Annotated in this window: 186 protein-coding genes, 1 tRNA gene, 1 other RNA gene, 3 pseudogenes and 1 riboswitch (2 of these 192 cut by a window edge); of the genes and pseudogenes, 119 read left to right on the top strand and 72 right to left on the bottom strand. The window is 30.5% G+C overall.

The window, feature by feature from the left end; all coding sequences use genetic code 11:
• Both lysS and H9W90_RS09150 read right to left on the bottom strand, forming a co-directional pair.
• Positions 1 to 1394: the 5' portion of a lysine--tRNA ligase gene (lysS, locus tag H9W90_RS09155; protein WP_187481317.1), read on the bottom strand. 301 nt of this gene lie to the left of the window's left edge; the window shows 1394 of its 1695 coding nt (coding positions 1–1394); its start codon is at positions 1392 to 1394; its stop codon lies beyond the left edge, outside the window.
• A gap of 447 nt (positions 1395 to 1841) precedes the next feature.
• Positions 1842 to 2342, bottom strand: coding sequence for a DUF456 domain-containing protein (locus H9W90_RS09150; protein ID WP_187481316.1), 501 nt, complete (start codon positions 2340 to 2342; stop codon positions 1842 to 1844).
• 123 nt (positions 2343 to 2465) lie between these two features.
• Here H9W90_RS09150 and H9W90_RS09145 point away from each other — a divergent pair, with 123 nt between their 5' ends.
• The 4 genes from H9W90_RS09145 to H9W90_RS09130 all read left to right on the top strand — a co-directional run bounded on the left by H9W90_RS09145 (position 2466) and on the right by H9W90_RS09130 (position 5398).
• Positions 2466 to 2834, top strand: coding sequence for a BlaI/MecI/CopY family transcriptional regulator (locus tag H9W90_RS09145; RefSeq protein WP_187481315.1), 369 nt, complete (start codon positions 2466 to 2468; stop codon positions 2832 to 2834).
• Positions 2831 to 4147, top strand: a complete 1317-nt coding sequence (locus tag H9W90_RS09140) for a M56 family metallopeptidase (RefSeq protein ID WP_187481314.1) — start codon at positions 2831 to 2833, stop codon at positions 4145 to 4147. The genes H9W90_RS09145 and H9W90_RS09140 overlap by 4 nt, the downstream gene beginning before the upstream one ends.
• A gap of 232 nt (positions 4148 to 4379) precedes the next feature.
• Entirely contained in the window at positions 4380 to 4877 is a 498-nt protein-coding gene (locus tag H9W90_RS09135) for a hypothetical protein (RefSeq protein WP_187481313.1), read from the top strand.
• Positions 4878 to 4951: 74 nt separating this feature from the next.
• Positions 4952 to 5398 (top strand): energy transducer TonB, encoded by a 447-nt coding sequence (locus tag H9W90_RS09130; RefSeq protein WP_254712466.1) that lies wholly within the window; start codon positions 4952 to 4954, stop codon positions 5396 to 5398.
• Positions 5399 to 5465: 67 nt separating this feature from the next.
• Here H9W90_RS09130 and obgE read toward each other — a convergent pair whose 3' ends face one another.
• The 4 genes from obgE to H9W90_RS09110 form a co-directional block, all read right to left on the bottom strand.
• A complete protein-coding gene (obgE, locus tag H9W90_RS09125) occupies positions 5466 to 6458 on the bottom strand; it encodes a GTPase ObgE (protein ID WP_187481311.1) in 993 nt (330 codons plus the stop codon).
• A 77-nt stretch (positions 6459 to 6535) separates the two neighbouring features.
• Positions 6536 to 7654 carry an adenylate kinase gene (locus tag H9W90_RS09120; protein ID WP_187481310.1) on the bottom strand — a complete coding sequence of 373 codons (1119 nt, stop codon included), beginning with the start codon at positions 7652 to 7654 and terminating at the stop codon, positions 6536 to 6538.
• 84 nt (positions 7655 to 7738) lie between these two features.
• Positions 7739 to 10711 carry a protein translocase subunit SecDF gene (secDF, locus tag H9W90_RS09115; protein ID WP_187481309.1) on the bottom strand — a complete coding sequence of 991 codons (2973 nt, stop codon included), beginning with the start codon at positions 10709 to 10711 and terminating at the stop codon, positions 7739 to 7741.
• A gap of 154 nt (positions 10712 to 10865) precedes the next feature.
• A complete protein-coding gene (locus H9W90_RS09110; protein ID WP_187481308.1) occupies positions 10866 to 11468 on the bottom strand; it encodes a hypothetical protein in 603 nt (200 codons plus the stop codon).
• Between the two features lie 189 nt (positions 11469 to 11657).
• Between H9W90_RS09110 and H9W90_RS09105 the strand changes: the two genes are divergently transcribed.
• Complete coding sequence (locus H9W90_RS09105) at positions 11658 to 13334, top strand: formate--tetrahydrofolate ligase (protein ID WP_187481307.1); 1677 nt, start codon at positions 11658 to 11660, stop codon at positions 13332 to 13334.
• A 13-nt stretch (positions 13335 to 13347) separates the two neighbouring features.
• Positions 13348 to 14433, top strand: coding sequence for a glycosyltransferase (locus tag H9W90_RS09100; RefSeq protein ID WP_187481306.1), 1086 nt, complete (start codon positions 13348 to 13350; stop codon positions 14431 to 14433).
• Here H9W90_RS09100 and H9W90_RS09095 read toward each other — a convergent pair whose 3' ends face one another.
• Positions 14434 to 15252: a 2OG-Fe(II) oxygenase gene (locus H9W90_RS09095; RefSeq protein WP_187481305.1), complete on the bottom strand. Its 819-nt coding sequence runs from the start codon at positions 15250 to 15252 to the stop codon at positions 14434 to 14436. It lies immediately after the preceding gene.
• Positions 15253 to 15308: 56 nt separating this feature from the next.
• On the opposite strand from H9W90_RS09095, the gene H9W90_RS15430 reads away from it, so the two are divergent.
• Positions 15309 to 16421, top strand: coding sequence for a hypothetical protein (locus tag H9W90_RS15430; RefSeq protein WP_187481304.1), 1113 nt, complete (start codon positions 15309 to 15311; stop codon positions 16419 to 16421).
• Between the two features lie 3 nt (positions 16422 to 16424).
• Here the strand turns inward: H9W90_RS15430 and H9W90_RS09085 are convergent, their stop codons facing one another.
• Positions 16425 to 17111, bottom strand: coding sequence for a cell division ATP-binding protein FtsE (locus H9W90_RS09085; RefSeq protein WP_187481303.1), 687 nt, complete (start codon positions 17109 to 17111; stop codon positions 16425 to 16427).
• A gap of 162 nt (positions 17112 to 17273) precedes the next feature.
• Here H9W90_RS09085 and H9W90_RS09080 point away from each other — a divergent pair, with 162 nt between their 5' ends.
• The 6 genes from H9W90_RS09080 (at position 17274) to H9W90_RS09055 (ending at position 26120) form a co-directional block, all read left to right on the top strand.
• Positions 17274 to 20333 carry a tetratricopeptide repeat protein gene (locus tag H9W90_RS09080; protein ID WP_187481302.1) on the top strand — a complete coding sequence of 1020 codons (3060 nt, stop codon included), beginning with the start codon at positions 17274 to 17276 and terminating at the stop codon, positions 20331 to 20333.
• A gap of 1 nt (position 20334) precedes the next feature.
• A complete protein-coding gene (locus H9W90_RS09075; protein ID WP_187481301.1) occupies positions 20335 to 22104 on the top strand; it encodes a TonB-dependent receptor in 1770 nt (589 codons plus the stop codon).
• Between the two features lie 91 nt (positions 22105 to 22195).
• Positions 22196 to 23629 carry a M20/M25/M40 family metallo-hydrolase gene (locus H9W90_RS09070; protein WP_187481300.1) on the top strand — a complete coding sequence of 478 codons (1434 nt, stop codon included), beginning with the start codon at positions 22196 to 22198 and terminating at the stop codon, positions 23627 to 23629.
• 4 nt (positions 23630 to 23633) lie between these two features.
• A complete protein-coding gene (locus H9W90_RS09065) occupies positions 23634 to 23996 on the top strand; it encodes a DoxX-related protein (protein ID WP_187481299.1) in 363 nt (120 codons plus the stop codon).
• Positions 23997 to 24047: 51 nt separating this feature from the next.
• Positions 24048 to 25622, top strand: coding sequence for an amidohydrolase (locus H9W90_RS09060; RefSeq protein ID WP_187483959.1), 1575 nt, complete (start codon positions 24048 to 24050; stop codon positions 25620 to 25622).
• 48 nt (positions 25623 to 25670) lie between these two features.
• Complete coding sequence (locus H9W90_RS09055) at positions 25671 to 26120, top strand: FKBP-type peptidyl-prolyl cis-trans isomerase (RefSeq protein ID WP_187481298.1); 450 nt, start codon at positions 25671 to 25673, stop codon at positions 26118 to 26120.
• Between the two features lie 69 nt (positions 26121 to 26189).
• On the opposite strand, the gene H9W90_RS09050 is transcribed toward H9W90_RS09055, so the two are convergent.
• From H9W90_RS09050 to H9W90_RS08995, 12 genes are all read right to left on the bottom strand, one after another.
• A complete protein-coding gene (locus tag H9W90_RS09050) occupies positions 26190 to 28670 on the bottom strand; it encodes a T9SS type A sorting domain-containing protein (protein ID WP_187481297.1) in 2481 nt (826 codons plus the stop codon).
• 63 nt (positions 28671 to 28733) lie between these two features.
• A complete protein-coding gene (gene trpA / locus H9W90_RS09045) occupies positions 28734 to 29501 on the bottom strand; it encodes a tryptophan synthase subunit alpha (RefSeq protein ID WP_187481296.1) in 768 nt (255 codons plus the stop codon).
• A gap of 3 nt (positions 29502 to 29504) precedes the next feature.
• Entirely contained in the window at positions 29505 to 30683 is a 1179-nt protein-coding gene (gene trpB / locus H9W90_RS09040; RefSeq protein ID WP_088354488.1) for a tryptophan synthase subunit beta, read from the bottom strand.
• Entirely contained in the window at positions 30664 to 31362 is a 699-nt protein-coding gene (locus H9W90_RS09035) for a phosphoribosylanthranilate isomerase (RefSeq protein ID WP_187481295.1), read from the bottom strand. The genes trpB and H9W90_RS09035 overlap by 20 nt, the downstream gene beginning before the upstream one ends.
• 2 nt (positions 31363 to 31364) lie before the next feature.
• Positions 31365 to 32153, bottom strand: a complete 789-nt coding sequence (gene trpC / locus H9W90_RS09030) for an indole-3-glycerol phosphate synthase TrpC (protein WP_187481294.1) — start codon at positions 32151 to 32153, stop codon at positions 31365 to 31367.
• A gap of 29 nt (positions 32154 to 32182) precedes the next feature.
• Positions 32183 to 32542: a four helix bundle protein gene (locus H9W90_RS09025; RefSeq protein ID WP_187481293.1), complete on the bottom strand. Its 360-nt coding sequence runs from the start codon at positions 32540 to 32542 to the stop codon at positions 32183 to 32185.
• 198 nt (positions 32543 to 32740) lie between these two features.
• Complete coding sequence (trpD, locus tag H9W90_RS09020; protein ID WP_187481292.1) at positions 32741 to 33730, bottom strand: anthranilate phosphoribosyltransferase; 990 nt, start codon at positions 33728 to 33730, stop codon at positions 32741 to 32743.
• Positions 33731 to 33871: 141 nt separating this feature from the next.
• The gene (locus H9W90_RS09015) at positions 33872 to 34459 is read right to left on the bottom strand and encodes an anthranilate synthase component II (RefSeq protein WP_187481291.1); all 588 of its coding nucleotides are present in this window, start codon (positions 34457 to 34459) and stop codon (positions 33872 to 33874) included.
• A gap of 132 nt (positions 34460 to 34591) precedes the next feature.
• Positions 34592 to 35983 (bottom strand): anthranilate synthase component I family protein, encoded by a 1392-nt coding sequence (locus H9W90_RS09010; RefSeq protein WP_187481290.1) that lies wholly within the window; start codon positions 35981 to 35983, stop codon positions 34592 to 34594.
• A 178-nt stretch (positions 35984 to 36161) separates the two neighbouring features.
• Positions 36162 to 39515 carry a bifunctional amidotransferase subunit GatB/aspartate--tRNA ligase AspS gene (gatB/aspS, locus tag H9W90_RS09005; RefSeq protein WP_187481289.1) on the bottom strand — a complete coding sequence of 1118 codons (3354 nt, stop codon included), beginning with the start codon at positions 39513 to 39515 and terminating at the stop codon, positions 36162 to 36164.
• Positions 39515 to 40915 carry an amidase family protein gene (locus H9W90_RS09000; protein WP_187481288.1) on the bottom strand — a complete coding sequence of 467 codons (1401 nt, stop codon included), beginning with the start codon at positions 40913 to 40915 and terminating at the stop codon, positions 39515 to 39517. Before H9W90_RS09000 ends, gatB/aspS begins: the two co-directional genes overlap by 1 nt.
• A gap of 1 nt (position 40916) precedes the next feature.
• A complete protein-coding gene (locus tag H9W90_RS08995; RefSeq protein ID WP_176397575.1) occupies positions 40917 to 41183 on the bottom strand; it encodes a hypothetical protein in 267 nt (88 codons plus the stop codon).
• Positions 41184 to 41883: 700 nt separating this feature from the next.
• On the opposite strand from H9W90_RS08995, the gene gyrB reads away from it, so the two are divergent.
• From gyrB to recQ, 4 genes are all read left to right on the top strand, one after another.
• Positions 41884 to 43821 (top strand): DNA topoisomerase (ATP-hydrolyzing) subunit B, encoded by a 1938-nt coding sequence (gyrB, locus tag H9W90_RS08990; RefSeq protein WP_187481287.1) that lies wholly within the window; start codon positions 41884 to 41886, stop codon positions 43819 to 43821.
• Between the two features lie 189 nt (positions 43822 to 44010).
• Complete coding sequence (locus H9W90_RS08985; protein ID WP_187481286.1) at positions 44011 to 45009, top strand: DUF6588 family protein; 999 nt, start codon at positions 44011 to 44013, stop codon at positions 45007 to 45009.
• Between the two features lie 130 nt (positions 45010 to 45139).
• Positions 45140 to 46066: a malate dehydrogenase gene (mdh, locus tag H9W90_RS08980; RefSeq protein ID WP_187481285.1), complete on the top strand. Its 927-nt coding sequence runs from the start codon at positions 45140 to 45142 to the stop codon at positions 46064 to 46066.
• A gap of 139 nt (positions 46067 to 46205) precedes the next feature.
• Complete coding sequence (gene recQ, locus H9W90_RS08975; protein WP_187481284.1) at positions 46206 to 48317, top strand: DNA helicase RecQ; 2112 nt, start codon at positions 46206 to 46208, stop codon at positions 48315 to 48317.
• A gap of 627 nt (positions 48318 to 48944) precedes the next feature.
• Here the strand turns inward: recQ and H9W90_RS08970 are convergent.
• The 5 genes from H9W90_RS08970 to H9W90_RS08950 all read right to left on the bottom strand — a co-directional run bounded on the left by H9W90_RS08970 (position 48945) and on the right by H9W90_RS08950 (position 54387).
• Positions 48945 to 50093, bottom strand: coding sequence for an alpha-hydroxy acid oxidase (locus H9W90_RS08970; RefSeq protein WP_187481283.1), 1149 nt, complete (start codon positions 50091 to 50093; stop codon positions 48945 to 48947).
• Between the two features lie 12 nt (positions 50094 to 50105).
• The gene (locus H9W90_RS08965; protein WP_187481282.1) at positions 50106 to 50435 is read right to left on the bottom strand and encodes an L-rhamnose mutarotase; all 330 of its coding nucleotides are present in this window, start codon (positions 50433 to 50435) and stop codon (positions 50106 to 50108) included.
• Positions 50436 to 50446: 11 nt separating this feature from the next.
• On the bottom strand, positions 50447 to 51745 hold the full coding sequence (gene fucP, locus H9W90_RS08960) for an L-fucose:H+ symporter permease (protein ID WP_187481281.1): 1299 nt from the start codon (positions 51743 to 51745) through the stop codon (positions 50447 to 50449).
• A gap of 94 nt (positions 51746 to 51839) precedes the next feature.
• Positions 51840 to 53279 (bottom strand): aldehyde dehydrogenase, encoded by a 1440-nt coding sequence (aldA, locus tag H9W90_RS08955; protein ID WP_187481280.1) that lies wholly within the window; start codon positions 53277 to 53279, stop codon positions 51840 to 51842.
• A 208-nt stretch (positions 53280 to 53487) separates the two neighbouring features.
• Positions 53488 to 54387 (bottom strand): helix-turn-helix domain-containing protein, encoded by a 900-nt coding sequence (locus H9W90_RS08950; RefSeq protein WP_187481279.1) that lies wholly within the window; start codon positions 54385 to 54387, stop codon positions 53488 to 53490.
• 99 nt (positions 54388 to 54486) lie between these two features.
• Here H9W90_RS08950 and rhaD point away from each other — a divergent pair, with 99 nt between their 5' ends.
• The 7 genes and pseudogenes from rhaD (at position 54487) to H9W90_RS08915 (ending at position 65363) form a co-directional block, all read left to right on the top strand.
• Positions 54487 to 55281: a rhamnulose-1-phosphate aldolase gene (rhaD, locus tag H9W90_RS08945; protein ID WP_187481278.1), complete on the top strand. Its 795-nt coding sequence runs from the start codon at positions 54487 to 54489 to the stop codon at positions 55279 to 55281.
• Positions 55282 to 55302: 21 nt separating this feature from the next.
• Entirely contained in the window at positions 55303 to 57090 is a 1788-nt protein-coding gene (locus H9W90_RS08940) for an L-fucose isomerase (RefSeq protein WP_222934228.1), read from the top strand.
• A 119-nt stretch (positions 57091 to 57209) separates the two neighbouring features.
• Positions 57210 to 58520, top strand: coding sequence for an FGGY family carbohydrate kinase (locus H9W90_RS08935; protein ID WP_187481277.1), 1311 nt, complete (start codon positions 57210 to 57212; stop codon positions 58518 to 58520).
• Between the two features lie 32 nt (positions 58521 to 58552).
• Positions 58553 to 59554, top strand: coding sequence for a class 1 fructose-bisphosphatase (gene fbp, locus H9W90_RS08930; protein ID WP_187481276.1), 1002 nt, complete (start codon positions 58553 to 58555; stop codon positions 59552 to 59554).
• A 38-nt stretch (positions 59555 to 59592) separates the two neighbouring features.
• The gene (locus tag H9W90_RS08925; protein WP_187481275.1) at positions 59593 to 62367 is read left to right on the top strand and encodes a ligand-binding sensor domain-containing protein; all 2775 of its coding nucleotides are present in this window, start codon (positions 59593 to 59595) and stop codon (positions 62365 to 62367) included.
• An 88-nt stretch (positions 62368 to 62455) separates the two neighbouring features.
• Positions 62456 to 63667, top strand: a pseudogene (locus H9W90_RS08920) (sulfatase-like hydrolase/transferase); the annotation flags it as partial.
• A 247-nt stretch (positions 63668 to 63914) separates the two neighbouring features.
• Entirely contained in the window at positions 63915 to 65363 is a 1449-nt protein-coding gene (locus H9W90_RS08915) for a tyrosine-type recombinase/integrase (RefSeq protein ID WP_187481274.1), read from the top strand.
• A 5-nt stretch (positions 65364 to 65368) separates the two neighbouring features.
• Here the strand turns inward: H9W90_RS08915 and H9W90_RS08910 are convergent, their stop codons facing one another.
• Positions 65369 to 65605: a helix-turn-helix domain-containing protein gene (locus H9W90_RS08910; protein ID WP_187481273.1), complete on the bottom strand. Its 237-nt coding sequence runs from the start codon at positions 65603 to 65605 to the stop codon at positions 65369 to 65371.
• A 99-nt stretch (positions 65606 to 65704) separates the two neighbouring features.
• Here H9W90_RS08910 and H9W90_RS08905 point away from each other — a divergent pair, with 99 nt between their 5' ends.
• Together H9W90_RS08905 and H9W90_RS08900 are read left to right on the top strand one after the other, a co-directional pair.
• Entirely contained in the window at positions 65705 to 66922 is a 1218-nt protein-coding gene (locus H9W90_RS08905) for an SH3 domain-containing protein (RefSeq protein WP_187481272.1), read from the top strand.
• A 1-nt stretch (position 66923) separates the two neighbouring features.
• Complete coding sequence (locus tag H9W90_RS08900; protein WP_187481271.1) at positions 66924 to 67694, top strand: M15 family metallopeptidase; 771 nt, start codon at positions 66924 to 66926, stop codon at positions 67692 to 67694.
• Between the two features lie 650 nt (positions 67695 to 68344).
• On the opposite strand, the gene H9W90_RS08895 is transcribed toward H9W90_RS08900, so the two are convergent.
• From H9W90_RS08895 to H9W90_RS08885, 3 genes are all read right to left on the bottom strand, one after another.
• Positions 68345 to 71461, bottom strand: coding sequence for a DEAD/DEAH box helicase family protein (locus H9W90_RS08895; protein WP_187481270.1), 3117 nt, complete (start codon positions 71459 to 71461; stop codon positions 68345 to 68347).
• A gap of 366 nt (positions 71462 to 71827) precedes the next feature.
• On the bottom strand, positions 71828 to 73351 hold the full coding sequence (locus H9W90_RS08890; RefSeq protein ID WP_187481269.1) for a BT4734/BF3469 family protein: 1524 nt from the start codon (positions 73349 to 73351) through the stop codon (positions 71828 to 71830).
• 1178 nt (positions 73352 to 74529) lie between these two features.
• Positions 74530 to 74622, top strand: a riboswitch (SAM-I-IV-variant riboswitch).
• 150 nt (positions 74623 to 74772) lie between these two features.
• Complete coding sequence (locus tag H9W90_RS08885) at positions 74773 to 76401, bottom strand: sodium/sugar symporter (RefSeq protein WP_187481268.1); 1629 nt, start codon at positions 76399 to 76401, stop codon at positions 74773 to 74775.
• A gap of 588 nt (positions 76402 to 76989) precedes the next feature.
• On the opposite strand from H9W90_RS08885, the pseudogene H9W90_RS15425 reads away from it, so the two are divergent.
• The 18 genes and pseudogenes from H9W90_RS15425 to H9W90_RS08800 all read left to right on the top strand — a co-directional run.
• Positions 76990 to 77082 (top strand): annotated as a pseudogene (locus tag H9W90_RS15425) (hypothetical protein); the annotation flags it as partial.
• 107 nt (positions 77083 to 77189) lie between these two features.
• Positions 77190 to 80432 carry a DUF8693 domain-containing protein gene (locus tag H9W90_RS08875; protein ID WP_187481267.1) on the top strand — a complete coding sequence of 1081 codons (3243 nt, stop codon included), beginning with the start codon at positions 77190 to 77192 and terminating at the stop codon, positions 80430 to 80432.
• A 544-nt stretch (positions 80433 to 80976) separates the two neighbouring features.
• Positions 80977 to 81132: a hypothetical protein gene (locus tag H9W90_RS08870; RefSeq protein WP_187481266.1), complete on the top strand. Its 156-nt coding sequence runs from the start codon at positions 80977 to 80979 to the stop codon at positions 81130 to 81132.
• Between the two features lie 50 nt (positions 81133 to 81182).
• On the top strand, positions 81183 to 81350 hold the full coding sequence (locus H9W90_RS08865; RefSeq protein ID WP_187481265.1) for a LamG domain-containing protein: 168 nt from the start codon (positions 81183 to 81185) through the stop codon (positions 81348 to 81350).
• 298 nt (positions 81351 to 81648) lie between these two features.
• A complete protein-coding gene (locus H9W90_RS08860; protein WP_187481264.1) occupies positions 81649 to 82047 on the top strand; it encodes a T9SS type A sorting domain-containing protein in 399 nt (132 codons plus the stop codon).
• Positions 81992 to 84022 (top strand): DUF8693 domain-containing protein, encoded by a 2031-nt coding sequence (locus H9W90_RS08855; protein WP_187481263.1) that lies wholly within the window; start codon positions 81992 to 81994, stop codon positions 84020 to 84022. Before H9W90_RS08860 ends, H9W90_RS08855 begins: the two co-directional genes overlap by 56 nt.
• 28 nt (positions 84023 to 84050) lie before the next feature.
• Positions 84051 to 84218, top strand: a complete 168-nt coding sequence (locus H9W90_RS08850; RefSeq protein ID WP_187481262.1) for a hypothetical protein — start codon at positions 84051 to 84053, stop codon at positions 84216 to 84218.
• 66 nt (positions 84219 to 84284) lie between these two features.
• Positions 84285 to 85787, top strand: coding sequence for a sulfatase-like hydrolase/transferase (locus tag H9W90_RS08845; RefSeq protein WP_187481261.1), 1503 nt, complete (start codon positions 84285 to 84287; stop codon positions 85785 to 85787).
• Between the two features lie 180 nt (positions 85788 to 85967).
• Positions 85968 to 87896 carry a T9SS type A sorting domain-containing protein gene (locus tag H9W90_RS08840; RefSeq protein ID WP_187481260.1) on the top strand — a complete coding sequence of 643 codons (1929 nt, stop codon included), beginning with the start codon at positions 85968 to 85970 and terminating at the stop codon, positions 87894 to 87896.
• Between the two features lie 3 nt (positions 87897 to 87899).
• Positions 87900 to 90275, top strand: a complete 2376-nt coding sequence (locus H9W90_RS08835; RefSeq protein ID WP_187481259.1) for a sulfatase-like hydrolase/transferase — start codon at positions 87900 to 87902, stop codon at positions 90273 to 90275.
• 2 nt (positions 90276 to 90277) lie between these two features.
• Positions 90278 to 92821: a carbohydrate binding domain-containing protein gene (locus tag H9W90_RS08830; RefSeq protein WP_187481258.1), complete on the top strand. Its 2544-nt coding sequence runs from the start codon at positions 90278 to 90280 to the stop codon at positions 92819 to 92821.
• 12 nt (positions 92822 to 92833) lie between these two features.
• The gene (locus H9W90_RS08825) at positions 92834 to 94357 is read left to right on the top strand and encodes a sulfatase family protein (protein WP_187481257.1); all 1524 of its coding nucleotides are present in this window, start codon (positions 92834 to 92836) and stop codon (positions 94355 to 94357) included.
• 22 nt (positions 94358 to 94379) lie between these two features.
• The gene (locus H9W90_RS15420) at positions 94380 to 95216 is read left to right on the top strand and encodes a sialate O-acetylesterase (RefSeq protein WP_254712463.1); all 837 of its coding nucleotides are present in this window, start codon (positions 94380 to 94382) and stop codon (positions 95214 to 95216) included.
• A 105-nt stretch (positions 95217 to 95321) separates the two neighbouring features.
• Positions 95322 to 95780 (top strand): hypothetical protein, encoded by a 459-nt coding sequence (locus H9W90_RS15415; protein ID WP_254712462.1) that lies wholly within the window; start codon positions 95322 to 95324, stop codon positions 95778 to 95780.
• Positions 95781 to 95794: 14 nt separating this feature from the next.
• Positions 95795 to 97432 (top strand): right-handed parallel beta-helix repeat-containing protein, encoded by a 1638-nt coding sequence (locus H9W90_RS08815; protein WP_187481256.1) that lies wholly within the window; start codon positions 95795 to 95797, stop codon positions 97430 to 97432.
• Between the two features lie 29 nt (positions 97433 to 97461).
• Positions 97462 to 98973 (top strand): sulfatase family protein, encoded by a 1512-nt coding sequence (locus H9W90_RS08810; RefSeq protein WP_187481255.1) that lies wholly within the window; start codon positions 97462 to 97464, stop codon positions 98971 to 98973.
• Positions 98974 to 99080: 107 nt separating this feature from the next.
• Complete coding sequence (lacZ, locus tag H9W90_RS08805; RefSeq protein ID WP_187481254.1) at positions 99081 to 102257, top strand: beta-galactosidase, LacZ type; 3177 nt, start codon at positions 99081 to 99083, stop codon at positions 102255 to 102257.
• Positions 102258 to 102305: 48 nt separating this feature from the next.
• Positions 102306 to 103754 (top strand): right-handed parallel beta-helix repeat-containing protein, encoded by a 1449-nt coding sequence (locus H9W90_RS08800; RefSeq protein ID WP_187481253.1) that lies wholly within the window; start codon positions 102306 to 102308, stop codon positions 103752 to 103754.
• Positions 103755 to 103861: 107 nt separating this feature from the next.
• Here the strand turns inward: H9W90_RS08800 and H9W90_RS08795 are convergent, their stop codons facing one another.
• The 7 genes from H9W90_RS08795 to H9W90_RS08765 form a co-directional block, all read right to left on the bottom strand.
• On the bottom strand, positions 103862 to 104998 hold the full coding sequence (locus H9W90_RS08795; protein ID WP_187481252.1) for a T9SS type A sorting domain-containing protein: 1137 nt from the start codon (positions 104996 to 104998) through the stop codon (positions 103862 to 103864).
• A 16-nt stretch (positions 104999 to 105014) separates the two neighbouring features.
• Positions 105015 to 106481: a sulfatase-like hydrolase/transferase gene (locus tag H9W90_RS08790; protein WP_187481251.1), complete on the bottom strand. Its 1467-nt coding sequence runs from the start codon at positions 106479 to 106481 to the stop codon at positions 105015 to 105017.
• Between the two features lie 97 nt (positions 106482 to 106578).
• The gene (locus H9W90_RS08785; protein WP_187481250.1) at positions 106579 to 107382 is read right to left on the bottom strand and encodes a T9SS type A sorting domain-containing protein; all 804 of its coding nucleotides are present in this window, start codon (positions 107380 to 107382) and stop codon (positions 106579 to 106581) included.
• Between the two features lie 94 nt (positions 107383 to 107476).
• Complete coding sequence (locus H9W90_RS08780) at positions 107477 to 108850, bottom strand: glycosyl hydrolase (RefSeq protein ID WP_187481249.1); 1374 nt, start codon at positions 108848 to 108850, stop codon at positions 107477 to 107479.
• A gap of 18 nt (positions 108851 to 108868) precedes the next feature.
• The gene (locus H9W90_RS08775) at positions 108869 to 110416 is read right to left on the bottom strand and encodes a RagB/SusD family nutrient uptake outer membrane protein (RefSeq protein ID WP_187481248.1); all 1548 of its coding nucleotides are present in this window, start codon (positions 110414 to 110416) and stop codon (positions 108869 to 108871) included.
• A 4-nt stretch (positions 110417 to 110420) separates the two neighbouring features.
• Positions 110421 to 113492 carry a SusC/RagA family TonB-linked outer membrane protein gene (locus tag H9W90_RS08770; protein WP_187481247.1) on the bottom strand — a complete coding sequence of 1024 codons (3072 nt, stop codon included), beginning with the start codon at positions 113490 to 113492 and terminating at the stop codon, positions 110421 to 110423.
• Between the two features lie 134 nt (positions 113493 to 113626).
• Positions 113627 to 117481 carry a hybrid sensor histidine kinase/response regulator gene (locus H9W90_RS08765; RefSeq protein WP_187481246.1) on the bottom strand — a complete coding sequence of 1285 codons (3855 nt, stop codon included), beginning with the start codon at positions 117479 to 117481 and terminating at the stop codon, positions 113627 to 113629.
• Positions 117482 to 117933: 452 nt separating this feature from the next.
• Here H9W90_RS08765 and H9W90_RS08760 point away from each other — a divergent pair, with 452 nt between their 5' ends.
• The 6 genes from H9W90_RS08760 to H9W90_RS08735 all read left to right on the top strand — a co-directional run bounded on the left by H9W90_RS08760 (position 117934) and on the right by H9W90_RS08735 (position 126553).
• Positions 117934 to 119532: a sulfatase gene (locus H9W90_RS08760; protein WP_187481245.1), complete on the top strand. Its 1599-nt coding sequence runs from the start codon at positions 117934 to 117936 to the stop codon at positions 119530 to 119532.
• Positions 119533 to 119555: 23 nt separating this feature from the next.
• Positions 119556 to 120269 carry a sialate O-acetylesterase gene (locus tag H9W90_RS08755; RefSeq protein WP_187481244.1) on the top strand — a complete coding sequence of 238 codons (714 nt, stop codon included), beginning with the start codon at positions 119556 to 119558 and terminating at the stop codon, positions 120267 to 120269.
• 7 nt (positions 120270 to 120276) lie between these two features.
• The gene (locus H9W90_RS08750; protein WP_187481243.1) at positions 120277 to 120798 is read left to right on the top strand and encodes a hypothetical protein; all 522 of its coding nucleotides are present in this window, start codon (positions 120277 to 120279) and stop codon (positions 120796 to 120798) included.
• 39 nt (positions 120799 to 120837) lie between these two features.
• Positions 120838 to 123981 carry a beta-galactosidase, LacZ type gene (gene lacZ, locus H9W90_RS08745; RefSeq protein ID WP_187481242.1) on the top strand — a complete coding sequence of 1048 codons (3144 nt, stop codon included), beginning with the start codon at positions 120838 to 120840 and terminating at the stop codon, positions 123979 to 123981.
• A gap of 1331 nt (positions 123982 to 125312) precedes the next feature.
• Positions 125313 to 126125 (top strand): sialate O-acetylesterase, encoded by an 813-nt coding sequence (locus H9W90_RS08740; protein ID WP_187481241.1) that lies wholly within the window; start codon positions 125313 to 125315, stop codon positions 126123 to 126125.
• 47 nt (positions 126126 to 126172) lie between these two features.
• Positions 126173 to 126553, top strand: coding sequence for a T9SS type A sorting domain-containing protein (locus H9W90_RS08735; protein ID WP_187481240.1), 381 nt, complete (start codon positions 126173 to 126175; stop codon positions 126551 to 126553).
• Positions 126554 to 127134: 581 nt separating this feature from the next.
• Here H9W90_RS08735 and H9W90_RS15490 read toward each other — a convergent pair.
• Together H9W90_RS15490 and H9W90_RS08725 are read right to left on the bottom strand one after the other, a co-directional pair.
• Positions 127135 to 127257: a hypothetical protein gene (locus H9W90_RS15490; RefSeq protein ID WP_302849805.1), complete on the bottom strand. Its 123-nt coding sequence runs from the start codon at positions 127255 to 127257 to the stop codon at positions 127135 to 127137.
• A 600-nt stretch (positions 127258 to 127857) separates the two neighbouring features.
• Positions 127858 to 128922 (bottom strand): annotated as a pseudogene (locus H9W90_RS08725) (phage lytic cycle repressor MrpR family protein).
• 170 nt (positions 128923 to 129092) lie between these two features.
• Here H9W90_RS08725 and H9W90_RS08720 point away from each other — a divergent pair.
• The gene (locus H9W90_RS08720; RefSeq protein ID WP_187481238.1) at positions 129093 to 129446 is read left to right on the top strand and encodes a DUF7222 domain-containing protein; all 354 of its coding nucleotides are present in this window, start codon (positions 129093 to 129095) and stop codon (positions 129444 to 129446) included.
• 495 nt (positions 129447 to 129941) lie between these two features.
• On the opposite strand, the gene H9W90_RS08715 is transcribed toward H9W90_RS08720, so the two are convergent.
• The 4 genes from H9W90_RS08715 to ssrA form a co-directional block, all read right to left on the bottom strand.
• Positions 129942 to 131270, bottom strand: coding sequence for a DUF3987 domain-containing protein (locus H9W90_RS08715; RefSeq protein ID WP_187481237.1), 1329 nt, complete (start codon positions 131268 to 131270; stop codon positions 129942 to 129944).
• A 6-nt stretch (positions 131271 to 131276) separates the two neighbouring features.
• The gene (locus H9W90_RS08710; RefSeq protein ID WP_187481236.1) at positions 131277 to 131555 is read right to left on the bottom strand and encodes a helix-turn-helix domain-containing protein; all 279 of its coding nucleotides are present in this window, start codon (positions 131553 to 131555) and stop codon (positions 131277 to 131279) included.
• Between the two features lie 70 nt (positions 131556 to 131625).
• Positions 131626 to 132402, bottom strand: a complete 777-nt coding sequence (locus tag H9W90_RS08705) for an RteC domain-containing protein (protein ID WP_187481235.1) — start codon at positions 132400 to 132402, stop codon at positions 131626 to 131628.
• A 327-nt stretch (positions 132403 to 132729) separates the two neighbouring features.
• Positions 132730 to 133124, bottom strand: a transfer-messenger RNA (tmRNA) gene (ssrA, locus tag H9W90_RS08700).
• Positions 133125 to 133477: 353 nt separating this feature from the next.
• Between ssrA and H9W90_RS08695 the strand changes: the two genes are divergently transcribed.
• The 5 genes from H9W90_RS08695 (at position 133478) to H9W90_RS08675 (ending at position 136795) form a co-directional block, all read left to right on the top strand.
• The gene (locus H9W90_RS08695; protein WP_187481234.1) at positions 133478 to 133693 is read left to right on the top strand and encodes a hypervirulence associated TUDOR domain-containing protein; all 216 of its coding nucleotides are present in this window, start codon (positions 133478 to 133480) and stop codon (positions 133691 to 133693) included.
• Between the two features lie 58 nt (positions 133694 to 133751).
• The gene (locus tag H9W90_RS08690; RefSeq protein ID WP_187481233.1) at positions 133752 to 134957 is read left to right on the top strand and encodes an NAD(P)-dependent oxidoreductase; all 1206 of its coding nucleotides are present in this window, start codon (positions 133752 to 133754) and stop codon (positions 134955 to 134957) included.
• Entirely contained in the window at positions 134944 to 135168 is a 225-nt protein-coding gene (locus H9W90_RS08685) for a DUF3820 family protein (protein ID WP_187481232.1), read from the top strand. The genes H9W90_RS08690 and H9W90_RS08685 overlap by 14 nt, the downstream gene beginning before the upstream one ends.
• Positions 135169 to 135252: 84 nt before the next feature.
• A complete protein-coding gene (locus tag H9W90_RS08680) occupies positions 135253 to 136119 on the top strand; it encodes a mechanosensitive ion channel family protein (RefSeq protein WP_187481231.1) in 867 nt (288 codons plus the stop codon).
• Between the two features lie 304 nt (positions 136120 to 136423).
• Complete coding sequence (locus tag H9W90_RS08675) at positions 136424 to 136795, top strand: DUF1801 domain-containing protein (RefSeq protein ID WP_187481230.1); 372 nt, start codon at positions 136424 to 136426, stop codon at positions 136793 to 136795.
• Here H9W90_RS08675 and H9W90_RS08670 read toward each other — a convergent pair whose 3' ends face one another.
• Complete coding sequence (locus H9W90_RS08670; protein ID WP_187481229.1) at positions 136796 to 137749, bottom strand: transglutaminase domain-containing protein; 954 nt, start codon at positions 137747 to 137749, stop codon at positions 136796 to 136798.
• A gap of 211 nt (positions 137750 to 137960) precedes the next feature.
• Positions 137961 to 138779, bottom strand: a complete 819-nt coding sequence (gene kdsA, locus H9W90_RS08665) for a 3-deoxy-8-phosphooctulonate synthase (protein WP_187481228.1) — start codon at positions 138777 to 138779, stop codon at positions 137961 to 137963.
• A gap of 68 nt (positions 138780 to 138847) precedes the next feature.
• Here kdsA and H9W90_RS08660 point away from each other — a divergent pair, with 68 nt between their 5' ends.
• From H9W90_RS08660 to H9W90_RS08650, 3 genes are read left to right on the top strand one after another with little or no spacing between them, the layout of a single operon-like run.
• Complete coding sequence (locus tag H9W90_RS08660; protein WP_187481227.1) at positions 138848 to 139864, top strand: M20/M25/M40 family metallo-hydrolase; 1017 nt, start codon at positions 138848 to 138850, stop codon at positions 139862 to 139864.
• Between the two features lie 28 nt (positions 139865 to 139892).
• Complete coding sequence (locus H9W90_RS08655) at positions 139893 to 140393, top strand: DUF4136 domain-containing protein (RefSeq protein ID WP_187481226.1); 501 nt, start codon at positions 139893 to 139895, stop codon at positions 140391 to 140393.
• A complete protein-coding gene (locus H9W90_RS08650) occupies positions 140393 to 140749 on the top strand; it encodes a TfoX/Sxy family protein (protein WP_187481225.1) in 357 nt (118 codons plus the stop codon). Before H9W90_RS08655 ends, H9W90_RS08650 begins: the two co-directional genes overlap by 1 nt.
• 36 nt (positions 140750 to 140785) lie before the next feature.
• Here the strand turns inward: H9W90_RS08650 and H9W90_RS08645 are convergent, their stop codons facing one another.
• Positions 140786 to 141268, bottom strand: coding sequence for a hypothetical protein (locus H9W90_RS08645; RefSeq protein WP_187481224.1), 483 nt, complete (start codon positions 141266 to 141268; stop codon positions 140786 to 140788).
• Between the two features lie 92 nt (positions 141269 to 141360).
• A complete protein-coding gene (locus tag H9W90_RS08640) occupies positions 141361 to 147924 on the bottom strand; it encodes an alpha-2-macroglobulin family protein (protein ID WP_187481223.1) in 6564 nt (2187 codons plus the stop codon).
• A 171-nt stretch (positions 147925 to 148095) separates the two neighbouring features.
• On the opposite strand from H9W90_RS08640, the gene H9W90_RS08635 reads away from it, so the two are divergent.
• Positions 148096 to 149448: a UDP-N-acetylmuramate--L-alanine ligase gene (locus H9W90_RS08635; protein WP_187481222.1), complete on the top strand. Its 1353-nt coding sequence runs from the start codon at positions 148096 to 148098 to the stop codon at positions 149446 to 149448.
• Here the strand turns inward: H9W90_RS08635 and H9W90_RS08630 are convergent.
• The 6 genes from H9W90_RS08630 to trkA form a co-directional block, all read right to left on the bottom strand.
• Complete coding sequence (locus H9W90_RS08630) at positions 149432 to 150505, bottom strand: nucleotidyltransferase domain-containing protein (RefSeq protein WP_254712461.1); 1074 nt, start codon at positions 150503 to 150505, stop codon at positions 149432 to 149434. The two genes, H9W90_RS08635 and H9W90_RS08630, sit on opposite strands and share 17 nt — an antisense overlap.
• A 28-nt stretch (positions 150506 to 150533) precedes the next feature.
• Positions 150534 to 151670 carry a phosphoenolpyruvate carboxykinase (ATP) gene (locus tag H9W90_RS08625; RefSeq protein WP_187481220.1) on the bottom strand — a complete coding sequence of 379 codons (1137 nt, stop codon included), beginning with the start codon at positions 151668 to 151670 and terminating at the stop codon, positions 150534 to 150536.
• Positions 151671 to 151756: 86 nt separating this feature from the next.
• On the bottom strand, positions 151757 to 151924 hold the full coding sequence (locus H9W90_RS08620; RefSeq protein ID WP_187481219.1) for a hypothetical protein: 168 nt from the start codon (positions 151922 to 151924) through the stop codon (positions 151757 to 151759).
• A 23-nt stretch (positions 151925 to 151947) separates the two neighbouring features.
• Positions 151948 to 155376, bottom strand: coding sequence for a T9SS type A sorting domain-containing protein (locus tag H9W90_RS08615; protein WP_187481218.1), 3429 nt, complete (start codon positions 155374 to 155376; stop codon positions 151948 to 151950).
• Positions 155377 to 155969: 593 nt separating this feature from the next.
• Complete coding sequence (locus H9W90_RS08610) at positions 155970 to 157469, bottom strand: TrkH family potassium uptake protein (RefSeq protein ID WP_187481217.1); 1500 nt, start codon at positions 157467 to 157469, stop codon at positions 155970 to 155972.
• Between the two features lies 1 nt (position 157470).
• Entirely contained in the window at positions 157471 to 158817 is a 1347-nt protein-coding gene (trkA, locus tag H9W90_RS08605) for a Trk system potassium transporter TrkA (protein WP_187481216.1), read from the bottom strand.
• Between the two features lie 258 nt (positions 158818 to 159075).
• Between trkA and radC the strand changes: the two genes are divergently transcribed.
• The 5 genes from radC to H9W90_RS08580 are packed head-to-tail and all read left to right on the top strand — an operon-like array spanning position 159076 to position 164083.
• The gene (gene radC / locus H9W90_RS08600; RefSeq protein WP_187481215.1) at positions 159076 to 159762 is read left to right on the top strand and encodes a RadC family protein; all 687 of its coding nucleotides are present in this window, start codon (positions 159076 to 159078) and stop codon (positions 159760 to 159762) included.
• A gap of 60 nt (positions 159763 to 159822) precedes the next feature.
• On the top strand, positions 159823 to 161127 hold the full coding sequence (locus H9W90_RS08595) for a polysaccharide deacetylase family protein (protein ID WP_187481214.1): 1305 nt from the start codon (positions 159823 to 159825) through the stop codon (positions 161125 to 161127).
• A gap of 1 nt (position 161128) precedes the next feature.
• The gene (locus tag H9W90_RS08590; protein ID WP_187481213.1) at positions 161129 to 161992 is read left to right on the top strand and encodes a hypothetical protein; all 864 of its coding nucleotides are present in this window, start codon (positions 161129 to 161131) and stop codon (positions 161990 to 161992) included.
• 7 nt (positions 161993 to 161999) lie between these two features.
• Entirely contained in the window at positions 162000 to 162980 is a 981-nt protein-coding gene (locus H9W90_RS08585) for a polysaccharide deacetylase family protein (protein ID WP_187481212.1), read from the top strand.
• Entirely contained in the window at positions 162980 to 164083 is a 1104-nt protein-coding gene (locus H9W90_RS08580; protein ID WP_187481211.1) for a hypothetical protein, read from the top strand. The genes H9W90_RS08585 and H9W90_RS08580 overlap by 1 nt, the downstream gene beginning before the upstream one ends.
• 4 nt (positions 164084 to 164087) lie before the next feature.
• Here the strand turns inward: H9W90_RS08580 and H9W90_RS08575 are convergent, their stop codons facing one another.
• From H9W90_RS08575 to H9W90_RS08565, 3 genes are read right to left on the bottom strand one after another with little or no spacing between them, the layout of a single operon-like run.
• A complete protein-coding gene (locus tag H9W90_RS08575; protein WP_187481210.1) occupies positions 164088 to 164900 on the bottom strand; it encodes a class I SAM-dependent methyltransferase in 813 nt (270 codons plus the stop codon).
• A complete protein-coding gene (locus H9W90_RS08570; RefSeq protein WP_187481209.1) occupies positions 164893 to 166152 on the bottom strand; it encodes an oligosaccharide flippase family protein in 1260 nt (419 codons plus the stop codon). Before H9W90_RS08570 ends, H9W90_RS08575 begins: the two co-directional genes overlap by 8 nt.
• A complete protein-coding gene (locus H9W90_RS08565) occupies positions 166152 to 167291 on the bottom strand; it encodes a glycosyltransferase family 4 protein (protein ID WP_187481208.1) in 1140 nt (379 codons plus the stop codon). Before H9W90_RS08565 ends, H9W90_RS08570 begins: the two co-directional genes overlap by 1 nt.
• Positions 167292 to 167368: 77 nt before the next feature.
• Between H9W90_RS08565 and H9W90_RS08560 the strand changes: the two genes are divergently transcribed.
• The 4 genes from H9W90_RS08560 to H9W90_RS08545 are packed head-to-tail and all read left to right on the top strand — an operon-like array spanning position 167369 to position 170834.
• Positions 167369 to 168052: a YjjG family noncanonical pyrimidine nucleotidase gene (locus H9W90_RS08560; protein ID WP_187481207.1), complete on the top strand. Its 684-nt coding sequence runs from the start codon at positions 167369 to 167371 to the stop codon at positions 168050 to 168052.
• A gap of 33 nt (positions 168053 to 168085) precedes the next feature.
• The gene (locus tag H9W90_RS08555; protein WP_187481206.1) at positions 168086 to 168634 is read left to right on the top strand and encodes a hypothetical protein; all 549 of its coding nucleotides are present in this window, start codon (positions 168086 to 168088) and stop codon (positions 168632 to 168634) included.
• Entirely contained in the window at positions 168627 to 170003 is a 1377-nt protein-coding gene (locus H9W90_RS08550; protein WP_187481205.1) for a DUF5723 family protein, read from the top strand. The genes H9W90_RS08555 and H9W90_RS08550 overlap by 8 nt, the downstream gene beginning before the upstream one ends.
• Positions 170004 to 170006: 3 nt before the next feature.
• Positions 170007 to 170834 (top strand): hypothetical protein, encoded by an 828-nt coding sequence (locus H9W90_RS08545; protein ID WP_187481204.1) that lies wholly within the window; start codon positions 170007 to 170009, stop codon positions 170832 to 170834.
• Here the strand turns inward: H9W90_RS08545 and H9W90_RS08540 are convergent.
• Positions 170831 to 172102: a replication-associated recombination protein A gene (locus H9W90_RS08540; protein ID WP_187481203.1), complete on the bottom strand. Its 1272-nt coding sequence runs from the start codon at positions 172100 to 172102 to the stop codon at positions 170831 to 170833. The genes H9W90_RS08545 and H9W90_RS08540 overlap by 4 nt on opposite strands.
• Positions 172103 to 172178: 76 nt before the next feature.
• Between H9W90_RS08540 and H9W90_RS08535 the strand changes: the two genes are divergently transcribed.
• Positions 172179 to 172847 (top strand): rhomboid family intramembrane serine protease, encoded by a 669-nt coding sequence (locus H9W90_RS08535; protein ID WP_187481202.1) that lies wholly within the window; start codon positions 172179 to 172181, stop codon positions 172845 to 172847.
• Positions 172848 to 172853: 6 nt separating this feature from the next.
• Here the strand turns inward: H9W90_RS08535 and rlmB are convergent, their stop codons facing one another.
• From rlmB to H9W90_RS08495, 8 genes are all read right to left on the bottom strand, one after another.
• The gene (gene rlmB, locus H9W90_RS08530) at positions 172854 to 173597 is read right to left on the bottom strand and encodes a 23S rRNA (guanosine(2251)-2'-O)-methyltransferase RlmB (protein WP_187481201.1); all 744 of its coding nucleotides are present in this window, start codon (positions 173595 to 173597) and stop codon (positions 172854 to 172856) included.
• A gap of 87 nt (positions 173598 to 173684) precedes the next feature.
• Complete coding sequence (locus tag H9W90_RS08525) at positions 173685 to 175046, bottom strand: hypothetical protein (protein ID WP_187481200.1); 1362 nt, start codon at positions 175044 to 175046, stop codon at positions 173685 to 173687.
• 6 nt (positions 175047 to 175052) lie between these two features.
• Positions 175053 to 175919 carry a hypothetical protein gene (locus tag H9W90_RS08520; protein WP_187481199.1) on the bottom strand — a complete coding sequence of 289 codons (867 nt, stop codon included), beginning with the start codon at positions 175917 to 175919 and terminating at the stop codon, positions 175053 to 175055.
• A gap of 19 nt (positions 175920 to 175938) precedes the next feature.
• Positions 175939 to 177402 (bottom strand): RagB/SusD family nutrient uptake outer membrane protein, encoded by a 1464-nt coding sequence (locus tag H9W90_RS08515; RefSeq protein WP_187481198.1) that lies wholly within the window; start codon positions 177400 to 177402, stop codon positions 175939 to 175941.
• A 23-nt stretch (positions 177403 to 177425) separates the two neighbouring features.
• Complete coding sequence (locus H9W90_RS08510; RefSeq protein ID WP_187481197.1) at positions 177426 to 180404, bottom strand: SusC/RagA family TonB-linked outer membrane protein; 2979 nt, start codon at positions 180402 to 180404, stop codon at positions 177426 to 177428.
• A 141-nt stretch (positions 180405 to 180545) separates the two neighbouring features.
• Entirely contained in the window at positions 180546 to 181997 is a 1452-nt protein-coding gene (locus tag H9W90_RS08505) for a SusD/RagB family nutrient-binding outer membrane lipoprotein (protein WP_187481196.1), read from the bottom strand.
• 11 nt (positions 181998 to 182008) lie between these two features.
• On the bottom strand, positions 182009 to 185248 hold the full coding sequence (locus tag H9W90_RS08500) for a SusC/RagA family TonB-linked outer membrane protein (RefSeq protein ID WP_187481195.1): 3240 nt from the start codon (positions 185246 to 185248) through the stop codon (positions 182009 to 182011).
• A 123-nt stretch (positions 185249 to 185371) separates the two neighbouring features.
• Positions 185372 to 187033, bottom strand: a complete 1662-nt coding sequence (locus tag H9W90_RS08495; protein WP_187481194.1) for a ShlB/FhaC/HecB family hemolysin secretion/activation protein — start codon at positions 187031 to 187033, stop codon at positions 185372 to 185374.
• A gap of 243 nt (positions 187034 to 187276) precedes the next feature.
• Between H9W90_RS08495 and rpsL the strand changes: the two genes are divergently transcribed.
• The 38 genes from rpsL (at position 187277) to H9W90_RS08305 (ending at position 211628) form a co-directional block, all read left to right on the top strand.
• The gene (gene rpsL / locus H9W90_RS08490) at positions 187277 to 187651 is read left to right on the top strand and encodes a 30S ribosomal protein S12 (RefSeq protein WP_018943587.1); all 375 of its coding nucleotides are present in this window, start codon (positions 187277 to 187279) and stop codon (positions 187649 to 187651) included.
• A 26-nt stretch (positions 187652 to 187677) separates the two neighbouring features.
• Positions 187678 to 188157 carry a 30S ribosomal protein S7 gene (gene rpsG / locus H9W90_RS08485; protein ID WP_187481193.1) on the top strand — a complete coding sequence of 160 codons (480 nt, stop codon included), beginning with the start codon at positions 187678 to 187680 and terminating at the stop codon, positions 188155 to 188157.
• Between the two features lie 5 nt (positions 188158 to 188162).
• Entirely contained in the window at positions 188163 to 190280 is a 2118-nt protein-coding gene (gene fusA, locus H9W90_RS08480; RefSeq protein ID WP_187481192.1) for an elongation factor G, read from the top strand.
• A gap of 18 nt (positions 190281 to 190298) precedes the next feature.
• Positions 190299 to 190604 carry a 30S ribosomal protein S10 gene (gene rpsJ / locus H9W90_RS08475; protein WP_075342599.1) on the top strand — a complete coding sequence of 102 codons (306 nt, stop codon included), beginning with the start codon at positions 190299 to 190301 and terminating at the stop codon, positions 190602 to 190604.
• Positions 190605 to 190900: 296 nt separating this feature from the next.
• The gene (gene rplC / locus H9W90_RS08470; protein ID WP_187481191.1) at positions 190901 to 191518 is read left to right on the top strand and encodes a 50S ribosomal protein L3; all 618 of its coding nucleotides are present in this window, start codon (positions 190901 to 190903) and stop codon (positions 191516 to 191518) included.
• Positions 191518 to 192150: a 50S ribosomal protein L4 gene (gene rplD, locus H9W90_RS08465; protein ID WP_187481190.1), complete on the top strand. Its 633-nt coding sequence runs from the start codon at positions 191518 to 191520 to the stop codon at positions 192148 to 192150. Before rplC ends, rplD begins: the two co-directional genes overlap by 1 nt.
• A gap of 9 nt (positions 192151 to 192159) precedes the next feature.
• Positions 192160 to 192450 (top strand): 50S ribosomal protein L23, encoded by a 291-nt coding sequence (rplW, locus tag H9W90_RS08460; protein ID WP_187481189.1) that lies wholly within the window; start codon positions 192160 to 192162, stop codon positions 192448 to 192450.
• A 9-nt stretch (positions 192451 to 192459) separates the two neighbouring features.
• Positions 192460 to 193284, top strand: a complete 825-nt coding sequence (gene rplB, locus H9W90_RS08455) for a 50S ribosomal protein L2 (protein WP_187481188.1) — start codon at positions 192460 to 192462, stop codon at positions 193282 to 193284.
• Positions 193285 to 193291: 7 nt separating this feature from the next.
• A complete protein-coding gene (rpsS, locus tag H9W90_RS08450) occupies positions 193292 to 193570 on the top strand; it encodes a 30S ribosomal protein S19 (RefSeq protein ID WP_109403430.1) in 279 nt (92 codons plus the stop codon).
• Positions 193571 to 193576: 6 nt separating this feature from the next.
• Entirely contained in the window at positions 193577 to 193981 is a 405-nt protein-coding gene (gene rplV, locus H9W90_RS08445; RefSeq protein WP_187481187.1) for a 50S ribosomal protein L22, read from the top strand.
• Between the two features lie 11 nt (positions 193982 to 193992).
• Positions 193993 to 194718: a 30S ribosomal protein S3 gene (rpsC, locus tag H9W90_RS08440; RefSeq protein WP_187481186.1), complete on the top strand. Its 726-nt coding sequence runs from the start codon at positions 193993 to 193995 to the stop codon at positions 194716 to 194718.
• A 22-nt stretch (positions 194719 to 194740) separates the two neighbouring features.
• A complete protein-coding gene (gene rplP, locus H9W90_RS08435; RefSeq protein WP_187481185.1) occupies positions 194741 to 195172 on the top strand; it encodes a 50S ribosomal protein L16 in 432 nt (143 codons plus the stop codon).
• Positions 195173 to 195183: 11 nt separating this feature from the next.
• Positions 195184 to 195375: a 50S ribosomal protein L29 gene (rpmC, locus tag H9W90_RS08430; protein WP_087565044.1), complete on the top strand. Its 192-nt coding sequence runs from the start codon at positions 195184 to 195186 to the stop codon at positions 195373 to 195375.
• 20 nt (positions 195376 to 195395) lie between these two features.
• On the top strand, positions 195396 to 195653 hold the full coding sequence (gene rpsQ, locus H9W90_RS08425; protein WP_065320234.1) for a 30S ribosomal protein S17: 258 nt from the start codon (positions 195396 to 195398) through the stop codon (positions 195651 to 195653).
• Position 195654: 1 nt separating this feature from the next.
• Complete coding sequence (gene rplN / locus H9W90_RS08420; RefSeq protein ID WP_004568733.1) at positions 195655 to 196023, top strand: 50S ribosomal protein L14; 369 nt, start codon at positions 195655 to 195657, stop codon at positions 196021 to 196023.
• A gap of 11 nt (positions 196024 to 196034) precedes the next feature.
• Positions 196035 to 196337: a 50S ribosomal protein L24 gene (gene rplX, locus H9W90_RS08415; RefSeq protein WP_187481184.1), complete on the top strand. Its 303-nt coding sequence runs from the start codon at positions 196035 to 196037 to the stop codon at positions 196335 to 196337.
• 8 nt (positions 196338 to 196345) lie between these two features.
• Positions 196346 to 196897 carry a 50S ribosomal protein L5 gene (gene rplE, locus H9W90_RS08410; RefSeq protein ID WP_187481183.1) on the top strand — a complete coding sequence of 184 codons (552 nt, stop codon included), beginning with the start codon at positions 196346 to 196348 and terminating at the stop codon, positions 196895 to 196897.
• 3 nt (positions 196898 to 196900) lie between these two features.
• Positions 196901 to 197170: a 30S ribosomal protein S14 gene (gene rpsN, locus H9W90_RS08405; protein WP_187481182.1), complete on the top strand. Its 270-nt coding sequence runs from the start codon at positions 196901 to 196903 to the stop codon at positions 197168 to 197170.
• 163 nt (positions 197171 to 197333) lie between these two features.
• Positions 197334 to 197732, top strand: a complete 399-nt coding sequence (gene rpsH, locus H9W90_RS08400; RefSeq protein WP_187481181.1) for a 30S ribosomal protein S8 — start codon at positions 197334 to 197336, stop codon at positions 197730 to 197732.
• A 10-nt stretch (positions 197733 to 197742) separates the two neighbouring features.
• Entirely contained in the window at positions 197743 to 198288 is a 546-nt protein-coding gene (gene rplF / locus H9W90_RS08395; protein WP_187481180.1) for a 50S ribosomal protein L6, read from the top strand.
• Between the two features lie 14 nt (positions 198289 to 198302).
• On the top strand, positions 198303 to 198647 hold the full coding sequence (rplR, locus tag H9W90_RS08390; RefSeq protein ID WP_187481179.1) for a 50S ribosomal protein L18: 345 nt from the start codon (positions 198303 to 198305) through the stop codon (positions 198645 to 198647).
• Positions 198648 to 198650: 3 nt separating this feature from the next.
• Complete coding sequence (gene rpsE, locus H9W90_RS08385; protein ID WP_302849814.1) at positions 198651 to 199175, top strand: 30S ribosomal protein S5; 525 nt, start codon at positions 198651 to 198653, stop codon at positions 199173 to 199175.
• Between the two features lie 10 nt (positions 199176 to 199185).
• Positions 199186 to 199368, top strand: a complete 183-nt coding sequence (gene rpmD / locus H9W90_RS08380) for a 50S ribosomal protein L30 (RefSeq protein WP_187481177.1) — start codon at positions 199186 to 199188, stop codon at positions 199366 to 199368.
• Between the two features lie 13 nt (positions 199369 to 199381).
• Positions 199382 to 199831: a 50S ribosomal protein L15 gene (gene rplO / locus H9W90_RS08375; RefSeq protein WP_187481176.1), complete on the top strand. Its 450-nt coding sequence runs from the start codon at positions 199382 to 199384 to the stop codon at positions 199829 to 199831.
• 11 nt (positions 199832 to 199842) lie between these two features.
• Complete coding sequence (gene secY, locus H9W90_RS08370; RefSeq protein ID WP_187481175.1) at positions 199843 to 201168, top strand: preprotein translocase subunit SecY; 1326 nt, start codon at positions 199843 to 199845, stop codon at positions 201166 to 201168.
• Position 201169: 1 nt separating this feature from the next.
• On the top strand, positions 201170 to 201385 hold the full coding sequence (infA, locus tag H9W90_RS08365) for a translation initiation factor IF-1 (protein ID WP_004568721.1): 216 nt from the start codon (positions 201170 to 201172) through the stop codon (positions 201383 to 201385).
• 77 nt (positions 201386 to 201462) lie between these two features.
• Positions 201463 to 201579: a type B 50S ribosomal protein L36 gene (ykgO, locus tag H9W90_RS08360; protein ID WP_004568720.1), complete on the top strand. Its 117-nt coding sequence runs from the start codon at positions 201463 to 201465 to the stop codon at positions 201577 to 201579.
• The gene (rpsM, locus tag H9W90_RS08355; protein ID WP_077809819.1) at positions 201579 to 201944 is read left to right on the top strand and encodes a 30S ribosomal protein S13; all 366 of its coding nucleotides are present in this window, start codon (positions 201579 to 201581) and stop codon (positions 201942 to 201944) included. Before ykgO ends, rpsM begins: the two co-directional genes overlap by 1 nt.
• 75 nt (positions 201945 to 202019) lie before the next feature.
• On the top strand, positions 202020 to 202403 hold the full coding sequence (gene rpsK / locus H9W90_RS08350; protein WP_100947468.1) for a 30S ribosomal protein S11: 384 nt from the start codon (positions 202020 to 202022) through the stop codon (positions 202401 to 202403).
• Between the two features lie 127 nt (positions 202404 to 202530).
• Complete coding sequence (gene rpsD, locus H9W90_RS08345) at positions 202531 to 203136, top strand: 30S ribosomal protein S4 (RefSeq protein ID WP_187481174.1); 606 nt, start codon at positions 202531 to 202533, stop codon at positions 203134 to 203136.
• 94 nt (positions 203137 to 203230) lie between these two features.
• A complete protein-coding gene (locus H9W90_RS08340; protein WP_187481173.1) occupies positions 203231 to 204223 on the top strand; it encodes a DNA-directed RNA polymerase subunit alpha in 993 nt (330 codons plus the stop codon).
• 60 nt (positions 204224 to 204283) lie between these two features.
• Positions 204284 to 204757 (top strand): 50S ribosomal protein L17, encoded by a 474-nt coding sequence (rplQ, locus tag H9W90_RS08335; protein WP_187481172.1) that lies wholly within the window; start codon positions 204284 to 204286, stop codon positions 204755 to 204757.
• Between the two features lie 101 nt (positions 204758 to 204858).
• Positions 204859 to 205980, top strand: coding sequence for a glutamine-hydrolyzing carbamoyl-phosphate synthase small subunit (gene carA / locus H9W90_RS08330; RefSeq protein ID WP_187481171.1), 1122 nt, complete (start codon positions 204859 to 204861; stop codon positions 205978 to 205980).
• Positions 205981 to 206102: 122 nt separating this feature from the next.
• Positions 206103 to 207392, top strand: a complete 1290-nt coding sequence (gene eno / locus H9W90_RS08325) for a phosphopyruvate hydratase (protein WP_187481170.1) — start codon at positions 206103 to 206105, stop codon at positions 207390 to 207392.
• 168 nt (positions 207393 to 207560) lie between these two features.
• Complete coding sequence (locus H9W90_RS08320) at positions 207561 to 208847, top strand: citrate synthase (protein WP_187481169.1); 1287 nt, start codon at positions 207561 to 207563, stop codon at positions 208845 to 208847.
• A gap of 66 nt (positions 208848 to 208913) precedes the next feature.
• Positions 208914 to 209828 carry a dimethylarginine dimethylaminohydrolase family protein gene (locus H9W90_RS08315; protein ID WP_187481168.1) on the top strand — a complete coding sequence of 305 codons (915 nt, stop codon included), beginning with the start codon at positions 208914 to 208916 and terminating at the stop codon, positions 209826 to 209828.
• Positions 209829 to 209962: 134 nt separating this feature from the next.
• Positions 209963 to 210895, top strand: a complete 933-nt coding sequence (gene ctlX, locus H9W90_RS08310) for a citrulline utilization hydrolase CtlX (protein ID WP_187481167.1) — start codon at positions 209963 to 209965, stop codon at positions 210893 to 210895.
• A 52-nt stretch (positions 210896 to 210947) separates the two neighbouring features.
• Complete coding sequence (locus H9W90_RS08305; protein WP_187481166.1) at positions 210948 to 211628, top strand: PrsW family intramembrane metalloprotease; 681 nt, start codon at positions 210948 to 210950, stop codon at positions 211626 to 211628.
• Here H9W90_RS08305 and H9W90_RS08300 read toward each other — a convergent pair.
• Both H9W90_RS08300 and pafA read right to left on the bottom strand, forming a co-directional pair.
• Complete coding sequence (locus H9W90_RS08300; protein ID WP_187481165.1) at positions 211625 to 212029, bottom strand: hypothetical protein; 405 nt, start codon at positions 212027 to 212029, stop codon at positions 211625 to 211627. The genes H9W90_RS08305 and H9W90_RS08300 overlap by 4 nt on opposite strands.
• 2 nt (positions 212030 to 212031) lie before the next feature.
• The gene (gene pafA / locus H9W90_RS08295; RefSeq protein WP_187481164.1) at positions 212032 to 213672 is read right to left on the bottom strand and encodes an alkaline phosphatase PafA; all 1641 of its coding nucleotides are present in this window, start codon (positions 213670 to 213672) and stop codon (positions 212032 to 212034) included.
• Positions 213673 to 213782: 110 nt separating this feature from the next.
• On the opposite strand from pafA, the gene H9W90_RS08290 reads away from it, so the two are divergent.
• The 5 genes from H9W90_RS08290 to H9W90_RS08270 all read left to right on the top strand — a co-directional run bounded on the left by H9W90_RS08290 (position 213783) and on the right by H9W90_RS08270 (position 217604).
• The gene (locus H9W90_RS08290) at positions 213783 to 214523 is read left to right on the top strand and encodes an MlaE family ABC transporter permease (RefSeq protein ID WP_187481163.1); all 741 of its coding nucleotides are present in this window, start codon (positions 213783 to 213785) and stop codon (positions 214521 to 214523) included.
• A 1-nt stretch (position 214524) separates the two neighbouring features.
• Entirely contained in the window at positions 214525 to 215292 is a 768-nt protein-coding gene (locus tag H9W90_RS08285) for an ABC transporter ATP-binding protein (RefSeq protein ID WP_187481162.1), read from the top strand.
• A gap of 62 nt (positions 215293 to 215354) precedes the next feature.
• Positions 215355 to 215427: transfer RNA gene (locus H9W90_RS08280), tRNA-Lys, on the top strand.
• 143 nt (positions 215428 to 215570) lie between these two features.
• Positions 215571 to 216068: a CIA30 family protein gene (locus H9W90_RS08275; protein WP_187481161.1), complete on the top strand. Its 498-nt coding sequence runs from the start codon at positions 215571 to 215573 to the stop codon at positions 216066 to 216068.
• A gap of 63 nt (positions 216069 to 216131) precedes the next feature.
• The gene (locus tag H9W90_RS08270; RefSeq protein ID WP_187481160.1) at positions 216132 to 217604 is read left to right on the top strand and encodes a DUF389 domain-containing protein; all 1473 of its coding nucleotides are present in this window, start codon (positions 216132 to 216134) and stop codon (positions 217602 to 217604) included.
• A 64-nt stretch (positions 217605 to 217668) separates the two neighbouring features.
• Here H9W90_RS08270 and H9W90_RS08265 read toward each other — a convergent pair whose 3' ends face one another.
• The 3 genes from H9W90_RS08265 to H9W90_RS08255 are packed head-to-tail and all read right to left on the bottom strand — an operon-like array spanning position 217669 to position 220029.
• Positions 217669 to 218751: a mannose-1-phosphate guanylyltransferase gene (locus tag H9W90_RS08265; protein WP_187481159.1), complete on the bottom strand. Its 1083-nt coding sequence runs from the start codon at positions 218749 to 218751 to the stop codon at positions 217669 to 217671.
• Positions 218741 to 219334 carry a SprT-like domain-containing protein gene (locus tag H9W90_RS08260; RefSeq protein WP_187481158.1) on the bottom strand — a complete coding sequence of 198 codons (594 nt, stop codon included), beginning with the start codon at positions 219332 to 219334 and terminating at the stop codon, positions 218741 to 218743. The genes H9W90_RS08265 and H9W90_RS08260 overlap by 11 nt, the downstream gene beginning before the upstream one ends.
• Positions 219335 to 219348: 14 nt before the next feature.
• Positions 219349 to 220029, bottom strand: coding sequence for an SDR family NAD(P)-dependent oxidoreductase (locus H9W90_RS08255; RefSeq protein ID WP_187481157.1), 681 nt, complete (start codon positions 220027 to 220029; stop codon positions 219349 to 219351).
• Positions 220030 to 220094: 65 nt separating this feature from the next.
• Here H9W90_RS08255 and H9W90_RS08250 point away from each other — a divergent pair, with 65 nt between their 5' ends.
• A complete protein-coding gene (locus H9W90_RS08250) occupies positions 220095 to 221369 on the top strand; it encodes a metal-dependent hydrolase family protein (RefSeq protein ID WP_187481156.1) in 1275 nt (424 codons plus the stop codon).
• 15 nt (positions 221370 to 221384) lie between these two features.
• Positions 221385 to 221597 carry a hypothetical protein gene (locus tag H9W90_RS08245; protein ID WP_187481155.1) on the top strand — a complete coding sequence of 71 codons (213 nt, stop codon included), beginning with the start codon at positions 221385 to 221387 and terminating at the stop codon, positions 221595 to 221597.
• Here H9W90_RS08245 and H9W90_RS08240 read toward each other — a convergent pair.
• Together H9W90_RS08240 and H9W90_RS08235 are read right to left on the bottom strand one after the other, a co-directional pair.
• Positions 221584 to 223092, bottom strand: coding sequence for a hypothetical protein (locus H9W90_RS08240; protein ID WP_187481154.1), 1509 nt, complete (start codon positions 223090 to 223092; stop codon positions 221584 to 221586). The two genes, H9W90_RS08245 and H9W90_RS08240, sit on opposite strands and share 14 nt — an antisense overlap.
• Before the next feature lie 45 nt (positions 223093 to 223137).
• Positions 223138 to 224196, bottom strand: coding sequence for a glutaminyl-peptide cyclotransferase (locus tag H9W90_RS08235; protein ID WP_254712460.1), 1059 nt, complete (start codon positions 224194 to 224196; stop codon positions 223138 to 223140).
• A 257-nt stretch (positions 224197 to 224453) separates the two neighbouring features.
• Between H9W90_RS08235 and H9W90_RS08230 the strand changes: the two genes are divergently transcribed.
• The 4 genes from H9W90_RS08230 to H9W90_RS08215 all read left to right on the top strand — a co-directional run bounded on the left by H9W90_RS08230 (position 224454) and on the right by H9W90_RS08215 (position 229253).
• Entirely contained in the window at positions 224454 to 224708 is a 255-nt protein-coding gene (locus tag H9W90_RS08230) for a type B 50S ribosomal protein L31 (RefSeq protein ID WP_026777064.1), read from the top strand.
• Between the two features lie 256 nt (positions 224709 to 224964).
• Complete coding sequence (locus tag H9W90_RS08225; RefSeq protein WP_187481153.1) at positions 224965 to 226476, top strand: FMN-binding glutamate synthase family protein; 1512 nt, start codon at positions 224965 to 224967, stop codon at positions 226474 to 226476.
• Positions 226477 to 226562: 86 nt separating this feature from the next.
• A complete protein-coding gene (locus H9W90_RS08220; protein WP_187481152.1) occupies positions 226563 to 227180 on the top strand; it encodes a methyltransferase domain-containing protein in 618 nt (205 codons plus the stop codon).
• 204 nt (positions 227181 to 227384) lie between these two features.
• Positions 227385 to 229253 carry a B12-binding domain-containing radical SAM protein gene (locus H9W90_RS08215; protein ID WP_187481151.1) on the top strand — a complete coding sequence of 623 codons (1869 nt, stop codon included), beginning with the start codon at positions 227385 to 227387 and terminating at the stop codon, positions 229251 to 229253.
• Between the two features lie 75 nt (positions 229254 to 229328).
• Here the strand turns inward: H9W90_RS08215 and gcvP are convergent, their stop codons facing one another.
• Positions 229329 to 230686: the final stretch of an aminomethyl-transferring glycine dehydrogenase gene (gene gcvP / locus H9W90_RS08210; protein ID WP_187481150.1), read on the bottom strand. 1528 nt of this gene lie beyond the right edge of the window; only the last 1358 of its 2886 coding nucleotides appear in the window; its start codon lies off the right edge, out of view; it ends in the stop codon at positions 229329 to 229331.

The raw sequence follows: 230686 nt of genomic DNA, 5'->3' as shown, positions 1-230686 counted from the left end.
GACGTTGGTGGCATTCCATATTCTAAAGCTCGTAAAAAATCTTCATCTATAAATTCTGTAGCTTCATCATCTCCTTTTTGCGCTAATTTTAGTTGATGCTCAAAACGTTCACGTTGGTCAATTGGGTCGTTTAATTCAGAATATGCATTTGCAATTTCTTTCCCACAAACCATTAATTCGAAACGTTCTGTAAGTTCTGGATTGTCTCTGTGTTCTTTACAAAGAGGAGACATTTCTTTTGGATAATCAGTAATAAAAGTAGGCTGAATGTAATTTCCTTCACATTTTTCACCAAAAATTTCATCAATTAATTTTCCTTTACCCATTGTTTCATCAACAGGAATATTCATTCCTTTTGCAGCAGCTCTAATTTCATCTTCAGTTTTACCAGTAATATCGAAACCTGTAAAATGTTTTATAGAATCTGCCATAGTTACTCTTGCATAAGGCGCTTTAAAGTCTATTTTATGTTCACCAAAAGTAGCTTCAGAAGTTCCGTTTACAGCAATTGCACAGTGCTCTAATAATTGCTCTGCAAAATCCATCATCCAGTTGTAATCTTTGTAAGAAACATAGATTTCCATGGCTGTAAATTCAGGATTATGAGTTCTGTCCATTCCTTCATTTCTAAAGTTTTTAGAGAATTCATACACGCCATCAAAACCACCAACAATCAATCTTTTTAGATACAATTCGTTAGCAATTCTCATATATAATGGAATATCCAAAGAATTATGATGCGTTATAAAAGGCCTTGCAGCTGCTCCTCCAGGAATTGGTTGTAAAACCGGAGTTTCAACTTCAAAATATCCAGCATCATTAAAGAAAGAACGCATTGCATTAAACAATTTTGTTCTTTTAACAAATACTTCTTTTACATGTGGGTTTACCACTAAATCTGCATAACGTTGTCTGTAACGCATTTCTGGATCTGTAAAAGCATCATAAGTAACACCATCTTTCACTTTAGGTATTGGTAAAGGTTTTAAGGCTTTAGAAAGTAACTTAAAATTCTTAACCATTACAGTTTTTTCACCAACTTTGGTAGTAAAAAGTACACCTTCAATACCAACAAAATCACCTAAATCTAATAATTTCTTAAAGACATCATTGTACAAAGATTTATCTTCACCTGTACAAATTTCATCTCTATTAAAATACACTTGTATTCTACCTTCACCATCTTGTAACTGCGCAAAAGAAGCTTTTCCTTGTATATTTATAGACATTAATCTACCAGCAATTATTACCTGTTTGCTTTCTTCAAAATTCTGTTTAATCTCCTTCGAAGTAGAATTTACAGGAAATAAATCTGCAGGATAAGGGTTTATACCCAAATCTCTTAATTTTGCTAGCTTTTCTCTACGTACAACTTCTTGTTCTGATAATTGCATTCTGTCTAAATTATTAGTGATTTTTTATAAAGACAGCAAAGATACAATCTATTAAAGAATTAGACAATTTGCAGAATTAATAAAATCTCTTTATTTATTTGTGTAATTACGAAATCGTTGTATATTTGCCCGCTACTTTTTGTTGAAGTAGCATTTAGTTGTGTTGTTTTGGCACTTTAGTAAAAGTGTCTTGGTTTTGTTAACCAATGGAAAGCTTCCCTTAAATGGGACGCTTTTTTTTTGCCCTTTTATTTTTTTTTTGAAGCTATTTCCTGCTTTCCGCACTCGCTTTTCTTTTATGCTGAATTTATTTCAGCATCTCGCTTTTTTAAATAAATAATTTCATACTTATAACAGATACTGAGTCTAGTTCAGCATAAAAAAAAGAGCTCAAACAATTGCTACAATCAGGGCTAGACTAGTTTGCTAGCTTTTTGTTAAAACGATTTAAAAAAATGCTCCTTTATATTCCCAGAATTTAATAAAAAATAAAACCACATAAACCACAGCAACAGAAAACTTAATAGTTGCAGAAGCTAACAACCCAATAAAAGAACCAAAAGAAGCTTTTATTGCTCTGTTTGTGTCTTTACTATCGAACATTAATTCGCCAATTAAAGCACCAAAAAATGCACCAATTAAAATTCCAAACGGAATAGGAGTAAGCAAACCAATTATTAAACCAATCGTGGTTCCATATACACCGTATTTTGTTCCACCAAAACGTTTTGTACCAATTGCAGGAATTATATAATCTAGCACCCAAATTATAATTGCTACTCCTAAAGTTATACATAAAAAAGTCCAATTCATTGGAATAACAGAAGTTAAATGTAAAACTAAAAGACCAAACCAACCAGTTAGAGGTCCAGGTAAAACAGGTAAAAAAGAGCCAATAATTCCTAACAATACTAATAAAAGTCCAATAATGAGTAAGAAAATATCCATAGTTAATTTTAGAATATGACGAAAGTACAAAACCTTTGTTACAAAAATTTATAACTAAAAAATTAGTTTAAACTAATTTTTTAGTTATATTTGTCATGTTGAACTAAAAGTTTAGTTATAATTATGAGCAAACAATTAACAAAAGCAGAAGAGCAGATTATGCAAGTTTTATGGGATTTACAAGAAGCTTCTGTAAAAGAAGTAATTGATAAATTACCAGAACCAAAGCCAGCATACAATACAGTCTCTACAATTATAAGAATTTTAGAAACCAAAGAATTTGTAGATCATAAACCAGTTGGCAGAGGTTTTATTTATTACCCAATTATTGAAAAAGAGACTTATAGTAACCAAAGTTTACACAAATTAATGAATGGTTATTTCGATGGTTCTTTTAAAAGCATGGTTTCCTTTTTTGTAAAAGAAAATAAAATGGATGTTGAAGAACTTGAATCTATTTTAAAAGAAGTAAATAAAAATAAAAAGTCATGATAAATTATATAATTCAAGTTGTTTTATGTCAAGTGTTCTTTTTAGTTATTTATGACCTCTTCTTAAGTAAAGAAACTTTTTTTAATAAAAATAGATGGTATCTATTAGGTACTCCAATATTGTCTTTTATTTTACCCTTTATTAAAATACAAACGTTTCAAAAAGTATTACCAGAAAAGTTTTTTGTTTACTTGCCAGAGATAGTTATAGCTCCCAACAAAATAATCGAGAAAACTACATTTTATCAATCTATAAATTATGTAAATGTTATATTTTGGATTGGCGTAAGTTTTTTTACAATTTTATTTTTAGTTAAATTAATTAAGATTTTTATTTTAATAAAAAAATATCAAATTGAAAAAAAGGAGGGATTTACTTTAGTTCACCTTTCAAAACAAACAACTGCTTTTTCATTTTTTAATTACATTTTTTTAGGGAAAGAAATTCCAGAATCTCAAAAATCACAAATTATTGAACACGAATTAGTACACAGTAAACAAAGACATTCTTTAGATTTATTATTCTTCGAGTTTCTAAAAATTGTAATGTGGTTTAATCCCATGATTTTTATTTATCAGAAAAGAATAACCCTAGTTCATGAATATATTTCAGATGAGATTGCTACAAAGTTAACACCCAAAGAAAATTATATAAACAACTTATTATCCAACTTTTTTCAGGTTGAAAACATAGCGTTTGTTAATCAATTTTATAAACAAACATTAATAAAAAAAAGAATTATTATGATGACGAAAAACAAATCTAAAAAAATGAATCAGCTAAAATATTTAGTATTGATTCCTGTATTGGCAAGTCTGCTTTTTTACATTTCATGTACAAAAACAAGTAAAAATGAAGAAATAGAACCTCTTATAGAGGTTGAGGAAATTATAGAGGTTGTTGAGCAGTCATCACAAATTGAAAATACAAATGATATAGAAAATGGTGAAATTATTGAGGTGGAAGAAAGTGTTCCTTTTATGAAAATTGAAAAAGCACCTACATTTCCTGGTTGTGAAACTGGGGATAAAAAATGTTTTTCTGAAATGGTACAGAAACATTTTATAGAAAATTTTGATTCTAAATTACCAAATAAATTGGGACTAAAAGCAGGAAAGAAAAGAGTTTTTATTGGTTTTATGGTAGACAAAGAAGGTAGAGTAGTAGATGTAAAAGCAAGAGCTCCGCATCCAAAAATTAAAGCAGAAGTATTAAGAGTAATGACCACTTTACCAAAAATGATTCCTGGTACACAAAAAGGACAAAATGTAGGGGTGAAGTTTTCTATACCATTTGTTATAATTGTAAAATAGATTAGTTTTTTAGAAAAATAAAATTTTCAAATTACTATTATAGAGTTTACCAAAAGTCGAAGCGAAACCTTCGACTTTTTTATACTTCTATTTATAAAAAGTATAATTATGTAAATAAGAGTTGTAGTGTCTTAAAAGTAAAAGAATTAGGTTCATAAATTGAACAAATTTCAGTAATTTCACGCAATATCTTTACTAATTAAATTAAGATATGTTTTACAATGAGCATAGCATGAGAAATTTTAATTGTATTCTGTTTTTTTTATTCTTTATATCATTAAATACTTTTTCTCAAGAATCAAGTTTAAAGAAAGACTTTAAGTTAGATGTTTTAGAGAAAGTTCCAATTTATCCTGGTTGTAAAGGAAGTAATGAAGAGTTACATGAATGTTTTTCTAAATCTTTCAAAAAATTTTTTTCAAGAAAATTTGACTCTTATCTACCTAATTCTTTAGGATTACCATCTGGCAGAAAAAATATAATTATAAATTTTAAAATAAATAATAAGGGATTATCAGATAGTATTAAAGTTTATGCACCTCATTTAAAAATAGAAAAGGAAATAATTAGAGTAATTAAAAAACTTCCTAAAATGATTCCTGGAGAACAAAATGGTAAAATTGTAGGAGTGAAATATTCTATACCAATTACAATATTTATAGATGAATCAAAAAAAGAACGCAGAGAAAAAAGAATTGAGAAAAGAAAAGCTAGAAAAAATAAAAACTAAAAATACATTTTTAATTTAGTATTTTCACACAATAATTAATATTCATGTTTTTGCGTTTTCTCTCTTTTATAATTTTGATACTTTTTTGCAATTCCTGCGATAAGTTTTCATTTTCAAAAAACAAGCAAATTCAGTCTTTAGATACCATTGTAGATTTTTCTACTGTAGATACCTTTCCTTCTTTTAAAGTTTGCGATTCCATTATTATTAAAGAAAGAAAAGCCAATTGTTTTAGAAATACAATTCATAAAAAAATAGGAGAGGAGCTTCAGAAACACACATTTACCATTAAAGATTCTATTGATGAAATAGTTACTGTACAGTTAATAATTAATTCTAAAGGAGAAGTTATTTTAAAGGGAATTAATTCATCTGCAGTAATAAAAGAACAACTACCAGAACTAGATAGTGTTTTGCAAGCTTGTATTATTAAGATTCCTAAAACTTATGCAGCAATAAAAAGAGGAATTCCTGTTACTACAAAATATGAGCTGCCAATACGTATTCAACTAAAAGAATAATTCCAATACTATTCTCAAATGAATCGAGAATAATATTGGAACTAGTAAAATATTAAATGTCATAACTCTAGGAGTTTAACATTTTCCAAAGTTTGTCTTTTAGTTCTTGTAAGCCAATTTCTGCCACAGAAGAAATAAAAACAGTTTCTATACCTTTTGGTAAATCCTGTTTTATTTCAGCTATTAGTTCATCATCTAACATATCTGTTTTAGAGATTGCTAATAACCTATCTTTATCTAACAATTCAGGATTGTGCTTTTTAAGTTCATTTAAAAGAATATCATATTCTTTGTTAATGTCATCACTATCTGCAGGAATTAAGAATAACAAGGCAGAATTACGTTCTATATGACGTAAAAAACGATGTCCTAAACCTTTTCCTTCTGCTGCACCTTCTATAATACCAGGAATATCTGCAATAACAAATGTTTGATGATTTCTGTGTTCTACAATTCCTAAATTAGGTTTTAAAGTAGTAAAAGCATAATCTGCAATTTTTGGTTTTGCAGAGGTTAAAACAGATAATAATGTAGACTTTCCTGCATTTGGGAAACCAACTAAACCAACATCTGCAAGTAATTTTAATTCCATTCTAAACCAACCTTCAACTCCATCCATTCCTGGTTGAGAATATCTTGGAGTTTGATTTGTAGAAGATTTAAAATGCCAGTTTCCAAGTCCACCTTTTCCACCACGCAATAAAACCACTTCTTTTTTGTCTTCTGTAATTTCTAAAATCACTTCATCTGTATCTGCATCTCTAATAATTGTACCTAGAGGTACATCTATATATACGTCACTACCATCTGCGCCAGTACTTCTACTTGCACTTCCAGAACCTCCATGATCTGCTCTAAAATGTCTTTTAAATTTTAGATGAAAAAGTGTCCACATGTTTTTATCGCCACGTAAAATAATGTGACCTCCACGTCCACCATCTCCACCATCTGGACCACCTTTGGTAATAAATTTTTCTCTATGCAAGTGCATAGATCCTTGTCCTCCTTTTCCAGAAGATGCATAAATTTTTATGTAGTCAACAAAATTTCCTTCAGTCATTATTTCAGTTTATACGTTTATTTGTTTAACTGTTTATACGCAATTTTACGAATAAACAAAATACACAGACAAACAATTTATAAAGTATCAAATACTTCAGCAATACGTTTTGTAATATCTTCAATAGAACCAACACCGTTAATTCCGTAATATTTATCTTGAGAATTGAAAAAGTCTTTTAAAATAGCCGTTTTTGTGTTGTATTCATTAAAACGGTTTCTAATTTTACTTTCATCTGTATCATCTGTTCTTCCACTTGTTTTTCCACGTTCTAATAAACGTTCTACTAACAAATCTTCTGGGACTTCTAAAGCAATCATTCCGTTAATTTGTTCTCCTTTTTCAGCTAAAAAAGCATCTAAAGCTTTTGCTTGAGATTGTGTTCTTGGAAAACCATCAAAAATAAAACCATTAGCATCTGCATTTTTATTTACTTCTGCTTTTAACATATTAATGGTTACTTCATCAGGTACTAAATCTCCTTCGTCCATATATTTTTTAGCTAATAAACCTAATTCAGTAGCATTTTTAATATTGAAACGAAACACATCTCCAGTAGAAATATGTACTAAATTATACATGTCTTTTAAGAATTCTGCTTGTGTTCCTTTTCCTGCTCCTGGAGGGCCAAATAATACGATGTTTTTCATTTTTGGTTGTGTTGATAGTTGATATATTTCTGGATAATTTCTTCCCAAACCGTTGTAATCTAATCCGTAACCAACAATAAACTTATCTTCAATACTTTTTCCGATATAATCTATTGGTAGTTCTTTTTTAAATACATCCGGTTTAAAAAATAATGTTGCAACTTTTAGTTGTTTTAAATTCTTGTTTCTAAAGATATTATAAATTTCTTGAAGCGTATTACCAGTATCAATAATATCTTCTAAAATAATTACAGTTCTGCCTGTTAAATCTTCATTTATACCAACTAATTGTTTTACATTTTCTGTAGATGATGTTCCTTCATAGGAAGCTAGCTTTACAAAAGAAACTTCGCAGTTTCCATTAAATTCTCTAATAAAGTCTGCAGCAAATAAAAAGCATCCATTTAAAATTCCAACAAAAATAGGAACTTCGTCTTTTGGTAAGTCTGCTTTTACTTGATTTGCTAAATGCTTTACAATTGTAGCAATTTCTACCTTATTGATATAAGGTTTAAAGTATAAATCTTGAAGTTTTATAATGCTCATAAGTTTGCAAATATAATGGCTATATCTTGAATGAAAAAACCGTTTTCTTGTAAGAAAACGGTTTTAACTTATATTAATGAAGAATTATTTGTTCTTTTCTTCTTTCTTTGTTGTGTCGTACATTATTGGTGTTGCCACAAATAATGATGAATATGTACCTACAGCTACACCTACAATTAAGGCAAACATAAATCCTTTAATAGAATCTCCACCAAATAAGAAGATTACTAACATTACTAATAATGTTGTTAAAGAAGTGTTTATTGTTCTTCCTAACGTAGAACTTAAAGCTTTGTCTACAACTGCGCTATATTTCCATTGAGGATGTGTTCCAGTAAATTCTCTAATTCTATCGAAAATTACCACGGTATCATTCAGGGAGTAACCTACCACTGTTAAGATTGCCGCAATAAATGATTGACCTATTTCCATATCAAAAGGCATAAAGCTATATGTAATAGAGAATACACCCAATACAATTAATACATCATGGAAAACTGCAACTACTGCTCCAATAGAGAAAGATACTTTTCTAAAACGTAATAAAATGTATAAGAAAACTACTAATAAAGAACCTAATACTGCATATAATGCTGATGTTTTAATGTCATCTGCAATAGTTGGTTCTACTTTCATGTAACTCATTACACCAGCGCCTTCTTTTTCGAAACCTGGTTTAAAGTTTTCATAAGTTGTTGAACCTAAATAAGATTTTAAACCTGTAAATAAAGTGTTTTGAACTTCATCATCTACATTTTGTCCTTCTTCATCAATTCTATAAACAGTTGTTATTTTTAATTGATTGTCTGTTCCATAAGTTTTTACTTCTGGTGCTGTACCAAAAGCATCTTTTAAAGTTCCTGCAACTTCAGTAGCACTCATGGCTTGATCGAAACGAACAACATAAGAACGACCACCTTTAAAGTCTACACCTTGTTTTAATCCAATTGAAAATATAGAAACAATACCTGCAAGAATAATTGCTCCAGAGATGAAGTAAGCAATCTTACGTTTCTTTAAGAATTCTACATTTATATTTTGGAACCATCCTTTTGAGATAGAAGTATTAAATGTTAAGTTGTTTCCTTTATTTAATGCTCCATCAACTAAAATACGAGTGATGAAAACCGCTGTAAAAAGAGAAGTAGCAATACCAATCATTAATGTTAATGCGAAACCTTTAATTGGCCCTGTACCAAAAACATATAAAATAATACCAGTTAATAAAGTAGTAATATTTGCATCTATAATTGCAGATAAAGCTCCTTTAATAGAGAAACCATCTTCTACAGATTGTTTTAATCCTTTTTTACCAAATAAACCTTCTTTAATTCTTTCGAAGATAATAACGTTTGCATCTACAGACATACCAATTGTTAAGATAATACCTGCAATACCAGGTAATGTTAACACTGCGTTGAAAGATGCTAAAATTCCAAAAATGAATAATATGTTTACAATTAATGCTACATCCGCATATAAACCAGCTTTACCGTAGTATAAAATCATCCAAAGTAAAACTAAAAAGATAGCTAAACCAAAAGAGATAAAACTAGCATCTATAGCTTCTTGACCTAAAGATGGCCCAACAACTTCTGCTTGAATAATTCTAGCAGCAGCTGGTAATTTACCTGCTTTTAATACTGTAGAAATATCTTCAGCTTCTGCAATTGTCATAGTTCCTCCAGAAATAGAAGTTCTACCACCAGTAATTGCTTGGTTTACAGAAGGAGCAGTATATACATAGTCATCTAAAACTACAGCTACAAAACTTCCTACATTATCTGCAGTCATTTTTGCCCATTGTTTTGTTCCAGAGCTATTCATTGTCATGCTTACTTCTGGCTTATTAAGTTGGTCAAAAACTTGACCAGCATCTAAAATAACATCACCTTCAATAGTTGGTTTGTCATTTCTGTTTCCTTTTATAGCATATAAACCAATTAATTCAGTTCCGTCAGTACCTTTATTAGATTTATAATCCCATAAAAATTTAGCGTACTTTAATTCATTTGGCAATAAAGCTTTAACTTCTTTATTTCTTAAAAGTTTATTTACCATTGCAGTATCTAAAACTTTAGCTTGTGCAACTAAAGAACTCATTTGTTGTTGAGACTGTGCTACGTTTGGAAATAAATAAGTAAATAGGTTTTTTTGAACTTTTGTAGAATCTGCAGTATCACTTAATAAATCATCAAGGTCATCTTTTTTAGTAGAATCTATAACTTGTTCTGTATCTACATCTTCTTTTAATAATTCTGCAACTTTAGCATTTGCAGTAAAGAAATAATTCTGTACTTCTGCATTTGTATATACTTCCCAGAATTGTAATTCAGCTTTACTAGTAATTAACTTCGTAACACGCTCAATATCTTTAGCTCCAGGTAATTCAATTTGAATTCTTCCAGAGTTACCAATTCTTTGAATGTTAGGAGAAGTAACTCCAAATTTATCAATTCTACTTCTTAAAACTTCAAAAGCAGTTCCTATAGAACTATCTATTTCTTCTTGTAAAGTTTCTTTAACTGTAGCATTTTCTTCGTTAAAAGTAATTTTTTCGCTTAAAGCTTTTGTTCCAAAAATAGATGGGTCGCTTAATTTAGTTGTACCAGCAATTTTTTCAAACTCTTCAAAAAAGATGTCTAAATAATTTGCATTATCGTTTTTTAACCTTTCATCTGCAGCTTCTAAAGCTTGATTAAAGACTACATTTTTAGAGTCGTTAGATAAACTTTTTAAAACTTCTTTTACAGAAACTTGTAAGATTGCGTTAATACCACCTTTTAAGTCAAGACCAAGATTCATTTCTTTGTCTTTAACATCATTGTAGCTAAATTTAGTAACACCTAAATCTATCGTATTTTTGTTACCAACACTGTCTAAATACGTTCTTTCGAATGTAGCTTTTTGTCTAGCATCAGCATCAACACCTTTTACATTTGCATATTCTTTTGCATCGTCTTCAACTTTATTGGCTAAAAACGTAAATGATAATTGATATAAACTCACTAATCCGAAAAGAATAGCGAATACTTTAATAAGTCCTTTGTTTTGCATTGTTGTATTATTTTAAAGTCTAGTTTTTTTAAAAACGAGCAAATATATAGCTTCTCGTAAAACTGACAATTTTTTTATGTATTGTTTTTTCTAATTATGATATTGATATACATTAATTTAAAGTGATTTTAAAAAATGTAAACAAGATGAAATTCTATAAAAAGTTTTTGTGCGGTCCAGCTCTAACTTCTGGTTCTTGATGTGAAGAGTAATCCTTTGTAAAAGGATGATTTTTATAAGTATTGTATGCAGTTGTATAGAGTTGGTTTACTTTATGAGCATCTATATTTCTTGTAGATACATAATTGTAATTTGTTGTAAACCTGTCTGAATTAACTTTAATTTCAAATATATATTCATCATTTTGGTCAGAAATATTAGTTTGATTCGTTATTTCATATACATCAATATTGTAAGTAGAAGTATCGTTTTTATCACCTTTCTTTTCTGAATTTTTGTTTAAAGCTAATTGATTATCAAAAACAAGCGCTTCTTTAATATCAGAGGTATGAACGAAACTGTAATAAGAGATTTTTAACGTACCTTTTTGTGTTTCTTGAATTTTAATATTAGAAACACCAACTTTTAAAAGTCTCTCTTTAATATTGGTAATTGTAGAACTAATTTCTTGTTTGTTAATTTTAGTATCAACAAATTCCAAAACAATTTCTTGATTCGTTCTAGAAACTTGTTCTTGGAACGTACCAAAGTAGATCAACATTAAAAATAGTGCACCGAAGTACAATTTTATTTTCATGCTTCAAATATATAAAAAAGATTGCTTTTACATGGACTAAATTCAATCTTAAATAGTTGCCTATTCTGGAGTTAAACTCTAAATATTTCTTCGCTTTTTCTGATATAAAAACAAAAAACAAGTATCAATTCTTAAAATTAATTATCTTTAATTTTTTAATTGAAAGAATAAAGTTTGTAAACCATATATATGACACATTTATCTGACATTGCAATTGCACAAGCAAAAAGACTAGAGCACATAAAAAATATAGCAGCAAAGCTAAAAGTTGAAGAAGACAACATAGAAATGTATGGTAAATACAAAGCCAAACTACCATTGTCTTTAATTGATGATAAAAAGATAGAAAACAATAATTTAGTTTTAGTTACAGCATTAACACCAACACCTGCAGGAGAAGGAAAAACGACAGTTTCTATTGGTTTAACAGAAGGATTAAATAAAATAGGAAAACAAGCAACAGTAGTTTTAAGAGAACCATCTCTTGGACCTGTTTTTGGTATAAAAGGTGGCGCAGCAGGAGGTGGATATTCGCAAGTTGTACCAATGGAAGATATTAATTTGCATTTTACGGGCGATTTTAGTGCCGTAGAAAAAGCAAATAATTTATTATCAGCTTTAATCGATAATAATATTCAAAGTAAAACAAATAACTTAAATATAGATCCAAGAACAATTCTATGGAAAAGAGTTATTGATATGAATGATCGTGCGTTAAGAGATATTACAATTGGTTTGGGCGGAACTGCAAATGGAGTGCCAAGACAAGACGGATTTAATATTACAGCAGCTTCTGAAGTAATGGCGATACTTTGTATGGCTTCAGATTTAGAAAATCTAAAAAAACGTTTGGGAGATATTTTTATAGGTTTTACTTATAAAAATGAACCCGTTTTTGCACGTGATTTAAAAGCTGAAAATGCAATGGCAATTTTGTTGAAAGAAGCCATTAAACCTAATTTAGTGCAAACTTTAGAAGAAAATCCAGCAATTATTCATGGGGGACCTTTTGCAAACATCGCTCAAGGAACAAATACAATTATTGCTACCAAAATGGGACTTTCTTTATCTAATTATGTGGTTACAGAAGCTGGTTTTGGCGCGGATTTAGGAGCAGAAAAATTCTTAAATATTAAATCTCAATTTGCAAAATTGAACCCTAAATGTGTAGTTTTAGTTGCTACCATAAGAGCTTTGCGTCATCATGGAGGAGCAAAGTCAGAAGCTTACAATACACCCGATTTAGAAAAGGTTACAGAAGGATTTAAAAACCTTGAAAAACATATAGAAAACATCAGAAAATATAATATTGAACCTGTTGTAGCTATAAATTCTTTTGTTTCAGATTCAGATGAAGAAGTAAGTTTTGTAATTGAAAAATGTGCAAGTTTAGGGGTTGAAGCAGTTTTGTCTGAAGGTTGGGCAAAAGGAGGTGAAGGAACAAGAGATTTAGCAAAAGCTGTTGTAAATGTTGTAGAAAATAAAGCAACACAATACAAACCTTTATATGATTGGAAATCTCCAGTAACTGATAAAATTGAAATTATAGCCAAAGAAATTTACGGAGCAAAAAATGTTGAATATAGCAAGCAAGCACAATTAAATTTGAGAAGAATAAACAGATTAGGTTTTAATGATTTTGCAATTTGTATGGCAAAAACACAGAAATCTTTTTCAGATAATGAATTTTTAATAGGAAGACCAGAAGGTTTTACAGTAACGGTTAGAGAAATTGAAATTGCTGCTGGTGCACAATTTATAATTCCCATTTTAGGAAAAATGATGCGAATGCCAGGTTTACCTTCAGTTCCAGCTTCAGAAAATATGACCATAGATAATAATGGAGTTATTTCTGGATTGTCTTAAATAAAAATTCATTTTGAATAAAATTATAGTTTCCGTTTCTAACGATTTATCTACAGACCAACGTGTTGCAAAAGTTTGTAATACTTTGGTAAATGGAGGTTATGAAATTTTATTAATTGGTAGAAAACTTTCTGATAGTAAAGAAATCCACAGAAATTATAAAACTAAAAGAATAAAATTATTATTTAATAATAGCTTTCTTTTTTATGCTGAATATAATTTTCGTTTGTTTTTTCTGATGCTTTTTTTAAAGAAAGATATATTGCTTTCTAATGATTTAGATACGCTGTTGCCAAATTATTTGGTCAGCAGATTTCAAGGAAAAAAACTAGTTTATGATAGTCATGAGTTATTTTCTGAAATTCCTGAATTAGTAGAAAGACCATTTGTGAAAAAATGTTGGACTTCCCTAGAAAAATGGTTACTTCCAAAATTGAAAAATACCTATACAGTTTGTAATAGTATAGCAGAATATTACAATGAAAGATATCAAACAAATTTTAAAACGATTGTAAATTTACCAACTCAAAAACAAGTTGAAAAGGGAACCTTGCCTTTTGAAACTGCTGATAAAAAGATAATTTTATATCAAGGAGCAATTAATGTTGGTCGTGGTTTAGAATTGATGATTGAAACGATGCAGTTTTTACCAAATCATGTATTTGTAATTATTGGATCTGGAGATATTATTTGTCAATTGAAAGAGCAAGTAGTAAACAAAAAATTGAATGATAGAATCTTCTTTATGGGAAAAATAACCCCTAATGAATTGCATAAAATTACACCTTTAGCAGATTTAGGAATTAGTATTGAAGAAGATTTAGGCTTGAATTATAGATTTGCACTTCCAAATAAAATATTCGATTACATACAAGCAGAAGTTCCTGTTTTAGTTTCTAATTTACCAGAGATGAAGAAGGTTGTTCAGCAATATAAAGTTGGTGAAATTGTCTTGAATAGAATGCCAGAAAAACTTGCGAAGCAGATTATTGGTTTAACTGAAAAAGATTTTTCAGCAGCATTAAAAAAAGCCAAAACAAGTCTTATTTGGGAAAATCAAGAAGAAGAATTATTGGAGATATTTAGAAGTTGTAATTAACTACTTTTTATACTGATGTGGGTTTTCACGAATTCCTTTTTTAAAGATTTTACGCAGAAAAGAACGGATTCCATTATCTACTTGTAAAACTTTGTCTTTTAATTTTTCTTGAGGTCTTCCTCTAAAAGTTGTTACATGAAAACTGTCAGATTCTTTTAAAGGTTCATCAGAAAAATAATAATTAGAAACACAACATCTTACTTTGTCTGTTGTAACTTTACTAACAGAGTGCCAAGATTTTTTATGTGTTGCCATCACCACAAATCGGTTAAATTTACTAGTAATAGTAATTTGTTTTTCTTCTAAACCTTTTGGCCAAACTTCTAAATTACCGCCATTTTCTAATTCCCAATCTGGCGTTACATAATAGAGCAAGTTTAAAACGCGCCATCTATTTCTGTCTTTATCGTGAGAATTGTCTAAATGCGGATTCAGAAAATTGTCTTTCGGCATCAATGATAAACCTCCAGCATATAAAAATTCATCAGGAAAAATGGAATCAATATTACATATTTCAGCAATTAATGCTACTATTTTATCATCTTGAAAAGCATAAATTACTTCTTCTAATAAAGGATTGTATTTATCCATTTGAAAAGCAGTAAATTTTTTCTCTCGTAAGCTTTTTCTTTTAACGGTTTCTTCTGTGTTTGGAAAGTTCTTATGAATTTCTAGAGCTAATTCACTAGGTAATAAATCATCTAAATAAAAAAAACCAATATCATTTTTATGAGCAGCAAACTGTTTTTTTAAATCAGTTTTGTTACCTTCTAGGTTTTTAAAAATAAGTGATGCTATTTCTTTTCGGCTAAACTCCATAATTCTTTTTAGAAAGTATAAATGTATTCATTTTTTAAATTTTACATTTGTAAATCATGAAAAAAAGTATACATCTTGTCTCTTTTGATATTCCTTATCCGCCAAATTACGGAGGAATTATAGATGTATTCTTTAAAATTAAAGAACTACACAGGCAAGGCATTTCAATATATTTGCACACGTATATTTACAATAACAAAGAAGAAGAACCAGAATTAGAAAAATACTGCGAAAAAGTATTTTATTACAATCGCAAAAATAGTTTTTTGTCTTTGTTTTCCAAATTACCTTATAGAGTTGAGAGTAGAAATAATAAAGAGTTAGTTGCAAATTTAAAATCAATTAAAGCGCCTATTATTTTTGAAGGCTTGCATGCTACACATCCAATTTTAGAATTTGATTTTAAAGATTCTTACGTAAGAACGCATAATATCGAACACGATTATTTTTACGGATTACAGAAAAGTGAGAAAAATATTTTCAAAAAAATCTTTTATAGTATTGAAGCAAAAAAGCTAAAAAAGTTTGAGGAAATATTGAAAAGCGTAACTGGAATTTTTACAATTTCTCCTTTCGAACAACAATATTTTTCTAATAATTATGGAGAAAAAGCAGTTTATATTCCTGTTTTTCACAATTCAAAAAAAATCGAAAACAAGACTAAAAAAGGTGCTTTCGTTTTATATCATGGAGATTTAAGAATTGCGGATAATATTAGAGCAGCGTTATTTTTAATTGATGTGTATAAAGAAACTTCTATTAAGTTTGTAATTGCAAGTAGTTGTAAAAACGCAAAAGTATTAAGAGAAGTAAAAAAGCATAGCAACATTTCTTTTGAAGATATTCCAACACAAGAAGATTTAGAAAAGTTGTTTAAAAAAGCGCATGTTAATACGTTGCTGACTTTCCAAAAAACGGGAATTAAACTAAAATTATTAAATACGCTATATCAAGGGAAGCACATAATTGCAAATTCTAAAATGGTGGAAGAAACTGGTTTAGAAAGTTTATGTGAATTGGCAAATACCAAGCAAGAAATCATTAATAAAACAGAAGATTTATTTGCAAAAGATTTTTCTGATGAACAAGTAAAAACTCGTCAAGAAAAATTATTAGATTTTAATCCAACAGAAAATGCACAAAAAATAATAGATATTATTTTCCGCTAAAAATTAAGTAGTTGCTTGTTGTGCAACTTCAAACAACTCTCCACCTTCACATTTTAAGGTTTTTTGCTTAAACTTTACTATTAATTGATAATCGTGTGTTGCCATTAAAATGGTTTTTCCACTTTTATGAATGTCGTTTAAAAGCTCCATAACTTCTAAAGATGTTTTTGGGTCTAAATTTCCAGTAGGTTCGTCTGCTAAAATTAATTCAGGATCATTTAACAAAGCTCTTGCAATTGCAACACGTTGTTGTTCTCCACCAGAAAGTTCGTAGGTTTTCTTGTAATACTGAGATTTCATCCCAACTTTATCTAAAACTTCATTAATCTTTTCTTTCATTTTCTCTTTGTCTTTCCAACCTGTGGCTTTTAAAACAAATTCTAAATTTCCAAAAATGGTTCTGTCACTTAACAACTTAAAATCTTGAAAAACAATTCCTATTTTTCTTCTTAAAAACGGAATTTCTTTGTCTTTTAAGTTTTTTAAATCAAAATCTACTATGGTTCCTATACCTCTTTGTAGACGTAAATCGCCATATAAAGTTTTCATTAAACTACTTTTTCCACTACCAGTTTTACCAATTAAATAGTAAAAATCTCCTTTATTAATTGATAAATTCACTTTAGACAAGACCAAATTATCTCTTTGATAAATGTCTGCGTTTTCTAAATGTAAAACTGGTTTTTCCATAAGATAAATAGTTTTTTACAAACTTATAAGTTTCTAACGATTTTCTAACAATAATTACAAACAATTCTTATTTTTGATTAAAAATTGTCAACATTTTTTCTTCCCCCATCAAACAAATCTAAAAAATGTGCGTTATTCATTTTGAGCATCAAAAATAATTGTATGAAGTTTGGTTTTAATAGAAAACAGTTTCTATTCATTTTTATTTTATTACTTTCTGTATCAGGTTTTTGCCAACAATCTGTTGCAGAAACTAATGTTTTAACGGATTATAATAATGCGTTGCATTTGTTTTATAACAAGGCGTATGCTGCTGCTCAAAAAACATTTACAAAAGTAAATAATGAAGCTACAAAAAGTTCTAATTTAAAATCTGATGCTGCTTATTATGAAGCAATGTGCGCTGTAAAGTTAAATCAGCCAGATGCAGATAAAAAAGTTTTGGCTTTTGTTGACGAAAATCCCAACAGTAACAAGAAGAATAAAGCCTATTTTAATGTTGCCAATTATTATTTTGCAAATAAAAAAGCGGCTTACGCTTTAAAATGGTACGGAAAAGTAAATACAGATTTACTTTCTGATGATAACAGAAAAGAACTTAATTTTAAAAAAGGATATGGTTTATTAGTTACTAATAACTATTCTTTGGCAAAACCACATTTTTTAGGGTTAATTAATGACCCCAAGTATGGTAATGATTCTAGATATTATTATGGTTATATTGCTTATAAATTAGAAGATTATGGAATTGCAGAATCTACTTTAAAAGAAATTGCAGATAATGAAACCTATAGATTAGAGATTTCTTATTATTTGTTAGATATTAGTTTTAAAGCAGGAAAGTTTGAGCGTTGTACAATTGTTGGAGAAGAATTGTTAAAGACTGTAAAGAGAAAAGAAAGATCAGAAATTTCTAAAATTGTAGGAGAAAGTTACTTCAACTTAAAAAAATATGCAGAAGCTATTCCTTATTTAAAAGAATACAGAGGTAAAAAAGGAAAGTGGAATAATACAGATTTTTATCAATTAGGTTATGCTTACTACAAACAAAATGATTTTGAAAATGCTGTAAGTAATTTTAATAAAATAATTGATGAAAAAAATAGCGTTGCCCAAAATGCTTACTATCATTTAGGAGAATGTTATTTAAATTTAGATAAAAAAGCAGAAGCTTTAAATGCTTTTAAATCTGCATCTGAAATGCATTTCGATAGAGAAATTAAACAAGATGCCGCTTTAAACTATGTAAAATTAAGTTACGAAGAAGGAAATCCTTTTAAAAGTGTAGCTGAAGTTTTACAAGATTATTTAAAAGCGTATCCGAAATCTAAATCTTATGATGAGATCAGTAAATTGGTGGTTTCATCATATATCCATCAACAAGATTATAAAGGAGCTTTAGAGTTTTTAGAAAAAAAGAAATCTAAAGAAAATTTAGCAATGTCTTTAGAAGTTTCTTTTTACAGAGGAATTCAATTATTTAATGAGAGAAAGCTAAAAGAAGCGTTGCCATATTTTACAAAAAGCAAGAATTCTAATAACCCAGAAGTAAATCAAAAAGCGCAATATTGGGAAGCAGAAACTATTTATAGATTAGAAGATTATAAAGATGCACTAACAAAGTATGTTGTACTAAAAAAGTTTTTAAAATCTGATAAAGATGAGTTTTCGTTAATTGATTACAATATTGGCTACAGTCATTTTAAGTTGAAAGAATATGATAAAGCAAGTATAGCTTTTGAAGATTTTTTAAAGAAAGACTCAATAGAGAATGATGTTAGAGATGACGCTTTAGTTCGCTTGGGAGATAGTTATTTTGCAGAAAGAGCATATAAAAATGCTGTAGAGTCTTATGAGAAATTAATAAAAGAACAAGGTTCTGGTGCAGATTATGCACAGTACCAAATAGGAATGAGCTATGGTTTTACAGATGAAAATGATAAAAAAATTATAGCACTTACAAAAGTTGTGAATGATTTTCAAGTTTCATCTTTAAAAGATGATGCTTTGTATCAATTGGGAATAACGTATACAGCTCTTAAAAACAATGAGAAAGCACAGCAAGCTTTTGATAGATTGTTAGATAAACATCCAAAAAGTGTTTTCTTACCAAAAGCATTGGTAAGGCAAGGTTTAATGTATTATAATGATAATAAAAATCAAGACGCTTTACAAAAATTTAAAAGAGTTACAAGTCAATTTCCAAATTCACCAGATGCTTTTGAGGCCGTTGCAAATGCAAGAAATATTTATATAGATAATGGTAATTTAGATGATTATATTAATTGGATTAAAGACTTAAAGTTTATAAATGTTACCAATTCAGATTTAGATAATACAACATTTGCAGTTGCTGAAAAATTATATTTTGGCTCAAAAGATGGTAATGCAATTGTAAATAGCCTATTTAAATATACAAGAAGTTTTCCTGAAGGAATTCATAAAATAAAAGCAAATTATTATTTAGCTGATATCCTCTTTAAGGTAAAAGAATTTGACAAAGCAGCTGCAAATTATGAAGTTGTTTTAGAAGAAGAACAAAATGAGTTTAGTGAAGAGTCTTTAAGTAAGTTATCTCAAATTTATTTACAAAAAGGAGATTTTAACAATGCACTTCCGCTTTTAGATAGGTTAGAGCAAGAAGCATATGCAACAGAAAACGTGCTTTTTGCACAGAGTAATTTAATGAAAGGGTATTATGAAACTGAAGCTTATGATTTTGCCATAGAATATGCTAAAAAAATATTGTTAAGAGAGAAAGTTGAACAAGATTTAGAGTATGATGCTAAAACAATTATTGCAAGAGCATCTTATAAAACTGAAGATTTTTTAACTGCTGAAGAGTTTTATGGTGAAGTAGAAAAAAATGCAACAGGAGAGTTAAAAGCAGAAGCCTTGTTTTACAATGCTTTCTTTAAAAACCAACAACAAGACTATGCAGATTCTAACAAAGTAGTTCAAGAATTAATAGCTAATTATTCAGCACATAAGTATTGGGCTGTTAAGAGTTACGTAATAATGGGTAAAAATTATTACGGATTAAAAGATGTGTATCAAGCAACTTTTGTGTTAGAAAATGTAATTAAAAACTTTAAACAATTCGAAGATATTATTGAAGAAGCACAAACAGAATTAGATACTATAAAAGAAAACGAAGCCAAAACAAATAACTCTGTTACACCAGTTAAGACAGAAACTCCTAAAAAAGAAAACAAAAAATAAAATGAAAAAAGGCTTTACCATATTACTAATTCTATTGGGCATTTTTTCTGCAAAGGCACAAGAAGAGCCTATAGAAAAAGTTAAGGATACTGTAAAAACAGAAGTTGTAGAAGTAGTTACAAAATACAATCCAAAAATTGCTGATGCAAAAAAAATAAAGAAGAACCCTACTTTAAAAATTTTTGAGAAAAGTAAAAAGAAGAAATTAGAATATACTATTTTTTCTGCACCTGTAGCTTCTACTTTTATCCCTAAAAGTGGAGTTGTAAAAGGGATAGATGTTGGTGTTAAAGAACGTATTTACAAAAATTATTTAGCAGTAGGTTATGGTAATTATGCAACTCCTTTTGTAGAAACCTTTTTACATCACAGTACAAGATTCGAAAACGAGTTTGGTTTATCTGCTAAATATTTAGCTTCAGAAGAAAATGTTAGAAAATCTGTTTTAAATAGTACTTTTTCTAATTTTAATGTAGGAGCTTTTTACAAACAAGAAGATCGTTATTTCGATTGGAAAGTGAGTTTAAATTCAGAGAGAAACCAATACAATTGGTATGGCCTGCCAGAAATAGTGTTTGCAGAAACTACTGTAAATTCAATAAATGAAGAACAAACTTATAACTATTTTAATGTTATTGGAGAATTCACTTTTAAAGATTCATATATAGATTTTGGTAAAATTTCTGCCTCTTACTTTACAGACGATTATAATAGCACAGAAATTTTAGCAAAATTTGATGCCAAGCTAGATTTTCCTTTAGATTTTATAAAACCTAATTTAAATGATATTTCAATTAAAACCAGTGTAGAATATTTAAAAGGCGAATTTAAGAATAGTTATAAAGACAATAATCCTGTAAAATATAGCATTATTACTGTTAAAATAAATCCAGAATATAAAATTGCATATTTAGGTTTTGCATTTAAAGCAGGTTTAAAAACCTATGTTTCTTTAGATTCCGAAAATGATGCTAGTAATATTTTCTTAATTCCAGATGTATTACTTCAAAGACCAATAATAAAAGAACACCTAAATATTTATGGAGGTTTTTCAGGCGATTTACACACAAACACTTACAAGAGTTTTACAGAAGAAAACCCTTTTATTTCACCTACTTTATTTATTACGCAAACCTTAGAAGAGTCTAATTGGTTTCTAGGCTTCAACGGAAATATAACAAACGACATCAGTTTTAATTTAAAAGCAAGTGCTAAAAATGAAGAAGACAAACCCTTGTTTTTAAGAAACGCATCTAAATCAGATGGTTCTACTGCAGTTGTTAATAATTCGCTTTTAAAAGGTTATGAGTTTGGTAACTCATTTAGTGTGTATTATGATGATGTTAAAACAACCTCACTGTTTGCAGAAGTTCAATACGATTTTTCTAAAAGAATCACTTTTACTACACAAATACAATTCGATAATTACACTGTTACAAATGCCTTAACGGAATGGAATTTACCAACTTTACAAGCATCTTTAAAAACAGAATATAAAAAGAATAAATGGTATGCATCTGCAAATGCTTTTTATGTAAGTGAAAGAAAAGATGGTTTATATAATGGAGAATTTCCTTCAAGTTTTAGTGGAATACAAACCATAGATTCTTTCATTGATGTGAATTTAAATGGTGGATATCATTTTAACGATAAGTTTTCTGCTTTCTTAAAACTGAACAATGTTTTAAATACAGAATACCAACGTTTTGCAAATTTCGACACACAAGGTTTTCAAGCTTTGGCGGGTATTACTTATAAGTTTGATTTTTAAGTTTCTCTGTTATTCAATAGATTGATTTTTCTAGTTGCTAAATTATCATTTCATTTTTGTAGCTTTATCAATTCTAATAAATAACTACCAAATGAAAAAAATCACTTTCTTATTTTTAACTTCATTATTTATATTGTCTTGTAATCAAAAACAAGAAAAAGTCGTAGATTCTAATCTATTATCTTCAGAAGAAAAAATCGATTCAACAAGTATAAAAACTTTATTCAACAGTGCTTTAACAGAAGGTAAATCTTACGAATGGTTAAGAGATTTAACTAAAAATATTGGCGGACGTTTATCTGGTTCTCCTGAAGCTGCAAAAGCAGTAGAATGGGGCACGAAATTAATGAATGAAGTTGGTTTAGATTCAGTTTGGTTGCAACCAGTTATGGTGCCACATTGGGTTAGAGGTGAAAAAGAAATAGCAACTTATACCACAGATGGAGGTCAGAAAAATGTACCAATTTGTGCATTAGGGTTTTCTATTGCAACACCAGAATCTGGAATTTTAGCAGAAGTTATTGAGGTAAAAAGTTTGGAAGAAGCGGAAGAAATGGGCGAGAAATTACGCGATAAAATTGTCTTTTTTAATGGAGCTTTCGATAATACATTAATAAATACTTTTCAGGCTTATGGAGGTTGTGTAGGTCAGCGTTATTCTGGCGCAAGAGTATGTGGTAAATTTGGAGCAAAAGGTGTTATTGTGCGTTCTATGACTAATGTAATTGACGATAATCCTCATACAGGAACTATGAGCTATGGAGATATTCCCATAGAACAATACACACCAACAGCTGCAATTAGTTCTAGAGCAGCAGAAATTTTAAGTGCTGATTTAAAGCAATATCCTAATTTAAAATTCTACTTTAAACAAAGTTGCAAAACTTTGCCAGATGCACCATCTTTTAATGTGGTTGGACAAATTACAGGTTCTGAAACTCCAGAAAATATTATGGTTGTTGGCGGACATTTAGATTCTTGGGATTTAGGTGAAGGTGCACACGATGATGGAACAGGAATTGTACAATCTTTAGAAGTTGCTTATTTATTCAAAAAGAATAACATTAAACCTAAAAACACATTACGAGTTGTGTTTTTTATGAATGAAGAAAACGGAACAAGAGGTGCAAAAAAATATGCTGAATTAGCAAAATTGAACAAAGAAAACCATATTGGAGGTTTAGAATCTGATGCTGGAGGACATACCCCAAGAGGTTTCACTATTGATGCAAATGCTGTAAATACAAAATTATTACAAAGTTGGAAAAAACTATTGTCTCCTTATGGTTTACATGATTTAGACAAAGGTGGTTCTGGCGCAGATATTTCTCCATTAAAAGACGATAATGTAACGTTAGTTGGTTACAGACCAGATTCTCAAAGATATTTCGATTATCATCACACAAGCATAGATACTTTCGATAAAGTAAACAAAAGGGAATTAGAATTAGGGAGTGCTTCTATGGCAAGTATTATTTATTTAATGGATAAATATTTATATAAAAATACACCAGTTAAGCCATAATCTTATGGAAGTTTTTGTTTTAATTCTTAAAATTATTTTTGGAGCTTTTTTCTGCTTTGCAGGAACTATGCATATTATAAAACCTAAATTTTTTAAGTATTTTATTCCAGATTTTTTACCAAAATTATTGGTAAATTACGTTGTTGGTGTTATAGAATTTGGTTTAGGAATAGCATTGTTTTTTACTTCAATAACTAAAAGTGCAGCAGCAGGAATTTTTATTTTGTTGATTCTTTTTCTTCCAATTCATATTTGGGATGCAACAAAAATTAGACCAGCAATTGGTTCTAAAAAAGTTGCAGTTTTTAGAATATTACTTCAATTTTTATTGATGTATTTAGCATGCCTAATTTATTTAAACTCTTAAAATTTTTAAAAAGTGAAAAGTTTATTCTCAATTTTAATCGTATCAATATTGATGATTTCTTGTCAGAAAGAAAAAGCAGATATGATTGTTATCAACTCAAACGCATATACAGTTAATTCTAATTTTGAATCAGCGGAAGCTTTTGCAATAAAAGACGGAAAGTTTATTGCTGTTGGTTCTAGTGATGAAATTCAGAATAAATACCAATCAGAAAATACGATTGATGCAAAAAACCAAACAATTGTGCCAGGTTTAATAGATGCACATTGTCATTTTTACAGAATGGGTTTACAACAGCAAAAAGTATCATTAGAAGGAACAACAAGTTATGATGAGGTTTTAGAAAAGTTAGTTGCTTTTCAAAAACAAAAGAATACAACTTTTATTACTGGTAGAGGTTGGGACCAAAACGATTGGGAAATAAAAGAATTCCCAACTAAAGATAGGTTAGATAAACTATTTCCAACAATCCCTGTGGCAATTGGTAGGGTAGATGGTCATGCACTTTTGGTAAATCAAGCTGCAATTGATTTATCAGGAATATCAAAAAACACCAAAGTTTCTGGAGGTGAGATAATTATGAAAGACGGAGAAATGACAGGTGTTTTAATTGATGCTGCTATGGATTTCATCAAGTTTCCGTCAACTTCTAAAAAAGAAGCAATACAAGGATTGTTAGATGCAGAGAAAATATCATTTTCTTATGGTTTAACAACTGTAGATGATGCTGGAATATCTAAACAAACAATTGAATTAATAGATAGTTTACAGCAAACAAACGATTTAAAAATGAGAGTTTATGCAATGGTTTCTGGTGATAATCAACAAGAAATAGATTATTACATAAATAAAGGAATTGTAAAAACGGATAGATTAAATGTGCGTTCTTTTAAAGTTTATGGAGATGGCGCTTTAGGTTCTAGAGGTGCTGCAATGCGTAAACCATATTCAGATAGAGAGAATCATTTTGGAGCGTTAATTTATTTCCCAGAAAGATATCAAGAAATTGCGAAACAAATTGCTGCTTCCGATTATCAAATGAATACGCATGCTATTGGAGATTCTGCAAATACTTGGATGTTAAAAACCTACAAAGAAGTTTTAAAAAATGCTAAAAATAGACGTTGGAGAATTGAACATGCGCAAATAATATCTAAAGAAGATTTTAAAAACTTCGATAATATTTTACCTTCTGTACAACCAACTCATGCAACATCAGATATGTATTGGGCAAAAGATAGAGTAGGAGCAGAAAGAGTAAAAGGAGCCTATGCATTTAAAGACCTATTGAATCAATATGGGAAAATTGCGTTGGGAACTGATTTCCCGGTAGAACAAGTAAACCCGTTTTTAACTTTTTATGCAGCAACTATTAGAAAAGATGTAAATAATTATCCTGAGAATGGTTTTCAGATGGAAAATGCGTTAACTAGAGAAGAAACGCTAAAAGGAATGACCATTTGGGCAGCTTTTTCTAATTTTGAAGAAGATGAAAAGGGTAGTATTGAAGTTGGTAAATTTGCAGATTTTGTAATTTTGAATCAGAATATTATGGAAGTTGAAGGAAGTAAAATTCCTGAAACTAAAGTAGTTTCAACTTTTGTAAATGGAGAGCAAGTTTATTAAAATTTCAATTTATATTTGCCTTCAATATTTTAAAAAAAAATCAAAAAAATGAAATCTTATTTATCTATATTTTTTATAGCCTTTTTATTAGTGTCCTGTTCTAATGATGACACTTCTTTTGAACCACAAACAGAAGCAGATATTATTAAATACATTGCTGATAATAATTTAGACGCAAAAAAAACGAGTTCGGGCTTATACTATGTAATTAATAAAGAAGGAACTGGACCTAGACCTGCAAATAGTAGCGCTAACGTAACAGTTATTTACAAAGGGTATTTCTTAAACGGTAGAGTTTTTGATGAAAATAAAAGTGGTTACACTACAAATTTGAATCAAGTTATTGCTGGCTGGACAGAAGGTATTCAGCTTTTTAAGGAAAAAGGAGAAGGTATTTTAATAATTCCTTCTAATTTAGGTTATGGCCCAAATGGAAGAGGTTCTATTCCTGGAGGAGCCGTTTTAGTTTTTGATATTACATTAAAAAGTGTAAACTAAACACAGCTACATTTAATCATAAAAAAAAGCGAAACTAATTAGTTTCGCTTTTTTTATGAAATATAGAATCTATTTTAATACTATTTTCTTTGTGTAATTTCCTTTATGAGAACTTACTTTTAAATAATAAATTCCACTAGCAAATTGAGAAGTATTAATTTCTAAAGGTTTAGTTAAGCTTGTTTCTTTATTGTAATATAACAATTGCCCATTTGTATTAAACAATCTTAAAGCTACGTTTTCAGATTTATCCCAAGAGATATTCAGCTTTGTTGTAGCTGGATTTGGATAAACATTTAAAGATTCTAAAATATGATTTTCGATGTTTAAAACTCCATTAGATCTTGGAGATTTCCAAACACCTCTACCATAAGTAGCAACATATAAATTATTGTCGGCATAATTTATTTCTAATTCTGTCACTTTTACATTTGGTAATCCTGTGTTAAATAAGTTCCATTCTGTAAATTGATTGTCTATGTAATAAACTCCATAATCCATACCTAAATACAATCCGTCTCTACCATTATTATCCCAAACTAATGCATAGGCTGTAAAATTTGGTAAGTTGTTGCTGTAGCCAGTCCAAGTTGATCCACCATCTGAAGTAATATAAACTTTTTCAGAAGATCCAGTAACAGAAATAGCTACTTTTAAGTGATCTGTTGGGTGAATAGAAATACTATTTATGTTTCCAGAAAAACCTGTAATCTCCTCCCAAATACTTCCTACTGGAGTACTTACTGCACTATACATTTTTCCACCTTCTGTTGAAGCATATATGTAATCTTTGTTTGAAGGAGCTATTTTAATTTGGTTTATAAAGTTATCAAAATCAAAATTATCTGCAACCCAAGTACTTCCAGCATCATCAGATCTGTAAAGTTTTTTTCCTGCAAAGTACAATGTACCTGTATTATCTTGTTCAAAAGGTGTAACCCAACCAGTTGTTTCTGGTCTTGGTAAATTAGTATAAGATGTACCTTGGTTGGTAGATTTATAAAAAGTTCCGTTATAAATAGAGCCATAAATTGTATTAGGGTCATTAACATCAATTAAAGACTCAAAACCATCTGCTCCTAACCAATCTACCCAAGTTCCATCACTTCTTAAAACTGAAGAACCATTGTCTTGAGATCCTCCAGAAATAATTACAGGATCTGTTTGAGATACTCCGAATAAATAAAATTGTCTAATACCTAGACCTGTTGTTAAATCTCTGTAATAATCTTTGTTAAGTGTTGGTGAATCTTCACATATATATATACCACCATCTGTAATAGCGTATAAATTATCTCCAATAAATTCAATATCATCTACATCTGCATGACAATAACCAATGTTTTCATTAATTGCTTCTGATGGTTGCCATTGAGAAGTTATAGTAAAGTTTAAACCACCATCTGTAGATCTCCAAGTATTTATTCCTGCAATATGAACTTCATCTGCATTAGTTTGAGAAACGGCAATACCCATATCTCTAGGAGCTTGTCCTCTATTGTCTGAAGCATTAGATTCATATCCAAAATAGTTTTTACCAGAATGTGATGTTACTTTAAAAAAGCTAAGGCCATTATCTAATGAAAAATAAAAATCACCAAATGTACCTCCAGAAGCTTCAACGATATATACTTTATTTGAATCTGCTTTTGTTACACCCAGCATTTTAACTCCTGTTCCTAAACCTGTAATTTCAGTAAAATTACTTCCAGTATCTGTAGATCTATGTATTTTTGATCCAGAAGCAAATACAATTGAGCTGTCATTAGGATCAAATTCAACATCATAGGAGCTTCCAGAGATTACATTAACCCAAGAATTTCCAGCATCAGTAGATTTATAAAGACCGCTGTTTTCCGACGTTGCAAAAATTATGTTAGAATTTGTAGGATGAATAAGTATCTTTAAAATATTACTGTTTCCTGCGTTAGCAATTGGTGTCCAAACTGCTCCAGAGTCAGTAGATTTATAAATTCTACCAGAACTAGAACCCCAGTAGTAAGTGGAGTTGTTAATTGGGTCTATTGCTAGAGAATAAGCAAACATGTTACCATGATTATCTGTTAAAGGTTGCCAGTTTACACCTGCATTTGTAGTTTTCCAAATACCACCTCCAATAGAGCCAACTATAATATGATTTTGATTTGTTTTTTCAACAGCAAAGCCAGAAATTCTTCCTACTCCTGGATTCCAACCGCTAGTGTCATCCCAATATTTAGGGCCAACTTCAGACCAATTATCATTAAAACCTCTTGCTGAATTTTCATTTTTAATATTTTGTTTTTTAGAGTATTGGTTCCATTCGTCGTATAAATAAACAGGGTCTTTAATCAAACCATTTTTATCTTGCTGTTTCAAAGCGAAATACTCCCAACGCTTGTATTGTTTATAACCAGAACCCCTACCTTTGTCTTTTCCTTCAAAATATTTTTCAGCAGTTTCTTGTATTTTTTTAACTGAAAAATTACCGTCATCAATCATTTTTTGATATTCTTGAGAATAGATTGAAAAACCTGTAAAAAGTAATATTAGAAATATATTTTTTTTCATTGTTTTAAATTTAAGTAGCTAAATTAATGAATAATAAAGTTTTAAAATGTTTCTGCTAAAAATTTAACATATAATTGGTTTTATAAAACCATCAATTTTATCAACACCATTTTTACCTAAATATTTTATAAATGCAGAACCAATAATGGTTCCGTTTGCATATTTACAAGCTGTATTAAAGGTTGATTTATCTGAAATACCAAAACCTACAATCAATTTACTTTGTAAATTCATTGCTCTAATTCTTTCGAAATACGCAACTTGATTGTTAGAAATTTCTCCTTTTGCTCCAGTTATTGAAGCCGAAGCAACAACATAAATAAAAGCTTTAGAATAAGAATCTATCTTTCTAATTCTCTCTTCTGAAGTATGAGGTGTAATTAAAAACACATTCGTTAAACCGTATTTTTCAAATAATTGTTTGTAATGATTTTCATATTCTATCATTGGTAAATCTGGCAGAATTAATGTGTCAATTCCGCAATCAACTACTTTTTGACAAAATTTTTCCTCACCAAATTTTAGCATTTGGTTTAAATATCCCATTAAAATTAATGGCGTTTTATTTGTTTCTTTTAGAGCTAATAACTGCTCAAAAATAACATCTAAATTAATTCCGTTTTCTAATGCTTTTTGACTACTATCTTGTATAGTTGGTCCATCTGCTAAAGGGTCTGAATATGGCAAACCGACTTCAATAAAATCGACACCACTTTTTTCTAATTCTGAAATTACTTTTGTAGTATCCTCTAATTTTGGATATCCGCAAGTAAAATAGATAGACAATAAATTCTTATCTTTTTTCTGAAATAACTCTTGTATCGAATTCATAGCTTACTTTTCTAAATGATTAATATAAGTTTCTAAATCCTTGTCTCCTCTACCTGATAAATTTATCACCACAACTTGGTCTTTTTTCAAATCCATCTTTGGTAAAACAGCTAAAGCATGTGCAGTTTCCAAAGCAGGAATTATTCCTTCTATCTTCGTCAACTCAAAAGCAGCATCTAATGCTTCTTTATCAGTTGCGTTCATAAATTTTGCACGTTTTGTTTCGAATAAATAGGCGTGTAAAGGACCAACTCCAGGATAATCTAAACCAGCTGAAAGAGAGTATGGTTCTACTATTTGTCCATATTCATCTTGCATTAAAATAGTTTTACTTCCATGAATTACACCAACTTCTCCTAATTGAGATGTTGCAGCACTTTCGCCAGAATTAACTCCTAAACCAGCAGCTTCCACAGCAATTAATTCTACTTTTTCGTTTTCTAAATAATGATAAAAAGCACCAGCTGCATTACTTCCACCTCCAACACAAGCTATAATTGTATCTGGGTTTTCATTACCAGTTTGCTCTTTTAACTGTGCTTTCATTTCTTCTGAAATTACAGCTTGTAATCGTGCAACCATATCTGGATATGGATGTGGCCCAACTACAGAACCAATTAAATAATAGGTTTCTGGGTTCTGAATCCAATATCTTATCGCTTCATTTGTAGCATCTTTTAGTGTTTTACTTCCACTTGTGGCTGCCACAACTTTTGCGCCTAACATTTTCATTCTTGCAACGTTTGGAGCCTGACGTTTAATGTCAACTTCGCCCATAAAAACAGTACATTCCAAATTCATTAAAGCACAAACAGTTGCTGTTGCAACACCATGTTGTCCTGCACCAGTTTCTGCAATAATTTTTGTTTTCCCTAAATGTTTTGCTACTAAAATCTGTCCAATAGTATTATTTACTTTATGTGCACCTGTATGATTTAAATCTTCTCGTTTTAAATATATAGTTGCGCCATATTTTTCTGACAATCTTTTTGCTAAATACAATGGACTTGGCCTTCCAACATAATGTTGCAACAAATCTTTATACTCTTTTTGAAATTCGTCAGATTCTAAAATTTTTAAATAATTATCTTCTAACTCTTTTACATTTGGGTACAATAATTCTGGAATAAATGCGCCACCAAATTGTCCGTAATAACCTTCTTTAGTTGGTTGAAATTTCATGCTTAAATCTCTTTATGTTTTCTACTGATTTTAAACCAGCTTTTGTTTCAAACTTGCTATTTACATCTAATGCGTAAATTGGTAAATCTGTTTTTCTTATGTTTTTAACTTCTTCTATTTGCTCTAATCCTATACCTCCACTTAAGAAAAATGGTTTTGTAGAATTGTAATTTTTAAGAACTTCCCAATTAAACGTTACTCCATTTCCACCACGTTCTTTTCCTTTTGTATCAAATAAAAAGAAGTCTACAATAGCTTCATAAGGTTTTAAAATATCGAAATTAAAATCATCTTTTATTCCGAATACTTTTATAATTTCTATTTCATTTTTAGAAATAGTGTGTTTGTTTTTTTGCTTTTTGATGTGCTTATTTTCTTCAATAAATAAAGCGCGTCTTTCTGTTAATTGATTTTTTAATTCAGAAACATATTCCACAGATTCGTCTCCATGTAACTGTATTGCATCTAAACCATATTCCTCAACTAAAGAAATTACAATTTCTTTATATTCATTTACAAAAACACCTGTTTTCTTAATTGATTTTGGAAGTTCAGGAATAATTCCTTCAAAATTTCTTTTTGATTTCTCATAGAAAATAAAACCCAAGTAATCAGGTAAAAGTCCTGCAACTTGTTCGATATTTTCTGTGTATTTCATTCCACAAACTTTCAGTTTCATACTTATCTAATTTGATATATAAACTCTTGACAAGCTTCTCCTGGGTTTTCTTCTTTCATGAAGTTTTCTCCGATTAAAAAACCGTGAAAACCAAATTCTTTTAATCCAGTAATAATTTTTGGGTCAGAAATACCGCTTTCTGAAACTTTTAAACACGTATCAGGAATTTGATTTGATAACTTTATAGAATGCTCTAAATCAACTTCAAAAGTTTTTAAATTTCTGTTATTAATCCCGATAATCTTGTTATCTAAATCATTAATTTTATCTAAATCTTCTTGCGTATGTACTTCGTACAAAACTTCCATTCCTAAATCCACCGCTAAATTTCCGTAGTTTTTTAGCTCTGTTGAAGTCAAACAAGAAGCGATTAATAAAATTACATCTGCTCCAATGGCTTTTGCTTCCACAATTTGAAATCCATCAACAATAAAATCTTTTCTTAAGATTGGTTTTTGTTGATTTATAACTCTTGCTTCCATCAAATCTGCCATTGTTCCTCCAAAAAATGAAGTGTCCGTTAAAATAGATTGTGCAGCTACATTTGCATCTAAATATCCGTTTGTAACCTCTGCAATCGTTGCTTTATCATTTATAATTCCTTTGGAAGGAGATTGTCTTTTGTATTCAGCAATAATTCCTGTAGAACCAACTTCTAACAAAGATTTCTTTAATGAAAAAGTTGTTCTTCCAAAACTCGGACTTTCTACTAATTTCTTTACAGGAACTTCTGCTTTTATTTTTGCAACTTCCTTCTTTTTAAATGCGATTATTTTATCTAAAATTGTCATATAATTAATTATGAATTCTAAATTAAGAATTACGAATTTGTGTTTCTAATTGTTTTTTGAATACTTCCGATAATTTTTAAAATTTCTTCAATATCTGTGATTAAAGATTCTGATTCTTTGTCTGATAAAAAATCAGTATCTTTTAATAAACGAATCCAATAATGAGATTCTCTAGCTTCCTTGTAAGCTATTGTTAATTTGGCGAAAAAATCTTTTCTGCTTTGCCCTCCAATTGCTTCTTCAACATTTGCTCCTATTGAAGTGCCTGAACGTAATAATTGTTTACTTAATACAAATCCTTTCTTCTCTTGTGATAAATGCTTGTATAATTTCACAATTCTAACTGCAAAATTATAGCTTTTAGTCTGAATTATGTTATCCTTTTTCATCACTCGTAATTATTAATTCGTAATTGTTAATTATTCAATCTTTTATTTCTATATAACAAAAAAAAGTAAACTATGATCCCAACTATCAAACCAACAACAGTATGCTTAATTACACTTTTTGTTTGAATACCAACAGCTGCTCCCATTAAAAGGAAAGCTGGAATAATTAGAATTAAATTGTTTTTCTTTTTTGCCATCTTATAAACTTACTAATTTCTCTAATGTGTTCTTTGCTTTCAATCCAAAAAGCGATTTTTTTGCTTCTTCAAAAGCATTTTCAAAAGACTTTGCATCATCAACAATTGTTAATGCAAAAGCAGCATTTGTTAACACCACATTATTTTGTGCATCTGTTCCTTTTCCATCTAAAATAGATTTAAAAATCTTTGCTGCATCTGCCACAGAATTTCCTCCAAATATTTCTGATTGCTGAATTCTTTTCTGACCTAAATCTTCAGGATTTATAATTTGTTCTCCGTGTTTGGTAAAAAATTTAAAACCGCTTGTTAATGAGATTTCGTCATAACCATCTAACGCGTGAATAATTCCATAATTGATATTTTCTTCTTGCAAAATGTAATTATACAAACGTGCAATTTCCAAATTGAAAGTCCCCAACATGTGGTTGTTTGGCGAACTTGGGTTTACCAAAGGACCTAACATATTAAAAAACGTTTTTAACGCCAATGCTTTTCTTGTTGGACTTACAGCTTTCATAGCTGGATGAAATTTTGGCGCATGTAAAAAACAAATATTCGCTTTTTCTAAATGCTCTTTTAAAACACTTTCATCGTTTGTAAAATTGTACCCAAAACTTTCTAACATATCTGATGAACCAGATTGCGAAGACACAGAATAATTACCGTGTTTTGCAACTTTTTGACCTGTTCCTGCAACTATAAATGAGGTTAAAGTAGATATGTTAAATGTATCTTTTCCATCGCCACCAGTTCCAACAATATCTATGGTATTATAATCAGTAAAATCTACTTTTATAGCCAATTCTTTTAAAGCATTTCTGAAACCAGAAAGTTCATCTGCAGTAATTGGACGCATCATAAAAACGGTCATAAATGAAGCTAAATGTGCATCATTGTATTTTTCTGAAGCAATATCTATTAAGATTTGTTTTGCTTCTTCTTTAGACAATCTTTCGTGATTATAAAGTCTGTTTAAAATTGCTTTCATATAGCCCCTTTTAATTTCCCCAAAGGGGAAAACACTCTTGTGTTAGTTTTATTTTCTTATACTTTTAAAATTTCTGTTTTCACAGAAATATAATATTTTATTTTTTTGCACAAACTTACTCGTTCCTTCCCTTTGGGAAGGTTAGGATGGGCTTTTGCTATGCTTATTAATAAAATTAGTAACCAATTGCTCACCAACATCTGTTAAAATTGATTCTGGGTGAAATTGAACAGCAGAAATTGGAAATATTTTATGTTCAATTGCTTGAATTAAACCATCTTCGTCTCTTGCGGTTACTTGAATTTCTTCTGGAAAACCTTCGTCTGTTGCTGCCCAAGAATGATAACGTGCTGCCAAAAATGTTTCAGGAACATCTTTAAATATAATAGCGTTTTTATCTGTGACCCTCATTTCTGTGGCAACTCCGTGAAAAACCTCGTCTAAATTGATGATTTTTCCTCCAAAAACTTCTGTAATTGCTTGTAAACCTAAACAAACTCCGAATATTGGTTTTATGCCTGCATACGTTTTAATTACTTCTTTTAAAATTCCTGCTTCATCTGGTATTCCTGGTCCTGGAGACAACATAATAATGTCGAAATTTCCAACATCTGCAATACTGATTTCGTCGTTTCTGAAAACTGCAGGGAAATTTCCTGTAATTTTCTCTACCATATGAACCAAATTGTAGGTAAACGAATCGTAATTATCTAATATTAATATTTTCATAATTCAAGCCCACCCTAACCCTCCCAAAGGGAGGGAACTGTTTGTGGATATTTTATGTGTTTATAATTCTATTTATTTTTTTGAAACTCACTATAGCTCCTTCCCTTTGGGAAGGTTGGGATGGGCTTCTTTTTATATATTTTCCGCTAAAATTAACGCTTTTTTTAGCGCTGCTAACTTGTTATTTACTTCTTGTAATTCCTTTTTTTCGTCGGAATGAATTACGATTCCTGCGCCAGCTTGCGAATACAAAACGTTGTTTTTACTAACAAAAGAACGAATGGCAATCGCCAAATTTACGGAACCATCTAAACCGATAATTCCAACTGCGCCACCATAAAATCCACGTGTTTGATTCTCGTATTTGTCGATTAATTCCATTGCTTTGTACTTTGGAGCGCCACTTAAAGTTCCTGCAGGGAAAGTGTCGCCGACAATTTCAATCGGATTTCCTTTAATTTTTCCTCTAACAGTTGAAACCAAATGTATTACATGGCTAAAATACTGCACTTCTTTAAAAACTTCAACAGTTACATTATCAGCATGTTTACTTAAATCGTTTCGTGCCAAATCTACCAACATTACGTGTTCTGCAGTTTCCTTTTTATCTTCAGATAATTTTTTACCCAATTTAATATCTTCTGCCATATCTCCAGTTCTTCGAAAAGTTCCAGCAATTGGATTAATAGTAGCTTTACCTGCAACAATTTTAATTTGTGCTTCTGGTGAAGACCCCATCAATTTAAATGACCCATAATCGAAATAAAACAAATATGGTGAAGGATTTATAGAACGCAAAGCTCTATAAACATTGAATTCGTCTCCTTTAAATTTTTGTTGAAATTGGCGTGATAAAACTAATTGAAAAACATCACCACGTTTACAATGAGATTTTGCCTTTCTAACATAATCGATAAATTCTTCGCCAGTTACATTTGAAGTTTCTTCTCCTACAATTTCAAATTTTTGCGTGTTAAATGCTTGTGCATCTATAATTGTCTGAATTTCTTTAATGCGAGGTTGAGTGCCTTCTTCGATATTTTCTATCAGAATCATTTCATCATTAAAATGATTGATAGCAATAATAAATCGATAAAAACTGTATTGCATTTCTGGAATTGTAGAAGGTGCTTTTTGGTTTTTAAATTGAATATTCTCGAAATATTGAACAGAATCGAACGTAGAATATCCATACAAACCATTAAATGATTTTAATTCAGCAGGACAATCTAAATCTATAGAATTGCTGAATTTATCGAATAATTCATAGAAATTTTTGTCGATTTTTTGAGAATCAATTTGTGTTCCTTTATGAGAAACAGAAAATTGATAATCTTCAACTTTCATAGAAACAATTGGTTCTACAGCAATAAAAGAGAAACTTTCTTCTTTACTATGATAGTCGGAACTTTCTAATAAAAGCGTGTTTGCAAATTTATCTCTAAAACGCAAGTACAAACCAACAGGTGTTACTGTGTCTGCGATTTTTGTTTTATGTATTGTTTTAAATTTTATATTGTTCATTTCTTAAAATTGAAAAAAGGCTTATCGTGAGATAAGCCTTTTCTTTATATTTATAATATAGGTTTAGTTCTCACTTATGAATTAAGAGAGTTCCACCACCATGTATTTTTTGTAATTGATTTCATTGTTCTACAAAAATAAGGTAGATTTCTTAATTAAACAACCTTTCAAATGATTTTTATTTTTTAATAATCCTCACATTCATTTCCTCCACTTTTTTATCTGATAAAATAGAAGGTGCATTAAATAATAAATCTTCGGATGAACCTGTTTTTGGAAACGCCATAACTTCTCTAATAGAAGCTTTCTTTTCTAAAATCATCATTAATCTGTCAATTCCCCAAGCAATTCCTCCATGTGGTGGCGCTCCATATTGGAATGCTTTGTACATTGTTCCTACACTTTTTAGCATTCCTTCTTTATCATAACCCATATTTTTATAGGTTGCTTCTAAAATTTCTGCTTTGTGCGCACGAACGGAACCTCCACCAATTTCGTAACCATTTAAGATTAAATCGTATTGTTGTGCGATTATTGTTCCGATTTCATCATCATTTCCAGTCATGTGTTTTTCTAAATCATATACTGCTGGCATCGAAAAAGGATTGTGCGTAAACGTCCATCTTCCTTCGTCTGTTTTTTCAAACATTGGGAAATCTACCACCCAAGCTGGTTTTAATTCTTTCGGATTTATCAACTTTAAAATTCGTCCCATTTCTTGACGAACAGCATCCAAAGCTTTGTTGGCAGTTGCATAATCTGCAGCAGAGAAAAATACAATATCACCAATTTGAGCATTGGTTGTTTTGATAATGTTTGCGGCAATTTCTTCACCTAAAAATTTAATAATTGGCGATTGTAAATCGTTTTCATTTACAATAATGTAAGCCAAACCACCTAAACCATTTTGTTGTGCAATAGCTGTCAAGTTTTCAATCTGACCTTTAGACATTCTTTTGTTTCCTTGTTCTTTCGCAGAAACCTTAATACATTTTACAATTCCACCTTCTTCAATTGGTTTGCTAAAAACCTGAAAAGTAGTATCTTTTACAATATCTGTAATGTCTTGCATTTGCAATCCGTAACGTAAATCTGGTCTGTCACAACCATATTTATCCATGGCATCTTTATAAGTAATAACTTCAAAAGGATGCAAAATCCATTTTTTACCATAAATTTTACGCACCACTTCATTAAACATTTTGGTGTTTAAATCTATGATTTGTTGCATACTTGCGTACGCCATTTCGATATCTAATTGTGTAAATTCTGGTTGTCTGTCTCCACGTGAATCTTCATCTCTAAAACAACGTGCAATTTGAAAATATTTTTCAAATCCACCCACCATTAGCATTTGCTTAAATTGTTGTGGCGCTTGTGGTAACGTGTAAAAAGAACCAGATTGTTTTCTTGTTGGCACAATAAATTCTCTTGCACCTTCATCTGTTCCTGCAGTTAAAATAGGAGTTTCAATTTCTAAAAATTCCTCTTCATCTAAAATGTCACGTAATAGTTTAATTACTTTATGACGATTTACAATGGCTCTACGAACATCATCATTTCTGTGGTCTAAAAATTTATATTGAAAACGAACTGTTTCATTCGATTTTGTTGCTCTTTTTATTTCAAAAGGCAATGTTTTAGAAAGGTTTAATATCTCTAAATCAGAAGTTTCTAATTCTAATTTACCAGTTCTTAAACCTGCATTGTAATCGTCTTCATTTCTTTGAACGACAACTCCTGTTACAGAAATTACCGATTCTGGTTTCAACTTCACTAATTCATCTAAATTAGGGAAAGACTCTCTACTCAAACGAACTTGAAAAACTTGATTGCTTGAATCTCGTAAATCGATAAACATCAATTCTCCATGATCTCTTACACTTGAAACCCAACCAGATAATGTTACTTTTTCTGTGATAGATTCTTCTGATAATTGAGATATTTTATGGGTTCTGTATTCTTCTTTTATAACAATAGGGATTTCTGGTAATTCCTCTTCTTTTTCAAATTTCGATTCACTTCCAGCTTCCAACTTCCCACTTCCACCTTCAGATTTATTACTTCCAACTTCCATCTTCCCACTTCCAGCTTTTTCTCCTGCAAGTTGCTCCAATATACCAGTACGAATCACTTTCCCAGAAGCTCCTTTTCCAATAATTGCAATTACTTTTCCAACAAGAATTCCTGCTTTCCCTTGGTTTCCTGCTTTAATATCGTTTGCGATGGCTTCATTTTCTGAAATTACTTTTTCGATAGCTTCAAAAATTTGAGCTTCAGAAATTGTATTGTCATCAAAATACTTTTTAAAGTCAAAAGTTCTGTCTTTTAAATAGGATGTAATTCCGTTTTGAACTAAAACAGACGTTATTTTATCAGCCTTAAAAAGCTCAAAAATCTCAATTAAATGATTGATATCGTGAATATTTTCATATTCCTCTGCACCAATATTATTTACCAACGTTTTTGCCACAAAAGACGGATCTTGCAAAGCATTATTTATGGTCATAAATGTTTTAGAACGAATGGCATCTGCAGTAAAAAACTTGGCATCTTGTGGTAAAACTCCGCCTTTAATTAATACAGACTCAACTGCGTGAGGCAAAGCACTTGCATCAATTTTTATAGAATTTACTACGTCTTTTATCGAAACAAAAGGAATATCTGGTTCAGAAATAAAACGATAATCTGCTTCAAATTCCTTTTTACGCATTGTTTTGGTTTGCTTTAAATCTGCATCCCACAAAACCGTTGTTTGGTCTGGTCTAAATTCTTTATGTTCTGTATAATAATTAAGTTGTTTCTCAATTTCTTCCTTTAAAGCATCCACCATAAACTTGAAAGAATTCAGGTTTTTGATTTCCGTTCTTGGATTTAAATTATAAGTGTGTTTTTTTCGAAGTGAAACAGAAACATCCGATTTGAATTCCCCTTTTTCTAAATTCGCTTCCGAAATTCCTAAATTCTGAACAATTCGCTGAATATATTGTGCATACGTTGAAGCATCTTCAATATTTCTGATACAGGGTTCAGTTACAATTTCAATTAAGGGAACTCCAGCTTTGTTAAAATCGACTAACGAAATCTTCTTTTCGTGCATTAATTTTGCGGCATCTTCTTCAATATGCACTTGCGTTAAATTCACAGTGAATTGAGAACCATCGTTTCTATAACAAGAAACTTCTCCATCTGGAATCACAGGATTATGAAACTGCGTAATTTGAATATTCTTTGGATTATCAGGATATTCATAATGTTTTCTGTCCCAAGAAATAACTTCGTTAGAAAAAGTAGATTTTACTGCTTTTCCGAAATAAATCGCCTTTGTAATTGCTTCTTTGTTAATTGCTGGCAAAACTCCCATTTGACCTGTACAAACGGAACAAATATTTGTGTTAGGAATTTCAGTTTCTTCATTGGGGCAAGAACAAAATAATTTTGAGTTTGTATTTAAACGAACGTGCGTTTCTAAACCGATAATTAATTCTAAATCGTGTGCTTTTAAAGCATCTTGTATTTGATCTAATTCCATTATAAAATATCGTTTAAGAAGTTCGCAAATTGTAAGACTTGTGCATCTTTTTTCTTGTCTGCCGTAATTTGTAATCCTGTTTCAGTTCCTTTTGGGATCGTTAATGTTGGTAATTCTCCCAAGCTAAAACCAACTGTATAAGCATCAGACAAATACATTGCTAAAGGATCATTTAAACTATCTCCAATTTTAGGCGGATTAGCAGGAGTTACTGGAGATAAAATAACATCAACTTCATTAAAATCTTCACTAAATCTTGCTGAAATCTGGTCTCTTAAATTTTGTGCTTTTAAGTAAATTTCATCAGAAAAACCTTGCGATAAAACTTGGTTTCCACCAACAATTCTTCGTTTCGATTCTTCAGAAAATTTCTCTGATCGTGTAATTGAATAGGTATCTTTTAAATTTTCACCTTCAATTCTTGCTCCGTAATTTGTTCCGTCTAAACGAGATAAATTAGAAGCTGTTTCTGCCATTGCTAATGTATAATATGTAGAAACCAAAATATCAGCATTAAAGAAATCTAATTCTTTAACTGTAATTCCTTTGGCCTTTATTTTTTCAATTGTTGCTAAAAAATCAGCTTTTATTTCTGGTGAAATTGCTTCACTTTCAATAAAGTTTTTAAAATAACCAACTGTTTTTATTGTTGATGAATTCGAGACAGTATTCTCCATAATTTCTTCCGAAGAAAAAGTAGTTTGGTCTCTAACATCTTTCCCACTCATTATATTCAATACAATTCTAATGTCTTCAATAGATTTTGCAATTGGCCCAACACAATCTGTAGAAGATGCGTATGCCATTAATCCGTAACGAGAAATTCGTCCGTAAGTTGGTTTTAAACCATACACTTTATTGTAACCTGCTGGCTGACGAATAGAACCTCCAGTATCGCCACCAATTGAAAACGTAGTAAAATCTTTCGCCACATTTACAGCAGAACCTCCAGAAGAACCTCCACCAACTAAATCGGGATTTATTGCATTTTTAACCGAACCAAAAATGGTGTTTTCAGAAGAGGAACCATGTCCAAAACTATCGCAATTTTCTTTTACTAAAGGAATTGAACCAGCGTCTAATAATTTCTGAATTGCAGTTGCTGTATAAGAAGATTTGTAGTTTTTCAACAAATCCGAACTTGCAGTTGTGTACGTTCCTTGAACCATATACACATCTTTAATTCCAAATGGAATTCCTTCTAAAAGACCGATTTCTTCGCCATTTGCAATTTTTGCATCTACTTTAGAAGCCAATTCCAAAGCCATAGAATCCAACAAAGAATTGACAGTATTATGTGTATTTTGTTTTAATAAATCTAATTTTTCTTGCACCAAATCTGTACACGAAATTTCTTTAGACACCAATTGCTGATGCAGCTTTTTTATTTGCGACTCCATATTAATCTTCTATCACTTTAGCAACCACTAAAAATCCGTTTTTCTCTCTTGGAAAGTTTTCTTTTATAATTTCTTTCTCAATTTTTGAGCTTTCAATTACAACATCTTCTCTTAAATCATTTAAAGAAACCACATTATTTTTGACAGTATTATTAGCATTATTATTCTGATTCGCATTTTTAATTACGTCAAATAATTTATTCACAGATTCCGATGGTTCTGCACCTTTAATACTCGACAAAATGTCGACTGTCATTATTTTACTCATTTCTTTAGTTTTTTGATTCAAAAAAAAGCCTTCCGATTAGGAAGGCTTTATATATTTTTAAACAACAACCTTCCGTCCTATAAATTAGGATTATTGAAATTACGATTGTTATTATTATTTGTCATTTTAATTCTTATGCGAGCAAATATATGTAGAATAAATGGTTCAAAAACCTCTTTTCTACGATTTTATGCAGTCATTATAGTATCATCAAAAATTCGAACTATAATTATTAATTTCATAAATTATGGTGTTAAATACATTAAAAAGTTTCTAATAATTATTTGGGCGTTCCCTAAAGGTCGGGCTTTTCGCTACAATCTTTTGCCTTAAAAAAGGCAAAAGGATTTCCACTGCAATCCCTAACGCGAGTTTGTTACTTCAAAAATAATTAAGACTTGGAAGAGATATTTTGCATAAAATCATAAAAAAACAAGAAAAAATAAAATCAAAAATTAAAGGTTTAAGCAATTTTATCAAATTTCAATTTTAAATATCGAAAGAAAAATTCAAAATTCAAAAATAAAATCATTTTTAAGCGATTTAAGAGACTTTTAAGAAATCAACAAATGTTGATAATTTTAGAACTAAATCGCTTAAAACATTTGAAAAATAGCCTGAAAGTCGTAAATTTGAGTTTACAAAATTCGTTTTTCAAGACGAGTTTTATCAACCTTAAAATAAATAATTCACTTTTATAATGAGCGAAGAAAACAAAAATAATTATGACGCGTCCAGTATTCAGGCATTAGAAGGAATGGAGCACGTAAGAATGCGTCCATCCATGTATATTGGAGACGTTGGCGTACGTGGTTTACACCATTTAGTGTATGAAGTTGTAGATAACTCTATTGATGAAGCAATGGGTGGTTATTGTGATACAATTGATGTTACAATAAACGAAGACAATTCTATTACAACCAAAGATAATGGACGTGGAATTCCTGTTGGAATTCACAAAAAAGAAGGTGTTTCTGCTTTACAAGTAGTAATGACTAAAATTGGTGCTGGTGGTAAATTCGACAAAGATTCTTATAAAGTTTCTGGAGGTTTACATGGTGTTGGTGTAAGTTGTGTAAACGCACTTTCAGACCATTTAAGAGCAACAGTACATAAAGAAGGTAAAGTTTGGGAACAAGAATACGAAAAAGGGAAAGCTTTATATCCTGTTAAAACAATAGGAGAAACAGATTTTACAGGTACAATTGTTACTTTTTTACCAGATACTTCTATTTTTCAGCAATCTACAGAATACAACTATGAAACGCTAGCAACGCGTATGCGTGAATTAGCGTATCTTAATAAAGGTATCACAATCACCCTAACAGATAAAAGAAATACAGATGATGAAGGAAACTTTGTTTCTGAAACATTTCACTCTAAAGAAGGTTTACCTGAATTTATCAAATATTTAGATTCTACTCGTGAGCAATTAATTGGTTCTGTAATTTCTATGGAAGGTGAAAAAAATGGTATTCCTGTGGAAGTTGCCATGGTTTATAACACTTCTTATGCAGAGAATTTACATTCTTATGTAAACAATATTAACACACATGAAGGTGGAACACATTTATCTGGTTTTAGACGTGGTTTAACAGGTACTTTAAAAAAGTATGCAGATGAATCTGGCTTATTGAAAAACGTAAAGTTTGATATTGCTGGAGACGATTTTCGTGAAGGTTTAACTGCAATTGTTTCAGTAAAAGTTCAAGAACCACAATTCGAAGGACAAACAAAAACAAAATTAGGTAACAGAGAAGTTACTTCTGCAGTTTCGCAGGCGGTTTCAGAAATGTTAACAGATTATTTAGAGGAAAACCCGAATGATGCAAAAATAATTGTTCAGAAAGTAATTTTAGCAGCGACTGCAAGACACGCAGCACGTAAAGCCAGAGAAATGGTGCAACGTAAAACTGTAATGTCTATTGGTGGTTTACCTGGTAAATTATCTGACTGTTCAGAAACTGACCCAGCACAATGTGAAATATTCTTGGTTGAGGGAGATTCTGCAGGTGGAACAGCAAAACAAGGTCGTGATCGTAATTTTCAAGCAATTTTACCACTTCGTGGAAAGATTTTAAATGTTGAAAAAGCGATGCAACATAAAGTTTTCGAAAACGAAGAAATAAAAAACATGTTTACTGCTTTGGGAGTTTCTATCGGAACAGAAGAAGACCCAAGAGCTTTAAATTTATCTAAAGTAAGATATCATAAAGTAGTTATAATGTGTGATGCCGATGTTGATGGTTCGCATATTGCTACCTTAATATTAACTTTCTTCTTTAGATATATGAGAGAAATGGTAGAGCAAGGTTATATTTACATTGCAACTCCACCTTTATATTTAGTAAAAAAAGGTCAGAAAAAAGAATATGCTTGGGATGATAATCAACGTGATATAATCGCACAGCAAATGGGAGGATCTGTTTCTATTCAACGTTATAAAGGTCTTGGAGAGATGAATGCAGAGCAATTATGGGACACTACCATGAACCCTGAATTTAGAACTTTAAGAAAAGTGGTTATTGATAGCCCAACAGAAGCAGACAGAGTTTTCTCTATGCTAATGGGAGATGATGTTCCGCCAAGAAGAGATTTTATTGAAAGAAACGCAAAGTATGCAAATATTGATGTGTAATTTATTTTAACTTTCAATTAGCTTATATAAACCCCAACAATTCATTGGGGTTTTTTACTATCTTTAATTAAGTGTTTTTCCCTGTTTTTTAGTTTAAGAAGCTGTAAATCTATATTTTATTAACATAATTTTATATATTAGCTACAATTAATCCCTAAAAAAAACAAATATTAATCAAACTTACAACAAATGAAAAAATCTATTTTAATTTTTTTAGGCGTTTTCGCCTTAACGTTTAATGCAAAGGCACAAGATGGTTTTGAAGGGTATCTTTTAGCCGATAATAATGATAGAGGTAAACTTATTGATGCTTATATAGACCCAGCAATGAAAGGTTTAATTTATGGTATGAATAACGGTTGGTATCACACTGCAAAAGTGCACAAACCTTTTGGTTTTGATATTTCTATTGGTTTAAATGCATCTATTGTTCCAGAAGCAGATGAGATGTTCACTTTATCAGGTTTAACATCTGTTAATACAGGTTCAATAACAGCAGCTAGTGTTGCTGGATCAGAAGACAATACACCACTTACAACTGTTAATTTTGTAGAAAATGGTACCACATATAGTACAACTTTTAATGCACCAGGAGGGGTAAAAGAAAGTTTACCTTTAAATGCAGTTCCTGCACCAGCAGTTCAATTAAGTTTAGGTTTACCTGCAAAATTTGAAGTTAGTTTACGTTTAGTACCTAAAGTTGGTTCAGATGATGTGAAAGGAAATTTATTTGGTCTTGGATTAAAAAAAGAAATTACTAGTTGGTTTGGTCCAATGGATAAAACACCTTTACATGTTTCTCTTTTAGCTGCTTATACAACTATGACAGTTGATTATAATATAAATAGTAGTGGAGATGTTTCTGTGCAAGATGGGTTAGCTGAATTTAAATTAAATGCCTACACTGTTCAAGCAGTTGCTTCTTTGAATTTTCCAATTATAAATATTTATGGAGGAATAGGTTATGGTTCTGGGAATTCTACACTTAAAATGTTAGGTGATTATACTTTAAGTTATGGGGCACTTTCGAGAACAATATCAGATCCAATAAATTCTGAATTTAATGCAGGTGGTTTTAGAACTACTATTGGTACAAGATTAAGCTTAGGGTTTTTAAAAATATTTGGTAGTTATACATTGCAAGAATACAATACAGCTAATTTAGGAGTTGCTATAAGTATTAGATAAAAAATTGAAAATTTTAACAAAAAAAGACATCTAGTTTAGATGTCTTTTTTTTGGTTTAAAAGTGCTAAAAAATTATCTTAAAATCGTACTTTAGCAATCAATTATTTAATATAATATAAAAACTAAAAATATGAAAGTTACAGTAGTTGGAGCAGGAGCAGTAGGGGCAAGTTGTGCAGAATACATCGCAATTAAAGATTTTGCTTCTGAAGTTGTTTTGTTAGACATTAAAGAAGGATATGCAGAAGGAAAAGCAATGGACTTAATGCAAACTGCTTCTTTAAATGGTTTTGATACTAAAATTACAGGAAGTACAAACGATTATTCTAAAACAGCAAATTCTAATATTTGTGTAATTACTTCTGGTATACCAAGAAAACCTGGTATGACTCGTGAAGAATTAATAGGAATTAACGCAGGAATTGTAAAAACAGTTTCTTCAAACTTAATTGAGCATTCTCCAAATACAATTATAATTGTGGTTTCTAATCCTATGGATACTATGACTTATTTAGTTCATAAAACTACAGGTTTACCAAAAAACAGAATTATTGGTATGGGTGGAGCATTAGATTCAGCTCGTTTTAAATACAGATTGGCAGAAGCTTTAGGAGCACCTATCTCTGATGTTGATGGAATGGTAATTGGTGGTCATTCTGATAAAGGAATGGTGCCTTTAACAAGATTGGCAACAAGAAATTCTGTGCCAGTTTCAGAATTTATTTCGGCAGAAAGATTAGATCAAGTGATGCAAGACACGAAAGTTGGTGGAGCTACATTAACAGGTTTGTTAGGTACTTCTGCTTGGTATGCTCCTGGAGCAGCAGTTTCTGGAATGGTACAAGCAATTGCATGTGATACAAAAAAGATATTCCCTTGTTCTTCTTTATTAGATGGAGAATTTGGTTTGAGCGATTTATGTATTGGAGTTCCTGTTGTTTTAGGTAAAGACGGAATTGAAAAAATTGTTGAAATCAATTTATCTGATGCAGAAAAAGCACATTTACAAGAATCTGCTGAAGGTGTTTCTAAAACAAACGGATTGTTAGAATTATAAAAGTTAGTATCTAGTTTTAGATATTAGTAAATAGTACAAATCCAACTCTTTTGAGTTGGATTTTTTTTGTTCGTATTTTAACAATATTGAAACAATTCTAAAATTCAATCTGTATTTTTGTTACTTAATTGCTAATAAATTGAAAAAACAGACTCACGCTTTATTAAATAATGTTTTCGGTTATGAGAACTTTCGTCCTTTACAAGAGGAAATTATCAATAGAACCATAGAAGGAAAAGACAGTTTTGTATTAATGCCAACTGGTGGTGGAAAATCGATGTGTTTTCAAATTCCAGCGTTGCTTTTTGATGGAATTACTGTGGTGGTTTCTCCGTTGATTTCTTTAATGAAAGATCAAGTACAAGCTTTAAAATCAAACGGAATTAAAGCTGATTTTTTTAATAGCTCCATTTCTGTACAAGAAGAAAACCAAGTCATTACAAAAGCTATTAATGGCGATTTACAACTTTTATATTTATCACCCGAAAAACTACTATCAGTTAGTAATACCTGGCTAAAACAACTAAATATAAAGTTAGTTGCTGTTGATGAAGCACATTGCGTAAGTATGTGGGGCCATGATTTTAGACCAGAATATACACAGTTAAAAGTATTTAGAAATTCGCTTCCAAATGTACCTTTTATGGCATTAACTGCTACTGCTGATAAATCGGCAAGAAAAGATATAGAAGAGCAATTAGGTTTACAGAAATCCAAATTATTTATTTCTTCTTTTGATAGAAAAAACTTAAGTATTGAAGTCCGTGGACAAGTTCAAAAAAAGAAAAAATTACAAGAAATTGTCAGTTTTATAAATCGAAGAAAAAACGAAAGTGGTATTATTTATTGTTTGAGTAGAAAAAATACTGAAGAAGTTGCCATTCACTTAAAAGAACTTGGACATTCTGTTGCTTTTTATCATGCAGGAATGGACAATGAAGACAGAGAAAAAACACAAACTGATTTTATAAATGATGATACAAAAATAATTGTTGCTACGATTGCTTTTGGAATGGGAATTGACAAATCGAACGTTCGTTTTGTAATTCATTATAATTTACCGAAAAACCTTGAAGGTTATTATCAAGAAATAGGAAGAGCAGGAAGAGATGGTCTGCCATCTGAAACTTTGCTTTATTATAATATGAGAGATTTTGTTTTGTATAGTCAGTTTGCAGAAGAAGGCGCAAATTCTGTAATGCAAAAAGAAAAACTCAATAGAATGCTTCAATTTGCAGAAGCAAAATCATGTAGAAGAAAAATATTATTATCTTATTTTGGGGAACATTTAACCGAAAATTGTGGCAATTGTGATGTTTGTGCAAACCCGCCCAAAGATTTTGATGGTACTATTATAACTCAAAAAGCATTATCTGGAATTGCAAGAATGGGCGAAAAAGACGGAATTACTATGCTGATTAATGTCTTAAGAGGAAGTAATAATGCAGATATTCACTCAAAACAGTATTTCAACCTAAAAACGTATGGAATAGGAAAAGATGTTTCTTTTTTTAATTGGCGAGATTACATCATTCAAATGGCAAATCAAGGTTTAATAGAAATAATGTACGCAGAGAGTTCTGCTTTAAAAATAACACCTATTGGATGGAAAGTTTTAAAAGGAGAAAAAACAATCCGATTAACAACTCCAATAAGTATTGATGAAAAAAAGAAAATTAAAAAAACGGTAAAAACTGTAATTGAAGGCGAAACAAATAAAGACTTATTTACCGAACTAAAAAAATTAAGATATGCTATTTCTAAAGAAGAAAAAATGCCGGCTTATATTGTTTTCAGTGATAAATCATTAAAGTTAATGGCGAGCGAACTTCCAACAACCGAAAACGAGTTTTTATCAATTTCTGGTGTAGGAATGAACAAAATGGAAAAGTATGGAGATGAATTTATGAACATTATTCGAAAATATAAAAATGTTGCGAAGCCAAGAAAAACGCCTACAACATTAAAGACATTCAGTTTATATAAAGAAGGATTGACACCCAAAGAAATTGCTGAAGAAAGAGATTTATCTATTACTACTATTTTTTCGCATTTGTCGCAATTATATTCCGAAGGAAAAAATATTGATTTAGAACAATTTGTCAGTAAAGAAACAATAGATAAAGTACGCGTTGCTTTTCATGAATTTGACCGAAAAATAGAGCTAAAACCGATTTACGAAAAATTAAACGAAGAAGTTTCCTATTCAGAAATTAGAATAAGTATTACCCTTATTTTAAAAAATGAATAAAGTAATAATTATGTTTAAATAAAATATTTCTTGCACTTTTTATGTAATTCATATTAAATAATAATTTTTATTAAGTTTTTCTTTGTTTTTGTTGTTAAAAAATATAGATTTACAAAAGACAATGATTTTAACCCCTAAATCCCCTAAAAATGAAAACATGTCCTTGCTGCAATTCTGCAGAACAAAAAAGAATTTCTAGAAGTTTCTTGTTTAAGTTAATACCTAATTCAAAATTTTACAAATGTTTTAACTGTAGAACGAAATACATATTTATATCTATTTTAGATATAAAATATGTTACACAAAAAAGTACTTTAAGACAAATTGAAGTATAATTAAAACTATTGTTTATTCAATTAAAAAGCTCCATTATGATGGAGCTTTTTAATTTTAGTAAAATGTTTAACCTTATTTCAATTGTTTTTTTTAAGTGAAATAATAAAACAACTCTTTTTATCTTAACAATAATATCTGTAAAGTCTAATTATCTTTTTCTATTTAATAATAATTGGTTTAGATCATTCTTTAGTCAATAGTTTTTAAAAATGTAATGTCTGGTAAAAAAAAATACTCAATTTTTTAAAATTGAGTATTTATGTAAATATTGATGTATTAGATTTTACTAAATTACTTAATCAAATGTGGTTTAAATTCACCTGTTTTTTGACAACAAATTTGCTCCATAACTTGTAATAATTCTCGTTTCATTAAAGATATTGTATGATCTCCACCTTGTTTACCCAAAGCCCCAACACCATACATAAAACTTCTTCCCATAAATGTGAATTCTGCTCCACTTGCCATTGCTCTTGCAATATCTGGACCACCACGTAAACCAGAATCTACCATTATTTTTGTCTTGTCTCCAAATTTTTCAGCTAAACTTGTCATTGGTACAATAGAAGATTGTCCGGCGTCTAATTGACGACCTCCATGATTAGATACAATAATACCATCTACACCTAAATCTATAGATTTTTGCGCATCTTCTTCACTAACCACACCTTTAATAACTAATTTACCCTTCCACTGGTCACGAATTGAAGCAATTCTATCTTCATTTAATCTACCTGAAAAAGTTGCATCCATAAATTCTCCTAACTTTTTTAAGCTAAGTCCTTTTGGCATATACTTTTCTAATGTTTTAAAACTTGGTTGACCATGTACTAAAGTCTGTAAAGCCCAATCCGGTTTTGTCATTACTTCAAGAATATTTTTAATACTCATACTTGGTGGCATTGCCAATCCATTACGTACGTCTCTGGGTCTATAGCCAAAAGTTGGTACATCTGCTAAAATAACCAAGACATCTGTGCCAGCAGCAGCGGCTCTATCTAATAAATCCCTTTTTACTTTTTCTTCTGCAGGATGATATAATTGAAACCAAGATTTTCCTTCTGTAATTTCTGCAATACGTTCTATGCTAGAAGTAGTAACAGTACTTAAAATAAAAGGAATATTATGTTTGTGTGCAGATTTTGCTAAAATTTCTGGAGAATTTGGCCACATTAAACCTTGTAAACCTACAGGAGAAATTCCAAAAGGTGCATCATAAGTGTGTCCAAATAATTCTGTTTTCATTTCTGATTTCTCAAACTTTGATAAGTATTGAGGCATTAACTCAATTTTCTGTAAATCAGTTCTATTTTTATCTAAATTGATATCTTCATTACATCCCCCATCTAAATATTCGAAAGCAAACTTTGGCATTTTTACCATAGCTCTTTTTCGTAAATCATCTACAGATGGATATTTTGGATTTATTGTTAATTCCATAATTTTTATTTTTTACAACTGATAAATTTTATCCATTAAAACCCATTTTTCGCCTTCTTTTGCAAAAGGTAATTTTTGCTGATAATTCCACATTAGGTTTTCCCATTCTTGAACTTTTGGGTTCTCTAAATCCATTATCGTTTTCTTTTCAAAAGTAAAGGTTTCGTTAACTTTCATGATCATAAATAATCGATTTCCTATTAAATAAATATCTAAATTTTCAATCCCTGCAGCTTTTATACTGTTGGTAATTTCAGGCCAAATTTTTTCATGATATTTTTTATATTCAGAAATTAATTTAGAATCATTTATAAGGTCTAAAGCGAAACAATATATTTTCATAAAAAGTATTGTTATTTGTGAATTTTAAACGTTCTATAACCATAAATAGCAATAAAACAGAAACAAATAAAAGGAAGTATAAACGAGAAATTAACTCCAGAAAAAGGACCAATTTTTTCCATGTCTATCATAGTTCCTTGTAAGATTGGCATTAAAGCACCACCTACAATTGCCATTACTAAACCAGCAGCGCCAAGAGCAGTATCTTCTTTGCTTAACCCATCAAGAGCAATTCCGTAAATTGTTGGAAACATTAATGACATAAATGCAGATGTTGCAACTAATAAATAAAGTCCCATCATTCCTTCAATTAAAATAACACCAGAAATTGTTGCCATTGCACAAAGTGCAAAAATCATTAATAATTTTTTAGAGTTTATATACTTCATTAAAAAAGTACTCACAAACCTGCTACATAAAAATATTGTCATTGCAATAATGTTGTAGTTTTGAGCTTCAGCTTTAGATATACCCAAATTACCAGCATATTGTATAATAAATGTCCAACACATTATTTGCGCAGCTACATAAAAAAGTTGTGCCAAAACACCTTCTTTGTATTTGCTGTTTTTAAATAATCTTTGAAAAGAAGATTTAGCACTAGTTGGGTTTTCAATATTTTTTCTTTTAGGCATCTTTATTAAACTGATAATAATAAACATGGCTATTACAACAAAACCAAGAATTACATAAGGGTTTCTTATGATAGATAAATCGTGTGTTCTTACAATTGCTTTTTTAGCTTCAGATAATGTGCTAAAAATTATTTCACCAGCTTCATTTCTTTTATCAGAATCTAAAGCAACTAAAATAAATTTTGAAGCTACAAACATTCCGAATAAGGAACCAATTGGATTAAAAGCTTGTGCAAGATTTAAACGTTGTGTTGCTGTTTTTTCATCTCCCATTGATAAAATAAATGGGTTTGCAGTAGTTTCTAAAAAAGCCAAACCAAAAGTTAAAATATATAATGATCCTAAAAAGAAACCAAAAACTTCATATTCTGCTGCAGGATAAAATAATAATGCACCAATTGCATATAATGATAACCCTAAAAGAATACCGCTTTTGTAGCTGTATTTTCTAACAAAAAGAGCTGCTGGTATTGCCATTGTTGCATAGCCTCCGTAAAAAGCTAACTGAACTAATGCCGCTTTTGCAGACGATATTTCCATAACTGTAGCAAAAGCTGCTACCATTGGATTTGTAATATCATTAGCAAAACCCCATAAAGAAAATAATGAAGTTATAACTATAAATGGAAGTAAGTATTCTTTGGATACTACAGGTATTTTTTTTGATGTAGCCATAACTTTTATCGGTTTAAAGTATTATAAATAAAAATTACTATTTAGGGTTTTATCTTTAATCCTAAATAGTAATTTTTTTGATTAAATATATATTCTATTGGTATTGAGCGTAGATTACTTTTGTTTGTAAGTATTCTTCCATACCATGTTTACCATCTGCACCACCTAAACCAGATTTTTTCCAACCTGCGTGGAAACCTTGAATAGCTTCAAAATGCTCTCTATTAATATATGTTTCTCCAAACTCTAAACTGTCTGCAGCATGCATTACTTTATTAAAGTTTTCAGAGAAAATAGATGATGTTAAACCATATTCACAATCATTAGCTAAAGCAATTGCTTCATCTAAACTACCAAATTTCATTACTGGTAAAACAGGTCCAAATACTTCTTCTTGAATTATCTGCATGTTTTGTGTAACGTTTGTTAAAAGAGTTGGTTGGTAGAAATAACCTTTGTCAAACTGACTTGATCTATTTCCTCCCAATACAACTTCAGCACCTTCTTTTTTAGCAAAGTTTACCATTTCTTCAACTTTATCTATTTGCGCTTTAGAAACCATACTACTCATGTCTGGATTGTTTGTAGAGAAAGCATCTTCAACTTTTACTTCGTTGAATTTCTTTGTAACTCTATCCATAAATTCATCATAAATAGAATCTTCTACATACACTCTTTCTGCACAGTTACAAACTTGTCCACTAAAAATTACTTTAGAATTTACAACTGCATTTACAGCAAGTTCTAAATTAGCATCTGCACAAACAATTGCCGGCGCTTTTCCACCTAACTCTAAAGATACTTTTGTAATATTTGGTGCAGCAGCTTCCATAATTTTCTGACCTGCATACACACTTCCTGTTAAACTTACAATACCAGTATTTGGGTTGCTTGTAAGCGCATTCCCAACAGTTGCACCAGCACCACAAACAAAGTTTAATACTCCATCAGGTAAACCAATTCCTGCAATTAACTTTGCAAATTCCATTACTGTATTTGGAGCAACACAACTTGGTTTAATAACACAAGAATTTCCTGTTACTAAAGATGGTGCTACTTTTCTTGCCATTACAAAGAATGGAAAGTTCCAAGGTAAAATACCTACAGCAACTCCAATTGGAGCTTTGTGTAAAAAGATGTGTTCTTTTCTTCTATCACTTTGAATAATTTCACCTTCTATTCTACGAGCCCAACCTGCATTATAATCAAAATAATCTGCTGTTACATCAATTTCTACTTGTGCTAAACCTATTACTTTAGCTTGTTCAGCGGCTAAAGTTTCTGCTAAAAACACTCTGTTTTCACGGATAATTGTAGCCATTTTATTTAAAAAATTAGCTCTTTCGATTGCAGCAAGAGTTCTCCATTTTTTTTGAGAATGAAAAGCTACATCAATTGCCATGTTAGCATCTTGTATAGATCCTTTTGGTATTGTAGAAAGAACTTCTTCTGTACAAGGGTTTAAAACTTCTGTTACTCCTGTAGAAGTTGATTTAACAAACTTTCCGTTTATAAATTGATCAAATTGTTTCATGTTAAAAGGTTTTATGTTTTAGTATTCAGTTATGCTTTTCAAAACTGTGTAATCTCTTTTCTGTAAGGGAATAAGAAATTACATTATTGATTATGGACAAATTTATGCACAGAATGCTCTTAATTATTTATCCATAACAATCAATAATATGTATAATTTAAACATTGACCTTTTTAATTGTGATAAAAAACAATTGACTTAATAACTGTTAAGTATATTTCCCGGATTTGTAAACAGCAGGTGTTAAGCCGGTTACTGATTTAAAAACTCTTGAAAAATGATATCTGTCCGAAAAACCTAAATTATAGGCAACTTCTTCAATTGTGTTATTTGAATGTTCAAATAAATCACAAGCTTTTGCTATTTTTCTATTTTGAATAAAATTATGTACAGAAATATTCATTTCTTCTTTAAATAGTCTCGCAAAAGAATTTGATGCCATGTGAACTACATTAGCAATTTCTGCGTTACTTAACTTCTTGTCTACATTCATTTCAACAAAACGTATCACTTTTAAAACACGATCATCCATATTTATAGTTTTCCATAATTCTGGACCTATATTAGTAAGTGTTTCTTTTATAAATGCTTGTAGTTTTAAATTAAAAGTTAATTTAAAGTCTTTGTTTTCTATTTTTAGTCTTTCGGTTAAATAAGTTAACCTCTCTTTTAAATAGTCGGTTAATTTAATTTCAATAATACTTGGGTAAACATTATCAAAAGGAACCCCTAAATTAAAATGAGTAAAAAAGTGGATTAGTGATTTTTCTTCATTATTTATTTCATCTATATCATTTGTTAAATGCTTTCCAGTAACATGAATACCCGTTTTGTAGATGTGGTTTTTGGTAAAGCGAGAAGAGAAAGAAGTAAATGGAGGGATTATATATAACATATCTGGATTCATAGGTGTTACTTTATCATCATGCATTAATTCTCCACCTTCATTTTTATTCCAATAGATTCTCCAATAAGGAAAAACCATGTCATGGCAATCCCACAAGTCTAATAGCCAATATCTGCAACAAAGTAATTTTAATTTTAAGTCAATAAAATTCTGAAAATTAGTGGATGGATCTCCTAAACCGATGTTTTTAGAAATTTTCATTTTTTTAGAGAATGTTTAAATTAGATACAAAAATACAGATTTTAAATATTTTTAAAAGCTAATATAATGATAGTTTTGTAAACTAAATTACTAAAGATTATGAAGACTCTAAAACTTCCAATAGAAGTACAACAAGAATTAAAAAAAGTATCTACAGTAGCTGGGTATTTATGGCAAAGAGAATGGGCAGAAAGAAATGCTGGAAATATTTCGATGAACTTAACGTCTTTCTTTAAAAAAGAAGATGTTCAAGGAATAGGAGAAGAGGTGCCTTTCGATTTTCCGAAAGAATCTGCAGGATTTGTAATTTATATTACAGGAACAGGATGTTACTTAAGAGATTTAGTAGATATGTTAGAAGAGGTATCATGTATTCTTTATATTAATGAAGATGCAAGTGCTTATTCTATTATTTGGGGAGGAAACAGACCTAATTTTGGACCAACTTGTGAGTTAATTTCTCATGCAAGTATTCATTTATTTAACTCAAAATATCATCCAGAAAATTTAGCGGTTGTTCATACACATCCATTAGAATTGATTTGTATGAGTCATCACGAATTGTTCGATAATGAAGAAGAATTAAACAGACAAATTTGGGCTATGTGTCCAGAAGTTAAAGTATTTGTACCAAAAGGAATTCATTGTACACCTTATGCATTGTCAAGTACAGAGCATTTAGCAAAAGTTACAATTGAAGCTTTTAAAACAAGAAACGTTTCACTTTGGGAAAAACACGGAGCAACAGCAACTGCGCCAGATGTTATGAAAGCTTGGGACTTTTTAGATGTAGCAAATAAAGGTGCCAAAATGTTAATGATGTGTTGGGCAGCAGGTTTTCAACCAGCTGGACTTTCAAATGCACAGTTAACAGAATTAGAGCAGTTTATATAAATTATAAAAAAAATATAAATCATGAGTAGATTAATAGGTAGACTACCAAAAGTAGGAATTCGTCCTGTAATTGACGGACGTGAATTAGGTGTAAGAGAGTCTTTAGAAGTTCAAACTATGGACATGGCTAAAGCTGCAGCTAAACTAATTGAAGATACATTACGTTTTCCAAGTGGAGAAAAAGTAGAGGTTGTAATTGCAGATACTACTATTGGTGGTGTTGCAGATGCAGCAGCTTGTGCAGATAAATTTAAAAGAGAAGGAGTAGAAGTTTCATTAACAGTAACGCCATGTTGGTGTTATGGAACAGAAGTTATGGATACAAATCCTTTAACTCCTAAAGCGGTTTGGGGTTTCAACGGAACAGAAAGACCAGGAGCTGTTTATTTAGCAGCAGCATTGGCAGGTTATTCTCAAAAAGGATTACCAGCTTTTGGAATTTATGGTAAAGAAGTGCAAGATGGTGGCGATCAAACCATTCCTCAAGATGTATCAGAAAAAATATTACGTTTTGTAAAAGGAGGTTTAGCTGTTGCTCAAATGAACGGTAAATCTTATTTATCTATAGGATATAGTTCTATGGGAATTGCAGGTTCTATGGTAGATGTAAACTTTTTACAAGATTATTTAGGTGTTAGAGCCGAGTTTGTAGAATCTGTAGAGATTCTAAGACGTATAGATGAAGGTATCTTCGACCAAGATGAATATGCAAAAGCATTAGCTTGGACGAAAGAGAACTGTAAAGAAGGAAAAGATTATAACAGTCCAGAAGCTCAAAAATCTGCAGAGGTTAAAGATGAAGAATGGGAAAAAGTTGTAAAAATGACTTTAATCTGTAAAGATTTAATGAACGGAAATCCTAAATTGAAAGAAATGGGATTTGGCGAAGAGTCTAAAGGTAGAAATGCTATTATGGGAGGTTTCCAAGGGCAACGTCAGTGGACAGATTACCAACCAAATGCAGATTTTACGGAGTCTATTTTAAATTCATCTTTCGATTGGAATGGAATTAGACAAGCATATACTTTTGCAACAGAAAACGATTGTTTAAACGCTATTTCTATGTTGTTTGGGCATTTGTTAACTAATAAAGCACAATTATTTTCAGATGTAAGAACTTATTGGAGTCCAGAATCTGTAGAAAGAGTTACGGGTAAAAAGTTAACAGGAATTGCAAAAGACGGAATTATTCATTTAATCAATTCTGGTTCTACAACATTAGATGCAACTGCACAACAAACAGATGCAGAAGGAAATCCTACAATGAAACCATTTTGGGATATTACAGAAGAAGAAGTTCAAAAATGTTTAGATAACACCAAATGGCCAGCAGCAATTGCTGAATATTTTAGAGGTGGAGGATTCTCTTCTCAATTTAAAACAAAAGGAACTATTCCATTAACAATGTGTAGACTTAACCTTGTAAAAGGAATTGGACCCGTTTTACAAATTGTTGAAGGTTGGAGTGTAGAATTACCTGGAGATGTTCACGAAATTTTAGATGAAAGAACAAATCCAACTTGGCCAACAACTTGGTTTGTGCCAAGAACAACAGGTACAGGTTTCTTTAAAGATGTATATACAGTAATGGCTAAATGGGGCGCAAACCATGGCGCAATTTCTCACGGACATATAGGTGCAGATTTAATTTCTTTAGCAGCAATGTTACGTATTCCTGTAAACATGCATAATGTTAGTGAAGATGATGTATTTAGACCAAGTGCTTGGTCTGCTTTTGGAGAAGGTTTAGAAGGAGCAGATTACAGAGCTTGTAAAAACTATGGTCCTTTATACGGCTTCAAAGAATAGTTTTTAGCAAAAAAAACTAAAATTTTTAATATAATTTTCAGGCATTTATAAAGGCAAGAACTTTATAGATGCTTGACAATAAATTCCTAAAGTTTTCATAATAATTAAAGTTAGTAAAGATGAAAAATGTTATTGCAGTTATCGATATTGGAAAAACAAATAAAAAGATATTTTTATTTGATGAAAATTTTGAAGTTTATTCAGAAAATTCAACCCAGTTTGAAGAAATACTTGACGATGATGGTTTTCCTTGTGATAATTTAGAGGCAATAGAAAGTTGGATTTTTGATGAAATAGAAAAAATACAAAGCAACGATTATTACAACTTAAAAGCTATTAATTTTAGCACACATGGCGCATCTTTAATTTATTTAGATAAAGAAGGAAAAAGAATAGCACCATTATATAATTATTTAAAACCTTTAGATTTAGAAAAATATGAAGGTTTTTATGAGTCTTTTGGTGGTAAAGAGGAGTTTTCAAGAAATACAGCATCTCCCGCTTATGGAATGTTAAATACGGGACTTCAAATATTAAAATTACAAAAAGAGAAATCAAGTATTTGGGAGAATGTAGAAACTATTTTACATTATCCGCAATACTTAAGTTATTTATTTACAAAAAAAATTACTTCAGATTTTACTTCAGTTGGTGCACATACAGCAACTTGGGATTTTGATAAAATGAGTTACCATAAATGGGTTTCTGATTATAAATTGAATTTACCAATTCCTAAAAATGGAAAAGAAGCTGTAATAACTACTATTAACAATCAAGAAATTGCAGTTGGTAGTGGTTTACACGATAGTTCCGCATCTATAATACCATTATTAGAAACAGAAAAGAATAAAGAATTTATTTTATTGTCTACTGGAACTTGGATTATTGCTATGAATCCTTTTAGTAAGGAAACTTTAACACAAGATCAATTACAAAATAATTGTTTGTGTTTTATGACCCCAGAAAAGCAGCAAATAAAATCTTCGATGCAATTTTTAGGTAAAATTCACGAAGTATATTTAACGGCATTAAGTTCTTATTTTAAAGTAGATAAAAATAAGCACTTACAACTTCAGTTAAATAAAAAACTGTGTAATGAACTAGTGTATGAAGACTCACGCGTATTTTTATCAGAAGGTATTGATAGCGATTTTGAAGCTCATCCTAATTTATTAACTTATTATGCAAATTATGAAACTGCTTATTACCAATTAATATTTGAAATTAGTAAAAAAGTAATTGACGGAATTAATTTAATTTCTGATGAAAACAATCCAATTAATAATGTATTTATTTCTGGTGGATTTAATAAAAACCTAATATTTATTACCTTTTTAAAACTACTTAAGAGTGATATTATTTTAAAAATTTCTGATTGTAAAAATGAAAGCGCTTTAGGTGCTGCATTAATGATGAAATCTTATCTGTAAAACGTATCAGAAAAATTATTTAATATAAAACAATGAGTCACCAAAAAAGTACTTTAGGAGAATTTATTATTAAAAATCAATCTTCATTTCCTTATTCAAGTGGAGAATTATCGAGTCTTTTAAACGCATTACGTTTAGCTGCAAAAGTGGTAAATCACGAAGTTAATAAAGCCGGTTTAGTAGATATATTTGGAGATTCTGGAGACGTAAATGTGCAAGGAGAACATCAACAAAAATTAGATGTATTTGCAAATAAAACATTTATTCAGTCTCTAAAAAATAGAGATATTGTTTGTGGAATTGTATCCGAAGAAAATGATGAATTTATTACCATAGAAGGGCAAGACAAAAAATCTAATGGTAAATATGTAGTGCTTATGGATCCTTTAGACGGTTCCTCTAATATTGATGTAAATGTTTCCGTGGGAACAATTTTTTCAATATTTAGAAGAATTACTCCTCAAGGAACACCAGTAGAAGCAAAAGATTTTTTACAACCAGGTAGAAAGCAAGTTGCTGCTGGTTATGTTGTTTATGGTACTTCTACAATGTTGGTGTATACAACAGGAGATGGCGTAAATGGCTTTACATTAAACCCAGCAATTGGTTCTTTTTATCTTTCTCATCCTGATATGAAATTCCCTAAAAAAGGAAATATTTATTCAGTAAATGAAGGGAATTATGGTCATTTTCCAGAACCCGTAAAAAAATACATAAAATATTGTCAGCAAGTAGAAGAAGATAGACCTTATTCACATAGATATATTGGCTCTTTGGTTTCCGATTTTCATAGAAATATGATAAAAGGAGGTATCTATTTATATCCAAATAGTACAGTGAATAAAGAAGGAAAATTAAGGTTGCTTTATGAATGTAATCCAATAGCTTTTTTAACTGAACAAGCAGATGGAATTGCAACTAATGGGCAACAAGATATTATGGATGTTATTCCAACAGATATTCATGAGCGTGCAGCATTTTATTGCGGAAGTAGTTCTATGATAAAAAAATTACAAGAATTTATCGAAAATTAAAGGATAAAAGTCATATTTTTAAAGCTAATAAAAGAAACATGCGTAAAATTATTTTTTTTATTGGTGTAGTAATTTTACTACTTACTCAACAAATTTTTTCTCAAAATTTTGATAGAATCTCTAATAGTGAAGGTTTTAATCAAAATACTGTTAATGCCATAGTACAAGATAAATATGGTTTTTTGTGGTATGCAACTCCAAATGGATTAATACGTTATGATGGTTATGAGTTTAAGACATTTACCACGCAATCTAAAGATGAAGGCGCTATTTCTAGCAATAATGTAACTCATTTATTTAACGATAAAGATGGAATTTTATGGATAGGAACAAATGTTGGAGTGAACATTTATGTGCCTTGGTTAGAACGTTTTTTTACGGTTCCGCTTAAATATAAAATAGATGTTAATAAAATAGATGCTAAAGGAGATGGCTATGTTTGGATTACTTCATCTAAAGAATTAATAAGATGTAAGTTAACAGATGTAAGTAAAGGGGTTTTCGATTTTCCTGAAAACATACTCGATCTAAAAGAAAATGGTGTTAAGATTAATACTTTTTCTTTCGGCTATAATTCCTCTATAATTTTAGGGACAAATAAGGGACTTAAAAAAGTAGATTACCAAACAGAAATTCCAATATTAAAAATTGAAAACAATAATTTAAACGATTTTAGTTTTTTTGATAATAAAGAAATTACTGAAATAATTAAAGTAGATAATATATTTTGGGTTGGTACTACAGATGGTTTATACAGTTCTAATTTAGATTCTAGTTCTAAATATTTAGTTAAGAAAATAGAAATACCAAACCAAGACACAACTTTTTATGTAAATAGTCTTTTTACAGATAATGAAAACACAATTTGGATTGGAACTAGAGCAAATGGTCTTCATAAATACAATCCTATTTTAAACTCTTTTAGTCACTTTAATTACGACTCTAAAAATAAAAACAGCGTTAGTAGTCATCAAATTAATGCTGTTTATCAAGACAGTTTTAACATATTATGGGTTGGTACTGCACAAGGGGGTATTAATAAATTAGACCTTTCTCAAAAACCATTTTTCTCTTATAGAAACAATCCGTATAATAAATTTTCTATTGGAGATAATTTAATAACATCAATTTTAGAAGATAATACTGGTAAAATTTGGGTTTCTGGTTATAACAAAAAACTATTTAGAAGTATAGATGTTATTAATAAAAACAATCTAAATAACATTAAGTTCGAAGACATACAAGCCAAATTATCTTTAGAAGATAATGATGTTATTAGATGTATTTATCAAGATCAAAAAAATTACATTTGGTTTGGTACAGATAAAAAAGTATTTGTTTATAACCCAATAAAGAAAGACTACAAAGAAGTTCAATTTACTTCAAAAGAGGATAAAACACAATTACTTTCCACAAGAAATATTGCACAAATAAATGAAACAGATATTGTTTTATCTGGGAATAAAATCATAGTAATAAAAAATCCTTGGAAAGAAATAGATCAAAAAAGAACACCAGAAATTAATATTCAGTCTAGTTTAAGAATTGCGGCAAGTAGAGTACAATGCTTTTTGCAACATAGTAGCGGACAATTATGGTTTGGTACAGATTATGGCTTGTTACAGTGTAAATATGAAAACGGAAAAATTACTGTAACAAAACAATACCAAGAAAATAAAACAGGAAGTAGCAAAATAAGTTACAACAGTATTTTTTCTCTTTATGAAGACAATAAAAAAAATGTTTGGATTGGTACTTTTGGAGGTGGAATAAATAAACTAACATTAAACAATGACAATAATCCTGTAAAAATGGATTATTTTAGAAAAAATGATATTTTACCTGATGACGCTATTTACGGAATTTTACCACAAGAAAATAGCAATTATTTATGGATTAGTACAGATATGGGACTAGTTAGGTTTAATAAAGAAACCAACAAAGTAAACGTATTTGATGTCAGTGATGGTTTGTTTCACAACAACTTTAGACAGTCTGCCTATACCAAAGGAAAATCTGGTTTTATGTATTTTGGAGGTTTAAATGGCTTAACTATTTTTAATCCGCAAAAAATATTTTTAAACAAACAACCTCCAAGAGTTTTAATAACTTCTTTATTAATTAATAATAAACCTATAGAAATTGGTGAAGAACTTAATGATATTGTTATTCTTAAAAAGGCAATTTCAGAAACAGATACAGTTACCGTTTGTAGAAGTCAACGTATTATTTCCTTTAATTTAGTTGCAGAACATACAGCTGCACCTTCTAAAAATAAAATTGCCTATAAATTAGATGGGTTTAATAAAAATTGGGTAGAAATAAATAAAGGTAAATCTCCAATAACGTACACTAACTTATCTGCTGGTACCTACAAGTTAAGAGTAAAATCTGCCAATGGAGATGGTGTTTGGAGTGCTTCAACAAAAACATTAACCTTAATTGTACTGCCACTTTGGTATCAAACTTGGTGGAGCTATTCTTTACTGGTACTTGTTTTTTTAGGTGTTGGTGTTGGCATCGTTTTCTATTTTGTTAGACATGAAAAGTTGAAACAAAAATTAATCTATGAGCAAATAGACAAAGACAGAATTGAGGTAGTAAATCAAGGTAAATTTAGATATTTTACAAACTTATCTCACGAGTTTAGAACACCACTTACATTAATTTCTGGGCCTTTAGATAGGGTTATAGAAAATAACAGTAACCCAGAAAGCGAACGATTTTTAGCAATTATAAAAAGAAATACGCACAGACTTTTAAGCTTAATAGACCAATTAATAACTTTTAGACAAGCAGAACAAGGGTTTTAAATATACTGTTGCTCATGGAGGAGGAGGTGTTGGTCAGACTCCAGATTATTGGGATAATGATTATTTTGATGATACTTATTTTAAAAATGGAGTTCCTACAAAATACGAGGGATATTGTACAGATGTTTGGTTTGATGAAGCTATAAAATATATTGAAGAAAAGAAAGACGAACCATTTTTCGCTTACATTTCTACAAATGCACCACATTTACCGTATAATGTACCAGAAGAATATTATAATAAATACAAAGATTTAGACATTCCAGAATTCCAAAAAGTATTTTATGGAATGATTACAAATGTTGATGAAAACTTTGCGAAACTTCAAAAAAAGTTAAAAGATTTAAAGATTGCAGACAATACAATTGTAATTTTTATGACCGATAATGGAACTGCTTCTGGTTATAAAACAGTAGGAGGTAAGTTATACGGTTTCAATAGTGGAATGAAAGGAACAAAAAATAGTGAATATGAAGGAGGACATAGAGTTCCGTTTTTTATATCATATCCTGCAAAAAACATTAAAGGAGGAAAAGATGTTACAGATTTAACAGCTCATTTAGATATTTTACCAACATTAGCTACTTTGTGCGACTTGGAGTTACCAGAAAGGCAAAAGAAAATGGATGGTTCAGATATTTCCTCTTTACTTTTAGGTGATAAAAAAACCATTGGAAGAGAATATTTAATTACGGATTCTCAACGTGTACAAAGTCCTATAAAATGGAGAAAAAGTACAGTTATGAGCAATAAATTACGCCTTGTAAATGGAACTGAATTGTATGATATTTCTAATGATAAAGGTCAGGAAAATGATATTGCAAAGCAATTCCCAGAGATTGTAAGTAAGATGAGAAATCATTATGAAGAATGGTGGAGTTCAGTTTCTTCAGAGTTTAATCAGTTTCCAGTAATTATTTTAGGTTCTGATAAACAAAACCCAATAGAATTAACTTGTCATGATGGACATATTTTAGATTCGAAAATTCCATGGAATCAGAATTATATAAGAGAAGCTAAAAAGAATCCATTTGGAGGAGAGTTTACCGTTGAATTTGAACAATCTGGTACTTATGAAATTGAATTAAGTAGATGGCCATTTGAGTCTGGTTTAGCTATTAATGATGCTGTAAAAGGAAGAGAAGGAACATTGTCTACAGAAGCAATTAGCGATGGTAGAACAATGAACTTTAAATCTGGTGGTGTAAAAATTGGTGCTTGGTTTACAACCGATAAAAATGTAGATTGGGGTGCTTTTTATATTAAAATTAATAGAGTTTCTAAAGAGTTTAGTAAGTAATATAGATTCTTTTGAAACTCAAAAAAAACCCTGTAAAACATTGTTTTACAGGGTTAAAAGTGGAGACGCCGATACCCGAATTAGTTTATCTCATTATTTCGTATTAGTCTTAACACCTCTTTAATTATTAGGATATAGCGAGGGTAGTATTGAATGAAATTGAAATTAATTTAATGTAGTATATAGAAACGGACACAAAAACGGTCACATTTTTATATATTTGTTGTGTAAATTTAATTTAGGTCAAATGGCAACATTACAATTCTTGTATAGAAGTAAAAAAGATAAAGGAAATTTGACTATCAGGTTTAGACACTCGTCTAATATTCATTACAGATATACAACTAAAATTGTATCTAATAAAGAATACTGGTTTACTAAAACAGGTAAGCATAAAAATTTAAATAATATTGCAAGTAGTGGCTCTAGTGTTGTGAAAAACCATAAACGAGATTTAGAAGATATTCGAGATAAATTTTTGATGAAATTTACTCAAGATTTTAATGAAGGAGTAATTATTTCGAAAGAATGGTTTAAAGAAGCATTATCGGAAATAGTGACAATTGTTATTGATAAATCAGAAATTGAAAAGAGGCAAAGAACCAAAGAGCAAAAAGAGCTAGAAATATTTGATAAAGAGCAAAACGTTTATAAAACTAATTTAGTTACATCGGCAATACAAAGAGTTATTGAAGTTGAATATTTTGATAAAATAGATTCTTTAAGATTGTATAGTCAACTAATGTCTAAGATTATTGAATATCAAAAAGTAAAGAAGGTAAAACTTAGAACAAAAGATGTTACTCAAGATTTTATAAATGGCTTTTATGCTTTTTTAGTTACTTATTTTAAACATAGCCATGCAACTTCAAATAAACACTGTAAAAGCCTTACTCACGCCATTCGATATCAAAAAAACGCTTTTCCTAATATTGTTGAGGTTTCACATAATATAAATAATATTAAGTATAAGAAATTAACAAAGTCAGAAATAAGAGAACAAAAAGATGAAATTGTTATCCCTTTGTCTTTTGATGAGTTAGATTTGATACATAATACAGAAGTGCCAAAAAAACTTCAAGATGCTAAGAAAACAATTTTATTTATAAGTGAGGTGGGTTTAAGAGTGTCAGATTTTAATAAACTAACGGATGAGAATATTAAAACTAATAAACATGGTGTGAAATATTGGGGATTTTGGAACAAAAAAACTGGTTATGATGTTGTTTTACCTATCAATAAAAGAATATTGAAATACATCGATTGTTACGGTAAACCTAAAACTACATTTAAAGAAAATGATGATGTAATCTTAAACAAACAAATAAAAGAGATTTGTGAAATTGCTGGTTTAGATGAGGTAGTTAAAAGTAGAAAATCACAAAGTGTTATTGTTAACGGAAGGAAGACTAGGCGTACAATATCAAATACCTATAAAAAATATGAAATTATTACGAATCATAGTTTTAGAAGAACATTTGCAACTAATTATGTTAAAGTCATTGGTGCTTATAACGTAAGGGCAGTAACTGGGCATAAAAGCGATGAGATGTTGTATAAATATATTAATGAAAGTTCTATCAATGATGATCAGATAACTCAAATGTCTATTAGAATGAATGAAAATGCTGAAATGTTAGAGCAGAGACAAAAAGAGCCCCAACTTAAGATTATCAAAAATATTTCAAGTCAATAAAAACATTAAAAATCAATAAGCTGTGAAGGAGAAATTCCAAATGCATCTGCAATTCTTTTAAGCATAGAAATTTTCATTTCTTGTTTTCCCAATTCATATTTTCTTAAGTTTTGAGCATCTATTCCTGCTTTAAAAGCAATTTCTTCAATACTCAGATTACCTTTTTTTCTTAATTCTCTAATATGTTTTCCAAATTCAATACAGAATTCAGGAATTTTTTTTTTTCGTTTGCGCTCTAACATAAATCAAATATGCCAACAATCAAGTTTAAATAACCAATTGTATACAATAGGTTGAATACAACCTTTTTTATGTATTTGTTAAAATATTAAAACTAAATTATGAAAACAGAAATCAATCAAAAAGTAAAATATGAATCATTATCAAAGGGTTTAGGAATAACAGGATTAGTTTTAGGAATTGTCACATTATTAGTATCTTTTATTCCTTGTTTTGGACTCTTTACAGTATTCTTTGGAATAATAGCAATTATAGTATCTTTAGTTGGTCTTGTTATAGCTTTAAAGCACCATCATGAAAAGGGTTTAATAATAGGAGCTATAATTTGTTCCTTGTTAGGTTGTGGTATAGCGTATTCGCAATATGCAACAATGAATAGTATCACAAATGAATTTATAAAAGAAACTAGTATTGACAATAAAGAGAATAAAGCAGAGAAGCAGACCAGTTTAAGAGATAAAGATGTCGAATTTGTCTTAGACCATATCAAAAAATCTACACAAAAAGTCACAGATAAAAATGGTTTACCACTTAATTATGAATATAGAGTTGAGCTCATTGAAACCAAACCGTTAGGTAAAACGAAGGTAGTTTCTAGTAACCCCACAGAAGGTAAAGATAAAAATGGATACATGAATTCAATGTATGCTGAATTATCGGTAAGTAAGATTAAGTATAAATTTTTAATTAACGGAAAACAAATCAAAGACCTAGATTTCATAAGACATAATTATGATATTTATGAAACCAACAGATATTTAGATTACTATAACGGTAGTAAGTTTTACAAAGATAATTATAACTATACACCTGAATTAGATACTAAAAGTGTTTTGGATCAAGGTGTAAGAATGTTTACTAAGCCTCATTTCTATAGAAATTTTACTGGTCGAAATAAAGAATCGGATTCAAAATATGAAAACGAATACATCAATGCTACCTCTGATCTTATAAAATCTTCAAATATTCTAAACATAAAAACGATTGAAGATTTTCAAAAAGTGAAGGTTATTATAAGAGAAGAAAAGAAGGAAGTTGATAACAAGAATAAGACGAATGTTATTAATAAACAAACGGATAACTCTAAAAAATTATTAATTACCGTTGATAATTTAAGGGTAAGAACAAGTCCAGATTTAGATGCAGAAAAATTGGAAAACTTACCTCTGAATACAATGGTTGAATATTTAGATAAAAGGTCAGAACATAAGACTGAAGTTACAATTAAAGGAGTAGAAATAAATGAATATTGGTACCAAATTAAAACACCTTCTGGAAATATTGGTTGGATTCATGGATGTTGCTTTGAAAAACAATAAAATGAGATTTATTCTACTAACCCTCTTATTCTTTATTTCTTGTAAAAAACACAAAACTTCTTCTATAACTGATAGAAATGTGCCACCAAAAAGTATAGAAGTAAAGCCAAAAGATTCTATTAAGCAGGATTTAAATATTAGTAAGGATTTCGTTTTAGGTAAATTTAATTACAGAAAAGATACCTCTTTTATTAAAGTCAGAACATCACATTCTTCTAGATCAATATATTTAAAAAGGGAAGCTTACCATTCATTTATTAAAATGTATGAACAAGCAAAAGCAGAAAACATCAACATAAAAATTATTTCTGGAACACGTAATTTTTATGAGCAAAAAGCAATTTGGGAAAGAAAATGGAAAAAATATAAAAGTCTTTCTCCAATTAACAGAGCTAAAAAGATTTTAGAATACAGCTCAATGCCTTCTACTTCAAGACATCACTGGGGAACAGATATTGATTTAATTAATCTAAACAATTCATATTTTGAAAATGGTAGAGGAGCTAAAGAATATCAATGGCTTTTAAAAAATGCAAATAACTATGGATTTTATCAAGTTTATACTTCTAAAAATGAAGGAAGAAAAGGATACAATCTAGAAAGATGGCATTGGTCTTATATTCCATTATCAGAGAAGTATTTAAAATTCTACAACGATAATATTAGAATAGAGGACATCCAAGGATTTAAAGGAGCTGAACTATCAAAAGGTTTGGATGTCATCAATGCATATGTGAATGGGATTTCAAAACAATTAATTGAAGAAAAATAGTATTTATTTAATCATAAACATTTCACTGATTATAGTATTTATAATTGCTTTTATCTTTTTTTATAATTTCCAAGTTCCTTGTTTTTACCAAGAAAAGTATAATGTGATTTGTAAAACTTGTGGAATCACAAGAGATTTTAAATCAATATTATTGTATGAAAATGAAAACCTCATCAACCCCTTATCTAAAATATATTTTACTTTTTTCTCAAGCTTCTTTCTGATGAGGTTCATAACTAGTTTTTTGATTTTAAAGAAAGTAAAATATACCCTAACATTTGATATGCTTATTTCAATTTCTTCATTTCTGTATATTTTATGGCGACTTTAATCCTAAATGTGTTAGTATTATAAAATGCATTTTGATAGGGGTGGGTAAAGGAATTGAAGTAAAAAAGTACTTTATCGTTTATATTAAAATAATTTTAAACTCGGCCCATAATACCTCCACAGAACCTTATATCTGTAATATAAAATATATAAATTATGGATAAAAAAGAAGATGCAAATGACCTAATTATCAAAATGATCAAAGATGGATGCCAGTTAATTATTCTCTGGATTAAGAAGAAAAAAGGTGATTAGCATCAAAAAAGCAAACCAAACCCATTATTGGGTTTGGTTTGTTTATTTAAGAGTAAGATCAATTCTTATTTCTTTTTTCTCTTTTTAGCATCGGCAAATTTTCTATAATCTAGAAGGTTCACATTATAGACTTTAATATTATAATTACTTATGGTCTTACTATCAGAACTATTCGCAAAATAATCATTTAGAAATGTACTAGGATTATATATTCCTTTGTTGTAAATTTTAGTAGGGATGCTACCATCCTTCATCTCAAAACTATTGTTACTATACGCATAAGAGCATAAAAAACTGCAGGTTTCTTCTGCAGAAAAATCAGCATAAAGAAGTTTTCCGACATCGTCTAAAACTAGATAAGCAGGTCTAGTAATTTTTGCAGCTTCATGATTAGCAGAGTTAATTGTAACTCTTCCTTTAGGAGTATGAACACTTAATCTTGTAGAATTTTTATATTTTTTAGAATTTTTGAATAAACTATTATACACATCATATTGGTTGATCTTTTTTAAATTAGCTTTAAATCTCTTGTTAATAGTTGCTAATTGAAAATCTTCCTCACAAAATAAGGTCTGAGTTATAAATTTCATAGGTATTTTATGTTTTAAGTTTTTATAGGTATTGTAATCAACTGCCTTACATGCAGTCAGTAAAAAGGTATTTATTGTTTTTAAATCTTTCTTTAGTTTTTGAATTACCTCTGTCACAACTGGAAGAGCATTCTTTTTAGAATCACTCAACAGCGTATTGATGTAATTACTTAATTTTTGAAAGTTTTTTTCGTCTATAAAATCCTTTAGTGTGTTGTAGATTGTATTTAAGTGAATATGATTAGCTCGTAATTCACTGTTGAGGTAGGTTTCAAGTCTTATGCTTAGTCTTTTCCAAACACTCTCAAATTCTATCTTACTCTCGTCATAGGTGCAATTCTCTGGTTCTTCAACGTCATATTCATAATCATTTAATGCCAATATCATTTTATCACTCCTCAGAATTCGTGGAATGGTTATGTTTTCATAAGATTTAATGTCGCCAGTTTTAGCATACTTTAAAGGCTTGTAGATCGACAATCTATGTAATTGATTGTCTAGTTTTTCAAGATCCATTTTTTTCATCAGTTCATCATTCTTGGTATGCTCTTTAAGATAATCTTTTATAGAATTATGAGAGTGGTCTATTAAGTATGATGTCTTTTGTTTTTGCATTAGCGCCCAAATCTCTTTAAAATCTACATCAGTATTTGTATTTGTATAAGAGATATAAGTAGGAGATATCTTTTTAATGATACCTAAATTTTTATCTGCTAAATAATCGAGGAATATAAGGTAATTCATTCCATCTTTACAGTTGAAGCTTTTAAAGACCTTGAATGATTTGAGGTAACTTGTAATTTTCTTAAGATAACTATTAGTGGTTATTGGTAGCAGCTTGACTTCAGGATTTATAAGATACCTCAAGATTTCCAAAACTTTATCAGGATCATACCAATACGTAAATTGTAAATGATTTCTAATTAACTTGTTAATCGCACTTTCGTGGGAAACGTGAAAATCTCCTTCAAAAATGAATTTATTATTTTTTATATCAACAGCTTCGAAATTTCCTATTTTAGTACTGAAAGGATCTTTAATCGCATTAGAAGCTCTCACCAAAAACCTCTTCTCTATATCCATTTGATTAGACAAAAATAACAACGCATCGTCATTGTCTAAAAAATTACGAATGACCTGATTTTCTAATGCTAATTGATCTTCAGTCATTTCAGGCAATGGTTCATTGATATGACCTTCAAAAATTACAGATAAGAAACCGGCATCTGTTGTCATAAAATGATAACCATCCAAAGAACACAACCAATCTTCATAAATGCTTTTTTTCTTTTCTAAACGATTTATAATATCCCTTATCTTTTCAGTTTTTTTCTGATAGTTACGAATATCATAATAATTGATTTGACTAGGGTTATTTCTTATTTTATCTAAAAAAGCGATATCCTCTTCAACTTCTTTGTCTTCTTTTGTAACCGCCTCGAGATTTTTATTTACAGAAAGAAGGTGATTGTTGTATTTGTTGATACCCAAAATTATTTTTCCAGCGTAATTATAATCAAACTTTCTGTTGGTATTATAGTGATCAGTCCTGAATAACTTAGGAAAGAAAATTGTAGCATAGCATTTTCTATTCCTGAATCTATTAATTGCTTGAACAGCATCACTAGCATTAATCTTTGTATGGGTTTTACCTAAATCTATTACAACACCATATTCTTGTTTAGAAGATTCTCCTGCCAAAAAATCATCCTCAGTAATCCCATCTTTATTGATGTTAATTCCGTTAATAAAATAGGTGGTTGTTAGAATGACATCAAAATCTCCAAACTTTCCTTTTAAAATATTATCCCTACATACTCCTTTAGAGCCGGAATAGAAAAGACCTACTTTAATGTCAGCATCAAGCTTTGATTGAATTTCTCTAACATATTTATCCATTTTTTCTTTATAGTTGAAAATATGAACAACTTTTCTTCCTCTTTTGTAATACTTGTGTATTTGTTCAATAACAGCATTGGACCTTTGTTCGCCATTATTTGTGTCGAGGTGTCTTATATTAACTATAGGTTGGTTTTTATATTTCTTATTTACAATTACTCGTTGATAAAGATGGTCTAGTTCATATTCCTGCAGTAGATCCTGTACCACATGAGTCTCAACATTTGGTGTTCCTGACATGAAAATAATTTTAGTTGTAGCATCGACTTTTCTCCTAACAAATTCAATTAAATAACTTATAACCTCAGCAATTAATGTTGCTCTGTAATCTATTCCATCTGACAGGGAATGACACTCATCAATTGTGATGTAATCCTGAGTAGCAAGTTCTTCATAGGATATGTTTAATATTTGATTGTATGTTGTATGAATTACAAGTTCAGAGTCATTAGGTATGTTTTTACCTTTGAATGTTTTTTCATAATCAAAACGAATCGTTTCATCGTCTGTTTTTTTCAAATTACCTATAACCTCCTCAATTTTAGAATGTGAAAATAATTTGGGGCCATTATCATTTGAATGCCAAGCATCATATGCAGCTTGATTTAAAATACTTGTATAAGGAGAGCAAAGTAGAATTCTTCCAGGCATTTTAAATTTAGAATTACCTGTAATACTATTTTTTCCAGTCATTTATGTTCAGAATGAGCCGTTTTGCTCTCATTCCCGAAAGAATTATATAATATCTTTCTGCTTATAATTTCCTATAAGATCGGACTATATCTTTACCTGTTCTAGGCAACCTCCGCTTCCACCAGACTTCTGATGTACTCCCAAATTGGGATAGTCTCTGCACTTTTAAATCTCTATCTCATGTACCGATACTAGAACACTCTTGATTATATATAATACAAGGGGTTGTCTAGAAGCGGTACACTTCAATATTAAACGATTTACTTAGCTCAGAATTAACATAGAAATAGATATATATCTATACCCTTAGTCTTCTCTGAATTCAAAGATTTTATTACTCAAGGCTCCCACCTTGAGACGGCACTATTACTTACCGCACTGGCTCCTTAAATGGAATATTTTTTTATCTGTGTATTTATTTTGAAATAGATCATGCATTACATTTTTGTCTAAATAATCATTAGGTCCTAATGTAAATTCTGGATTAATTGTCTCTAGTTCTTCTATAAGAGGAAGACGTATTTTTTTCTTTTCGATATATTTTGTGATATCATCTAGAAATTCTGAAGTATCTGCATTTTCACTTCCTTCAGCTTCAAGATTTAGATGACTAATATAAGTATCATAATAATCACTCAAGAGTTTAATTTCAGTTTTATCAGTAGTTGACATTCCAAAGTTTTGGTATATAAAATCATCAACCTCTTCTAATTTTCGGACGATATAATAAAATGGAGCTGGGGTCATAGATTTTAATTCTTTAGCACTATAGTCGTCTTTTGAACGAACTGTCCATCTGTAATCGTTATGATTTTCATCTTTTTTGTTTGAACCTTCAGGAACTAACTTAAGAAGATTATCTATAGCTAGCTCTCCAAAAACTCCGTATAAGACCCAGCTCAATTTTTGGAGTGTCCCATAATCATCAAAATGTTCAGAAACAAATCGTGCTACCACTGAATCTTGATTTGAAAGCTCTTCTAAATATTCAATTACTTTTTCAAATTTCTCTGTTTCTGACTCTAGATCAAAAGGAATGATTTTCTTTTTTTCAAAGATATAATAGGCTTCTTCTTGAGAAGAAATACCTTGCTCTTTCATAATTTGATTTATTTCTTTCTGGTGTTTGGCAATATCATTTTTCAGTTTTTGATGTGCTAATTCTTTTTCTTGATTCACAATTGATGCATAATTAGAAATTCTTTTTGGCTTATACTTTAATCTATTTTCCTCATCAGCAACAAAAGGAATATAAGTTAGCCTCGTTGAATCATTGGTAGATTTATCAAACTTATCTTCCAGAGGAGGGAAATTTTTTATTAATTCTTTTCTAGCTCCTTCATACCAAGTTTTATGATGTTTTTTTACGACATCAGGATCTTCAGATTTAAAATCATTTTTAAAGTCTTTATCAGAAGTATCTACTTTGCAGAATATTTTAAAACCCTTCCCTCTAGAAGAAATGAAACTTAAATACGGTTTAATATTTTCTGTGGCTTCAAAGACTTTCTCCATCCAAAATATTGCTTCTTCAGTGTCCTTAAACTTATCGAAATCAAAACAAAATTCGCCTGTATGCTTGAATTGTATCTTACTCTTATCTCTCGTATTTGTTTTTAGTGATATCATTAAAGCAGGTAAGAAAGGTTTTACAGCAGAAAGATCTCCTCCTGAAGCATCCAAAAGCTTTTTTAGAGATTTATTCGGATTTACCATTTCTTCAATAAGATCTTTTTCAGTGATTTGATCTGCGAGAGATTTTGAGTTTTTTCCAAAAGATCGGGTGCTAGCTCTCCATTGTTGATCGTACCCTATGAAATTGTATAGAAATTCTTTTAAGTGGTGTATCTTCGGACATATATGTTTGTTAAGTTGTTCTTTGTACTTCATTATGAAAGTTGAGCAGAAATCCTTTACACTTAAATTTTTATTTCTTTTGTGATATTCTTCTATCAATACATTGAGCATGTCTAAACCTTCTTCGCTTAAGTTTTTAGATTCTTTGAAGGCTTCTAACCATTTGTAAATTGATGGGTTCGTTGTGTGAGTTGAAAAGTAATAGTGACTCTTACACATTATTTAATTTGTTTTTAATGAATCATTTGATTAAATGATATCTTTTAATGTACCACATATAGAATACCCTTGATTATATATAATACAAGGGGTTGTCTAGAAGCGGTACACTCAAAATAGTATATATATAAGGTCAAGGTGATTTAACTCGCTGTAAGGAGATTTACTTTATTATTTAATCTAAATTAAGTTTTGAATTCATAACAGAAGGCTATGAAGTAATTCAGAAATACAGCAAATCCAAACTACATAAAAAAGCAGGCATCATTTGGATTGATGATTTAGGAACCGAAAGCAAACTAAAATACTTTAGTTCAAACTTTTTTGAATCAAATAAACACTTATACTTATAGGGAGGGTGGTAAACGCGGTAATGCTGGGACACCTCAACAATATCAAGGGGTCCAGCGATTATTTTAGTGGTAAAGAGTTGGTAAACGTGGTAAGCATTTTTTAAGCTGTCTCTTTAGAATTACTCATTAATCACGTGGCTCAGTTAAAAAAAAAAATTAAACCTTTTCTTATAGTTCTCTTTTATTCTCTAATCGAATCAAAAGCTCTTTCTTGTTCAATTTTTTATACAAAATACTCCCTCTAGTCATTTAGATATAGATTCGTAAAAACTATGCTTTATTAAGACTCTATAAATGTACCAGTTGGGTATTTGTACTTGTTGTTATATAATAGGATGCACTAAATGCCAAGTGGTACACTCAAATATCTATTAAAAAGATCAGATTCGATTAAGTCGTTGTAGCGATTTTACATTAATAATAGAGGTAGGAATAGGATTTGGTATCGTTTAGTTAAGACTTAAAAACATTAAAATATTTCTATCAAAGTGATGTTTTATATTTAAGAAAAGGAGTATTGAGAAGTATTAGAATAAATCATAAGAGAATATTCATTCTTTATATTGCAACAAGTGAGGAAGGGGTCTTGTTATTAATATATTAATTTTGGATATTTTAATAAAGAAAACTTGTGTCTTTGTAAGGTATAGGGAACGCAAAAGGCGTACCAACCGAGCACAACAGCCACGGTAGTTTAGAATACGGACAGTTCAGTCAAAATAAATGAACCTCCTTTTTTAAAATTTTATTACCTGATGCATAACCTTAAAATTATGTATTATGAAAACAGTTTTTACAACGCAAGAAGGCGTTAGAATGATATCTATAAAAATAGTTTATAGCTTGAATTAATTAAAAATTCATATGGTTGTAATAAGAAAACTACCAAAACAACGCATACAATACAGCCAATAATATACAAACTATAAAAGAACCAATATTAAACAGCGGAGTTGTTTTAAATAAATCTTTTGTAATCTCTATACCTTTAGGATCATCTGCTCCTTTATTTTGAATATGACTTAAAACAACAGTAATTATCATAGTTAATACAGTGGCAATTCCCATTTGATGCATCCAAGGTTCAAAAGCCGGAATCGGAATAAATTTTAATGCTAAAGCAATTGGAATTGATAAAACTGCTCCCCAAATTGCTGCATTATTTGTGGTTCTTTTCCAAAATAATCCTAACATAAATACGGCTAAAATACCAGGACTCACAATACCTGTATATTCTTGAATAAACTGAAATGCTTGATCTATACCTCCTAAAAGTGGCGCAACAATAGCCGCAATTATTAGGGCAATTCCTCCAGAAATTCTTCCAACATTAACTGTCTTTTTATCATTGGCATTTTTATCTATGTATTGCTTATAAATATCCATCGTAAAAATAGTCGATGTAGAATTAATCATAGAAGCTAAAGATGATACTACAGCTGCTGCTAAAGCTGCAAAAGCAACTCCTTTAAGACCTGTAGGTAAAAATTGTAATAACCAAGGGTAAGCTTTATCTGCTTGTTCTGCAGATGGTGTATTTAACATTCCTGCTCCTCCTAAGTTAGCCATTATGTCTGGGTCATTTACCATCACATATGCTGCAATACCTGGTATAACTACGATAAACGGAATGATAAGTTTTAAAAATGCTGCTAATAAAATCCCTTTTTGAGATTCTTTTAAAGATTTAGCCGCTAAAGTTCTTTGTATGATATATTGGTTGAAACCCCAATAATATAAATTTGCAACCCACAAACCACCAACAAGTACCCAAATACCTGGCAAGTTTACATAGTTGTCATTAGATTCTTCTAATATCATATGGAATTTTTCTGGAGCGGCTTCCAAAACTTGTGAAAAACCAGCCAACATTCCTTCTCCTCCAGAAACGGTGTTTAATGCTAAATATGTCGTAATCAATCCTCCTAGAACTAAGAAAACTACTTGAATAACATCTGTCCAAGCCACTGCAGATAAACCTCCATACAAAGAATAGGCTGCAGCAAATAATGCCAAACCAATAATGGCGTACAACATGTCTACTCCCATAATGGTTTCTATAGCCAAACCTCCTAAATATAGTACAGAAGCAAGATTTACAAAAACATATAGTCCTAACCAAAAAATAGCTAATATTGTTTTTAGGTTTGTAGAAAATCGTTTTTCAACAAACTCAGGAATGGTATACAATCCTTTTTCTATGAAAATCGGTAAAAAGTATTTACCTACAATTAACAAGGTTAAAGCTGCCATCCATTCGTAAGATGCAATGGCAATACCAAGTGCAAAACCAGATCCAGACATACCAATAAATTGTTCTGCCGAAATATTTGCTGCAATTAAAGAAGTACCAATTGCCCACCAAGGTAAAGACTTACTAGCTAAGAAATAATCCTCTGCATTTTTTTGATGCCCTTTTTTGTCTCTAGAAACCCATAAACCAACTCCTAAAATTAAAAAGGCATATGCAATGAAAACTACATAATCCCAAAAATCAAATCCTGCTGTCATAATATTTTTTTTAACTAATTATACTTAATTTTATATGCTAATTTTTGTTTTATTACTCAATTTTAAAAAGATCTAAAAAAGACCCATCTGAAGAAGATTCTTTTGTTTTTCTTGTTGCTAGATAAGAGATTACTGCGACTAAAATTGTAAATCCTAAAAAAGTGAGCATTTGCATATGTAAAGTTATTTTGTATAAAGTAAAATTATGAAATAAAAACAAACAATAGTGTAGGTAATGATTCAATTAATGGGGCATATAATTCAAAAAATAATTTACTTACACTTATAATTTGGTCATATAGTTTTATTATTAATTACCTGTTTACCACCCTTATTTGGTCTTTAAACCCCTTTAATAAAAAAGCATTAATTTTTAATTTTGTACTAAGAAAGTAATTCCTACCAATGAAAAAAAGCACTTCCTTATTATATCTTTTAGTTTTATGTATTGATTTTATACAATGTGCTCAAGAAGTAAAGAAACCAAATGTGATTATTATTTTAACTGATGATCAAGGTTATTGAGGTGTTGGGTTTAATGGTTGTAGGCAATTAAAAAAACCTAATTTAGATAAGCTTGCAAAAAATGGCGTGATTTTTACAAACGGTTATGTAAGCTATTCTGCTTGTGGGTCTAGTAGAACAGGAATTTTTACGGTAATATTAAAAAAGATATTTTAGGGAATATAATTACAAATCTTCCTGATTTAGGAGCAATAGAAGTTAATATAAAAGTAAACATATTAATCTTAACATAAGAAAAAGAGTAACAAAAAAAAGAAAGACAGATGAAAGAAATCCGCATATTAATTTTATTGTTAACAGTAAGCATAAGCGTTAATGGACAAGAACTTATTACAAATGGTGGTTTTGAAACAGGTGATTTTACTGGGTGGACCACAAACAACTGTAGCATCCAAGCCAATCCTGCAACTGGAGCTTATAATAGTAATTTAAAAAATAGCTCAGCTTCTATTAAGCAAACTGTAACAGTAGTACCTGGAACTTTATATAATGTTAGTTTTAAGTATAGGACGTTTACAGGTACAGCAACAATAGATATAAATGCTACCATAAAAAATAATGTAAATGATGCTATAATTGCAACTTCTCCAAACTTTGATTTAACTGCGACAAGTTATATAACTGAAACGTTTTCTTTTACACCTGCAACGGGTGTAACAAGTGTGTACTTTGAAATATCAAAGGGTTATGATGCAAGTGGCAATAATGCTATTAAACTTGATGATGTAAGTATCATCAATGATGGTTATACACCACCACCAGTATTAATAGATCCAGATACAGCTGTGGGACAATTGCCTTTTGGTTCAGTTCCAGGTTCTTGGGAGCTAGAATTTAGCGATGAGTTTAACGGGAGTGCTTCACCAACGCCAAATACAGACAGGTGGGTGGAAAGTGTAAGTGCCAACTCTAGAGCCCCAAGACCATTTCAAGGAGTGGATGATTGGTGGTGGAGACAAGACCACGTAAGTGTTAATGGTTCTGGACAACTGGAATTAAAAGCATCAAAGTTTGATAGTAATACAATGTATTGTGGTAGTGTTGAAACAATAGGTTTGTATGAACCAACATATGGCTATTTTGAAGCGAGGATAGAAATTGCAAATACCCAAAAAGGAAATCATACAGCATTTTGGATGCAAGGTCATAACCAAGGAAATGTAAATGATTCTGGAGCAGATGGTGCAGAACTTGATTTTTTTGAATCTGCTTGGATAACTAATAAAACCAAAGCAGTAGTGCATTATGATGGATATGGTTCAGATCATATGGCATATACCGTTCCATATAACACTCCCAATATTCATTCAGGTTATCATACATTTGGAGCGCATTGGACTAGTACTACAATAGATATTTATTACGATGGTGTAAAGGTAACTTCAACGAGTATAAATAAACCTTTTCCGTTTTCAACAGATCCTGCTAATGGAAATCCTCTTGTACCTCAAGTTCCAGAATGGTTATGGCTTTCTGTAGGTGCTAGTTTTGGTGATGGTACGTTTAATCTTCAACCTATTGGAGATTTGTCTGTAGCAAAAGTAGATTGGGTACGTGCTTATAAATCTGTAGAACTTCCAAGTTCAAACATTGTAACCAATGGAGATTTTGAAACAGGAGAAAGACTTCCCTGGAATAATTTTAACAACCAAGTTATAAACACAGATGACATTAGACCTGGTAATCAGATGGGTAATATTGATAATAATGAAGGCTCTTTTTCTCAAATATTAGAAGTAACACCTGGTGTTAGCTATAATGTGTCTTTTGATTATAGATGGGTTAGTGGTGCTGGTAATTATGATATGATTCCTATAATTGTAGAGGGTGTTTCTGGAGCAACAAATATAACAACTACACCAGCAGTACCAACATTAAGTACTACGCCAGATAGTTGGCATACAAGTAATTTTTCTTTTACTGCTCCATCAGGTGTTTTTAATGCAAGAATATTATTAAACAAATTAAGTGGTAACAGACCTATAAGAGTAGATAATGTTAGTATTACCGTTGCACCAGATAAAACTTGGAATGGTAGCACAGATACAAATTGGAGTACTCCTACCAATTGGGCAGAAGGAACAGTACCTACAACTTCAGAAGTAGTTTATATACCTAGTGGTTTATCAAATTACCCAACATTAACCTCTAATGTAACAGTAGGTCAATTAATTATTAATTCTGGAGCTTCTTTTATTGCTACAGGGTTCACTGTTACTGGTGGGGTTTCTTATTATACCTCTATAGCAGATGATAAGTGGCATTTAATAGCACCTCCTGTAAGTGGTCAAGTACAAAATAACAATTGGGTAAATGCTAATGGCATTGTAAGTGGTACAGGAAATAATAAAGGAATAAGTACTTATAGTAATGGAACTCTCGACCCAACAACTGGATCCTGGAGATATTTTACAGGAACTGGGTCTACTTTTGATACAGGGATTGGGTATTCTATGAAAAAAATAAGTGGTGGTTTATATACTTTTTCTGGTACAATTCCTTCAGGTACACAAAGTGTAACCATAACCCAAGATGTTAGTAATTGGAATCTTGTAGGAAACCCATTTCCTTCTTATTTATTGGTAAGTGATATTATTGGTGATAATACAAATAACTTAACAGGTACGCATCAATTTGTTTATGTTTGGGATAATAACAAAGTAGGAGGAGCTGGTTATACAACATTATCTGGTACTGATTACATACATCCTGGGCAAGCATTTTTTGTAAATGCAGCAAATTCTAATGCCAATAACTTTAGCATTACAGAAGCAAGACAAAAGCATAAAAATAATGTTCTTTTTTATAGAAATAGTTTATCATCAATAAAGTTATTTATAACAGATTCTAATCAAAATATTGAATACACAGAAATAGAATATAAATCCAACGCAACTAAAGCCCTAGATAAAGGGCTAGATGCAGGAACATTTACAGGAGTTTCTTCAAATTTTAATATTTATTCACATTTAGTTGATGAGAGTGAAGGAGTTAATTTTATGAAGCAAGTATTACCAGATTCAGATTTAGAATCGATGGTAATTCCTATTGGTATTACAGCCGATGCAGGTAAAGAAATTACTTTTTCTGCAGAAGTATTTAATTTACAATCAGATTTAAAAGTGTTTCTAGAAGATAAATTAAATAAAACTTTTACACACTTAGATAAGGAAAATGCAAATTATACAGTTACTCTATCCGAAGCTGTAAGTGGCATTGGTAGGTTCTATATACATACCGCAAAAAGTTCATTAAGTATTAACGATACAATTTTAGAGAATGCTAGTATTTATAAAATTAATAGCACCACTTTAAGAATTGTAGGCTTACCTCAAGGAGTAGCAAATGTTAAACTATTTAATATTCTGGGGGAACAAATGATAAATACTACATTTAAAGCTAATGGAAACCAAGATGTTTCTTTGCCAAAATTAGCTAAAGGGGTTTATGTTGTTCAATTAATAACAGCTACTGGTAAATTGAATAAAAAAATAGTTTTAGAATGATTAAAGAAAATTTAAAGCAACATATAAATTACAAATAAAACGTAATTACACCCTTTTTTTAATAATATTATTTATAACTCAAATTAATCTCATATGGAAATTTTGAGTCTAATAAAGATAACTGGAAAGGTTTTAACAACCAAGTATTAAAAGATGATATATTGAACTCTTTTGTTGGAAATATAAGTAATACAGAAGGTTCTTTACTCCAAGTTTTTTCTTTAACTGCTGGTAAAACTTATAATGTTAGGTTTGATTACAGATGAGTAAGTGGAACTGGATGCTATGATATGACTGTTCGTGTAATAACAGGAGCTAATATTGGTTCAGTTATAACACTATAGATTTAGAAACAAATTCTGATGTCTGGAAAATAGGAAGTTTTTCTTTTACAGCACCAGCAAAAGTTAGTCAAGCAAGAATTGTTTTCTACAATAATAATAACAGACCTGTAGGAATAGATAATGTAGTTATAATTGATTAAGATTTTGCTTCAAATCTTGTAGATGTAAATTCACCTATAAATGCGCAACCAAATGGAAATGTGTCCGGAAATTGGTTTTTAGATTTTAGTGATGAATTTCAAGTCACTAGTTTAGATTTAACTAAATGGTACAAGAGTATAAGTACAAAAATAAGATCTCCAAGAACAAATTTAGGAGTTACAGATTGGTGTTGGATAGTAGAAAATGTTTTTTAAATAATTAAGGGCAACTTGTTTTAAGAGTTACAAAAATAAACAACACAACAATGCGCTGTGGTTCTATTGATTCTAGAGGTTTGTATGAAGTGAAATATGGATGTTTAGAGGCAAAAATTAAAATTGCAAAAACATTTAAAGGGAATCAAACTGCATTTTGGTTACAAGGAGAAAATCAAAGGAATGTAGATAATTCTGCTGCAGTTGGAGCTGAATAGATATTTTCGAATCTGCATGGGAAAGCTATACTTCAAAAGCAGTTGTACATTATGATGGTTATGGAGCTTTTAAAAAAACCATAAATACCTTTTAATACGCTAAATATTCATAATGATGAATTTCACATCTTTGGACTATTATGGATAGAAAACGAAATGTATATCTATTATGACAGTGTTCGAATAAATTCTACAAATGCAATAAAGCCCTTTCCATTTTCAACAAATCCAACAAATGGGCAAGTTTTAGTACCAAAAGTAAAAGAATGACTATTGCTTTCTGTTGGTGCTAGCTTTGATGATGGAGATTTTCAAAGCCAATCTAGATGACTCTTTTCAGTTATTTCCAAATCCTGTAAGAGAGTATTTAAATATAAAAGCAGATGAATCAGGTTCTAAAATAACAATTTTTGATGCAAAAGGGAAGCAATTATTACTTCAAAAAACCACTTCTAAAATGACAGAAATAGATTTTTCTAAAGGGGTTTATTTTATTCAAAATCAATCAGAAAGAGAAAGTTACTGTGAAAAAGGTAATTTTATAAGAGGTTTTATCTATTTACCCCATTTATTGAACATATTCCCCTATCACTTTTCTATATTTATTTATTTATTTACATACTTAATTAAATATATTTATAATGAAAAAAATTACAATTTTATGGTTGTTGTTGGTTTTACCTTCAATAATTTTTAGCCAAAATTTAATTTCTAACCAAGGGTTAGAAGATGGAGTATTATCCCCTTTTTCTAGTTCAAGTGGTGGAGTATCTACACCTAGTGCAGGAGAAATTTATTCTGGAACTTATAGTATGAATTTAGGTAATGACTTTAGAACTGTTAAACAAAATTTTACAGCTACTTCAAGCACAAAATATCAATTAAGCTTTTATGCTAGGTATAATAACTCAGGAATAAACCCAGGTGGAGAAGCTTTTGTTACAATTAGACTTAATGATGGTACTTATGCAGGTAATGGTAATGTAGGTACTGTAACAGCGATACCTGTTACAACAACAAGTTGGACTCATTTCACATATACTTTTACTGCACCGCAATCAGATTTAATGTTTCATGTATCAAAAAATGCAAGAAGTGGTGGGGGTGTAAATAATTCAATACGATTTGACAATATTTCTGTAAGACCACTCGCAACTTGGGATGGAAGTTCAGATTCAAATTGGGATACTGCAGCAAACTGGGATATTAATACTGTTCCAACTTTTACTTCTAGTGTTGCAGATTATGATATAGTATTACCATCATCTGGGGTTACTAACGAGCCTATTATATCTGCTACAACTGGTGCTTTTGCTTATAATTTAGAAGTTGATGGGTCAAGAACTTTAACTATTAATGGTGGTGGGTCTTTAGATGTTGATGGAACATCTACGGGTAACATAACTTACAACAGAACTCTGGTTGTAGATAAATGGCATTTAGTAGGTTCTCCTGTTGTTGGACAATCATATAATGATACTTGGGTCGTAGATAATAATATAGCATCTGGTACAGGAAATAATAGAGGTATTGCAACATTTCAAAATGGAGCAGCAGACCCTACAACTGGACAATGGGTGTATCTGCAATCTGGAGGGTCAGGTACTTTTAATTCATCTACAGGATACGCATTAAGAAGTGATACTGGAGGTGCTGTTAGTTTTACAGGTACATATCCAACAGGTTCTAAACCAGCTACCGTAAGTAATGCTAATGCAAATAAATTTAATTTAGTTAGTAACCCATTCCCAACATATTTAGCAGTTTCAGAATTTTTCACCAATAATGGTGCTTCAAAATTCACAGAAAATACTATTTGGATTTGGAATCAAGCATCTGGTGCTTATGTGCCAAAAACATCTACTTCTGATGGTGCTTTTGAGATTGCACCAGGACAAGCATTTTTTATTAGTTCAGGAGATGGTACTCAAATAGAATTTTATCAATTTAACGGAGGAGGTGCAACAGATACTTTTTTAAAGAATAGTAGAACAGAAATTTCATTATCTGTTAAACAAGGAGGAAACATTAAAAGTGCAGATTTACATTATATAAACAATGGGACTAACGATTTTGACAATGGTTATGATGCGTCTTTATTTGGAGGTGTACAATCTAACTTTAATCTTTACACAGGTTTAATAAATAACTCACAAAAAAAATTAGCAAGACAAGTTTTATCTTTAAATGATATAGAAAACATAGTTATTCCTGTAGGTTTAAAAGTAAGTGCAAATGCAGAAATTACTTTTACAGCAGATGCTCAAAACTTACCAAACGGAATTAATGTCTACCTAGAAGATCGTACAAATAATACGTTTACGCAACTTAATAGTGCAAATGCAGAATTCAAATTTACGCCAAATAAAGATATAGATGGGATTGGACGTTTTTATTTGCATGTAAGAAGCAGTGCTTTAAGTATAGATGGTGTGTTGTTAGAAAGTGTAAGTGTATTTGCGCCTAATAATTCTACTTTGAGAATTTTAGGTTTGCCAAATGGAAATACAAATGTAAAAATGTTTAATATTTTAGGTAAACAAGTTTTAAATAACAGTTTTTCAGCAGTAATGTATAAAGACATTGATCTTCCATATTTAACAAAAGGTGTTTACATTGTACAGTTAGAAACTGCCAAAGGTAAACTGAACAAGAAAATAATTTTAGAATAATTAACGAGAATTTAAAACAAATACAAAGATGAAAAAACAAGAAAAACACGCACAAGACATTTCTCGTAAAGACGCCTTAAAAAAGATAGGTAATTACGGTAAGTATGCAGCATTAACTGCATTAGGTACGTATATGATTTTAAACCCACAAAAAGCGCAAGCTCAAAGTCCAGAAGCTCCTGGAACAGGGTTTTAATATATAATTTGAATTATTAGATTTAAGCCATAGTGAAAACTACGGCTTTATTATTTTATAAACGAAATGAAGAATAAATTAACAATTTTTTTATTATTAACATTTGTATCAATATCTTTTCAATATTTGGTTTGGAATTGTAATATTGGTGATAACTTTTTTAACGAAGGCAATTGGCAAAAAAAAATAACTGGATTTGCTCTACATATCTCTGCTAACAACAAAACAAAAGATTTAATCAATCCTCCTTCACAACCAAATATCATTGTTATAATGGCTGATGATCTTGGCTATAATGATGTTAGTTTTAATGGAAGCCAACAAATACCAACTCCAAATATTGATAGAATTGCAAATGAAGGAGTGAAATGTACTAATGGCTATGTTTCTTATTCGGTTTGCGGACCAAGTAGAGCCGGATTTCTAACCGGTCGCTATCAACAACGTTTTGGTTTTGAGCGCAATCCTCAATATGATCCATCTGACCCAAATATGGGGCTTGCTCATGATGAAAGTACTATTGCAAATAATTTAGGAAGTGTAGGGTATAAAACAGGAATTATTGGAAAATGGCATTTAGGGGCTAATATTAAAAACCATCCATTAAACAGAGGTTTCGATGAATTTTTCGGACACCTTGGTGGAGGTCATCAATATTTCTCAAATATGTGGACTATTGAAGATAGCTATGCTATAAATTCGGAGAGTAAAAGTTACAGAACTTGGTTAATGAGAGATCACAAACCAGTAAACCCAATAACAACGCCTAAATATATTACGGAAGAATTTGCTGATGAAAGTGTTGCTTTTGTTGAGCGTCATAAAGATTCTCCATTCTTTTTGTTTTTATCATACAATGCGCCACATGGGCCACTTCAAGCAACCCAAAAATATTTAGACAGATTTCCAAACATTAAAAGTAAAAAAAGGAGAACTTATGCAGCAATGGTAAGTGCATTAGATGATGGTGTGGGACTATTAATGGATAAGTTAGAAGAATTAAATCTTGATGAAAATACGTTGGTGTTCTTTTTATCAGATAATGGAGGTCCAGAAGATAAAAACGCTTCAGACAATGGTCTCTTAAGAGAAGGTAAAAGCTCAGTTTATGAAGGTGGATACCATGTTCCTTTTGCAATAAGGTGGAAAGGAACCGTTAAACAAGGTGTTTATGATAAGCCCGTATCATCTCTTGATATAATGGCTACAGCTGTTGCTTTGGCTAATGCAAAAACTAACCCAGAAAAGCCTTTAGATGGTGTAAATTTAATACCATATATCACAGGAGAAAAACTTGGAAAGCCACATGAAACAATTTATTTAAGAAAGTTTGATCAAGATAGATTTGCAGTTAGATATAACGATTATAAACTTGTTGTAATAAAAGGGGAAAAAGAATTGTATAATCTTGAAAAAGATTTAAGCGAAACTACAAATATTGCCAAACAACATATTGATCAAGTTGAAAAAATTGATGCACTTCGTAAATCTTGGAATGAAGAATTAATAGACCCTGTTTTTAAAGGGTTAGTGCATAGAAAAAAAAGAATAAATAAAAATGGTAACTAAAATTCTATTCCAAATTGGTTTAGCGATAAAAAGATAGAAACTGGCTTTTCCAAAATAGCTCAACTCTATAATCTAAATGATGATATAAGTGAACAAAATAATGTTGCTTTAAATAACAAAGAAATTGTTGTTATGATACAATCTAAAATAGATAGTATAATTAATACTCAATAATAAAAAATGATAAACAAATTAATTCAATTACTTGTAATAACTTTTGCTTTAACGGCAAATGCAACAGACTATTATATAAGTTCGTTGACTGGCTTAGACTCAAATAATGGATTAACAGATACTACACCTTGGCAAACATTAGATAAACTGTACAATACAACTTTCTTGGCAGGAGATAAAATTTTGTTTAAATCGGGTGATGTATGGCAAGGCATGTTTTGGCTTAAAGGTTCAGGAACTGCTGGCAACCCAATTATAGTAGATAAATATGGAGGAACAACTAAACCCGTTATTGATGGTGATGGTTATCAAGCTTCAATATTAATTTATAACGACGATTATATTGAAATTAATAACCTTGAATTAATTAATGAAGCTTCCCATTTAGATGGTGGAGGTGGCACTAAAACACTATCAGGGTTTGGAGGTGCTGTAAATAGTTGGGGAAATGGAAAATACAATAGATTTGGAATTAAAATTGTGGCAAGTACACGCAGCTTAAATTATTTTAGAATTGATAATAGCAAAGTGCATAAAATTTATCCAACACCACCTGCTGGAGAAGAAAATGACACGCATTATGAAACCCCAAATAACATTACAAAAAAATCTAGAGGTTGGGGCATTAAAATAGATGTGCAATCCTCAGATCCTAACTATTATAAAATTAATGATGTAAAAATCACCAATAGCTATTTTACAGATATAGGGCATTATGGTATATGGATAAAACCCCTAGGTTTAGCTGGTAAAGATTATACTTTTTATTCTAGTGACTACAGCATAAACAATTGTGAATTTAACAATACTGGTGGCTCTGGAATTGTTCCAAATAAATCTTATAATGTGACCATAGAAAATAATATTTTTGATGGCACTGGATCTACTATGGACGATAGAATGTGGAAACGTGGTAGTGGCTTATGGACATTCAGTTCAAAAAATGTAATAGTTCAACACAATCAATTTTTAAATGTACGTGGATGGCAAGATTCCTATGGTGCACATATTGATTTTGGAAATGAAAATGTAGTTTTTCAATACAATTACAGTTATAATAACGAAGGTGGTTTTGTTGAAATATTGGGCGATAATATTAATTGTGGTTATCGCTATAATATTAGTGTTAACGATGGTTGGCGTACAGATCCACCTAACGAAGTAAAACACGGACGTGTATTCTGGGTGTCACCATACTGTGGACAAGGAAATGGAGCTTGTCCAAATACGGGAAGTTTTATTTATAACAATACAGTTTATGTACCAAACAACATGGATCCTGAAATTTTGGTGATGCCTAAAACTGGAGATACACATATTTTTAATAATATAATTTATAAGCAAACTGGAGGTACGCCAATGGCAACAGACTTAACAAACAATAGCAACGATGTTCTTGATGTTTCCCACAATCAGTTTTATCCACAATCACAGTTTGTTTTAGAAACAGAATTACAAAATAATGCTATTTATACAAATCCACAATTTGTATCTGTGGGTGATAACGATCCAGATTCTTATAAATTAGCATCTGGAAGTACATCAATTGGAGCAGGTAAATTGATAAACGGAAGTACTAATTTCTGGAACTTTTTACAAAACAATGGAGGTCTTGATTATTTTGGCAACTTGGTATCAAGTACAAGTGTTCCAAACATTGGTGCTTATAATGGTGCTCCTGTTTTAGGGTTAAACCAATTTAAAGAAAAATCTTTGACTTACTTCCCTAACCCAACAAACGGAAAGATTACGTTTAAAACCAATACTTCAAACAACAAGTTAATTGTATCAATTTATGATGTTACAGGAAGATTTTTAAAAAATACATTCACCAATACCGTCAACCTAGAACATTATCCACAAGGAATTTACCTTTTAAAAGTGACCTACGATAGTCATGTAGAAACGGTAAGAATCATTAAACAAAAAAATTAAAAGATGAAAAAAATATTATTAATAGGACTTCTAGTCACCTGTTCTTCTCTCTTTGGGTTCAATAATAAACCAGCTAGCAGGAATACAAATACCGTAACTAATCCTCCTTCCCAACCAAACATTATAGTAATTATGGTTGATGACTTAGGGTATGCAGATGTAAGTTTTAATGGCTCAACAGAAATACCAACACCAAACATAGATCGCATTGCGAATGAAGGCATAAAATGTACAAACGCATATGTAACCTATTCGGTTTGTGGTCCAAGTAGAGCTGGATTTATGACAGGTCGTTATCCGCAACGTTTTGGTTTCGAGCGTAATCCCAAATATGAACCAAACCAAATAGCCCCTGGACTCCCTTTAAGCGAAAGCACTATTGCAGAAACTCTACCAGAAGCATACAATACTGGAGTCATTGGGAAATGGCATTTAGGTGCGCATCCTGACAACCATCCTTTAAATAGAGGATTTGATGAATTTTTTGGTCATTTAGGTGGTGGACATAGGTATTTTGCAAATGAATTAACCATACAAGATAGCTATTCGGTACATAACGAAAATGACAGTTATAGAACATGGATTATGAGAGATCACAATTCTGTTAACCCAGTTGGTCAAAAATATTTAACCGAAGCGTTTTCTGATGAAGCCGTAAGTTTTATTCAAAACCACGCTGTAAATCCAGATCCATTTTTCCTGTTTCTTTCATACAATGCGCCACATGGCCCTTTACAGGCTACTCAAGAATATTTAGATAGATTCCCAACTTTATCTGGAGACAGAAAAACTTATGCAGCTATGGTAAGTGCTGTTGACGATGGTGTTGGTTTAATTTTAGATCAATTAGTAACTTCAGGTATAGACTCTAATACAATTGTGTTTTTTCTTTCAGATAATGGTGGTAAAACACAATATGCTAACAATTCACCTTTAAGAGGAGGTAAAAGTGCAGCTTATGAAGGTGGTTATCGTGTTCCTTTTGCTATTCGATATAATGGCACTATAACTCCAGGTATCTATAATAAACAGGTTTCTGCTTTAGATATATACGCTACAGCAATTGCTTTAGCTGGTGCTACACAGAATCCTGCCAAACCACTTGACGGCGTGAATTTAATACCTTATTTAACAAATGTTAATACTCAAGAACCTCATTCTGAAATTTATTTACGGAAATTTGATCAACAACGATATGCTGTAACTAAAGATGGTTATAAACTGGTATCATACTTTCATACTGGTATTCATGAGCTCTATGATTTAGATAATGATATTGGAGAAACCACAGATATTTATAATGCTAAACCAGAAATTGTTGATGAATTAGCATATATAAGAGAAGCCTGGACATCGCAACTTATTAACCCCGTTTTTCAAGGAATAACTAATCCGCCAAATTATGCTAGTCCAAGTCCAAGTGACTATTTAGTCAATCATAATTTCGAATTAGGAAATATTACTGGTTGGAACAACTGGAATAATAGTATAACAAGTACAAAAGTGAAATCGGGTACTTATGCTGGTTTGATAAAATCAAATAAAACAGGAAGTTTAAAACAAATAATGGAGCTAAAGGCAAATACTGCCTATCAACTCAAGTTTTGGTATAAATCTGATAATTCTTCTGGAGAAACTGCTAAAATCATACTACAAGATGAAGTAACTAGCACTAAATTTCTAGATGATGTAATTACTACAACTGGAACCTTTAAAGAATACGATAATACATTTACAACTGGAAGTGAGAAAAATCAAATAAGTTTAAGTGTATGGAAAGACATTGCTGGAAACAGCAATCTTTATGTCGATGATTTTGAAATCATCGAAGTTGGTGGCTCTGCAGATCAACTTCGTCTTAAAGTCGAAAGTTTATTGGCTATGGAATCTGGTCAAACCTATCAAGCTAGAGCTGTAGAAATCCCGCTTACAGCTTGGTTAGGTACAAAATCGTGGGAAATAATTGATGGTACTGGGTCTGCTACTATAGATTATAAAGGTTTAATAACAACTGTAAATGATGGAACAATTACATTAAAAGTAAGTTCATTACATAACCCTTCAATTTTTGATGAAATTGAGCTAACTATAGGAACACCTCTAGGCGTAGAATCTGAAACTGCTTCAAAACACAATTTGTTTTCTGTAGTTGGTAGCAATGTTGTAGATAACACTATTTCTATAAAAACGCATGCACATTTAAACAAAGTAACTATTCAAATTTTTTCTTTAACAGGAAAACTAGTATATATAAAAGAACTTAATAACCTTGAGCAAAGTAATCATACATTTGAATTGAAAAATGTAAGTTCAGGCATGTATTTTCTTAATCTAACAACTTTAAATGCTCAACAAACCCTCAAGTTTATTAAAAATTAAATATGAAAAAACTACTCTCAATATGCTGTTTGTTTTTTATTTCAATAACTACACAAAGTTTTATTGTAGTTAGTGAAAGTTCTGTAACTTCTATTTTAGCTGGAACAGACGATTACATTATTAATCATGACTTTGAACAGGGAATGACAGCTTGGAACGATTGGAATAACACTTTAACAAGTGTTGCTTCTGAAGTACATTCTGGCACTAATGCAGGAAAAATTAAAAACGGTAATGGCAGCTTACAACAAGCTATATATTTAAAAGGAAATACCACTTACCAAATTAAATTTTGGGCTAGATCAGAATTTAACAATCAAACTGCAACCATTCAAGTTGTAAATAATGCTACTTCTGTAAAATACTTAAACAATGTAACTGTCAATACAAGCACAGCCTATGCTCAATATTCGTATTCTTTTACAACTGATGGAGATGCTAATACAAGTACAGTATCTTTTAGTCTTTTTAAATGGAATGCACCTGCAGGAGCCATATACGCTGATGATTTTGAGATTACTGAAACTGGAAGTTCACCAGATCAAATTCGCTTAATAAATACTGATAATCTCAACGCAATGCAAGTTGGATTTTCATACCAAGCCGAAGCAGTTAAAATTCCATTAACCGCAAGTACCGAGTTATGGGAAATAGTTGATGGTACAGGAAGTGCAACTATAGACCAAAGCGGATTAATTACTGCTGTTTCGGAAGGTACTATTACTTTAAAAGTTAGTTATGTTAGTAATCCCTCAATTTCAGATCAAATAGAATTAACAATTTCTCCTGCAACTCCAGTTAGCACCTATTATATAGATGCAACAAATGGATTGGATACTAACGATGGCTTATCAGAAAGTAATGCGTGGCAAACGGTTTCAAAAGTCAACAACTTTCTTTTTATGCCTGGAGATCAAGTGTTGTTTAAATCTGGTGAAACGTGGACAGAGCAACTTATTATCACTAGAAAAGGAGCTGCTTCTAATCCAATTACTTATACGTCTTATGGAACTGGAAATAAACCCAAAATAGCCCCAACTTGTGTATTATATGCGGTAGAAATAAATAATGCTAGCTATACGGTTTTTGATGGGTTTGATGTTTCTAACAATTGCGGAACCGTAGCAGGATACAGATATGGAATTGCTATAATAGCTGATAACGAAGGTGATATTCCTGAAATCATTGTAAAGAATAATGACGTACATGATGTTGCTGGAGATCCAGTAAAATCTAACGGAACAAGTGGAGGAATTAGATTTCGTAACCAGGGTGCAATTTTAAGTAGATTGGTAGATTTGCAAATAATAGGAAATCACATTTATGACTGTGAAAGAAACGGAATAAATGGATCTACAGATTATTGGTCAACTCAATATGGAAGTTTAAGAGTTTATGTAGCACAAAACCTTATTGAACGCGTACCTGGTGATGGTATTGTTATGCACGGAACAGAAGATAGTCTATGCGAATACAATATTTGCAGAGACTTTACAAATAACTTACCTGATGTTTCTGAAAATGCCGCAGCTGGAATTTGGCCTTTTAATTCAATAAATTGTACGATTCAGTATAATGAAGTAAGTGGTCATATAGCTAGTTGGGATGCACAAGGGTTTGATTCTGACTGGAGGTGTGAAAACACCATCATTCAATACAATTACAGTCATGATAATGCTGGCGGATTTTGTTTAGTGGTATCTAACGGATTGAATAATAATGAAAGCCAAAACAAAAACAGTATCATAAGATATAATATAAGTATAAACGATGGGTATAGAACTTGGGGGTCTGGAACAAATTTTGCACCCTCTTTTCATATTGGTGGACCTACACTTAACACTCAAATCTACAACAATACCATCTATTACAATACCAAACCTTCTACGGTTGCCGAAGAATTTGTTCACTTAACCAATTGGAATGGTTGGCCTGATCAAACCCATTTTAAAAACAACTTGTTTGTAAGTACAGACCCTCAACTTTCAATTTTCAGGCACAGACAAAGTACTAACAATACATATAGCCATAATTTGTATTATGGAAATATTACAGTTCCTACAGAAGAGGCAAATGCTTTAACATCAGATCCTTTATTTGTTAATCCAGGACTTGATAATTCACCTGATGACTACAAACTAGAAACAAATAGTCCTGCAAAAGCCGCTGGTGTAATTATACCAAATAATGGAGGATTAGATTTTTTTGGAAATACAGTTCCTAGTGGTATTGCACCTACTATTGGTGCACATGAGCTACATGAAACTCTTGGATTAGATTTAGAATTCAATATAAAAAACAAGTTGTTTTCTGTTGCTGGAAGCAATATAGTAGAGAATGCTATTTCTATAAATACACATGCACATTTAAATAAAGCTACTGTTCAAATTATTTCTTTAACAGGAAGTGTTATTTATAAAAAGGAATATAAAAATTTAGAACAAAGTAAACATACATTCAATTTATATAGTATAAGAGGAGGGTTATATTTTCTTAACATAACAACAAGAAATTCTCAACAAACTATAAAATTTATTAAAAAGTAAAACTATTATAGAATGACAAAATCTAATAATTTAAATTTTCTATTAATATTATTTTCTTCATTGGTATTAGCATCTTGTGCCAATCAGAAAAAAGAAGACATTAAGCCTAATATTCTATTTATTCTATCAGAAGATATAAGTACAGATATTGAAAGCTATGGCATGATTGCTGTTAAAACGCCTGTCCTAAATAAATTAGCTAAAACGGGTATTCAATATATGAATGCTTATGGAAATAATTCTATTTGTTCACCAAGTAGATCTAATATGATTACAGGAGTGCATCAAAATATTATTAATGCACAGCACCATAGGTCAAACAGAAAAATTCCATTAGCAAAACCTTATAAACCAATTACATCCTATTTAAGAGATGCTGGTTACACTACCATTATTGGAAGTAATTTAGTTAGACAAAACGGACAAAAAATTGATGTTAATTTTAAGCATGACATGTTAGGTAAATGGGATGGAGAAACCCAATTTGGATTATTTGATAAAAAACATGAAGCTTTACCAGAAGACCAACCTTTCTTTCAACAGGTAACCATGCATGTGACACATAGAGGCGATTGGTGGAATAGTATCAGAGAGAAATCAACCCATAAAGTAAACCCGGACGATGTTGCATTACCTCCACACTATGCAGACAATCCAGTTATTCGTGAAGATTGGGCTAAATATTTAGATCAAATTGAATATATGGATGCTGAAGTTGGTTTATTATTAGCCGATTTAGAAGCCAAAGGGATGAAAGACAATACTATCATTATTTTTATTGGCGATAATGGCAGATGTAATGTAAGAGGAAAGGGCTATTTATACGAACCAGGATTACACTTACCTCTAATTGTAAACTGGCCAGCTAAACTTTCTGGCGGAAAAAAAGACACACGTTTAGTCGCTTCTGTTGATGTTGCGGCTACCATATTAGACGCGGCTGGTGTTGAACTACCTGATTATATGACTGCTCGTTCCATTATTAAGGAAGATGAAAACCCTCGCGAATATATTTATTCTGCAAGAGATTTATGGGATGAAGTGTTAGAACAATCAAGAGCAATTACTACGCATGAATACAGATATATTAAAAATAACATTGTAGACCAATCTCATGATGCGCATCAAGCCTATTTAGAATTTCACAGACCTGCTGTGCATATTATGAGAGGATTAAAAGAAAATGGCGAATTGGATACATTACAATCTAAGTTTTTTGCAGCTTCAAAAGAACCTGAAGAATTATTCGATATCATTAATGACCCTTTTGAGGTTAATAATCTAATCGATAATCCAGAATTTAAGGATGTAGCCAATAAAATGCGTGGCCATTATAACGACTGGAATTCTAAAAATCATGATTTTGGACTAGACCCAATTAATTGGGTTAATTGTCCCCCTCCAAATGCTGGCGATATTATAAAATGGTTAGAAAAAGAACAACCAGAAGTATTAGACCAAATGGCTCAAGGCATTGAGCCTGGTTTTGGAAAAATTTCAAGACAATATAATCAAATGTTAGAATCAAAAAAATAATGTTCTACTTAAATTATTAAAGATGTTAAAAAAACAAGGGCTTTTATTAGTGTTTTTCCTTTACGGGACACTTTTATTTTCACAAACAAAATTACCTTCATTTTTTGGGAATAATATGGTTCTTCAACAAAATGAAAAAGTTGCAATCTGGGGTGAAGACAAACCAAATACAAAAATTAAAATCATGGGCAGTTGGGGAGAGAAATCTTCAACAGAAACTGATGCAAATGGTAAATGGCAAGTTAAACTTCAAACTCCCAAAGCAGGTGGTCCATATACTCTAAAAATAAAAGGAAGTCAAAACGTTACGTTAAAAAATGTACTAATAGGTGAAGTTTGGATTTGTTCAGGACAATCTAATATGGAAATGCCCTTAAAAGGGAAAGTTAACGAACCTATTATTGGGAGTTTAGAAACCATTTTAAATTCAAAAAACAGTCAACTTAGATTCTTTCATGTAAAAAAGGATGCAAGCTTAATTCCATTGGATGATGTTAGTGGTACATGGCAAGAAACATCACCTGAAACGGCAAGCAATTTTAGTGCAACTGCATATTATTATGGAAAAAAAATACAAGCTATTTTAGGAGTTCCTGTTGGGTTAATACATGCATCCTGGGGAAGTTCAACAGCAGAGGCATGGACAGATAAGGAAACTTTATCTCAATTTGAATCTGTGGTAATTCCAAAAGAAATACCAAAAAAGATGAAGCAACAAGTTCCAACACTTTTATACAATGCCATGTTACATCCTTTTATTGGCTATAACATGAAAGGCGTTATTTGGTATCAAGGAGAATCTAACAAATTACGAGCAAATGAATATCAAGAACTTGTAACCAAAATGGTGAGCTCTTGAAGAACGAGCTGGAAACAAGATTTTCCATTTTATTATGTTCAAATTGCGCCATTTGAATACAATGGTATAAATACAGCATATTTAAGAGAAGCCCAGTTAAAAACCATGCAGTCTCTAAAAAATTCTGGAATGGCAGTAACTATGGATATAGGTGAATGTGATAATATCCATCCTTCCAACAAAAAACCTGTCGGAGATAGATTAGCTTATTGGGCTTTATCTAAAACCTATAATATTGGAGGAATAACTTATAGTGGGCCTGTTTATAAAGAAATGAAAGTAGAAGATTCTAAAGCAATTTTAAACTTTGATTATGCAAATAATGGATTTTCAAGTTTTGGTAAAAAATTGCATGGTTTTGAAATAGCAGGAAATGATAAAGTGTTTTATGAAGCTGATGTTAAAATAACTAAACACAAAAAATCCTTAACAGTTTGGTCAGATAAAGTGCAAGAACCCATTGCTGTACGCTATGCTTTTAAAAACTGTGTAGAAGGAACACTATACAATGTAGAAGGTTTACCTGCATCTTCTTTTAGAACCGATAATTGGGATAACAAATAATTATTGAAAATAATATGAATAAAAGCCTACTTATCTTGATTTTTTTATTGGTTATGGGGTTTTCGTATGCTAAAACATATTATATCCACCCTAAAGATGGAAATGACCAAAGCATTGGCACAAATATAAAAGAACCTTGGAAATCTTTTAAAAATATAGAAAACCTTCATCTACAACCAGGAGACATTATTGCTTTAGCTTCGGGTTACGAAATTAAAGGTAGTTTAATTTTAAAAAATAAAAAAGGGTCTAAAAATCAACCTATTGTAATAAAATCATACGCATCAGATTGTAATTTTACTCAGTTTACAACTATAAATTCAAAAGGGTTTTTAAATGGAATATTGTTAGAAAATTGCTCTAATATATGTGTTGAAAGCATAAAAATCATTGCAGATGGCAGCAATAATGACCATATCATTTCCAATAAAAAATCAATGCGATGTGGTATTTTAGTTAAAACTACAAAACCTGTAGTTTCTGAAAACATTACTATTAATAATGTTGATATCTCTAATATTTATTTCGAAAATAAAGGATTTACACGTTCAGAAGCCGAAGTAAGAAGTGCTAACGGTACGCAAAGTTATGGTTATGGTATTCGATTTTTTAATAGAACTCCTAATGCTTTTATTAAAAATGTGACCGTAAGCAATTCTTCAATTAGTAATGTTAGTCATACAGGAATTAAATATACTGGGAATAAAAAAGGGTCTATACAAAACATCACTTTATTTGGTAATGAAGTGTTTAAAACTGGTGGCCCTGGAATACAAATGAGTAATGTTTCCAGTGGACATGTGTATAATAATACCGTAAACAAATCTGGTTCAAATGATGATTCAAGAAAATGGGGTCGCGGTAGCGGCTTATGGACTTGGGGTTGCGACAATATATTAATTGAAAAAAATAAGTTCGAAAACGCAAATGGCCCTGGAGATTCTGCTGGACTTCATATAGATTTTAATTGTAGCAATATTATTGTTCAGTATAATTTAAGTAGAAATAATGCAGGTGGTTTTTGTGAAATTTTAGGAAACAACTACAACTGTAGTTACAGATACAATGTAAGTATTAACGATGGTTATAGAATTAAAGGAGAAAATGGAGCCTTTCAAGAAGGCAAACTCTTTTGGTTAAGTGGTTACGTTGGGAATAATAAAAAACAAAAAGGGCCATTTAACTCATATTTTTACAACAATACCATGTATGTTTCAGATACTATTGTGACTAAAATTGCAGTAGGTAAATCTGCTCGAGGTATTTTGATTGCCAATAATATTTTTCATATTACAGGAAAATCAAAATCAGTTAAAGGCGATCAGTATAGGCCAGAAGGTGCAGGAAAAGTGCAAGCTAAAAACATTGTGTTTAAAAATAATTTATTCTTAAAAGAAGACACTTGGCCAATAAATATTGCTATTCAAGATGCCAATCCATTCTATGGCGATGCCCAATTTAAAAATAGAGGAGGTTCTCAAATTAGTGATTATATACCTACTAATATTGAATTGATTAAAAACAAAGGCATAACTATCCCTAAAATACCTAACGATAAGAAAGGCTTACTAATTGGTCTAAAAGTCGATGAAGATATTTTAGGTAATAAAATTAACGGAGTACCAGATATTGGTGCTATTGAATTGAAATAAGAAAACTTAAATTATTTAAAAAAGATATAATGAAAAAAATTAAAGTGATTTTTGCAACATTAATATTGTTCACAACCTACACATTTAGCCAAGAAACAAGACCAAATATTGTTATAATATATGTTGACGATTTAGGATATGGCGATCTTAGTTCTTATGGTGCCACCGAAGTAACAACTCCTAATGTTGATAAATTAGCGCAAGAAGGCATTAAGTTTACAGATGCACACTGTTCTGCATCAACTTGTACGCCATCACGTTATTCTTTACTAACAGGAAGATATGCATTTCGTAAAAATGCTGCTGTTTTACCTGGAGATGCCCCTTTATTAATTAGCACCAAAAGAGAAACACTTCCTAAAATGCTTCAAAAAAATGGTTACAAAACAGCTGTTATTGGAAAATGGCATTTAGGTTTAGGTAATGGAAATGTAGATTGGAATGGTAAGGTTGCACCTGGTCCTTTAGAAATTGGTTTCGACTATAGCTATTTAATTCCTTCAACAGGAGATAGAGTCCCTTCTGTATTACTAGAGAACCATCATGTATTAAACCTAGATAAAGAAGACCCAATACAAATTAGTTACAAGAAAAAGATTGGTAATGATCCTACAGGAATAGAAAATCCTGAATTATTGAGATACGATTCTGATGATTTCCATGGAAAAACCATTATCAATGGAGTTAGTAGAATTGGATATATGTCTGGAGGAAATTCGGCACGTTTTAAAGACGAAACAGTTCCATATCAGATGCTTAATCAAGCACGTTTATTTATTGATAAAAACAAAGAACAACCATTCTTCTTATATTTTGCATTTCATGATATTCATGTCCCTCGACTACCTGATAATAGATTTATTGGATCTACAAAAATGGGAGTTCGAGGTGATGCCATCGTTCAAATGGATTATATCACTGGAGAACTAACTAAACATCTCGAAAAAAGAGGATTAAAAGAGAATACAATCATAGTGTTTTCGAGTGATAATGGACCTGTTTTAGATGATGGTTATACAGACCAATCGGTAGAATTATTAGGACAGCATAAACCAGGCGGACCATATAGAGGTAATAAATATAGTGCCTACGAAGCAGGAACTCGTGTACCTACAATTGTACACTGGCCAGGGACAATTAAACCAAAAGAAAGCGATGCGTTAATTACACATACAGACTTGTATGCTTCTTTTGCACAACTTATAGGTCATACGCTTTTGGATAATGAAGCTCCAGATAGTTATGCCATGTGGAATACTTTTTCTGGGGAGTCATGTAAGGGTCGTAAGTACTTGTTAGAAGAGTCTGTTACCCTTTCGTTAAGACATAATAACTATAAATACATTCATCCTACAAAGAAAAAAGCACCTTGGATTGAAGAAAAAAACATAGAATCAGGAACTTCTTTAAACCCTCAATTATTCGATCTTTCTAAAGATATTGAAGAACGCAATAACATTGCAGATAAAAATAAAAAATTAGTAAAGAAGTTTAAAGCTGAAATAAATAGAATTATTTCTAATGAGGTAAGTCGAAATTAACATATCAACACAATAAAATGCTTTTGTTATAGAAAATAATGCCAAGGGAATCCAAAAATACTGAGCGATTTTAACATAAATTTTTGAAGAAAAATATCAAATAAAAAATGAATATAAATATAAAACAAACCATCATAGTATTGACTTTTTCATGTATGATGTTAGGATATAGTCAATCCAACCAAAACGATTGGGAAAATCAGCATATTACACGTGTGAATACTGAAAAACCTACGTCACAACTAGTTTCCTATGCATCGTCAAAAAAAGCATTAAAAGGTACTATTGAAGATTCAGAATACTATCAATCTTTAAACGGAAATTGGAAATTTAATTGGGTTGAAAACGTAAAAGATAAACCAGAAAATTTTTATAAAGAAGATGCAGATTTAAGTGATTGGCAATTCATTAAAGTTCCATCAAATTGGCAGATGGAAGGCTATGGCAATCCGCATTATACAAATATCACCTATCCTTTTGATAAAAATCCACCTTTTATAGCTGGTGAAAACGGCAATAATGTAGGAAGCTATGTAACTGAATTTACCATTTCAAACAACTGGAAAAAGAAAAATATTTTTCTTCGTTTTGATGGGGTGGAATCCGCTTTTTACGTCTGGGTAAATGGGAAGAAAGTTGGATATTCACAAGATAGTAGAACTACAGCTTCATTTAATATTAGTAACTATTTAAAAGAAGGAGTAAATAAAGTAGCCGTTCAGGTTTTTAGATGGAGTGATGGTAGTTATTTGGAAGATCAAGATTTTTGGCGATTGAGCGGAATTTACAGAAGTGTTTATTTAGTTGCCAGACCAAAAGTTGTTTTAGAAGATTATTTGGCAACCACAACTTTTGACGAGAATTTTAAAGATGCTCAACTTGATATAAACGTAGCATTAAAAAATACAAGCGCTAAATGTTTTAAAAAAGGAATAGTTAAAGTAGAGTTGTTTAACGCAAACAATCAGTTAGTTAAAACACATAAAACTACCTTAAAAAAACTTTCAAAAAACAATCAAAATCTTCAAAATAATACCATTTCAATACAAATTGAAAATCCGTTACAGTGGTCTAATGAAACACCTAACTTATATACGTTAAAATTATCGTTACTAAATAAAAGAAACAAAGTTATTGATATCGTTTCTTCAAAATTAGGCTTTCGTCAAATAGATATTAAAGGAAGGCAAATCTTAATCAATAACCAACCATTAATTGTAAAAGGGGTAAATCGTCACGAACACAATCCAATAACAGGTCATTTTATTACAAAACAACAAATGGTTAAGGAGGTTAAATTGTTAAAACAATTAAACATTAATACGGTTCGTAATTCACATTATCCTACCGACCCTTATTTTTACAAATTATGTGATGCGTATGGTATTTATGTAATTGACGAAGCCAATGTTGAATCACACGGTATGCGTTATGGTAAAGAATCTTTAGCGAAAGACCCAACTTGGGAAAAAGCACACGTTGAACGTATGGAAGCTATGGTGGCTCAAAATAAAAATCACGCTTCAATAATTATGTGGTCATTTGGAAATGAAGCTGGAAATGGCGTAAATATGGTAGCTATGGAAAAAGCATCTAAAGCTATTGATTCAAGTCGCCCTACACATTATCATTTTTCAGATGAACCTATAGTTGGTGATATTTGGGGTGGTGGTGTTATAAAAGGTGGGAAAAAACAAAATTTTGGTAGATATCAATCTGTAAAAGATTTAATTATGATAGATGCATTAAATCTTGACCGTCCTTTTATTGTAAATGAAGTTGCTCACGCTATGGGTAATGCAATGGGTAATTTAAAAGAATATGTAGAGGTTTATGAGCAATACGAAGGCATTTCTGGAGGTTGTATTTGGGATTGGGCAGACCAGGGTATATTAGCTAAAAACGAAAAAGGCGAAGAATATTATGCTTATGGTGGTGATTTTGGAGATACTCCTAACGATTTAAACTTTTGCTTAAATGGTGTTTTATTTTCCGATTTTAGCTTATCGCCTAAAGCCTACGAAGTAAAAGATTGTTACCAGAATATTGATTTTAATTGGAAAACGAAAAATGAACTAATTTCAGTTACAAATAAACACGCATTTACCAATACCAAAAAATTTAAAGTTGAATGGAAATTACTTCAAAACGGAGTTCCAAAACTAAATGGTGTTTTTACATCATTAGCTGTAAATCCACTTGAAAAAGGAACTGTTCAAACTCCACAGGAAGTACTGAATTATATTAAAAATAGTGATGATGAATATTTGCTGAATATTTCAGTAAAAACTTCTGAAGACTATTCTTGGGCAAATAAAGGATTTGTAATTGCAAAAAAACAACTCGAATTAACACCTTGGAATTCAGGTGAAATAAGCGTGAAAAGTTCTGATGATCTTCTAGATTATAAAACGATAAATGACGATATTTTAATTAGTTCAGCACATTTTCAACTTCAATTTGATAAAAAGCAGGGAGTCATAACTTCTTATAAAATTGATACTATTGAATACCTAGAAAAAGGGCCACAATTAAATATTTGGAGAGCTCCTACAGATAATGATGGAGGATATAAAAATATGTGGAGAAATAAGTCAAATCAAGATGCTGTTAAATGGATTGATGCTGGTTTTGAAGGCGCAACCCTTCAAGTGAATACTGTTAATATTGATAAAAGTGATTCTAATGTTATTATTAATGTAGAAGGTGTGTTAGTTGGTTCAAACACGAATAACTTAGCAACTATTTCACAAAAATATACCATAAACGGAAATGGTGAAATTCATTTAAACACCTTGTTTAATCCACTAAAAGAATTGCCTGTATTACCAAAACTAGGGTACGAATTAGTACTACATAAAGGTTTTGATAAATTTGAGTGGTATGGTAGAGGGCCTCACGAGAATTATCCTGACCGTAATATAGCTGCACAATTAGGCATTTATTCAAAATTAGTTGACGAACAATTTGTAAATTATCCTGTACCTCAAGAAAACGGAAATAAAACAGATGTACGTTGGGCTAAAATAATTAATAAAAATGGAAGAGGGCTACAAGTTAGTTCTCTAAAACCTTTTGAAACAAGTGCAAGACATTTTACACTGGACGATTTAACCAAAGCAAAACACACTTACGATTTAGAAAAAACGAAAGAAGTATATTGGTATATTGATGTAGCTCAAAATGGTTTAGGTGGCAATAGTTGTGGACCAAAACAAATGGAGCACTATTTATTTAACCCCTCATTTATTGAGTTCGATTTTATTTTAAAACCTATTAAGTAACTTTTTACAATGTATAAAAATAATTTGTTTCCGTTTTTCATACTTTTTTTGCTAATAATTACCACAAGCTGTTCTTCAACCTATTATGTAGATGCTACTAATGGTAACGATTCCAATTCTGGAAATTCACCAGAAAAAGCTTGGGCTTCATTAAGCAAAGTTAATAGTGTTGTTTTTCAACCTGGAGATAAAATACTATTTAAATCAGGAACTAGTTATGTTGGCCAATTAGAGCCTCAAGGAAGTGGTGCTGAAGGAAAACCTATCATTATTAACCGTTATGGCAAAGGGGAAAAACCAGCAATTCATGGTGAAGGACAAAAATTGCATACACTATTGCTCTACAATGTTGAATATTGGGAAGTTAATAATTTAGAAATTACCAATACCGGTAAAGAGAGAGTAGCTAACAGAAGAGGTGTTACTATTAAAGCTGAAGATTTTGGAGATGTTCATCATATAGTATTAGATAGTCTTGAAATTCATCATGTGAATGGAAGTTTAGTAAAAAGTGATGGAGGCGGAAGTGCTATTGTATGGAGAAACTCAGGTGAGAAAGTAAAAACACGTTTTGTAAATTTAATTATTCAAAATTGTTATTTACATCACTGTGGTAGAAATGGTATTAATTCTTGGGGAAATATTAATAGAGAAAAATGGTATCCTAGTATTGGTGTTATTGTTCGCAATAACTTATTAGAACAAATTCCAGGTGATGGTATTGTACCTATTGGTTGTGATGGTGCTATTGTAGAACATAATGTACTTAGAGATTTTCCTGATATGCTTTCGCACGAAGAAGCAGCAGCTGGTATTTGGCCTTGGAGTTCAGACAATACAGTAATACAGTATAATGAAGTGAGTGGACACAGAGCAAAATGGGATGGACAAGGGTATGATTCGGATTATAACTGTGAAGGAACCATTATTCAGTATAATTATAGTCACGATAATTATGGTGGATTTTTACTGGTTTGTAATAATGGCTTTACTTATAAAACTTCTGGTAATATGGGCACAAAAAATACCATTATTAGACATAATATTAGTGTAAACGATGGTATTCGCCCTTATCCAACTGAACGTGAAGGCGATTTTTCGCCAGTATTTCATATAACAGGTCCAGTAGAAAATACTGATATTTACAATAACGTAATAATTTTACCTAAAAAATCATTAGACAATACTATTGTTAAAATGGATAATTGGGGTGAGGCTTGGCCAGTAAATACCACTTTTAAAAATAATATATTTTACTCTGAAGGCAATAGCACTTTTTCTTTTGGAGAAGACCAAAATACCATATTTAGCAATAACGTGTATTATAACAATATCGGTAATCTTCCAAAAGATGTAAATGCTGTTTTTACAAAGCCAGATTTTATAAACCCAAATGTTCGTGGTAGTGGTTTTGAGGTATTAGAGAATTTTATGATTAAAGGAAATAGTGAGCTAAATAAAAAATCTATTGGCGTTTCAAAACTTATTTTAGAATAATAAGATGTCTTAAAAACAACAAAGCGCTTTAATAATATTATTAAAACGCTTCATCTAGCTATTAATCAATTTTGGGGAAGTCAATAATTTAATTCATACACGCTTTTTTATTTAATAAGTAATTTGTGTGTTTTTATATTGTTATCGTAGTTTATTTTAACATGATATACTCCTGTTGAGAAACTACTAACATCAATTGTTGCCAATTTAGACTCTTTGGTTTTACTTAAAATCCTTCCATTTTGATCGTAAATAAATACACTGTAATTATGAATATCTGTTTTTATATTTAGAATATTGCTTGCTGGGTTTGGATATATTTTAAATTCCTCATTGGTAACATTATCAACACTTAAAGGCGTTGCTAGCTTATAAGCTCGTACCCAATCTACTTTTGCTGAAGACAAGGTGCCTATAGGTTGCCCTGCAAAATCACCATCTCCAAAGCTAGCTCCCACCGATAGCCAAAGCCATTCAGGAACTTGTGGCACTAAGGGATCTCCAAAATTTGAAGTACTAGTGTTTTCAACAATTGGAAACACTTTAGTTGCATTCGTAGAAGTTACAGGAACACCATCGTAGTATGTTTGTAGAAAATCAGGTGTCCAATGCAATGCAAAAATATGATACCCTGAGTGAATTCCTGGTGAATTATATGGAACAGAATATGATACATGGTCTGAACCATAACCATCATAATGTAAAACCGTTTTTACCTTATCAGTAACCCAAGCTGATTCAAACACATCTATTTCAACACCATCTGCAGCAGAGTTATTTACGTTCCCTTGGTTATGTCCTTGAAACCAAAATGCTGTGTGATTAGCCTTTGCAGTTTCTGCTATTTGTATTCTTGCTTCAAAATATCCATAAGTAGGCTCATATAGATTTCTGCTTTCAATACTTCCACAGTGCATTGTATTGCTATCAAACTTTTCACCTTCTAATTCAAGTTGTCCTACACCATTAATGCTTACATTATCGGCTGTCCACCACCAATCAGATAAGGCTGGATCTCTATTTGCTAATCCTCTACTTTTTGTACTTACACTTACTACCCATCTATCAGGGTGAGGTGTTGGAGAAGCGCTGCCATTAAATTCATCACTAAATTCTAATTCCCAGTTACCTGGCACAGAACCTTGAGGTTGTTGACCCACAGGAGTATCTGGGTCAATAAGTTCTTGTCCTCTAACACTTAAACTTAATGTTAGGAGTAAAAATACTATATATATATTCTTCATAGTTTATATTGTTATGCTAATGCCCTTTAAGTTTTACATTAGGTGCTTTTTGAGTTACTTCAATATTTTGTATTAGTTGTTTATGAATTTTATAGGTAACATCCATCCATTCTGGTTCTTCAAGCCAAAGTGGTTTTATTAATTCCGTTTCCCAAGTTTCTAATTCGTTTAAAACTGTTTTATAAGTATCAATTTCAGTTTCTAAAATATTAGTTGTTTCTCCCAAATCTTTTTCAATATTATACAAGGCAGAGCCAAAATTGTCTAATCTAATTAATTTATGATCTCCTATACGTGCACCTGCTTCATCTAATTTTCTCCAAAATAATTTATCATGTGGATTCCCTTGTTTTTCGTTTTTTAAATAAGGTAATAAACTTACCCCGTCTAACTCAAGGTCTTCATCTTTTTGAATATTTGCAGCATCAATTGAGGTTGTAAAAATATCTAAGGAAGATGTTAAGCCATTAAATGTTTGTGCTCCAGGAACTTTTGCTGGCCAACTAACTACAAAAGGCACTCTATGGCCTCCTTCAAATTTATTACCTTTCCAACCTTTTAATGGTCCCATTTTTGAATCGTTATTGTGGGCTCCACCATTATCACTAATGAAATAAATTATGGTATTATCAAGAATTCCTAATTCTTTTAATTTATTGCGAAGCTTTCCAATGTTTTCATCTAAAGACCAGGTCATTGCTGCCAATGTTTGACGTGGATGATCTTTATATTTTTCTAAATCTTCGGTTTTAGCTTCCATTGGCGTATGCACTGCATTATAAGCCAAGTACATAAAAAATGGTTGGTCTTTATTTTCTTCAACAAAACTCACTGAACGATCGCCTAAAACATCTGTTAAGTAGCCATTAAACTTTACTTGTTTTCCGTTTTGTTGTAGCATATGATGTTTTGAAGGGTTTTCAATAGGAAAATAAGAACGTCCTCCAGCTATAAAGCCATAAAACTCATCGAAACCTCTATTATTTGGATGATCACTCTCTGTGCCTCCTAAATGCCATTTACCAATTGCTATAGACTTGTATCCATTTTGTTTGAATACATCTGCCATTGTAACAACATCGTCTGATAAACCAATATCTCCAGAGCCTCCATAACCTGTTCCATTAGCCTCAAAACCAAAGCGTTGTTGGTATTTTCCGGTAATTAAACCTGCTCTTGAAGGTGCGCAAACCGTAGAACTTACATGTGCATCTGTAAAAATAACACCATTTTTAGCAAGTTTATCTATTTCTGGGGTTTCTAAATCTTTACTCCCCATAAAACCAAAATCTACATAACCTGCATCATCAATAAGTATTACAATAATGTTTGGTTTAAGTTTGTTTAAGTTTTGATTTTTTTGAGTATTCTTTACAACTTTTAGAGAAGTATTAGTGCTATTATTTTTTTTACAAGAATATGTGATTAGAAAAATACTGTATATCAAAACGATGGTTTTCACTAATTTAAAATATTTTAACATACTCTTTTTGTTTTAAAAAAAATAGTAGAGAATTGAAAATCTGTTGTGATTTATATATTCTCTACTATTACTTATAATTAATAGATAGATTTATTTTTTATTCTTTTATAAACTTAAAAGAATCAGTTACACCATTTATAGTAGCTTTAATAATATAAACACCTGTATTTAAGCAAGAAACGTTTATTTTAATTTTATTAATGTTTGGTAAAGTACTTATTACTTTCTGACCAATTAGATTAAATATTTCTATTTTTTCAATATTTTTTGAAGAAGAAACATTTAGCTCATTTGTTGTAGGGTTTGGATAATGTGAAAAATTGAATTTTTCAAAATTTTTAACTGATAGTGTATTTTCAGTAATACTTACATCATCTAAATATGCCATTGCATTACTATCATTCCACCATTGAAATCTTGCTAAAGTCATATCTGCTGCTGCAACAAATGTAAAACTGCCTTGTTTCCATGTATAATGAGGAGGAGCCCAAGTTGCTCCGTAATTTTGAGAATTACTTGCATTTGCTCCATTGTCAGCAACTAATGGTGTCAAATCCATAAAAGCCCCATTAGTATTACCAGTACGATTTCTTATTTTAAACATACCTGGGTTATTATAAGTCCCCTCAGAATTATATCCATAATAGAAATCCACCGTATATGTTGAGCCAGGTGTTACTGCAAATTCCTGTATTAAAGCAGCACTATATAATCCTCTTGTTGCGAAATATGAACCTGTACGAGGTGTCATTGTTTCATGACTTGTTACAGCCTCTGAAGTATAACTTAGTGTACCCCAATCAGATAGTGCTCCATCTTCAAATCCACCGTTAGTAATAAGATTCTGTGAAAAACAGACAGAGGTAATTAAAATTGTAAATAAAAAAGTAATTTTTTTCATAATAAGATATTTAATAATTAAAATTTAGTTTAAGATATTATAGAATTCTATAATCACTAAGCAACATATTATGGGTTGCTTAGTGATAGTATTTTTATATCTTTTCTTTTAGGGAAATATCGTCGAAATAAAAATGAGTTTGCTTATCATTCCAAAGTATAATTCTTAGTTTAGAAACACCAGATGGTATTGTAATTTCACCAGTGAACTCTGTCCAATCTGCTGTCGAAGATAGCGCATCAGAATTGGCTATTTTTTTATTAGCAATATGATCTTTAAAGACAATTTTCTGTTTATGTCCTTTGTCTTCAGCCCATTTAGAATGTAATTTATATACATATGTCTTATTGGCTTCAACTTCAACGACCGTTTGTAAAGCTGAACTACCGTGTTGTAATCTTGCACTAAAAAAACCAGTATAAGCGTCTGTAACATCTACACTCACAGCATCAGATTGATATCCATCCCATCCATTTGGGGTATTCCAAGTTGACCATTGAGTATTTTCCCAAGTTCCACCTTCAAAATGACCATTAAAAATCAACTCATCATCATCAACTGGTGGTATATATTCTGTATCCATACCTGGCCCTATTAGGGCATTTGGGTTATGTTGCGCATAAAATTGTCCAACCATTGTAAGGTTACCCTCATCATCAAATAACCTTGATGACGCTAAAGCAGGTCTACTATGATCTGAATCATCAAACCAAGCGTATCGTGAAATCCATTCAATTTTGTCTAAAGCTGGTAATACCTCTTTCATAAATTCTAACACTTGAGCTTCAGAATGTTTATTATTTTCATCATTAGTAGCCTTCCAATCTGCTACTGCAAATTCGGTTATCCATATAGGTCTTTTGTAGGCTTCATAAGTTTTTCTTAATCTATTCATAAAACTACCTACGTTTGGCCCTGGATAAGAGTGAAAACCGATATAATCAACTCTTAACCCTTGTTGCTCAACCTTTTCCATAAATTCAATCATCCAAGGATTATCTGATGAATCACCAACTACAGCAGGACTTATTAACGGCACTCCAACTTCTTCAAGTTTATGCCATACGGCAATTGCCTCATCAACAGTAACATTTGATTGGGTTATACCATCTGGTTCATTAAACCCAAGTAAATATTTTATTTTACCTTCAGCTGCTAATTGTTTTAATCTTTCTACATCTTCATCTGTTACTTTTTTCCCCCAAAACATAGGTACATACTCTACATTTTCAGGCAGCTCTTCTCTTGGCACATTTCCCCAATGGTAAAACCAATGGCTTCCAATATTATGTGTTCTGTGAGACCATGCTTTTGCGTTATAAGTATAGGCATTCCCTTTTTTACTTAATCCTACTTCGGTGCTATAATCTGTTTCTTGTATTTCAAAGTCACCAAATACATTTTTCTCACACCCTGTTAGTAATAGAGTAGTAATTACTATATAAATTATTCTATTTATTTTCTTCATTTTTTATTTATTTAAAACTTACCAAGCATGGTGTTGTAATAAGTTTGGGTTAACATCTATTTCTGCTTGAGGGATTGGAAAAACTTTAGACTTTTCACCTAGATACTGAGGATTATAAGGTCCTATAGGGTCATTGGCTGATATTAAAATTCCATTCTCTATTTCTCCCCAACGTTTTAAATCCATAAATCGTAAACCTTCTAAGGCTAATTCAACTCTACGCTCGTGTCTTACCAAAGCAATCATTTCTGATTGATTAAGATTTGGACCTTCTACATCTTCCACTTTTGGCATTCCTACTCTACCTCTAATTTTATTAATTAAGCTCATTGCACCTGAAACATCTCCTGTTTCAGCTAAGGCTTCTGCTCTCATTAACAAAATATCAGCATATCTAATTATATAAAAATCTTGGGAGCCTTCATTCCAAGGATTATTACCTTCAGCATCTGCTTTAGTTCTAATATATTTTCTTTGCCCAAATTTAGTTGCTAAATTTTCATTAAAAGCTCTATTTAGATCTTCGTTGAAAATATCTCCTTTGAAAAAGAAAGTTGCTACAGCTCTAGGATCTCTATTTTGTTTTTTATCAGCTGGGTTATATAAAGGAGAGCTTGTTATAGGCAAACCATCAATACAATAATAATCATTTACCAAATTAGGCATTGGTTGTTGATCTACTTTTGGGCTTGCTTTATATGTAGCTGAAAACATTTCTCCATTCCCAGTATCATCACCTCTTAAAAATCTTACGGCAAAAACTATTTCAGAAGAGGTTTCACCTGTTGTTGTAAAAAGCTCTTCATAATCAGAATGTAAAGAATAACCTAAACCTATAGCTTGCTGTGTTAAATTTAAAACACCAAACTCACCATTATATTCTTTATTATATAATTGAACTCTAGCAAATAAACCTAATGCAGCTCCTTTTGTTGCATACCCTAATAAATTACTTGAATGTGAAACTGGTAAGTTTTTACTTGCAAATTTTAAATCTTCAATAATCTGTGAATTGATTTCCTCATAAGTATTTTTAGCAACGTAAGCATCTTTTAAAGTCTGAGGCGCTAGAATTAATGGCACTTCCTCAAAGTAAACGGCCAGATTAAAATAAGTTAAAGCTCTTAAAAAATAAGCCTGTCCTAATAATTCTTTTTTAGTTTCAGCTGAAACTAAATCCTCAGAAATTTCATTCACATTTTTTACAACAGAATTAATTCTTGATATAGCTTGATATGAATCATTCCAAATACCTTCTAACCACCAATATGATGGATCTAAGGTACCTTCCATAAACTTCCCTGGACCTTCCCATTTCCAAGCATTAAAGGCATTATCACTTAAACAATCAAAACCAGGTAATCCTTGACCTCCATTAAGAGTTCCTCCATACAAATTTCTACTTTGTAAGGTAGAATACACTGCATTTAATGCTAAAAAAGCATCTGTTTCACTTTTCCAAAAATTACTTTCAGCAATATTTGTTTGGGACGATTGGTCTAAAAAGTCCTCACTACAACTAAATATAGTTACAGCAGTAAATAGTAATATAAATAATTTCTTCATTTTTTTAAAATTTAATATTAACACCAGTGGTAAAAGTTTTGTATAAAGGAACTCCTCTATTACTTTGGGATCCATTTGCACGTTCAGGATCAAAATGTTCTAAGCCTGTAAAAGTCAATAAATTTTGTCCTCCTATGAAAAATCTAAATTTAGATATGTTTAACTTTTCTGTTATTTCTTTTGGCAGTGTATAACCTATTTCAATATTTTTTAACCTTAAATAAGAAACATCTTGAATATAAAAGCTAGAAACTTCTGCATTGTTTTGTCCTCCAACTCTAGGCAAGCTATTCCCTGGGTTTTCTGGTGTCCAACGATTTATCCAATACGATAAAACATTACTACGATTATCATTAATTGGTAAATTTCCATTACCCATTAACAATCTATCTACACCACTTACACCTTGAAACATAAAGTTAAAATCTATTCCTTTATAATCTAAAGAACCATTAAAGTTAACTAATAAACTTGCATGAGGGCTACCAATTACGGTTCTGTCATCTGCATCTACAACACCATCTTTATTGATGTCTGCATATTTTAGATCTCCAGGTCCAGTATTTGTATTTCCAAATTGTCTTGGAGAGTTTACAATTTCATTTAAGTCTTGAAAGATTCCAATAGCCTTATATCCATAATAAGCTCTAAATGGTTCTCCAATTCTAATAATAGTTGAACTACCAATTGTTTCTTCTCCACCATCTCCTAAGCCAATAACTTCATTGTTTAAAAACTTTGTAAAGTTGGCACCAGCAGCATATTTAATTTCTCCTACTCTTCCTCTATAATTAATACCTAACTCAAGTCCTTCATTTACCATAGAAGCTGCATTTTGAGCTGCTAAATTAGTTACACCAAGTGTAGCTGGTACTGGAAAATTCCTATAAAGAATATCATTACTTTTTCTATTAAAATAATCTGCAGTAATTTCTAATTGATTGTTAAACATACTAACATCCAATCCAATATCGTATTGTGTAGTTTCTTCCCATTTGATAAGAGGGTTTGCAAGACTTGTTACAGCAACACCAACTACTGTACTATCATCTCCTAAAACATAATCTAACCCAGGATTATAAGATTGTTCAAATATATAGTTACCTATTCTATCATTACCACTTATACCCCAACTACCTCTTAGTTTTAAATTACTAATAAATTCTATATCACTAAAAAAATCTTCTTCAGAAATACGCCACGCCGCAGAAGCTGAAGGAAAATTACCATATCTAAAACCTCCTGGACCAAATTTTCCTGAACCATCTCTTCTTAAATTAAATTCTGCAAGATATTTTCCTTTATAATTATAATTTACTCTACCAAAAAATGATTGATATGATTCTGTACTTGCCCCTCCAGAAACTGCAGGATCAACTACCCCACCTGCACTAAGCTCTTCTAAATTATCTGTAGGGAAACCATTTAAAGATGCTCTAAAACCATCTCCTCTGTAAGATGAAGCTGAATGCCCTAATAAAACACCAAAAGTGTGATCTTCATTTAATGTTTTAGAGTAACGAAGTATATTTTCATTTAAAAATCTATAATTTAAACTAGAAGAATTAACTAAACTATTAAGTGTAGAAATAATTACTGGATTTCCTGCCCAATCATTTTGGCTTTGAGTAGGGCTAAAATCTGATGTATTACTAATAATTACATTTGCGCTTCCACTAGTTTCAAATGTTAAATCTTCTGTTAGTTTGAAAGTAAATCCAATTCTTTGACTAATGTTTATTCTATCATTTTCATAATTACCTAAATACCCTCTTCTAAGTGGATTACTTGTTTGGTATGAAAAGTTTGTACCTTGATAAGCCCCATCAACAACACCATAGTCACCATTACTATAATAAACAGGAATTGTTGGCGCTGTTCTTTGAAATGAATAAATAATTCCATTATCGCCACTAAAAGCATTTTGACCTCCTGTTGGACCAACTTGTCTCTTCCAAAAAGTATTGGTAACACTACTTAACGTAAACCAATCATTCAATTTAGAATTAATATTTAAACTAAAATTATAACGCTTAGAGTTAAACTTACTTCTAACTATAGCATCTTGGTCTAAAAAACCAAGAGATAATCTAAAAGTTGTTTTATCGTTACCACCGGTAAAAGATAAATTATGATTTTGTATTGGTGCTATTCTAAAGACCTCATTTGCCCAATTAGTATTAGAAAACTGATCAGGCAAGGACCCTGTGCGTATTGCTTCTAATTGAGCTGTATCATATCTTGGAGTGTACCCTACACCATCTTGGTTTCTAAATTTTTCGTTTATTAAAGTTGAGTAATCTACGGCATCTAAAAAATCAGGAACTACTGTTGTTTTTTGAAAACCATAATATTGATTATAACTGATTTCAAATTTATTCTCTTTACCTTTTTTTGTTGTCACTAAAATAACTCCATTTGCACCTCTTGCTCCATAAATTGCACTGGCTGAAGCATCTTTTAATACAGTTACACTCTCTATATCTGAAGGTGCTAAATTATTGAATGCGCTTAAATTATCATATTGAATGTTATCAATAACAACTAGAGGCGTACTACTACCAAACGTTCCTATACCTCTAATTACTATTGATGACCCATCAGCTCCTGGGTTACCAGAAGATTGTGTTAATTGTACACCAGAAAATCTACCATATAATAGTTGCCCAGAATTTGTAACAGGTTGATTTACTTCATCTTTAAAAGTTACAGTTGCAACAGAACCAGTAAGATTTACCTTTTTTTGTGTCCCATAACCAACAACCACAATTTCATCTAGCTGGTTATCTCCCCCTTCTTTTAATACTATTGTATATACTTTTTTAGTTCCAACTATTAAAGTTGTTGTTTCATACCCTAGATATGACACTTCTAAAGTTTCTCCTTTTGAAACGGTAATTTTAAAAGTTCCATTAAAATCGGTAGAGGTTCCTCTTGTTGTGCCTTGGACTATTACGGAAGCCCCAGGTAATAGTTCTCCGTTTGAATCTGTTACAGTTCCTGTAACGGTATTTTGAGACAATAGTAAGCCTCCAAAAGTGGAAAATAGTAGCATGTAGAAAATAAGTACTTTCATGTTTGAGTTTTAATTTTTGTTAATTGAAATAAAGTCACTATAACTTTTCATTGAACAAAATTCTGTAAAAAGAAGCATTGAAAGAGGGTTAAATAAACCAAATAATAGGTGTAAATAGCTCTATTAGGTTGCTCTTAGCTTCTTTCTTTATAAGTATTGCAGTATTTAGAAGGCAAACAGTTAAATTGTTTTTTAAAAGAAGTTTTAAAATATTTATAATCGTTAAAACCAACTTCAAACGAAATTTGACTTAGATTTAGGTCTGAAGTTAAAATTAAATGAGCAGCTCGTTTTAATCTTATAGATCTTATAAAAGCAGATAAAGAAAGACCTGTTAATGATTTTATCTTTCTAAATAAGCTAGATCTACTCATGTTTAATTCCTCTACCATAGTATCAATTCCAAAAGAGCTATTCTCGAAATTACTTTCTACTAAAAGAATGGCCTTTGTAATAAAAGCATTTTCTATATCAGTGTCTGATTCTATTTCTGAAGCTGTTGGTTTAAAACGAACTTTATTTAATAGATGAATTCTTAATTTTTCTCTGTTTTCTATTAAACTTTCAACTCTTGCTTTAATTACTTTGGCATCAAAAGGTTTTGTAATATAATCATTTGCGCCAGTTTTTAAACCCTCTATTTCAAATACAGTAGAGGTTCTTGCTGTTAATAGTATAATTGGTATATGAGAAGTTGTTATTTGTCCTTTTAATTTTTTACATAAAGTTAGACCATCTTTCCCTGGCATCATAACATCACTAATAATTAAATCTGGAATTTCTGAAGAGGCTTTTTTATAACCTATATCACCATTCTCTGCAGTAAGTAAATTATAATCTTCTGCAAGAATATCTTTTAAATAACTTAGTATTTCTGGATTGTCATCTATAATAAGAACTGTGTTGTCTTTTTTTGAGTCAATACTCAAAGATTTTATACCTAGCGACTCTGGATTTTTTAGATATCCTTTAATATTATCAGAGGTCATAAAATTCTTATTAATATTACCTTCATATAAATCTGGGTTCATTGCTAGTTTTATAATAAACTCTGTTCCTTTATTTATTTTACTATTTACAGTAATAATTCCATGATGTAGTTCTACTATTTTTTTTGAAAAAGACAATCCAATACCACTACCAACCATTTTAACACTGTTTGCCGACTTTATTTGAAAAAAACGATCAAAAATTTTATCTAAATGTTTTGATTTTATTCCAATACCAGAATCTGTAACCTTGATAATACAGAAACTATCATTATTGTCTATTTCAATTTTAATTTCATCTCCAGAAGAAGTGTATTTTAAAGCGTTAGAAATTATATTACATAATACAATTTCCATTTTATATCTATCAAAAGGAAAAACTATTTTTTCTTTTGTTGTTTTAAAATTGTATACAATATTTTTAGATTCTGCAGCTTCTTTAAAGTACAAATATACTTCATTAGAAAAACGTACAAAGTTACCATTAGAAACATCTAATTTCAGTAAGCCATGATCCGCTTTTCTGAAATCTAACAATTGATTAATTAAGTTTAATAACCTTGTTGTATTTCTATCCATATAACTTAGACTTTTAAATATTTTGGGTGGTAAGTTATCAGTGTCCATTAACTCTTTTAGAGGGCTTACAATTAGTGTTAATGGTGTTCTAAATTCATGAGAAATATTTGTAAAGAAATTTAATTTAGCTTCTGTTAATTTAATTTCTTTTTCTTTATCAATTTTGGCAATTTCAAGTTTGTTTTTAAGTTTTAATTTTGCATTATTAGATCTTATTAAATATACTACTATTAAAGAAATAACAAATAAGTAAATAAAGATTGCAAGTGGACTTTTCCAAGGTGAACCAGACAATGTAATTTCTATTGATTTTGGTTTGCTCCAATTTTGATTATCTCTTGAAGATGCTACTTTTAAAATATATTTTCCAGGAGATAAGCCAGCAAAGTTAATTTCATTTCTATTATGTAAATCTATCCAGTTATCTTGATATCCTTCTAGTATATATCTATACTTTACGTTTAAATTTCCTAAAAAATCATTTACAACAAATCTTGTAGAAAAGAAATTTTGTTTGTGAGATAATTTTATAGTTTTAGCATAGTTAAAATTTTTCTTTAAAATTGAATTGTTTGATTTATATCTTATAATTTCATTATTGACCCTTAAACTTGTAAAAACTATCTCAGGGATATTCTTATAATTTTTAATTTCTGAAGGATTAAAAAATGTAACATTATCTATACCTCCAAAAAAAATAGACTCGTTATTATAATTAAAAAAACTATTATTATTAAATGAGGTAGACTTTATGCCGTTAATGTCTCCATAACTTAGAAAAGTTTTCTTGATATAATCATATTTTACAATATCTGTATGTGTACTAAACCATAAGTTAGATTTATTATCAAAAGTAAGGGAGCAGATAAAGTCACTATTAAGACCATTCTTTTTTGTTAGTATATTTTCTATATTTAATTTCGCACCATTTTTATTTAACTTTATCAATCCATTTGGGGTTGCTAACCATATTTTACCAGATCTAATTGCCATCGAGTTAATTATAACACTTGGTAATTTTTCTTTTAATAATTTAGATTGATGAATAAGAGTTTTGTTATCTCTGTTATATAAGTGTATACCGTTGTATGTACTAACCCATATATTACCTTTTTCATCTTTGACAATATTCGTTACTCTATTACTTTCAATTTTGTTTTTATTTAAATTTTCTTTGTAAAAAATATAAGAATTTAGGTTATGTATGTTTTTTTTGTCAACAATAGCCAAACCTTTTTGTTGCATTCCAATAAACAATTTATCTTCATCTACTAAAAAGGAAGTTATTTTATTGATTATATTAGTTGAAAATAAAATTTTTTCAGTTTTTAAATTGTAAATTAAGAACCCATCTGCTGTACCTATATATAGTTTTTCATTGTTTTCATATAATACGTTTACTTTGACATTTCCTATTTTTTTTATTTGCTTTAAATTAGAAAAATCCTCTCCATAAAAGACTCCTTTTAATAATGTTCCTAAAAATATTTTTTTACCCCCTTTATATATACTTGTACAATTTAAGTTTTCTTTAAGATCTTTATTTCTTATTTCTTCATTAATATTATTAAAACCATTCCCTTCAAGTATCTTTATAACTCCACCTCCAGCCGTAGAAAGCCATGTAACATTATTTTTATCATGATGAATATCTAAAATTGTATTATAATTTCCTTTTAATCTTTTAGAATTATCTGATACTAATTCAATTTTTTTAAATTCTGTTACATTCTTGTTGCTTCTGTAGATTCCATTTCTCCATGTTCCTATCCAGATTCTATTATGTTTGTCAATAGATAGTTTCTTTGAAAAACCACTAGTAACTCCAATATCTATTGCTTCTATTTTTTTTGTTTGATAATCGTAGTTATATATATTTGAATCTTCACCAGAAGATGCTATCCAGACCTTATTTCTGCTGTGATCTGAAAGTATATTTGTAATTTGATTATTAAAATTGTATTTTGTAACCTTTTGGTTATTCATATTGTAATGAAGTAGTGTTGTACCATTACAAAACCACATATTGTTTTTAAAATCCTTTATTATGCTATAAACTGGTTCGTAAAAATTAAAATGCTTGATTAGCTTATTTTGTTTTGTGTCAATAATAAACACTCCTCTTTTCCATGTTCCAACCCAAATATTGCCTAATGAATCTTGTGAAATTGTAGTTATTCTAAGGTCTTCTTCGTTAGCAATATCTACTAAGTAGTTGTATTCTTTTATTTCATAATTTTTAATATCTAAAAAAGACAATCCTCCACTTTTGGTTCCAATCCATATATTTGATTTATTATCTAAAAAAAGAACTTCTATATTTTCATTTAGTAAGCCTTTAAATTCCAAACTAGGTTTTATGTTTTCGTAATCATAACCATTAAACTTTGTAATGCCATTTTCTGTGCCAATCCATTTCATATTCAAATTATCGCTTACAATGCTTGATACATAATTATGTGATAACCCTTGTTTTGTTGTAATAAAATCAATTACAAAATTTTCGTTATAGTTTTGAGAGAAAAAACAAGTTGAAAAAAAGAAAACGGATATGCTTATAAATTCTTTGAACATTATAATAATTTAGTTTATTAAGTTGCTAAAATTAGTAATAATCCTTTAAATATGCTATAAAAGAACATAAATTGACATATTTGCACCCATAAATCAATACATATAACCCTAAAATAGGAAATAAGTTTAATTAACTTTGAAAACTAGGATGCAAATAAATTCTTTAATATTAATGTTGTTTTTTTTTATTCTCAATAAAATTGTATTAACAAAATAAAAGAAATTAAAAAAGCATCTATTTTGTAAAAAAAAGTTAACATTAGAGATAATATATCTTTAAAAAAATAATCTTAAAATTGATGAAACTCAAAATTATGCTTTTTATAATGACTATTGTTATGTTCTCTTGTAAAGAAAGCACAACAATAAGTCCTATGAGTTTGAAAGTGCCCAAAAGACCAAATATACTTTTTTTTTTAGTAGATGATTTAGGGTTAAAAGATTTAGGTTTTGCAGGAAGTACTTTTTACGAAACTCCCAATATAGATAAACTAGCATCTAAAAGCACAATTTTTACACAAGGTTATGCAGGAAGTAGAGTTTGTAGTCCATCAAGAGCAACTTTGATGACTGGTAAATTTACTGCTAGACATGGAGTTACAGATTGGATTGGTGCAAAAGCAGGAAATAACTGGCGAAAAAATAATAGACAAGACAAATTATTACCTGCAGAATATATGTTGAGTTTGCCAAAAGAAGATATAACAATTGCTGAAGCAATGAAAGCAAATGGTTACAAAACTTTTTTTGCTGGAAAATGGCATTTAGGAAAAGAAGGTTCGTATCCAGAAAACCACGGGTTTGATGTAAACATTGGTGGCTGGCATTCAGGCAGTCCTAAAGGAGGTTATTTTTCACCATATATAAACCCAAAATTAGAAAATACAAAAGATGGTGAAAATCTTTCTGAGCGTTTGGCACATGAAACCATAAACTTTATGAAACATAATAAAGCGAAACCTTTTTTTGCTTTTCTTTCTTTTTATGCTGTTCATGGACCGATTCAAACCAATCAAGAAAAATGGAAAAAATATAGGGATAAAGCAAAATCTCAGGGAATTGCAAAAAACGGATTTGTAATGGAAAGAAAATTACCAATTCGTCAAACGCAAGACAATCCTATTTATGGAGGTTTAGTAGAAAGTATGGATGATGCAGTTGGTCTTGTTTTAAATCAATTAAAAGAATTAGGATTAGATAAAAATACTATCGTAATTTTTACTTCAGATAATGGAGGTGTTTCTTCTGGTGATAATTTTTCAACATCAAATTTACCATACAAAGGTGGAAAAGGTTATCAATGGGAAGGTGGGATTAGAGAACCCTATCTAATCTATGTTCCTTGGAATAAATACAATGAAAAAGCGATTGATTACCCAGTTACTGGAGCAGACTTGTATCCAACTATTTTAGAATATGCACAGATTGATTTATTGCCAAATCAACATAAAGACGGCATTAGTTTAAAATCAATTATTGAAGGAAGAAAAATCCTCGAAGAAAGGCCATTGTACTGGCATTACCCACATTATGGTAATCAAGGAGGGGATCCGTCATCTATAATAAGAAAAGGAGATTGGAAATTAATACATTATTACGAAGATGATTCTAATGAATTATACAATCTAAAAAACGATCCTTTTGAACAACATAATGTTGCTTCTAAAAAATCAGAAATTTCATCAAAATTAAGTAAAAATTTAAAAGATTGGTTACATAGTGTTGATGCTAAATTCCCTAAAAAAGATACTGGATTTGACCCTATAAAAAGAGCTAAATACGAAAAAATGATTCGAGAAAAACGTTTGGTTCAACTTGAAAAAGAAAGAAAGAAAATGTTGTCAGATAATTTTACACCTAATAAAGATTGGTGGGGAAGTAAAATAACCAAAGAATAACATAAAATTTATGAAAAAAAACAATGAAGGTTAAAGCTGATGAAAATGGTAATTGGCGTTTAGAAATTAAAACGACCAATAGCAAGAAAACTCAAAAAATCACTTTAAAAAGTAAAACATCAAATATTGTTTTAGACAATATTTTGTTTGGAGAAGTTTGGTTATGTTCTGGTCAATCTAATATGCAACAACCATTAAGAGGTTTTAAGAGGCAACCCACTTTTGGTGCAACAAAAGCTATTATGAGTGCGAATAATAATAATTTAAAGTTATTTACAGTATGTAAAAAAGCTTCTAAAACTACATTAATAAAATTAAAAAAGCATATTTCTTGGCAAAAAGCGACAACTAAAAGTGTTTCAGATTTTAGTGCAGTAGCTTATTTTTTTGGACAACAATTACAAGAATTTTTAGACGTACCAGTAGGGCTTATTCACTCATCTTGGGGCGGAAGCAAAGTTGAAGTTTGGATGAGTTCTGAATCTTTGAGTCAGTATCAAAATGTAAATACAAAGAATTTGGACATTACAAAAAAACCAAATATAAAACCAACACTATTGTTTAACGCAATGATTAACCCTTTAATTCCATTTACAATAAAAGGGGCGTTGTGGTATCAAGGAGAATCTAACAGAAAAGCCCCAGAAGAATATAAAAAATTATTTCCTGCAATGGTTAAAGATTGGCAAACTCGCTGGGGGTATTGGCGATTTCCAGTTTTATTGCACCCAAATTAACCCTTTTATGTATGGCAATAATAGTGCAACTAAAAAGAATGAAAACACTGCTTTTATGAGAGAATCTCAATTTCAATGTGTGGATTTAATTAATAATACTGGAATTGCAATTACAATGGATATTGGTGATGCATATTCTATTCATCCACCAAATAAAAAAGAAGTTGCAAATCGATTATTATACAAAGCACTTCACAAAACCTACGGATACAAAACCATAGCTGTAGATGCACCAAAATATAATTCTTTTAAAGTTGAAAAACAAAGAATTAAACTATCGTTTGAAAACATGAAAATGGGCTTGTATAGTTATGGTAAATTAAAAAACTATGAAATAGCTGAAACTGATAAAACATTTTACCCTGCCACTGCGAAAATTATAAAACATAAAAAGATACTTGTTTTAAGTGATAAAGTCCCAAATCCAGTGGCAGTAAGATATGCTTGGAAAAACTGTGGTGTAAGAACACTTTTCAGTAACAGTCTTTTACCAGTTTCGTCTTTTAGAACAGATAATTGGAATCAATAAATGAACAATCAAACTAACAAAAATAAAATCTTCAAAATTATGCAAATTAGAATTCTATTTCTTTTAATTACAATAATAAGTGTTTTTAGTTGTAAGGAAAAACAGGCAGAAAAACCTATTTATATAGCAAAAAAATGGATGAATCCAGAATGGGAAAATCCAAATGTTTTTGAAATCAATAGAGAAAAACCAACTGCAACTTTTTATAGATATAAAAATGAAGAGGAGGCTTTGCAAAACGAAAGTTGGGAAAATTCATCATTCTATAAATCTTTAAACGGAACGTGGGATTTCTATTATGCGGATAGTGTAACTGCAAGGCCAACCCATTTCTATAAAAAAGATTTTGATCTAAATGGCTGGAACAAAATTGAAGTTCCTTCTAATTGGGAAATGAAAGGATTTGGTATTCCTGTGTATACAAATATTAAATATATGTTTCCTCCAAACCCACCTTATATTCCTCATAATATTAACAATAACGGAAGTTATAAAAGAACTTTTGACGTACCCGAAAATTGGGACAAAAAAGACATTTATTTACATTTTGCTGGTGTAAGTGGTGCAATGTATATTTGGGTAAATGGTGAGTTTGTTGGGTATAATGAAGGAAGTAAAACCGCGGCTGAATTTAATATTTCTAAAGTAATAAAACCTGGTAAAAATACAATTGCTGTTCAAGTTTTACGTTGGTCTGATGCCAGTTATATGGAAGATCAAGATTTTTGGAGATTGTCTGGAATTGAGAGAGATGTGTATATCTATGCATCAAATAAAATTTCATTAAGAGATATAAGAATAGTTGCAGATCTTGAAAATAATTATAAAGATGGTAATTTAAATCTTACTCTAAATGTTGATAATAATACAAGCCAATTGTCAGAAAAAACTATTGAAGTAAAATTATTAGATTCTAATTTAGAAGTATTTTCAGATAGTAAAACAAGTAATTTAAATATTGGAAATAATATAATTTGTTTTAAAAAAATAATACCCAACGTAAAAACTTGGAATGCAGAAAAACCTAATTTATATACTTTATTAATTACTGTTAATGGAGAGTCTACTGCCGTAAAAGTTGGTTTTAGAAATGTTGAAATTAAGAATAGTCAATTTTTAGTTAATGGAAAACCTGTTTTAATAAAAGGAGTGAACTTGCATGATCATGATGACAAAAAGGGTCATGTTATTTCCGAAGAATTAACCATTAGAGATATGGAAATTATGAAGCAAAATAATATTAATGCAATTCGTTGTAGTCATTATCCAAAAAATCCTTACTTCTATAGACTTACAGATAAATATGGCTTCTATGTTGTTGATGAAGCTAATATAGAAACGCATGGAATGGGAGTTACACAAGATATAACAAATAAGCCAAAAAAGGCAAATAATCATCCTGCATATCAACCACAATGGAAAGATGCACATTTAGATAGAACAATAAGAATGTTTGAGCGTGATAAAAATTACCCAAGTATTGTTATTTGGTCTTTAGGGAATGAAGCTGGAAATGGAGAAAATTTTCACACAACTTATAAGTGGTTAAAAGAAAATGACAAAACCAGACCTACACAATATGAAGGTGCTGTCGGTTATGAAAATTCTGATATTGAAGCGCCAATGTATTGGAAAATGGAGCAAATGGAAAAGTATGTAAGAGAGGGTGGATATAAACCTTTAATACAGTGTGAATATGCCCACGCTATGGGAAATAGTTTAGGAAATTTACAAGATTATTGGAATTTAATAGAAGCCAACCCAACTATGCAGGGGGGGTTTATTTGGGATTGGGTTGATCAAGGAATTTTGTCTAAAAACGATAAAGGCGAAGAGTTTTGGGCTTATGGTGGAGATTTAGGTGGATTTGAAATGCAAAACGATAATAATTTCTGTTTAAACGGAATTGTAAACCCTGATAGAACACCACAACCTGCGTTATTTGAAGCAAAGAAAGTATATCAATATATAAAGTTTATAAATTTTGATGCATCCATAGGAAAAGTAGACATTAAAAATATGTATGATTTCACCAACTTAAGCGAATTCAATTTTTATTGGACACTTTTAGAAAACGGAAAAGAAGTATATACAGGAGTTGTTGATGTTATAAATTTAGCGCCGTATCAATCAAAAACTATCAATTTATATCTACCACAAATAAAAAATAATTCAAATGATTATCATTTAAATATTTACGCAAAAACAAAAGAGAAACAAGGACTAGTTCCTCAAGATCACGTAGTTGCTTCCGAGCAATTTCAGTTGCTAAAAGGAAGTTTCGAATCTAATTTAACTGATGAAGGTACCATTTTAAAAACAGAAAGAACAGCTTCTATTTTAAGTGTTTTTAATGAAAATATAAAAGCGGAATTCGATATTAAAACAGGAATTATTTCTTTATTAGATTTCGGAAACGGAAACATTATTGTGCAAGGAATACAATCAAATTTTTGGAGAGCAACAACAGATAATGACTTCGGGTTTAAAATGCCAAAGAAATTAGGTGTTTGGAAAAATGCTACTGAAAATCAAGAATTAGTTTCTATTTCAGAAACTAAAAATGAAAAAAACGTAAATGTAATTGTAAAATATAATTTAGGTTCTGCAAAAAAATCAACAACTACTTTAAATTATACGTTTCATAAAAATGGAAAAATAAATATTGAAACAATTCTAAATAATGCAAATGCCAAATTACCAGTTTTACCAAGATTTGGTAATAATTTAATCATAAAAAAAGAATACGATAATGTAAATTGGCTGGGTAGAGGTCCTTTTGAAAATTATCAAGATAGAAAAACTGCTGCTTTTGTAGGTAACTATAAAGCCAAAGTATCCGAGCTGTATTTTCCATATATAAGACCTCAGGAAAATGGTTATAAAACAGACATTAGATGGGTAACTTTTACTAATGATAAAGGTGAAGGGATAAAAATTACAGCGCCAAATTATTTCGGGTTTAATGCTCATCATCAATATAATAACGACTTTGATCCTGGTGATAAAAAGCAACAAAGGCACACCACAGATATACCAACAAGAGATTTTGTAAATATTAATATTGATGATGCTCAAATGGGAATTGGTGGAGATAATAGTTGGGGTTCTATGCCTCTTAAAAAATATCAAATCCATGCTAAAAACAAGTCTTATAGCTATACAATATCCAAAGTAAAATAATGAAATATTATGAAAACTAGGAATAACCAACCTTTATATATTAATTTTAAGGGTCTTTTTAACCTGAGTTCGACATAAGGGAAAGGGGGTATTGTGTAAAACACTGTTTACTATTTGTTTATGTTGAAAAGTATACGTAAATTCTTATTATAAAAACATAAATTGTAATTGAAAAGTATCGACACCAGATTTTAGTTTACTAATTGCTAACATAAGGATAATGTTCAATAAATAGAATAGCATTACAAGTGAGAAATCCGGGTAATTATTTATGCCATCCACAAATGGTTTTAAGATATACTGATTAATAATACACAAAACTACACCTAAAGATTTAAAGACAAAAACGTTTTTTTTCAGTAGCATCTTTTTTAAGATGAGATTTGTAAACGTCAATTCCAAATAAAGTAATAGAACTATTTAAAAAGAACTTAAGATTACCCCAAATAATACATCAGCAAAGAATCCACCCAAACTTGCTAGCAAAACTTCTGTTACTAATTTTGGACATACTTGTTCTAGTTTGGTTAATGTAACTCTAACATATCAAACGCAAAGACTCCAAGTAAAACAATATTTACTATTCCTAATATTTTTTAAATGAAGCTAATAATAATCCTTTTAGACTTTTTTTTATTTTTTTGCACCTAATGTTCTTTGAATAATTACTGACACCTATGATGCTTTAACAATACATTCAGAAGTTTTGCAAAAAAAAACAATAAGATAAAAGTGAGAACAAAAAGAAGTAGAGAAATTATTAATTTTTTAAACCAAAAACCATCCAAAAGCATATATGCTTTTGGATGAAAAAAAATAATTTATGTCAGTTTTGATTAAATGGCAATATGTATATTATTGCGATTAAGAATATACAAATGAAAGGTTCAAAATAAAAGAAGGTAGCATTCCCATAAAGTAATTAATATTAGCTTATCCAAAAGAAAAACTAACCCTCTTGTGTTGGTTTTTTCAATATTTCATTGCAAACTGATTCTTCGCCTTCAGATACAGGAATATTAGCTGCAAACGTCACTAGTCATTCTGGAGATTACCCCGTTTGAATAATCTCTTTGATCCATAATTCATTTATAGGCTTTATATTATGTAAAATAAGGTTTTGTTTAGTTAAATTAAAAAACAACATAGTTAAGTATTCAAACGAAAATTATTTCTCCATTTCTGGATATTTTAAAATGAAAATTTTAACTAAACCGATATACAATAGTATATTGCTCAATATCACCCCTAAGTTAACTGTAAAATACCCCAATTATTATTCGTTTATGATTTAATTTGAATATCATTCTTTTAAGCTTAAATTAAATATTATGAATTGTACAAGACTATTAATTTTAATTGCTATTTTGTTTATTACTATACCCACAAAGGCTCAAAACATTATTGATACCTGGATAATTGCAGGTCAATCTAATTCTGAAGGCTATGGCATCACAGAAAACCCAGTTGGTGGTCTAGTATCTTCAGAAACCCTGTCTGATATTGGTAGATCCGACCTTAATGTTGTTCATAATAATGTTAGATTTTTTCATGGTTCTACCGAGAGTAGTGATATTCCAACATCAGCAGGTATGGATATGGCTCCAAAAAATGCATGGCATTCAATGACTTCTTATGAAGGAATGTGCTTTGATTGGGGTAATGGAAGAGGTAGTGAATCTGGTCGAAGGTTTGGCTCTGAACTGTCTTTCGGCTTCGAAATGCAGAAATATTTAACTGAAGAAATTGCACTAATAAAATTTGCTAGAGGAGGAACATCTATAGCATCATCTACTTCACTATTAAATGATGGCTACTATCATGATTTTGATCCTAGTGACTCAAGATTAAATCAATACGATAAATTGATAACAACAATCAGCAATGCCACATCCAATTTACCAACTGGAAATGTTCTTAGAATTAAGGGTATTCTTTGGATGCAGGGTGAAGCAGATGCAAAAACGACTGCTAAAGCAAATGCATATGAGGCTAATTTAACGGAGTTTATCAATCTAATACTAGCTGATATAGCAGCCATAGCAGGAACAAGCAATGGAAAACTGGTTTCGGATACAACATGGGGAGAAACGTCATTTTTTATTGGAACAATTGCAACACCAGGGGGGGCGGAGATATTGTAAGAACTGCTCAAGCAGCTGTAGCTTCTTCTAATTCAAATGTACACACTGTGGATGCTACTAATAATCTTTCATTGATGTCAGTTGATGATTGGGGAGGCAACGGTATACATTATGACACATCTGGTCAAGTTGAGCTTGGGGAGCGTTTTGCTACTGAAGTAATTAATACAACGTATGGCAATTTGTCGGTAGGGGAGATTGAAAGTGAGGCTAATATTAGGATAACGCCTAACCCAGCATTAAATAGTTTAGAAATAACAAACATTTTGACCAGTTATAAGTATACTATTTATTCAATAACTGGCAAACAAATATGCACAGGTAGAATATTTCCTTCTGAAACACAGGTAAACATTAATCAACTTAATAATGGGATGTATTTCCTCAAATTGGATACCGGAAATGTCATAAAGTTTATTAAAAAATAAAAATTGAAGGAAATAAAATATAACAATGCTTTAAAAGTATACCTGTTTTGCTTTTTCTTATGATGGTCCTGATTTGAAAACCTACTCTTTGCTTTAAAAGAAAATATTGATTTCAAATCTTTATTTTATGCTTGTTCATTAACTAAAAGAGTTTTTATGTTCTTTACAAGAAATAAAAAAAGAGTGCTAGAAGAACGAATCTCATTTTTTTGTTTTTCAAAGCAACATCCATGAATCCAATCAATATTTCCAGAAGGTGTTTTAATTTGGTACCTATATTTATTTCTTCTCCTTTAATTGTAACCATAATTTTAGTATCTGATTTTTTGTCTAAAAATACGACCATAGAATTTATAGCCAGATTTCCAATTTTATCAGCATCTAAATTTGGACTCGTTCTTACCCTTAAATTATCAACTGTTATCAACAGTCTTTTTCCCTCAAAATCTGAATTGAGAACCTCTTCTTTCTTAACATCTATGTTTTATTCTGAAAAAATAATCAATTAGCCAAATTAGGAAAAGGACTTATGCTTATTAAAAAAAAATAGTAATAATATTGAGATTAATAAAATTATTTTTTTATTTATTTAGTGGTTTACTTTTATAACCAAAGTATAAACTAATCGTTCCAAATCCGATAGCAATTAATTTAAACCAAATTGTATCATATTTTCCTCCTCTTGCAAAAGGCGAAATTTCCATCTATAAACTGTTATGAAAAATCAATATAATTTAAGTAGTCTATTGAGAAAAAAAATAGCCATCAAAAATAAAAAACTTATCATTGAATAAGTTAAATATTTTCCTTTTTCCTTTTTCTATTTTTATTATGTAGCCTTTATTCAGGACGGGTCACAATGAATGGCAACGTGTTTCTTTAGTTTGTATTAAATATCTTTAGATAGAAAAAGAGGAGAACTATAACGTGTTTTAGAATAATTGTATTATTCCATTTGTTTTTTCGTTTTCTGTAATTATATTCCAATTCAGATTTGAGTCAAATTCTAAAACATCGTGTTCATTAAATCTCCTATATCTATTACTTTTCCGCTATCCTTTTCAAATTGAGTCATTAGACATCAGAATAATTATTTTATTAATTAGAATGAGTAAAATCAGAACTTTTAAATATCTATAAGTCTTTTTCATTCAGTTTCTATTTCGATTAAGTACTGCTTGGTTAAATTACTTACAACTTGTTTATTTGCTTATGTTTAATCAGTATGCTTTTTTAGGCAGGTTATACTAATGTTTTGCAATTATATTTATAAACACTATTTGTGTTTATAAATATAATTTATTCTACAATTCATCAAAGAGATTTTTAATGTTTTTAAGGCTTGTTTGTGTAACAAGAGTATAGATCATTGTTGTTTTTGGACTACAATGACCCCATAATTCTTGAATGTACCTGAAGTCTGTTCCGTTTTCTAACAGATGGGTGGTAAAAGTATGTCGTAAGGTATGTTATGTAACCTTTTTTGAGATTTTAGTGTTTTTTAAAGCTTTTTTAAAATGGCTTGTGCACAAGTATCACTATATTTTTTCGCATTTTGTCTTTCAAATTAAAAAAACTTTAGGCTTGTATGCTAAATAGTACTCCCTAAAAAGTCTTAAAAACAAATGAGATAATATTGTATATCTATCCTTTTTACCTTTAGCTTGTTTAATATGAATTAGCATCCTTTTGCTATCAATATCAGTAATTTTTAAATTTAATGCTTCACCAATTCTAAGCCCCCCAGAATAAAGAAGACTCAACAGTGTTTTATGTTTAAGGTTTGTAAGATTATTAAAGATAGATTTAATTTCTTCAACACTTAAAACTGCGGGTAATTGTCTCTCTTTTTTGGGTCTTTCAATATTTAATTGATTAATTTCAATTCCTTTAAATACAAGAAATTTTTTAATCCCATTAATACATTGGTTTTGATAAGAAACAGATCTATTAGCAAGAAAAATAAAATCATAATTAAACTGCTCAATTAATTTTACAGTGTAATTTTCAGTTTTTTTTAGCAGCCTATATCGTAAAAAGAAAGCTGTTACCTCAACATAGGTGTTAACGGTGTTTTCACTTAACCTTTTTTGCTGCAACCATTTTTTAAATTTTGATAGTTCTAGAGTTATGCTGCCAGATAAAGTAGGTAACAACAATTTGTAGTCTTCTTTTAATGGAGCTGTTACTTGTTTTTTTAGTTTATCATAATTTACAAACCAATTTTTTAATCTGATATGACTATATAATAAACTTCTATTATCTGAAGAATCTATAGTATAGAAAGATTTTAATGTTTTACTCCATTTTACTTCAGCTAATAATTTTATATGGTTTTTTATTTCCTCATCAAAAGGAAAGTTGATCATAACAATATTAGAGCCTTTATGGCTGTTAGGTAGTATAGTAATTGATTTCATAGCAAATGCATAGCCAAGATAATGAAATTTTACTAATAATAACGATTTTCTTTAATCTTAAAAATACTATTTAAGGATCTTATTAAAGTGTTCAAGCCCTTAGACATAAAACAAATATTATGTCTAAATTAAGTAAAAAACAATTTTTAGAGAATTACAGCTCCTTTCCAGAATTCCATAAAAAATTATTAGAGCAAGGTGGAATAGAATGGAAACAATTAATTAAACATCCACAAGATTATTATGTAGCAAATAGCGGATCAGTACCAGGGTTTATTTTTTATAATGACACAATCCAGTTCGCAAAAAGACATCATCTGAAAATTTTACAAATTCTAGATGAGTACGAAACTGAATGTGGAAAATTAGAAAACAAACCGAGTCCAACAGATGAAACTCAGTACTTTAACTGGCTAGCTTGGTTTGCTTGGGAGTCAATGATGAGTGAAGTTATTTCATTTATAGAAGGTTAAAAAAGAAAAATAGAAAGAAGTAATTCTTTCTATTTTTTATCCTATTATCTATAGAGGTGGTAATCGTGGTAATGCTGGTACATCTCAACAGTGGTAGGGGTTTAATAGGGGGTTAGAAGTGGTAATCGAGTGGTAAGCGTGGTAAGGAGCAATAAAAAACCACCTATACAGAACCCTTAACTAAATAGATAGTTTTGATTAAAAATTAGAGACCCACCCCTCACAAAGTACTTTCTTCCAATTTACCACATCCTTAGGCCTAGTGATAGTATAGTGTACAGTGTGGGTGATTTTGTAAAATGGGTTTAAGTACTATTTTTAGTGTTCATCTGGCTGAGGTTATAAGGGGAGGTAAACCTGGTAATAGTGGTACACCTCAACAGGGGTAGGGGTTATGAGGAGTTTTAAAGTGGTAAGCTACTGGTAAATGGTGGTAAAGTATGTAAAAAACCACCTACTTTTAAATAGGTGGCTTAGTTTTAACATTAAACTTTTTTATTTAAACTTCTTTTTGTAATTCCCAACACTATCAACTCTCATAAAAAGATCTTTTTTATTTAGAAACCTGGCTAAGGAGCCTCCAGTAACTCTGTGCTTTTTAAATAATTCCGATTGCTCTCCTTTTTTGAACTCCAGGGGTAATTCTTTGAAAAGCTCTAGCTTGTTTTCAGTTAAGTTATCCAATGGATTTGTAGAAGACAACTTGTTATAAACTCGAAGTGCATTTTCTCTAAAATACTCTACCAATATTATAGCGTTATTTAAGCTTTTGTCTGATAACTGATCACTAAAGTTGTCTTTCGTTGTTTGATCTATCATCTCTAGAATTAGAGTAAGCCTCCAAACATAAGCTTCTAGCTTTGATTGTATTAATGTTTCTAGATCATCATTGTGACACTCTTTAACTTTTTCTTTCTGCCAATTCTTATAAATCTCTATTTGGCTTTCTGATGTTTTTAAAGTTTTATTATCAGTTGTAAATAAATCTTGAATTAGCTTGTCATAGTCCTGTGAATGATTGGTGTCTATTTGTTTTCCTGTAAATATATTTGGTTTTAAAATTTGAGGATAAACGAATAGGAACCTTGCTAAAAAACCATCATTTTCTCTGTTGTTTGCAGCCATCATTTTTAAAACATCTGGTTGCATACCTCCAAGAATATTTACATTAGGGTTTTCAACACGAATAGGCCCCTTAGATACTCTGTCAACAGAAATGGCATCACCATTAAAGAACTCTAAATACATTTGCTGATCGCCACCTTTTTTATATTTGTCAAAACTCTTGATCCATCCTAAGAGTTCATCTCTAAAAATTAAAACACCTTTTTTATTATGCTGAAGGGTTTCTGATAGTTTTTCTGGAGTGAAGTCACTAAGAATAGTTTTAATATAACGGGGTTTCTCTTCATTTTTCTCCTCAGAATTAGAATATTTCTGCATATCAGAATGGAACTTAGTAAAGCTTTTTTTATCCATTTCTGCTATGGGTTGTTTAGCAAACTTTAAAGGATGTGTTTTACCATCTCCTGAACGTCCAATGATGTTTAACCATAAAATAGGAGGGTTGTCAAAAGATCCGTTAAATAATTTTACGGAACTACCAATGGCAGTTGCACAAGTAGATAAGATTCCAGCACTTAAATATTCTGGATTATAACCAACAGTTTCCTCAGCATTTATTATTAAGTTTTGGATATTTTTTGGAAATATTCCTGTTGGAAAACTGTGTTCTTGGCTTAAAGTACTGTTGGGGGTTGTACTTGGAGTTTCCTGGTAATTTGATTTTTGAGTTTTTTTAGCTAGTGAGATAGAATTTTTCATAGTCAATTATTTTTTTAATTTTATAATTGCAGCTTCTACCTCTGATCTTATATAAAGAACTCTGCCAGATATTTGGTATTTTTGGAGAACTCCTTTTTTACTCATATTGTGAATGCTAGAGATATCCACTGATAGCATTTCTGCCACCTCTTTTCTTGTGAGATATTTAGTTGGTTCTTTGGGTTGGTAGAGTTTTTTTATTTCCTCGATTTTTCTATCGATGTAATTAAAGATTGGTAAGTTGTGTTCTTCCAGGGTAATACCCACTAATTGTACTTGCTTCATTGTAAAATAATTTTAAATTTCAGCAAAATTGCGAGTTTTTGAAACTTTGTAAAGATTAGTAACGTAGTTACTAACTAATGTTTTTTTTTCTTTTTTTACTAGTATCTCTTTTTTCTTGTTCTGATTTATTTATGAAAGTGGTAAAGTTTTTATTTAACTTATCAATAAAGGTGGTTTCATTTCCAGCGATTTTTCCGGTTATTTTCTGAACATTTTGTGAGAAATTCTTAAAATTAATTCCAAAGAGATTTCCGATAATATTGGCTATGTCTTTTTGTGATCCTTTAATACTTTCTGTTTCTACTAGTGCTTTTATTAGTTCTACTAATTCTGTTTTAGAACCAAGCCATTCTAATTGATTATTATGTGAAATTATTCCTTCAAAGTTTTCTTCGTTGACTTTATTTCTTTCATTATTTAAAAAAGCATTATACTCTAAAAGAGTAGCTCTAGTTACTATACTTTTTACGATTTCTATTTTCCCCTGTTTTCTGTAGTTAAAACTGTTAAAAAAAGTTTGTGCTGATTCGTCATTACCATAAAGAATTATACAATTATATAAGAAATTTTTAATAGCTTTTCTTCTTAAAATGACATCCAATGGATTTTGTTGGAGATATTCTAAATATAGATCTATTGATGTTCTGTTTTTATATGGTGTCTCCTTAAGTGATTTTCTTATGGTTGATTTTTCAAGTTCTATATATTCTAGAGTTTTTTCTTTGCTATTGAATGTGGCTAAGTCTAATTTGCATTCCGATATTTTTCTATCTGATGATCTATCAATATCCAATAAAATATTTGTAATTAAAACTTCTATTGAGCTTTCTTTATCTCCTTTTTTCATATTTAACTTTTAATTGAAAAATTTTACATTGCAATTTATTTTATTGCTTTGTAATAAAGAAAAAAACTACTACTTATTTATAAATTTTTTGTATTTTTTTTTTGATTATTATCTTTAATTTTTAAGAAATAAATTGATTAAATAACCATAATGTAATTTTAATTTTTAAAAGTTATACTATAGGGATTAAAGATTCTTTAACTTAAGGAAGGCGGTATCTATTTGTTTGCCTAAAGGGAAAATGGACACATAATCGGACACAAAAATGATTATTTTAGGGTGTATAAAAACCTAATCAACTATAGGTTAGTTGATTAAGTTTTTATTTTGTGGAGACGCCGAGAATCGAACTCGGGTCCAAACAAGCAGCCAAAAAGCTTTCTACATATTTAGTTCTTATTTAATTTTCGATCTAAAGCTGATTAAGAACAATCCACTTTAAACTTATCTTCTTTAGTTTCAAAAACCCGCCAAAGTTTCAGGTTTTCTATGTTTATTTTTACGATGCCCAAAAGTGAAACGCCATAAACCAAGGCTTTTCGTGGACATAAAGCTTGCACACCTTGTGTGCCGAGGCTAATCTTACTATTAATTCAGATTATGCAGCTAAAGCGTAGTTATCTTCGCCGTTTAAAAAGTTGAAATTAGGTTTAACGAGTGTTATTTCATAACTCGATATGCTTACAAATTCACTGTCCTTGCTGTCAAAACCAGTCGTCCCCTTAATGAAATAGCAAAACTTAATTTGCGTAATTGAATCAATGCTGAATTTATTTCAGCATCACATCAAACTTCATTTTATTTTTTCAAAGAACACTATTATTTAATCAAAAACAATACCAATAATTTGGGCGTTCCTTTGTTTTAAAAGCATTTAAAACTAAAGGCAGGCTTTCGCTACTCGTTTTTTGTTCCATTACCATTTCACAAAAGAACTCAAACAGGTCGCTCTATCCTTAACGCGGTCTGCAAAAGTACAAAAAGTTATAAGTTTAACAACGTTAGTTTTAAAGAATAATTAAGACAAAAAAACAGAATTAATTATTAACTTTAGACTTCAAAAAAAATAAAAAGTATGATTAAAAAAGGAACAAAAGTAACTTGGAAATGGGGTAGTGGATCAGCAGAAGGTAAAGTAGAAGAAACCTATACAAAAGAAACCACCAAAACAATTAAAGGAACAGAAGTAACCAGAAATGGAGAAAAAGGCAATAAAGCATTATACATCAAACAAAAAGATGGCGATTATGTTTTAAAACTTGAAAGTGAAGTAAGTAGAGCAGATTCATAAAATATAGTTGCAAGAGCCTTAAAAAACGAATATCTTCGAACCAATTAAAACAATATATATGAAGTTTGGTATTATTAAAGAACGCAAAAACCCACCAGATAGAAGAGTTGTATTTTCTCCACAGAAATTAAAAGAATTTCATGAACAATTTCCAAAAGCAATTTTGAAAGTTGAAAGTTCAGATATTCGAGTTTTTTCAGATGATTCCTACAAAAGTGAAGGAATACAAGTATCTGAAAAAATGGACGATTGCGATGTTTTATTTGGTGTAAAAGAAGTGCCTGTAGATAATTTAATTCCGAATAAAAAATACTTTTTCTTTAGTCACACTATTAAAAAGCAACCTTATAATAGAGATTTATTAAAAGCTATTTTAGATAAAAAAATAGAGTTGTTCGATCATGAAACCATCGTAAAAGAAAATGGCGCACGTTTAATTGGTTTTGGACGTTATGCAGGAATTGTTGGTGCTTACAATGGTTTTAGAGCCATTGGTTTAAAAAGTGGCGCTTTTCAATTACCAAAAGCAGAAATTTTAGACAGTCAGCAAGAATTAATAGAACAACTTCAAAATATAGCACTTTCTAATATTAAAATTCTTTTAACAGGAAATGGTAAAGTAGCTTATGGAGCTAAAGAAATGTTAGATGCTATGAATATTTTAGAAGTTACAACCGAAGAATATTTAAACAATACTTACCAAGAGCCAGTATATTGTTTAGTAGATGTTTTAGATTATAACAAACGAAAAGATGGTAAAGTTATAGATAATTCCGATTTTTATAACCATCCAGAAAAATATGAATCTAACTTTATGCGCTTTGCAAAAGTAACAGATTTCTTTATTGCTGGGCATTTTTATGGAGATGGAGCACCTTATTTATTTACCAGAGAAGATGCAAAATCTGCAGATTTTAATATAAAGTTTGTTGCAGATATTTCTTGTGATATTGATGGACCAGTAGCTTCAACCATTAGACCATCTACAATTGCAGAACCAATTTATGGTTACAATCCTACAACAGAAACCGAAGTAAATTTTAAAGATGATAATGCTATTGTAGTTATGGCAGTAGATAATTTACCTTGCGAATTACCAAAAGATGCAAGTGAAGGTTTTGGAGAAATGTTTTTAGAAAATGTTATTCCGGCTTTTTTCAATAATGATAAAGATGGCGTTTTAGAACGTGCAAAAATGACAGAAAACGGAAAACTGACAGAACGTTTTTCTTACTTACAAGATTATGTAGATGGAAGAGAATAATCTTCAAAATAGACAGTTTCTGATTGATTTATCAAAAATGAAAATGCCTTTTGGAAAATACAAAGGCAGGTTTTTAATTGATTTACCAGAACATTACATTGTTTGGTATCATAACAAAGGTTTTCCAAAAGGAAAATTAGGGCAACAAATGCATTTAGTTTATGAACTACAATTGAATGGATTAGAAGATTTGATTCGTAAAATCAAATAATTTTATTTTTCATTTTAAAATAAATAATGAGTATTTTTACTTTAATTAATCTACCATAGAATTCTTTTAATTCTATTAAAAAAAATGAACTTTACTGAATTATTCGACAATCCTATTTTTGTAAACATAGCATCAGTATTTTTACTTTTTGTTGTTGTTTACATCGTTATAAAAATGGCTCAAAAAGGAGCTACAAAGTTGGCAACAGACAATGCTTCTAAATATAAAATGAGAAAGTTTGTCAACTTTTTAGGCTACATCATTTTTGTTATTGGAATTATGCTAATTTTTAATGCAAAACTCTCCGGATTTGGAACTGCTTTAGGAGTTGCAGGAGCAGGGATTGCATTTGCATTACAAGAAATAATTGTGAGTATTGCTGGTTATATTGCCATTTTTACAAGTAACTTTTACAAAGTTGGCGATCGTGTAAAATTAGGTGGAATTAAAGGAGACGTTATTGATATTGGTATTTTAAGAACCACTTTAATGGAAATTGGCGATTGGGTAAATGGCGACTTATACAATGGTAAAATGGTACGTGTTGCCAACAGTTTTATATTTAAAGAACCTGTTTATAATTATTCTGGAGACTTTCCTTTTTTGTGGGACGAGATTACAATTCCTATCAAAACAGATGGCGATTATCAATATGCGAAAGAGAAATTTTACGAAATTCTAAAAGATGAAGTTGGTGATTTTTCTGAAACTTCTCAAGTTGCATGGAATAAAATGATTGGGACATACAGTTTAGAAAACGCAAGAGTAAAACCAATGATAACGATGGCTTTTGATGAAAACTGGATTACTTTCACGTTAAGGTACGTAGTAGACTACAAATCTAGAAGAGGCACAAAATCTATTTTATTTGATAAAATTCTAACTTCAATTAAATCTTCAAACGGAAAAGTTGAGGTTGCTTCTGCAGCTTATGAAGTTTTTAATAAGTAAAAGATCTAATTTTAATTTTCAATAAATTTCTAATAGCAACTCCATAAGTAATATGTGCAATTGCTAAAATAGAAAATGAAGAATACCAATAATTAGGATTTAAAAAACTAAATGTGAATGTTTTCCAACGATACGTCTTTGAGAAATGAATTAATTGTTGTCATTTTATATATTTTATTGAAAAAAATCTTGTAAATAAATAAAAGCAAATAAGAATACTAGCAAGACCTATTATAATAAAATGATTCTAATTAATTTCTTGTTTCATCATAATTTTTTAACTTTCGATAATATATAGTAACAAATGAAACCAGCAGAAGAATATATTTTAAATCAACCAGAACCTTTTAAATCTATTTTAATGCATTTGCAAATTTTAATTGAAGGTAGTTTTCCAGAAGTAGATTTGCAATTTAAATGGAAAATACCCTTTTATTATCTAAATGATAAACCATTTTGTTATTTAAATGCATCTAAAAAGAAAAAGTATGTAGACGTTGTTTTTTGGGTTTCTGCTCATCTAACAAAATACAACGAATTCTTAATTTCAGAGAACAGAAAAGTTGTAAAATCTTTGCGTTACAAATCTTTAGATGATATAAATGAAACTGTTTTATTATCTGTATTAGAAGAAGCACATCAACTAAAAGATAAAGGGTTTTACAAAAGAGATTAATTATTTTGTTTTAAACTGAAGTGCCGCTTCTTTATTTATATATAAAACTAATTCCGAGTTTTTTTGTGCATTTTTAATAGTTAAAGTAAACACATTGTTTTCTTTTGTAATATTGGGTTTTTCAGCATATCTCATTCCTTTAAAAGTGTAATAAATGATGGGATTTACTGGTAAGTCTTTAAATTTTAATTCAATATTTTTTGATGAATTAATAGGTATGATACCTTTTTTTGGAGATATTAATTCTGCTCTAGAAGTCAAAAAAGAATGTCCATAAATAGGTTGATTGTAAAATTCTTCTTTACTAATTCTACCAAAACGCAATACCCAAATAGAATCTTCTGGTAAATGAGTTTTAAAAATTTTTTCTTTGGGAATGTTGTAAAAATAATTATCAAACTTACGTACCCAACGTCCATTATATTCATAACCTGCAGCCCAAGTTGCATCTAAAATAATCCATTTATTATTTAGTTTTACAGCATTCCAAGCGTGGTTTGTTGTGCTTTCTGGTTTGCCAATTTCATCAGGTACATTTCTAACATTTCCTTTAATAACTTCAGCTTCTAAACCCAATAAATCACATATTTTTTTAAAAGCTTGGGCGTATTCTTCGCAAACTCCGGTTTTATTCAAAAAAGCTTCAGCAACAATTTCATCTTTTAAACCTTGCAGTTTTTGTTTTTTTTCTTCTTCAGTTGCATAACTAAAGTTATAACTTCTTTGTCTTGGTTTGTAAAATTCTTTTAGATTATACCTTATGTTTTTTGCTAACCAAAAGAATGCAGCTCTGGCTTTATCTTCATCCGAAGTAAAATCTCTATCAATTTTAGTGGCTAAATCTTCTACTTTAGAAAATCGTGGATATTCTAAAACCAAAGAATCTACCTTTTTAAATTCTTGCGAATTTGTGGCAATAGAAATAAATAAAAAGAAAAATAGCAGTTGTTTCATAATTATTAAAGGATAACAATTTTATTAGTCAAAAATTGTGCCTTTTTTTAAAAAGATAAACCCTTTAGATTTTAATTCTAAAGGGTTTGTATTTTTTTATTGAGATTGAGTAAGTGCGTTAAGGATTGAGCGGTCTGTTTGAGCTCTTTTTTCTTTTTCAGAAAAAAAGCGAGTAGCGAAAGCCTGTTAAAACGCCCAAAAAATAAAACTATTATAAATTATTAACCGTTTTTCTAATAGCTACTAAATTTGTCATTAAACGCTCGAAATTGTCTAAATGTAACATATTTGCGCCATCAGATTTTGCATTTGCTGGGTCGAAATGTGTTTCTATAAATAAACCATCTACGTTATTTACAATTCCTGCTCTGGCAATAGTTTCAATCATATCTGGTCTTCCACCAGTAACTCCAGCAACTTGATTTGGCTGTTGCAGAGAATGTGTAACATCTAAAATTGTGGGTGCAAATTCGCGCATTTCTGGAATTCCTCTAAAATCTACAATCATATCCTGGTAACCAAACATGGTTCCTCTATCTGTAATCCAAGCTTTATTAGAGCCAGCATCTTTTACTTTTTGCACTGCGTGTTTCATTGCAGCAGGACTCATAAATTGTCCTTTTTTTAAGTTGACAACCTTACCTGTTTTTGCAGCTGCAACCACTAAATCTGTTTGACGAACCAAAAAAGCAGGTATCTGTAAAACATCTACATATTCTGCCGCTTTTGCAGCGTCTGAAACTTCGTGAATATCTGTAACTGTTGGCACACCAAAAGTTTCGGAAACTTTGCGTAAAATCTTTAATGCTTTTTCGTCTCCAATTCCTGTAAAACTATCAATTCTACTTCTGTTTGCTTTTTTAAAACTTCCTTTAAAAATATAAGGAATTTCTAATTTATCGGTAATTGTAATTACTCTTTCAGCAATTCTCATTGCCATTTCTTCGCCTTCAATTGCACAAGGACCAGCTAATAGAAAAAAGTTATTTGAATTTGTGTGTTTTATATTCGGAATTTCAGATAAAATCATTTGTAAAAATTTTCAACAAAAATACGAAATTAAATTAGCTATATTTATGCTTTTAAAACTCAAATAAAATGAAAAAATTAAACCTTATTTATATTGCCCTTTTTGCAGTTGTATTTTCTTGTAAAGAGAAAGTTAAAGCATCAAAAGTTGAGAAAAAAATAGCAACTATTGATTCTGTAACAGTTAAAAAACACCTTTATACATTGGCTTCAGATGATATGGAAGGTAGAATGACAGGAACTCCAGGAATTGAAAAAGCTGCAAAATATATAGAAAATGAGTTTAAAAGAATAGGGCTTAAAACCTATGATACTTTAAAAGATTACAGACAAACTTTTACATTTACCAACAGAAGAACTAAAGAAGATATTACCACAAGTAACATTATTGGTGTTTTGGAAGGAAAGAGCAAAAAGGATGAATATGTTATTGTTTCTGCCCATTATGATCATTTAGGAATTAGAAAAAAAGAAGGACAATTAGATAGTATATACAATGGTGCAAATGATGATGCTTCTGGTGTAACTGGAGTTTTGGCTTTAGCTGAATATTTTAAAGATAAAGGAGAAAACGAAAGAACCATTGTTTTTATAGCATTTACTGCTGAAGAAATGGGGTTAGTTGGTTCTACACATTTTGGTAAAGGTATAGATGCTAGTAAATTTATAGCAGGAATTAATTTAGAAATGATTGGAAAAGTACCAAATTCTGGTCCAAATACCGCTTGGTTATCTGGTTTTGATCGTTCAGATTTTGGAAAGATTGTTCAGAAGAATTTAGAAGGTTCTGGTTATCAATTATTCGCAGATCCATATCCTAAATATAATTTATTTTTTAGATCAGACAATGCATCATTAGCAAGATTAGGTGTTCCTGCTCATACATTTTCTGCAACACCCATAGATATAGATAAAGATTATCACCAAGCTTCTGATGAAGCTGAAACTTTAAATATGACAGTGATTACGCAAACCATAAAAGCCGTTGCCAAAGGAACTGAAAGTATTATTAATGGTACAGATACACCAACAAGAGTTGTGTTAACTGAAGAGGAAATGGGAGGAAAGAAAAAAAAGAAAGAATAAGTTTATGAAATATTTAAAGTTCATTTTTTTGTTATTTTTAATAAGTTGTGGAACATCTAAAGTAGTTTCTGATTACGATTCTAAAACTGATTTTAAAAAATATAAAACGTTTGATTTCTATGAAGATAATGGAGAGAGTTTAAATGAATTTGACGTTAAAAGAATTACTACTGCAATTGAAAGTGAGTTAAAAAATGCAGGAATGAATTATAATTCTAACCCAGATTTTTTTATTTATTTTGATGCGAAAACTTCTGAAAGTCGAAGTAATAATACTATTGGAATTGGTATAGGAAGTGGAGGAAGAAATGGCGGAATTGGAATTTCTGGTGGAATACCAATAGGAGGTAAAAAGTTAAATGAAGAAATTAGTATTCGTTTTATTGAAGCAAAAAATAATAAATTATTTTGGGAAGGTTCTTTAACATCTAGCATAAAAGAAAATAGAAAAACAGAAGAAAGAAAATTGCATTTGCAACAGCTAATAAAAAAAATAATAAGCGAATATCCACCAAGTAAAAGTTATTAATGGCTTATAATGAGTATTTATCAGATAGAGTTTCTCAGTTTTTGAATGAAAAAAGTGTTTCTTTTATCACTAAAAAAATGATGGGAGGATTGTTATTTATGGTAGATGATAAAATGTATGTTGGTGTAAATAATGATGAAATTATGGCAAGAATAAACCCCAATATTTACAAAGAATCACTACGAAAATCTGGTTGTAAAGAAATGAATTTTACAGGAAGGCCAATGAAAGGATTTGTGTTTTTAACAGATGAAGCCATAGATTTAGACAAAGACTTACATTATTGGTTACAATTAGCATTAGATTTTAATCCGTTAGCTAAAGCAAGTAAAAAAAGAAAATCCTCTAAAAAATAATTTTAGAGGATTTTTAATTTATTTTAAAATGTAGTTTTAGAATTGGTATCTAATACTTAATGCGATGTCATTATCATAGTCATTAAAAGTTTTACCAAAACCAAATTCTGGTCTTAAGTCTAATGAAAGTAAGATTGGTGCAGAAGGAAAGTTGTACTCGATTCCAACATCACCAGCAGCAAAAACAAAAGTTTCAGAAAAATTATTGTTGTTGTCTTTTCCACTGTAGTTACCTAAACCACCACCAACACCTGCGTACCAGTTAAAACCACCATCAATATTCCAAACCCATTGGTAAAGACCAGTAGCTTTAAAACCGTCGTAATTATTGTTGTCTCTTAAACCTAAATCTATTTCTAATCTGTTATTGTCACCCAATGCTCTTTGGTAAGAAATTTCTCCTCCAAAACCATCATTGTCACCCAAACGTAAACCAATCGCGTTTTTAGAAATACTTTGTGCATTTGCTGAAAATGCTCCAGCTACTATAAGACCTATAATTAAAAGTGTTTTTTTCATAATTTATATTTTATTGTGATTGAACCACAAAATTAGACTTATAATTCCATTCGAATGAACTCATTTAGAATATAAATTGATACAAATGAGTTTTATTTTTCAACTGTTAAACGAACTCCTTTAGAATGACTGCTAAATTCTGGAGCATACATACTTTGTATGGTTGTAATTCCGTTGCTAAAATCACCAGCATTATTAACTCTAACATCATATTCAAAAATGTAAACTCCTTTTGGTAAACGATCGAAAAAGAAATTAGTAGCAGCATCTTTTGTACTTTCATAATACCCTAAATTGTCTTGCCACTTGTATTTAGAAAGTACGTTAATTGGTTCTACTCCAGAAGCTCTCATGTCTTTCATGTGAATAAATTCCATATCTCTATCTGAACGTAACTCAATTCTTACAGTAATTAAATCTCCTACTTTTAAATTGGTGTTTTTTGTAATTTCTTGCAATTCTTTTCCTGCATTTGTATTTACTTTTTTGAATAGTTTCTTATTTAATTTAAGCGGAGTTTCTGCAGAAGTAATTTTGTCTAAATCTTCAAAATATTGCCAATACAAACCTCCCCAAGCAATTCCGTTTCCTTTTTTATTGATGGTAACTTCGCTCATATTTGGTTTTATTTCAGATCCATTCCAAGATGTTTTAAAATAACCAGTTCCAGCTTCTACTTTTACACCTTCTAATTTAGACGGATTTATATTTTGATCACCAATTTTAATGTCTACCATTTCTGTAACTGAAACCCAATCACTTCCATTCAATAATAAAGCATACACAGCTTCTGTAGTTGCTTTTGTTGTTTTCCAACGATTTGTTTGCTTGTTTTTTAGTAACCAAATTTTTAGATTATCAATAGTTTTTGTGTCATTTTCGATTTCAGAAAACACCTCTATCATTAATGCTTGTGTTTCAACAGGAGCTTCATAATAGTAATAACCAGCAGTGTTGGTTTTCCAATACATTCCTAATTCATCTGAAGTGATTGAATTTTCTTTCAACGATTTTAAAATCTTGTTTGCAACTTGTTTTTTATCAGTTCTAAAAAGCGATAATGCAATTTGTCCTTTTGCATATAAATTATAATCGTTCCAATATTCAGCAGATTGATTTCTGTAATAATCAACAGCAGTTTTTAGTTTATCATTTATAGAAATAGTATCATAAAAACTACGCATGTATAAATATTGAATGGTAAAATAACTCAAGTGATTTTTCGCTAGATAGGCTGTATATTCTTGTTCACCTTTCTTTTTTGTCTTCGCTCTTTGTTTAATTTCTTCAGCTCTTTCTAGTAGTTTATTATAGTTTTCTAACAATTCGTTATCTAAAAATTTTACAGATTTTTCAATCATTTTTTTTGTTGATGTATCAAAATCAGTAACTCCTAATTTTTGTAAATGACCAAAACCAGTAGCAATATGTTGTGTAATAAAATTGCTCTCATATCTTCCGCCTTTAAACCAAGGAAATCCTCCAGAATTCAGCTGTATTTCCTCTAGTTTATTAATAGCTTTTTGCTGTTCATTTTTCATTTTATTCAAATCGAATAATAAGGCAATTCGTTTCTTTTGCTCGGTTTCCGATTGAGCATCTCTTAACCAAGGCGTTTCTTGAATAATCAATGATTTTAATTCTTGATTTTTCTCCAAATTAGATAATAATGCGTCTGAAGATTTCCAAGCATTAAAAACTTCTTGAATTCTTGGGTTGGAATTCGCCACAAAACTCGCCAATGTATTTGCGTAATATCTAGAGAATGTTTGTTCTGCACATTCATAAGGATATTCCATTAAATATGGCAAAGATTGTATGGCATACCAAACAGGATTAGACGTCATTTCTAAAGTCAACTTGTGATTTTTTAAAGTTGAAGAAGTATTATTTTTCAATTTATCTAACGTAAAAGTTTTGGTTTGGTTAGAACGAACCCACATAGGAACCGTTTCTGTAACCAACATTCTATTAGATAAAACCGGTAACACATTTTGTTCTCCGTCAGAAAAATCACCAGCTTTTGCCACAATTTTATATTGTACAGCTTGCACAGTTTCAGGAATTGATAGGTTCCAAGAAACATTGGTGTTTCCATCTTTATCAACAGAAAAATTCTTGTTTGAATCTGTGTTTTCTAAATCTTCATTAATCTCTTTTCCTGTAATTGCATCTGTTAAAATCAGTTTTGCGAAACCAGACAATTTGTTATTGGTCAAATTTGTAATTTTTGCAGATAACACAATTTTATCTCCTTCTCTTAAAAAACGTGGTGCATTTGGTACCACCATTAATTCTTTTTGAGTTACAGTTGTTAGTGTTTTTGTTGTTGATTTTAATGTTTTAGTATGTGCTAATAATTGTAATTTCCATTTTGTAAGTGCTTCTGGCATTGTAAATGAAAAACTTACTTTACCATCTTTATCAGTTTTTAATTGAGGAAAAAAGAAAGCAGTTTCTTTAAAATTCTTACGAGCTTGTACTTGAGAAAGTTCCTTATTCAATTTTGCTTGTCCAGATTTTGTTGTAATTATTACAACTCCATTTGCAGCTTTTGCACCGTATAAAGAAGTTGCAGCTTCGTCTTTTAAAACATTCATTTCTGCAATTTCATTTGGACTTAAATTCATTGTATCTACAATAACTCCATCAATAACATATAAAGGTTTGTTTGCTCCAGAAAGACTTCCTAACCCTCTTATAATTACATTTTCTGAAAGCTCATCACTTTCAACTCCAGCAACTTTACCTTCAATAGATTCAGACTCTATTATACTTACAGCGCTAGAAAGGTGTCTTTTGTTTATAGTTCCATAACCTGTTACTACAACTTCTTCTAAATGTTCTGCACTTTCTTCTAACTTAACATTCAAATGTGTTTGCTTGTCAACTACAACTTGTTTAGATAGATAGCCTAAATATCCAAAAGTTAAAACGTCTCCTTTTTTAATTTTTATGGAGTAAAAACCATCAAAATCTGTTTCTGTGCCAAAAGTAGTTCCGTTTATTACGATAGAAACTCCAGGTAAAGCTCCAGATTCGTCTTCAACAATTCCAGTAATGGTTCCATCAAAATCTTTTCTAGTACTTTCTAATTTAGTTTTTACTTTTCTTAAATAATTTCTTTGATCCCAGTTGTTAAAACTAAATCCAAACCAATTGTAGGTATCATGTCTTATAGTAGGGAAATTGTAATAGTTTCTTTGATTATTTTTAATTTGAAAATACGTATTTCTAAAACTATGGTTTGCGTTACTTCTAGAATACGAATAGTAAGGTTGCTTTGATGATACAGGATTAAAACTCCAATTATGAGATTTAAATTCGTCTAATGAGGCATCATACATAGAAGCTAAAACTTCTGCTGCAACTGCATCATTTTTGTCATTTTTTATACTGAAACTCCAAGTTTCATCTTGCCCAGGTTGTAATTTATCTCTAAAAATATTGGTTTCTACTGCTATGTTTTCTATTACTTCAGGAACATTAATTAATAAACTTCCACTTTCGAAATAATTGTAATTCACAAAATGATATTTTACAGCAAACCCGCCTAAATCATCTTTTTTTACGGGTATTTTTATTGTTTTAGTTTTGTTATTTAATTTGTACAAACAAGTTTCTACTATTGTATGATTTTTTTCAGTTTGTATAATAACAGTCATGTTTTTAGAAGCAGAACCAATTTGTAGTTCAACAACATCCCCAATTTTATAAAATGTTTTATCAGTATTAATTACAAACAATTTATTGTCTGCAATTGCAGTTTCTTTAGTTGAAAAAACATTGAATCTATTTTCGTCTTTTACTTTTTGACCGAATTTGTCTTCACTTTCTAAAATGATTATATATTTACCGGAAATCCATTTTTTTGTATTCTTTAAAATGATTTCTTTTGAAGCTTCTGTATCAAATTTAGTATTGAAAACAATGTTCCCTTTTTTCCAGTTTTGTGCATCAGCTTCATCATTAGTGTAAGGGTCATTTGGAAAGAGTTTGCGAAACTCGTTTTCAGGAATGTCTTGATATTCTGGTGCATTCCAAGGTCTTTTTCTTAACGGATTTTCAGGAGCAATTAATTTGTAAATTTTTATACTTCCTTTTGCAGGTACAAATTCTCCGTTTAAGTTTTTTGTATCAATAGTTATCTTGTTTTCATCTGCATTTTTATCAATTTTGTCATCAATTGAAACAGACGCAAGTAAACTATGATAACCAACTTTTACAAGGCTTGTTGCGCTTCTTGTCTCGCCATTAATATCTGTAACATCTGCTGTTATTTCATAATTAAAAACTGGCAAACTCTCTTTAGAAACACTTTTATCTGGAATTGCTTTAAAAATAATCTCAAATTCTCCTTTATCATTTGTTATCGTTTCTCCATTGGTAATTTCTTGAGATTCTGAACCCACATTTGGTCTTCGCCAATAATACCAACTTGGGTATTGCACTTTTCTGTGAACTCTATATACCACTTTGGCATCAGTAATTGTTGCGCCAGAAAAGGCTTTAGCAAAACCTTTTACAGTAATAGAATCGTTAATTTTAAAGGTTTCATTTATAGGTTTGAATTCAGTTTCGAATTTTGGTCTTTTATACTCTTCAACTGAAAAAAAATGTTCATTATAGTTGAAATCATAATTGACTTTGTCATAAAATTTACTATCATGTCCAAAATTTTCATCGATTTCTATGCTAAATTCCCCAGTTAAACCATTGTTAGGAATTATAAATTCTCCAGCCACAGAACCAAATTCATTCAGTTTTAAATCGAGTGTTTTAACTACTTGATTGTTTACATCAAATAAGGTAACTTCTACAAATTCATTTTTAAAAACTTCCGATTTTTCTCCTTGTTTTTTTAGAACAATTGCTTTAAAATACACAATTTGTCCTGGTCTGTAAATACTTCTATCCGTAAAAATAAAAGGTTTTATTCTTATTTTTTTATCATAATTATTACTGTAATTTCTATTATTTTCTCTTAAATAATGATTTCCAAAAGAAGCAACATCATCTTTTGTTTTTACAGAAATTGTTACATTTTGATAGTAAGTTTTAGCTTTAAAAGAAGCAAATCCGTTTTTGTCCGTAATAAGTTTTTTATTTATATAATCACCTCTATATTTTCTTTCATTTTTAATATGAATTTCAGCACCTTTAATTGGTTTTCCTGTGTTTCTATCTACTATTTGATAGTTGTGTTTGTTATCGAAATTATTTTCAATTAACGTTAAATTTGTAGCTTGTAAGGTTGTAGTTCCGTAGATTTTATCTTCTTTTAAATCTTCACTTTCAGACGCTAAAATTAAATACATTCCGTTTTCGAACTTCGGCAGAATTGTTTCTGTGGTATGTTGTAAATAATCTTCTTCGTTTCTTAAAGCATCTTGCCAGTTTTTTACTTTTTCAAAAGAAGTAATTAATTTCAATTTATCTTTAAATTGATAGGTTTTATGGAATGTAGTTAATTGCTCTTGCGAAATTTTATAAGCTGTAAAAAACAGTTTATCAATATTTTTATAATTGATTAACAATCTACTATTCGTATGAATAGGAATGTATTCTTCAGTAGTAATTTTTAAAGAAGTTTGCTCTATTTGGTTTTTTAGAATAGTGCATTTTCTAGCTGCTAAACTTTTTGGAAATTTTTTAATAACATCATCGCAAATAGCTATTGCTAATTTGTTTTCAGAAACTTCTCTGTGGTTTTTTGCAATTTCAAAAGCATACAAACCACCAACTTCATTGTTCTTATAATTTGCATAAGATTTATGAAATGTTGCAGACAGCGTTTCTTTTTTATTACTAAAAGTTCCATGAAGGTTTACAAATTCTATTCTATTTAAATCGGCAGCAACTAAAGCTTGTAAATTGTTGCTTTTTAAATGAAACTGAATTAGTTTTTGGTAGATTTTTAAAGCATTAAATTGAAGAGATAAACTATCTTCAGATACCAAATTAAGTTTAGAGAAAGTAGTAAGATCACTTAAATAAGTAATGTTATCTAGATGAAATTGATACGTTGGTTTTGTAATAGAAGTTTCTGAAGTTTTATAAAAGTCTAATGCATTATTTGCCAAGAAATCATACAAAGTTGGTCTGTATGTTTTTGCTCCTTTTTGTACTTCTAGAATAGGAGCAAAGTCGTAAATAGCTGTATTTTGAAGTTGTGTTGCATTCTCTAAAGAAGCTTCAAAATGACAATGAATTTCTTTAAAAAGTGTGTCTAAATCCCAAGTTCTAAAATCAGTTTCATCTACTTTATTTTCTGTTTTTGTTCGGTTGTAAAATTTATATCTGTTTTGTGTAAAGTATTGCCAATACAAGTTTGCTAATATATTTTCTAAAACGTTTTCTGTTGGGAAGTTACTTTTAGCAATGTGTTTTTTAAACGAATTAATCACTTTTAATTGCGCATCTTCTTCTAATGTTAAAGAGAATTTACTTTTGTAAAAAAGCGCTTTTATAATTTGTGGCGAGTTGTTTTCTTTTTCTGCTTTTGTATATATTTCTTCAACGATTTCTAATGCCGATTTTGGCAAATTGTCAACCTCTAATTTTTGGACTTTAAGCCAAAGATTGTCAAAGTTGTTTTGAGCATTTGTTAGAGAAGAAAATAATAATATCATTAATAATGTTGTCAGTTTTTTCATAATTCAGAGATTTTATGCTATCAAAGCATGTGTAAATCAGGTTGTAAAACAATCTAAAATTAGTAAACGCACCTTTTGGGTTTGTAAAACTACTTTTTCATTGAGTTTCATCCTAAATATAATCAATATTGTGCGAAGCTTTTGTATTTTTACTTTTTAAAATTTTGTTAAATGAAAATTCATTTTATAGCCATTGGCGGAAGCGCAATGCACAATCTTGCAATAGCTTTACACCAAAAAGGATACCAAGTTTCTGGAAGTGATGATACAATTCATGATCCATCTAAATCTCGATTAGAAAAATATGGTTTATTGCCAGAAGAATTTGGTTGGTTTCCAGAAAAAATATCGTCTGAATTAGATGTTATTATTTTAGGAATGCATGCTAAAAAAGACAATGTAGAATTGTTAAAAGCGCAAGAATTAGGCTTAAAAATATATTCCTATCCAGAATTTTTATATGAACAATCTAAAAATAAAACAAGAGTAGTAATTGGTGGTTCTCATGGAAAAACTACAATAACTTCTATGATTTTACATGTGTTAAATTATCATGAAAAAGAAGTAGATTATATGGTTGGTGCACAATTAGAAGGTTTTGAAACCATGGTGCATTTAACAGAAGAAAACGATTTTATTGTTTTAGAAGGTGATGAATATTTGAGTTCGCCAATAGATATGCGTCCTAAATTTCATTTATACAAACCAAATATTGCGTTGTTAAGTGGTATTGCTTGGGATCATATAAATGTTTTTCCAACGTTCGAGAACTATGTAGAGCAGTTTAGAATATTTACAGATTCTATGGTAAATGGTGGAAGCATGGTTTACAATATAGAAGATGAAATTGTAAAAGATGTTGTAGAAACTTCAACCAATCATATTAAAAAATACGCGTACCAAACTCCAGAACATTTTATAGAAAACGGAATTACCTATTTAGATACTGCAGAAGGAAATTTACCACTAGAGATTTTTGGAAAACATAATTTACAGAATTTAGCAGGAGCAAAATGGATTTGCCAGCATTTAGGGATAGATGAAGACGATTTTTATGAAGCGATTGTAAGTTTTAAAGGAGCAAGTAAGCGTTTAGAGAAGATTGCAGAAAGTAATAAAACAGTTGTTTTTAAAGACTTTGCACATTCGCCATCTAAAGTTGCTGCCACTACAAAAGCAGTTAAAAATCAGTATAAAGATAGAACTGTTTTGGCATGTTTAGAATTACATACCTATTCTAGTCTAAATGCAGAGTTTTTAGCAGAATATAAAGGAGCGTTGGAGTTTGCAGACAAAGCAGTAGTTTTTTATTCGCCACATGCAGTAAAAATTAAACAATTAGAAGAGGTTTCTGCCGAACAAATTGGAGAAGCTTTTGATAGAGAAGATTTAATTATTTATACAAATCCGCAAGAATTTAAAGACTTTTTATTCAACCAAGATTTAGATAATAAGGCAGTTTTATTAATGAGTTCTGGTAATTATGGAGGTTTAGATTTTGATGAGGTTAAGAATTTGGTTTAGACTTTTTTAAACCAAGTTGTATTAATTTTTCTTGCTGCCATTTTTTATCTGTTATTCTTTTTAGCAACCAATTTCTATGTTCTTTTTTAACTATAGATTGATAAAGAACTCCAAGTCTAGATTTAATAAATAGGTTTCTTTCTGTTTTTCTATGGTCTTTTTTTCTTAATGATTCGTTAGTTAAATAGCTATAAAAAGTTGTCAAATACGCTTTTGTTTCTGGTGTTTCTTTATAGGTAAGTGAAGCTGATTTTCCAAAAGTTTCGTAACAAGTTGCTAAAAAGCAATTTAATGGATTGTATAGTTTTTTGTAATTATCAAACGCATTTTTTGCCGTTGTTTTTTTAGATAAAAGAAAAACATCATAAGCGTTTCTTAAAGCAATGTTTTTAAAATGAATTCCGTTATCATTAACTTGTTTAGCTATAATAGACAAACATAGTTGATTGCTATAACTCATTACTGTTATATTGTCTATTTTTAATGCAGTTTCTCTTATAACAGAATAATTAAATTCATCTGCATATTTTTCTAACAGCATTTCTTTATGTATTTCTACAGCAGCAATTCTATGCTCTTTCTGCAACCTAGGATAATGTTTAAACATAGGTAAATCATAAGTTATGTCATGAACTTTGGAATACTTGTTTTTTGTAAGTATTTTAATTGCTTTTGGGTACTCTTCTTTAGAAAAAATAAAATCGATATCACCAACCATTCTTTCTGCAACATCCTCATACAAACCTTCTAGTAAATTACCTGTTCCTTTTAAGAAAATTGGAGTTATATTATTGTCCAATAAAAGAGTGTTAATTTCCTTAGCTTGGGCTATTATTTGTTCGTTTCTGTCACGATTTAAATCTGTTATATGTTTCATGTACTCCACCAATTCTATAGGCAAGTAATGTAGAAAACCAACTCTTTTTAAATTACAATACAAAGCAGGAAAAACATAATGTGCAGTACTAACTTTTACTACAGAATCCCAATCAATTTTATTAGTTTTTAGTTGTTCTTCTATTTCCTTTTTATGCTCTTCTTCTAGAGAAATGGTCAAACATTTTGCAACAAAAAAAAGGGTTTCCTTATAATTCATTGTTAAAAATATTAGAAACAGTTTGTATCATTTCTTTGTTATTTGAATAGGTTAATTGATAGCAATCTAAACGCGCGAACCAATCTAAAAATACTTGTGCATTTTCTATTTCTGGAGACAACCAAGAATCTGGTACCAATTGCTGAAAAGCTTCAATTTTTGAAATTTTACTACAAACTAATGCAGCATCTTTTTCATATTTAATAAAAACCAAACCTTTACAAGGCAAATGAGCAAAGAAATTAGAGTTGTTTGGTTGTAAGAATCTAACAATTTTATTCAATCTTTTAAAATGATATTCTGCAGAAGTTTCCAATTCTGGGTAGAGTGGTAGCAAGGTTTCTAAACTATTTTTTTTAATAGAAATAGCAGCAGGAAAACTATAGACGTCTTGTTTTTCTATATCTACAGGGACAAAATCATCTGCCAAGCAAGTAAAACCATTTGCTTGTAAAAGTGCTAAAGAAGTACTTTTTCCGTTTCCAGAATCGCCTAAAAAGAGCATTGCTTTTTCGCCATTACTTACAGCAGAAGCATGAAAAACTCCCATCCATTCTTTTTCTTCTTTTTGGTGAATTTTCTGAATAAACTGCATCGAAAATTTTCCTTGAAAATAATGAATCTCTTTTTTACTCCAAGCACCAATAAATTCTTTGTTTACATATAAAAAGATAAAACCATTGTTGTTAAAAACTATAAATTCATGGGTATAATCTGTCGATTCAATTTCTAAATGAGAAAACTTTGGGTGTACTAAAGAAAGTTCAAACTCATCTGAAAAGTTTACTTTAATAACAATACTATTTATCTTATAGAACTTTGTATACTCAAATTCTTTAGGCTTTTTTATATCTCTATAATCGTTTACAATTTCTGTTTCTACTGTTGTTTTGGGGTTGAAAACTCTTTTTTCTAGATCTAGAATAAAATCGATTGTTTTTTCTAATGGTACAGCTAATTTTTTAGACAACGCAGTCGCAATTTCTGTCACAGAAATTCCTTTATTTAATCTTTTTAAAATATCTGCAGTGGTATTTTCTAAAACCAAATACTCGTTACTGTTTTTAAACCAAGTAATTGTTTTGTCTTCTACAACTTTATATAAAAATTTTGACGCTCTTTCCATAAAAAATAAAAGTAGTCAATTTATGATGTTTACAAAAAAAAATGCTCCGAAAAATCGAAGCATTTTTATAAATAAAAATATAGGTTTTAAAATCCTGTTCCTGGATCTTCAGGAGAAGCAGCTTGTGCTTTCTGTGGATTTAATATCATATAAGTTCCCAACGCAGTTAATGCTGCGTATTTACCGTAACTCCCAATTTTTTTAAGGGCATCTTTACGAGAAATTTCTTGGTTATTGTCTGTCTGTTTTGTCATGATTGTATGGTTGTTTCTCGTTATTATTCTAAAATTATTTTCTTGCTAACTTTACCTGTTTCAGTTTGTACTTTTACAAAATAAACGCCTGTACCAAGTTTTGGTAAAGTAGCATCTTTAACTCCGTTTGTTTCAAAAGAAGAAGTGTAAACTTGTTTACCAAGCATTGAATATAAAGAGAAAGTAGTTTTACCCTGTGGTAAGCCTGTCATTCTTATAGTAGAAGCAGCTGTTTTAAAGATACTAACAGTATTTAAAACTACATCTTTAACACTTAATGTGCTTTCTGTAGTATGTAAATAGAATCTACCAATATCACTTAAGTTTGCAGTTAAAGTTACTTTATAAGTACTATTTGCAGCATCTAATCTTGTAAATGTACCTAACTCTCTATCTTCTAAATACACCTTAATATTAGATGGTAAATTTAAAACATTGGCAGAAAAAGTAATTTCTTCATTAGCAGCAGCATGAACTCCTACAGGAATAACCATAGCCTCATAGTTGTCTTTTGGTAATGTTTGTATTGCTAATTTTTTACCTTCATTAGCAGTTACTAATTGTGTATGTACACCAAAAGAAGTTCCTAAACCTGCAAATGCAGAGCTATCATAACCATTATCGAAACCAGTTGTTTTACCATCATAGTAATAAACAAATGCGTTTTTAGTAACACCTGTTTTTGATAATGATAATTTAATTTCTGGTCTTGTGTTTTCAGTTCTATTAAAAATACCAGTTGCTTGATGCTTTTGCATGGCTTTTGTAAAGTTAAAGTCACTTGGAGCCATCATACTTTTTGCTTTTACAAAAAATCCTTGAGCAGGCGCAATAAATAAAGAAGTTCTTTCATTATTGTTTTTGTCTGTTCCAACAGTTGTTGTTTGATTTACTGTTAAGTAAGAAGTAGTTGCTTTGTCCCAAATCCATAATGTTTCTTCATCTAAAACACCTGTGTTTACAGTTAACAGATTGTCTGTAGCATCTGCAGTAGTGTTAAAAGGTAAAAAAGCTGGGTAAGGATTTCCTATGGCATTAAAAGCATTTCCTACACCACCATTGGCAGGAGAACTGTCTTTAATTTCAGAACCTACATCTATAGTAGCAATAGAACCTTTAAAACCTAAATTTCCTTTTTGTTGGTCTGCAGTAGGTGTTGCACTTGGTAAAACAGAATATCCTTTACCACTTGCCATATCTATTGTAGCAGATGCTGTAGCAACATTTACTTCCGCAGTAGAAAAATAATCCCAACGTAAATCAGTATCAGATTGTGTATTGTCATAAACAGCAATACCATATTGAGAATCTTTTTCTTGAAGTCCGTTAAAAACAGTAAAATTACCATCTCCAGTGTTACCATCTATTTTCTCTCCAACTGTTGGTGATGAAATTAAACTCCAACCATCTGTTAAGCCAGTTGTATTGTTATGGTATGTTTCTGTAAAGTAGAAAAACTGATTTGTTCCACCAGAAGTATAAGTTCCTTTTAATATTACAGATGCACTATTAACAACACCTGCAGAAGGTACTGTTCCGTTTCCTTGTAAATAAGAATCTGAACCTGCTAAAGTTAAATTACCATTTATGGTAAGAGAATTACCTGCACTTACATCAATTCCTTTTGTGTCTGCAATACCAATATCGTTTGCTTCTGTATTTGCAGAAATTACTAAATCGTCGTAAATATAAGCGTCTTTAGCGGTTGTTGTGCCGTCTAAAGCTACAGAGTTTACCCAAGCTCCACCAGAGTAGATTAAGTATTCTAATGCTCCTGGAGTTGCATTTGCAACATCACCTTCTACAACATAGGAATTTGTGAAAATATTTTTGTAATCTTGTTCAGTACCTAACCCTATTAATGTGTCGTCAATTAAGGTTCCGTCGTCCGTATTTGCAGTTCCGCCAGTCATTAATCTCCATCTTCTACCTGTACCAAAAAAATTACTAGAATGTCCTCCATTATAATTAACAGATGCATCTAATGTAATTCCAAAGTCAGAGTTAAAACCAGATCTAGTACCACCTCTTGCTACAATTAAAAAACCATATGCAGGTATAATTAGATCTGTATCTGCTGTTTGTTCATCTACTCCAAAGTCAAAAACATATTGAGAAGCATTGGTAGTAGCATCTGCTCTTACTAATTTACTTGAGTAAAGACTTACAGCCTCAGAAGAATTATTAAATAATTCTAAATATTCAAACGCTGTACTTGCAGCATCAACAATTTCTGTAATAAAAACCTTTCCAGCTATTGGTAGAGGAGGTATTTCATCATCAATAATAGTAACTGTATGTGTTGCTTGAGAAATAATTAAACCACTAACAGCACTTGTTTCAGTAATTGTAAAAATGATAGTTTCTGGGTCTGTATCTGCATCATCGTTGATAGAGAAAGTAATATTTTGTGTACCATCTGCTGTAAAAGACAATGCTGTTGGAGATGTAAACGTAAAATCTCCAGCTTCTGCAGTTCCAACAGTTGCAGTTACATCAATATCTATTTGTGTTCCAGAATAATTAGAAACAGTAATAGGAATGTTTGCACTTGTAAAAGTGGCATCTGTTTCGTTTTCCGAACTTGTAGCAGCATCAAAACCAATACTTGGTGCTGTTTCATCTTCAGTTACTGTAACAGTATGTGTTGCTTGTGAAACAATTAAACCTGTAACAGCACTTGTTTCTGTTAAAGTTAAAATAATGGTTTCATCATCAAAATCATCTGTATCTGGATTGATGTCTAAAGAAATATTTTGAGAACCATCTGCTGTAAAAGAAAGTGTTGCAGTATTTAAAGTGAAATCTGCAGGTTCTGCAGTACCAGATGAAGCGATGCTTACATCTATTTGATTTCCATCATAATTGGAAACTGTTACTGGAATACTTACATTAAAAGATGCGTTAGTTTCAGTTTGGTTACTTGCTGCATTGTCAAAACCAACTGTTGGTGCAGTTGACGCTGTACCTTGTACTAAAACATCATCTAATCTTTGAAGTTCTGTACCTGAATTATTGTTCATAGTTACTCTTATTTCTAAAGTAGAACCAGCTAAACCTGCTTGAGAAACAGTAGCACTTGTAAAGTCATCATTTAAGGTACCATTTGTATCTGCAGCAGTCCAAGCACCTCCATCGATCCTGTATTCTGTATTGAAGATATCAGCTGCTTCCATAGTTCCGGATTCCGCAGCAGATAAGCTAAAAGAAACCCCAGTAAATCCAGTAATATTAATTGAGGGAGACATCCAAATTGCGTCACCATCTATATCTCTAGCTTCAAAAACTTCTGATGTAACTTTAAACCAATCCGTACTAGCTGTTAATGCTGCAGAGGACACATCAATTGTCCAATCTACACCAACTAGATCTGTTGTTGGTGCTGGGCCAACTGCTCCTTTGTCATTCTGTCCTGTGAAATTTTCAGAATAAATTGTTGTTTGTGCATTCATAAATAAAGAACTTGTAATCAGAAAAAAACTGAAAAGAATCTTTAGAAAGTTGTTTTGTTTCATAATTTATTGATTTTTTTAGAACTCTAAAAATAGTAAAAAAAAGCAGACTAAAAAAGGCAATAGGCTATTTAACAATAAGATAAACTTAATTTAAAATACAAATTAGTTTTATCGCCCAAAAAAAACAAGGTGTAGATAATATGGGTACTTTTAAAAGTAAAAATTGTTAATACACTCTGTGTCTAGATACTTTAGAAGTTTTTTTCTAGTAATGTAGCTTTATTGGTTGTAATTTATAGCGCTAGTAATTGCCTTTAGCAGTATGTCTTCATAGACTCTTGTTCGGGGTTTCTCTCCAAACAACGCATTTTTAAAATATATACCCAAAGCTCACCCGAACAAACCCCGAAGGAGACCCGAACAAAACCCTCTAAAAATTGCTTTTGTGGGTCAGGGTGTGTCAGAATGTGTCACAGTGTGTCAGGATGTGTCAGCATGTGTCAAAACAGACCCCAAGTTTAGTTGTTCTTATTTAAGGGTTTTGCGATGTAATATTGTAGAGTTACTACTGCAGTTATTTTAGAAAAACACTAGTTCTTGCGCCAAAAGAAAGGCGTAAATAAAATAAGTACTGTAAAGAGTTCTAAACGCCCTATTAACATTAAAAATGAGCAGAACCATTTTGCTGCAATAGATAAATGAGAAAAATTATCTATAGGACTAACACTACCAATTGCTGGGCCAATATTACCCAAAGATGAGGCAGCTGCGCCTAATGCTGACATAAAGTCTAACCCAAACAAGGTAAGTATTACAGAGGCAATGATAAAAATTAGCATGTAAATAATAAAGAACGAAAGAATATTAAAAACAATGGTTTGACTTACGGTTTTACCATCATATCTTACAGGTATAATTGCATTGGGGTGTAAGGCTTTTTTAAATTCTAAAAAACTGTTTTTAAGCATTACAATATGTCTCACTACTTTTACACCACCACTTGTAGAACCTGCAGAACCACCTGTAAAAAATAGGGCAAAGAAAATACCCGTTGCAAAGAAATTCCACATGGTAAAGTCTGCAGTAACAAAACCTGTTGTTGTAACTACAGAAGTTACCATAAATAAGGCATGTCTAAAGGCACTTTCTGTTTTACCTAAAACTTCTGGATGCGCCAAAATTGTTTCTAAATTGGGGTCTTGAAAAAAGATAATAATTACAGAAATAATGGCAGTTACGGTTACAATACCAAAGAAATAGTATTTAAACTCTTCACTTTCAAAAACTTTTCTAACTTTTCCTTTTAAAGCAAAATAGGTCAATACAAAGTTGGTACCTGCAATAAACATAAAAGCAATAATTATGTATTGTATTAATGGTTGCCCATTATAAAAAGCAACACTGTCTGCTTTGGTAGAAAAACCACCAGTACTAACGGTTGCCATGGCATGGTTTATGGCGTCGAACCAAGTCATACCAGCAATTTTTAAAAGAAAAAATTGTGCAAAAGTTAATGTTACATATATTAAATATAGGCGTTTTGCAGTATCGGTAATTCTTGGGTGTAATTTGTCTGCAGATGGGCCAGGAGCTTCTGCCATAAACAGTTGCATACCTCCAATTCCTAAAAGCGGAAGAATTGCTATGGTAAGTACAATAATTCCCATTCCGCCAATCCAATGTGTGGCACTTCTCCAAAAAAGAATTCCTTTGGGCATTGCTTCTATATCTGTTAAAATAGAAGAACCTGTGGTAGAATATCCAGAAATGGTTTCAAAAAAAGCATCTGTTACACTAGGTATTGCACCAGATAATAAATAAGGTAACATTCCTGTAATGGAAAGTGTTAACCAACCTAATGTTACAATTAAGTATCCTTCTTTTTTTTGAATATTGGTGCTGTCTGGTTTGTTAAAGAAGTAGAGGAGTAGGCCTATAAAAACAGTAATGATTCCTGCATTTAAAATCCCCCATTTTGCCTCTTCATCATTAAACACACTAAAAGGAAATGCTATAAACATAAACAAACCGTTTAAGGCGGCTGTAATTCCTAAAAAGCGATAAATTATTTTTGTGTTTAAAGAACCCATGTTAGTTAAAAAGACTTTCTACAGTACTAATTGCTTCTGGTAAACAGAATACAATTACTTTATCTCCTGCTTGTATTTGCATGTTTCCAAAAGACATTAACGCTTTACCATCTCTAATAATTCCACCAAAAACGGCTTCTCTAGGAAAACGTAAATCTTTAATTGGTTCTTGGGTTACTTTGGCATTTGCTCGCACTTCAAACTCAAAAACTTCTGCATCTATATTATGTAGGTTTGCCAAGGCAAGTATTTCTCCTTTTCTAATATGTCTAAAAATATTACTAGCAGCAATTAGTTTTTTATTAATTAGAGATTGTATTCCTATGGTTTGAGAAATATCTATATAATCCATATTTTCTACCAAAGCAATTGTTTTTTTAACCCCTTTAGATTTTGCTACTAAACAAGACATAATGTTGGTTTCAGAATTACCAGTAACAGCAATAAAAGCATCTGTTTCTCTAATGTTTTCTTCTTCTAACAACTCTAAATCTCTACCATCACCATTAATAACTAATGTATGGCTTAATTCTTCTGCTAATAACTCTGCCTTTTCTCTGTTTTTCTCTATTAACTTTACATTAAAATTTTCCTTACAAAGTTTTCTTGCAGTTTTTTCGCCAACACTACTTCCTCCTAAAATTATTACATTTTTAATCTCGAACTGTTTTTTACCAATAATAGGGTACAAGCCTTTCATGCTGTAGTTTGGTACAGAAAAATACACTTGGTCGTCTAATTGGTATACAGTGTCTCCACGTGGTATAATGGTTTGAGAAACATTTTCTCTTTTAATAGCAATGGTAATAAAATCTACACTAGAAAATTTCTCTTTGGCTTCTTTAACTGTTAAATCTATTAATGGAGATTTGTAGGTTAATGCAGTACCCATAACATTAAAAAGACCACTTTCAAACTCTACAGTATCATTAAAAGAAGATTGATTTAGGAGCATTTTAATTTCGTTGGCAGCTAATTCTTGCGGAGAAATCATAAAGTCTAAACCAAATTGTGTAAAATCTACTTCACAGTTTTCTAAAAACTCTGGGTTGTCTATTCTTGCAATGGTTTTTTTGGCTCCTAAAGACTTACCAATTACAGAAATTGTAAAGTTTGTGTTTTGGCTATCTGTAACAGCAATTAATAAATCTGCTTTATCAATTCCAATTTCTTTTAATAGTTTTATAGAAGTTGCATCACCTTTTTTAGTAATAACATCTAAATGATTGTTAATGTAATTTAACTTTTCACCATCAAAATCTATTATATACGTATCTTGAGATTCGTAAGAAAGTAGTTTAGCCAAGTGAAAACCAACGTCTCCAGCACCAGCTATAATAATCTTCATATTTTAAATATAGAAATAGAATGCAAAGATATAAAGAGTTTTTGTGGAAATACAAATAAAAGGCAGTTTTCAACTTTTAATGTAGTTTTAAGAAGCTACTTTATCAATAAAAAACTACCAAAAGTAATACAGAAGTAACCTCTTACTTAACTTCTATTAAGCCTTGATTGCATTGTAGTTTAATTGGTGTAAACACATGTTAAAATCTGCAGCAGATATTTTGAAACCTATTTTGTACTTTTATAAAAAAAAAGAAATATGGAAAAGTTAACCATTAAATCTTGGGCTTTAGATGATAGGCCAAGAGAAAAACTGCTTTCCAAAGGGAAAACATCACTTTCTGATGCTGAGCTAATTGCCATACTTATTGGATCTGGAAATAGGCAAGAAAGCGCAGTAGCTTTGTCTAAAAGAATATTGCAATCTGCAGATGGTAATATAAACGAGTTGGCAAAATTATCTGTAGAAAAATTAACCCTATTTAAAGGAATTGGAGAAGCAAAAGCAATTGCTATTATAACTGCATTAGAATTGGGCAAAAGAAGACAATTAGAAATTGCTTTAGAAAAACCAAAGATTACAAGCAGTAAAGATGTTTTTAATTTAATGCAACCCGTTATTGGCGATTTAGAGCACGAAGAATTTTGGGTAATGTTCTTAAATAATTCTAATAAAGTGTTAGCAAAAGCGCAGGTTAGTAAAGGTGGCCTAACAGCAACAGTTGTAGATATTCGTTTGCTTTTTAAAAGAGCTTTAGAACTTACTTCAGTTGGTGTTATTGTTTGTCATAATCATCCTTCTGGAAAATTACAACCTAGCAATGCAGACCAACAACTAACAAGAAAAATTAAAGAAGCAGGAAATACTTTAGATATTAAACTTTTAGACCATTTAATAATTACTGAAAAAGCGTATTTTAGCTTTGCAGATGAAGGAGTTCTTTAGTAATCAGTTTTCAGTAGCAATTAGCAATAGTATTGTTGCTAATAACCACTAACACAAATCATGATATTAGTTTACACACATAAAATAACCCCAAGAGTACGTTATATTTTTAAGCATATTTTTACAAGAATTTTATTAATTCCTGTAGATTTTACGTCTAAAGTAGAAGAATTTGTGGCCCATAATGGCCCTAAATTGTCTTACACAAAAACACCTTTAGGAGGCGAGTTTTTTGTAAAAAGTAACGATTTGTTGTTTGAGCAAGGTGTAAGCGATTTAGAGATTAATATGCAAAAGTGGGACAATGTACCTTGCTTTTTTATAACTGGCCCAAAATCTTCTATTCCTTTTGATATTTTTGCAGCAAGTTTCTATTTAATATCTCGTTATGAAGAGTATTTACCTCACGTAAAAGATATTCATGGTCGTTACACAGCAGCAGAAAGTTTGGCATATAAGCATGAATTTTTAGAAAAACCTGTGGTAGATATTTGGGCGTACAAATTATTAGATGCGCTAAAAGAGAAGTTTCCAGTTTACACCTACAAAGAACGTGCCTACGAGTTTATTTCTACCATAGATATAGACAATGCTTTTGCGTACAAACATAAAAGTTTGGTAAGGAGTGTTGGAGGTTTTTTTAACGATCTTTTTAAGTTTCGATTATTAAACGTTTGGAACCGTTTTGCGGTGGTTTTTAACATTAAAAAAGACCCTTTTAATACATTTGAAAAGATTCTAGAAATTAAAAAAAGATATAAAATTAGAACAGTTTTCTTCTTTTTAATAGGAGATTACACAACGTTTGATACCAATGTTTCTGCTTCTAAAAATAAATACAGATTGCTTATTAAAGAAATGGTAGATTATGCTAGAGTAGGTTTGCATCCTTCTTATTTTACCATGCAAAATGCTACATTATTAAAGAAAGAAAAGGAAAGATTGCAAGATATTACAAACATGCCAGCAATACGTTCTAGGCAGCATTATTTACGCTTTAGTTTGCCAGAAACCTATCAAAATTTAACAGATTTAGAAATAGAAGAAGATTATTCTATGGGTTATGCAAGCAATGTAGGGTTTAGAGCAAGTACGTGTACACCATTTTATTTTTACGATTTAGATTTCGAAATTCAAACACCACTTAAAATATTTCCATTTGCTTTAATGGATACTACTTTAAACGACTATATGAAGTTGACTCCGAAACAATCTTTAGGTAGAATTAGAGATCTTAAAAACGAAGTAAAAGCCGTAAACGGGACATTTATAACCCTGTTTCATAACGAAACTTTAAGTGATTATTTGCGTTGGAAAGGTTGGAAACGCTTGTATGAATCTATGATTAAAATAGCAACATCGTAAAATGATTACATACATTAAAAGGAACAGTTTAGATGTTACAAAATATGATGCTTGTATAGAAAATTCTCTACAAGTTAGAATCTATGCTTTTTCTTGGTATTTAGATTTGGTAGCAGAAAATTGGGATGTTTTAGTGTTGAATGATTATGAAGCTGTAATGCCCTTACCTTGGAAAAAGAAATATTTTTTAAAGTATGTTTCTCAACCTTATTTTTGCCAACAATTAGGTGTTTTTTCTAGGGAAATTATTTCTGAAGAATTACAAGAGAAAATGCTAAAAAGCATTCCTAAAAAGTATGTAAAAGTTTCTTTAAATTTTAATTCAGATAATTTTATACCTTCTAAGTCAAAGCCAAAAAACAATTATGTTTTAAATTTGAATGCTTCTTATGACACACTTTTTAAAACTTTTACTAAAAGGAGAAAACGCTCTATAAAAGCAGCAGATAAAAACAAATTACAGATTAAAGAAACCTCTATTTTAGAGCTAATTAAAATTAAAAAGGAGTTTTATAATCATATAAGTTTTCCAGAAAAAACAATTGAAAACTTAGCAAACCACGTAATAAATATTAACAAAGGATTTGTTATGGGTGTTTTTAAAGAAGAGGTTTTGTTAGGAGGTTGTTTGTTTCTAAAATCGAACAATAGAATTGTTTATTTATTCTCTTCCAATACAGCAGAAGGTAAAAAATTACAAGCATCTAGTTTTTTAATTAGTACTCTTATAGAACAACATGAAAATTCTAATTTTATTTTAGATTTTGAAGGTAGTAATATTCCAAATTTGGCTTCCTTTTTTGAAAGTTTTGGAGCAAGAAATGAAAGATATCATCACATAAATTTAATAAAATCTATTTCTTAATAAAACCATGAACTTTATTTTAGAAAACGTATTAAAAAGAATGATATCTGCATCTAACCAACGTGTGGTAATTCCTTTCTATCATAAAGTTTCTGATGCTAAACAAACCTTTGAAAAAGATTTGTACATACCAAGAAGAATCTTTGATTTTAAAAATGATATTGCAGTTTTAAGCAAATATTATAACGCTATTTCTATGCAAGAATTTATAGAAATTTCTAAATTAAAAGAGAAGCCAAAGAAAAATTATTTCCATATTACTTTTGATGATGGTTTGTCTAATTTCCATAAAATAGTTGCACCCATTCTATTAGAGAAAAAGATACCAGCTACTGTTTTTGTAAATTCAGATTTTGTAGATAATAAAGCCTTATTTTACAGATATAAAGCAAGTTTGTTATATCAAGTTTACGAGAAATCTTCAAAAAAAGAAAAAACAAAATTTTATGATTTTTTTGAAGGAGATAAGGCAATTAGAGAAAAACTATACGCTATCAATTTTAATAATAAGGAAGTTTTAGACAGTTTAGCAAACGAAATAAAGTATTCTTTTGATGAATATTTACAAACTGAAAAACCTTATTTATCATCAGCACAAATAGAAGAATTGATGGCAATGGGTTTTACAATTGGCGCACATTCTAAAAGTCATCCTTTGTATTCAGATATTTCTTTTGAAGCACAAATTAATCAGACAAAAGAATGTGTAGATTGGTTGGTTAAAAAGTTTCACTTAGATTATAAAGTATTTTCTTTTCCGTTTACAGATTTAGAGGTTTCTAAAGAGTTTTTTGCAACTTTATTGAACGAAAAAGTAATAGAAGCAAGTTTTGGAACGTCTGGAATAAAAAAAGATAAGTTCGATACTAATTTCCAAAGATTATTCTTTGAAATTGGAAACGAAAATGCAGAGAATTATTTGTTAAAAGAATATTTTAAATATTTTCTAAAAATACCTTTTCAGAAAAACACAATGCCAAGAAATTAATGATTTCAATACAAAAAATAACCGTTCAAGAGTTAGAAGACTTTGTCAGTTCTAGTGTTTATTTAGCATTAAAAGACAAACCTATTTCTAAACCTAGAGCAATTTCTTATGTAAACAATCCAAGAGCTAAAAAGAATGATGTTGTTTTGTATTTGGGTTTTCTAGAAGATGAATTGGTTTCTTACAGAACTATTTTACCTGACATTTTTTTTAATGAAAATAAACCAACTTCTTTTGGTTGGTTAAGTGGTAATTGGGTAGGAGAAAAACACCGTAGAAAAGGAATTTCTACGTTACTTTTTAAAGAGGTTTTAAAAGATTGGGAAGGCAAATTAATGTATACAAATTATGCAGAAGCCTCTAAATTGGTGTACGATAAAACAGACGAATTTTTACTTTTAAAAGAATTAAAAGGTACAAAATATTATAATCGTTTTTGTTTGGCAGATATTTTACCAACCAAAAATAAACTATTTGAAAAAACAAAAATGCTTTGGCAAGTTTTAGATGTAATTCTGAATGTATTTGTAGATTTTAAGAATCTATTTAGCTCATCAATAAAGAATAGATTTTCTGTAAAAGTGAATGAAAATAGCTCAACTTCAATTTTAGCATTTACAGACAATTTTACTAGTCAGAATTTATTTAGAAGAAGTGAGGAAGAGTTTAATTGGATACAGAAATATCCTTGGGTTTTAACAGATGAGGTTTCTAGAAAAGCATCAGAAGCTTATAACTTTTCATTGTATTCAAATAACTTTGAATCTAATTTTTATACAGTTTATAATGTTGCTAATAATCTGATTGGACGTATTTTAATAACAATTAGAGATGGGCATGTAAAAATACCTTATGCTTTTTTTCTTGAAGAAAATAGTAAAGAGATTGCAAGTTTTATAATAGATAAATGTAATAAGGAGAAAATAAAAACTATTGTTGTTTATAATCAGAAATTAGAGACAGAATTGAATGAACAACTATCATTTGTAACAAAAAAAGAGTTTTCCCAAAAATATTTTATCACAAAAAAACTAGAGAAATCTATTAAAAAAACATCAGAAATAACAATTCAATCTGGAGATGGAGATGTTGTTTTTACTTAATTCATCAATCTTTAATATCTTTTAAAGTTGCATTTATACTAAAAAACTTATTGGGTTTCACTGGGAAATTCCAAATAGAACTGTCTATTTTTTTGTTTGTATAAATTGCACAAAGTGTGTTGGAAACATGGTATAAATTATCTTGATACTCTTCTGGAATACCATCTAAAATCCCTGCTAAAACCTCTGGTCTCACTTTTTCTGGTTCATAAGCATAATCGTGCCAAATTACTATAGAATTTTCGTGCATTAAATGTTTAAAAACCTTTGCAGTATCATTTTTTACAAAATCGTATTTATGGTTTCCATCAATAAAAATTACATCGAATTTTTTATTTAATTTACCAAAATCATAAGTTAAAGAGTTTCCAAATAAATGAGTAATATTCTCTTTTTCTTTGGAATAAAATCCGTGTAAATCTGCATATTTTTTTGGCAAACCTAACTCTAAAATTTGCTCTTTAGATAAATTTAAAGTGTAACATTCTTTGGCATTTTCAGAAACATTTATAACGCTTTCTCCACGCCAAGTTCCTATTTCAAAATAAGAACAATCTTGTATTTGCTTACAAACACCAGCTAAAAGCATAATGTCTGTTGGTAGAGAACCACCACCTAAAAAAGAGAAGGTATTTAAAGAATAATCACTGTTTGGCAATAAGTCTTTAAAATCAATTGTAGGTAATTGTGTTTTTAATGGATGTTTTTTCTGAATAAAGCCATTCCATCTTTCATCACTGTCAATAATTAAGTTTATTAAACTAGGTTGTTTTAATACCAGTTTTAATGTTTTAAAAATTTTTTGAATCTTATTCATTATCATACATTTTTCGGTACAAATATAGAAACCAAATGGCAGAAAAGATACCTGTAAACCACATTAAAAATGCAGAAGTTATTGCTGCTCCTTTAATACCATAAATAGGTATTAAATAATAATTACTGATTACATTTATAAGAATTGCAATACTATTTATGTAATAATTTATTTCAATTTTCCCTATAGAAGACAGCAAGTTGCCAAATAAACCTCTAAAAATTAAAATTCCGCAAACGCCTAAAGATAAAATAAAAAAGCTGTCTGAATATTTAATAAGACTTTCATCAAATAAGCCCAGAGTTGCTTCAGAAAAAAAGTAAAAAAAGCCACAATATAAAATACTAACTGTTGTAAAAAGAGTCATATAGCTTTTCGTATAATTAAAAATATGTTTTTTGTCGCTAATTTTTTCGGTAAAAGAAACAAAATCGGCAGCAATAAACATTCGTGGTAAAAAAAGAATACTTAATGGTATAATTGAGATGTATTTATAAGCAGTTACCATTTCTGAATCGTTTAATAAATGTCCAATTAACAAAATATCTATAACAAATAATAAGTTTGTAACCACACTTGTTAATCCAGAATAAAAGCCATATTTCCAAAAAGAAAAATCGATAATACTTGGTTTTACTTTAAAAGAGAAGTTAATATTTAGCTTTTTAATGAAGAAAAAAGATGTAATTAATGGAGCAATTATTACGGCAGTTACGTAGCCGTTTTCTTTATAAAAATAACTTAAAACTAACACAAATAACACTAAAAATGTACTGTTAAGAATTTCTACATAAGAGAATAATTTGTTTTTATGTTGCAGTCTAAATTGAATTTTTATGATTTGCATTATAAAATCTGGAATTAATACAAGCGCCAAGAAAGCTAAATAAATGCCAGTTTTATCAAATTGAAATGGAAATAACAGTGCAAAAATAATTACAACTGTTACAATAAAAATAGAGATAAGAAGTCCCTTTTTAAAAACATAGGAAAATAAATTATTTTTTTCTTCTGTTGTTTTTAATAATGCCCCAAACCTTATTAAACTTTGGTGTAAACCCAGGCCAGAAAAAGGAATTAAGAAAGCAATAATATTATAAGCAAATAGCACAATACCCAATTCTTTATTTGGTATGAATTGAATTGCAAACCAAGACGCTAAAAAAGAAAATAGTCTAGAAATTAATGTGGCTAGAAAAACATGTCCGCCAGCTCTATTTAAGAAATTTTGTATGTACGATTTTACAAGCATTAAGAATTAAAATTTAAAGCTTTAAAATACAGTTCCGAAAACTGATTGGCAATTATTTCTTTTTTATAATTTTTGGCAACAAAAGCATGCATTTCTTCTTTATCAATGGTTTTGTTTAAGTTATACATTGTTAAGACTTCATTTAACAGTTTTTCTTCATCTTTTATTGGAATTATTCTGCAATAATCTGTCAGTTTTAATTCATTTAATATACCAGTATTTGTAGAAATTACTGGAACTCCACAAGAAATTGCTTCCACCATTACAACACCAAAAGTTTCATAATTACTAAAAGAGACAAAAAGATTAGAGCTCTGTAAGTGTGTAATTAATTTGTTGTGAGAAATATGATTTATGAATTCTATTTTTGCAGTTGAAAAATTTAGTTTATCTATTAATGGTTGATATTTTTCTTTACTTCCACCAATAAATTTCCATGTAAAATTATCGATATTTTTTTCTAACTGTTTTACAACTCTTAACATTCCAGAAATGTTTTTTTGTTTGTCTAAAAGATTAGAAACATGAATAATTGTATAGTTCTTTTCTTTGCTATTTGAAGGAATAAACAAAGAAGTATCTATTACATTTGGTACTACATTATAATTTCCTTTAATATTTAAACTTTCCATTTGTTCTTTTAAACTATTGCTAACAGGACATAAAAAAGAGGCTTCTTTTGCAATTTTTCTAGAAATTATTTTCTCCAAAAAATTAATTTTTTTAGATAGAAGAAAATGATAACCAGTCCAATGTTCCGAAATTATAAAAGGTTTTTTTTGAAACCATTTTAAGTGCAAAGCAAAAATACCAAAAGGGTATATTTCGTTTAAGTGAACAAAATCAAAAGGCTTTATTTTTTTTAGTAATTTAAAGTAGGCTTTCCAAAAAAGAGTTAATTTTAAAATAACATTGCTTGTATTTTTAATATAGGCAATATGCGTTTCAATTCCGTTTATTTCTTCGGAAGTTATTTCAATTGTATCAGAACAATTTTCATCAGAAACAATGTGTAAGATAGAAATCTTGTGTTTTAGAGCAACAGCTTCTGCATGTCTTTGAATAAAATCTCCATTATTAGGATAAACCCTAGAAGGATACCAACCGCATAAAAAAAGAATGTGTAGTTTTTTATTCAAAAAAATAATTTTAAAAAGGTTTCAACAAATATAACGAGTAAAACAGTTTTTTATTTAATAATTTCTATTTTTAGCAAATGAATATAAAACATGTCTTTTTTGATTTAGATCACACGCTTTGGGATTTCGAAAAAAACTCTGAATTAGCTTTTCAAAAAGTGTTTTTGGCTAACAATATTTCTGTTGAATTACCAGCCTTTTTGAAAGTATATAAACCATTAAATAAAAAATATTGGAAATTATACAGAGAAGAAAAAGTAACTAAAGAAGCATTAAGGTATGGCAGGTTAAAAAATACTTTTGATGCCATAAATTATACCGTTTCAGACGATTTAATAAACTTAATTGCAATTGAATACATAGCTACTTTAGCAGATTTTAACCACCTTTTCGATGGTACTTTCGAACTTTTAGATTATTTAAAAGATAAATATAAGTTGCACATTATAACAAATGGTTTCGAAGAAATACAACGTAAAAAAATGATAAACTCTAAAATTCATCATTATTTTGATAACATTATTACGTCTGATTCTGTTGGAGTAAAGAAACCAAATCCTAAAGTTTTTAACTTTGCATTGGAAGTTTCTAAAGCTAAAAAAGAACAATCTATTATGATTGGAGATAGTTTAGAAGCAGATATCCTAGGAGCTTTAGATGTTGGTTTAGATGCAATTCATTGCAATTTTGAAGAATCAAAAAAAGAAACTTCTAAAATTAAAACCGTTTTTTCATTATTAGAAATAAAACAATATCTTTAGCCAGTTAAACGTTTAATAATCAAACTAAATTAAATGATTACCCCCAAAAAAATCTTTACATTTTTTTCTATACTATTTTTTATCTCTTGTGCAGATAATTTAGATTTCGACCAAATCAATGATTACAATGCTACCCCAGTTATTACATCTTCGTTAGCATACTTTACAATTTTACCTAGCCAATTTTTTGACGCTACAGGAACTCCTTCGAATTCAGAAATAATTGATGAATCTGAAATTAGGATTTTTGACAATGACTTTGTTAAAGACAAGGTGGTGAAAATTGATTTTAATGTAGAGATTAAAAATGAATTTGATAGAAGTTTTTCAATTCAAATAGATTTTTTAAATGATAATAGAGTAATTACACACCGTTTAAACGAATTAAATATAAATGCAAATGATTTGGCATTTAAAGATTTGCAAACGGTAGAAATTAGTTCTAATCTTAATATTAAAAATACAACAAGAATTAGAATAACTATAAAGATAGAAAACTCTGCTACTCCCATAAACCCTGCAGATACTAGCGAGTTTGAGTTTAAATCTTCAGCAACAATTTATTTAGATACAGATGCATAAAGTTATAAAAGTTGTTGTTTTCTTATTTGCTTTTTGTGCAATCAAATCTTTTTCACAAAACAAACAAGTGTTGTATGGTTTTGCTGAATTACCACAAACATTATTGTTAAATCCAGGAGCAGAAACTAATTTTAAATACCATGTAGGAGTACCTTTACTATCTGGTTTTTCTGGAGAATTTGGTTCTACGGGTTTTGTTATTAGAGATGTTTTTGATGCTGATAATAGACCTATAAATGACAAGATTTCTGATGTTTTAAACAAATTAGATGTTAGAGATTATATGAAGTTTAACTCTCAAATAGAAATTTTAAGTGGCGGTTTTAGGTTAGATGATAACACCTATTTTAGTTTTGGTTTTTATGAAGAAATAGATGGTATTGCTTATTTTCCCAAAGATCCTTTAACATTAATTACAGAAGGAAATTCGGCTTATTTAAATAGGAGTTTTAATTTATCGCAAATTTTATACAAAGTAGATGCTTTTGGTGTGCTTCATTTTGGAGCTTCAAGAAAGATAAATGAAAAATTAACAATAGGAGGTAGGTTTAAAATTTATTCATCTGCATTTAATGTACAATCCTCTAATAATTCTGGAACTTTTAGAACAGAACAAGGTTCAGATAATATTTATAGACATTATTTAGATAATATAGATATTAACCTACAAACCTCTGGTTTGGTAGAAAATGACGAAATAATTAAAGATCCTGGAACATATTTAGGAAACACTTTTTTAGGAGCTAATTCTGGTTTAGGATTAGATTTTGGATTTACTTATCATGCTTCACCTCAATTAGAATTTACAGGTAGTATAATAGATTTAGGTTTTATTAATCATAAGAAAAATATAAAAAATTCTACTGCCAAAGGAAGCTATGTTTTTGAAGGTATAGAGTTTGAATATGACCCTAACAATCCTACCAATTATTGGGCAGAATTAGACGAAGATTTTAAAGAGAAGTTACCTATGGGAGATAATGAAGACTCTTATATTTCTTGGAGACCCACAAAAATAAACGCCTCATTAAAATATAGTTATGGAGAAAGAAGAAGTAAGTATTGTTACGATAATACTTACAAAGATTTTTATACAGATGCTTTAGGTGTTCAATTATATACAGTTTTTAGACCCTTAAATCCACAATTGGCATTAACTGGTTTTTATGAAAAAGCTTTCTCGGAAAAGTTTCGCGCTAAATTAACGTATACAATAGATGATTATTCATTCTATAATCTAGGAGCAGGAATTTCTGCACAAATTGGTAAAATTAATTTTTATGGAATGGTAGATAATATTGTTGAATTTAGCGATATTGCATCTGCAAATAATATTTCTCTTCAATTGGGAATAAATGTAATATTTTAAAAGATGATAAAAAAAGCAACAACCATATTTATTTTTTTAATAGCAATTTCTTTAAACAGTCAACAAAAGAAAATAAACAATTATAAGTATATAATTGTGCCAGAGAAATTCGATTTTCTTAAGCATATAAACCAATATGAAACAAGTTCTTTAACAAAATTTTTGTTAAAAAAAAACGGTTTAACAGTTTTTATAAGCAATGAAACACTTCCAGAAGATTTAATGAAAAACAGATGTCTTGGATTAACTGCAAATGTTATAGATGATTCTGGGATGTTTACAGTAAAAAATATAATACAACTTAAAGATTGTAATAATAATGTTATTTACACATCTAAAGTAGGTAAAAGTAAAGAGAAAGATTATAAAAAAGGGTACCATGAAGCTATTAGAAATGCTCATGCTTCTATGGATGATATACAATATTCATACAAACCTTTAGAAGAGAGTTCTATTAAGAAAGAAGAAGAAGTTGTTAAACAAGAAATTATTGTTCCTGTAAAAAAAGTTTTACCAGTTAAAAAAGAGATTCCTGTAAAAATTGTTAACGGAATAAATACAGTTATCCCAGACCCAATTACTAAAGATAATTCAATTAAAACTGACATAAAATTTAATACAAAAGTTTTGTATGCTCAAGCCATCGAAAATGGTTTTCAGTTAGTAAATACAAAACCAGCATTGGTTTTTAAAGTTTTAAAGACTAAGGTTAAAGATGTTTTTATTATAAAAGATAAAAACGGAATTCTGTATAAAAACGAAGATGTCTGGATAGCAGAATATTATAACAATACTACATTAGTTGTAGAGAAATACCAGATTAAATTTTAATATTTATACCTATTTTTCCATCTGTTTTTTAAAATTTCTCTAAACTGATTTTCTCTCGCGTTTTCTCCAGGTTCATAGAGTTTGGTACCAGAAATTTCTTCAGGTAAAAACTCTTGTTCCGCAAAGTTGTTTGGGTAATTATGAGAATAGAGATAGTTTTTACCATACTCTAAATCTTTCATTAATTTAGTAGGCGCATTTCTTAAGTGAAGAGGAACAGATAAATCTCCAGTTTTTTGTACTAAACTTTGTGCTTCTCCAATTGCCAAGTATGAGGCATTACTCTTTGCTGAATTAGCCATGTAAACCGCACATTGACTCAATATAATTCTTGACTCTGGGTTTCCAATTACAGAAACAGCTTGAAAGGTATTGTTAGCTAAAATTAATGCGGTTGGGTTTGCGTTACCAATATCTTCGGAAGCTAATATTAGCATTCTTCTTGCAATAAATTTTACATCTTCTCCTCCTTCAATCATTCTTGCAAGCCAATAAACGGCTGCATTTGGATCACTTCCACGAATCGATTTTATAAATGCGGAAATAATATCATAATGTTGCTCGCCAGTTTTGTCATACCTAACTGTATTTTTTTGAACTTTTTCTAAAACAAGTTTGTTAGTTATTTCTATTTCATCATCTGTAGAAACTAATAATTCAAAAATATTTAAAAGCTTTCTTGCATCACCACCAGAAACCTGCATAAGTGCTTCCGTTTCTTTTAAAGATATTTTTTTTGTTGATAAAAATTCATCTTTTTCCATTGCTCTGTGCAGCAGTGCCACTAAATCGTTTTTATCAAAAGAATTTAAAATATAAACCTGACAACGAGAAATCAGGGCAGGAATTACTTCAAAACTAGGGTTTTCTGTAGTTGCACCAATTAAAGTTACCCAACCTTTTTCTACTGCGCCTAGTAAAGAATCTTGTTGAGATTTACTAAATCTATGAATTTCATCAATAAACAAAATTGGGTTTTTTGCAGTAAACAATCCGCCACTTTTTTTTGCTTTTTCAATTACTTCTCTAACATCTTTAACACCAGAACTTATGGCACTTAAAGTGTAAAAAGGTCTTTTAGATTCGGTTGCAATAATATTAGCTAATGTGGTTTTACCAATACCTGGAGGTCCCCATAATATTAAAGAAGGTATAATTCCTTGTTTTATTAGATTTGTTAAAACCCCATTTTTACCAACTAAATGTTGCTGACTAATATAATCGTCTAGTGTTTTAGGTCTAATTCTTTCTGCCAAAGGTTCATTCATTCAGTAAAAATAATAAACATTTCTGACAGATATTGTAAAAATAGTGTTTGGTTAGATTTTTGTTATTTTTATGTTGATGAATGAAGAGAATCAATTAAAAATATCGAAATCAATTTTTTTAATTCCAACCTTATATGTTTTTGGTATTTGGTTTATTTATTGGGTAGAAATAACTTTTGGTTTTAATTTTAATAAGTTTGGGGTTTATCCTAGAACTTTAGAAGGTTTTAGAGGCGTTTTTTTAACACATTTTATACATAGCAATACAAGTCATCTTTTTAGTAATTCTATTCCTTTATTTGTGCTTTTAAGTAGTCTTTTTTATTTTTATAAGGATGTAGCTTATAAAGTCTTACTTTTTGGTGGTTTTTTTACTGGTTTTATAACTTGGGTTATTGCTAGAGAATCTTATCATATCGGAGCAAGTGGTATTGTGTATTTACTCTTTAGCTTTATCTTTTTTAGCGGGATTATAAGAAAGCATTTTCGTTTGGTGGCATTATCATTAATAATAATTTTTCTTTACGGAAGTATGATTTGGTATGTTTTACCAATAAAAGAAGGTATGTCTTGGGAAGGGCATTTATCTGGTTTTATAACAGGGTTAATTTTTGCAATTATATATAGGAATAAAGGCCTTGTTAAAAAACAACACGAATTTAATCAAACAGAATTCGATTTATTATTTGATGAAGATGGTAATTTTTCTCCACCAAAAGTAGAGGAGGAGATTGAAGAAATTTAACTATTATTATCCTAATCTTTGTCTTACAGTTTCATATAAGAAAGCTCCACAGGCAACAGAAACATTTAAAGAGGCAATTTCACCTAACAAAGGTAATTTAGCTTTATAATCTACCATTTTAAGAATTGATGGGTTTACACCTCTGTGTTCAGAACCCATAATAATTGCTATTGGTTGATTAAAATTAATGTCATAAACAGAATCTTCTGTTTTTTCAGTTGCAGCTACAGTTTTTATATCTACTGCTTGTAATTGAAATAAAGCATCTTTAATGTGATCTACTTTACAGATTGGCATCTTAAAAGCTGCACCAGCAGAGGTTTTAATAGTTTCTGCATTTACGGGAGCACTTCCGTTTTTTTGTATAATAATTCCGTTAACTCCAGTACATTCTGCAGTTCTTATAATTGCTCCAAAATTACGTACATCAGAAAGTTGATCTAACAATAGAAATAATGGAGATTTGCCACTTTCTAATGTTTCTTCTATTAATGTTTCTAAATCACAAAAATCTATTGGAGAAATTTGAGCAACTGCACCTTGATGATTACTGTTTTTAGATAATCTATTTAATTTTTCTACAGGAACAATACTTGTAGTAAGTTTTTTCTCTTTTATTAATTTGTCTAGTTGGTAATAAAGCTCTCCCCTTAAACCTTTTTGTAGGTATACTTTGTTAATTGTAGAACCACTCTCAATAGCTTCAATAATAGCTCTAATTCCAAAAATATTTGTCATTTCTTCTGTCATAGTGCAAAGGTATGTTAAATATGGAAATATAATGCAAAAAAAACCACCTCTAAAAGAGGTGGTTTAAATATATTTAAAAATATTTTATTAGTAACTGAATGTACCGTTAAAATCTTTTTTAGATAATTTTTTTCTAGATTTAGATAAATTAATTAATTCATCCATAGACATAGATTTTGCATCTCTACTTCTAGCATAATCATCAGTTCTAGTATAAATGTAATCGATATCATCTAATCCAGCACCATCTGAAGAAAACTTTAATTGTACGTAATGAGTAATTGTACCTGCATCAAAGTCATAAAAACCTGGTAACTCAAATGGGATACCAAATATACTACCTCCGTAGTTAGACCAGTATGTTGGTTCTCCTGCAGTAATAACAGAAGGAACATTAGGCATTACATCTAATTCATCTGCAACTGTAGGGTTAATTACAATTGGTAATGATTGAGGTTCATCAGTTAAACCTAAATTAACAAAACCGCTAAATAAGTTAATACCCACTAATGTATGACCAGTTGCGTCAGATGCATCTGCAGTAATTTCATAAGAACCTGTAGCTGGTAAAAATGCACCAGGGTTACCAGTATTTAAACCTGAATAAAAACCATTTAAAGCACCATAAAATACAGTAGAATAGTCATATTGACCTGGCATTAAACTTGCTTTTTCAGCAATAGAAAAATCTCTTGTATAGAAATAATATGCAAATTGTGCTAATTCAGCAACGTTTTTTCCAGACTTGTCTTGAAAAGTTCCATCTGCCCAAGTAACAACTATTGCATCATCTGGAGAAAAAGTTCCATGGTCTGCAATTGTTACAGTAGTACCATTAGTAGAGAAATTAGAAGCTCCATTTACAGTAATAGTTCTACCACCAAAGAAACCTTGGAAAGTTACATCTCCACCTTTATAAAATACAGGCTCGCTAAAAGCTAAAGTAATTGTTCCAAATGGACTGTTAGTACCAGGTGTAACGTTATGAGCTGGAGTAGTATCATCTCTAACAAATTCTGGTGCAACTGTATCAGTTGTCGTTACATTAGTTTTAATTACAGAAGAAGCAATACCATCTACACTCGTCATAACAGAGTATATAGAGTAATCATAAGCTCCATAAACATTTGTATCCATTGTATAAGTCCAAGCTGTACCTGATGTTAAGTCTGCTTTAGCAGTAACTATAGCACCAGAATTACGTCTAATGATTGCTTCTGCATCTGGTGCAGGTTCACTAGATAAATCTATTGCATAATACAAAACACCGTCACCTTGAGATATATAATTTACATCAAAGCTAGTATCGGTTACATTCCCCGTAGCAACAGAAAGATCTGGAGAAGGAGCATATACCTTTGGAGTATAATCTACTTCATCTTCTTGACAAGAAACTAGCAAAATTGCTAATGTGAAGTAATAAATTAGGTTTTTAAATTTTATTTTCATAATAAATTAATTTTTTGTTAATGTTTCTGTGAAAGATCTTAATACTGCTCCATTTTGGTATAAGTTATAACTTATAGTTAAAGTTTCTGAACATGATACGTATTGACCAGTTCCTTCTAAACTATATGGTGCTTGTGGATCTCCATTCCAAGTAGTGTTACATAAAGGCTGTAAATCAATTGTCATAGCACCAGTAACTGGGTCTACTTTAGCTATTACAGGGAAACTATCTACAACAACTTCATCCCAATAACCTGTATCAGTCATCCATCCATAAGATAAACCTTCAATTAATAAATTTGTTCCATCAAAAGAAGTTGTTACTAAACTTTCGTTTGGTCCAGCTTGAGATCCAGGAACGTTATCTGTTCCTGAAAAAGTAGAAGTACCAAGTTCTTCAACAGTAAAAGCACAATCATCATCTTCAAAAGTTACTGTAAATGTTTTTCCATTTGCGTCTGGACCAGGTAATCCTAATGAAGATCCATCAGATGCAGAAGTTAAAGTGATTTTTATTATTTTATCACCATCTTCATCAAAGTTGTCTACAGGAACAAGTTCAATAGTATCAACATATTTACCAGCTCCAAAGTTGAATTGAGATTTACCTCCTACAACTGTGTAGTCTGCGCTTGTTCCTTGTTCAGTAACAAGTTCAAAGTCAACATTAATATCACTTTGAATATTTCCAACTGAAGCATAAGCAGTAACCACTATTGAACTTTGTGAACTTTCTAATGCTGATTGAGAATAAGTGGTTCCAAAGGAGATAAAATTATCTCCAGAGTATACATTTTTATCCTCATCTTCACATGATGTAAAGACAATTACTGATAAAAATAATACTATTATTTTAAAAAAATTATTTTTCATTTTGTTATATTTTAAACTATTAATATCCAGTATTATTTTCGTTTATACTATCATTAGCATCAATTTCTGATTGTGGTAATGGCCAAACCATTCTATAATCAGGATATGATAATGTAGCAGTAGTTGAAGGAGAAGCTATATCAGTTCTCATAACACTCATTTTATTTCTAACAAGATCAAACATTCTATGACCTTCAAACGCTAATTCTTTTCTTCTTTCATTTAAAGCTTCACTTGCTAACACTGAACCAGTAGATGTACTTGGTGTAGCATTAGGATCTGCTCTTAAAATAATAGCATTCAAAGCATTTTGACCTTCTGTTACTGAACCACCTCCATTACCAGCAGCTTCAGCGATGATTAAATACATTTCAGAAATTCTAATTAATGGTATGTTACTAGTAAAACTGTTTGGAAATTTATAATTAAAATCAATTCCACCAACATTTCTGAACCATCCTCTTCTAACATCAGTAGAAGAATATAAATTCTTTAAGTCTGCAGTAGGGATTAAATCTCCATATCCTCCGTTTCCATCATCACCACCTGGTATAGCAGGAATATAAATAGAACCTAAAGAGTCAAAACCATTATTGTCATCTGCAAATGCAGGTAATTGTAAAAGTGCTTCTGTAGAGCTTGTTGCTCCATCCCAGTCACTTAAATAATTTGCATTAGATGTCAAAGAGTATTGAGAATCTGCTACAACTTGTTTTGCAGTTGTAAAAGCTTTAGGATAATCTCCTTTATATAAATAAATTCTAGCTAACAACGCTCTTGCAGCAGATTTATTAAATTTACTAGAAGAATCATAAGCTGTAGATGGTAAAAGTCCAATAGCAGTTGTTAAGTCCTTAATCACTTGTGTGTAAATTTCAGCAACAGTTACTCTAGGAGCAAATCTCTCTTGATTAAAATTTAATAATAAAGGAACTCCTAAATGTCCACCAGCTCCATTAGCTCCAGGGGCTGCAGATGCATCTGTAAGCGTGTACGGAAAAGCATAATTTCTAACCAAATCAAAATGAGCCATAGCTCTTATTGCTAAAGCTTGTCCTTTTATTTCATCTAATTGAGCACCGGAAGCATCACTGATAGAACCACTTTCTGCAAAATTTAAAATTGTATTTGCAGCATTTACATTTTTATATAAATTTGTCCAAACAGCACTAACATCTCCATTATCAGCATTAACTGAATATTGATATTGTGTTAAAAATCTTCCAGAGTTTACAGGACTAACTAATATATTGTCAGAACTTACTTCAGGACTAACCATTAACTCTCTTCCGTAGTAATCTACTCTGTATAGTAAATCATACATTCCATTAACTGCAGCTGTTGCAGAGTTGACATCTTTAATTCCATTGTCGATATCAACAGCATCTTCTTGAGCAGGACTTAAATCAATATCGTTACAAGATGTAAACGATAGTAAGCCAATGCTAAATAGACTTATGTATATTATATTTTTTATTTTCATAATTATAATTATTATTAAGTTTTTTAAAATGATAAATTAACACCTAAACTTACAGTTTGAGGGTTAGGATATACAAACCAATGCCAACCATTTAAAGACTGCTCTGGATCTCCATTAAAATCAGTAATAGTTAATAAGTTAGTTCCTTGTAAGAAAATTTTAGCTCCAGTTAAAAATGTATTTTTCGTCATATCTTTTGAAAAGTTATAACCTAATTGAACATTTCTTAATCTTATGAAAGAACCATCTTCCATAAATCTAGTAGATAATTGGTTACTTTGTGAAGCATTACCTTGTATTCTTTGAGGATTTGCACTAACGTCTCCTGGTTGTTGCCATCTATCTAGCTGATCTCTTGATTGATTAAATCCAGAAAAAGCTCCATCAGAATTTGTAATTCTAGATGTTTCATTGTAGATGGTATTACCATATTGGAAAGATAAACCTAGATCTAATGACCAGTTTTTATAATTCATATTAGAAGATATTCCACCAAAAAAGTCTGGATTTGCTTTACCAACTTTTTCTCTAGAAGCACTATTATAGTTGAATGTAATGTTGTCATTAGCATCAAGCCACATAGGTGCACCTGTTGCAACATCTACACCAGCCCATCTTCTTGCATAAAATGTATTCCAAGCTTCTCCAACCTCTCTAATATAACGACCATCAGGACCAACTGTTCCTGGATCAAGTTCTGTTACTTCATTTTCTAAAAATGTAATATTACCTCCTAATGTCCAATTGAATTTTTCAGAACTAACTACATCATATGAAAGTTCTACTTCAAATCCTTTATTAACAAAAGCTCCAACATTACTAAACACTTGATTGAAACCATTTGAAGGCTCTATTTGTTGAGAGAAAATTAAATCATTAGTTTCTCTGTTAAAATATGTTACCTCTCCTGATAATCTATTATTAAATAATGCGAACTCTAAACCAACGTTAAACATATTTTGTTCTTCCCATTTTAAATTTGGGTTTGCAGCAGTTGAAGAAGGGAATGAAGCTGGGGTTCCATTATATCTATCATTCAAGAAACTTCCTTGCCAAGTATATCTGTTAGAAGGTAAGTTTCCTTGTACACCATAACTAGATTTAACTTTTAATAAATTAACCCATTTCACATCTTGCATAAAGTCTTCACTACTAATGTTCCAGTTACCACCAACTGACCAAAATGTACCCCATTTATTATTAGGTCCAAATCTAGAAGAAGCATCTCTTCTTCTTATAGTTCCGTTAAAATAGTATTTCTTGTTAAAGTTATAATTTGTATTTAAAAAGAAAGATTTTAAACTAGAATCTTGTGTGTTACTAGAATGAAAAGTAACTGAAGATGCTGAACCAACATTTTGTAAAATTCCATTTGGAAAATCCTCCACACCGATTGATAGATCGTCAAATCCTTCTTTATTAATTTCTTGACCTAATAAAACATCTAAATTATGATTTTCTCCAAATGTTTTAACATATTGTAAAGTGTTTGTCCATGTCCAGTTGTAAACTTCTTGATAAGTTCTTGAAGCTGAACCTCCTGATGGATTTGAATTGTTTAATGGGTTTCCATAGCTACTGTAATTAAAGAAACTTTTATCAATACCAAAAGTAGACTTTAATGTTAAATCATCAGATATATCTATAGCTCCATTAAAATTAGCTAGTATTCTGTCAGTAACAGAACCTTCATTATCATAAAATAAATCTTGAATGAAAGATGTACCTCCTGTAGCTGAGTTTGATGGATTAGGAGTACCATCTGCTAAATAAGGAGCATCAGTAGGCACGAACAAATATGTACCAACTACTGGACTTGCAAAGAAAGCTGATTCAGCTAAAGCTGTAGCTTGCTCAGTTCTACTGTAAGAGAAATTCATACCAAATCTAGTAATTTCAGACGTTTTAGCTTGTACATTTAAACTACTTGTAAGTCTTTCAATTCCAGACCCAACAGCAATACCCTCTTGAGCTAAGTGCCCAACAGACATAAAGTAATTAATGTTTTCTGAACCACCAGATACAGAAAAGTTGTGTCTTTTAGTTACAGCTGTCCAATCTCTATATGCTAAATCAGCCCAGTCAGTATCAACATCCGTATCAGGGAAGTTTAAAACAGCTATAGCAGGTGCTACTCCCGCATTGACTTGCGCTTCTCTAGATAACTCATTGTATTCTGATGTATTTAATACATCAAAAAGTTTTACTGCTCTTGCAGAAATACCTACTTGAGAACTAAAGGTGAATTTTGCTTTACCTTGTCTACCTTTTTTAGTTGTAATTAAAATAATTCCATTCGCTCCTCTTGCTCCATAAATAGATGTAGAAGATGCATCTTTTAAAATTGTTACAGACTCAATATCAGATGGGTTTAAGTTAGATAAAGGATCTCTGTTTCCAGAATCTAAACCACCAGAACCTAAATCTGAAGTACTATTTGCAGAAACAGGAACTCCATCAATAATATATAAAGGCTCAACATTTCCGTTAACAGAAGCAGAACCTCTAATTCTTACAGCACTATTAGAACCTGGTTGTCCAGAAGAACTAATAGATTGTAAACCTGTAGCTTTTCCTTGTAAAGCCTCCACAAAGTTAGCAGCTGGAACAGTTTCTATGTCTTCAGACTTAACTGTTGTTATAGAACCAATTGTAGCTCTTTTAGCTTTTGTTCCATAACCAACAATAACAACTTCTTCTAGTTGTTCACCACCTTCTACTAAAGTTACATTAATCGTATTAGATGTACCTACTGTTTTTTCAGCAGTTTTGTACCCTAAATATCTGAATACTAATACGTCTCCAGAACTAACTTTAATAGAGTATTTTCCATCAAAATTTGTTTCTGTACCTTTTGTGGTACCTTTAATTAATATACTAACTCCAGGTAAACCTCCTGATTCATCAGAAACAGTACCGGAAACAGTCTTTGTTTGTGCAAAAGAAATTTGCACGACCAACGCTAGTAATAGCGTTAAAATTCCATTAAACTTTGTCTTCATTGTATAATTATTTGAATTAATTAATCCCAAAAGTCTTAAATAAATCTTAAATAAACAATTTTTTAACACAAAAAAGCCGTAAAATAATTTACGGCTCTTTTTTTAATTTTTTTATATCACCAATAATTAGTGATAAATGGGTTAGTTTTTATCCCAAAATAACTTCTGTTCTGCTGTGTCAGTACCGATTGCAGAGACTGCAGCCGAATAATTAGCTCCATTTAAAGTTTGTTCTACAACTGGGTAAGTGTATTTATTTGGATAACCAGATAAAGCGTCAGCTGGAGTGATCATAAAAGGGAAATCTAATAATCTAATTGAAGTCCATGCTTCGAACCCTCTATTAAATAGTGAAATCCATTTTTGATTACCAATTACTTCCTTCCAAGGTGTAGCAGCTGTACTTGATGCTAATGCTAAATTATAATCCACTGATGGTTCTGCTAAATATGTAGCAGCATCTGCAGCTGTACCACCCCAATTTATAATTGAAGCTTCTATAGCAGTATCATAATGACCTTTTGCACTACCACCAACATTGAATGTTCTAGCGCTAGCTTCTGCTAATAGAAATTCTACTTCAGAATAATCTAAAATTACTCCAGGAGCTTGTGCTGCTTCAACTTGAGCAGATACGTGAGAATGAGAAGAATAATTTGATGTAGCACCAATTTCTCCACCTACATAACCACCTCCTGGAACTTCTAAAAAGTATAGTGCTCTTCTTGGGTCATTTAATGTATTCATCATATTAACAATAGTCTCTGCTGCAACAAAATCATGTCTACCGCTTAAAACTAAATTTGCATGTACCGGGTGTGTATTAGGGTCTGCAGATAAATATTTAAAGTTTGCATTATCTGCATTGCTTGTAAATACACCACTAGTTACAGCAGATTCTACAGTACTTTTTGCAAAAGCATTATCTACATCTGATAACAAAATACCCATTCTTAATTTTAAAGAAGCAGCAAACTTTTTCCAACTTGCAACATCTCCACCATAAATATTGTCAGCAGAACCAAAACTACCTTTAGATGTATCTAAAGCGTTTATAGCAGCTGTTAATCTTGCTACTAAATCTTTATAAACGGTAAGACCATCATCATATTTAGGTAATAAATTCTCTATATCTAAAGATTCAGTATAAGGAACATCTCCAAAAGTTTCTACTAAAATACTGTAAGTATATACTTTTAAAATTTCAATTACTTGAAGTTTATTTGGCGTAAGTTCTGCATCTGCTGCTAAAGGATATGTAGTTGCAGCAATTACTTTTCCTGCTTCATCTAAATCTTTTAAAACATCTTTATATAGTACGCTCCAATGTGTTCCTGGAATGTTACGTCCTACTTGATCATAATTACTTTCGTCTGTATATGTTGTTTCTTGTAAAAACTGTGACCAAAGTTTTGTGTTATTATTGTTTACGTTTAGATCAACCATTTGGTCAACTAAATTTTTCTGTGCTCCTGTAAATAAACTTTCTCCAGGAACTTCAGAAGGATCTTTAATGTTCTGGTTAAGACTCTCTAAATTGTCAGAACATGATGTAATAATTACCGCAGCAATTAATATTAATATTTTTTTCATTTTTTTCATTTTTAAAATTGAAGTTTAAGATTGAAACCGAAATCTCTTGTTGTAGGTAAAGAACCAACAGAATAACCTTGTAAGTTACCAGCACCTAAACCTCCTTCTGGGTCTTCATGTGGAGTGTTTTTGTGGATTATCCAAAGATTTGATCCAACAAAACTTAAAGAAGCGTTAGATAAAAATGTTTTATCTAAAACATTTTGTGGGAAATTATAAGTAACAGCTAATTCACGTAACTTAACATAACTTGCGTCATATACGAATGCAGCGTTTGGTAAACCTCTTCTATATCCGAATGCACCAAATCTATCTGCTCTAATACGAGTTGTATTAACAGATCCATCAGCGTTAACACCAGGGTTAATGAAACCACCACCATTTGCGATGCTGTTTCTTACTGGGTTTCCTAAATCGTTTGTAAAAGCAGTTTCTTCATATAAACCAGTTGCAAGACCGTAATATTGGTCTAAAGAGAATATGCTACCACCTTTTTGTATGTCAATTAAGAAGCTTAAAGAGAAGTCTTTATAATTAAAATTATTAGAAATACCCATATTCCAATCAGGATTTATATCTCCAATTACTTGGTCTGATGTTCCTGTTGCCACATATTGACCGTTAGATGCATCAACAACTCTTTCTCCATTTAAATAAGTGTAATCTGTACCTTGAATAACTCCATAAGGCTCTCCAACACGTGCGTTTAAAGTAACACCTCCTTGAAAAGAACCTAATTGTAAGTTTTCTATACCATCTACTAAAGAAACTACTGTGTTTCTGTTTCTAGACCAGTTTACATTTACATTCCAAGTAAAGTCTTCTGTTTTTATTGGGCTACCATAAGCAGACAACTCAATACCTTTGTTTTCTATTTCTCCAGCGTTTAAAACTTTAGAAGTAAAACCTGTAGCTCTTGAAACTGGTACACCAAAAATTTGATCTACAGAATTGTTTTTGTAGTATGCAACATCAAAACCAACTCTATTACCTAAAAACTTCATTTCTAAACCAAGTTCAATACTTTTAGTAGTTTCCGGTTTTAAATTTGGGTTCTTTTTAACGTTACCAACAGAAGTACTAGCGCTACCAATTGGTGTGTTTACTACAAAGCTATCGTATAAGAAATCAAAAGGAGCACTGTTACCAACTTCTGCGTAGTTTGCTCTAACCTTACCAAAAGAAATCCAATCTTTTTCTAATAATTTATTAAACACAAAACTACCTGAAACTGAAGGGTAACCGAATGTACTGTTACCTGTAGGTAAAGTAGATGAGTGGTCTCTTCTGTATGTAGCGTCTAAAAACAACATATTGTCATAACCCAACGAAGCACTAATGTAGTAACCGTCTACACCTATTTTAGAAGCAGTTTCATTTGGTAATGGTAATGGGTTTACACTATTTTGTAATGAATATAATTTTGGTACACTCAAACCACCAGCGGTAGAAACGTGAATAATATTTAATTCATTTCTTCTAATGTTTGTTCCTAAAATACCTTTTAAGTTTACTTTATCACTTAAATCTTTATTAAAGTTAAACATTAAGTCATAGTTAGTTTCTGTATTTTGAATGTTTTTTCTTCCATATCCAGAATCTACGTTTCCTCTACTTACACCAAAGCTACTAGCAACACTTCCATTAGCTCTTCTTTCTTCTTGTAATTCAGAGTATGTATCTGTTGCAATTCTACCAGTTACACTTAACCAGTCTTTTAACTCGTAAGTTAAAGAAATGTTACCTATAAAACGACTTCTAGAATCATTTTGATAGTTTTCATATCTTGTCCAATAAGGGTTATCCCAAAATATTGGAGCAGACCCAGCTGCAGAAGTAGAAGGATTCCATGTTACATTTCTTCCTGTAGAAAAGTAAATATCTTTTTGTTGTTGTACATCAACATTGGTTTGCCACCATTGTTTAAACATACCTACAATGTTGTCTCCGTAACCAGTAGAGTTACGTCCTTTTCCTCCACTTTTAATGTAATTAGCTAAACTAGAAACAGTAAGTTTATCACTTAATTTATAGTTTCCACTAAATGAGAAGTTATGTTTTTTAATTGAACTATTTGGCATTAAACCAGTTTGGTCGAATTGCGTATAGTTTAATCTGTAAGATCCATCATCCATACTCTTATCTAAAGAGATTGAGTTTGTTAATGTAATAGGAGTTTCGAAAAAAGTGATAGGTCCGTTAGCTGCATTTTGCCAAGGAGTAGCTTTTCTGTAGTTAGGAGAGTCTGGGTCAAAAGAATCCCATTGATATACAGGTTGTCCATCAAAAGGAGCTCCATAAGAACCATCTTCTGTATAAACTACAACTCTATCATCATTACCGTCTCCAGTAATGTCTTCTTCATACCAAAAACCACCTGGGCCATCATAATAAGGACCATAACCAGCACCGTATTGTGTTTGATATTTAGCAAATGTACTCTTGTCTATTTGGCCAAAAGTCATTCCGGTATTAATAGTTACACCAATACCTTTTGCATTCTTACCTTTTTTGGTAGTAATCATAATAACACCATTTGCTGCTCTAGAACCATATAATGCAGAAGCTGCTGCACCCTTAAGGATGTTTACAGATTCTATATCATCTGGGTTAATGTCTGAAGCTGCATTACCATAATCATAATAACCACCACTTGCTTGTGCTTGACCTGCAGAGTTTGTATTTGTGTTATTAATTGGTACACCATCAATTACAAATAATGCTTGGTTACTTCCAGTTAAAGAAGCGTTACCTCTAATTACAACGTTTGTAGAACCTCCTAAATTGTTGTTCTTTTTAATTTGTACACCAGAAGCCTTACCAGAAAGTGCGTTAACGAAGTTTCCACTCTTGTTAGTTGTTAACTCATCACCACTAACTTTTTGTGTAGAATATCCTAAAGATTTTTTATCTCTAGAAATACCCAATGCGGTAACCACAATCTCATCTAAAACATTGTTGTCTTCTACCATGGCAACATTAATAGTGCTAGAAGCACCAACTGTTTTGTCAATAGTTTTGTAACCTACGTAGCTAAAACTTAAAATGTCTCCCTGTTTAGCTTTAATAGTATACTTACCATCAAAATCTGTTTGAGTTCCTTTGTTAGTACCTTTAATAACTACACTTACCCCAGGTAATGTGCCAGATGTGTCCGATACTGTTCCGGAAACTGATTTTTCTTGTGCAAAGGATATTTGCACGAGAAACGCTAATAGTAGCGTTAAAATTCCTTTAAACTTTGTTTTCATTGTTAAATAAATTTGAATTAATTAGTTCAAATATCATTAATAATTATTAACTAAACAATATTAAAGTTAAAAAATGTTAAGAAATTGTTATCATTGTATTTTTATTCGATTTAGAGTTTTATGTTAAAAATAACTTTTCCAGCTGATAATCAGTTTACTATTTTTAAAATCGAAGTTTTTTGATGAGTTTTTCCCAGTAATTGTACTTAAATTTATTTGAGAATTTTTTGTAGTAAAAAGGTAACCTAATCCAATTCCAAGAAGATTTTCATTTTTAAAGGTTGTGTTAATATTCCCGATATCGAGTATTGTGTAAAGGTAAGATTTTTGTGAGGATAAAAAACGATACTCTAAATTAAAAAAAGTATATCTTTTTGTATAAATACTTTGTTCATTAAAGCCGCGAATCGAATTTGCGCCACCAATTCGAAACAACTCGTTATCTATAAAATCGTCAGAATTTAAAAAACCAGTACTGTTTCGGATAAAGATACTGCTTCTGTCACTGATATCCCATAAATAAGAAGCTGTAGTTTCTAGTTTAAATTGATTTGAAGAAATGGCTTTGGTTTTTCTTTTTCCTAAATTTGGGTTAATTTCCAAGCTAAATTTATCATTAAAAAAGAAATCATTTTTTGGGATACTATAAACAAACTTAAACCCTAAAAAATAATTATTAAATGTTTCAATATTATTACTGATCTTTTCTTGAAGGTTTTCTGAATTTTCAGCATCATAAGTAAAAGCAATTTTTACTCTTGAATTTAAGTTGTAAAATAATTTAGCATTAAAAGTAGTGTTAAGAAACGTCGAGTCTTGTTTGTATATAGAAAATGAAATATTTGGAGTAAAAACTGAATTGAAAATATAAGGGACTTCTGTAGATATTTTAAACTCTTGTCGCTCGTCTCCAATACTGTTCCAAAATAGCTCAAATTTTTCTCCTCGATTTAAAGTGTTATTGATTTTTAAATCTACATGACCATTAAATAAGATGTCTCCGTTTTCTTTAGATGCAAAATTTATCAATCCATCGAAACTGTTGTTTTGATGTTTTTTTAAATACATATATAATAAGGTAGAGTCTTTTTTAAATAAAACTTCTGGTGGTTTTATCTCTTTAATAAATTGAAGACTCTTTGATTCGTTGGTCAACTCAATTATTTTGTCTTTATTAAAAATGGTTTTATCATTAATGTTGAAGAAATGTTTTATATAAGATTTTGGAAACGCATCGTAACCTTTAATAATAACCTTGTCAATATTCCTTTTTTTGGATTGAAGAACTTCTAAATCAGCAAAGAGTATTTTGTTTTTAAGTTTTATGTTTTTTAAATTAACCTTAGAGAAAGATTTACCTTGGTAGTCTAATGTCTTTGATATTTGAAGTAATGTAGGCTGAAGTTTTTCGATAGGTATAGAAAAAGAATTATTTTTAACTTCTACATTTTTAATATCAATTTTATTGTGAGGTAATGTAATTACTGCGCTTTCAGTTTTTTCATTCAAAGAAAAGTATGAAATGAGAGAATAGGCGGTTTTTTTAATACTGTCTAAAGTGTTTGTGAAATAACCTTTACTTTTTAGATAATTAGTAATTTTATAGATCTCTCTTTTTACAGATATAGAGTCTTTATGTTTCTTTTGGTAATCTATTTTTTGAAGTAATTTATTTTCAATTTGATTTATAGAGGTCAGTTCTAAACTTAATTCTTGAGCAAAGTTGCTTTTAGAAAAAAGAAATAAAAATAATATAAATAAATAAAGGAATGTTTTTTTTTTCAAATTGATAAATAATTGTGTTCAAATGTAAAATAAATTGATTGATAATATTTCTATTATTTAAAGAATTCAAGTGGTTTTTTTAGGTTCTATCCATTAAATTGTTCTGATATTAATGGATTTAAAATTCGTTATCAAAAAAAAATAACTTGCTGATATTTGTATAATTATAAAATAGTTGTACATTTGCGCACCCTTAAAATAGGGTAAAGTTTAATTATAAACGTAAAACAGTAATAATTTAGTATGCCAACTATTCAACAATTAGTTCGTAAAGGAAGAACCAAAATAACTAAGAAGAGTAAATCGGCTGCTTTGTCGTCTTGTCCTCAAAGACGTGGGGTTTGTACTAGAGTTTATACTACTACGCCAAAGAAACCTAATTCAGCAATGCGTAAAGTTGCTAGAGTTAGATTGACAAATGGTAATGAGATAAACGCGTACATTCCAGGTGAAGGACATAACTTACAAGAGCACTCGATAGTATTAGTTAGAGGTGGAAGGGTAAAAGATTTGCCAGGAGTTAAGTATCACGTAGTACGTGGTGCATTAGATACAGCGGGAGTTGAGGGAAGAACTCAACGTAGATCGAAGTATGGAGCAAAGCGCCCAAAAAAGTAATTTAGTAACTTTTTTAATGTAAAGACATGAGAAAAAGAGCAGCAAAAAAAAGAGTCTTATTACCGGATCCAAAGTTTAATGATCAGCTAGTAACGCGTTTCGTTAATAACTTAATGTGGAGTGGTAAGAAGTCAGTAGCATTTAAAGTATTTTATGATGCTTTAGATATTGTAGAAGAAAGAAAAGGAGAAGGCGAAGAAAAGTCGGCTTTAGAAATTTGGAAAGAAGGTTTGTCTAATGTAATGCCTCACGTTGAAGTAAGATCTCGTAGAGTAGGTGGAGCAACATTCCAAATTCCAATGCAAATTAGACCAGACCGTAAAGTGTCTATGGCTATTAAGTGGATGATTTTGTATACTCGTAAGAGAAACGAAAAAACAATGGCACAGCGTTTAGCTGCTGAAATTTTAGCTGCGGCTAAAGAAGAAGGTGCTGCTGTTAAAAAGCGTACAGATACTCACAAGATGGCAGAAGCTAACAAAGCATTCTCTCACTTTAGATTTTAATAGAAATGGCTAGAGATTTAAAATATACAAGAAATATTGGTATTGCAGCGCATATTGATGCTGGTAAAACCACAACTACAGAACGTGTATTGTATTATACAGGAGTTTCTCACAAGATTGGAGAAGTTCATGATGGTGCAGCTACAATGGACTGGATGGAGCAAGAGCAGGAAAGAGGTATTACAATTACTTCTGCTGCAACTACTTGTACATGGCAGTTTCCGTTAGAAAATGCACAACCAACACCTGATACAAAAGGATATCACTTTAATATTATTGATACTCCTGGTCACGTAGATTTTACTGTTGAGGTAAATAGATCTTTACGTGTATTAGATGGTTTGGTTTTCTTGTTTTCAGCTGTTGATGGTGTTGAACCTCAATCTGAAACAAACTGGAGATTAGCAGACAACTATAAAGTGCCAAGAATTGGTTTCGTTAACAAAATGGACCGTCAAGGATCAGACTTTTTAGCAGTTTGTCAGCAAGTAAAAGATATGTTAAAGTCAAACGCGGTGCCAATTGTTTTAAACATTGGTGACGAGGATGAGTTTAAAGGTATTATAGATTTAGTAAAAAATCGTGCTATTGTATGGCATGATGAAACTCAAGGGGCAACTTTCGATGTAATTGAAATTCCAGAAGAGTTAAAAGCTGAAGCAAAAAAATATAGAGCTTTATTAATCGAAGAGGTAGCAAGTTACGACGAGAACCTATTAGAGAAGTTCATGGAAGATGAAGATTCTATTACAGAAGAAGAAGTGCATAAAGCATTAAGAGCTGCTGTTATGGATATGGCAATCATTCCTATGATTTGTGGTTCTGCATTCAAAAATAAAGGTGTTCAGTTTCTATTAGATGCTGTTTGTCGTTATTTACCTTCTCCAATGGACAAGGAAGGTATTGTGGGAATTAACCCAGATACTGAAGAAAAAGAATTACGTAAGCCAGATGTAAAAGAGCCTTTTGCTGCTTTAGCATTTAAAATTGCAACAGATCCTTTTGTTGGTCGTTTAGCATTTTTTAGAGCTTATTCTGGTCGTTTAGATGCAGGTTCTTATGTGTTGAATAATCGTTCTGGTAAAAAAGAGCGTATTTCTAGAATCTATCAAATGCATGCCAATAAACAAAATGCTATCGATTTTATCGAAGCAGGAGATATTGGTGCAGCTGTTGGTTTTAAATCAATAAAAACTGGAGATACTTTATCAGATGAGAAACATCCTATTGTTTTAGAATCTATGGATTTTCCAGATCCAGTAATTGGTATTGCTGTTGAACCAAAGACAAAAGCTGATGTAGATAGATTAGGTATTGGTCTTGGTAAATTAGCTGAAGAGGATCCAACTTTTACAGTTAGAACTGATGAAGCTTCAGGGCAAACTATTATTTCTGGAATGGGTGAATTGCATTTAGATGTAATTGTAGACCGTTTAAAAAGAGAGTTTAAAGTTGAAGTAAATCAAGGTCAACCACAAGTTGAATATAAAGAAGCTATTACTGCTTCTGCAGATCATAGAGAAGTTTATAAGAAACAATCTGGTGGTCGTGGTAAATTTGCTGATATTGTATTTACAATTGAGCCAGCAGATGAAGGTGTTCAAGGTTTACAGTTTGAATCTATAATTAAAGGTGGAAACGTTCCTAGAGAATTTGTTCCTTCTGTAGAAAAAGGATTCAAAGAAGCAATGAAAAACGGACCTTTAGCAGGTTACGAAATGGATTCAATGAAAGTTACATTAAAAGATGGTTCTTTCCACGCTGTGGATTCTGATGCATTATCTTTTGAATTAGCTGCAAAAATGGGTTATAAAGCCGCTGCAAAATCTGCAAAAGCTAAAATTATGGAGCCATTAATGAAGTTAGAAGTGTTAACTCCAGAAGAAAACATGGGTGATATTGTTGGAGATTTAAATAGAAGAAGAGGTCAAGTTAATGATATGAGTGATCGTGCTGGTGCAAAAGTTGTTAAAGCATTAGTTCCTTTATCAGAAATGTTTGGTTATGTTACTGCTTTAAGAACAATGTCTTCAGGTAGAGCAACTTCAACTATGGAATTTTCACATTATGCAGAAACTCCTTCTAATATATCAGAAGATGTAATTGCTGCATCTAAAGGTTAATTTACTAAATAATACAAGATGAGTCAAAAAATTAGAATAAAATTAAAGTCTTACGATTACAATTTAGTAGATAAATCTGCTGAAAAAATAGTAAAGACGGTAAAAAGTACTGGTGCTGTTGTAAACGGACCAATACCATTACCAACACATAAAAAGATTTTCACAGTATTACGTTCTCCACACGTAAACAAAAAATCTAGAGAGCAATTTCAATTATCTGCTTACAAAAGATTATTAGACATTTATAGTTCTTCTTCAAAAACTATTGATGCTTTAATGAAGCTTGAGTTACCAAGTGGTGTTGAAGTTGAAATCAAAGTATAAGTATAAAAAATATTAACTTTCGGTTTAATTTTGTTAAGCCGAAAGTTTTTTATACTTTTGCAACCCGAAATAGAGTAGGGTGAAGCTGTTTTTTGAATAAAATTCAAGAATAGTAACATGTCCAGAGCGTTTCGCAAAGGAAAAACGGAAAAAACAAAATCAGCGTTGAATTTGTTTTGCGCTGTTTTTTTTGACCGAAATTCAAAAGACAAAAAAAAGAAACAATAGTTTCAAACAAATAATTACTAATAGACGCGCTGGATTTATTATATCTATCGTCTAAAAATTTTAACTAAATGTCTGGGTTAATAGGAAGAAAAATTGGAATGACCAGCTTATTCGACGAAAACGGGAAGAATATTCCTTGTACGGTAATCGAAGCAGGTCCTTGCGTTGTTACCCAAGTCAGAACCGAAGAGGTTGACGGCTACAATGCGTTGCAGCTTGGTTTCGATGACAAAAAGGCGAAGAGTTCTAACAAGTCGTTAGACGGTCACTTTAAAAAAGCTGGCACCACTGCTAAAAAGAAAGTCGTTGAATTTCAAGGATTTGATCAAGAGTATAAATTAGGAGATTCTATCACAGTAGATCATTTTGCTGAAGGAGAATTTGTTGATGTATCTGGTGTATCAAAAGGTAAAGGTTTTCAAGGAGTTGTAAAACGTCACGGTTTCGCTGGTGTTGGTCAAGCAACTCATGGTCAACATAACCGTTTAAGAGCTCCAGGTTCAATTGGTGCTGCATCTTATCCAGCTAGAGTATTCAAAGGAATGCGTATGGCAGGAAGAATGGGAGGAGATAAAGTGAAAGTACAAAACTTAAGAGTATTAAAAGTAGTTGCTGAAAAGAACTTACTTGTTGTTAAAGGAGCTGTTCCTGGACACAAAAATGCTTTTGTAACTATTCAGAAATAATGAAAGTAGCAGTTTTAGATATTACAGGAAAAGATACAGGTAGGAAAGTTGAACTTTCTAAAGATGTATTCGGTATAGAGCCTAATGATCACGCTATTTATTTAGATGTAAAACAGTATTTGGCAAATCAGCGTCAAGGAACACATAAATCTAAAGAAAGAGCTGAAATTAGTGGTTCTACAAGAAAGATAAAAAAACAAAAAGGAACTGGTACTGCAAGAGCAGGTTCAATCAAGTCTGGTGTTTTTAGAGGTGGTGGACGTATGTTTGGTCCAAGACCAAGAAGTTATTCTTTTAAATTGAATAAAAACTTAAAGCGTTTAGCACGTAAGTCTGCTTTAAGTATTCAAGCAAATGATAAGAATTTAGTTGTTGTTGAAGATTTCGATTTCGAAACTCCAAAAACAAAAAACTTTACTAATGTTTTAAAGGCATTAGAATTAGATACTAAAAAATCTTTATTTGTTTTAGGTAATGAAAATACTAATGTGTATTTATCATCACGTAATTTAAAAAATTCTAAAGTAATTAAGGCTTCAGAAATTAATACTTATGGTGTTTTAAATGCTAATAAGATTGTTATTACTGAAGGTTCTTTAGAAGGTATAAACACAAATTTAACCAATAAATAGGGATTCGAAATGAGTATTTTAATAAAACCTATTATTACGGAAAAAGCAACAAACGATAGTGAATTGTTCAATCGTTTCACTTTTGTTGTAGAGAAAAAAGCTAATAAATTAGAAATTAAAGATGCTGTTGAAAAAGCATACGGAGTTTCTATTTTAAGCGTTAAAACTTTAAACTATCCAATTCAAAGAAATACAAAATTTACTAAAAAAGGTTTAGTAACTGGAGTAAAGAGTGGGTACAAGAAGGCTATCGTTCAAGTAGCAGAAGGAGAAAGCATTGATTTTTATAACAATCTTTAAGAAAGACAAATGTCAGTTAGAAAATTAAAACCAATAACACCAGGTCAGCGTTTTAGAGTTGTAAATGGGTTCGACACCATAACAACTGATAAGCCGGAGAAAAGTTTACTTGCTCCGAAAAAACGATCTGGAGGTCGAAACAGTCAGGGTAGAATGACAACTCGTAATATAGGAGGTGGTCATAAACAAAGATATCGTATTATCGATTTTAAAAGAGATAAAAATGGTATTCCCGCAACAGTAAAAACTATAGAATACGATCCAAATCGTACTGCATTTATTGCACTATTAAGTTATGCTGATGGAGAAAAACGTTATGTAATTGCACAAAACGGTTTAAAAGTAGGTCAAGTAATATTTTCAGGTAACGGTGCTGCTCCAGAGATTGGAAATGCAATGACGTTAAGTGAAATTCCTTTAGGAACAACAATTTCTTGTATAGAATTACGTCCAGGTCAAGGTGCTGTTATGGCTCGTTCTGCTGGTTCTTTTGCTCAATTAATGGCAAGAGATGGTAAGTATGCTACAGTTAAGTTACCTTCAGGTGAAACAAGATTAATCTTGTTAACTTGTATGGCAACAATTGGAGTTGTATCTAATTCAGATCATCAATTACTAGTTTCAGGTAAAGCAGGTAGAAGAAGATGGTTAGGAAGAAGACCAAGAGTGAACGCTGTAAGAATGAATCCTGTAGATCATCCAATGGGTGGTGGAGAAGGACGTGCTTCAGGTGGTCATCCAAGATCTAGAAATGGTATTCCTGCAAAAGGATTTAAAACTAGATCTAAGACTAAAGCTAGTAATAAGTACATTATCGAACGTAGAAAGAAATAATTAAGTTATGGCAAGATCATTAAAAAAAGGACCTTACATTCACTATAAATTAGAGAAAAAAGTGTTAGCTAATGTAGAGGCTGGAAACAAAACTGTAATCAAAACTTGGTCTAGAGCAAGTATGATTTCTCCAGATTTTGTTGGACAAACTATCGCTGTTCATAATGGACGTCAGTTTGTACCAGTTTATGTTACAGAAAACATGGTGGGGCATAAGTTAGGCGAATTTTCACCAACTCGTTCATTTAGAGGACATGCTGGTGCAAAAAATAAAGGTAAAAAATAGTAGGCAATGGGAGTTCGTAAAAAAAATATGGCAGATCAGTTAAAAGCAGATAGAAAGCAACGTGCTTTCGCGAAGCTTACTAACTGTCCTACATCACCAAGAAAAATGCGTTTAGTAGCAGATCAAATAAGAGGCGTAGAAGTTGAAAAAGCTTTACAAATCTTAAAGTTCAGCCCAAAAGAAGCATCAATCAATTTAGAAAAATTGTTATTGTCTGCAATTGCAAACTGGCAAGCTAAAAATGAAGATGCATCTATAGAAGACGCTGGATTGTTTGTGAAATCTATTTATGTAGATAGCGCAGGAATGTTAAAAAGATTAAGACCAGCTCCACAAGGGCGTGCTCATAGAATTCGTAAGCGTTCTAATCACGTTACTTTAGAGTTAGGTTCTAAAAATTTAAGTAATTAATCAAAGTAGAAATGGGACAAAAAACAAATCCAATAGGAAATCGTTTAGGAATCATCAGAGGTTGGGAGTCTAACTGGTATGGTGGAAATGACTACGGAGATAAGATTGCTGAAGATGATAAGATAAGAAAGTATATTAATGCTAGATTATCTAAAGCAAGTGTTTCTAGAGTAATTATAGAGCGTACACTTAAACTTGTAACCGTTACTATCACAACTGCAAGACCTGGTATTATTATCGGTAAAGGTGGTCAAGAGGTAGACAAGTTAAAAGAAGAGCTTAAAAAAATTACAGGTAAAGAAGTTCAAATTAATATTTTTGAAATCAAACGTCCAGAGTTAGATGCTAAATTAGTAGCAACTAGTGTAGCGCGTCAAATTGAAAATAGAATTTCTTACAAGAGAGCAATTAAAATGGCTATTCAAGCAACAATGCGTATGAATGCTGAAGGGATTAAAATCCAAATTTCTGGTCGTTTAAATGGAGCAGAAATGGCACGTTCAGAGCATTTTAAAGAAGGTAGAATTCCTCTTTCTACTTTTAGAGCTGATATCGATTATGCACTTGTTGAAGCTCATACTACATACGGAAGATTAGGTATTAAAGTATGGATTATGAAAGGTGAGGTTTATGGTAAGAGAGAATTATCTCCATTAGTAGGTTTGTCTAAAAAACAGTCTGGTAATAAAGGTGGTGGTGATAGATCTAAACGTCAACAACCTCGTAGAAGAAAATAATTTTTAAAATTAGAAATTAAAAATGTTACAGCCAAAAAGAGTAAAATACCGTAAGGTACAGAAGGCGAAAGGAAATATGACAGGTATTTCTGGTAGAGGAAATCAACTTTCTAACGGAATGTTTGGTATCAAATCTATCGATCAGAACTTGTTAACTTCTCGTCAAATTGAAGCAGCTCGTATCGCGGCAACTCGTCATATGAAAAGAGAAGGTCAGTTATGGATTAAAGTATTTCCAGACAAGCCTATCACAAAGAAACCTTTAGAGGTACGTATGGGTAAGGGTAAAGGAGCACCAGATCATTTTGTTGCAGTTATCAAGCCAGGTAGAATTTTGTTTGAAGTTGGTGGAGTGCCAATGAATGTAGCAAAAGAAGCTTTACGTTTAGCAGCTCAAAAACTTCCAGTAAGAACGAAGTTTGTTATAGCTAGAGATTTTGATATTAACGCTTAATTCTAAATAGAATGAAACAATCAGAAATAAAAGAATTATCCATAGCAGATCTAAATGAAAAGCTTGGAGCGTTGCAAAAGAATTATACTGATCTTAAGATGGCTCACGCCATAACTCCAATGGAAAACCCATTGCAGTTAAGAAGCTTAAGAAGAACTGTAGCAAGAATTGCAACAGAATTAACAAAAAGAGAATTACAATAATTCTATAGTCAATTTTAAAGATGGAAAAAAGAAATCTTAGAAAAGAGAGAATTGGTGTTGTATCTAGTAACAAAATGGAGAAATCTATTGTAGTTGCAGAAACTAAAAGAGTAAAACACCCAATGTACGGAAAGTTCGTATTAAAGACTAAGAAGTACGTTGCACACGACGAACAGAATGATTGCAACGAAGGAGATACTGTTAGAATCATGGAAACAAGACCTATGAGTAAATCTAAACGTTGGAGATTAGTAGAAATCCTAGAAAGAGCTAAATAATATGTTACAGACAGAATCAAGATTAAAAGTCGCAGATAATACTGGAGCAAAAGAAGTTTTAGTAATTAGAGTTTTAGGAGGAACAAGAAAACGTTACGCAAGTATTGGAGACAAGATTGTAGTATCTGTTAAATCTGCAACTCCTAACGGAACTGTAAAAAAAGGTCAAGTATCTAGAGCAGTTGTTGTAAGAACCAAGAAAGAAGTTAGACGTAAAGACGGATCATACATCAGATTTGATGATAACGCCTGTGTACTTTTAAATCCTACAGAGGAAATGAGAGGAACACGTGTATTCGGTCCTGTTGCTCGTGAACTTCGTGAGAAACAATTCATGAAAATAGTATCATTAGCACCTGAAGTGCTTTAAATTATCATAAAATGAAGAAGTTTAAAATAAAATCAGGAGATACTGTAAAAGTAATTGCAGGAGATCATAAAGGATCAGAAGGTAAAGTTTTACAAATTATCAAAGACAAGGATAGAGTATTAGTAGAAGGTGTGAATTTAGTTTCAAAACACACCAAACCAAGTGCTCAAAACCCTCAAGGTGGTATTGTAAAAAAAGAAGCATCATTACACATTTCTAATGTATTGTTAGTAGAAGATGGTGTTGCTGTAAGAGTAGGTTATAAAGTTGATGGAGATACGAAGACTAGAGTCTCTAAAAAAACTAAAAAATAATAATAATCATGAGTTACGTACCAAGATTAAAGGCAGAATACAAAGAAAGAGTTATAAAAGCTCTTACTGAAGAATTCAGTTATAAGAATGTAATGCAAGTACCAAAATTAGAAAAAATAGTTGTTTCTAAAGGTGTTGGTGCAGCAATTGCAGATAAGAAATTAATAGATTATGCCGTAGAAGAGTTGACTAAAATTACTGGTCAGAAAGCTATTTCTACGATGTCTAAAAAAGACGTTGCAGCTTTTAAATTACGTAAAGGAATGCCAATTGGTGTTAAAGTTACTTTACGTGGAGATAAAATGTACGAGTTTTTAGATAGATTAGTTACAGCTTCTTTACCTCGTGTAAGAGATTTTAACGGTATAAAAGCTAATGGTTTTGATGGAAGAGGTAATTACAATTTAGGTATTACTGAACAAATCATCTACCCAGAAATAAATATTGACCAAGTTAAAAAAATCAATGGAATGGATATTACTTTTGTAACATCTGCTGAAACTGATAAAGAAGCAAAGTCATTATTAGGAGAATTAGGTTTACCATTCAAAAAAAATTAAGAAATGGCTAAAGAATCAATGAAAGCGCGTGAGCGCAAAAGAGAACGTGTAGTAGCAAAGTATGCTGAAAAGAGAAAAGCTTTAAAAGAAGCCGGAGACTATGATGCATTACAGAAGTTACCAAAGAATGCATCGCCAGTAAGATTACACAATAGATGTAAATTAACTGGTCGTCCAAAAGGATATATGCGTCAGTTTGGTTTGTCTCGTGTAACTTTTCGTGAAATGGCAAATCAAGGATTAATACCAGGTGTTAAAAAAGCAAGTTGGTAGAAATTAAAAATAAAGCTTAAAAATAAAAATAGAATGTGTATCTTTGCACGCTCTATTTTTTTTGAGTATAAGAATTTTAACTGATTATAGGTTCAATTATCACAGAGAAATCTGTAGCATAAATAGAGGTAGTTGAAAACCGGAATCGCAATTATAAATAAGTATGTATACAGATCCAATCGCGGATTTTCTTACTAGAGTAAGAAATGCAATCGCTGCAGGACACAGAGTAGTGGAAATTCCGGCTTCAAACTTGAAGAAGGAAATGACTAAAATTTTGTTTGATCAAGGGTATATTTTAAGCTACCAGTTCAATGCTGATAATGTTCAGGGAACTATTAAAATAGCTTTAAAATATGACAAGATTACAAAAGAGTCAGTAATTAGAAAAATTCAACGAATTAGTACACCAGGTTTACGTAAATACGTTGGCTCTACAGAGATGCCAAGAGTGTTAAACGGACTTGGAATTGCTATTGTTTCTACATCTAAAGGTGTAATGACAAACAAAAAAGCACGTCAAGAAAATGTTGGAGGAGAAGTTTTATGTTACGTTTATTAAACCTTAAGAGATGAGTAGAATAGGAAAAAATCCCGTTAGCATTCCACAAGGTGTAGATGTAAACATAAAAGACAATGTTGTAACCGTAAAAGGTAAATTAGGTGAGTTGACTCAGACTATTTCAGACGGTATATCAATAACAATAGAAGATGGTGTTATTACATTAGTAAGAGCATCTGAAAGTAAGAACCATAAAGCACAACATGGTTTAATGAGAGCTTTAATCTTTAACATGATTGAAGGTGTAAGTAAAGGTTGGTCTAAAGATTTAGAATTGGTTGGTGTAGGTTATAGAGCCTCTAATCAAGGTCAGAAATTAGATTTAGCTTTAGGTTTCTCTCATAATATTGTTTTAGAATTAGCTCCAGAAGTAAAAGTTGAAACAATATCAGAGAAAGGGAAAAACCCAATCATTAAATTAACTTCATTTGATAAACAATTAGTTGGTCAAATTGCTGCAAAGATTCGTTCTTTCAGAGCGCCAGAACCTTATAAAGGTAAAGGAGTTAAGTTTGTAGGTGAAATATTAAGAAGAAAAGCAGGTAAGTCTGCATAATATAATATAGCATTATGGCATTATCAAAGCTACAAAGAAGAACTAGAATTAAGCGTAGAATTAGAAAAATCATTTCTGGTACAGCTACAAAACCAAGATTATCGGTTTATAGAAGTAATAAAGAGATTTACGCTCAATTAATAAATGATGTAAACGGAGTTACAATAGCTAGTGTTTCATCAAGAGATATAAAAGCAGGTTCTAAATCAGAAGCAGCAACTGAAGTTGGTAAATCAATCGCAGAAAAAGCTACTAAAGCTGGTGTAGAAACAGTTGCTTTCGATAGAAACGGGTATTTATATCACGGTAGAGTTAAAGTATTAGCAGAAGCTGCAAGAGAAGCTGGTTTAAAATTTTAAGAAATTATGCAAGGATATAAAAACGTAGAAAGAGTTAAGCCAAGCGGATTAGAGCTTGTAGATAGGTTAGTAGGTGTACAACGTGTTACCAAAGTAACTAAAGGTGGTAGAGCATTTGGTTTCTCTGCAATCGTAGTAGTTGGAGATGGTAATGGTGTTGTTGGTCATGGATTAGGAAAGTCTAAAGATGTTTCTTCTGCAATTGCAAAAGCAGTTGAAGATGCAAAGAAAAATTTAGTTAGAATTCCAATTTTAGATGCAACTTTACCTCACGAACAAAAAGGGAAATTTGGTGGTGCAAAGGTATTTTTAAAGCCAGCATCTCATGGTACAGGAGTTATAGCCGGTGGTGCTGTAAGGCACGTATTAGAGTCAGTTGGTATACATGATGTATTATCAAAATCTCAAGGATCATCAAACCCTCACAATGTTGTAAAAGCAACTTTTAATGCATTATTACAATTACGTAGTGCAGCATCAATTGCTAAACAAAGAGGAATTTCTTTAGAGAAAGTTTTTAACGGATAAATCTAGAACGATGGCAAAAATTAGAGTTACACAAGTAAAAAGTCAAATCGGGCGTCTTCAGAATCAAAAGAGAACTTTAGAAGCTTTAGGTTTACGTAGAATGAACCAAACTGTAGAACACGAGGCAACTCCTACAATTATTGGTATGGTAAATACAGTTAAACACTTAGTTTCTTTCGAAGAAATTAAATAAGACATATAGAAAAATGAGTTTACATAATTTAACACCGGCAGAAGGTTCCATTAAAAAAGGAAAAAGAATTGCAAGAGGTGAAGGATCTGGAAAAGGTGGTACTGCAACAAGAGGTCACAACGGACAGAAATCTCGTTCTGGTTATTCTAAAAAGATAGGTTTTGAAGGTGGGCAAATGCCACTTCAAAGACGTGTACCTAAATTTGGTTTCACTAATATAAACCGCAAGGAATATCAGGGAATCAATTTAGATAAATTACAATCTTTAGTAGATAGCGGAAAGATAACAGATACAGTTGATTTAGATATTTTAATTGCTAATAGATTAGCAGGTAAAAACGACCTAGTAAAAATATTAGGAAACGGAGAATTAAAAGCTAAATTAAATATCACTGTACATAAGTACACTGCAACTGCAAAAGCGGCTATTGAAGCGGCTGGTGGAGAAGCAGCTACTTTATAAGAAACGTAAATATGAATTTTATTAATACACTAAAAGACATTTTTAAGATTGAAGAATTAAAGAACAAAATTCTTCTTACGATCGGTTTAATTGCTGTGTATCGTTTTATGGCAGCTGTTCCTTTACCAGGAATAGACCCATTACAACTTTCAGCATTAAAAGAAAGTACTTCAGGAGGTCTTTTAGGATTATTGAATGCATTTACAGGAGGAGCATTTGCTAGAGCGTCAGTAATGGCACTTGGTATTATGCCTTATATTTCTGCATCTATTGTAGTTCAGTTAATGGGAATTGCAGTTCCTTATTTACAGAAATTACAAAAGGATGGAGAAAGTGGACGTAAGAAAATTACTCAAATTACAAGATGGTTAACTATTGGTATTACATTGGTACAAGCTCCAACGTATATTACTGCTATTAAAACACAGTTTGGTTTAGGACCAGAAGCGTTTTTAGTTAGTGGACCAACTTTCTGGATTTCATCTATTATTATTTTAACTGCAGGAACAATTTTTGCAATGTGGTTAGGTGAGCGTATTACAGACAAAGGTGTTGGTAATGGTATTTCATTATTAATTACTGTAGGTATTATCGCTAATTTTCCAGCGGCATTTTTACAAGAATTTGTTGCAAAAACAACAAATGCTGGTGCTGGTGGAATTATGATGGTTCTTATCGAGATCATTGTTTGGTTTGTAGTGATTTTATTAACTGTACTATTGGTTACTGCTGTTCGAAAGATTGCAGTACAATATGCCAGAAGAACAGTTGCAGGGAACATACAAAATGTTGCTGGTTCTAGGGATTATATTCCTTTGAAATTAAATGCAGCAGGGGTTATGCCTATTATATTTGCACAAGCAATTATGTTTTTACCAGTTGCTTTAGCGCAAAGATTTCCATTTATGGCAAGTTTGCAAGATATTAATGGTTTAGGATACAATGTTATTTTTGCATTGTTAATTATTATCTTTAGTTTTTTCTATACAGCAATAACTATTCCTACGAATAAAATGGCTGAAGATTTAAAGAGAAGTGGTGGTTTTATTCCAGGAATTAGACCAGGAAAAGATACTGCAGATAGATTAGATAGTGTATTGTCTAGAATTACTTTCCCAGGATCGTTATTCCTTGCAGCTTTATCTATCTTGCCAGCAATTGTAGTTCAATTTGGAGTACAACAAAGTTGGGCTATGTTTTATGGTGGAACATCATTAATAATCATGGTAGGAGTAGCAATTGATACCATGCAGCAAATAAATTCGTATTTGTTAAATCGTCATTATGATGGTTTAATGAAAGCGGGAAATAGCAACAGAAAATCGAATAACAAATAGTATGGCTAAACAATCAGCAATTCAACAAGACGGAACAATAACAGAAGCATTATCTAATGCAATGTTTCGTGTAGAATTAGAAAACGGACATATTGTTACGGCACACATTTCTGGTAAAATGCGTATGCATTATATTAAACTTTTACCTGGAGATAAGGTAAAATTAGAAATGAGCCCATACGATTTATCAAAGGCAAGAATTACTTACAGGTATTAATGAATTAATAATTAGAAGATTAGAAGGTTGTAATTTAAATTTTTAAATCTTTTAATTTTTAAATAAAATTAGAAACGATGAAAGTTAGAGCATCAGTTAAAAAAAGAAGTGCCGACTGCAAAATAGTTCGCAGAAAAGGCAGATTATATGTGATTAATAAACAAAATCCTAGATTTAAACAAAGACAAGGGTAATGGCAAGAATAGCAGGTATTGATATTCCAAAGAATAAAAGAGGAGTTATTGCTTTAACTTACATCTTTGGTATAGGAAGCAGCAGAGCTAAAAAAGTTTTAGCAGAAGCAAAAGTAGACGAAAGTATTAAAGTTCAAGACTGGACTGATGATCAAATCGCAGCAATTAGAGAACAAGTTGGATCTTTCACAATTGAAGGTGAATTACGTTCAGAAGTTCAAATAAACATCAAACGTTTGATGGATATTGGTTGTCAAAGAGGAATTCGTCATAGACTTGGTCTTCCATTAAGAGGACAAAGAACTAAAAACAATTCTCGTACAAGAAAAGGTAAGAGAAAAACTGTAGCTAACAAGAAAAAATAAGTTAGATAAGTAATAAAGATCTAATAATAGTTTTACTATAAAATTAGAAAACTAAATTACTAAAACTGAATAATTATGGCAAAAGCAAGTTCAAAAAAACGTAAAGTAATAATAGAAGCAGTTGGAGAAGCGCATGTAACAGCATCTTTTAACAATATCATTATTTCTTTAACAAATAAAAAAGGTGACGTAATTTCATGGTCATCTGCAGGTAAAATGGGTTTTAGAGGTTCTAAAAAGAATACTCCATATGCAGCTCAATTAGCAGCAGAAGATTGTGCAAACGTTGCAAAAGAGGCAGGTTTACGTAAAGTAAAAGTTTATGTAAAAGGTCCAGGTAATGGTAGAGAATCTGCTATTAGATCTATCCACAATGCTGGTATTGAGGTAACTGAAATTATTGACGTTACACCAATTCCTCATAATGGTTGTCGTCCACCAAAAAGAAGAAGAGTTTAATCTGAATTTTAGTTCAGGTTCTCTTTAATGAGAATATCACAATTAATTATATTTTAATTTGATAGGAATAAGATTATCGAAGGAGAGTAAGCCTTAATTCATAATCCCTATCTATAACAAAAAAGAAATGGCAAGATATACAGGACCAAAAACTAAAATTGCTCGTAAATTTGGCGAAGCAATCTTTGGAGAAGATAAAAACTTCGAAAAAAGAAATTACCCTCCAGGACAGCATGGAAATGCAAGAAGAAGAGGAAAAAAATCTGAATATGCAACTCAATTAATGGAGAAGCAAAAAGCAAAATATACTTATGGTATTTTAGAGCGTCAGTTCAGAAACTTGTTTAAAGAAGCACAATCTGCATCTGGAATTACTGGTGAAATCTTATTACAATTATGTGAATCTCGTTTAGATAACGTTGTTTACAGAATGGGAGTTTCTAACTCAAGAAGTGGAGCTCGTCAATTAGTTTCTCACAGACACATTACTGTAAATGGAGAATTAGTTAATATTCCATCATACAGTTTAAAAGAAGGAGATGTAGTATCTGTAAGAGAAAAATCTAAATCATTAGTTGCTATTGAAGATGCATTAGCATCTAACAACAATGTTTTTGAATGGTTAACTTGGAACAATGATACTAAAACTGGAACTTTTGTAAAAGTACCAGAAAGATTACAAATTCCAGAGAACATCAAAGAGCAATTAATAGTAGAATTATATTCTAAATAATAAATTATTCACATTGGTATTTAGCCAAAGGATTTATTTGTACTTCTTCAAACTTATAAATCGCGCAACTAAATAACAATTAAAAAGAAGAAATATGGCAATTTTAAATTTTCAAAAGCCCGATAAAGTTATAATGATAGAATCTACAGATTTTTCTGGTAGATTTGAGTTCAGACCTTTAGAACCAGGTTTTGGTTTAACGGTTGGAAATGCGTTAAGAAGAGTACTTTTATCATCTTTAGAAGGATTTGCAATTACATCATTAAGAGTAGATGGTGTAGAGCATGAGTTTTCTACAGTTAGTGGTATCGTAGAAGATGTAACAGAAATTATCTTAAACTTAAAACAAGTTCGTTTTAAGAAACAAATTGAAGATACAGACAGAGAAACAGTTTCTGTATCTGTATCTGGTCAAGAGCAGTTTACTGCAGGAGATTTACAGAAATTTATTTCTGGTTTTCAAGTATTGAATCCAGATTTAGTAATCTGTAACATGGATAAATCTGTAAAGTTAAATGCAGAAATTACTATAGAAAAAGGTAGAGGATTTGTACCTGCAGAAGAAAATAAAAAAGCTTCAGCACCAATAGGAACAATCTTTACAGATTCTATTTACACGCCAATTAAGAATGTAAAGTATGCAATCGAAAACTTTCGTGTAGAGCAAAAAACGGATTATGAAAAATTAGTTTTCGATATCGATACTGATGGATCAATCAATCCTAAAGATGCTTTAACTGAAGCTGCAAAGATATTAATCCACCACTTTATGTTATTCTCTGATGAGCGTATCACTTTAGAGGCAGATGAAATTGCACAAACTGAAACATATGATGAAGAATCATTACACATGCGTCAGTTATTAAAAACTAGATTAATCGATATGGATTTATCTGTAAGAGCTTTAAATTGTTTAAAAGCTGCAGAAGTAGATACATTAGGAGATTTAGTTTCCTTTAACAAAAGCGATTTAATGAAGTTCCGTAACTTCGGTAAAAAATCATTAACAGAACTAGAAGAATTAGTTATTGTTAAAGGTTTAAATTTCGGAATGGATTTAACAAAATACAAATTAGATAGAGATTAACCTTTCATATTTTGCTCCTCAAAATGGGTAGATGCAAGATGAAAGAATAAAACAAGCGTCATGAGACACGGAAAAAAACACAATCATTTAGGAAGAACAACTTCGCACAGAAAAGCGATGTTAGCTAATATGACTTGTTCTTTAATAGAGCACAAGCGTATTAACACAACAGTGGCAAAAGCAAAAGCTTTAAGAGTATTTGCAGAACCATTAATTACAAAGTCTAAAACTGATACAACTCACAACAGACGTATTGTATTTTCTTCTTTACGTGATAAATTTGCAGTTACAGAATTATTTAAAGAAATTTCTGTAAAAGTAGCAGACAGACCAGGAGGATATTTACGTATTATCAAATTAGGAAACCGTCAAGGAGATAATGCTCCTATGGCAATGGTAGAATTAGTTGATTATAACGAAATCTATAATCCTAAAGGAACAAAAGCAAAGAAAACTACTCGTAGAGGAAGAAGCAAGAAAGCTGATTCAGCTCAAGTAGAAACAACTGCAACAGAAGAAAAATCTGAAGAATAAGAAATGAAAATTTTTTAAATTATATAAAAGGGATAAGCGTTTACGTTTATCCCTTTTTTTATATTTTTGCATCAACACAAAAGCAAACACAACAACTATCAATGAAATATCAAACACGCAAAAAAGCTTTAGTTTTATTAGCAGACGGAACAATTTTTTATGGAAAATCTGTTGGTATTGAAGGAACATCTACAGGAGAAATCTGTTTTAATACAGGTATGACAGGCTATCAAGAAATTTTTACAGATCCATCTTATTTTGGACAGTTAATGGTAGCAACAAATGCTCATATAGGTAATTATGGAGTAAATGATAATGAAGTAGAATCTGATGGAATTAAAATATCAGGATTAATTTGTAGAAATTTTAGTTTTACACATTCTAGGGTAGATTCAGACGGAAATTTAAAAGATTGGTTTACTAAACATAATTTAGTAGCTATTTCTGATGTTGATACAAGAGCTTTAGTAGCATATATTAGAGATAATGGAGCAATGAATGCAATTATTTCTACTGAAATTGACAATATTGAAGCATTAAAAGATCAACTAGCCAAAGTACCAAGTATGGAAGGATTAGAGTTAGCATCTAAAGTGTCTACTAAAGAACCATATTTTGTTGGTGATGAAAAAGCTGAAATTAAAATATCTGCTTTAGATATTGGTATCAAAAAAAATATTTTAAGAAATTTAGCAAAAAGGGGAGCTTACATAAAAGTATTCCCTTATAATTCTTCATTTGAAGATTTATCAAATTTTAATCCAGATGGATATTTTATTTCAAATGGACCTGGAGATCCAGAACCACTAAAAGAAGCTCAAGAAGTTGCTAAAGAAATCATAAAAAGAAATTTACCTTTATTTGGTATTTGTCTAGGACATCAGGTTATTGCATTATCGCAAAATATTTCTACTTATAAAATGCATAATGGTCATAGAGGAATTAATCATCCAGTAAAAAACTTGTTAACTGGTAAAGGAGAAATTACCTCTCAAAATCATGGTTTTGCTATTAATAGAGAAGAAGCAGAAGCAAATGAAAATATAGAAATTACACATGTTCATTTAAATGACCATACAGTAGCAGGAATTAGAATTAAAGATAAAAATACTTTTTCTGTTCAATATCACCCAGAAGCTAGTCCTGGACCACATGATTCAGAATATTTATTCGATGAATTTATAAAGAACATTAAGAATAGTAAAAAAGTATCAGTTTCCTAAACGACTAACAGTATAACTGAAAACGTTTTCGTAAGTAACTATTTAAAACCACTCCCAAAAGAGTGGTTTTTTGTAAATTAGCAACACTAAATTAAGAAAACATTAATTAAAAAATAAATAAAATGAGTATTATAATTAGCGTTCACGCACGTCAAATTTTCGATTCAAGAGGTAATCCAACAGTAGAAGTAGATGTTACAACAGAAAACGGAGTTTTAGGTAGAGCCGCAGTTCCTTCTGGAGCTTCTACAGGAGAACATGAAGCAGTAGAATTACGTGATGGTGGTACAGCATACATGGGTAAAGGAGTTTTAAAAGCTGTTAAAAATGTAAACGAAATTATAGCTCAAGAACTTTTAGGAGTTTCTGTTTTCGAACAAAACACTATAGATCAATTAATGATTGATTTAGATGGAACACCAAACAAATCTAAATTAGGAGCAAACGCAATTTTAGGTGTTTCTTTAGCAGCAGCAAAAGCAGCAGCAAATGAATTAGGTATGCCTTTATATAGATATGTAGGTGGAGTTTCTGCAAATACTTTACCAGTACCAATGATGAATATCATTAATGGAGGTTCTCATTCAGATGCACCAATTGCATTTCAAGAGTTTATGGTAATGCCTGTAAAAGCCGAAACTTTTACTCAAGCAATGCAAATGGGGTCAGAAATATTTCATAATTTAAAGAAAGTTTTACACGACAGAAATTTATCTACAGCTGTAGGTGACGAAGGAGGTTTTGCACCGAATTTAGAAGGTGGAACTGAAGATGCATTAGATACTATTAAAAAAGCAGTAGATAATGCAGGTTATACTTTAGGTGATGATGTTATGATTGCATTAGATTGTGCAGCTGCAGAATTTTATAAAGATGGTAAATATGATTATTCTCTTTTTGAAGGACCAACAGGTAAAGTTCGTTCAAGTAAAGAACAAGCAGATTATTTAGCAGAATTAGCAGCAAAATATCCTATTATTTCTATTGAAGATGGGATGGACGAAAATGATTGGGAAGGTTGGAAATATTTAACTGAAAAAATCGGAGATAAAGTTCAATTAGTTGGAGATGATTTATTTGTAACAAACGTAGAACGTTTATCAAGAGGAATTGAAAACGGAATTGCAAATTCAATTTTAATTAAAGTAAACCAAATTGGTAGTTTAACTGAAACTATTGCCGCTGTAAACATGGCTAAAAACGCTGGTTTTACATCTGTAATGTCTCATAGATCTGGTGAAACAGAAGATAATACAATTGCAGATTTAGCAGTAGCTTTAAACTGTGGACAAATTAAAACTGGTTCTGCATCTCGTTCAGATAGAATGGCAAAATACAATCAATTATTAAGAATTGAAGAAGAATTAGGAGAAACGGCTTATTTTCCACAAGAAAAAGCGTTTAAAATATAAGTTTAAACTTATTAATATTGAAGCCTCATAAATCATTTTTATGAGGCTTTTTTTTGTCTTAACGTATAATAAGTTAATGTTATTTTAAAATTTTAAAAAACTATTAGAACTCATTTTAAAATTCTTTAAAATTTGGTATCTTCGTGGGAATCTAAAAAATCATTATAAATGTCAGATATAGCTAAATTACAAATAGGAGAAAATTCATACGAATTTCCACTTATAAAAGGAACGGAAAATGAAGTAGCAATAGATATTAAGTCTTTGCGAGGAGCTACAAACGGTGTTATTACTATAGATCCAGGGTATAAGAATACAGGTTCTTGTGAAAGTGCAATAACTTTTTTAGATGGTGAAAAAGGAATTTTAAGATATAGAGGATATTCAATTGAAGAATTAGCAGAAAAAGCAGATTTTTTAGAAGTTGCTTATGCATTAATTTTTGGAGATTTACCAACTAAAGAACAGTTAGATAAATTTCATGCAGATATTAAAACAAAATCTGTTGTAGATGATGATATTAAAAAAATATTAGATGCTTTTCCAAAGACGGCGCATCCAATGGGTATTTTATCTTCATTAACAAGTGCTTTAACAGCATTTAACCCATCTTCTGTTAATGTAGATTCAGAAGAAGAAATGTACAATGCCATCGTTAAAATAATGGCAAAGTTTCCAGTTCTAGTTGCTTGGACAATGCGTAAGCAAAAAGGATTACCATTAAATTATGGTTCTAAATCTTTAGGTTATGTAGAGAATATTATGAAAATGATGTTCGAAGAACCTAATGAAGATTATGTAATGAATCCAATAATAAAAGATGCATTAGATAAATTATTAATATTACATGCAGATCATGAGCAAAACTGTTCTACTTCTACAGTAAGAATTGTAGGTTCTTCTCACGCAGGTTTATTTGCATCATTATCAGCAGGAATTTCTGCACTTTGGGGACCACTTCATGGAGGTGCAAACCAAGCAGTGTTAGAAATGTTGGAAGCAATTAAAGCTGATGGTGGAGATACAAAAAAATACATGGCTAAAGCCAAAGACAAGTCAGACCCTTTTAGATTAATGGGTTTTGGACATAGAGTATACAAGAATTTTGATCCAAGAGCAAAAATTATTAAAAAAGCTGCAGATGAAGTTTTAAAAGATTTAGGTATCGAAGATCCTATTTTAGATATCGCAAGAGGTTTAGAGCAAGAAGCTTTAAATGATCCTTATTTTGTAGATAGAAAATTGTATCCTAACGTAGATTTTTATTCAGGAATCATATATAGAGCAATGAATATTCCTGTAGAAATGTTTACTGTTATGTTTGCAATGGGACGTTTACCAGGTTGGATAGCACAATGGAAAGAAATGCGTTTAGGGAAAGAACCAATTGGTAGACCAAGACAAATTTATACTGGTGAAAACTTAAGACCATTTAAAACAATAGACAATAGATAATTTTTAATTATTTTTACATAAACAAAAAGCTTCATATTTCATGAAGCTTTTTTTATCGCTTTACATATGTTAAAACTCAATATTAAAAACGAAACTTCTAGATTAAGAGCTGTTGTTTTAGGAACAGCAGAAAGTAATGGAGGAGTACCAAAAGTTGAAGATTGTTACGATCCTAAAAGTGTACAACATGTAATTGCTGGAACATACCCAAAAGAAGAAGATATGATTTCGGAAATGGATGCTGTTGAAGCTGTTCTTAAAAAATATAATGTAGACGTTTTTAGGCCAAAAGTGATTGAGAATTACAATCAAATTTTTTCTAGAGATATAGCATTTGTTATTGATGATAAATTGGTAAAAGCAAATATATTACCAGATAGAGATCAAGAAATAGACGCAATTAATCATGTTATTTCTAAAATTGAACCAGAAAATATTATCAAGCTACCAGAAGAATGCCATGTAGAAGGTGGAGATGTAATGCCTTGGAATGATTATATTTTTGTAGGAACTTATTCTGGAGAAGATTATTCAGACCATATAACAGCTCGTACAAATATAGATGCAGTAATAGCTTTACAAGAATTATTTCCTGATAAAACTGTGAAATCTTTCGAGTTAAGAAAAGATAACACTGACCCAAAAGAAAATGCACTGCATTTAGATTGTTGTTTTCAACCCATAGGAAAAGACAAGGCCATACTTCATAAAAACGGATTTTTAGTTGAAAAAGAATATGAGTGGTTGTTGAATTTCTTTGGAAAAGAAAATGTTTTTGAAATCACTAAAGAAGAAATGTACAACATGAATAGTAATGTTTTTTCAATTTCTGAAGATGTTATCATTTCAGAAAAAAACTTTACAAGACTAAATTCTTGGTTAAGAGAAAATGGATTTACTGTTGAGGAAGTTCCTTATGCAGAAATAGCAAAGCAAGAAGGTTTGTTACGTTGTTCTACAATGCCTTTAATTAGAGATTAGTTTTTTATTTATTTCAAATTTTCTTTATTATTAGTTAACTATATTGAGTTTTAAAAATTCAAATCAAATTATATTTGACATTGATAATAAAGTGTACTTAAAAATGCATAATTTTGCGGATAAATTAAATTTAAATGCAACAAACTACAAATACCATTTTAATGATTCGTCCTATAAATTTTAGGAAGAATGAGCAAACTGCTGTAAATAACTATTTTCAAGAAGATTTAGCTTTAAAAAATGCTGAAATAAATGCCAAAGCTCAAGAAGAGTTTGATGCTTATGTTTTTAAATTGAAAAGTTACGGAGTAAATGTGGTTGTTGTTTCTGATACAGATAAATTTGATACACCAGATTCTGTTTTTCCAAATAATTGGATTTCTTTTCATGAAAATGGTACCGTTGGTATTTACCCAATGTTTGCAGAAAATAGACGTTCAGAAAGAAGAGAAGATATTTTAGAAACTTTAGAAAATGAAGGTTTTATAATAGAAAATATTGTCGATTACACTTCAGCTGAAGAAGCAGATATATTTCTTGAAGCTACAGGAAGTATTATTTTAGACAGAGTAAATAGAAAAGCTTATTGTGCTCTATCCGCAAGAGCAGACGAAGAATTATTTATAGAGTTTTGTGAGGATTTTGAATATACACCAGTAGTTTTTATAGCAAACCAAACAGTAGAAGGCAAAAGAGAAGCTATTTACCACACAAATGTTATGATGTGCGTTGCAGAAACATTTGCGGTTATTTGTTTAGACACGATTGACGATAAGCAAGAAAGGAAAAATGTTTTAAAACATTTAAAAGAAGATGGAAAACAAATTATTGAAATTACTGAAGAACAAATGCATAGTTTTGCAGGTAATATGCTACAAGTAAAAGGTGAAAATAATGAGTTGTTTTTAGTAATGAGTAAAGCTGCACACGATTCTCTAACACAAAGTCAGGTTGCAAAAATAAATAACCACTGTAAAATTATTTCGAGCTCTTTAGAAACTATAGAAACCTGTGGTGGTGGAAGTGCACGTTGTATGATGGCAGAAGTCTTTTTGCCAAAAGCATAAATTAATTGATAAGCTAGTACTATCAAAAAGTCTTTTTTGATATATTTACTGTATGAATTTACTTCTCCTTGCTGTTGCACCAGTAACTATTATTATTCTGTATATTTATTTTAAAGATAAATTTGAGAAAGAACCTATTGGGTTTTTATTTAAGAATTTTTTATTAGGTGCAACTGCAAGTATTTTAATTACTTTTATTTTAGGAATTTTTGCGTCAAAGTTAATTCCGTTAACAGATGCTAAAAGTATTCTACAGCAGTTTCTACAAGCATTTTTTGTAGTTGCTTTGGTAGAAGAATTTTCTAAATATTTAATCGTTAAATTTTACGCACAGAAAAATAAAGAGTTTAATGAACCTTTTGACGGAATAGTATATGCAGTAATGGTTTCTATGGGTTTTGCCGCTTTAGAAAATGTTCTATATGTTTTTCAATATGGAGCAGCAACAGGGTTTTTAAGAGCATTTACAGCAGTGCCTGCACACGCAACTTTTGCTATTTTAATGGGATATTTTATGGGAAAAGCTAAATTTTCTAACAATAGAATTGTTTTGAATTTAACGGGCCTTTTATTCGCAACTATTTTCCATGGAGCTTATGATTTCTTTTTATTTATCAACTTTATTCCTGGAATTTCTATAGGAGCTTTTGTCTCTTTAATTATTGGAATTGTTCTTTCTAGAAAAGCGATAAAAAGGCATCAAAATAACTCTGTTTTTAAAGATGTAACTTAATTAAATCTTCGGTATATAAATTTATATGGTAATTGAGTTGCTTCAATAATTAAATTATCAGCTTCAAAATAAGCAACATATAAAATTTCATTAGGGAAATCAAATAATTCATAACCAAAATTACTTTTCCTCCAACTTCTTAAAGCGGAACTACTTTTACATTCTTGAGGTGTTTGTTCAAAATCGATATAACTAGAAAAAGTTTCATATTTACCAAATAATATTCTAAATTCTGAATAGTAATACTCACTGCAGCCTAAATCCACTTTAGTGTTTCCATCATATTTTTCGGTCATTTTCCACTTGCCAATAATTCTATCTTCTAAATCATTTTCATTTGAACAAGAAAATAATAATAATGTAAAAATTACTGGTGCAACTAATAACTTAATTGTTTTCATTATTAATTGTCTAAAGCCTCTTCAACTACTTTTCCAGAAGTACCATTTGGTGCTTCAATTTTTAATAAATTAGAAATTGTTGGAGCAATATCTATAATTTCATATTTTTTTGCTGAAGAACCTTTTTTAATCCCATTTCCATAGAAAATTATTGGAACGTGTGTGTCATAAGAATACCCAGAACCATGGCTGGTACCTTTATTAGAATAAATTAAAGTTGCTGGATAAGGAATCATTAAAACATCACCAGAAAATTTTTGATTATATCCATTTTGAAGTGAGTTTAAAATACCATCTGTAAAAGATGTTGTTTGTAAAGTTCTTGCAGTTACAGCTTTGTAAACTCCATCGAAATTTAAAACCTCATCAGCTAATTTTTGCGCAACAGTATTTAAATTTAAACCTAAAGTTTCAATTTTTTCTTTATTTAAGAATATTTGATAATTAGAAACGTTTTCAATCAACTCCACCGAATTGAAATATTTTTTAGTAACTTCTAAAATAAATTCTCTAAACTTTTTTACATCAAAATAATGAGCAGGAATTTTTAAAGATTGCAAATAAGAGGGAACATGAACAGCTGCGTGATCTGCAGTTAAGAATAGGGTATAGTTGTCTTTACCAACCTGTGCATCTAAAAATTGAAAGAAATCTGCCAAAACCTTATCTAACCTTAAATAAGTGTCTTCTGTTTCTACTGCAGCCACACCATATTTATGACCAACATAATCTGTTGAAGAAAAACTAACAGTTAACAAATCTGTATAATCAGATTTTCCTAAATTTTCACCAATAATAGCTGCTTTTGCAAAATCTGCTGTTAAAGTATTTCCGGCAGGAATAGCTTTTATTAAAGAAAAGTTTCCATTTTTCTTTCTTAATTCTTTTAAATCTTTAGGAAAAGTAGGTGATTCTTGTCCTTTAAACTTCCCTTCAAAAATATTGTCATCTGCTCTACTTTGGCTATATGTTTTAATATCATATAAGGTTGTCCATGGAGTATTTAAATATTCATCTGCTTTATTGTTTGCATTAAAATCTTTTACCCATTGCGGAAGCTCATCCATGTAAAAAGTACTAGAAATAAACGTATTGTAATTACCTCCATCATACCAATACGCTCCATTTGCTGAATGACCAACTGGTAAAATTGCAGAACGATCTTTTATTGAAATTCCAATTGTTTTACCATTCATGTTTTGAGATAAATGTAATTGGTCTGCTATGGTTGTTGTGTATAATCTAAATGGCGATTTTTGGCCATAAGTACCTTCGTTTCCAACAGTTTTATAATTATTATCATCTACACAATAAATAGACTTTTTTAAGAACTTGTCATACCAGTTATTTGAAATGATTCCGTGATTACTTGGTGTAGTTCCTGTAAATATAGAAGTATGACCAACTGCTGTATAAGTTGGTATATAATTATAATGTGCGTTTTCTAAAGAAAAACCATTCTTTAAAATTCTATTAAAACCATCTTTTCCATATCTATCTGCAAAGCGAGTTAAATAGTCATACCTCATTTGGTCTACAACAATTCCTACAACTAACTTTGGTTTTTTAGTGGTTTTTTCTTTAGGCTTACAGCTGAAAAGCATTGACATAGAAAACAAGAAAACGAAGAATATTTTTTTCATTTTTAATAAGAATAATTATTTATACTTCAAAAGTAATTATTTTATTTTGATACTTATAAATTAACTCTTTTTTATTCATATTTTAATACTTTAGCATAAAATTAAATTGAATGAAATATCTAGAAGATATTGGTAAATACTTTGCAATGTTAGGGCAAGTTTTTAAAAAACCTCAAAAAGGTAGGGTTTTTTATGAATCATTGTTAAAAGAGATTGAAGAACTTGGTTTAAAGTCATTAGGTATTGTTATGTTTATTTCCTTTTTTATTGGAGGAGTAATTGCTTTACAAACTGCCTTAAATTTAGACAGCCCATTTATCCCTAAATCTTTAATCGGGTTTGCGGCAAAACGATCTATAATTTTAGAATTTGCGCCTACATTTTGTTCAATTATTTTAGCAGGTAAAGTAGGTTCTTATATAACTTCGAGTATTGGTTCTATGCGAGTTACAGAACAAATAGATGCATTAGATGTTATGGGTATAAACTCCATAAGTTTTTTAGTATTGCCTAAAGTTATTGCTACTGTCTTTTTCTATCCTTTTTTAATTGCATTAGCAATGATTTTAGGAATTTTTGGAGGTTGGGTTGCAGGAGTTTTATCTGGTTTATTTACAGCTACAGATTATATAATTGGAATTCAAACCACATTCAATCCTTTTTTAGTTCAGTATGCAATGATTAAAACATTGGTTTTTGCCTTTTTAATAGCCACTGTGCCATCTTTTCATGGTTATTATGTAAAAGGAGGTTCTATTGCTGTGGGTAAAGCCAGTACACAAGCAGTTGTTTGGACCACGGTTTTAATAGTTGTAGTAAATTATATTTTAACAGAAATGCTATTGACATAAAATGATAGAAGTAGAAAATTTACATAAAGGTTTTGGAGAAGTTAAAGTTTTAAAAGGTATATCAACTAGTTTTGAGCCCGGAAAAACAAGTTTAATTATTGGACAAAGTGGATCTGGAAAAACAGTTTTCTTAAAATCTCTCATAGGTTTACATACTCCAGAAGAAGGCACAATTTCTTTTGATGGAAGAATAAACACAAAATTAAATCTTGAAGAAAGAAGACAATGGAGACAAGAAATAGGAATGGTCTTTCAAGGAAGTGCTTTGTTTGATTCTCAAACTGTAGAGGAAAACGTAATGTTTCCTTTAAAGATGTTTACCAAGCAATCTCGAAAAGAAATGTTAGAGCGTGTAAATTTTGTTTTGAACAGAGTTAATTTAGAAGATTCTAATGATAAGTTTCCTGCAGAATTATCTGGTGGAATGCAAAAAAGAGTAGCTATTGCAAGAGCAATTGTTATGAAACCTAAATATCTATTTTGTGATGAGCCTAACTCTGGTTTAGATCCTCAAACTGCAATTGTAATTGATAAATTAATTCAAGAAATTACAGATGAATATCAAATTACAACAGTAATTAATACGCATGATATGAATTCTGTAATGGAAATTGGAGAAAAAATACTTTTTTTAAAGAATGGTAGAAAAGCATGGGAGGGAAGCAGTAGTGAGATATTTAAAACTGATAATGAGGCAGTTGTAGATTTTGTGTATTCTTCTAACTTATTCAAAAAAGTTAGAGAAGCATATTTAAATGAAATAAAGTAGTTAAGATATTTGTTTTATTGAAAATAAGGTATATATTTGCACCCGCTAAAACGAAAAAGAATGACCTGGTAGCTCAGTTGGTAGAGCATCTCCCTTTTAAGGAGAGGGTCCTGGGTTCGAGCCCCAGCCCGGTCACTAAAACTCCACACATTTGTGTGGAGTTTTTTATTTTTAACAATACTTCAACAGTCAAAATCTAATTTAATAGATACTTTTGTTTTTATATTTTTCTAATAAATATGAACAAATTTTATATTATAGTCTTAGCATTTATTTTTATGAACGACTCTAACAAAACTATTTTTGATTTTAATACTAGTTCAGATATTTATCAATGGAAAGTTGTTGATGATGTTGTTATGGGAGGAAAGTCTAACGGAAGTTTTAAAATTAACAAAGACGGTAATGGAGAATTTTCGGGTCTTGTTTCTTTGGAGAATAATGGAGGTTTTTCATCTTTAAGATATGATTTTAAATCAAAGGAGACAGAAGGGTACAAATTCATTGTTTTAAAAGTAAAAGGAGATGGAAAAAAATACCAATTTAGACTTAAAGACGATAAATTAAATAAGCATTCTTACATTTCAACTTTTGAAACAAACGGAAAATGGCAAACAATTAAAATAACTCTTTCTGAAATGTATCCAGCTTTTAGAGGTGTAAAGCTAAATATAGGTGATTTTTCTTCCAATAAAATAGATCAAATTGCTTTTTTAATAGGAAATAAAAAAGCTCAAAAATTTAAGTTAGAAATTGATGAAATATTTTTTCAATAACAAATCAAATTATTTTTCAGACATCTTTTTTTGTATCTTTCCAATGTTCTAAAAGTGTAAAGAATGGAAGAAGATATAGAGAAAAATATAAAGCCACATCCACCAGAAGATTCTAAGCAGAATATTCAAGAAGATGCAAAAGGACTTGTAGAAAACCTTAAAAAATTTTTAATAGAACTTTTCGATTTCAGAGATGATACTGATCAAGAAGCTACTATAGAGGCTATAAAAGCCGATATTCCTTTTAAGGGGGCTACAGCATGGATTCTTATTTTCGCAGTCTTTGTGGCGTCTATTGGGTTAAATGCTAATTCAACAGCTGTTGTTATTGGAGCTATGTTAATTTCTCCTTTAATGGGGCCTATTTTAGGAATAGGAATGTCTTTTGCTTTAAACGATATTAATACTTTTAAAAAATCATTAACCAATTTAGGTGTAATGATTGGCTTAAGTTTATTTGCTTCATTTTTATTCTTTTATTTCTTTCCCTTAAGTGAAGATAATTCAGAGTTATTAGGTAGAGTTAGTCCAGATATTAGAGATGTTTTAATTGCATTCTTTGGTGGTTTAGCTTTAATGGTTGCAAGAACTAAAAAAGGAACTGTTGCTTCTGTAATTTTTGGAGTTGCTATTGCAACAGCCTTAATGCCACCTTTATGTACAGCTGGTTATGGTTTAGCAAAAGGTAATTTTGCTTACTTTTTTGGTGCTATGTATTTGTTTACAATTAATACCATTTTTATTGCCCTTGCAACTTTTCTAGTATTAAAGCTTTTACGTTTTCCAATGCATAAATATGCAAATGCGGCTAAAAGAAAAAGGTATTCTACCATTGCCACAGTTGTTGGTCTAGCAGTAATGATTCCTGCAATTTTTACTTTTTTAAGTGTTTTTAATGAAAATCAAGTAAAAACACAGGTTAATAATTTTATTAAAAATGAAGTAAAAACTATTCCTAATTTTCAATTGATGGATAATTCTTACAACACTGAAAAAAAAGAAATTAGCCTAAACTTTTTTAATGAAGTTTCTGAAGGTGAGAGAAATATTCTAAAAAATCAATTAAACAATAATATTAATTATCAAAAAATTAAAGATTTTGAGATTAAAATTAAAGGAAGTGATACCAAAAGTTTTGAATTAATAACTACTGCTTATAAAGAAAAGCGAGAAGAACTTCAAGAAAGTAAGAATATTATTGCAGGCTTACATAAACAAATTGCAGATTTACAAGAGACAATATCTAGTTTAAATAATAGAATAGAACAGGATGCCCTGAATAAAAATAAAAAAGTAATTGCTTTTAGTAGAATTGCTAAAGATGCTAAAATTAGATATATAGATATAGAGCAAATAAGTTTTGCTCAAAAATTATCATCTAAAGATTTTATTAAAATTGATACTATTCCTGTTGTAGCTATTAAGTGGAATACTAAATTGAAAGACAGCATTATAAGACCAAAAGAGAAAGAATTAAGAAATTGGTTACAGAAAGAAATGGAATTAGATACTCTTTTTATTAGAAGAGATTATTAACATAATATAAATAAAAAAGCTCCTTAATTAAAAGGGGCTTTTTTATTTATAAACTTTTCTTTTTTTACACAAATTTATCACCAAAAGTATCTTTTACTTCTTTTGTAATTTGTTTTATATCTTGTTCACTTTCCTTCGGACAAATTAAAAGAACATCTTCTTTTTCAACAATAATATAATTACTTAAACCCTGTATAACAACTTTCTTTCCAGATTGTGTTCTAATCATGTTTCCATTGGCGTCTCTAAAAATAGTATTTGCACCAACTACCGCATTTTTGGCTTCGTCTTTTTCTAATTTATTGTATAAAGAACCCCAAGTTCCTAAATCATTCCACCCGAAATCTACTGGTAATACATGTACATTTTTAGCTTTTTCCATGATTCCAAAATCAATAGAAATGTTTTCACATTTTTCGTAATTATTTTTTATAAAATCATCTTCAAAATCTGTATTATACACATTGTTTCCATCATCTAAAGTATCAACCATTTCTGGTAAAGAATTTTTAAAAGCTTTTATAATACTTTTAGCAGACCAAACAAAAATTCCTGCATTCCATAGGTAATCTCCACTTTCTAAAAACTTTTCAGCAGTTTCTAAATTTGGTTTTTCAGTAAAGTTTTTTACCTTTTTTATTTGTGAAGCTTCTTTTTCAAACTGAATATAACCATAACCAGTATTAGGATTATCTGGTTGAATACCTAATGTCATTAAAATGTCTTTCTCTGCACAAGCATTAAAAGAAGTTTTAATATTTTTGGTAAATTCATGTTCATCATCTATCCAATGATCAGAAGGTGCAACTAAAATTACCGCATCTGGGTTTTGGTTGTATATTTTTAAAGCTGCATACAAAATACAAGGAGCTGTATTTCTCATTGCGGGTTCTAGTAATAGTTGATTTTTTGATGTTTTGGGTAACTGCTCTAAAACCAAATCCTCATAACGTTCATTGGTAGCAATTAATATGTTTTTAGAAGGAACTAAATCGTTAATTCTTTCGAAAGTACGTTGAATTAAACTTTGTCCAACACCTAGCATGTCATGAAATTGTTTTGGAAAAGAACTTGTGCTCATTGGCCAGAATCGAGAACCAACTCCACCAGCCATAATTACGGCGTAGTAATTTTTATTATTTGTCATATCTTTCTATCTCTACATTTTGATTGAATAAGTACACTTTTTTGTTGCTCATATTCAAACATTCAAATCTTGTTCTGCGTTTATTTCCTCTTTTATAAATTGTATTTTTAAAAATAAATAAACTTCCAAAAGGAATATCAAAGATAAAGTTCTTTCCGGTTTCTGCCACATTACCTTTTAAAACTAACGATAAATTAACATCTGCATCTGTACTTGCTTTTGGATTTTTTAAATAATTAGCTAGGTATGGTAATATTTCTTTCGGATAAATTTCTGGGTGTAAAAATGGCAGCATTAAGTGCTGAAAAACGGTTTTCCATTCTTTGCCATGAGGCTGAACTCTACCAAATTTCTGATGTGTAACGTGATGTGCAATTTCATGAACTAACGTTAATAGAAACTGATATTTGTTTAAATTATTGTTTACTGTAATTTGAAACGTGCCATTTGGCAAACTTCTAAAATCTCCATGTTTGGTTTGCCTTTGATTTACAATTTTTAAAGTGAAATTATGCTCATCAATTAAAAATTGAATAAAAGGAATTGCTTTTTTTGGAACGAAATCTTGATAATGTAAACTCAATTTTTTCTTGCAATTTAAGGTGTAGAAGAAGAAACTTGTAACACTTTTCCGTTATAAAATTTGTTTCCTGTTAACGCAAAATTGTATATGTAATCTGCCATTTCTGTTGCAGAAAGTGGTGCTTTATAACCAGGGAAAGCTTCTTCAAGCATTTCTGTTTGTACAGCTCCTAAAGCTAAAACATTAAATGCAATTTGTTGTTCTTTATATTCTTCTGCTAATAATTCTGATAATGTAATAACAGCCCCTTTTGCAGAACTGTAAGCAGCCAATCCAGGGAACTTCATACTTCCTTGAATTCCTCCCATAGAACTAACGGTAACAACATGACTCTCTTTTTGTAAAAATGGAATTAAATTCTTTGTTAATTCTGCTACTGCAAAAACATTTATTTTATATACTTCTAAAAAATCTTCTGAAGTTAATTCCGTAAAAGGTTTGTTTATTAATTTGCCGGCATTATTAACTAAAATATCTACTTTTTTCCAGTTAGAATTTACGAAACTAACAGCTTTTTTTATGTCTTCCGCAAGTGATAAATCAACAGAAATTGTAGTAATATTTTTATGATTAAAATCATCTAAAGGTTTAGTGTTTCTAGATAATGCTAAAACTCTACAATCATTTTTAGCAAACATTTTTGCTAACTCAAAACCAATTCCTCTGCTTGTTCCAGTGATAACAACGTTTTTCATATTCTGAAATTTAAAGTTAGCAATCTACTCAATTTTTCATACATTTAAAGTCAAAATCTTAACAAATGAGAAAATTACTTTTACTTTTTTTTGGACTACTTTTTATACAGAATTCAATTGCACAAACATCTTATATTTTATGTGGAAAGTTGATTGATACCAAATCAGGAAACATTTCTTCGGAAAAAACAATTGTAGTAAAAGGAAATAAAATTGCCGATGTTATAGATGGTTATATAATGCCAAAAGGTGGCAACTTAATAGATTTACGAGATAAGGTTGTAATGCCTGGTTTAATTGATATGCATGTTCATTTAGAAATGGAATATGATAATAAAACAAGAATTAAAAAATACATTTTAAATGAAGCAGATGTTGCTTATAATTCAGTGAAATTTGCAGAATTAACACTAAAAAATGGATTTACAACTGTTAGAGATTTAGGCGGTTCTGGTGTAAATATTTCTTTAAGGAATGCTATTAACGCAGGAGATATTCCAGGGCCAAGAGTTTTTACAGCCGGTAAATCTTTAGCAACAACTGGTGGTCATGCAGATCCTACAAATGGAAGTAGTAGAAAATTAATAGGAAATCCAGGTCCAAAAGAAGGTGTTGTAAACTCTGTAGAAGATGCTAAAAAAGCAGTAAGACAGCGTTACAAAAATGGAGCAGATTGTATAAAAATAACTGCAACAGGTGGTGTTTTAAGTGTTGCTAAATCTGGTGATAATCCGCAATTTACAATAGAAGAGATAAAAGCAATTTGTGAAACTGCTAAAGATTATGGAATGCATGTTGCAGCTCATGCACATGGAGATGTAGGAATGCAAAGAGCAATTATTGGTGGTGTAAAAACGATTGAACATGGAACTTACATGAGTGATAAAACAATGGAACTCATGAAAAAACATGACGCATATTTAGTACCAACAATTACTGCAGGAAAAGAAGTTGCAGAAAAAGCAAAAATTGCAGGATTTTATCCTGAAATTGTAGTTCCAAAAGCCTTGGCTGTTGGTCCTCAAATTCAAGGTACTTTTGCTAAAGCTTATAAAAAAGGAGTAGGAATTGCATTTGGTACAGATGCTGGAGTTTTTAAACATGGTGTTAATGGAAAAGAGTTTGGTTTTATGGTAGAAGCAGGAATGCCAGCTATGGAAACGATTCAATCTGCAACCATTACAAATGCTATGTTATTAAAAATGGAAAACGAAATTGGACAAATACAAAAAGGTTTTTATGCAGATATTATTGCTGTGGATAATGATCCAACAAAAATTATTTCTACAATGGAAAGTGTTGTTTTTGTGATGAAAAATGGAGTGGTTTATAAGAAATAAATAAAAATATAAAGAATGTTAAAAAATAAAAATTGGGATTTATTTTTCATGATTGTAGCAATACTAAATGTTGTACTATCATTTGTTGGTGATAAGACTGTGGAAACAATATTTAATTATGAAATAAATATTTGGACATACAGAATCCTATGGACAGTACTTGCTGGTATATTTTTAATGAATTATAGAAAGAAAAAGAATTTAGAATCTGATATTAATCAAAAATAATATGCTGATATGCACCAATATCTGGAGCAGCAGTTCTATTTATACCTAAAATATCTTCAGAAAAAGAAGTTGGTGCAGCTTTGTTTATTGCATCACTTTTTTCGCCAATTATAAAATCTTCTTTTTGAGTATCTCTAAAATTAGGATTTCCGTTTGCAATGATGTCTTGATAAAAAGCTGTGTTTGTAAAATCCATTTGTGGATTGTTCTTTAATTCTTCACTAGAAGGACTGTATTTTATTAAGCTATTGCTAACTGAATAGTTGAATAAACTTCCATCAATTTTATCAAAAAAGAGCTCAAAACCATTATTACCATCAAAAATACAATTGGTAAAATTAGCTGTTTTTAAATCTCTAGTTTCCGTAATTTCTTGTCCGTTATTGTTTACATAAGTAAAATGATTATTTACTAAAACAGCTGGTAATTGTCTAATTCCGTTGTTCCAAAAGTTTGCGAAAGTACTGTGTGTAAAATTGTAAGTTCCGCCAACTGTTGCAGCTAAAGATGCTTGCCCAGCAGAACCAATAACAACATTGTGTGCCTCAATATTGGTTTCTCTGGCAAGAATACCATAGTTAGAATGGTTGTAAATTTCTGTGTTTTGTAACTTTAAAGTTGGAGTAGAGGTAGCACCAATACTATCAATTAAAATTCCGATAATTCCGTTTTTAATTTGCGCGTGTTTTATTTCGTTGTCTTTACTTCCAGGACGCATCCAAATTGTACCCCATTGCCCAGGTATTTCGCTAAATCCATGTTCTAATCTATCTCCTTCAAAAATTACTTTTTCGGTTAAAGTTCCATTTACAATTAAGGTTGCTTTATCTTCTATAATTAAACCAGAATTATTATGAAAATGGACTTTTGCACCAGCTTCAATAGTTAATGTTTTATTAGAAGGTACAGCTGCATAACCATAAATTACAGTTGGTTTTGCGTTTGTAAAAGTAAGTTCTGTATCAGATAAAAAACGACCTTTAATTGTAGTTGGTTCTCCATTTAAAGTTAGACTATCAATTTTCATTGATATTGGGTCTTTTCCGGGAAAAATAAAGTTGGCATCTTGCACTAAAGTAACCAGATCTACATCTTGTTTATTATTACCATTATCAAACAATATTCTATCTGTATATAATGGGTTAGGAACATTATTTGCATCTATCGTAGTTTCCACAAAAACATATATACTGTCTTTTGCTAAAATATCTATGTCAATAAATTCTTTACCAGGAATTCCGTCTACGTTTAATCTATAATTAGAAGAAATTCCATTTTCTAATTCAATTTTAGGAATTGTAATACTTTTATTTCCTCTGTTATATACTTTTAAATTATAGGTAGATGAACCAATATTAGAGAAAATAGTATCTAAAAAAACAGTGTCTTTAGAGAATTCTAAATTGCCAAAACTAGGAATTGTATCAAAGTTTTTTCTACATGAAGTTGTAAAAATTAATACAATAAAAATAAGAAAACCTAACAAATATCTCATAAAATCGATTTAGTTTAAAAATATAACTTTAATTTTGGTTGCTTATTACTTTTTAATCAATTCTATTTCAAAAAGTTTTCCCCAATTTTTACCGGTAACAAAAAGCCTTTTGTTTTCAGCATCATATGCAATTCCGTTTAAAACATCATCCTGTTCCTTTAATTTCTGGGTTTTTTCCATTTCTGCCTTTAAGCCTCTTAAATCTACAATACCTTCTACAACACCATTATCAGGATTAATAATTGCAATTAAAGGTTTTTGCCAATAATTGGCATATATTTTACCATCAATAAGCTCTAATTCATTTAATTGAGAAATACTCTGTTTATGATTGTATGCTTGTATAAAATGTTTTTCTTGTTGCGTTTCTTTGTCTAAAAACCAAATTTTGTTTGATCCATCAGATTTAATTAGTTCAGTTTCATTGTGTGTTAAACCCCAACCTTCTTTACTCTTATTATAAGCAAACTCTTTTTCTTGTTTAAAAGTTTCTAAATCGAACACAAAACCTTTTTTAGCTTGCCATGTTAACCAAATAATTTTACCATTAACAATAGTCATACCTTCACCAAAATACTTTTTATCTAAATCTACTTTCTGTAAAACATTACCAGTTTCAATTTCAACCTTTCTTAAAGTAGATTGACCATTACGTCCTGTAGTCTCATAAAGATAACCATTGTAATACTCTAAACCTTGTGTGTAGGCTTTTGTGTCATGAGGAAATGTATTAATTATTTTATAAGTATAGGCTTGGTATGGTTTGTCTGCAAAAACTTCAAAAGAGTTATTTGTTTTTTTAGAACCACCTTCAAAAAAAGTCAATGCAGAAACACTGTGTTTACCAACACCAAGATCTGTGGTATTTATAGTTACAGAATTTCCTTCTGATGAAACCTCCTTCCCGTTTACAAAAAATTGAATATTTTTTATTTCCTTGTCATTTTTTTCTTTTAGAGAAACCTTTATAGTTTGGTTTAAAGTTGTCTTCTTTGGTGTTTCTAATGAAAACGAATAATCATCAGAACAAGAAGTAGCCAAAAATATAAAGGCAAAAAAGGAAATTAAAATAGCTTTATTTTTCATTATGTGTATAAATTTCATGTGTATAAATTTCAATGTTTTAAAAAGTAAATATTCAAAAAAAGAGTCATAAAAAACAACTTTTGTACCTTAAAAGAACCTTAATTTTAAAGAAAGTTAGTTTAAGAGTAAATAAAAACAATTTATTTATTTGTTAATTAAAAAATATGGTTAAATTTGCATCCTCAAAATAGTAAAAAACAACTATTTAGAGAAACGAGAAAACTTTACCAATTTTCTCATGCAAACATAACATTAAAGTATTAAAATATAATAAAATGAAAAAAGGAATTCATCCAGAGAATTATAGAATGGTAGCATTTAAAGACATGTCTAACGAAGATGTATTTTTAACACGTTCTACAGTAGACACGAAAGAAACTTTAGAAGTGGATGGTGTTGAGTATCCTTTAGTAAAATTAGAGATTTCTAGAACATCTCACCCATTTTACACTGGTAAATCTAAACTTATTGATGCTGCAGGACGTATTGATAAATTTAAAAACAAATACGCAAAATTCAAAAAAGACTAATTCTTTTAGAATTTTCAACATATTTAAAACTCCAACATTCATTTGTTGGAGTTTTTCTTTTTTATGCCCACCTTGTTTTTAGTATCTCTTATTATTTTGGGCGTTACCTAAAGGTCGGGCTTTACACTATATCTTTTTTATCGTTCCTCAAAAAAAGGATGCCGTTTCAATCCCTAACGCAACTTATTTGCTAACTATTTTTAGTATTTCAACGGAATAGATTATTTTTAACTTTCTTTAAAAATTAAACTAGAAAATGAGGAATACAATACTTTTTATAATTATTTTAATTACCGTTTTATTTGGTGTTTTAGTCTATTTTATTCCGCAAACAGGAACTATAATTCTTTTATCAATTTCTGGCTTACTAACATTAATTGCAATTCACGACAGTTTACAAACCAAACATTCCTTATTAAGAGCATTTCCGTTAGTAGCACGTTTACGCTGGTTTTTTGAAGAAGAAAGAGATAAAATTCAGCAATATTTTATTGAAGACAATTTAAACGGAACACCAATTAATAGAGAAAAACGAAGTATTGTTTATCAAAGATCTAAACTACAGAAAGAAACAGTGCCTTTTGGTACTCAACACAATGTATATGCCAAAGGATATGAGTTTGTTAAACATTCTATGTTTCCAAAAGATCATCATCATATAAAAGGAGAAAGGATAGTTTTTGGTTCAGACAAGTGCACACAAAAATATGATGGATCTATTATAAATATTTCAGCAATGTCTTTTGGGTCATTAAGTAAAAATGCTATTAAAGCATTAAACCAAGGAGCAAAAATGGCAAATTTTGCACATAATACTGGTGAAGGTGGTATTTCTCCTTATCATTTACAAGGAGGAGATTTAATATTTCAAGTTGGGACTGGTTATTTTGGAGCCGGAAAATACGATGCAGAAGGAAAACGTGTTTTTGATGATGAAATATTTAAACAAAATGCCATTCGTCCAGAGGTAAAAATGATTGAAATTAAGTTTTCACAAGGCGCTAAACCTGGTCATGGTGGAATTTTACCAGCAAAGAAAAATACAGAAGAAATAGCCAAAATAAGGTCTGTTGTTCCATATACACAAGTAGATTCTCCTCCTGGACATTCGGCTTTTTTAAACTACGAAGAAATGATCTCTTTTATTCAAAAAGTTAGAGATTTATCTGGCGGAAAACCTGTGGGAATTAAATTTTGCGTTGGTAATAATGAAGAAATAGAAAGTATGATTAAGGCTTTTGCAACTGCAAATAATTATCCAGATTTTATTTCTGTAGATGGTGGAGAAGGTGGAACTGGTTCCGCACCAATGGAATTTACAAATTATATAGGTACACCGTTAATAGAAGGTTTGGTTTTTGTTAACAAGCTTTTACAGAAACATAAATTAAAAGATCAAATTAAAATTATTGCAAGCGGAAAAGCTATAGACGCTTTCGATATTGTTAGATATTTAGCTTTGGGAGCAGATGCAATTGGTATGGCTCGCAGTTTTATGTTAAGTTTAGGTTGCATACAAGCTAGAGAATGTAATTTAGATACTTGCCCTGTTGGTGTTGCAACTCAAGATCCAGACTTGGTAAAAGCATTAGTGGTAGAAAAGAAAAATGTACGCGTTAAAAATTATCATGATAAAACTGTACAAGCTGTAAAAGAAATGGTTGCTGCTATGGGTGAAGATTCTATTGAAAATGTGAAAGCAGCACATATTTTTAGACGTAGAAAAGATGAAGAAATTGTAAGTTTAGAAACTATTTATTATAACTAATTTATTTCTATAACAATATTATTTACACAACCTTGAAGGATAAAGAGAGTAAAAGAATAAAGAAACCATGGCCAACAAAAAAAGCGATGGAACAGATTTATGAGTTAAACCTTTGGGGAAATAATAATTCAGGTTTTTATTCAGGAGATGGCTCTCATAAGCCAGAAATAATAAATCCATATATAAATGTTGTAAAAGAGTTTCTAACTTCTTTAGATAAACCAATTATAGTTTGCGATTTAGGTTGTGGAGATTTTAATGTTGGTAAAGAGCTTGTAAAATATACCAAAAAATACGTAGCTGTAGATATTGTTTTTAATTTAATACTTCAAAATAAAGAAAAATTTACAGTAGAAAATTTAGAATTCCATTGTTTAGATATTGCAAAAGACAATTTGCCAAAAGGAGATTGTGCAATTGTTAGACAAGTGTTACAGCATTTATCCAATGTAGAAGTAGAAAACATTGTACATAAGCTGTCTAATTTTAAATATATTATACTAACCGAACATTTGCCAAATGAATCTTTTGAGCCGAATAAAGATATTATTTCTGGACAAGGAATTAGAATAAAAAAACAAAGTGGAGTTAATCTCTTAAAAGCACCATTTAATTTTAAAGTTAAAAAAGAAAAGCAATTATTATCTATTAAATTAGAAGATGATAAAGGTGTTATTGTAACGACTTTTTTTCAGGTTTATTGATAAATATAAGAGTTAGTAAATTATAGGTTTAAGAGTTTTTTAGAATTAGCGAACGTTAACACGTTTATTTAACGTTTTATAAACGTAGTTAAAGAAGTTCGTTTTTTTTGAGGAGAAAACCAATAGAATAAATACCCATTTACAAACCTTATAAAACCTAATTAATTCAATCAATTTAATTTTAAAGAACTCTATCTTTGCCGTATGCAATCTAAAGTCCTTTTTATTACACCACCTTTTACACAGTTAAATACTGCTTATCCTGCGTCAGCCTACATAAAAGGTTTTTTAGAAGAACAAGGTATTTCTGTTCCTCATTGCGATTTAAGTATAGAGTTATTTACAGCTATTTTTTCGAGCTCTTTTTTAAGAGATGTTTTTAAAGAAGCAGAAGATTTAGAAAATTACAACTTTCCAGAAGTTTCTAGAATGAAAAAATTATACATTTCTAGAGTAGATGTAGTAATTAGTTTTCTTCAGAAAAACGATATTGAAACTGCAAAAGAAATCTTAAAAGAAGGTTTTTTACCAAATGGACATAGGTTAAAACATGTAAATAACGAAATTAAATGGGAAGTTGGCGAAATAGGAATCATAGACAAAGCCAAACATTATGGAACACTTTTTATTGAAGAAATAGGCGATTTTATTCAAGCTAATGTAGATGAGTTTTTTGCATTTACAAAATATGCAGAGCAAATAGCAACAGCGGCAAGTAGTTTTGATGAATTGGATGAGTTGTTAACGTATCAGCCAACGTTAATAGAAGATGAAATGATGAACATTTTAGAAGCTCAAATTATAGAACATTCGCCAAATTTAATATGTTTTACAATCCCTTTTCCAGGAAATTTATTTTCAGCTTTACGGTGTTCTCAATTTATAAAACAATTTTTTCCAGGTATTTCTGTAGCTTTTGGTGGAGGCTATTGCAATACAGAACTACGTTCACTTTCCGATCCAAGAATTTTTGAATTTATAGATTTTATTTCTTTAGATGATGGAGAGGGGCCTTTGTTAAAAATAGTCAATTATATAAATGGAAATATTGATATAAATGAATTGGAAAGAACTTTTGTGTTAGAAAATAAGAAGGTAGTTTACAAGAACAAATTACCAAATACCATTTATCATCATAAAAATTTACCTGCGCCAAATTATTCTGGTTTGCCTTTTAATAAGTATGTTTCTTTTTTAGATGTAGTAAATCCAATGCACAGAATGTGGACAGATGCAAGGTGGAATAAATTAACAATTTCGCATGGATGTTATTGGAAACAATGCTCTTTTTGCGATGTTACTTTAGATTATATTGGTAATTACCAAAATACAACTGCTATAGATTTAGTAGATAAAATAGAAAAAATAATTAAAGATACTGGCATTACTGGTTTTCATTTTGTTGATGAAGCTGCGCCACCTAAAATGTTGCGAGCATTATCCAAAGAATTAATAAAACGTAATGTAAATATTACTTGGTGGACCAATATTAGGTTCGAAAAAACATTCGATTTTGAATTATGCGAAATTATGGCAAAATCTGGTTGCATTGCAGTAACTGGCGGATTAGAAGTTGCATCAGATAGATTATTGTCTAAAATGAAAAAAGGGGTTGACATTGAGCAGGTAACAAGAGTTACCAATAATTTTTCTCTAAATAAAATTATGGTTCATGCGTATTTAATGTATGGTTTTCCTACAGAGACCGAACAAGAAACTATAGACTCTTTAGAAGTTGTAAGGCAATTATTTGAAAAGAATTGCATTCAGTCTGCATATTGGCATCAATTTACAACCACAGTTCACAGTCCAATTGGAAAAAATCCAGATGAGTTTGGTATAGAAGTTACTGGTCCAGTTTTTAAAGGATTTGCACAAAACGATTTATACCACAGAGATCCACAAGGAGCAGATCACCCAAAATATACAAAAGGGTTAAATATAGCGTTAAACCAATATTTGAACAATACGGGTTATGACAAGGATTTACAAAATTGGTTCGATTTTCCGGTTTCTAAAACAAGTCACCCAAAAGAATTAATAGAAAGCTTTTTAGTTGAAGTAGTTCACTAAAAAAACCGTTTCTTTTTTCTGAAAAAAAATCAGCAAAAGAAACGGTTTCAAATACTTATTTGCAGATATTTTCTGCTACATGTAATCTTCTATTGGGTTACAAGAACATATTAAGTTTCTGTCTCCAAATGCATCATCTACTCTTCTAACCGAAGGCCAAAATTTATTGTCAGCAATATATTCTAAAGGAAAAGCAGCTTGTTTTCTTGTGTATGGTAAAGTCCATTCATCTGAAGTTAACATTTCTTGTGTATGAGGTGCATTTTTTAAAGGATTATTCTCATCCTCTTTAGATGCATTTTTAATTTCTTCGCGAATAGAAATCATGGCATCACAAAAACGGTCTAATTCTGCTAAAGATTCAGACTCTGTAGGTTCAATCATCATAGTTCCTCCAACTGGGAAAGAAACTGTTGGCGCGTGAAAACCATAATCCATTAAACGTTTTGCAATGTCAACTACTTCAATTCCGTTATTTTTAAAATCTCTACAATCAATAATCATTTCATGAGCAGCACGTCCTTTATCTCCAGTATATAAGGTATCATAATGTCCATTTAAACGTTCTTTAATATAGTTTGCATTTAAAATTGCATTTTTAGTAGAATTTGTCAATCCTCTAAAACCTAACATTGTAATATAACCGTAAGAAATTAAACAAGCTAAAGCAGAACCCCAAGGTGCGCCTGAAATTGCAGTAATTGCATGTTTTCCACCAGTTTTTACAATAGGATTCGTTGGTAAAAACGGAACTAATTGTGGAGCAACACAAATTGGTCCAACTCCAGGTCCTCCACCTCCATGTGGAATTGCAAATGTTTTATGCAAGTTTAAATGACAAACATCTGCGCCAATAGTTGCAGGGTTTGTTAAGCCAACTTGTGCGTTCATATTTGCGCCATCCATGTAAACTTGTCCGCCATTATCATGAATAATTTGCGTAATTTCTTTAATTTCTTTTTCGTAAACTCCGTGAGTTGATGGGTAAGTTACCATCAACGCAGCTAAATTATCTTTATGTAATTCTGCTTTTTCGCGTAAATCTGCAACATCAATATTTCCATTTTCGGCGGTTTTAGTTACAACAACTTTCATACCAGCCATTACAGCAGAAGCAGGGTTTGTTCCATGAGCAGATGCAGGAATCAAGCAAATGTTTCTATGAGAATCATTTCTTGATTGATGATATGCTCTAATAGTCATTAGGCCTGCAAACTCTCCTTGTGCACCAGAATTTGGTTGTAAAGATGTGCCAGCAAAACCAGTAATAATATTTAGTTGATGCTCTAATTTTTGTAAAACTTCTTGGTAACCTTGCGCCTGATTTAAAGGAACAAATGGGTGGATATTTCCCCATTGAGGATCACTTAAAGGTAACATTTCTGACGCGGCATTCAATTTCATTGTACATGATCCTAAAGATATCATAGAAT

This window comes from Polaribacter pectinis, assembly GCF_014352875.1.
Lineage (GTDB): Bacteria > Bacteroidota > Bacteroidia > Flavobacteriales > Flavobacteriaceae > Polaribacter > Polaribacter pectinis.
Note: the sequence above shows the minus strand (reverse complement) of the source record. Positions and strands in the feature narration are given on the sequence as shown.

Bases quoted from the DNA above. Each gene is read 5' to 3' on its own strand.
- H9W90_RS09015 (WP_187481291.1), bottom strand. From the start codon at position 34,459: ATGAAAATATTAATATTAGATAATTACGATTCGTTTACCTACAATTTG.
- ctlX (WP_187481167.1), top strand. From the start codon at position 209,963: ATGCAACAAACTACAAATACCATTTTAATGATTCGTCCTATAAATTTT.
- H9W90_RS08825 (WP_187481257.1), top strand. From the start codon at position 92,834: ATGACAAAATCTAATAATTTAAATTTTCTATTAATATTATTTTCTTCA.
- H9W90_RS09085 (WP_187481303.1), bottom strand. From the start codon at position 17,111: ATGGAAAAACCAGTTTTACATTTAGAAAACGCAGACATTTATCAAAGA.
- H9W90_RS08640 (WP_187481223.1), bottom strand. From the start codon at position 147,924: ATGAAAAAACTGACAACATTATTAATGATATTATTATTTTCTTCTCTA.
- H9W90_RS08215 (WP_187481151.1), top strand. From the start codon at position 227,385: ATGCAATCTAAAGTCCTTTTTATTACACCACCTTTTACACAGTTAAAT.
- lacZ (WP_187481254.1), top strand. From the start codon at position 99,081: ATGAATATAAATATAAAACAAACCATCATAGTATTGACTTTTTCATGT.
- H9W90_RS08695 (WP_187481234.1), top strand. From the start codon at position 133,478: ATGATTAAAAAAGGAACAAAAGTAACTTGGAAATGGGGTAGTGGATCA.
- H9W90_RS08900 (WP_187481271.1), top strand. From the start codon at position 66,924: ATGAGATTTATTCTACTAACCCTCTTATTCTTTATTTCTTGTAAAAAA.
- H9W90_RS08270 (WP_187481160.1), top strand. From the start codon at position 216,132: ATGGAAGAAGATATAGAGAAAAATATAAAGCCACATCCACCAGAAGAT.
- secDF (WP_187481309.1), bottom strand. From the start codon at position 10,711: ATGCAAAACAAAGGACTTATTAAAGTATTCGCTATTCTTTTCGGATTA.
- H9W90_RS08620 (WP_187481219.1), bottom strand. From the start codon at position 151,924: ATGACAAAACAGACAGACAATAACCAAGAAATTTCTCGTAAAGATGCC.
- rplX (WP_187481184.1), top strand. From the start codon at position 196,035: ATGAAGAAGTTTAAAATAAAATCAGGAGATACTGTAAAAGTAATTGCA.
- H9W90_RS08285 (WP_187481162.1), top strand. From the start codon at position 214,525: ATGATAGAAGTAGAAAATTTACATAAAGGTTTTGGAGAAGTTAAAGTT.
- rpsG (WP_187481193.1), top strand. From the start codon at position 187,678: ATGAGAAAAAGAGCAGCAAAAAAAAGAGTCTTATTACCGGATCCAAAG.
- H9W90_RS08765 (WP_187481246.1), bottom strand. From the start codon at position 117,481: ATGAAATGGATTGGCACAGAAAATGGCATTACAAAGTTTAATGGTTAT.
- H9W90_RS09080 (WP_187481302.1), top strand. From the start codon at position 17,274: ATGAAGTTTGGTTTTAATAGAAAACAGTTTCTATTCATTTTTATTTTA.
- H9W90_RS08915 (WP_187481274.1), top strand. From the start codon at position 63,915: ATGGCAACATTACAATTCTTGTATAGAAGTAAAAAAGATAAAGGAAAT.
- rplF (WP_187481180.1), top strand. From the start codon at position 197,743: ATGAGTAGAATAGGAAAAAATCCCGTTAGCATTCCACAAGGTGTAGAT.
- H9W90_RS09145 (WP_187481315.1), top strand. From the start codon at position 2,466: ATGAGCAAACAATTAACAAAAGCAGAAGAGCAGATTATGCAAGTTTTA.
- H9W90_RS08940 (WP_222934228.1), top strand. From the start codon at position 55,303: ATGAGTAGATTAATAGGTAGACTACCAAAAGTAGGAATTCGTCCTGTA.
- H9W90_RS08835 (WP_187481259.1), top strand. From the start codon at position 87,900: ATGAAAAAAATATTATTAATAGGACTTCTAGTCACCTGTTCTTCTCTC.
- H9W90_RS08505 (WP_187481196.1), bottom strand. From the start codon at position 181,997: ATGAAAAAAATATTAATATTAATTGCTGCGGTAATTATTACATCATGT.
- H9W90_RS08755 (WP_187481244.1), top strand. From the start codon at position 119,556: ATGAAGGTTAAAGCTGATGAAAATGGTAATTGGCGTTTAGAAATTAAA.
- H9W90_RS08845 (WP_187481261.1), top strand. From the start codon at position 84,285: ATGAAGAATAAATTAACAATTTTTTTATTATTAACATTTGTATCAATA.
- H9W90_RS08815 (WP_187481256.1), top strand. From the start codon at position 95,795: ATGAATAAAAGCCTACTTATCTTGATTTTTTTATTGGTTATGGGGTTT.
- trpD (WP_187481292.1), bottom strand. From the start codon at position 33,730: ATGAAAGCAATTTTAAACAGACTTTATAATCACGAAAGATTGTCTAAA.
- H9W90_RS08290 (WP_187481163.1), top strand. From the start codon at position 213,783: ATGAAATATCTAGAAGATATTGGTAAATACTTTGCAATGTTAGGGCAA.
- trpB (WP_088354488.1), bottom strand. From the start codon at position 30,683: ATGAAATTTCAACCAACTAAAGAAGGTTATTACGGACAATTTGGTGGC.
- H9W90_RS08905 (WP_187481272.1), top strand. From the start codon at position 65,705: ATGAAAACAGAAATCAATCAAAAAGTAAAATATGAATCATTATCAAAG.
- gatB/aspS (WP_187481289.1), bottom strand. From the start codon at position 39,515: ATGGAATTAGATCAAATACAAGATGCTTTAAAAGCACACGATTTAGAA.
- H9W90_RS08865 (WP_187481265.1), top strand. From the start codon at position 81,183: ATGCGCTGTGGTTCTATTGATTCTAGAGGTTTGTATGAAGTGAAATAT.
- H9W90_RS08875 (WP_187481267.1), top strand. From the start codon at position 77,190: ATGAAAGAAATCCGCATATTAATTTTATTGTTAACAGTAAGCATAAGC.
- H9W90_RS08225 (WP_187481153.1), top strand. From the start codon at position 224,965: ATGAGGAATACAATACTTTTTATAATTATTTTAATTACCGTTTTATTT.
- H9W90_RS08315 (WP_187481168.1), top strand. From the start codon at position 208,914: ATGTTAAAACTCAATATTAAAAACGAAACTTCTAGATTAAGAGCTGTT.
- H9W90_RS08245 (WP_187481155.1), top strand. From the start codon at position 221,385: ATGTTAAAAAATAAAAATTGGGATTTATTTTTCATGATTGTAGCAATA.
- H9W90_RS15430 (WP_187481304.1), top strand. From the start codon at position 15,309: ATGAAAAAAAGTATACATCTTGTCTCTTTTGATATTCCTTATCCGCCA.
- mdh (WP_187481285.1), top strand. From the start codon at position 45,140: ATGAAAGTTACAGTAGTTGGAGCAGGAGCAGTAGGGGCAAGTTGTGCA.
- H9W90_RS09050 (WP_187481297.1), bottom strand. From the start codon at position 28,670: ATGAAAAAAAATATATTTCTAATATTACTTTTTACAGGTTTTTCAATC.
- H9W90_RS09120 (WP_187481310.1), bottom strand. From the start codon at position 7,654: ATGAGCATTATAAAACTTCAAGATTTATACTTTAAACCTTATATCAAT.
- kdsA (WP_187481228.1), bottom strand. From the start codon at position 138,779: ATGATTTTATCTGAAATTCCGAATATAAAACACACAAATTCAAATAAC.
- H9W90_RS08690 (WP_187481233.1), top strand. From the start codon at position 133,752: ATGAAGTTTGGTATTATTAAAGAACGCAAAAACCCACCAGATAGAAGA.
- H9W90_RS08220 (WP_187481152.1), top strand. From the start codon at position 226,563: ATGGAACAGATTTATGAGTTAAACCTTTGGGGAAATAATAATTCAGGT.
- H9W90_RS08850 (WP_187481262.1), top strand. From the start codon at position 84,051: ATGAAAAAACAAGAAAAACACGCACAAGACATTTCTCGTAAAGACGCC.
- H9W90_RS08660 (WP_187481227.1), top strand. From the start codon at position 138,848: ATGAAAAAATTAAACCTTATTTATATTGCCCTTTTTGCAGTTGTATTT.
- H9W90_RS08515 (WP_187481198.1), bottom strand. From the start codon at position 177,402: ATGAAAATAAAAAATATAATATACATAAGTCTATTTAGCATTGGCTTA.
- H9W90_RS08520 (WP_187481199.1), bottom strand. From the start codon at position 175,919: ATGAAAAATAATTTTTTTAAAATAATAGTATTATTTTTATCAGTAATT.
- H9W90_RS08950 (WP_187481279.1), bottom strand. From the start codon at position 54,387: ATGAAAATTTCTAAAAACATCGGTTTAGGAGATCCATCCACTAATTTT.
- H9W90_RS08635 (WP_187481222.1), top strand. From the start codon at position 148,096: ATGAAAATTCATTTTATAGCCATTGGCGGAAGCGCAATGCACAATCTT.
- rpsC (WP_187481186.1), top strand. From the start codon at position 193,993: ATGGGACAAAAAACAAATCCAATAGGAAATCGTTTAGGAATCATCAGA.
- secY (WP_187481175.1), top strand. From the start codon at position 199,843: ATGAATTTTATTAATACACTAAAAGACATTTTTAAGATTGAAGAATTA.
- H9W90_RS08575 (WP_187481210.1), bottom strand. From the start codon at position 164,900: ATGAATAAGATTCAAAAAATTTTTAAAACATTAAAACTGGTATTAAAA.
- H9W90_RS09075 (WP_187481301.1), top strand. From the start codon at position 20,335: ATGAAAAAAGGCTTTACCATATTACTAATTCTATTGGGCATTTTTTCT.
- H9W90_RS08685 (WP_187481232.1), top strand. From the start codon at position 134,944: ATGGAAGAGAATAATCTTCAAAATAGACAGTTTCTGATTGATTTATCA.
- H9W90_RS09010 (WP_187481290.1), bottom strand. From the start codon at position 35,983: ATGAACAATATAAAATTTAAAACAATACATAAAACAAAAATCGCAGAC.
- H9W90_RS08590 (WP_187481213.1), top strand. From the start codon at position 161,129: ATGATTACATACATTAAAAGGAACAGTTTAGATGTTACAAAATATGAT.
- infA (WP_004568721.1), top strand. From the start codon at position 201,170: ATGGCTAAACAATCAGCAATTCAACAAGACGGAACAATAACAGAAGCA.
- H9W90_RS08300 (WP_187481165.1), bottom strand. From the start codon at position 212,029: ATGAAAACAATTAAGTTATTAGTTGCACCAGTAATTTTTACATTATTA.
- H9W90_RS08595 (WP_187481214.1), top strand. From the start codon at position 159,823: ATGATATTAGTTTACACACATAAAATAACCCCAAGAGTACGTTATATT.
- rplN (WP_004568733.1), top strand. From the start codon at position 195,655: ATGTTACAGACAGAATCAAGATTAAAAGTCGCAGATAATACTGGAGCA.
- fbp (WP_187481276.1), top strand. From the start codon at position 58,553: ATGAGTCACCAAAAAAGTACTTTAGGAGAATTTATTATTAAAAATCAA.
- rplE (WP_187481183.1), top strand. From the start codon at position 196,346: ATGAGTTACGTACCAAGATTAAAGGCAGAATACAAAGAAAGAGTTATA.
- H9W90_RS08720 (WP_187481238.1), top strand. From the start codon at position 129,093: ATGTCTAAATTAAGTAAAAAACAATTTTTAGAGAATTACAGCTCCTTT.
- H9W90_RS08750 (WP_187481243.1), top strand. From the start codon at position 120,277: ATGTATGGCAATAATAGTGCAACTAAAAAGAATGAAAACACTGCTTTT.
- H9W90_RS08985 (WP_187481286.1), top strand. From the start codon at position 44,011: ATGAAAAAATCTATTTTAATTTTTTTAGGCGTTTTCGCCTTAACGTTT.
- rplP (WP_187481185.1), top strand. From the start codon at position 194,741: ATGTTACAGCCAAAAAGAGTAAAATACCGTAAGGTACAGAAGGCGAAA.
- H9W90_RS08860 (WP_187481264.1), top strand. From the start codon at position 81,649: ATGATGGAGATTTTCAAAGCCAATCTAGATGACTCTTTTCAGTTATTT.
- H9W90_RS08890 (WP_187481269.1), bottom strand. From the start codon at position 73,351: ATGAAGTACAAAGAACAACTTAACAAACATATATGTCCGAAGATACAC.
- H9W90_RS09000 (WP_187481288.1), bottom strand. From the start codon at position 40,915: ATGGAGTCGCAAATAAAAAAGCTGCATCAGCAATTGGTGTCTAAAGAA.
- rpsQ (WP_065320234.1), top strand. From the start codon at position 195,396: ATGGAAAAAAGAAATCTTAGAAAAGAGAGAATTGGTGTTGTATCTAGT.
- H9W90_RS08560 (WP_187481207.1), top strand. From the start codon at position 167,369: ATGAATATAAAACATGTCTTTTTTGATTTAGATCACACGCTTTGGGAT.
- rplD (WP_187481190.1), top strand. From the start codon at position 191,518: ATGAAAGTAGCAGTTTTAGATATTACAGGAAAAGATACAGGTAGGAAA.
- H9W90_RS08540 (WP_187481203.1), bottom strand. From the start codon at position 172,102: ATGAATGAACCTTTGGCAGAAAGAATTAGACCTAAAACACTAGACGAT.
- H9W90_RS08500 (WP_187481195.1), bottom strand. From the start codon at position 185,248: ATGAAAACAAAGTTTAAAGGAATTTTAACGCTACTATTAGCGTTTCTC.
- H9W90_RS09025 (WP_187481293.1), bottom strand. From the start codon at position 32,542: ATGAAAAAGGATAACATAATTCAGACTAAAAGCTATAATTTTGCAGTT.
- H9W90_RS08680 (WP_187481231.1), top strand. From the start codon at position 135,253: ATGAACTTTACTGAATTATTCGACAATCCTATTTTTGTAAACATAGCA.
- rpsS (WP_109403430.1), top strand. From the start codon at position 193,292: ATGGCAAGATCATTAAAAAAAGGACCTTACATTCACTATAAATTAGAG.
- H9W90_RS09140 (WP_187481314.1), top strand. From the start codon at position 2,831: ATGATAAATTATATAATTCAAGTTGTTTTATGTCAAGTGTTCTTTTTA.
- H9W90_RS08810 (WP_187481255.1), top strand. From the start codon at position 97,462: ATGAAAAAAATTAAAGTGATTTTTGCAACATTAATATTGTTCACAACC.
- H9W90_RS08305 (WP_187481166.1), top strand. From the start codon at position 210,948: ATGAATTTACTTCTCCTTGCTGTTGCACCAGTAACTATTATTATTCTG.
- H9W90_RS09105 (WP_187481307.1), top strand. From the start codon at position 11,658: ATGACACATTTATCTGACATTGCAATTGCACAAGCAAAAAGACTAGAG.
- H9W90_RS08795 (WP_187481252.1), bottom strand. From the start codon at position 104,998: ATGAAGAATATATATATAGTATTTTTACTCCTAACATTAAGTTTAAGT.
- H9W90_RS08965 (WP_187481282.1), bottom strand. From the start codon at position 50,435: ATGAAAATATATTGTTTCGCTTTAGACCTTATAAATGATTCTAAATTA.
- H9W90_RS08675 (WP_187481230.1), top strand. From the start codon at position 136,424: ATGAAACCAGCAGAAGAATATATTTTAAATCAACCAGAACCTTTTAAA.
- trpA (WP_187481296.1), bottom strand. From the start codon at position 29,501: ATGAATTCGATACAAGAGTTATTTCAGAAAAAAGATAAGAATTTATTG.
- rpmC (WP_087565044.1), top strand. From the start codon at position 195,184: ATGAAACAATCAGAAATAAAAGAATTATCCATAGCAGATCTAAATGAA.
- rplB (WP_187481188.1), top strand. From the start codon at position 192,460: ATGTCAGTTAGAAAATTAAAACCAATAACACCAGGTCAGCGTTTTAGA.
- lacZ (WP_187481242.1), top strand. From the start codon at position 120,838: ATGCAAATTAGAATTCTATTTCTTTTAATTACAATAATAAGTGTTTTT.
- rhaD (WP_187481278.1), top strand. From the start codon at position 54,487: ATGAAGACTCTAAAACTTCCAATAGAAGTACAACAAGAATTAAAAAAA.
- H9W90_RS08320 (WP_187481169.1), top strand. From the start codon at position 207,561: ATGTCAGATATAGCTAAATTACAAATAGGAGAAAATTCATACGAATTT.
- H9W90_RS09095 (WP_187481305.1), bottom strand. From the start codon at position 15,252: ATGGAGTTTAGCCGAAAAGAAATAGCATCACTTATTTTTAAAAACCTA.
- H9W90_RS08970 (WP_187481283.1), bottom strand. From the start codon at position 50,093: ATGGAATTAACAATAAATCCAAAATATCCATCTGTAGATGATTTACGA.
- H9W90_RS09135 (WP_187481313.1), top strand. From the start codon at position 4,380: ATGAGAAATTTTAATTGTATTCTGTTTTTTTTATTCTTTATATCATTA.
- H9W90_RS08545 (WP_187481204.1), top strand. From the start codon at position 170,007: ATGATAAAAAAAGCAACAACCATATTTATTTTTTTAATAGCAATTTCT.
- H9W90_RS08625 (WP_187481220.1), bottom strand. From the start codon at position 151,670: ATGGAAAGAGCGTCAAAATTTTTATATAAAGTTGTAGAAGACAAAACA.
- H9W90_RS08710 (WP_187481236.1), bottom strand. From the start codon at position 131,555: ATGAAGCAAGTACAATTAGTGGGTATTACCCTGGAAGAACACAACTTA.
- rpsM (WP_077809819.1), top strand. From the start codon at position 201,579: ATGGCAAGAATAGCAGGTATTGATATTCCAAAGAATAAAAGAGGAGTT.
- H9W90_RS08705 (WP_187481235.1), bottom strand. From the start codon at position 132,402: ATGAAAAAAGGAGATAAAGAAAGCTCAATAGAAGTTTTAATTACAAAT.
- H9W90_RS08585 (WP_187481212.1), top strand. From the start codon at position 162,000: ATGAACTTTATTTTAGAAAACGTATTAAAAAGAATGATATCTGCATCT.
- H9W90_RS08670 (WP_187481229.1), bottom strand. From the start codon at position 137,749: ATGAAACAACTGCTATTTTTCTTTTTATTTATTTCTATTGCCACAAAT.
- rpsJ (WP_075342599.1), top strand. From the start codon at position 190,299: ATGAGTCAAAAAATTAGAATAAAATTAAAGTCTTACGATTACAATTTA.
- rpsD (WP_187481174.1), top strand. From the start codon at position 202,531: ATGGCAAGATATACAGGACCAAAAACTAAAATTGCTCGTAAATTTGGC.
- rplR (WP_187481179.1), top strand. From the start codon at position 198,303: ATGGCATTATCAAAGCTACAAAGAAGAACTAGAATTAAGCGTAGAATT.
- H9W90_RS08525 (WP_187481200.1), bottom strand. From the start codon at position 175,046: ATGAAAATAAAATTTAAAAACCTAATTTATTACTTCACATTAGCAATT.
- H9W90_RS08555 (WP_187481206.1), top strand. From the start codon at position 168,086: ATGATTACCCCCAAAAAAATCTTTACATTTTTTTCTATACTATTTTTT.
- H9W90_RS09150 (WP_187481316.1), bottom strand. From the start codon at position 2,342: ATGGATATTTTCTTACTCATTATTGGACTTTTATTAGTATTGTTAGGA.
- H9W90_RS08510 (WP_187481197.1), bottom strand. From the start codon at position 180,404: ATGAAGACAAAGTTTAATGGAATTTTAACGCTATTACTAGCGTTGGTC.
- H9W90_RS08895 (WP_187481270.1), bottom strand. From the start codon at position 71,461: ATGACTGGAAAAAATAGTATTACAGGTAATTCTAAATTTAAAATGCCT.
- gyrB (WP_187481287.1), top strand. From the start codon at position 41,884: ATGAGCGAAGAAAACAAAAATAATTATGACGCGTCCAGTATTCAGGCA.
- H9W90_RS08910 (WP_187481273.1), bottom strand. From the start codon at position 65,605: ATGTTAGAGCGCAAACGAAAAAAAAAAATTCCTGAATTCTGTATTGAA.
- H9W90_RS08760 (WP_187481245.1), top strand. From the start codon at position 117,934: ATGAAACTCAAAATTATGCTTTTTATAATGACTATTGTTATGTTCTCT.
- H9W90_RS08785 (WP_187481250.1), bottom strand. From the start codon at position 107,382: ATGAAAAAAATTACTTTTTTATTTACAATTTTAATTACCTCTGTCTGT.
- H9W90_RS15420 (WP_254712463.1), top strand. From the start codon at position 94,380: ATGTTAAAAAAACAAGGGCTTTTATTAGTGTTTTTCCTTTACGGGACA.
- H9W90_RS09110 (WP_187481308.1), bottom strand. From the start codon at position 11,468: ATGAAAATAAAATTGTACTTCGGTGCACTATTTTTAATGTTGATCTAC.
- H9W90_RS08650 (WP_187481225.1), top strand. From the start codon at position 140,393: ATGGCTTATAATGAGTATTTATCAGATAGAGTTTCTCAGTTTTTGAAT.
- H9W90_RS15415 (WP_254712462.1), top strand. From the start codon at position 95,322: ATGCAGTCTCTAAAAAATTCTGGAATGGCAGTAACTATGGATATAGGT.
- rlmB (WP_187481201.1), bottom strand. From the start codon at position 173,597: ATGACAGAAGAAATGACAAATATTTTTGGAATTAGAGCTATTATTGAA.
- H9W90_RS09070 (WP_187481300.1), top strand. From the start codon at position 22,196: ATGAAAAAAATCACTTTCTTATTTTTAACTTCATTATTTATATTGTCT.
- H9W90_RS08570 (WP_187481209.1), bottom strand. From the start codon at position 166,152: ATGCTTGTAAAATCGTACATACAAAATTTCTTAAATAGAGCTGGCGGA.
- radC (WP_187481215.1), top strand. From the start codon at position 159,076: ATGGAAAAGTTAACCATTAAATCTTGGGCTTTAGATGATAGGCCAAGA.
- H9W90_RS08615 (WP_187481218.1), bottom strand. From the start codon at position 155,376: ATGAATGCACAAACAACAATTTATTCTGAAAATTTCACAGGACAGAAT.
- H9W90_RS08255 (WP_187481157.1), bottom strand. From the start codon at position 220,029: ATGAAAAACGTTGTTATCACTGGAACAAGCAGAGGAATTGGTTTTGAG.
- eno (WP_187481170.1), top strand. From the start codon at position 206,103: ATGAGTATTATAATTAGCGTTCACGCACGTCAAATTTTCGATTCAAGA.
- H9W90_RS09035 (WP_187481295.1), bottom strand. From the start codon at position 31,362: ATGAAACTGAAAGTTTGTGGAATGAAATACACAGAAAATATCGAACAA.
- H9W90_RS08580 (WP_187481211.1), top strand. From the start codon at position 162,980: ATGATTTCAATACAAAAAATAACCGTTCAAGAGTTAGAAGACTTTGTC.
- H9W90_RS08740 (WP_187481241.1), top strand. From the start codon at position 125,313: ATGAATTGTACAAGACTATTAATTTTAATTGCTATTTTGTTTATTACT.
- H9W90_RS08935 (WP_187481277.1), top strand. From the start codon at position 57,210: ATGAAAAATGTTATTGCAGTTATCGATATTGGAAAAACAAATAAAAAG.
- rpsL (WP_018943587.1), top strand. From the start codon at position 187,277: ATGCCAACTATTCAACAATTAGTTCGTAAAGGAAGAACCAAAATAACT.
- fusA (WP_187481192.1), top strand. From the start codon at position 188,163: ATGGCTAGAGATTTAAAATATACAAGAAATATTGGTATTGCAGCGCAT.
- H9W90_RS08265 (WP_187481159.1), bottom strand. From the start codon at position 218,751: ATGACAAATAATAAAAATTACTACGCCGTAATTATGGCTGGTGGAGTT.
- trpC (WP_187481294.1), bottom strand. From the start codon at position 32,153: ATGACAATTTTAGATAAAATAATCGCATTTAAAAAGAAGGAAGTTGCA.
- rplW (WP_187481189.1), top strand. From the start codon at position 192,160: ATGAGTATTTTAATAAAACCTATTATTACGGAAAAAGCAACAAACGAT.
- H9W90_RS08240 (WP_187481154.1), bottom strand. From the start codon at position 223,092: ATGAGATATTTGTTAGGTTTTCTTATTTTTATTGTATTAATTTTTACA.
- H9W90_RS08780 (WP_187481249.1), bottom strand. From the start codon at position 108,850: ATGAAGAAAATAAATAGAATAATTTATATAGTAATTACTACTCTATTA.
- H9W90_RS09065 (WP_187481299.1), top strand. From the start codon at position 23,634: ATGGAAGTTTTTGTTTTAATTCTTAAAATTATTTTTGGAGCTTTTTTC.
- obgE (WP_187481311.1), bottom strand. From the start codon at position 6,458: ATGACTGAAGGAAATTTTGTTGACTACATAAAAATTTATGCATCTTCT.
- H9W90_RS08885 (WP_187481268.1), bottom strand. From the start codon at position 76,401: ATGACAGCAGGATTTGATTTTTGGGATTATGTAGTTTTCATTGCATAT.
- H9W90_RS08340 (WP_187481173.1), top strand. From the start codon at position 203,231: ATGGCAATTTTAAATTTTCAAAAGCCCGATAAAGTTATAATGATAGAA.
- H9W90_RS08775 (WP_187481248.1), bottom strand. From the start codon at position 110,416: ATGAAGAAATTATTTATATTACTATTTACTGCTGTAACTATATTTAGT.
- fucP (WP_187481281.1), bottom strand. From the start codon at position 51,745: ATGGCTACATCAAAAAAAATACCTGTAGTATCCAAAGAATACTTACTT.
- H9W90_RS08610 (WP_187481217.1), bottom strand. From the start codon at position 157,469: ATGGGTTCTTTAAACACAAAAATAATTTATCGCTTTTTAGGAATTACA.
- H9W90_RS08550 (WP_187481205.1), top strand. From the start codon at position 168,627: ATGCATAAAGTTATAAAAGTTGTTGTTTTCTTATTTGCTTTTTGTGCA.
- aldA (WP_187481280.1), bottom strand. From the start codon at position 53,279: ATGAAACAATTTGATCAATTTATAAACGGAAAGTTTGTTAAATCAACT.
- H9W90_RS08995 (WP_176397575.1), bottom strand. From the start codon at position 41,183: ATGAGTAAAATAATGACAGTCGACATTTTGTCGAGTATTAAAGGTGCA.
- H9W90_RS08250 (WP_187481156.1), top strand. From the start codon at position 220,095: ATGAGAAAATTACTTTTACTTTTTTTTGGACTACTTTTTATACAGAAT.
- rpmD (WP_187481177.1), top strand. From the start codon at position 199,186: ATGGCAAAAATTAGAGTTACACAAGTAAAAAGTCAAATCGGGCGTCTT.
- ykgO (WP_004568720.1), top strand. From the start codon at position 201,463: ATGAAAGTTAGAGCATCAGTTAAAAAAAGAAGTGCCGACTGCAAAATA.
- carA (WP_187481171.1), top strand. From the start codon at position 204,859: ATGAAATATCAAACACGCAAAAAAGCTTTAGTTTTATTAGCAGACGGA.
- pafA (WP_187481164.1), bottom strand. From the start codon at position 213,672: ATGAAAAAAATATTCTTCGTTTTCTTGTTTTCTATGTCAATGCTTTTC.
- H9W90_RS08855 (WP_187481263.1), top strand. From the start codon at position 81,992: ATGAAAAAAATTACAATTTTATGGTTGTTGTTGGTTTTACCTTCAATA.
- H9W90_RS08790 (WP_187481251.1), bottom strand. From the start codon at position 106,481: ATGTTAAAATATTTTAAATTAGTGAAAACCATCGTTTTGATATACAGT.
- H9W90_RS08925 (WP_187481275.1), top strand. From the start codon at position 59,593: ATGCGTAAAATTATTTTTTTTATTGGTGTAGTAATTTTACTACTTACT.
- H9W90_RS08770 (WP_187481247.1), bottom strand. From the start codon at position 113,492: ATGAAAGTACTTATTTTCTACATGCTACTATTTTCCACTTTTGGAGGC.
- H9W90_RS08230 (WP_026777064.1), top strand. From the start codon at position 224,454: ATGAAAAAAGGAATTCATCCAGAGAATTATAGAATGGTAGCATTTAAA.
- H9W90_RS08830 (WP_187481258.1), top strand. From the start codon at position 90,278: ATGAAAAAACTACTCTCAATATGCTGTTTGTTTTTTATTTCAATAACT.
- H9W90_RS09060 (WP_187483959.1), top strand. From the start codon at position 24,048: ATGATTTCTTGTCAGAAAGAAAAAGCAGATATGATTGTTATCAACTCA.
- trkA (WP_187481216.1), bottom strand. From the start codon at position 158,817: ATGAAGATTATTATAGCTGGTGCTGGAGACGTTGGTTTTCACTTGGCT.
- rpsK (WP_100947468.1), top strand. From the start codon at position 202,020: ATGGCAAAAGCAAGTTCAAAAAAACGTAAAGTAATAATAGAAGCAGTT.
- rplO (WP_187481176.1), top strand. From the start codon at position 199,382: ATGAGTTTACATAATTTAACACCGGCAGAAGGTTCCATTAAAAAAGGA.
- rpsH (WP_187481181.1), top strand. From the start codon at position 197,334: ATGTATACAGATCCAATCGCGGATTTTCTTACTAGAGTAAGAAATGCA.
- H9W90_RS09055 (WP_187481298.1), top strand. From the start codon at position 25,671: ATGAAATCTTATTTATCTATATTTTTTATAGCCTTTTTATTAGTGTCC.
- rplC (WP_187481191.1), top strand. From the start codon at position 190,901: ATGTCTGGGTTAATAGGAAGAAAAATTGGAATGACCAGCTTATTCGAC.
- H9W90_RS08275 (WP_187481161.1), top strand. From the start codon at position 215,571: ATGAACGACTCTAACAAAACTATTTTTGATTTTAATACTAGTTCAGAT.
- H9W90_RS15490 (WP_302849805.1), bottom strand. From the start codon at position 127,257: ATGGAAATTTCGCCTTTTGCAAGAGGAGGAAAATATGATACAATTTGG.
- H9W90_RS08235 (WP_254712460.1), bottom strand. From the start codon at position 224,196: ATGAAATTTATACACATAATGAAAAATAAAGCTATTTTAATTTCCTTT.
- rplV (WP_187481187.1), top strand. From the start codon at position 193,577: ATGGGAGTTCGTAAAAAAAATATGGCAGATCAGTTAAAAGCAGATAGA.
- H9W90_RS08535 (WP_187481202.1), top strand. From the start codon at position 172,179: ATGAATGAAGAGAATCAATTAAAAATATCGAAATCAATTTTTTTAATT.
- rpsN (WP_187481182.1), top strand. From the start codon at position 196,901: ATGGCTAAAGAATCAATGAAAGCGCGTGAGCGCAAAAGAGAACGTGTA.
- rplQ (WP_187481172.1), top strand. From the start codon at position 204,284: ATGAGACACGGAAAAAAACACAATCATTTAGGAAGAACAACTTCGCAC.
- H9W90_RS08715 (WP_187481237.1), bottom strand. From the start codon at position 131,270: ATGAAAAATTCTATCTCACTAGCTAAAAAAACTCAAAAATCAAATTAC.
- H9W90_RS08840 (WP_187481260.1), top strand. From the start codon at position 85,968: ATGATAAACAAATTAATTCAATTACTTGTAATAACTTTTGCTTTAACG.
- H9W90_RS08645 (WP_187481224.1), bottom strand. From the start codon at position 141,268: ATGAAAAAAACACTTTTAATTATAGGTCTTATAGTAGCTGGAGCATTT.